Below are 220,937 nucleotides of genomic sequence, written 5' to 3'. Positions count from 1 at the left end.
CCACTGCTTCATCCACAACGGCACCTTTGGTCACGATCACTCCTTCGCGCGCTTGCTTACGCCAAAGAGACAGCATGAAGGGATGAATGTAAAGCGACTCAGCAACGTCCTTGACCGATACGCCAGACAACCGGCTCAACCGCACCGCTGTCGCCTTGAATTCCTTGCTGTATCGACACGTCGTTCTGGGACCGGGTGATGCCATCGCAAGACTCCTGAATAGTTAGTTCAGGGTGTCCACTAACCCGTAGGAACTATCCGGTCCACTTGACCGAATAGTTAGAGCTCACTTGATTAGATCTGAGACCTGTGAGCTCCATGCGTGGCCTGCCTTGGACCAGCCGCTGTGGCTCGGTGGGAACCCGCTGAGGCAATAACCTTGTTTCGCAGAAAAGTCGAATACCGCATGCGGCTGCTTATTGATGAGCAGCTCGGCTTTCAGATTGTCAGAGGACCAGACGATCTCTACGACTGACGGATGCTGGCGATCAGCGACGCTTTTGACGTTGTAGATTTGGACTGCATCTTGGATAGGCTGCGAGACTTTCGCAGGATCGACCGCGTAGAAATACCCTGTTTCTCCGTCGTCTTCGAAGACGACCTTATAGCGTCGATCAGGCGCCGATGCCTCAATGACGACCGAGCTCCCGACATGAATCTCTTGATGCGCGACAGTTGCTATAGCCATGCAGTGAGCTCTAACGCTTAAGTTAACGCGCCGCGCCGGCCGCTGGGTTATCGCGACGAGACGTCACGGTCGCGTTGAACGAATAGTTAGGTGCCTCACACACCGGAGCAGCCAGGCAAGGTGAGGACGCCAATAAAGAAGAACATGACTGCAAGTATTAGGGCAATTGCAATTGCACCAAACCCAAGCCCGAGAGAGCGTCGTCTGATTGCAGAAGCCGACAACATTAGCCAGCCAAGCGCACCAACAGCAACGCCGCCAAGCAATAGCCAAGCGCCAACCGGTTGGCAAATGAAAGCGCGCGTCAAGTAGAAGCCAAACGCGTAGAGTACAAAGCATGCCGCAATAAGGACAATTTCAGCTCTGGAATTGTGTACTTGTAGCAACATTCGATGAGGCGCCTAACGCTTGAGGTAAGTGGCCGCTGCTACACGAGGTGTCAGATTACCGCGGACCCGCCGCAGCGGTCCACTTGACCGAATAGTTAGGGAACAAATTTGCGTGCAAAAACTAGTGAAAGCAGAAGTACCAAGCCACTACCCACCAAATGAAGCTGGAGGTGTGCCGCGTACTCGGAGGCCAGGCCAGTAAGACCGTTTGATTCGAATGGGGCCGATAGTAAGAAGTAGCCGATAGGAGCGAAGCCAGAAAACAACGTAGCCATTTGTGCGACAAACGGCGACAAAGTGGCTACTGCCAGAACGCAAAAAAGGGCAATGCTCAAAGGGCGGCTGACGCCAAAACGACGGAGTAGGCGTGCAACTATGAAAAGCACGACCGCGAACGGGGTGCTTAGCAGAAAGAACATGAGGCCAAAGAACAGGAAGGCTTCCAATTGTTGCCTAACGCTTGAGGTGAGTGGCCGCTGCCACAGTGGGCGTCAGATTACCGTGGCCCGTCGCAGCGGTCCACTTGACCGAATTGTTAGGTTGCAGATGCCAATGCCTCAGCGAAGCTGCGCCACTCTGACCGCGTAAACCGGCGCTGTTGAGAAGAGGCCAAGACCAACTCGCCCTCCCTGAGCAGGAGCCGAAAGCTCTGCAAGAAATTAGACGGCTCACTGCCGGGTTTCACAACTGCCAAACCATCCTGGGCCGGGGCGAGCAAGCTCTCCGGATCGGCGAGCAAATATACCTTCTTGGTGTAACGTGGAACGAGAAGCGCAACCGCGCTGCGCACCAGCAACGCTACCTCATCTGGGGCTAGCTGCACGACAAGGTTGTCGTTGGTGGGAGTAAAGCGCACCGCTCTGCAACCTAACGCTTGAGGTAAGTGGCCGCTGCCACACTGAGCGTCAGGTTACCGCGCGACGTCGCAGCGGTCCACTTGACCGAATAGTTAGCTTGCATGCTGAGTAGAATTGCGAGCACGCCGTAAAAGCAAAAAGGACAAGATTGCGCATAGGACAGCACCCGAAAGTAAGTACGCAAGCCGCGGAGCAGCAAAGCCAAGCTGTGCCACGAACGCGAGGCAGACTACGGACCCGCCACCGAACAACCTGCCCCAATACTCCGGCGTCTCCCAATCAGGTGTCGCTGTGCCGTCCGGATTGCTGAAACCGCCAGGGAGATCGTCGTCAGCCGTAACGATTGTGCCGATGACCGGCCAGCCGATGAACGCTATGAGCGCCGAATAACCGATCGCAATGCCAACAAGCCAATGGAGAACAGCGGTTACTGTCGTGCCAGCCACCGGGTAAAGAAGCCATTGCTTCATGCAGGCTAACGCTTGAGGTAAGTGGCCGCGGCCACAGCGGGCGTCAGATTACCGTGGCACGTCGCAGCGGTCCACTTGACCGAATAGTTAGGCGCCGCGATCACTGGCCTGGCATAACTCATGGAACCACTCCGGCCAAGCATCATGCTCGGCGTAGTAAAGGACGACAGCAAAGCGCTGGGCGCTGTTTAGTAGATGGCTCCGCTCACCGAGAACCTCGTCTCTTATGATATCGACCTCTAGAAAGTAGTCGTAGCCAGCCTCTTTTAGATGCTCCGGTAGGCGACCACTGTCGTCAGGGCGCACGAGCATTGCATTGGCGTCGGTGTTCCACGGGCGCCGCGCGACTATGCACAGGTCGCTTGCTACGGAATCTAGGTCGCCAATGATCTGTCCGAGGGTCACAAGGCGCCTAACGCTTGAGGTAAGTGGCCGCTGCCACTGTGAGCGTCAGATTACCGTGCGACATCGCAGCGGTCCACTTGACCGAATAGTTAGCGCCCGGAATCGGTGATGTGCACATCGGTGAAGCCGCCCGGCTTGCCTGATTTGGTGAGTGCGACGACTCGCACAGTTAAGTCGAGTGGCGTATGTGTGTTCGTTGCGCCGTCAAGCCAAGGGAAGGCAAAGACAAGCAAACCATTCCTTTCATGCCCCGTGCTCGGGCCGGGCGGGAAAATCACTTCTTGCGTGGGCGCCTTACCTGCTATTTGCTCAAAGGTGTAAGCGAGGTTTCGGCTTGAGTTGGTTGCAGGAATTGTTAGGACGATGACCCCGGTGTCGGCGCAGGAGTCGCCGCGAAAAGACACACGGCCCCTGCGAACTGAATGAATTGCGACCGAAGGTGCCGAGGGGGCCCTCTCATGGCCAGACCCGAGAAAAACCATTGGTTTGAAAGGTGACGGAACTGCAAATTCACAGGCGAAACAGTGCAATGGAAGAAGAAGCGTTAGAGCTACAAGACGAAACATTTAGGGCGCTAACTACAAATAGACCCCACATCCGGGGCGTTGCACGGAATATTCAGTTTGCTTCGGCAGCGCGTCAAGCGAAATTCCACGCAATGACAAGCAGTTAGCCATCCTACGCCACGTGCTTCCGCATTAAATGTGCCGCGCAATCATCGCAAAACGGGGGCGTAACGGATTGTCGGGTTGGAAACAGGGGCGTAATGGCCGCGCCTAACCGCCCGGCATGCTTTCGATCTTCGCCTCGAGCGCGGCGCTGCGCGGACTGATCGGACTGAGTTGGCGCGCGGTGTTGAGCGCGCGCAGCGCTTCGCCGCGACGGCCTTCGCCGACGAGGTGGTCGGCCTGGTCGTAGTAGACCTCGGCGAGTCGCGCGCGCAGGCCGATCAGGGTCGGATTGCCGGGATCGGTGTCGGCGATCGCATCGAGATAGCCGCGGGCGTTGTTTGGTTTGCCAGCGCTGATCGCCTGATCGAACAGCGCGCGGGCGCGCGGCGCAATCTGTTTCAGGCCTTGCAGCGCGCGCGTGTTGTAGCCGTCGATGCCGAGCACGGCGCGGTATTTGTCATAGGCGCCGCCGGGATCCATCAGATCACCCGCGGCGAGCGCGCGATCGGCCTCGGCGAGCAGATCCTCGATACGCCCGCGCTCGGCAAGGCTGGGCTCGCGCTGCGATTCCTGTTGCGCTTCGTCTTGTTCGCGCGCCTCACGCTGACGTGCGCGTTCGGTGCGCGCAATCTGCGCAGTTTGCTGGCGTGAAGGTTGCGTCGGAGGCTGTGGCTTTTGCGGCGCCGGCTTCGATGGCGGCGGCACCGTTGGCGGAGTCTGCTGCTGCGCTTGCGCTTGCGCGTCCGCCTCGCGGCGCTTGGCCAGCGCGCTGCGCAATTCGGGAATCGCTGCATGGTTCGGCGCGAGTTCGGCAAGCTGTGCAAGGCGCTGGCTAGCGAGTTCGGCGTCGCCCTGTGCGAGCGCTTCGCGCGCGAGCTGCGCCTGCGCGGCGGCAACCTTGTCGAGACCATGACGCGCCACCGCGTTGCCCGCGTCGGCGTCGAGAATCTGGCGATACAACGTCGCCGCGCCATCGGCGCCGAGCAGCCGCTTCGCGGCGAGAGCAGCGTCGGCGCGTGCGAGCAGGTTCTCGACCTGGGTGCCCTGCGACTGGGCGGTGTCGAGTGCGGTCTTCAGTTCCTCGACCTGCGCACCGCCGCCGAGCACCTCGTTCGCTGCGTCCAGATTCTCGCGCGCCGCGGCGAGATCGTGCTTCTGCAAGGCCACGCGCGCATCGGCAAGCAGGCGCTGGCCGACCTGGTTGAGGCCGTCGCGTGCACGCTCGTCGTCCGCATCCTGCTCACGCACGCTCTGGAACAATTCGCGCGCGCCGCCCGCGCCGAGCAGCTTGCCGTCGGCGAGTGCCTTCTGCGCGCGCGCGATCGTATCGTTGACCTGCGTGTTCGGCACGAGCGTGCGCAGGCGATCCTGCCAATGCCAGGCCACACCGCCGAGCAGTGCGAGCGCAAGCACGATCGCTGCGGGAACGATCCAGCCACGCCGGTCCGTGGAACGCCTGGCCGCGTGCCGCCGGGCATCGCGGCCCACGGCACGGTAACTGCCGGTTTCGCCGAGATCGTCAAGACGACCGAGCGCGGGGTCGGTACGGTGATGCAGCGCGGCCACGGGCGTGGTCGGCCGCGCCGAGCCAGGCGCAAACCGGTCGTCGGCGATGAACGTGGTCGGAGTGGCTTCGCCGAAATGCGAGTCGTCCGCACTCGCGGCGACGGCATCGGCGAGTTCCGGATGCTCGCCTGCGGCGATCGCGCGCTCGAGGCGCTCGATCGCTTCGGCGAGTTGACGGCCGCTCTGGTAGCGATCGTCCGCCTGCTTGGCGAGCATGCGCGTGAGGATCGGCTGCAGGGTCACCAAATTCTCCGGCAGCACCGGCACCGGTTCGGTGATGTGCATGATGCCGACCGCGAGCGAATCCTCGGCGTGATACGGCACGCGCCCGACCAGCATCTCGTAGAGCACGACGCCAAGGCTGTAGAGGTCGGCGCGACCGTCGACCGTCTTTCCCCGCGCCTGCTCGGGACTCATGTAGTGCGGCGTGCCGATCACCGCGCCGGTGCGCGTCATGCGCGCGGCCGAATCGAGGGCCCGTGCGATGCCGAAATCGGTCAGCGCGGAAGATCCGTCCTCGCGCAGCAGGATGTTGTCCGGCTTGACGTCGCGATGGACGAAACCCTTGGCGTGCGCGTAATCGAGCGCGAGAGCGATCTCGCGGGTGACGCGCAGCGCGAACTTCAGCGGCCGCGCGGTGCCATCGCGCGGCAGCACTGCGCCACCGCCGAGGTATTCCATCGCGATGTAGTTGTAGTCGCCGCTGCGCGCGACATCGTGGATGCCGACGACGTGGCGATGGTGCATCTGCGCCGCGATGCGCGCCTCGCGCAGGAAACGCTCAGAGAAATCGGGATCGGCGAGCAGCGCCGGCGACATCACCTTGAGCGCGACGTCACGCTGCACCGATTCCTGCGTGGCCAGATACACGGTGGCCATGCCACCGCGGCCGAGCTGGCGCAGGATTTTGTAGCCGGGTAGTTCGATCAAATGTCCGTCCCGCCGCGCAAACAAGACCCGCGGCGTGGTTTGCTGGTGACATCCAAGCTTAGCATGCCATTGCCGCGCCGGCCGCTCAATGCAGGCTCGACAAGCCCGCCATGGCCGAGCACACGACCATCTCGTCGTTCATGCAGGGTCGCTCGCATACCTTGCGCCGCTGACCCGGTCGCGCGCCTCCATATCGCGCCATGTCGCTGCATCGATGTAACCATTCGCTGTGAAAATATCGCGCACGGCTGCGCCCTGATCGTGGCCGTGCTCGAACAGCAGCCAGCCGCCGCGCGCGAGATGGCGGCGCGCATCGCGCGTGATCGTGCGGATCGCGTCGAGGCCGTCGCTGCCCGAAGACAGTGCGAGCGCCGGCTCGAAACGAAGGTCGCCTTGCTCGAGGTGAGCATCGCCGCGCGCGATGTAGGGCGGATTGCTCGCGATCAGATCGAACTCGCGCTCGCCGAGCGCCGCGCACCACTCGCCCAGCGCGAATTCGACGTTGGCCAGCGCCAGCCTCTGCGCATTGCCGCGCGCGACGGCAAGTGCAGCGTCGCTCGCGTCGGTCGCAAGCACGCGTGCGCGCGGCCGTTCGTGTGCAAGCGCGAGCGCAATCGCCCCCGAGCCGGTACCGAGATCGGCAATGCGCGCCTCGGTGTCGCGTGGAATCCTTTCGAGGGCCAGTTCGACCAGCAACTCGGTTTCCGCGCGCGGGATCAGCACGTCGGACGTGACGACGAGGTCGAGCGAAAAGAACTCGCGGCGGCCGGTGATATAGGCAATCGGCTCGCCCTCGGCGCGGCGCGAGACGTAGCAGCGGAACTGTCCCGCCAGCACCTCGTCCACTTCGTCGCCGGCGTGCGCGAACAGCCAGGCGCGGTCGACGCGCAGCGCATGCTGCAGCAGCAGTTCCGCTTCGCGCCGCGCCTCGCTGGCCGTGCGGTCCGCGGCCAGCGCAGGTCCCGCTTGCGCGAGCAGGTCGCGCACCTTCGTCGCAGTCACGTCTTCTCCGCATCGGCTTGCGCGGTGCCCGCTGATGGCGCGCGCGGGGCTTCGGGTCGCGGCTGCCAATAGCCGCCGCGCGTCCACGCCATCCATGCTTCGCGTAGCCAGCCGATCAGTGCGTTCGCAAGCCACAGTGCCCAAGCCAGCATCAGCACTTTATAGACCCACATCGGCAGCGAGAACGCGCTCGCCTGCGGCAACGCGTCGGCGGTGCGATCGGCAAACCAGCTGAGCTGCGCCGCACTGGAACCATTGCCGACGACGTGCATGTCGGGGGCGCCGAGCAGACCGAGCTTGATCGTCGACACGAGCGCGACGAGCGCGACCACGGTCAGCACGGCGAGCCCGATCTGGACGAGATCGAAGCGCCACCACGGCTCCTTGGTTTCGCAACGTCCGCGCCAGTCGAACGCGAACAGCCACGCGGCGAACACGATCGGGGCAAGCCACGACGAAGTCGAAAAGCCGAGGCCGAGCAAGAGCCAGTCGCGGAACTTGAGTTTGGTGCGGCGGGTGCGCGCGAGCGCCCAGGCGACCGCGACCATGACTGCGAGTTCGCCCCAGTAAAGCACCGCCGGACCGACCGCAGGACCCGAGGTCGCGAGCAGCCAGCGATCCGCGGGCACACGCGCGATCAATTCAATGTTCGCTGCAGGCAAACCGAGACCGACCTGCGGCGTGCGCACGACAAAGCCGAGCGCGGCGTCATCGCGAAAACTGACCTGATAACGCTGCATGCCGGGCTTGACCGGCAGCGTGAGCTTGCCGTCCTGCGTACGCAGGTTGAGCGATTCGTTGTCGCGCTGCACGGCGGTGACTTCGGCGCCCTTCGGCAGCATGATCGCCTGTTCGCCACCCTGGCTCGCGCGCAGGGTGAAGCCGAGCACGTGGCTCGCGCTGCGCTGGCCTATGTCGGTGACCAGGCTGACCGCATCGATCGCGCGCGTCGCGCCGGCCGCTGCCGCGGGCCGCGTGATCTTCACCATCAGCGTCTCGCCAGGCAGCGGATGGAATTCGAAGTTGCGGTAGTCGTCGGCCTCCTCGCCGGCCGCGAGGCCGACGACAGGTACGCCAGAGAACTCTGCATGCCAGGTCGGACTGACAAGCACGCGCCAGACCTCGGCACGGTCGGCGAGCGTGGGCGCGGTTAGCGTCAACGTATCAGCCTTGTCCAATGCGCCGTTCCACGAGGTCTCTGCCGCGCCGTCGGCGATCGCCACGGTCGCGGTGGAATTCTGTACTTTTATACCGGGAGTCGAGACATGCTCGCCGCCGAGTACAGGCAACGTGACCGCAACCCCGCCCGTTGCCGGGGAAACACGCTGAACCTGTGTCTGCACGCTCCAGTCGAGGCCGAGCATGAGCGAGCGCACGACGCGCACGTAAGGCGGAAACTGCTGCGCACCGAGTTCAGGCTTCGCGCCGGTACCCGCGTCGTCGCGTGCGCGCGCGAGGCTCAGCGAGCCGCCGAGCAGGTGTTCGTCCTCGATGCCGCTCGCGCTCCAGCCCTTGCCGTCGAACAGGACACGCGCCGGCACGAGGGCGAAGTTCAGCGCAAGGCGGTCGGCATGCACGGCATAGACTGCCTCGATGCGATGCACGCCGCGATCGAGCGCGATCCAGCTGCCGCCGTCGGCCGCGCGCGCGACCGGCACGTCGACGATATTGTCCACTTTTACACTTTTCAGCGTGACGCTCGCATCCGCGCGAGGTAGCGGCAAGGCGAGGCGTTCGCCCGCATGCGCCTCAAGTACGACGCTCAGCGCATCACCGCTGGCGACGACCTGCATCTGCGCGAGGCTGGCGCAAGCTGGCGCGCACTTCGGCGCCTCGGTCAGACGCTCACGCAGTTGTTCCAGCAATTCGTCGGACGGAATGCCTTGCGCCTGCGCACGCGGTGCGAACGCCAGACTGGTGGCCAGGAGCACACCGGCGAGGCCCGCGGCCACAGCACGCGAAGGCATGGGCGCTGCCGGACGGCCACGCCAACCGCTCCACGCGAGCCAGGCCAGCAGCAGCGCGAGCACGATGCGCAGCGGCCGCACCAGCCACGGCGGCGCGACGAGGAGACGCACGCTTTGCGCCGGCGTAACCGGGCCGCTCCAGCTCAGCTGCGCCGTGCTGCCGACCTGCCAGCTCGGTTCGCCCGCGCCGGTCTGCATCACCGTGGACTGGCTGTAGTGATCGATCAGATCCGATTTGCGCACGACGTTGCCGGTGACGGTGACCGATTCAAGCTCCTTCTTGTCCGCATCGGGCTCGGCGACCTTGGCGGCGCCACCGACGACCATTGGCGATTGCAGAGTGCGATGGAGTTTCGGCTTCGCCAGCATCGGCGGCGGCGCCGGCGCGGCCGGCGGCGGCGGTATCGCCATGGTTTGTGCGGGAGCCGCCTCTATCTCGTCGCGAACCGGGGCATCGTTGTTTAGATACGCACCGTCCTTGCGTGCGGCGTAATACATCCACGCGCCCTGCCCCGCCTCCAGTTGTGGATACAGCGCATAGCGCACCTGATTCGCCGCGAACGGCAACGCGACGAGGACGAAGGCGAGCATCGCCGCGCAACGCAGCCAAAGCGCCGCGACCTGCAGCCGGCCCGCGGGCAGCGCGCGCGCGATCAACGCGAGTGCGAGTACGGCGACCAGCGTCCACAGCGGCGAACCGGTTTCCTGGTAGCCGAGCGCGAGATAGCCCGCCGCGGCGAGCGCGCCGAGCACGCCGAGCAGGCGCCAGGCAAGCAAGGCGACGATCGCGGCGACGAACACGTCGAGCAGGCTCCAGCGCGACATCCAGCTGCCCTGCACGCGATCCGCGCCTGGCGCGCCGAGCAGTTTGTAGGCGTACGGAAAATGCAGCGTCGTGTCGATGCGGTCGAAGGCCTGCTGCCAGCCGGTTGCCGGCAGATCGGACACGGCATCGATACGCACCGAGCCGGCGAGATGCACGTTCGGTGTGCGCCACTCGACGCCGGAAAGCGTGTCGCTCGCGCCGCGCGTGACCAGCAGTGCCTCGCCCGTGCTCGTGCCCGTGTGTGCCCTCGTGCTCGCTTCGGCACGCTCGAGTTTGAACGGCGCGGCGACGTCGAGACGCCAGCCCTGCACCATCGAGCCATCGACCGCATCGCGCGCATACCAGCCGGAGCCGGCGAAATCGAGCCAGGCCTCGCGGCGCAAGCTCAATCGGTTGGTCTCGTTCGGAGCCAGCCCGCGCGAGCGCTGCTCGATCGTGATCTTGTCGCCGTCGGCCAGCGCGAATGCCGGCAAGGCCTGCCATTCGGCCGGCACCTGCGCCTGTTGCGGGTCGACCGAAACCTGGGCCGCGGCGTTGGTCACACGCAGGCGCGGCGATGCGGCATAGCTCCACACTTCCTGCTTCGGCCACGGCGCCGCGGGCAGATGCGCGGCGACCTCGGCGAGCGGCGCAATCGCTCGCGCACTCAAGGTCAGCACCGCCTCGCCCGGCTGCACCTGCACGTGCAGGCGGGCGTCGTTGTCGAGCCGCGCGGGCCAGTTGCCGCTGAGCGCGGTCGCGACGAATCCCGGCGGCAACACGGGACCGAATGTCTCTTCGCGCGCCTGCCCGGCGACGATGAAATGGATCTGCGTGGTAAGCAGCGCGGGCACGCCGTCGGCGAGCTCGCGGAACACGCGCAGGTCGACGCTGTCCGCCTCGGGCGCCGTGGCGGCGCTCCGCCCGAGCGTCACCGCGTCGCCGTCGCGCTGCACCTGCGCGACCGCCTTGCCGTCGACGCTCAACGCGACCAGGCCGATGGCCTGCGGCACCGGCAGCGACTGCGGCCGCTCGTGCCACGGAATCGTGCCGGCAATGTCGTAACCCCCTGCGGCCAGCCACAGCGCGGGCGTGCCCGCGCGATCGAGCACGGGCTGCGCCTGGCCATTGACCTTGACCTGTTGCGGCCAATGCTGCGCGTCGCCCGGGAGGGTCACCCACGACGGCGCATCGACGCGCCAATGCAACGCGAACGTTGCTCCGCTCGCGGCGGCGTCGAGGCGGAGACGACCGGGCCAAGCGCAGATGCGCCCGTTCGCATCGTCCGACATCTGCGTCGACAGGAACGGGCAGGCGCGGAAATCGAGATCCTTGAGCACCCAGCTGCGCCAGTCGCGCAGGATCGTGGGCAGGGCCGCATCGTCCGCCGGCGGCGTTGCCGCGCCGGCAAGGTTGCAGAGCATCAACAGCGCGAGGAAACGTAGCGTGATTCGCAGCATGGGTGACTCCGTGGGCGGTCGATGCGGCATGCAACGTACGAGAGGCCAGCGCGGGGTTGGTTCCGCTTCGCGCGATGATATTGTTACCGCGTCGGCGCGGATAGCGCCGGACTCACGCTTTTCAATGCGAGCCGGTACGCAGCCGTTTCGAGACGCCGCGCATGTTCGGCCTTGCTTACGGCCACCACGGCGCCGCTGCCCACAAGCGCGGCCACGCGCGCGAAAGGCAGCTTCGACTCGGGAAGATCGACGCGGCCGAACACGCCCCAGGCCGGTACGCGCAGCTTGCGCGCGAGCAGCGCCAGGCGATACGGCGCCTTTCCGGACAACGAGGTGAGGTCAAATGCACCTTCGCCGGTGACGACCAGATCGTGCGCGCGCAACAGCGCGTCGAGGCGCGTTTCGCGGCGCAGGATCTCGAAACCCGATACGAGCCGCGCGCCGAAGAACGCCATCAGACCGAAGCCGCAACCGCCTGCGGCGCCCGCGCCGGGGACATCGGCGAGATCCTTGCCCAGATCGCGCCCGACAATGCGCGAGAGACGGCGCAGGCCGCGGTCGAGCTCGCGCACCGCCTGTGCGTCGGCGCCTTTCTGCGGCGCGAACCGATATGCCGCGCCGCTGCGGCCGAACAACGGATTGTCGACGTCGCACGCGGCGACGATACGCGCACGCGGCCGCGGCTTCGGCGCCACGATGCGGTGCAGATGCAACAGGCCCGCGCCGCGGGGCGCGATCTCCTCGCCGCAGCGATCGAGAAACTTCCAGCCGAGCGCGGTGGCCATGCCGACGCCGCCATCGTTGGTCGCGCTGCCGCCGAGGCCGATGACGATCTTGGTCGCTCCCGCGTCGATCGCCTTGCGCAGCACGAGGCCACTGCCGTACGTCGAAGTGCGCAGCGGATCGCGCAGTTCCGGTGGCAACTGCGCCAGCCCGCTCGCAGCGGCGAGATCGAACACCGCGCTGCGACCGTCCCCGAGCACGCCCCATGCTGCGCGGCACGGACGCCCCGCCGCATCGACGCTCACGCAGCGCCGCAATGATCCGCCCGCCGCGTGCGCCAAGGCAGCGGCAAAGCCCTCGCCGCCGTCGGCGAGCACATGCGTCGTGAATCGTGCCTGCGGCCACGCGCGGCGCAGGCCGCGCACGATCGCACGTGCAGCTTGCTCCGAAGTGAGCGTGCCCTTGAACTTGTCGGGCATCACCAGCACGCGTTGCGGAGATTGCTTCATCGCGCGCGCTGCGTGCGGCGGCTAGCGCGCGGCGACGGAATCGCGCGCGAGCTCGAGCGCGCCGATCACGCCGGCGCGACCACCGAGCTGCGCGGGCACGACGAGATCGTCGAGTTCGATGCCGTACGCGGCGAAATCGAGATAGCCGTTGAGCAGTTCGCCCAGCGCAGCGCGCACGCGTGGGAACAGATGCGTCTGCGCCATCACGCCGCCGCCGAGGATGATGCGGCGCGGCGCCGAGACGACGAGCAGGTTCACGCACAACGCGGCAAGATAGTGTGCCTGCAGCGTCCACGCCGGATGCTCGGGCGGCAGGTTTTCCGCACCGGTGCCCCAGCGCGCCTGCAGTGCCGGTCCTGAAGCGAGGCCCTCGACGCAGCGATCGGCATGGAAGGCGCAGACGCCGGCGAACGCGGCGTCCTCGGCCGGCTTCGGCACGTGGATGTGCCCGACTTCGGGATGGGCGAAGCCGTAGACGATCTTGCCGTTGGCGTAGACGCCCGCACCGATGCCGGTACCGACGGTAACGTAGACGACGTCGTCGTAGCCGACGCCGGCGCCGTGGCGCACCTCGCCGAGCAAGGCGATATTGACGTCGGTATCGATCGCCGCGGGCGCGCCTGCCGCGCGCGCGATCTCGCCGAGCATGTCGACACCTTCCCAGCGCAGCTTCGGCGTACGCGCAATGCGACCGTATTGCGCCGAGCCCGGGCGCACGTGCACCGGCCCGAACGAGCCGATGCCGACCGCGGCTACGGGACCGTGGCGCATTTGCGTTTCGACGAAGAAATCGGCGACGCGTGCGAGCGTCTCTTCCGGCGTGGTCGTGGCGAACGCGGCTTCCGCATAAAGACGGCCGCCGGGTTCGCCGAGCGCGCAGACGAATTTGGTGCCGCCCGCCTCGACGGCGCCCAGCAGGACGTGCTCGAAATTCGACATCGTGGGACTCCGCGGAGGGATTCAGTGCGCGAACAGCATGCGCCACACCTGCATGAGCAGCGCGAGCACGAAGCCGGTGAGGAAACTCAAATAGGCGAAACGCAGATAGCGGTACTTGTGCTGCGCGAGATAGGTGCCGAGGCTGTAGATGTCGTTCGCCATCGCGAAATAGACCGAACCGTCGGTGCGCATCGAGCCCGCGATCTCGGCGAGGAAGCGTTCGCGCGGCAGTTCGGCGAAATGACCCATGAACAGCAGGTTGAATCCCGCCGGCAGTTCGGTCGTGGTCAGCTTGAACGGACGATACTTCGGCAGCACGGCAAGCACTGCGAGCAGCAACGCGAGGAGGGTGAATGCGGTCAACACCAGCACCGACCAACGCAGGTCCGGATCGTTGAGCTTGCCCAGGCTCAGGGTCAGCACGATCGAGGAAACGGTGATGACGATGCTCGCCTTGGTATCCGCCATCACGCTCAGCGAAACATGATGCTGTTGGGTCGTGCGCAATAGCACATCGCCGGTGTTGCGCTCGGGGATGTCAGCGAACAGCTCCTTACCGCGTTGCGTTGCTTCGTCGCCCATCTTGATTTCCGCCGCCCCTGATTCCTGCAACAATCGCCCGATGATAGGAACGAAGCCGCGCCTTGGCAATTTTCGTCGGCTCCGGCGCCGGGCGCGCGTGGCGGCGACGGCACTCGCTTCGTTGCTGCTGGCCGCCTGCTCCCAGGTCTGGTACGCGACGCTCGGCAGCGCCGACAGCACACACGACCTCGCCGTCCACCGCGGCATCGTGTTCGACGCAGAGCACGCACTCAAGCTCGACGTCTATGCACCGCACACTGCTACGGGCGCGCCGGTGGTGGTGTTCTTCTACGGCGGCAGCTGGGAGGGTGGTCGGCGGCGCTGGTACCGCTACGTCGGCGAGGCTCTGGCCAGCCAGGGCATCGTCGTGGTCATACCGGATTACCGGAAGTTCCCCGACGTGCGTTTCCCGGAATTCATGAACGATGCGGCAAATGCGACAAAGTGGACTTTTGCGCATGCCGCGGAATTCGGCGGCGACGCCCGACGCGTCTTCGTCGCCGGGCACTCCGCCGGCGGCCACATTGCCGCCCTACTCGCCTGCGACAAGCGTTATCTCGCCGCGGCCGGGCTCACCCCACGCGACCTCGCCGGCATGATCGGTCTGGCCGGCGCATATGCATTCCTTCCTTATCAGGACGACGAAGCCGAGATTTTCGGCGACGACGCGGAAGGCCGCTACGACTCGCAGCCGATCAACTTCGTCGACGGCGACGAGCCGCCCATGCTGCTGCTGCAGGGCCTGGACGACGACGAAGTGACGCCGAACAACGCCGAGGCCATGACCGAGCGTGCGCAGGCGATGGATGGCACCGCCGTGCTCAAGCTCTACCGCGGCATCGATCACGGCGAGTTGCTTGTCGCACTCGCGCGCGGGCGCGCAGGCAAGCCGCCGGTGATGCGCGATATCCTCGATTTCGTCGCCAAACCGCCGAGTCGCTAGCAGCCTTTCGCGACGAAAACGCGGGTATCAGCGCACTGGATGCGCCTCCGCCCACTGCGCCAGTGCCTTCGTACCAATATGTTCGCGCAATGCGCCGCAGGTGCCGACGCCCTCGAGCGACTGCGCGAGTTTGCGCTCGCCGCCGATCATCTCCTTGATGCGCGGCGCGAACCATTCGCGCATTTCCTCGCCCGAGTCCTTGCTGCAGCGCCCGGCGCTCGCGAGGCCGACCGCGAGCGACTGATGCGAATCCGGCAGGCGCTTGCGCAGCGCGTCGAAATGGGGCTTGAGCCAGGTCCAGAAGCCGGCGCGATTTTCCTCTTCGCCGACGTTGCTGTAGTAGAGGTACTGGATCTCGCCGACGGCAACCGCCGGGGTCAGCCCGTAGTTGCGCGCGTCCTCGCCGAGTTTCGCATCGTGCGTCGCGGCCAGCGCGGCGATCAGCTCATAGCGCTGCTTGGTTTGCGTGTTGGTCTTGAGTTCCTGTTGCACGGCCTTGTAGGCGGCCTCGCCGGAGTCCTGCACGGCAACTTTGAGCGCCACGCCGCGGACATCCGGATCGAGCTTGCCGAGATCGGCCTTGCCGCCGTCGAGACCGAGTGCGGCGCGCGCTTCGCCGTTGAGCTGCGCACGCAGATCCTTGTCGCGCACCGTCAGCGCGAGCAGATCGACGAGGCCGAGGCGCAGGCGCGTGGTCGCATCGCCGTCGTTCGGCCGCTTGTGCAGGCCGAGCTCCTTCAAGTGCGACGCATACAGCGACTTCGCGTAGGCATCGAGCGCCGGACGCGTCACGTCGCTGGCGAGATGTTCGCGGATCCATTCGAACGAGCCGACCAGCGCAGTGGCGATCTGCGGGACGTCCGAGGATGCCAGTGCCGGCATCGCGTCGAGCACGACCTCGGGCCCGATCGTGCCTTGCTCGAAGGCGGCGGAAACCGCATCGGCGTAGACCAACTGCTCGGCCGGCGCAAGCGCGGCAACCTGACTCTTCAATGCGCCGAAATCGTTGGCGCCGAGGGCGAAGCGATAGTAACCCGCGGCGTCGGCATTCGGCATCGCCCATTGCGCGCAGCCGCCGGCGAGCGCGAATTCCTTCTTCGGCGCATCGAGCAGGAAACATTGCCTGTCGTTCTTGCCGTCGCGGCCGAAGCGCGCGCAGACCGGCACTTGCCACAGTGGACTGCCTTCGCCGAGCACGCCGTACGGCAGGTAGCGCGACTGGCTCAACTCGATCGCCCCCTTGCCGGCGTTGCATTTGAGTTCGGCATGCACGAGCGGCAGGCCCGGCTGATCGAGGAAACTGCGCATCGCACGCGCCAGCGTCTCACCCTTGCCGCTGACGCGCGCGATCGTTGCGATGAGGTCGTCGGAATTGCCGCTGCCGAACTTGTGCTTGGCCAGGTAGTCGCGCATCGCCTCGCGATAGACGTCCTCGCCGACCCATTCCTCGAACATGCGCAGCACTGCCGCGCCTTTCTGGTAGGTGATGCCGTCGAACGCGTTCTCGATGTCGCCCTGATCCTTGATCGGCTGGCGGATCTTGCGTGCCGACAATTGGCTGTCGGAGTTCATCGCATGCAGCGTACCTTCGAGCCGCGACAGGTCACCGAGATACTCGGGCTTCAATGCCACCGTCGCCTTGCCTTGCGCCCAGGTCGCGTAGGCTTCGTTGAGCCAGATGTCGTCCCACCACGGCACGGTGACGAGGTCGCCGAACCACTGGTGCGCGATTTCGTGCGCATTGACGTTGAAGCTCGAACGGTAGCTCGACGCCGGCGACTTGGCGTCGATGCGCAGCAACACGTCGCGGTAGACGATGAAGCCGGCATTCTCCATCGCGCCGGCGGAGAAGTCCGGCGCGCCGACGAGATCGAGCTTGTCGAACGGATACGGCTGCTTCGTGTACTCCTCGTAGTACTTCACCGTTTCCGGCGTCTGCTCGAGGATCCATTTAAGCTGCGGCCCGGTGCCGCGTGGACCGACGCCGCGCAGCGGCAGCGGATTCTTGCGCACCGCGTTTGCCGGGATTGTCGGGCCGTCGACCACGTCCCACGGACCGACCGCGAGCGCGACAAGGTAGGTCGGCAACGGCTTGGTCTGGGCGAACGTCAGCGTCTTCCACTTCTTGTCGTCCGACTCCTTCGTGCCGGTCTGCAAGGTATTGGCAAGCGCAGCTTCGTCGTTCGGCACGGTCAGCGTGATGTCGAACGGCGTTTTGAAGCGCGGCTCGTCGAACGAGGGGAATGCGTAGCGCGCGCTGATCGCTTCCATCTGCGTCGTCACGTAGGCGTCGTCACCGACCTTGACCTTGTAGATACCCTGCAACTTGGCGTTGAACGGCGCCGAGTAATCGAAGGCCAGTTCGATGTCCTGCGCGGGCAGCGTAGCGCCGAACGCAACTTCGGCGACGCCGGAGGAATCGCGCACGCTCAGCTTCGCGTCATGCGTCTTGCCCTTGGCATCGGTGACCACGGCTTTGGCGATATCGAGCTCGCGCGCATGCAGCCAGAGGTGATCGGCCGGCTTGGCGAGCTTGACCTTGATGCGCACGTGGCCATTGAAACGATCGGCTTTCGGATCGATCTTCAGGTCGAGCGCGTAAGCCAGCGGCTTTGCGTCGTCGGGCAGCTTGCCAGTAGGCACCACTTCGGCCGCAACGGCCGCCTGCGACAGCAACGCGGCTGTCATCGCCACGGCCAACAATCCGCTCGTCATGCGCATGATCTGAATCCTCCGACGGTAAACCGCGGAGTCAAGCACGATTCATGCGGTCGCGGCAACCGCCACAAGTCATCCGGTTTTTGCGACACGTATTTCGATAGTCTGTATCAATCGAAACGTTATTATAAATCAATTTTGCAAATATATTGCGCCGCACTACATTAGCCACAACCTCTTCACCACCCACCAAAAAGGAAGCAAGCAATGTCCTTGATCAATACCCAGGTCAAACCCTTCAAGGCGACCGCCTACCACAACGGCAAGTTCGTCGACGTCAGCGACGCGACGCTCAAGGGCAAGTGGTCAGTCGTCGTGTTCTACCCGGCCGACTTCACTTTCGTCTGTCCGACCGAACTCGAGGACCTGGCCAACAACTACGCCGAATTCCAGAAGCTCGGCGTCGAGATTTACGGCGTGTCGACCGACACGCATTTCGCCCACAAGGCCTGGCACGACACTTCGGATGCGATCAAGAAGGTGCAGTACCCGCTCGTCGGCGACCCGACCGCGACGCTGTCGCGTAACTTCGAAGTACTGATCGAAGACCAGGGCCTCGCCCTGCGCGGCACCTTCGTCATCAACCCCGAAGGCCAGATCAAGCTGTATGAAGTCCACGACAACGGCATCGGCCGCGACGCAACCGAGCTGCTGCGCAAGGTCAAGGCCGCGCAGTACGTCGCCTCGCACCCGGGCGAGGTCTGCCCGGCGAAGTGGAACGAAGGCGCGAAGACGCTGAAGCCATCGCTCGATCTGGTCGGCAAGATCTGAGCGTCGTTTCAACCGAGCAACAGCACCCCTCCGGGCGCGGCAACGCGCCCGGATTTCTCGAAAAATCTTCACTTTGGCGTCATTCCGGCGAACGCCGGAATCCATGTCGATTTTGGCCTCGAAAGCAAAAGACACTGGGTTCCGGCGTTCGCCGGAATGACGAACAAGAAGCCGCGCTCGCAATTTCTACGGAGTCACCGCCATGTTGGACAATGACCTCAAATCCCAATTGCAAAGTCATTTCGCCAAGCTCACGCGTCCGGTCGAAATCACCGCCTCGCTTGATGCGAGCGAGAAATCGCAGGAACTGCGCGCGCTGCTGACCGACATCGCCGGCCTGTCACCGCAGTTCCGTCTGATCGAACGCAGCGAGCCGGGCATGCGCACGCCCTCGTTCGCATTGACGACACCCGGTCAGGACATCCACCTGCGCTTCTCCGGCATTCCGATGGGCCATGAATTCACTTCGTTGATACTGGCGCTGCTCCAGGTCGGCGGCCATGCGCTGAAGCTTGCACCGGAGACGATCGAACAGATCCGCGCGCTCGACGGCGAATACAAGTTCGAAACCTTCGTCTCGCTGACCTGCCAGAACTGCCCCGACGTGGTGCAGGCACTGAACCTGATGGCTATGATCAATCCGCGCATCGGCGTGGAGATGATCGAGGGCGGCACGTTCGAGCAGGAAGTGAGCGAAAGACAGATTCTTTCCGTGCCGGCGATCTTCCTCAACGGCGAGGAATTCGGTCAGGGCCGCATGGGCGTGGAAGAAATCCTCGCCAAGCTCGACTCGGGCGCCGATGCGCGCGACGCCGAGAAGCTCGATGCACGCGCGCCCTACGACGTACTCGTCGTCGGCGGCGGCCCGGCGGGCGCGGCGGCGGCAATCTATGCCGCGCGCAAGGGCATCCGCACCGGCGTCGTCGCCGAGCGTTTCGGCGGCCAGGTGCTCGACACGATGGAGATCGCCAACTTCATCTCGGTCACGCATACCGAAGGCCCGCAGTTCGCGGTTGCGCTCGAGGAGCACGTGAAGGACTACGAGGTCGACATCATGAATCGCCAGCGCGCGGACAAGCTCGTCACGAACGGCGACCTGGTCGAGGTGAAGCTCGCCAACGGTGCGACGCTGAAGTCGAAGACGATCGTACTCGCCACCGGCGCGCGCTGGCGCAATATGAACGTGCCAGGCGAGACCGAGTACCGCACCAAGGGCGTGACTTACTGTCCGCATTGCGACGGCCCGTTGTTCAAGGGCAGGCGCGTCGCCGTGATCGGCGGCGGCAACTCCGGCGTCGAGGCGGCGATCGATCTCGCCGGCGTCGTCGCCCACGTGACCGTGCTCGAATTCGACTCCAAATTGCGCGCCGACGAAGTGCTGCAGCGCAAGCTGCGCAGCCTGGCGAACGTCGACGTGATCCTCAGCGCGCAGACCACCGAAGTGCTCGGCGACGGCAGCAAGGTCACCGGCCTGAAATATACCGATCGCACAAACGGCGAGTCGAAGCAGCTCGAACTCTCCGGCGTGTTCGTGCAAATCGGCCTCTTGCCGAACACGGATTTCCTCAAAGGCGCGCTGACGCTGTCGCCGCGCGGTGAAATCGAAATCGACGCACATGGCCGCACCTCGATGCCCGGCGTGTTCGCCGCCGGCGACGCGACGACGACGCCGTTCAAGCAGATCGTCATCGCCGCCGGCGAAGGGGCGAAGGCCGCGTTGTCGGCGTTCGATCATTTGATTCGTTCGCCGATCGCCGCGCAAGAGAGAAAAGCAGCCTGAGCCACTTTCAGGCCGCTTGTTTCCGCACCCAAGTCGCGACATGCTTGGTTACTGATCGGCGGGTCCCCGCGATTGCTCCCGCGATTGCGGTCGGCGATCGGCACCTGAACGACGAGCTGGAAAAGCCATGAATCTGCGCGACCTCAGCTATCTCGTCTCGCTCGCCGAGCATAAGCACTTCGGTCGCGCCGCGCAGGCGAGCTTCGTCAGCCAGCCGACCTTGTCGACGCAGATTAAGAAGCTCGAGGACGAACTCGGCGTCGCCCTGGTCGAGCGCACCCCGCGCAAGGTGTTGCTGACCGAAGCCGGCAAGGAAATCGTCGCGCGTGCGCGCGAGGTGTTGACCGAAGTCGAGCAGATCAAGGCGATTGCGCGACGCACGATCGACCCCGAATCGGGCACGCTGCGTCTCGGCATCTTCCCAACGCTGGGACCGTACCTGCTGCCGCACGTGGTGCCGCAGGCACGCACGCGCTTTCCGCGTCTGGAGTTGCTGCTTGTCGAGGAAAAAACCGACGCGCTGCTGAAGCAGTTGCGCGAAGGCCGCCTCGATACCGCCGTGCTCGCCGAACCGATCCACGACGACCAGCTGCATGCCGAGTTCCTGTTCGAGGAACCGTTCCTGCTCGCGGTACCCGAGCATCACGAACTTGCCAAACGCAAGACACTCAAGCTCGACGATCTCTCCGACCAGAGCCTGCTGCTGCTCGAGGACGGACATTGTCTGCGCGACCAGGCACTCGAAGTCTGCGAACTGTCGGGGGCCAGCGAAAAATCCGGCTTCCGCGCGACCAGCCTGGAAACGCTGCGCCAGATGGTCGCGGCAAACGTCGGCGTGACCCTGCTGCCGACGCTCGCAGTGAAACCGCCGGTCGCACGCTCGGAGAGCATCCACCTCATCCAGTTCCGCGGCCACGCGCCGAGCCGGCGCATCGCGATGTTCTGGCGCAAGAGTTCCGCGCTCGCGCCGTTCCTGAAGAAATTCGCCGGCGTGTTCCGCGAACTGCCGCGCGCGCTGCTCGATCCGCATATGCTGTCGCCGCCTGCGGGGACGCCGGCACCCGCGCCACGCAAGCGCTCGCCTCGCCACTGATGAAGCGCTACGCCGAGCTTGCCGACGAGATCGACACGGCGATTCGTAACGGCACGCTGCGCGCGGGCGATCGACTGCCATCGGTGCGCGCCACGGCGGCCAGCCACGGCGTCAACGCTTCTACCGTGTTCCAGGCGTATTACCTGCTCGAGGCGCGCGGACTCGTGCGTGCCCGGGCGCGCTCGGGCTACTTTGTCACCACGGCGGGGACGCCGGCACCACAGCCACTCGAGGCGGCATCGGAGCCGGACGGCGAATCGGTCGAAGTCGATGTTTCCGAACGCGTATTCGCGATCCTCGAGGCGACGACAAAGCGCGACGTCGTGCCGTTCGGTTCGGCGTTCCCCTCGCCGCGGCTGTTTCCGTTGCAGCGCCTGGCGAAGACATTGGCGACGACGGTGCAGAAGCTCGATCCGCGCGTCAGCGTCGAGTATCTGATCCAGGGCAATGCGCAGCTGCGCCGCCAGGTCGCGCGCCGCTACGTCGCCGACGGCATTGCGATGCAGGCCGACGATCTCGTCATCACCAACGGCGCGATGGAAGCGCTCAATCTGTGTCTCACCGCGGTGACGCGACCGGGCGATGCGGTCGTGATCGAATCGCCGACGTTCTACGCCGCGCTGCAGGCGCTCGAACGCCATCGCCTGCGCGCGATCGAAGTGCCGACGCATCCGGAGAACGGCATTGATCTCGATGCGCTCGCCGATGCGCTCAAGCGCCAGCGCCCGGCCGCATGTTGGCTGATGACGAACTTCCAGAATCCACTCGGCAGCGCGATGAGCGAAGCGAAGAAGCGCGATCTCGTCGCCCTGCTCGCACGTCACCGCACGCCGCTGATCGAAGACGACGTCTACGGCGAGCTGTATTTCGACGCGCACCGACCGAAACCGGCCAAGGCCTTCGACGACGAGGGCTGGGTGCTGCATTGTTCGTCGTTTTCGAAATGTCTCGCGCCGGGCTATCGCATCGGCTGGGCCGCACCGGGGCGTTTCGTGCGCGACATCGCGCGGCTCAAGCTCAGCACCAGCCTTACCGCCTCGGTGCCGGCCGAAGCCGCACTCGCGGCGTTCCTCGAGCGCGGCGGCTATGACCGGCATCTGCGCCAGCTGCGCGAAGCGCTCGTGCGCCAGCAGCAGGCGATGATCGCGGCGATCGCGCGCCATTTCCCCGCGACGACGCGCATCACTCATCCGCGCGGAGGCTATTTCCTGTGGGCGGAGCTGCCGAAGGGCACCGACGCGGTCGACCTGCACCGGCGCGCGCTCGCGCGCAATATCTCGCTCGCGCCCGGACCGATCTTCTCCTCGCGCGGCGAATTCGCGAACTTCGTCCGCCTCAACTACGGCGCACCGTGGGACGAGCGCTGCGAGGAAGCGATGGCGACACTCGGCAAGCTGATGCGCGTTCCATCCTGAGCCGCGCTGCGACAAAACGCCTCGCCGCGCATGCGCTGATACGGTCTTTTCCGCCGCATCTGATCGGCTTGCCTCGGCGCCGCGCCGGTAAAATGGCCCGCGTCGAAAAAGCCTTCGGATAGCGCACCATGTTCGGAAAAGTCATCGTCGTCGCGACCCTGCTCGCGATTCTCTACAACCTCGGCGCCGGGCTGTATTTCATGATGGTCGAGGATGGCAGCAGCGGCCGCACGGTCGGCGCACTGACGCGGCGCATCGGTCTGTCGGTGGCGCTGATCCTGTTCGTGATGCTTGGCATCGCGCTGGGTTGGATCCAGCCGCACGGCGTGAACGGTTGAGCGCACACGCAATGCTGCGCCGGCTCGCTCTGCTTGTCTGCCTGCTCACGCTGGCACCATGTGTCCCCGCGCAGGAAGACGGCACCTTCGGCACGCGCCTCGCCGCTTGCGCGGCCTGCCACGGCAAGCGTGGCGAAGGTGTGCAGGGTGCGGAGTACTATCCGCATCTCGCCGGCAAACCGGCCGGCTATTTGTTCGAGCAACTGAAAGGCTTCCGCGACGGCCGCCGGGTCAGCACGCAGATGGCCTGGTACGTGCGCTTCGCCGACGGCGCCTTCCTGCAGCAGATCGCCGACTACTACGCCTCGCTACCGCCGCGTACGCGCGGTGCCGACACCGGCGCCGCTCAGCTGACCGAAGAGCGCCGCCGCGTCGCACAGAATCTCGTCGAACATGGCGACCCGGCGCATGACGTGCCGGCATGCAGCGCCTGCCACGGCGCGAATCTCGCCGGCCTCGAACCCGGCGTGCCGGCGCTGCTCGGCCTGCCGGTCGACTACGTGATCGCCCAGTTCGGCGCCTGGCGCGAAGGCGTGCGCAACGGTGCGCCACCCGATTGCATGCACGACGTCGCCGGCAAGATCCCGGCTGACGACATCCGCGCGATCGCGGTCTACCTCTCGCAACAATCCAACGTCGACGGTGTGCGTCCTTCGCCGCCCGGCAGCTTCGTGCCGCCGCGGGCGTGCGGCTCGCTGCCGCATGCGCAGGAGGCGAAATGAGAGCCCTGCGCATCGCCAGTTTGATCGCCGTTCCGTTGTTGCTCGCCGCGCTCGCGATCGGATTTTTTCTGTTCGAGCGCCAGGGTGGATTCGCGCCGTACCGCGTGCCTAAGGATTCCGGCCGCGTCGTCGCGAACGATGCGCAGACGTTGCAACGCGGCGAATACCTCGCGCGCATCGGCGACTGCGCGGCTTGCCACACGACGTCGGGCGGCGCGCCTTGGGTGGGCGGACGCGGCTTCGCGACCGGCTACGGCATGATCTATTCGTCAAACCTGAGCAGCGATCGCGAGCACGGCATCGGCGCCTGGTCGGTCGACGAATTCGCGCACGCCATGCGCCACGGCGTCAGCCGCCGCGGGCCGCTGTACCCGGTATTCCCGTACGAACATTTCGCGACGTTGGACGAGGCGGATATCGATGCGCTGTATGCATATCTACGCAGCCTGCCCGCGAGTGCGAACGTGCCGCCGGCGAACCGGCTCGACTTCCCGGCGAGCTCGCGTTCCGCGCTCGTGCTCTGGCGCATGCTGCACTACCGGCCGCAGGCGCAGTCCCCCGCTGCTGCACGCGAAGACCGCGGTCGCTATCTCGTCGACGGCCTCGGCCACTGCGCGATGTGCCATAGCACGCGCGAAGCCAACGGCGCGCTCGCCGTCGATGGCTACCTCGCCGGCGGCCGCATTCCGGGCAGCGGCTGGTACGCGCCTTCGCTCGACGCGAAGCAATTGCAGCGCTATTCGGTCGAACAGCTTGCGGATTATCTGCGCGCAGGCGCAAGCGACCACGGCGCCGCGTACGGACCGATGGCCGAAGTCACCTACCGCAGCCTGCAGTTCCTCAATGAGGAGGACGCCGTCGCGATGGCGCGTTATCTCAAGAACGTGCCGCGACGGCCCGCGCGCAAGACGGAATTCACCCTGCTGCCCGACCCGCCGCGCCAGCAAGCCGTCGCTGGCAACGGCGCGGAGATCTATCGGCAGGCCTGCGCCGATTGCCATGGCAAGGACGGCGAAGGCAAGGTCGGGCAATATCCGGCGCTGCGCGATGCGGTCGCGGCGACTGCGCCCGATCCGATCAACGCGGTGCGTATCGTGCTGTACGGCGGCTTCGCCGCGGCCACCGCGCACAACCCGCAGCCGTACTCGATGCCGCCATTCGTGCAGCAATTGAATCCCGGCGAGATCGCCGCAGTGACCAATTACGTGCGCGAGACGTTCGGCGGTCAGCGCTCGCAGCTGACCGCGGCCGACGTCGAAGCGATGCACGGCATCGTTCTCGACTAGGAGGCGGAGAGAATGTCCCCGAACATCCAGACCGATCTCGCCTTCATCCTGTTCCTGCCGGCGTTCTGCATCGTCGGTGCACTGTATTGCTTCTATCCGCGCAGGCCACGTCACGTCCTGCGCTGGATCGCCGATCTTGCGGTGCTCGCTCTTGCCACCGGCGTGAGCGTGGCGGCGACGCGCTGGGGCTTCCGCACCGCGACCGGCATCGGCGGCGCGCTATGGAAGCAGGTGCTGGCCACGCTGCTCGCATTCGGGTTCTTCTTCGTCACCGTTGGCGTTGCCACGCTCGTGCGTGGTCGAGTGTTCGCTTCGCGACGCCGGTAGGACACGGCAACGACGGAACTGCATCGTTCGCAACCGATGCGGTTCGCCTAGGCTCGCCGCATCCTGTGACCGATCTTCGCTAGCCGCGGAACACGAAGCCGCCGCGCTTGGTCTCATCCTCGACCAGCTCGACATCGCCCAGGCCCTGCGCGAGCGAGGTCGCGTCGCCGCCTTGCGCGAGCTTGATCTTGAGACGCACTTCATTGGCCGAGTCGGCGTAGCGCAGCGCGTCCTCGTAGGAAATCTCGCCGGCGTGGTAGAGCGCGACGAGACTCTGGTCGAACGTGCACATGCCGAGGTTGGTCGAGTCCTTCATCACATCCTTGAGCTTGTGGATCTCGCCCTTGCGGATGTAATCGGCGATCAGCGGCGTGCCGAGCATGACCTCGATCGCGACGCGACGCCCCTTGCCGTCGGGCGTCGGAATGAGCTGCTGCGCGACCACGCCCTTGAGGTTGAGCGAAAGGTCCATGAACAGCTGGTTGCGGCGGTCCTCGGGGAAGAAGTTGATGATGCGATCCATCGCCTGGTTGGCATTGTTCGCGTGCAGCGTGCACAGCACCAGGTGACCGGTTTCGGCGAACGCGATCGCGTGTTCCATCGTCTCGCGCGTGCGCACCTCGCCGATCATGATGACGTCGGGCGCCTGGCGCAGTGTGTTCTTCAGCGCGTTTTCCCACGAGTCCGTATCGATGCCAAGCTCGCGCTGGGTGATGATGCAGCCGCCGTGCTGGTGCACGTATTCGATCGGATCCTCGATCGTGATGATGTGGCCGGTCGAATTCTGGTTGCGGTAGCCGATCATCGCCGCGAGCGAGGTCGACTTGCCGGTACCGGTCGCACCGACGAAGATGATGATGCCGCGCTTGGTCATCGCGAGCTGCTTGATGATCGGCGGCAGGTTGAGCTCGTCGGTGGTCGGGATCTTGCCCTCGATCCGGCGCAGCACCATGCCGACGTTGCTGCGCTGATAGAAACAGCTCACGCGGAAACGGCCGACGCTGGCGAGCGCGATCGCGAACTGGCACTCGTGGGTTTTCTCAAACTCCTCGCGCTGCGAAGGCGTCATCACACTGAGCACGAGGTCGCGCGACTGCTGCGGCGTCAGCGCCTCCTTGGTGATCGGCCCGATGCGTCCGGCGATCTTGATCGAGGGCGGCAGGCCGGCCGTGATGAACAAGTCCGAGGCCTTCTTGTGCACCATCAGCTTGAGGTAGGAATTGAAATCGGCTGGGCTCATGGCGATTGCTCGTGATGGGTGGTGCGTGGCGGACGAATCAGACGGGGAAAGTTGGCAAGACGATCGGCGCGACTTCCCGATCCCGAATCGCTGATCGCGGCCTTATTTGAACACGTCCTTGTTCTTCGCATAGATCGATGCTTCCTGGCGCGTGACGTGGCCGCGCTTGACCAGGTCCTGCAGGCACTGGTCGAGTGTCTGCATGCCGAACTGGCTGCCGGTCTGGATGGCCGAATACATCTGCGCGACCTTGTCCTCGCGGATCAGATTGCGAATCGCCGGGATGCCGACCATGATTTCGTGCGCGGCGATGCGGCCGCCGCCGACCTTCTTCAGCAGCGACTGGGCGATGACCGCGCGCAGCGATTCGGACAGCATCGAGCGCACCATCGGCTTCTCGCCGGCCGGGAACACGTCGATGATGCGGTCAATCGTCTTCGCCGCGCTCGAGGTATGCAGCGTGCCGAACACGAGGTGGCCGGTTTCGGCCGCGGTCAGCGCGAGGCGGATCGTCTCCAGGTCGCGCAACTCGCCGACGAGGACGTAGTCCGGGTCCTCGCGCAGTGCCGAACGCAGCGCCTCGTTGAAGCCGTGCGTGTCGCGATGCACTTCGCGCTGGTTGATCAGGCACTTGTTCGCGGTATGCACGAATTCGATCGGGTCCTCGATCGTGAGGATGTGCCCGTACTCGTTCTTGTTGATGTGGTCGACCATCGCCGCGAGCGTGGTCGACTTGCCCGAGCCGGTCGGCCCGGTGACCAGGATCAGGCCCACGGGTTGATTGATCAGTTCTTTGAAGATCTTCGGCGCGCCGAGGTCGTCGAGCGTGAGCACCTCGGAGGGAATCGTGCGGAACACCGCGCCGGCGCCGCGATTCTGGTTGAACGCGTTGACGCGGAAGCGCGCGAGGCCGGCGATTTCGAACGAGAAGTCGATTTCGAGGAATTCCTCGTAGTCGCGGCGCTGTTTGTCCGACATGATGTCGTAGACCAACGAATGCACCTGCTTGTGCTCCAGCGCCGGCATGTTGATGCGGCGCACGTCGCCGTCGACTCGGATCATCGGCGGCAGGCCCGCCGACAGATGCAAGTCCGACGCCTTGTTCTTGATCGAGAATGCCAGCAGTTCCGCTATATCCACGCCCTTCCCCTCGACACTTGCTGTAGTCCGCGTCACGAGTATAACGTGCGGAACAGACAACGATGTGTGCGGGATGCATGGATTCGAGCGGAAATTACCGGGCTGTCTGCGAGCGCATCGCCGCGGCAGCCCAACGCGCCGGGCGCGACGTCGCCCTGCTCGCGGTGAGCAAGACCCAGCCGGCCGCGGCCGTGCGCGAACTCGCCGCGCTCGGCCAGCGCGCATTCGGCGAGAACTACGTGCAGGAAGGTTTGGCCAAGCAGCGCGAACTTTCCGACCTCGACCTCGAATGGCATGCAATCGGCCCGCTGCAGTCGAACAAGGCGCGCGAGGTCGCCGCGCATTTCGACTGGCTGCAAAGCCTGGACCGGATCAAGCTCGTCGCCGCGCTCGACCGCCTGCGCCCGGCGTCTGCCGCACCGCTGCAGGTGCTGATCCAGGTCAACATTGACGACGAGGCGAGCAAGTCGGGGTGCACCCCAGGCGAGATCGACGCCATCGCGGCGGCGCTGCACACGGCACCGCGACTCGCGCTGCGCGGATTGATGACGATACCCGCACCCGATCCCGACCGGCGCCGGCGCGAAGCCGCATTCGCACGTATGCGCCGCCTGTTCGAAACCTTGCGTCGCGACCACGCCGGTGTCGACACGTTGTCGATGGGTATGTCGGAGGACTTCGAGGTTGCGATCGCGCAAGGGGCAACCCTGGTCCGCATCGGCTCCGCATTGTTCGGTCCGCGCGCAAAAAATGTGCGATGATTCACACTTTCAACCCGCAAAAGGCAATCCTGCCGCTTTGCTGACCAGTTGAAACGGGTCGATGCTCCGGGGCACCTTTTTCGCAAACGATGGCTAGCGGGTTTTCCTTTCGCACGCTTCTCCTCCGAGTCGCAGCCTCGACTGCGGCGCTGCCACTGTGCGCCGCTTCCGCCATCGGTGCCGAGGCGCAGCCGGACGGGTTGAGCAATTCGGCCGAATACATTGCCGGCTTCGTGCGCTATGTGCATTGGCAGGGTGAGGAACGGCTGCAGGCGTGGAACATCTGCATTGTCGGCAACCTGCCGGCCGAGCAGGATCGCGCCTACGCCGGACGCCTCGTGCGCGACAAGTCGTTCTCGATCCGCCGCATAGACGCCGAGGCCTCGCTGGCTGATTGCCAGGTACTTGATCTGACCGCCGTCGATGCCCGGACCACCAGTAAGGTACTCGAGCGTGCGCGCCACTTGCCGATACTCGCGGTCGGTTCCGGCTCGGAGTTCTGCTCTTCTGGCGGGCAGATCTGCCTGCATCTCGACGACGCTGCGGCCGCGGACCGACAGAAGTTCGAGGTCAACGTGTCCGCGATGAAGGAGGCGGCGCTAGCGGTCAGCGCGCGCCTGCTCACCCTGGGCTCGTCGCGCACTGCGGGCAAGGGGGTGCCATGAGCCGGCCGCTGCGCACGCAAAAGAAACTGCCGGCGACGGCATCGGCCGCGCATATCGGGCGTGCGCTGCTTTCGATTTCCGCGTTGGCTATCGTCATCGTCGGTGCGGGTGCCTTTCTGCTGAGTTATTACTTCCTGCACCAGCTGACTGAACGCCATCTGCGCACGCTGATCAGTTTCGCCGCGAGCGAGAGCCGTAGCGCGATCGAATTCCGCGACACGAAGACGGCGCTGGAGATACTGCAGTCGATTCCGAAGGACGAGGGCATCACCTTTGCCGAGATCCGCGATGCCTCGGGCATCGCGCTCGCGCGCATCGACGCGCGCGCGGACGGCTGGATCGGCACGCTGTCCACCTGGGTCGGCAACGAGCGCGTAGGCCAGGATGTGGTCGTGGAGGGCCGGCGCATCGGCGACATCACCATCGAAGGCGGCAGTGAGCCGATGCTGCGCACGCTCGGCGGGCTGCTTGCCTGGTTCGGGTTCGGCATGCTGCTGGTCGCCGCCTGCGCCCTCGCCCTCGCGCGCAGGTATACGCGACGCTTCACCCAGCCGATCTGGCAACTTCGCGAGGTGGTCAAGCATCTGATCGAAGACCGCGATTTCAGCCGGCGCGCGCCACCGTCCTCGCTCGCCGAGGTCGAGGATCTGCGCAGTGAATTCAACGTCCTGCTCGACGAAATCAGCCTGCGCGACCATCTGTTGACGCAAAGCAATGCCGCCTTGCGGCGCGTCGCCTACGTCGACGCACTGACCGGCCTGCCGAACCGCGCGATGTTCGAGCCTGCGCTGCAGAAAACAATCGAGGCCTGCGATCGCAACCGTACGCGTGCCTGCCTGTTCTATCTGGACATCGACGCGTTCAAGTCAGTCAACGACAACCTCGGCCACGCTGCCGGCGACGAGCTGCTCAGCCACATCGCCGCACGCCTGCGCATGTGGCGGCCGCAGGAGACCACCGCTACGCGCATCGGCGGCGACGAGTTCGTCGTCCTGTTGTCGCCGCTCGCCGATGACGCGGATCCGCAACAGATTCTTGCCGAGTTGCATGCCGAACTCGAAGTCCAGATCCGACATGGCAGTCTCGTGCTCCACCCGAGCACAAGCATCGGCATGGCGATCTATCCCGACGCCACCCACGGCACCGACGAACTCGTGCGTATCGCCGATCAGGCGATGTATACGGCGAAGAATCAGCGTTATGCAGAGGGCCGCATCACTCGCTGGCAGGCGGGCGCCGACGGTGGTGAGCAAGCGGGTCGGATTGGCGTCAATCCGTCCGCGATCTAGCAGCTAGATGGCACAGGTAACTTTCCACGTCCCCATGGTTCGCAACAAAGGAAGTTATGCAAGCAAGCGTCTTTTCCCTTCGATTGCAGCGCCCGTTTCCCCTTGCGCTCGCGTTTTGCCTGTTCATGCTGCTCGCGGCATGCGCATCTGCCCCATCCAAGCCGACGCTCGCCCAGCGCCAGGCGCAAACGCTGACCCAGCTCGGCTTCAAGAAGATCGACGAGGGCTGGATGCTGCTCCTGCCCGATCGCATCTCGTTTGAATTCGGCAAGGACGACCTCAAGCCCGCGTTTCGCAAGTCGATCGCCGACTTCGCCAACCAGCTGCTCGCCGTCGATATCCACCAGTTGCGCATCGACGGATATACTGACGACGTCGGCGCACGCGACTACAACCTGATCCTGTCGCAACGCCGCGCAGATATCGTCGCCAACGCCTTCGTCGCCGAAGGCTTCGCTGCGAAGAACGTCGAACGCAAGGGCTTGGGTTCCGACTATCCCGCGGCGGACAACGGCACCACCGAGGGTCGCGCGCAAAATCGGCGTGTCGAGATCATCGTTCCATCCAACGCATTGGCTGTACCATGACTGTTACAACCCCACGCATTACCTTTATCGGCGGCGGCAACATGGCGCGCAGCCTGATCGGCGGCCTCGTGCGCGCAGGAACGCGCGGCACCGACATCGCCGTCGCCGAACCGAATGCGAATCTGCGCACTGCGCTCGCCGACGACTTCGGGGTCGCCACGTTCGACAACGGTGGCGATGCGGCGCAAGGTGTCGACGCCATCGTCCTCGCGGTGAAGCCGCAGGTGATGAAGACGGTATGCGTTTCGTTGCGCGATATCGTGCAAGCGCAAAAACCGCTGGTCGTGTCGATCGCCGCAGGCATCCGTATCGACCAGATCGACGCATGGCTCGGCGCTGACGTCGCGGTCGTGCGCGCGATGCCGAACACGCCGGCGCTGATCGGCGCCGGTGCTGCGGGCCTCGTCGCGAACGCGCACACCGATGCGCGACAGCGCGAGATGGCGCAGCGCATTCTCGACGCCGCCGGCCTCGCCGTATGGATAGCCGACGAAACGTTGATGGACACGGTCACCGCCCTGTCCGGTTCGGGGCCGGCTTATTTCTTCCTCCTCGTCGAGGCGCTCGAGGATGCCGCTGTCGCGCAGGGTATGCCGCGCGAGGCCGCACGTGCCCTGGTCACGCAGACCTGCCTCGGCGCCGGACGCATGCTGCGCGAGGAAGGCGAGGCGCCAGGCGAACTGCGCCGCCGCGTCACTTCACCCAACGGCACCACCCAGGCCGCCGTCGAAAGCTTCGAAGCGGACGGCCTGCGCGCGATTGCCGTGCGCGCCGTCGCCGCGGCGACGAAACGCGGCCAGGAACTTTCCGCGCAACTCGATTGATCGCTGCGGTCGCCGTCGATCGTTTGCGCACTTCCACGCTCGCGCAAGAGCGCTAAGATACCGAGACCATGCCTTATCTGCTCAACGCCGCGGCGTTCCTGATCCAGACGATCTTCGATTTCCTCATCGGCGTCTTCCTCGTTCGCGCGATGCTGATCGCGGTCAACGCCGCGTTCTACGATCCGGTCTGCCAGTTCGTCTACAAGCTGACCAACCCGATCATTGCGCCGTTCCGTCGCTTTCTGCCGCGTGTGGGAAAAATCGAAACGGCCTCGCTCGCGATCGCCGTCGCCCTGGCCCTGGTCGAATCGATCCTGCTCGCGGCGATCGTGGGCCTGAGCCACGGGCCTCTCGGCTGGCTGCTCGGCGCAGTCGTCACTGTGCTCGGCATCGCCGTCTGGATCGCGTTCTGGGCGCTTCTGATTCGCGCCGTGCTGAGCTTCTTCACCAACGAACGCGAGCATCCGAACATGCGTGTGCTCGTGCAATTGACCGAACCGATCGTGCGGCCTTTCCGCCGCTTCCTGCCGCCGGTCGGCGGAATGGATTTTTCGTTCCTGGCAGCGTCGGTCGCGCTCGTGCTCGCGCGCTTGCTCGTGGTCGCGCCGCTTGCTGACCTTGCGGCGCGACTGTAGCGGCGCGAGCGTTTCAGAAGTTCTAGCCTGCGCGGTCCGAATATTGCCGGCGCGCAACATCGCGTGCAGCAGGCCAATCAGAGGTTGCTTACGACGGCAGCCGGCGGATATGCGCGCCGAGGCTGCCGAGCTTTTCCTCGATGTTCTCGTAGCCGCGATCAATGTGATAGACGCGATCGACCGTGGTGTCGCCCTTTGCCGCAAGTCCTGCGAGCACGAGGCAGGCCGAAGCGCGCAAGTCGGTGGCCATGATCGGCGCGCCGGTCATCGTATCGACGCCATGAATCGTCGCGGTGTTGCCGTCGACGTGAATGTCGGCGCCGAGACGCTGCAGTTCCTGCACGTGCATGAAGCGGTTCTCGAACACGGTCTCGGTAATGACGCCGACGCCTTCGGCAACCGCGTTGAGCGCGGTGAACTGCGCCTGCATGTCGGTGGGGAACGCAGGATACGGCGCGGTGACGATGTCGACCGCCTTCGGCTTGCGCCCATGCATGTCGAGTTGGATCCAGTCGTCGCCCGTGGTGATTTCGGCGCCGGCATCCTCAAGCTTCTGCAGCACGACATCGAGCGTGTTCGGGCGCGCGCGCTTGGCCAGCACGCGGCCGCCCGAGATCGCGCCGGCAACGAGAAACGTACCGGTCTCGATGCGGTCGGGCAATACGTCGTAGTTGGTGCCGTTCAGACGCTCGACGCCTTCGATGACGACGGTCTCGGTGCCGGCGCCGGAAATCTTCGCGCCCATCGCATTGAGGCAGTTGGCGAGATCGACCACCTCGGGTTCCTGCGCGGCGTTCTCGAGCACGGTCGTGCCCCTGGCCAATGCAGCGGCCATCATGATGTTCTCGGTGCCGGTCACGGTGACGATGTCGAAGTGCACGCGCGCGCCTTTCAGTCGTTTTGCGCGCGCCTTGATGTAGCCGTTCTCGACATTCACTTCGGCTCCGAGCGCCTGCAGTCCCTTGATGTGCAGGTCGACAGGACGCGAGCCGATCGCGCATCCACCCGGCAGCGACACTTCGGCCTCGCCGAAGCGCGCGACCAGCGGACCGAGCACGAGGATCGAGGCGCGCATGGTCTTGACCAGGTCGTACGGCGCGAAATAGCGGTTGGTCGTGCGCGGATCGATGTTGATGCGCATGCGCTCGTCGATCTCGAGGCTCACGCCCATCTGGCCGAGAAGTTCCATCGTCGTGGTCACGTCGTGCAGATGCGGCACGTTGGTGATCGACATCGGACCGTCGGCGAGCAAGGTCGAGGCGAGGATCGGCAGCACGGCATTCTTCGCACCGGAAATCTGCACTTCGCCGTTGAGCGGAGCGCCGCCCGAGATCACGATTTTTGCCATGTGGGAAGTTACCGTTGTTGTCTGGCCGACTCTTCCGGAGTCAGAGTTTTTAGCGAGAGCGCGTGGATCGCCCCCCCCATGAGATCGCCCAGCGTCGCGTAAACGAGGCGGTGCCGCGCCAGCGGCAGCTTGCCGGCAAAGGCGTCGGCAACCACCACTGCTTCGAAATGCACGCCATCGGCGCCCTGCACCTCGGCTTTGGCGCCGGGCAGGCCGCGCTCGATGAGATTCTTGATTGTTTCGGTGTCCATGATAAGCGGCAATTATGGCGCAGAGCGGGCAGCGCGGACGGTTTTGTCCTCCGCGCGACGGTTATGGCGTCGTTTTCGTCTTGATTCGTCGCCTGGCCCGGATCGGCGCAACCCACCGTGGACTGCAACGGAACCGGCGCCGGCCCGCCGCTGTCCCAGAGCGGGAGCTTCTGGCTGGCACGGGGGGGTGACGGCTACAATAGGAAAACGACAATGGTAACGAATTACCTCGGGCACAGAAACCCGGATCCCGCACATCCACCGCTGTCCCTGCTCCTTCCCCTGCTGATGAATGCGAAAATCCAGCCACTGAACCCGGCGCCGGCGCGGCTCGACCCAGCCGCCTTGAGGCGCAGCGCGATTACCGTTATCGAGACCGAGGCGCGCGCGATCAGCCTGCTCGAGTCGCGTATCGACGGCGCATTTTTGCGCGCTTGCGAGCTGATGCTCGACTGCGGCGGCCGCGTCGTGGTCTCGGGTATGGGCAAGTCGGGACATGTCGCGCGCAAGATCGCGGCGACGCTGGCTTCGACCGGTACGCCAGCGTTCTTCGTCCATCCGGGCGAGGCCAGCCACGGCGACCTCGGCATGATCACGCAGAAGGACGTGGTGCTCGCGCTGTCGAACTCGGGCGAGACCGACGAACTGCTCGCGATCCTGCCGCTGATCAAGCGCCAGGGCGTGCCGCTGATCCTGATGACCGGCAATCCCGACTCCTCGCTCGCGACGATGGCCGACGTGCACCTCGACGTCAGCGTACCCGAGGAAGCCTGCCCGCTCGGCCTCGCGCCGACCGCGAGCACGACCGCGGCGCTGGTCATGGGCGACGCGCTCGCGATCGCCCTGCTCGAAGCGCGCGGCTTCACCGAAGAGGATTTCGCCCGCTCACACCCGGCCGGCGCGCTCGGCCGGCGCCTGTTCGTGCATGTCGCCGACGTCATGCACAGCGGCGAGCGCCTGCCGATGATCGGCCTCGACGCCACGATCCACGAGGCGATGGCCGAGATGACGCGCAAGGGCCTCGGCATGACCGCCGTGGTCGGCGCGGACGGCGCACTTGCCGGCGTGTTCACCGACGGCGACCTGCGCCGCGCGATCGACGACGACGACATCGACCTGCGCCGCACCCGGGTCACCGAGCTGATGAGCACCAAGCCGAAGACGATCCGCGCGGACAAGCTCGCGGTCGAGGCCGCGCAGCTCATGGAGACCTACAAGATCCACGCTCTGCTCGTCGTCGATACCGACGAACGCTTGATCGGCGCGCTCAACATTCACGACCTCTTCCGCGCGCGCGTGGTGTAGCGAGACCATTCGCGCTGAATAGCCTCAGGGGCGAATTGCGGATGCAATTCGCCGATGACGAGGCAAGAGGCGCGGGACATTTGCTGCGCGAGCGTTTCCCTCGTATCCGGCCTACTCCTTCGGAGCAAGCCGGAATGCCTGGCGCAAAGCCAACTTCCTCAGCCCGCGTTAACGCCCGTTGCCTGTAGAATTGCCAGCCAATATTCCCGCCCGAACCTCATGCTGCCGACCGACCTTCCCGCCGATATCCTCCAGCGCGCCGCACGCATCAAGCTCGCCGTGTTCGACGTCGATGGCGTACTGACCGACGGTCGGCTCTGGTATACGGCCGACGGCAGCGAGTTGAAGACGTTCCACGCGCACGACGGCGCCGGAATGAAGCGTCTCGCCGCCGCAGGTGTCGAGGTCGCGGTGATCACCGCGCGCACGAGCCATGCCGTCTCGGTGCGCATGGCCGAGCTCGGCATCGTCCATGTCTACCAGGGCCGCTCCGACAAGCTCGCCTGCTTCGAACATCTGCTCAAGGCGCTGCAGCTCGATCCGGCGGACGCCTGCTATACCGGCGATGACGTGGTCGACCTGCCGCCGATGCAGCGCGCGGGCTTGTCGATCGCACCGGCCAACGCGCATCCTTACGTGCGCGAACGCGCGCTCTGGCGCACGCGCCTGGGCGGCGGCAACGGCGCCGCGCGCGAGGTCTGCGATCTGCTGCTCGCCGCGCAGGGCAAGCTCGAACTGCCATGATCGAACGCCGTCCCTGGCTCATCGTCGCCGTCCTCGCACTGATCGCGTTCGCCGCATGGATGGAGGTATGGCTCATGCGCGCGCGCGACACAAGCGAGGACTTCACCGGCCCGCCGCGCTCGGACTACACGATGAACGATTTCACCCTCGATGCGCTCGACAGCGAAGGCGCGTTCTCGTTCAGTGTCACCGGGCCGCGCATGGCGCGCCGCGGCGACGACGGCTCGATCTACGTCACCCTTCCGAACTACGAGATCATCGATAACAGCAGCAATACCTGGAAGGGTACGTCCGAGTCGGCATGGGTCGACAAGGACGGCAACGTGATGAAGCTCGAAGGCAAGGTCCTGATGCATCGCGAGCCAACCGAAAAGGTGGAGCGCGTCGATCTCGACACCAATGACCTGACCATCACGACCGACCCGAAACTCAAGGACGCCCAGGGCCGCCCGGTCGCCAATGCGCCGCACCGCGACAAACGCATGGAAACCGCGGCACCGACGGTCATCTCCGAAACGAACACGGTCTCGCACAGCGTCGGCATGAAGGCCGACATGGACTTGAAGACAATCGAGTTCCTGTCCAACGTACACATCGTCAGCCTGCCGGGGAAAGGGAAATGACAACATCGAAAATCATCACTGTCTGCGGCATTGCCGCGCTGCTGCTGGCAAGCCAGGCGTTCGCGCTGAAAACCGACAAGGACCAGCCAGCGAATCTTGACGCGAACTACTCCAAGTCGGTGCAAAGCAAAACCGGCGCGGCCAACGATCCGGACGTGTCGGACTTCGACGGCAACGTCATCATCACGCGCGGTTCGATCAAGATGACCTCCGCACACGCGACCGTGTACCAGATTCCTTCAAGCGCGAAGGACCCCAATGCCGGCAAGATGTCGCGCGTGATCCTCACCGGCAAGCAAGCGCACCTGCAGCAAGTGCACGACGGCGACTGCGCGCTGATGACTGCGAATGCCGACAAAATCGACTACAACCCCCTGACCAACCTCGCCGAACTGACTGGCAACGTGGTTGTCGTGCAGGGCAATCGCGGCGAATTTCGCGGCGAACACATGATCTACAACACCGATACGGGTGATATGGAATCGGGCAACAAGACCGAGCCTTCGAGCCGCGTGCACATGGTCATGGAAGCGAAGACACAGACGCCGGCGACGAGCCCGAACAATTGCGGCTTCCCCACCGGCGCAGCCAAGCCCGCCGCGGCCGAAGCGAAGCCGCAGCCCAAGGAAGCGAAGCCTGCCGTGAAACCGGCCGCCGACAAGGCCGCATCCGACAAGAGCAAGGACGGCACACACTGATGCTCAACGCGGTCGGTCTGCAGAAAAGCTACAAGGGTCGCGCCGTCGTGCGCGACTTCGAGTTCACCCTCGACCAGGGCGAGATCGTCGGCCTGCTCGGCCCGAACGGCGCGGGTAAGACGACGACGTTCTACATGGTCGTCGGCCTCGTCGGCGCCGATGCCGGTCGCATCACGCTCGACGAGCACGACATCACCGCGATGCCGATGCACGCGCGTGCGCGCCTCGGCGTCGGCTATCTGCCACAGGAACCGAGTGTCTTTCGTCGCCTCACCGTCGAAGAGAATGTGCTCGCCATCCTCGAGCTGCGCGAGGATCTCGACGCCCAGGGCCGCCGCCGCGAACTCGAATCGTTGCTCGACGAACTGCAGATCGCGCACATCGCCAAGTCCAAAGGCCAGTCTCTGTCGGGCGGCGAACGCCGGCGCGTCGAGATCACGCGCGCGCTCGCGGCGAATCCGCGCTACATGCTGCTCGACGAACCGTTCGCCGGCATTGACCCGATCTCGGTCGACGAAATCCAGCGCATCGTGCGCCAACTGAAAGAGCGCGGCATCGGCATCCTCATCACCGACCACAACGTGCGCGAGACGCTAGGCATCTGCGACCGCGCCTACATCATGAGCGACGGCGGCGTGCTCGCCAAAGGCTCGCCCGAAGACGTGCTCGCGAACAAGCAGGTGCGCGAGGTCTATCTGGGTAGCAAGTTCCGCATGTGATGCACCACCGGTTGGCGTGCGGCTGACGCATTGCCACCGCCTCGCCGCCCGCCACGTGTCACCCCGTCCTTCGATGCGATACGATCGCCGCACTCATTCCGCCACGGTCTCCCCTCGCGACCGTGGCACGCATTGACCCATGAATCTTGCGAACAGGACTATGGATCCCTTTCTCGACGCAGCGATAGCAGAAGCCGAACTCGGTCTCGCCGAGGGCGGCATTCCGATTGGAAGTGTACTTGTATACGAAGGCCGCATCATCGGCCGCGGCCACAACCGGCGTGTGCAGAAAGGCAGCGCGACGCTGCACGGCGAGATGGACGCGCTGGAAAACGCCGGCCGCCATCCGGCGCGGGTCTATCGCAACTCGATGATCTACACGACGCTGTCGCCGTGCTCGATGTGCTCAGGCGCGATCGTGTTGTACGGCATCCCGCACGTGGTGATCGGCGAGAACGTCACCTTCATGGGCGAGGAAGACTGGCTGCGCAGCAAAGGCGTGCGTCTCGATCTCGCCAACGATGCGCGCTGCATCGAGCTGATGCGCAAGTTCATCGCCGCACGGCCCGAGCTGTGGAACGAGGATATCGGGGTGTAACGCGCGGCTTTCGCGTTGCTTGCGCGAAAGCCGAGGAATCGCCCGCCCCTACGGCGATTCCTTCGCGGGGGCTTCCGGCGCGGGCGCCTGCGAATGCAAATTTATTGCACTAGCATCGGGCAGCTTAGTCGCCTGCCAGCCGCCACCGAGCGCCTTGATCAGGCCGACGCTGTCATTGAGGCGCGTGCCGAGCAGCGTGATCGCGGAGCGCTCGTTGCTGTAGGCGGTGTTCTGTGCAGTGATCACATTGAGATAGCTGACGATACCGGCGCGGTACTGGTTGAGCGCGATTGCCAGCGACTGCTCGGCGAGTTTGACCGCTTCGTCCTGAGCCTGCGCTTCCTGTTCGAGGATGCGCAGCGCGGCAATGCTGTCTTCGACGTTCTGGAATGCAGCGAGCGAGACCTGGCGATAATTCGCCACGGCCGCGTCGTAGCCGGCGCGCGCCTGCGCGGTCTGTGCACGACGCGCACCACCGTCGAACAGGGTCTCGGCGATCTTCGGCCCGATCGACCAGTAGCGGCTCGGCGCTTCGAACAACTGCGACCAGACCGAGTTGGAATAGCCACCGGTCGCCGACAGGCTCAACGTCGGGAACCAAGCCGCGGTCGCCACGCCGATCTGCGCGTTCGCCTGCGCTGCTTGGCGCTCGGCGACGGCCACGTCGGGGCGGCGCTCGAGCAAGACCGATGGCAGCTCGAGCGGAATCGCTGGCGGCTGGATCTTGAGCGGCTGCGGCGCCAGCGAGAACTGCACCGGCGTCTTGCCGACGAGCACGGCGATGGCGTGCTCGTATTGCGCACGCGCCACGCCGAGATCGATCGCCTGCGCCTGCGCGCTCTTCAGCTGAGTCTGCGCCTGCACCACGTCCGAACGCGCGGCGACGCCGACGTTGTACTGATTCTGGGTCAGGTCCAGCGCTTTCTGGTAGGCGGCCACGGTGTCGTCGAGCAGGCGCTTCTGCTCATCGGCAGTGCGCAACTGGAAATAGGTCTGCACCAGCGTCGCTTGCAGCGACAGACGCGTGTTCGCCAGCGTCGCGGCACTCGCCTGCGCGCTGGCGACATCGCCTTCGACCGTGCGCCGCACGCTGCCCCAGAGATCGGGTTCCCAACTCGCGCTGAGCGGCGCCTGATACGAATTGGTGATGCCCTTTCCCGCGGCGACCGTGCCGCCGGTAACCGTGCCGCCGCCGCTCGTGCTGTAGCGACCGGTACGCGTGGAAGAAATGCTCGCCGACACGGTCGGCCAGAAATTGGCGCGCGCTCCGGAAACAAGCGCAGAGGCCTGCCGATACTGCGCTTCGGCCTGCTTGAGGCTCTGGTTCGACACATCGACCTGTTTGACCAGATCGTCGAGCACGGGATCGCCGAAGATTTCCCACCAAGCGCCTCGCTCGAGCGCATCGGACGGCTGCGCCGGCTTCCAGCCCGCCTGTTCCTTCCAGGCGTCGTCCGTGTAGGCCTGCGCGCCGGCGACATCGGGCTTCCTGTAATCGGGCCCTACGGCACAGCCGCTCAGAGCAGTGATCGTCACGGCCGCACAAAGTACGGAAAGCGCGCGCCGGTGCGCGGCATGTTTCAGTGGATCTGCGGACATGGCGCTCTTGGATTTTCCGAGGATATTCATACGGCGGCCTCCGGTGTCGAACCGGGCGGGGCGCGATAAATGCGCGCCCACGCGCCCTTGCACCACAAGCGGAAGCGGTCGAGATACAGGTATACGACCGGGGTGGTATACAACGTCAGCAGTTGGCTGACGATCAGGCCCCCGACGATCGAAATGCCGAGCGGCTTGCGCATCTCGCTGCCCTCGCCATAACCGATCGCGAGCGGCAGCGCGCCAAGCATCGCCGCCATCGTCGTCATCATGATCGGCCGGAAGCGCAGCTTGCACGCCTGGTACACCGCGTCGCGCGCGGACAGGCCCTGATGGCGCTCGGCGTCGAGGGCGAAGTCGATCATCATGATCGCGTTTTTCTTGACGATGCCGATCAGCAGGATCACGCCGATGAACGCAATCACCGTGAACTGAGTACCGCAGACAAGCAGCGCGAAGATCGCGCCGACGCCGGCCGACGGCAGCGTCGACAAGATCGTCAACGGATGCACGTAGCTCTCATAGAGCACGCCGAGGACGATGTAGATCGTAATCAGCGCGGCGAGGATCAGAAACGACTGGTCGCCCTGCCCCTGTGCAAACGCGCGCGCATTGCCGGCGAAGCTGCCGTGGATCGACCCGGGAACGCCCAGGCGCGACATCGCGCGGTCGATCGCGTTGGACGCCTGCGAAAGGCTGACGCCGTCGGCCAGGTTGAACGAAATCGTCGTCGACACGAACTGGCCCTGGTGGTTGACTGCCAGCGGCGTCGTGCCGAGCCCGTAGCTCGAGAAGGCCGACAGCGGCACCATCTTGCCCGAGGTGCTCTGCACGTAGATGTCCTTGAGCGAGTCGGGATTCTGCAGGAACTGCGGCGCGAGCTGCATGACGACGAAGTATTGATTGAGCTCGGTGTAGATGTTCGAGACGTTACGCTGCGAGAAGGCATCGTTGAGCGCGTTGTCGATCGCCTGCGTGGTCACGCCGAGGCGCGCCGCGGTCGCGCGATCGAAGGTCAGAGCGGTCTCCAAACCCTTAGCCGACTGGTCTGAATTGACGTCGGTGATCTCGGGCATCTGCTGGAAGGCCTGATTGATCTTGTCCGACCAGTTGCGCAAGGTTTCCAGGTCGTCGGACTGCAGCGTGTACTGATAGGTCGAATTGCTCTGTCGCCCACCCGTGCGGATGTCCTGCGCCGGCTGCAGGAACAACTGCGCGCCGGCCACGTCGGACAATTTTCCGCGCAGCCGGCTGATCACCGCGTCTGCGCCGAGGCCGCGCTCGGACAGCGGCTTCAGCGCGGCGTAGACGAAGCCGCCGTTGCGCTGACCGCCACCGGTGAAACTGACCACGTCCTGCACGGCGGGATCGGCTTTCACGATCTTGGTGAAGTCGCGCATCTTCTCCGACATCAGCTGGAAGGAGATGCTCTGATCGGCCTGCACGCCGCCGACGATGAAGCCCGTGTCCTCGGTCGGGAAGAAGCCTTTCGGCACGATCACGTAGAGATACACGTTGAGACAGACCGTCGCGAGCAGAACGAACATCATCAGCAGCGGCCGCGTCAATGCCCAGGACAGCGTGCGTTCGTAGGTACGCAACATCGCCGCGAACGTGCGTTCGCTGAACTCGAAGAGCTTGCCGGGCTTGTGCTCGGGATCGTGGCGCAGGAAGCGCGCACACATCATCGGCGTCGTCGTCAGCGAGACGGCGAGCGAGACCAGGATCGCCACCGAGAGCGTGATCGAAAATTCGCGGAAATAGCGTCCGACCAGGCCGCCCATGAGCAGGATAGGGATGAACACCGCGATCAGTGACAGCGACATCGACAGCACGGTGAATCCGACTTCGCGCGCGCCAAGCAGCACCGCCTGCATGCGCGGCATGCCGGCCTCCATGTGACGTGAGATGTTCTCGAGCACAACGACCGCGTCGTCGACGACAAAACCCGTCGCCACGGTGAGCGCCATGAGCGAGAGGATATCGAGACTGAAACCGAACAGGTACATCGCGCTGAACGTGCCGATCAGCGACACCGGCACGGCCACCGCCGGGATCAGCGTAGCGCGCCAGTTGCGCAGAAAAATGAAGACCACAAAGATCACCAGGATCACGGCAATGATCAGCGTGGTCTCGACGTCGTGCAGCGAGGCGCGGATCGTATTGGTGCGATCGACCGCGATGTCTACATTGATGTCGGCAGGGATCGCCGCACGCAGCTGCGGCAGCAGCGTGCGGATGCGGTCGATCGTCTCGATGATGTTCGCACCCGGCTGCTTGATGACCTGCACAATCACTGCGGGTTCGCTGTTGAACAAACCCTGGTTGCGCACGTCCTGCACGCCGTTGCTGACCGTGGCGACGTCGGACAGGCGCACCGGCGCACCGTCCTTCCAGGTCACGATGAGATTCTGATAGGGCGTGGCGTCGAGGCCGAGCTGGTCGTTGGTGTAGATCTGCCAATGCTTGTCGTCTTGCTCGACATAGCCCTTGGGTCGGTTCGCGTTCGCGTTCTGCAGGGCGATGCGAATCGTATCCAGTGCGATGCCGTACTTGTTGAGCGCGGACGGATTGATGTCGACGCGCACCGCCGGCGCCGTCGCGCCGCTGATCGAGGCCTGACCGACGCCTTCGACCTGCGAAATCTTCTGCGCCACGACGTTCGAGGCGGCATCATAGATCTGCCCCGTGGTCAGGGTCTTCGAGGTCATCGCGATGATCATGATCGGCGCATCGGCCGGATTGATCTTGCGATAGGTCGGATTGGTCGGCACGCTCGGCAGCTGCGCGAGCGCGGCGTTGAGCGCCGCCTGCACGTCGCGCGCCGCGCCGTCGATGTCACGCGAGAGGTCGAACACAAGCGTGATGCGCGTATTGCCGAGCGAGGACGACGAGGTCATCTCGGTCACGCCGGCGATGCGGCCGAGCTGACGCTCCAGCGGCGTGGTGACCGAGGTCGACATCGTCTCCGGGCTCGCGCCGGGCAACGAAGCCGACACGTTCACGGCCGGGAAATCCACCTGCGGCAGCGGCGACACCGGCAACAGCGAAAACGACACCATGCCTGCCAGTGCGACGCCGATCGTCAGCAGCGTCGTCGCGACCGGCCGCTTGATGAACGGCGCGGAAAGGCTGGCGAGCTTCATGTCGCTGCCTCTTCCGTCGAGTCGCCGTTGTCGAAGCGCTTCGACAGCTTCTGCTGCAGGCGATCGAAAGCGAGATAAATCACCGGCGTCGTGAACAAGGTCAGCATCTGCGACACGATCATGCCGCCGACGATCGTGATGCCGAGCGGATGGCGCAATTCGGAACCGACGCCGGTGCCGAGCATGAGCGGCAGCGCGCCGAACAGTGCGGCGAGCGTGGTCATCAAGATCGGGCGAAAGCGCAGCAGGCAGGCCTGGTAGATCGCCTCACGCGGCGGCATGCCCTGGTTGCGCTCGGCGTCGAGGGCGAAGTCGACCATCATGATCGCGTTCTTCTTGACGATGCCGATCAGAAGAATGATGCCGATGATGCCGACGATGCCGAGATCGGTGCGCGCGACCATCAGCGCGAGCAGTGCACCGATGCCGGCCGACGGCAAGGTGGACAGGATCGTGATCGGATGGATGAAGCTCTCGTACAGGACGCCCAACACGATGTACATCGTCACGATCGCCGCGAGGATCAGCAGCACCGTATTGGTCAGCGATGCCTGGAAGGCGAGCGCGGCGCCCTGGAACTGCGTGTCGATGCTCGCCGGCATGGCCAGATCTTTCTCGGTCTGCTTGATCGCCTCGACCGCGGCGCCGAGCGAGGCATTCGGTCCGAGATTGAACGAGATCGTCGTCGCCGGGAACTGACCGATGTGACTGATCAGCAATGGCCCGTAGCGCTCGTCCAACCGGGTGATCGTGGACAGCGGCAATTGCGCGCTCTCGATTGCGGCCTGGGTCGTGCCGCTCGATACACCCGGCGTCGCGCCCTGCGGCGTGCCGACGCCCGACAGCGAGCTCGATGACGAGGTTACGCTGTTCGCGTTCGACAAGCCCGGGATGTAGATGCGATCGAGCGCCTTCGGCCCCTTCTGCAGTTCCGGCAGCACTTCGAGCACGACGCGATATTGATTCGACTCGGTGTAGATGTTCGAGATCAGGCGTTGCCCGAACGCGTCGTAGAGAATTTGATCGACCGCCGCCGGCGTGATGCCGAGACGCCCGGCCGTGTCGCGGTCGATGTCGAGATAAGCCTGCAATCCCTTCGATTGCAGATCGCTGGCCACGTCGGCGAGTTCGGGCCGCTTGTTCAGCGCGTCGATCAACTTAGGTACCCATTCGTTGAGGTCGGCAAGATTCGGCGAGCCGAGCGTGAACTGGTACTGGGTACGGCTGACGCGGTCCTCGATCGTCAGGTCCTGCACCGGCTGCATGTACAGCGCGATGCCGGTGACCTGGCGCGTCGACTGGGCCAGGCGCGCGATCACGGTCTCGACGCCGTCGCGCGTGCCGTGCGGCTTGAGGTTGATCAGGAAGCGGCCGCTGTTGAGCGTCGTGTTGGTGCCGTCGACGCCGATGAACGAAGACAGCGATTCGACCGCCGGATCGGCGAGGATGGCCTTGCCGAGCGCCTGCTGGCGCTCGCTCATCGCCGCGAACGAGATCGACTGCGAGGCTTCGGAAATGCCCTGGATCAGGCCGGTGTCCTGAATCGGGAAGAAGCCCTTCGGGATGACGATATAGAGGATCACCGTCAGCACGAGCGTCGCGATCGCGACGAGCAAGGTGGCGAACTGGCGATCGAGCACCCAGGTCAGCCAGCGTCCGTAGGCGGCGATGAGGCGCTCGAACATTTCGCCGGTCTTGCGCGAAAAGCGGTTTTCGTCTTCGAGCTTGTGATGCTTGAGGATCTTCGCGCACAGCATCGGCACGAGAGTCAGCGAGACGATCGCCGAGATCACGATCGTCACCGCGAGCGTGATTGCAAATTGGCGGAACAGGCGCCCGACCACGTCGCCCATGAACAGCAGCGGGATCAGCACGGCGATCAGCGACACGGTCAGGCTGATGATCGTGAAACCGATCTGGCCGGCACCCTTGAGCGCGGCTTCGAGCGGTGTGTCGCCTTCTTCGAGGTAGCGCGAAATGTTCTCGATCATCACGATTGCGTCGTCGACGACGAAGCCTGTGGAGATCGTCAGCGCCATCATCGTCAGGTTGTTGAGCGAGAACCCGGCGAGGTACATCACGCCGAACGTGCCGACCAGCGACAGCGGCACGGAAAAACTCGGGATGATCGTCGCCGGCAGATTGCGCAGGAAGACGAAGATCACCAAGACGACGAGAACGACGGCAAGGAACAGCTCGAACTGCACGTCCTCGACCGAAGCGCGCACGGTGACGGTGCGGTCGGTGAGCACGCTGACTTCGATCGATGCCGGCAGCGAGGCCTGCAGCTGCGGCAGGCGCTGCTTGATCTGATCGACGACCTGGATCACGTTCGCGCCCGGCTGGCGCTGGATGTTCATGATGATGCCGGGCAGCGTGTCCTTCCATGCCGCGAGCTTGTTGTTCTCGGCGCCGTCGACGATCGAGGCGACGTCGGTCAGATGCACCGGTGCGCCGTTCTTGTACGCGATCACGATGGTTTTGTAGGCATCGGCGGACTTAAGCTGATCGTTCGCGTCGATCGTGTACGAACGCGTCGGCCCGTCGAAGCTGCCCTTGGAACTGTTGACGTTGGCGTTGACGATCGCCGTGCGCAGGTCCTCCATGCTCATGCCGTAGGCGGCGAGCGCGGTCGGATTGGCCTGGATACGCACGGCCGGGCGCTGACCGCCCGACAGGGTGACGAGACCGACGCCGTCGATCTGCGAAATCTTCTGCGCGAGGCGCGTGTCGGCGATGTCCTCGAGCTGGGTCAGCGGCAGCGTTTTCGAGGTCAGCGCCAGGGTCAGGATCGGCGCGTCGGCCGGATTGACCTTGCTGTAGATCGGCGGCTGCGGCAGATCGCTCGGCAGGAACGTGCCGGCCGCGTTGATCGCCGCCTGCACTTCCTGCTCGGCGACATCGAGCGACAGATCGAGGCTGAACTGCAGGGTCAGCACCGAGGCGCCGGCCGAGCTCGTCGACGACATCTGATTCAAGCCGGGCATCTGGCCGAGCTGCTTCTCGAGCGGCGCGGTGACCATCTGGGTCATGACTTCCGGGCTCGCGCCCGGATACAGCGTCGTGATCTGGATCGTCGGGTAGTCGACCTCGGGCAGCGCCGAGAGCGGCAGATAGCGATAGGCGAGAATGCCGACGAGCAGGATCGCGACCATCAGCAGAGAGGTCGCGACCGGACGCAGGATGAAGAGGCGTGACGGATTCATCGCGCACATCCTTTTCTGCGTTCGCCATTCGCGCGCGTCGCGCGCGCGCTCACGTCACGTCCGTGCCAGAGCAAACGCGGAGCGCCGAGCAAAAGCGCGCATGGCATTGCGGTTTTGCTCACTGCTTTTTCTCGTCCGCCGGCTTGGTCGAGTCGGTCGGCTTGGCGGCATCGGCCGGCGCTGTCGTCGCGTTCGCGGCGGCGCCGTTCGCTCCCGCTGCGGCGTCGCGACGGCGATGCTGGCCGGAACCTTGCGCGCCGCTCTGCCCTTGCCGCCCTTGACTCTGCGCGCCGGTGTTGGCGCTCGCCGCCGACGCGGCGGGCTGCGGATTGTCGCCGGGCAGTTCGACACGGCTGCCTTCGCGCAAACGGTCGGCACCGCTGGTGACGACGACTTCGCCGACGCTGAGGCCGTCGGTCACGGCGACGCGTTCGCCTTCGGTTGGTCCGGTCGTGATGTTGCGCACGGCCACGGTCTTGTCAGACTGCACGACATAGACGAACAGACCGCTCGATCCGCGCTCGAGCGCCGACGTCGGCAGGACTGTCGTATCGTGCAGTGTGTCCAGCAACAAGCGTATGTTGACGAACTGGTTCGGGAACAAGCCTTCGTCGTCGTTGACGAACTCGGCCTTGGCCTTGACCGTGCCGGTGCTCGTATCGACCTGGTTGTCGAGGCTTGCCAGTGCGCCCGAGGCGAGCTTGGTGGTGCCGGCGCGGTCGTAGGCATCGGCCGTCATCGTCGCACCGGAATGCAGTTTCTTTAGCACCGGCTGCAGATTGTCCTCTGGGATCGTAAACAGTACGTCGATCGGTTTGAGCTGGGTGACGACGACGATCGTCGTGCCGACCGCGACGTTGTTTCCGGGGTCGATCTGACGCAGGCCGACGCGCCCGGTCACCGGGGCGACGATCTTGGTATAGGCGAGGTTGACCTTGGCCGTGTCGATCTGGCCCTGGTCGGTCTTGCCCTGACCCTCGTACTGGTGCACGAGCGAGAGCTGCGAATCGAGCTGCTGTTTCGCGATCGAGTCCTGTTTGAACAGCGTCTGGTAGCGGTCGAGATCGATCTTCGCTTCGGCGAGCAAGGCCTGGTCCTTCGCCAAGGTGCCCTGCGCCTGTTCGAGCGCGGCCTGATACGTGCGCGGATCGATTTCGGCGAGCAGATCGCCCTGGTTGACCAGTTGGCCTTCCTTGAAATTCACCCGCAGCAGTTGCCCGGCCACTTGCGCGGTCACCGTGACGCTGCGCAATGGCGTCACCGTACCGAGCGCGTTGAGCGTGATCTTGATATCACCTTTGGCCACCGTGCCTACGCCGACCGGCATAGGCAGGCCGCCGCCACGCCCGCCGCCGCCTCCGCCGCCCGGAGGCCCGCCCCCGGGACCGCCGCCGAAACGCCCGGCCTGCGGCGGCGTGGCGCTCTTGGACAGCCAGTAGGCCGAAACGCCCAGCAACACGACAACGCCGGTGACGATCAGGTACGGCAGCCATCTGCGTCGCGGGGAACGGGTAAGGCCGGTGCGCGGAGAATCCGTGCTCATGGTTTTTTCTTGTCGATGGGTAGGAAGGTCTGACAGCAGGGTAGCGCGGTTCATTTGCCAAAGCATCGATCCGACGCGCGCGGCGCATGCCGCAATGCCGTTGCGAAGCCGGGTCCCGCTACGGACCGCGAATCGCGCGCAACGTTACCGTGGGCTATATGAATTCACAATTACAAACGGGTTAGCAGATGTAATCCTATGTAGCAGCGCGCTTGCCGACGCGGCAGCCGATGCTCGCGGTCATGCACGAGCCGGATTGCCGGGAATCACACCATGGAATTACGCAGGAAATTTGGAGGCCGCGCGCCGGAGCGGGTCGGCCGGTCCGACGGCGCTTCGGAAAATTCCATCCGCGCGCCTTCCCGACGCGCCCGCCCAGACGCGGGCGTAATCCGATCGCGCCTGGCCGCCCGCGCCGCGCCGCGGCAATTGCCGGCTCGATAATGCGGCAAAATACGCAGCCGCCTCCCGTCCCGCCATGCCCAACCCACTCTTGCCGCTCCGCCCCCGCACGCCGCACAGTCCGCGCGCGCTTGCCGTGACCCTGGCCTGGCTGCGCGTCTGTGCGGTGATCGGGCAATTGGTGACCGTGCTCGCCGTGGCGCATCTGCTCATGCTGCCGATCGCCGAAGCGCCGCTGCTTGCCGGCATCGCTGCGCTTGCCGCGTTCGACGTGTTCGTCTGGTGGCGCTTGCGTCAGCCGTGGCCGGTCGGTGAAACCGAGGTCGTCGTCCACCTCGCCGTCGACACGGGCGTGCTTTGCTATCTGTTGTACCTGACCGGCGGCGCGACCAATCCGTTCGTCTCGCTCTACATCGTGCCGATCGCGCTCGCCGCGATGACCTTGTCGCCGCGTCACCTCGCCGCGAGCGTGGGCATCGCCTGCCTCGGCTACTTCGTCGTGCTGCTCTGGCACGAACCGTTGCCCGACATCGCCAGCCATGCCATGCACGGTGCCATCGACCCGACCACACGCGACTTCAACCTGCACGTGCTCGGCATGGCGGTGAACTTCGCGATCAGCGCGGTCCTGCTCGGCTTCTTCATCTGGCGCCTCGCGCGCGACCTGCGCCGGCGCGAGACGCTCGCCCAGCGCGAGCGCGAGCGCGCACTGCGCGACGAGGGCATCCTTGCGATCGCGACGCAGGCTGCCGGCGCCGCGCATGAATTGAACACTCCGCTGTCGACGATACGCACCCTCGTCGGCGAGCTGCGTCGCGAACACCCGACCGACACGCCGCTCGGTGAGGATCTGGCCCTGCTCGCAGGTCAAGCCGACCGCTGCCGCGACATCCTGCGCGAACTCGTCCAGGTCGGCAGCGCGCAGCTGACCGAGCAGGCGCAGGCACAAACCCTGTCCGACTTCGTCGCCGATTGCGCGGAGCGCTTCCGCCTGTTGCGCCCGGCGATCACCCTCGACATCACCCTGGCCGACGTCGCGCATCCGGCGCCGCTGCGCATCGTGCCGGCGCTGCGCCATGCGATCCTCAACCTGCTCAACAACGCCGCCGATGCCTCGGCGCTGACCGCGAGTACAAAAGTGGAATTTGCCGCACGCGCCGGCGATACCGACATCGTCATCGAGGTGCGCGACTACGGCCCCGGCCTGCCGCAGTTCGTGCGCGAAGCCGCCGGCCTGCGCTTCGTCTCGGCCAAGCGCGACGGTCTCGGCCTTGGCCTCGCCTTGACCAACGCGACGATCGAACGCCTGCATGGCAGCGTCCACGCCGACTCGGCCCCCAGCGGCGGCACCGTGACGCGACTGACTCTGCCGCTGTCGGCGTTGCGCGCCTTGCCGCAGTAAAATTGCACGACTTCCGCCCGGCGACCTCATCATGACTTCCGTTCCGCCCGATCTCAAACGCGTGCTGCTGATCGACGACGACGAGGTGTTCACGCGCGTGCTCGCGCGCGCGCTGAGCGCACGCGGATTCGCCGTCGCCGTCGCCCACGATGCTGCACAGGCTCGCGCGCACGTGCGCGCCGAACCCGCGCAGTTCGCCGTGCTCGATCTCAAGCTCGGCGCCGACAACGGCTTGGCGCTTATTCCCGAACTCAAGGCATTGCGACCGCAACTGCGCATCCTGCTGCTGACCGGCTACGCCTCGATCGCGACCGCGGTCGAGGCAATCAAGCGTGGCGCCGACGACTATCTCGCCAAGCCGGTCGACGCCGACGCGATCGTCGCTGCCCTGCTCGAGACACAGCATGCTGCGAGCGCGCACGACGAAGTTGCGCTGCCGCATGCGCCGCCGCCGCTCAAGCGGCTGGAGTGGGAGCACATCCATCGCGTGCTCACCGAATGTCACGGCAACATTTCCGAGACCGCCCGGCGCCTGGGCCTGCATCGGCGCACGTTGCAGCGCAAGCTGGCCAAGCATCCGGTGCGCGAAGCGGATTGAGGCGGTGCGGCGCTCAGACGCGCGCGCGCTGTACCTTGGTTTGGCGTACCAACAGGTCATGCATGGCCTGCGCATCGAGTGTGTCGGAGTAGAAACGGCCTTGGGCGAAACGGCAGCCCAGCGTTTCGAGCACGCGGGCGGTACCTTCGTCTTCGACCGCTTCGGCGACGAGATCGATGTCGAGCGTATCGCCAAGTGCGAGGATGCTGGCGACGACGTGGCGTGCCTTCTCGTCCTGGGTCAGGTCGGAGACGAAAAGGCGGTCGAGCTTGATCCGGTCGACCGGCAACTGGCGCAGATAGGCGATCGAGGAGTAGCCGGTGCCGAAGTCGTCAAGCGCAATGCGCACTCCGGCCGCGCGCAGCGCATCGAGCTGGGACAGCACGCTGCCGTCCGAACGGATCAGCACGCCTTCGGTGATTTCCACGCACAGATTGCGCCCGGCGATGCGATGGCGCGCGAGTTCGCGCAGCACCTGCTCAGCCCAGTGCAGATCGTGCATGTCGCTGGCGGAGGCATTGACCGAGATCGCGAATCCGGGCAAGCGCGCGAGTGGCCAATCGGCGGCTGCGCGCAGCGTCGCGACGAGCATCTCGTGATCGAGCTGGCCGATGAGGTTGTGACGTTCGGCCCAGTCGATGACGTCGCAGGTGGTCACACCTTTGGGTGCGCCAGGCCAGCGCAGCAAAGCTTCGACGCCGCGGATTTCGCCCGTGCGTATGTCGACGATCGGCTCGAACTGCGGCTCGAATGCACGCGCATCCCAGGCGCTCTCGATCGCCGCATCGACGTCGGCTGTGGCGACGACGCTCTGCGCGACCGCCCTGCGATGATGCTCGACGTAGCCCGTGTAGTAGCGCTCGAGCTGGAAAATCTGGCGCTCGTTGCCCGTGATCACCACCAGGAACAGGCCGACCAGTATGCACAGGATCTGCGGCAAGGTTTGGCCGAACCACCACAGCGGTGCGCTCAGGTACGGCAGCGCGGTTTTCGCCGTGGTCACGGTGAGCGCCCAGGTCTCGTTGCCGATCTTCAGTGGGTACTGCTGCGCGAGCGCCGGGTCGGCGTCGCGCAGGACGCCGGGCTGCTTCTCGAGCGTGGCCAGCACCTCGCCGTCGACATTGCTCAACAGCACGCCGTGCGTCTGCGCAAGCAATTGCTGTCCCAACGCGCCTCCGCCGATCAGCGTCTCGATCTTCAACGGCGCGACGACGACGCCGCGCGGATTCGAGGTGGCCAGGTAGAGGAATACCGCGGGCACGCGCTCGCCGCTTGCCTGCGCCGAGATCGCGCGCGTCGAGACCGCCAGTTCGCCGCCTTGCGCGGCCAGCAGCGCGCGGCGCCGGTTCGGCTCGGAGGTCAAGTCGAGGCCAAGGACCCGTTTGCGCGAGTCCGGCGCAATGCGCAGCAGCGGCCAATATTCGTCGCGCCGCGCCGCCACGACAAGGTTGCCGTCGGCGTCGAACTGGGTCAGCGAGGTCGGATGCCCGAGTTGCGCGGCGAGCGTCGCCTCGGCGGCCGCGCGATCGCCGTCTTTGACGAGGCTGGCCCAGCCAAGCCCAAGCAGCAGCGGCGTGCCGGCGAGCACTTCGTTGGCGAACTGACCGAAGCGCTGCGGCGATACTTCGCCCGATACGCCAAGGAACGCGCGCATCGCGACGAGCTTCTGTACGGCCGCTTCGAGTCCCGCCTGCACTTCACCGCGAAACTCGGCACCATCCTTGTACAGGCGCTGCTGCTCGCGCGTCGCCTGCTGCGCACCAGCATAGGCGGCGAGCACCCAGGCCGGAAGCACCACGAGCGCAAGCACAATCCACGGGTTGCGCAACCGATTCTGTGCGAGTTTCGGCAAGTCTGCACGCAGTTCGTGAATCACAATCAGCGGCACCGTCATCCATGTCGCCAGCGTGGTGGACACCCACATCCCAGCCGCGAACGCGACGTTCTCGGCACGCAGCGGCAGCGTGATCCAACCCAAGGCGAGGGCGAGCATCGTCATTTTCAGCAGACAGGCGGCCGGACCGGCAAGCAGGAGCATCGACAGCCATCCCGATACGCGCAGAGAACCTTCGCGCACCGCCGGCATGTACCGGCGCAGGACCCGTGCCGACAGCCACACCTGGACCACGCTGGCCAGGCAAATCGTCACCAGCGAAATGCCCGCGAATTCGTGCTTGCCTTGTGCGCCGAGCAGGCTGAACCACTGCCAGTCGGAACTGAGGTTGTGGGTCAACGCGCCGAGCAGGACGCCAACCAGCGCGGGCCGCTTCCAGTAATAGACGCACAGCAGAGCCACGCCGCCGACCGGCCAGAGCAAGGTATACGGGTTGGCCGCGGTGGCGAGCGTATTGGCCACGCGGCCGGCAACGACCATTGCCAGCGCCGTCGCCAGAGCCTTCGCCACAGCCGACCATCTGCCGGTAAACAAGGTTACTCGACTGCCCTTGGTCGAAGTTCAACAGCCAGGCGATGTCCCGCCACGCGCGCAGATGCGGCATCGCTGAGTCCACGCCGACGACGCCGCGTCCGGCTCAACTCCATGTGCGACCCCTTCCCGCAACGGCGCCGCTCGCGGCTCCATGTACATTGTGTCGCAGCCGACGGATTTCGCCAAACACTTCGCAAACGACTTTTTACGCGACCCGCAGCGCAGAGACTCCGATCTGATCCTTGTTCGCAACGTTTGCCGTCTTTGCAAGAACCAGATTCTGACTTCGTTGCCTTGGAGACTTGCATTGAGACCCGCTGCCGCTTGCCGCCTCGCCATCGTCCTTTTCCTGCAATTATTCCTTGTCGTCGCGACTGCGTACGCCGCGGGCGAACCGAACCTTGAATCGCTGGCAACCTGCCGCGATTCGTGGCTTGACTGGAAGGACAATCCGGCGCGCGGCGCCAAATTCGTCGAGGATATGCACACCGGATATACCTACAAACAGGACCGGGGCGGCTTTCTCGTGCCGAAAGCGCCGAGGAGCGTGCTCGGCCTGTCCGTAGCCGGGGTTTATCCCGAATCGGCGGGGATGGCGGTCGGATTTTCGGTGCTGGTGAACGTGGGATTTGATGCCGCACGCAAGGCGGTCGAGAAGACCCTGGGCAAGCCGATGAAATGCGACGACAAAAGCGATGAGATGCTCACCTGCGAGCGGGAGCTCGGCGCGAAGAAGACCGTTTTCGTGATGGCCGAAGACAAATCGGCAAAATCCGCATTGATCGGCTGCTATTACTTCTACGAGAAATAGCCCGGGCGCCAAGGCCGGCGCGCGGTGCCGACACCCAAGAAACGAGGAAGGCCGGGCTTGCGGCCCGGCCTTCCTGTTTGCGACCTTCGATCACTCGCCGGCGTAGATCGCCACGTGGGTTTTGCCGTCGCGGTCGACCCAGCCGCGGAACATGCCGTCGGTGTTGAACGGCATGGCGATATTGCCGTCCTTGTCGAGCGCGATCACACCGCCGTCGCCGCCGAGCTTGGGAATGACCCCGAGCACGACTTCGTCAGCCGCTTTCTTCAACTCGTCGCCGCGGAATTCGACGCGCGCGCAGATGTCGCGCGCCGCGGTCGCGCGGATGTAGTACTCACCCCAACCGGTAGCGGACACGGCGCAGCGCGCGTCTGCGTAGGTGCCGGCGCCGATGATCGGCGAATCGCCGACGCGGCCGAAACGCTTGTTGGTCATGCCGCCGGTGGAGGTGCCCGCGGCGAGGTTGCCCTTGCTGTCGAGCGCGACCGCGCCGACCGTGCCGTGATGCGGCGTCTTGCCCGGCTCGGCAGTCTTCGCCTTCTCCTCGTCGAGCGCCTGCTGCAGCGCCTTCCAGCGTTCCTCGGTGTAGAAATACTTTGGATCGACGAGATGCATGCCGATGGATTTGGCGAACTTCTCCGCACCCTCCTCGATCAGCATGACGTGCTCGGACTTTTCCATGACCGCGCGTGCGAGTTCGATCGGGTTCTTGATCCGGTGCACGTTTGCCACCGCGCCGGCGCGCAGTGTCGCGCCGTCCATGATCGAGGCATCGAGTTCGTTGCGGCCGTCGTGGTTGAACACTGCACCCTTGCCCGCGTTAAAATTCGGATCGTCCTCGAGCACGACGATTGCGCGCGTCACCGCGTCGAGGCTGCTGGCGCCGGACTTGAGCGCGGAATAGCCGGCCTGGAGTGCCTTTTCGAGGCCGGCGCGCACGGCCTTTTCCTTCTCCGGCGTCATCTCCTTCCTGACCACGCCGGCGCCGCCGTGGATGACGAGAACGGGAGTGGCGGCGTGGGTCATCGAAACGGCTCCGAGGCTGAGCAGAAGGCTGGCGAGGAAACGGCGAGGCAAGTGCGGCATGCTGTACTCCAACGTGGCATTGAAGTATATCGAGACGAATGGGAACAGGAATCCTGAAATGAGCAACTATCTATTGCCGATCGCGCTGCTGCTTGGCTCCAACGTATTCATGACATTCGCCTGGTACGGCCATCTCAAGTTCACCGACCGGCCGCTGTGGATCGTCATTCTCGTCAGCTGGGCGATCGCGTTCTTCGAGTACTGTCTGCAAGTGCCGGGCAACCGCATCGGCTATCGCGTCTACAACCCGGCGCAGCTGAAGACGATCCAGGAGATCATCACTCTCGTCGTCTTCGTCGCGTTCTCGACGCTCTACCTCGGCGCCGCGATCAAATGGAATCACATCGTCGGTTTTGCCCTGATCGTGGCGGCCTCGTTTTTCATCTTCCTCGATTAAAGCAGGTCGCGCACGCAACCGACCAGGCCAAGCACGGCAAGCACGACGACCGGCACGATACTCAAGTAATAGCCGATGCCGCGCGTGCGCGGATCGCGCACGTAGCCGATCATGTAGACCACGCGGCCGATCACGTAGACCAAACCGAGCAGTGCCATCCAGCCGGGCGGCCAGTAGTGCGCGGCGATCCACAGCGCCGGCAGGAACATGATCAGGGTTTCCAGCGTGTTTTGCTGCGCGCGGAACCAGCGCTCGAAGTGTTCGTTGCCGGTCGTCGCCGGCGCGCGCACCGCGTATTTGACCCGCGCCCTGCCGACAAGCCAAGCCATGCCGAGGAATTCGAACACGGCGAGCAGGGTGACCAGATCGACCCAAGGCATGTGCGTCCTCGCTCTACGTTCGTATCGTCAGAAAGTGATTTTCCCGCGCAGCATGCCGGCGTACATCACCCAGTCTCCGACAAGACTGTACAGCGGATGCGTGAACGTCGCCGGCCGGTTCTTCTCGAAAAAGAAATGGCCGATCCAGGCGCAGCCGTAGCCGAACAGCGGCAGCAGCCACCAGAATGCCCAGCGCCCGCTGGCGCCAAGCCAGATCAGTGTCAGCACCACCAGCGTGCTGCCGATGAAATGCATGCGCCGGCACAGGCGGTTGGCGTGCTCGGACAAGTAGAACGGGTAGAACTCGCGGAAGCTGGCGTACATGGTCTGAACCGCCTTTCGACGCTGCATTCTGCAACGCGCGCTGCGCGACGACAAGGCTGGGGCCGACGATACGGTCCCTTCCCTGCCGCCGCGCTGATTCAACGACGCGAGAGCGCTACTACGACCGAGCGTCAATCGTCCTCGTGCCGCTTCGGCACCTGGACCTTGCCGACGACGCCGCTGTGATGAATGTCGCCGCTGCCGGCGGAGCCTACGGTCAGGCTGCCGCCGACCGTCTTCGCGGTCACGTCGCCCGAGCCGATCGAGCCGACGAACACGTCGCTGCCGACGCGCTCGGCGACGAGATCGCCCGAGCCGATCGAATCGGCACGCACGCTGCCGTGCACGTCGCTGAAGGTAAGGTCGCCGGAACCGACATGGCCGATCGTCACATCGCCCTGCACGTCGGAGATGCGCAGGTCGCCCGAACCGGCATGACCGAGCTTGAAACTGCCGATGTGGCTGGCGACGATGTCGCCCGAGCCGACCGTGGCCGAGACAGCTCCCGCGACGCGATCGAGATTGAGGTCACCCGAGCCCGATTGGTAGTCGAGTGAGGCGATGTTCGCCGCATGCGTGTCGCCAGAGCCCGACTGGACCTCGAGCGCCAGATTCGCCGGCACGCGCACGACGAAGTCGATGTAGGCGTACTGCTTGCCGAACAGGCCGGAATGCGACGGCCGCGGCGCAGCTTTGACCAGAACCTTGCCGCCCTGGCGGCTCTGCTCGATCTGCAGTTCGTCGAGCCAGGCCTGCTCGGACGCGCAGGCCTTGCCGTGCACCTCGATCCGCGTCGCGGCGGGATCGCCTTGCACGTTCAGGTCACTGGACCCGAGCTCCATGCGCAAGGCCTGCAGGCCGGCCGGGTCGATGTCGAGATTGCGTTCGGCGCTGAACTGGCATTCGTTGGCCAGGACGAGCGGGGAAGCGAGCAGCAATGGGAGCAGAATCAGGCGCATCGGGGTTCTCCAGGAAGATGGCTCCGAGTTTGATACGCCAACGACGAAAAAGGTTTAAGGAACCCCTGACTAACTTGGCCAGAGGTTCCTCAACGAGGTGCGCGGCGCCGATATCAGGCTACCAGAGTCCGAGCGAGACCGAGGCGTACCAGTTCCTGCCAGGCAGCACGAGGTAATAGATGCTGCCGTTCTTGATCGAGTCGGCCACCTGATGGTGCGCGTTGAACAGATTCTCGACCTGCAGACGGAACTTGTAGCTTTTGATGAACGAGTCGTCGATGTTGCGGCCGTAGCCGAGGCTCAGCGCGGTTTGCCAGAAGCCGTCCGATTTGCCGAGTGCGGTCACGGTCGTCGCGTCATCCGGATTGAAGCCGCTGTTGTAGACCTTCTGCTCGCCGACGTACTTGCTTGCGATCGAACCGAACAAGCCGTTGTCCTCGTAGGAAAGGCCAAGCGCCACCGTGCCATCCGGTACGTTTGGCAGATCCAGGCTCGAGCGCTTGAACTGCGCATCGATCGTCGAGAAATTCGCGAACGCGCTGACGCCGGCGCCGAAGTAGTACGTCGCCTCGGCCTCGACGCCGTACATGCGCGCGCCGCGTGCGAGCGCGAAGATCGGGTCCTTGGTGACCGGATCGACCGAAGAGAGCGGGAAGTTCTTGTAGTCGATGTAGAACACGTCCGCGTCGGCACTGAAGCGCTCGGTCTTGTACACCGCGCCGAACTGGTAGTTCATCGTCTGCTGCGGCGAAGCCTTGTTTTCCGCCGGATTAGGCACGTAGAACTGATTGAGATTCGGCGCGAGGAAACCCTGCGCGGCCTGCGCGTACACGCTCCACTCCGAGGTGACGAGGTAGTTGGCCGCGAGGTAGCCGAGCGCCTTGCGCCAGGTCTGGTCATAGTAGAGCGGCGTCTTCGTGGTCTGGTTGATCGGCGCCTCGATCGAGCGCTGGAACTGCAGGCCCTTGATCCCCGGCGTGACGGTCAGCGCATCGTTCGCCTTCCACGCGTATTCGGCATACAGCTGCGTGGTGCGCAGCCAGTCGTCCATGTTGTACTTGTAGGAATTCGAATCCGGCTTGCCGGCCTTGACGTCGTGGATGCCGCCGAGCGTGTAGTCGAGCGCGATCTGATAGCGCTCGTTCTTCTGCGTTTCGTACCAGCCGCCGAAGCGCAATTCGCCATTGGCCATGCTGCGCGTCAGTGTCAACACGTCGCCATAGGCACGGTAGCGGTTGACCTTGAGCACGCCGCCCATGTCGGTCTTCGACGCATTCGTGCCGATCGTCGGCGCCTCGTTGCTGTCGTTGTTGTAGTAGTACGTGTAGGTCTTGTTGTCGAGCGTCCAGTCCGGCGTCAGCGTGCTCTTGATGCCGAGATACTCCATGTCCGTCTGCTTGGTCTGATGGTTGTAGCAGGTGCAGTCGGTCGAGAACTGGTCGTGGTTGAGGCCGAAGTCGCGCCCGAGCATGTTGATCTGCGCCTGGGTCAGCGTGGTCTTGTCCGGGTTGTTGAACTTGATGTCGTTGTAGTTGCTCAGCACGGTGATTTCGGTGTCCGTGCCGACCGGCTGCACGTACTTGATGTACGCGGTCTTGCGATGCACACCCGAATCGCTGCGAAACGTGTCGCTGTCGTAGTACTGCGCGCTCGCGATCAGCTTGCCGCCGCCGAAGCCGTCCATGCGTCCCGAGTTGAATTCGAGATGGCTCAGCGTGGTCGAGTAGCTGCCGAAAGTCTGCGTCGGGATCACTTCGAAGTCGTCGAGCGGATCCTTCGAGCGCAGCGCGATCGTGCCGCCGAACGTCGCCTCGCCGATCGTGCTTGCGCCGCCCGGACCGCGGTCGACGGCAACCTGGCCGATCATCTTGGCCGGAAAATAGCTCGAGGTATGGTGCGAGAAATCGTTAGTGTCGCCGAATGGAATGCCGTCGTAGGTGACGTTGTACTGGTTGTCGTTGAAGCCGCGCATCGTCACCTGCTTGGCCTCGCCGAGACCGGGGCCGGCCGGGCTGATCGAAGTCACCGACGGCGCCATCGCCGCGATCTGCGCGTAGTCCGAGGTCGGCGGCTCGTGGTTGCTGATCCAGTCCAAGCCGATGATCGAGGTCGGCTGGGTCACATCGAGCTCGCTCTGCACCGGCGCCATCGTGATCGCCGAGCGCCCTGAGCTTGCGCTGACTTCGACTTCCTGCAGCTGCGGCATGGCCTTGTTCGCGTTCGCGGCATCCGCCGGCGCGCCCACATCGGCCGGCGCATCGGCGGCGAGACCGGCAAGCGGGAAAGCGGCCAGCATCACGGCCAGCGCGAGTGGGCGCAACGGGAACGCGGCATCTTGGCCGGAAAGCAGGCAGCGCAACGCCCGCGGAGAAACGCACACGCAACGAAAATTCGGCATGGTCTGGGATTCTTTTGGTTAGTGAAGGGGCAACGGCGGCGTGCACGTTACGGCTCGCATATTTCCGTCGCGCTGCAATTTCCTTAAATCCGCTTAACGAATTGCCGGCGACGTGCGCTGAAACGAAAGCGTCATGAAACTCACCCAGAGTGCGCACGCGCGCCGTACGCCCCGCGCGTGCGAATCCATGGAGACAAGAAGAATGCGCATCCTGAAGACCTGCCTCGTCGGTTTCGTGCTGCTCGCTGCCAACGCAGCGAGCGCCGCGATCGAGGTCAAACCCTATGTCGACGCCACTGCGGTCGACCTGCTGCATATCCTGCCGCCGCCACCGGCGGACGATTCTGCGCAGACGCTGGCGGAACTCGGCGAAATCCTGACCATCCAGGTGGCACGCACGCCGGCGATGGCCGAACGCGCGCGCGCCGACAGCGCGGAAAACATCTGGCGCTTCGCCGATGTGCTGGGCGACAAGTTCACCGCGGAGAATCTGCCCAAACTCGCCGCGCTGGCCGAGCGCCTGACCAAGACCGAAGACGTCGTCGTCAAGCCGGCGAAGAAGGGTTTCAATCGCCCGCGCCCCTACGTGCTCAACAAGCTCGTCGACCCGCTGCGCGCCGGCACGAGCATGTCCGCTTCCGGATCATGGCCATCGGGCCACACCACGCTCGGCACGCTGATGGGCATCGTGCTCGCTGACATGGTGCCGGAGAAGAAAGCGGCACTGATGCGCCGCGCCTGGGAGTACGGCGACAACCGCGTCGTCGCCGGCGTGCACTATCGTTCGGACGTCGAAATGGGGCGCATCGCCGGATCGGTCATCGCCGCGACTTTGATAGCTCGCGCGGATTTCAGGAGGGACTTCGACGCCGCGCGCAAAGAGTTGCGCCGCGCGCTCGATCTGCCGCCGCCGGGCTGATCGTCACCCTGCAGCGGACACGCCGCGTATCAACCCGCGGCGCGGTGGGCGAAAAAGCGCTTCAGCGGCGCGACGCGATCGACCAGGGCAAGGCCTGCCCCGCGCAGGCCGGCCAGCGCGGGGTTGTCGCTAGCGAAGCCGCGCTGGATCGCATCGAAGGCATGCGCCGACATCGCATTGTCGCTGCGCCGGCGCCGTTCGTAGCGACGCAGGATTTGTTCCGCCGCAAAGTCCGCCTTGCGTTCCCTGGCTTCATCCAGCGCGTTCGCCAATTCCACCGTATCGCGGAAACCGAGGTTGACGCCCTGGCCCGCAAGCGGATGCACGACATGCGCCGCATCGCCGACGAGGGCAAAACGCGGTCCGATGTAGCGTTCGGCGAGGCGCAAGCGCAGCGGAAACGCCGCTCGCTGCGTCGTCGCGGTGACCGCGCCGAGACGGAAATCGAACGCGGCGCCGAGTTCGACACGGAACGCTTCGTCTTCGAGCGCAAGCAGACGCTCGGCTTCCGCATTCGCCACCGACCAAACGATCGAGCTGCGTCCGTCGGCCAACGGCAGGAAGGCGAGCGTCGCGTCCGGCAGGAAGCGCTGCCACGCGGTCGCCTCGTGTGCGCGTGCGTGCGCGACATGGGCGACGATGCCGCGCTGGGCGTAGTCGCGATCGCGCGTTTCAATGCCGAGCAGACCGCGCAGCGCCGAATCGGCACCATCGGCAGCGACAACCAGGCGCGCTCTGAGCTGCGCCCCATCCTCGAATGCGAGCGTGCGCGCAGCGCCGTTGTCATCGACCTCGCTGGCGACGACGCGCGCAGGACAACGCAGCTCGATGCCACCGTGCCGCTCGACCGCCTGCCACAACACCGACTGGATCAATCTGTTTTCGACGATGTAGCCAAGCGCCGACGCACTTTCGTCGGCGGCGTCGAAAGCGAGCGAACCAGGCGCAAGCGCATCCCAAACGTACATGCGTCGATAAGCGCTAGCGCGCGCCGAAGCGATCGTCGTCCAGACATCCAAACGCCGTAACAGCGCGATCGACGAAGCGGCCAGGGCGACGACGCGCAGGTCGACTTCGTCCTCCACACGCCACGGCGCCGGAGCGCGAGATTCGACCAGCACGACTTCGAAACCACGCCGCGCGAGATCGAGCGCGAGCGCGGCGCCGACCATGCCGGCGCCGACGATGGCAACGTCCGCAACTCGGCGGGAAGTCATGTCCCTTCCCTCAACGCAAGCGCCGGCGCGTGCCCGCGAAAACCCATGCCGCGTGCAACGATGGCTTGCTTGAGCGGCGCGACGCGATCGATCGCGATCAGGCTGAGCGAACGCAGCGCCTTCAGCGGCAGCGCCTCGCTCGCGGTCCAGCGCGCGAGGGAATCGCTGGTCGCGGCGGTGCCGTCACGATCTTCGCGGCGCAACTCGACGTAGTGTTGCAGCAGCGCCGCGTCGCCGACATCGTCGCCTGTGCGCGCCCGCCCGAGCAGCAGCTCGGCCAGGGTCAGCGCATCGCGCAGGCCGAGGTTGAAGCCCTGCGCGCCGATTGGATGGATCGTCTGTGCCGCGTTGCCGACCAGTACCGCGCGCGGCGCAACGACGCGCTGTGCGATCACGCGCGCGAGCGGATGCGACACGCGCTTGCCGAGGCGAGAGAATCTGCCGAGGCGGTAGCCGACGCGTTCGTGCAGCTCGGCGATGAAACCTGCATCGTCGAGCGCAGCCACCCGCGCCGCATCCGCGCTCGGCACGGTCATGACCACGCCGGCGCGCCGATCCGCGAGCGGCAGCAGCGCCACGGGGCCGGTCGAGGTGAAACGCTCGTAAGCGCAGCCATCCAGCGCGCGCTCGGGCTGTACCGTGGCGACAAACGCGGTCTGTGCATAGTCGAACTTGTCGGCGCCGATGCCGAGCGCATCGCGCACGAACGACGCGGTGCCGTCGGCGCCGACAAGCAATCGCGTGCGCAAACGCTTTTCGCCGTCACCGCTGGCGAGAGTCGCGACGACGCCGTCGCCCTCGGACTCGATCGCGGTCAGCCGCGCCGGCGCGTGACGCACGAGATTCGCGCAGCGATCCAGCCGCATCAGCAGGCCGTTGCCGAGCTCGCGCGCGGGACAGGTTGCGCCGAACGCGTCGAGGCCATGCTCGGCCGCATCGAGGCGCACCGTGCCAAACTCGCCGCGCCGGCTGACATGCACACGCCGGATCGGTGTCGTCTTCGCCGCGATCGTTGGCCACACGCCGAGCGCCTCGAGCGCGTTCACGCTCGCGCGAGCGAGCGCGAGGCTGCGTTCGTCGGGATTCGCGTGCGGGTTGATCTGCGGCGCGACCGCCTCGACCTGGACGACGCGCAAGCCGCTGCCGTCGAGTGCAATGGCAAGGCTGGCGCCGACCAGGCCGCCGCCGACGATCAGCACGTCGCAATCGAAGTTGCAGGATTCGTCATTCATGGCGCGAATGATATGATACGAACCGCGCTTCGGCCCGGTTTTCGTATCCGCGCCGACGCTTGAACCCGGAGACCGCCATGCAGCTCGACACCCGTTCTTCCACCGTTTCGCCGCGCAGCATCGTGCTGATCGCGATGATCGCGTTCGCGGTCGTGATGCGCTTGGCCAACTATTTCGCTCCCGGCGCGCTGCCGTGGAACTTCACTCCGGTCGAAGCGATCGCGCTGTTCGGCGGCGCGTATTTCGCCGATCGCCGCCTCGGCGTAGCCATCCCGCTCGTCGCGATGATCGTCGCCGACGTCGCCATCGCCACCACCCTTCCGGCCGCTTGGGTGCGCGACTGGCTCGGCACCTTGCCGGCCGTCTACCTGTGCATCGCATTGACCGCGGTCGGCGGCTTCGCCCTGCGCAACAAGGTGAGCGCGGCCAATGTCGCGATCGGCGCGTTCGCGAGCGCGGTGTTGTTCTTCGTGGTCACCAATTTTGCGACCTGGCTGGCCGCGCGCGCCGGTGCCGGCTCGGCCTGCACCGAGAGCCTCGCCGCGTGCTACGTCGCCGGCCTCCCGTTCTTCAAGGGCACGCTGTACGGCACGCTGTTCTGGAGCGCTGCGCTGTTCGGCGGCTTCGAACTGATGCGCCGCCGCTGGCCGAGCCTGCAGCCCGCGCACGCCTGATGCGGGTGCGGTGTGGGTAACCGCCTGTCCAAAATCTACACACGTACCGGCGACGACGGGCGAGTCGGGCTTTCGCGATCTGCCTTGAATGGCAGATCGCGCCGGCGAGCGCCCGCAGCAGGATGCGCGGGGATGGGTTACTTGGCGAGGCCAGGATGGCCGAGCCTAGCAACACGGTCCGCGCGCGCAACGCGCGAGTGCCGTCGTGGGTAACCGCCTTTCCAAAATCTATACGCGTACCGGCGACGACGGCACGACCGGCCTCGGCGACGGCACACGTGTGGCCAAGGATTCGGCACGTGTGGCCAGCTACGGCACGGTCGACGAGTTGAACAGCGTCATCGGCGTCGTGCTAGCGCAAGAGATCCCCGATTCGGTGCGCGAGACGCTGGTCCAGGTGCAGCACGACCTGTTCGATCTCGGCGGCGAACTCTGCATCCCCGGCATGGCGATGATTCACGCGGACGACATCGACCGACTCGAAACCACGCTTGACGGCTTCAACGCCGACCTGCCGCCGCTGAAGGATTTCATCCTGCCCGGCGGCGGTGCGGCAGCGGCGCACTGCCACGTGGCGCGCACGGTGTGCCGGCGCGCAGAACGCGAAGTCGTCGCCCTGGCACGAGACGAGACGGTGCGTGCAGAGGCGATTCGTTATCTCAACCGCCTCTCCGACCTGCTGTTCGTGATCGCGCGTGTGCTGGCGCGCGCATCGGGCCACGGCGAGGTACTTTGGCAGCACGAGCGCCGCAAGAGGACCTAGCGCAGCACATGCACTCCTTGCTGTACACCCACTCCGCTTGTTTGCGCCACTCGGCCGGACCCGGTCATCCCGAATCACCTGCGCGCTTGCAGGCCGTGCTCGAAGCGCTCGATCACGATCGTTTCGCGATGCTCGAGCGTATCGAAGCGCCGCGTGCAACGCGCGCGCAACTCGAACGCGCGCACGACCCAGCCTTGGTCGATTTCGTTGCCGCAGCGGCACCGGTTGAAGGCTACGCCCAGCTCGACGCCGACACGGCAATGTCGCCCGACTCGCTCGAAGCCGCGCTGCGCGCCGCAGGAGCGGTCTGCGCTGCGGTCGATGCGCTGCTCGACGGCTCCGCATCGCGTGCCTTCTGCGCCGTGCGCCCGCCGGGCCATCATGCCACGCGCGACATGGCCATGGGTTTCTGCTTGTTCAACAGCGTCGCCGTCGGCGCCGCGCATGCGCTCGCGCGCGGGCTGGAGCGCGTCGCTATCGTCGACTTCGACGTGCATCACGGCAACGGCACCCAGGATATTTTCTGGGACAACGCGGGCGTGCTCTACGCCTCCACACATCAGGCCCCGCTGTATCCCGGAACCGGCGCCGCGAACGAGATCGGCGTGGGCAACATCGTCAACGCACCGCTGCCTGCGGCGTCGAGCTCCTTCGCGTTCCGCGAAATCTGCCGCGACATCATCCTGCCTGCGGTCGAGCGCTTCCGCCCGCAACTCGTCATGATCTCCGCCGGCTTCGACGCGCACTACCTCGATCCACTCGCCAACCTCAACCTCGGTGCGCCCGACTACGACTGGATCACGCGTGAACTCGTCGACATCGCGAGGAAGCACGCGCAGGGTCGAGTGATATCGAGCCTCGAAGGCGGCTACAGTCTGACTGCGTTGCGCGAGTCGACTGCCGCTCACATCGGCGCCTTGATCGGTTAAGCGTGCTATTTCAACGATTGCTCAGGAAGCGCCGCACTCGGCATCCTCAGCCCGCGACTCACGCGTAAAATACCCGCGTAGTAGAAAACGTAGTAACCGATCACCACGCCGAATATCGCCAGAGTCAACGGGCTTTTCTGATAGGCCGCGAACGGATTCTGGTCGGCCTGCGCGGCGGCGTGCATGGATGGATAGACGGCCAGGAATCGATACGCCACGCGTGCGATCAGCAGCCCTGAAACGAACAGGCCAATGTACAAATGCGGCGTGTAAAAGCGATCTTGATCACTCGCTTCAAACTTCGTTTCGCGCAGACCAATCCAACCCAGCAATACCCCAGCGGCAATCCCGGCCAGCATCGCGCCGAGCATGTACCAATCCCGCAACGCGCCAATTGCGATCAGCGCAGCAACGATCCCCAACACTCCGATTCGAAATTTCATCCGCCCGGGTTCGATGCGCTGACGTCCGACATTGCGTCGCACACGACGGTAGATAGCCCACAACACGAGCGCCGTCATCAGCGCGGGAACGATGAAATTTTGATCCATGCATCAGCCCCTTCTCACTTCGATTTCTGCTTGTAGAGCGTCGCCTCCGATTCCAATGCGCAACGTCCAGGCCACCATGTCAATCGGTTATATCCGGCTCGAAAAAACTCCAGCGGATCTCGGGAAAGCGCTGCTTCATCGCGGCTTCGACCGCATTGATCGCTTCGACCACGCCGCGGTCGGACAGGTTGCCGCGCATCTGCGCCTTCACCGCGACCATGATCTCGCTGCCGAGCTGCAAGGTGATGAGATTGAACACGCGCGCAATCTCGGGACGACCGTCGAGGAACTCGCGGATCGCCGCGTTGACCTCGGTGTCGGCGCTCTGCCCGACCAGCAGCGCCTTGACCTCGACCGCGACGAACACGGCAACGACGACGAGCAGCACGCCGATCGCAAGCGTGCCGATCGCATCGAAGATCGGGTTGCCGGTCAGCACGGTGAACAGCACCGCGAGCAGGGCGAAGACAAGGCCGAGCAAGGCGGCGAGATCCTCGCCGAAGATCACGATCAGCTCGCTCTGCCGGCTCTCGCGGAACCAGTGCCACAGCGAATGCGCGCCACGCGCCTTGTTCACCTCGATCATGCAGCCGCGCATCGAGAAGCTTTCGGCGACGATACCGAAGGTCAATACACCGATCGCCAGCCATGGCCACTTCACCGGCTCCGGCTCATGCAGTTTGTGCAAGCCTTCATAGATCGAGAACGCGCCACCGACGCTGAACAGCAGCAGTGCGACGAGGAACGACCAGAAGTAGATCTCCTTGCCACGGCCGAGCGGATAGTCGGGCGACGGCGGCGCCTTGGCCTGCTTGAGACCGAGCAGCAGCAGCAACTGGTTGCCGCAGTCGGCGAGCGAATGCACGGCTTCGGCGGTCATCGCGCTCGAGCCCGTGATGACGGCCGCGACGGCCTTGGAGACGAAGATTGCGAAGTTCGCGCCGAGCGCGTAGAAGATCGTTTTCAGCGAATCGGCTTTGCCCGACATCCGGTGGTTTCCTGGATCAAGATTTCGAATTGGCTGCTTGCGCGGCATCGAGGCCGGCCTGCAGGCGCTTGCTCAGGCCGGCGCGCACGAGTTCGTACGAGCGCCGCACGAACTCGGCGATCTTCGCGCGCGCGAAGCGATCCGGTTCGGCGATCGATACCCAGAATGCGCGCGCCATATAAGCCGCCGGCACGATGCCGGGCTGGTCGGTCAATTCAAGGAAGCGTTCGGCGTCGACCTTGAACGAGATACGCCCGCGGTGCGGACCGTGCAGGCAATAGACGGCGAACATCTTGCCGGCTACGGTGAAGCAGAGGTCGTCGTCCCACTTGACCGCGCTGGCGACGCCAGGCCAGTCCCTGCTGAGCGCTTTCAGTTCCGTTTCGTTCATGGTGCGATCATCGAAAAGCGCAGAATGGCTGGGGTTTGCATCCGCCGCGTGAACGACGGGTCATGTTACTGAACGATCACGACGGAATTTAGGTGGGCTGCTCCAAATCGAACGCCCAAGATGTGATCCCATGAACACTTTAACAAAAAATCCGGGCAGGCTCGCCGAGCGTTGGGTGGTGCCGCAACCCATGCGCGGCATCCGGCCGCCGCCAAGCCGTGGCAGCCTGCCGCGCAAGCCACGCCGCGCCGGCGCTGCGGGCGAACCGCTGACGACGCGCGACGGCACCCCGCTGGTGCTGCGCCAGATCCGCGCGGACGACGTCGAGGTATTGCAGCGCTTCTTCCACCGCCTTAGCCCGGAGGAAGTGCGCTTGCGCTTCCTGCATCCTCTCAACGAACTGCCCGATGCGTTCGCGCACCAGCTCTGCGAACTCGATCCGACAGTCGCATTTGCCTGGGTGCTGGCCACGCCGGACGACCCCGTGTACCCGGATTTGCCGGTCGAGATCCACGCCGTCGCGCGCGCGCACTTCGACCCGGTGCTCGCCCACGCCGAATTTGCGATCGTCGTCGAAGGCCGCTTTGCGCGCCAAGGCTTCGGCACCCTGCTCATGCAGCGCGTGATCGCCTCGGCGCGCAAGCTCGGCGCGATCGAACTGTGGAGCGACGTGCTGCTCGAGAACAGCGCGATGCTCGACCTCTGCGCGAAGCTCGGCTTCGAGCGCGGCATGTCGCTCAACAATCCGGGCGTCGTGCGCGTCAGCCTCGCGCTGTAAAAGCGCACGGCCACCCGGTTGGTCACCAGATACGTACGCGGTCTGCCTCGGCGCGGTACATCGCCTGGCCCGGCTTCACGCCGAACGCCTCGTGGAATTCGCCGACGTTCGCGAGCGGCCCGTTGACGCGCCATTTCGGCGGCGCGTGCACGTCGCTGAGCATGCCTTGGCGTAACGCCTCATCGCGCTGTTCGAAGATCCAGGAAAGGGCATAGCCGAGGAAGAAGCGCTGCACCGGCGTGTAGCCGGCGATCTTCTCGCCGCGCTTGTATTGCTCGGTCTTCTTGAACGCATCGAGGCCGATGAGGATGCCGCCGTAGTCGGCGATGTTCTCGCCGAGGCTGGCCTTGCCATTGATGTGCAGCCCCGGCAACGGCTCGTAGGCGTCGAACTGCTTGACCATGACCTGCGCGCGCTCGGTGAACTTGCGTGCGTCGTCTGCCGTCCACCAGTCGGTGAGGTTGCCCTTGGCGTCGAACTGGCGACCCTCGTCGTCGAAACCATGGGTGATCTCGTGGCCGATCGTCGAGGCGGCGGCGTAGCCGTAGATGACCGCGTCGTCGATGTCGCCGTCCCTGAAGCCGGGAATTGCGAACTGCGCAGCCGGCAGCACGATCTCGTTGTTGGACGGGTTGTAATAGGCGTTGTAGGTCTGCGGGGTCATGCCCCACTCGCTGCGGTCGACCGGTTTGCCGAACTTCGACAGCATGTCGTTCCAGCCCCAGCGCCGCGCGTTCATCACGTTTTCCGCGTACGCCGCGCGACCGACGGTCAGCGCCGAATAGTCCTTCCACTTGTCCGGATAGCCGACCTTCTTCGTCACCGCGGCCAGCTTTTCGCGCGCCTTCGTCTTGGTCGCCGCGCTCATCCAGTCGAGTTTGTCGATACGCTCGGCGTAGGTGCTGCGGATGGCTTCGACTGCCGCGTTGTAACGCTGCTTGGTGTTGTCCGGGAAGTATTCAGCGACGAAGATGCGGCCGAGGATCATGCCCATCGCACGGTTCTCGGCATCGAGCGTGCGCTTCCAGCGCGGACGTTGTTCCTTCTGCCCGCGCAGCACCTTGCCATAAAAGCTGAAACTCTCGTCGTCGACGGCTTTGTTCAGCGCGCTTGCATAGGAATCGACGAGCTGTACGCGCAGATAGTCGCGCAGTACGGGCGTGGGCGTGCTCTTGAGCTGGGCCTGCAAGCCGGCGAAGAATTCCGGCTGGCCGACGATCAGGTACGGCGCATCGAGCTTCCAGCCTTGCAGGCGCTCGGCCCAGACGATCGCCGGAGTATACTTTTGCGTGAACTCGGCCGGCGCCATCTTGTTGTAGTTCTTTTCCGGGTCGCGCAGATCTTCGAGCTTGCGCGAAACCTTGGCCAGCGCGGTCTCGAATGCCATCACCTTCTGCGCCTGCGCGGCGGCGGACTTCGCATCCGCGCCGAGCAACTTGAGCACGTTCGCCAGATGCACGACGTAGGCCGCGCGCGCCTTGGCCACGCCGGCCTCGGTGTTGAAGTAATAGTCCCGCTCGGGCAGGCCGAGGCCGCCCTGCACGGCATGCACGGCCATGACTTCGCTTGCCTTCTCGTCCTGAAACACGCCGAAGTCGAAGAACGCGCCGACGCCGAGCGGCTGCAGCGCAAAGGCGACGTCGAGCGCGGAAGCGGCATCTTTCACTGCATCGATCTGCGCGAGCTGCGCCTTGAGCGGCGTCAGACCGTTGCGCTCGGCCAACGCCTCGTCCATCGCGGTCGACCAGAAATCGCCGATCTTCTGCGCGTCGCTGCCGGATGCGGCGTCCTTCTGTGCGGCCGAGTCTTCGCTGATTTTGCGCAGCTTCGCGTAGAGCTCGTCCTGCACGGCGCGACCGATGCCCCAGTTCGCTTCCGATGCCGGAATCGGATGCGCCTTGAGCCAGGCGCCGTTCGCGTAGGTGAAGAAATCGTCACCCGGATTGACCGAGGCGTCGACGTTGGCCGCGACCACATCGGGCTTGGCCGTCGCCGCGGTATCCGCGATCGCGCTGGAAGAACCCATACCGAGCACGCCCGCGGCCACCGCGCAAGCGAGCGACAACCGGCGCAACGAGACCGCCAGCTTTTTCATCGCAATTCCCCGTAGCGAAACGAGCGCCGATGCTAGCGCGATGCCGCGGTCGCCCGCCCCTGCCTCAAGTCACGCCCGAGCGGCGCGCTCAGCCGCCGGTGTCGTAGAAGAACTGCTCGCGATCGATCTTGCCGTTGCGCACGTGGTAGACGCAGATTTCCTGCATGACTTGGCGGCCCCATTGCTTCATGGTGACATCGAGCACCATCTTGACGCTGAACCAATTCTCGGCGACGAGCGGCTCGCTGACCTGCATGCCGTGATAGGCCTCGATGCCGGCGTTGAACTGGCGGCCTTTCTCGTAAATCGCCTCCAATCCTTTCGCCGGACCACCCGCCGCCATCGGTGTGCCTTCGGCTTCGATGCTGATCGCGTCGTCCGCGTACAGTTCTTTTTGCGCCTGCTCGAACTTGCCCTCTCTGCACAATTCAACGAGGCGCTGGGCGATTTGTTCGATTTTCATTGCTCGGCTCCGTCAGAAAGGGAATCTTCAGCCTACGCCCGCGGCATGACATTTGCACGCGAGGATGGCGCGCGACAAGGACTCCGATTTGCGGTTTTTTTAGGCAGGGCAACATCGAGCGCAGCAGGTTAATCGGACGTTCCCTGGCGTCGCTGCAGTTGGCTCACAGTCCGACCGGTTCCCGTTCCTGCGTACCTCGCCGGGGGATGGCCGGTCAGCCTCCTGAAGTCGTTGGTGAAGTGCGCCTGATCGAAGTAACCGAGATCCTGCGCGAGATCGCTCAGCATGACGCCGCGCGCATCGGCAAGACGTTCCAGCGCCTCGTAGGTGCGATAGCGCTTGATGACCCAGCGCGGGCTCGCACCGACGTAAGCAAAGAAAAGGCGCTGCAAAGCGCGTTCGGTCATGCGCAGGCGCTGCATCAGATCGCCGACGCGGGTCAGCGCCGGATCCTCGACGACCTGCCTGACCGCATCGCGTGCGAGCTCAACCTTGGAATCTCGCGCCGGTGTGCTTCCACGCAGAAAGTTGGCGGCCGCATGAACCATGGCGCGGTCGCCGCGCGCCCCCAGCACCTCCGCTTCGGCATCCGACGCATGCGCGAAGACTTCGGCCACGGGAATCGACCCGTTGGCGATGTCGCCGACCGGACGGCAGAAGAACGGGAAGAACGCGCCGGGATGGAATTTTGCGCCGAGAATGCAACCGGAGCCCCGCAGCTCACGCACGAACCGGCGCAGCTGCACACCGTATATCCGCGATCGGTTCGGAGCGAAAACCAGATGCACCGCGGGATGCGGCAGCATCTCCCGCGTTTGCGGGGTGGCGTCCGAGAAGCTCCAGCGCTCTATCCAAAAATGCTCGACCCACGGCGCGAGGTCCGGCGGCGGCGCATATCGCAAATGCACGTAAGGGCCGGGTGAAGGCGAGTGGCGCAACACCCCACAGCCTTGGCCGACGATATCGGTCGCCAGTCCAGGCGCCTGTTCGTCTTCGGGGTGTCGGCTTTTTCCAATCATGGCGGAATTCCCAATGGGATGATCTTACTTCCACCACCCACCTGAAACCGAGGCTGAAAGCGCAAATGAAAAAGAAGCAGACATTCGCCTTGACCGGCTTGCTGTGCCTGATCGCAAGCTTGTCCTTGCCGGCCCAGCCGCTCGGCCATGGCGCACTGGCAACCGTGCAACAAAAATTCACCGCATTCAATCGGCACGATGCCGAAGCGATCGAGCGCCTCTACGCTCCCGACGCGACGCTGCACTCGCCTGACTATCCCAACCTGAGCGGCAACAGACCCATCGCGGACACCTATCGCAAAGTCTTCGCCATGATTCCGGATGCCCGCGACGACATTGCATCGCTTGAGCGTGTCGGAAATCATGTCTACGCGCAGTTTGTCATGACCGGCCACCTCGGCGGTGCGCAGGACAAACCGATTTCGGTGCGCCTGATGTCCGTCTACACGATAGGGAACGATCGTATCGTCGGGGACGACACCTACTATGACCGCAAGATGTAGTGCGGTTGACTATGGCGCGCATGCATTGCCTGGGCCGCGGAACCGAAAGGTCGCACCCGGATCGGCTATCTGATCGGCTCCACTCGATAGCGGCCGTGCTCAACCGCGATCGGCGGCGGAATATGCTCGCGCTCGAAGAAATCGTAGGCCGGCTTGAGCTCGTTCCAGAACCCGAGCCAGGGCGAATCCCTGGCCGCGGACAGCGCCCCCGTCGTCGGACGGAACGGAAATATATGCACGGCAAACGCGCCCTGCCCTGCGTGCAAAGCCGCGGCAGCCAGCGTGTAGATTTCCTCGATGCCGGCATCGCCCATCGCATAGCAGCCGATCGAAACACAATCACCGTGCACCATGAGCGCACTGCCGGTGCGGCCGTGCGCGCGGTCGTATTCGTTTGGAAATCCGAGGTTGAAGGCGAGGTGAAATTTGCTCGATGGATTGAGCTGGCGCGGGGCAACCGAATAGAAACCTTCCGGCGCCTGATTGTCACCCTCGCGCTGCTTCGGACCGAGCTCGCCAGAGAATTTGCACACCGGGTATTTTCGGAAAAGTATAAATTTCCCATCGCCTCCGCGCAGCCACAGCTCGAGCTCGGCCTCGCGCTTGAAAATGCGCACGAAGACCGGCGCGCCGTAGCGCAGATGCCGCACCGCCAGATCGCGCTCGAGCGCGGGGCGCACGCGCGTAGCCGCCGCGCGTGCACGCGCGGAATCAGGAACCGGATCGGCAACATCAACTGCGGTACCGGGTACGGCGATCATCGCGAGGATCAACACGAACAGGATGCGAACGAGATGGAGCAAGTGGCGAGAATACCTCGCCGCGACGCCACTGCGAATCACGGGCGCGCTCCCGCCTTCGCATATTCGAGCGGCGTGCGGCCGACGATCTTCTTGAAATCACGGATCAAATGAGCCTGGTCGGCGTAGCCTAGATCGAGCGCCAGCGCGGCCCAGTCGCATGCCGCGCCCGTGTCGATGCGCGCCACCGCTTCGTGCAGGCGATAGCGCTGGATCAGCCATTTGGGAGTGGCGCCGACGTAATCGCGACACAGCCGCTGCAAGGTGCGCTGGGTCAAGCCGAATTCCGTCGCCACCTGCTCGATGCGCGTAATATCACGATCATCGGCGATGCGCTCGGCAATACCGGCAACGAGATCGACCACGGGATCGTCGCGCAGGCCGAAGCCGCGCAGGAACGACTCGTAGATCGCAACGGCGGCGTGATGGTCTTCGGCGGCGAGCACGTCGCGACCGAGATGGCGCGCCTGTTCACCGAATACTTCACGCGCGGGCAGAACGCGATTGGCGTAGGCGCTGACCTGACCGTCGACGAGCGGGCGGAAGCCGCCGACACGGAATTTGATCGCGAATACGCGGCCGTACCCCGGCGCGAACTGGCGCATCCAGCGCTGCGTCGACGGCCCGCCCAGCGTTGCCTCGCCATTCTCGGCAACGAGATGGACGACCGGATGCGGCAACGTCTCACGGACACAGGGTTCGTCCAGCACCCAGTCAACGGCCCAATAGTGTTCGACGAATTGCGCCAGATCTGGGGACGGCCAATAGCGCGCATGGCGAAACCCCTTGGCGTCGAGTCGTGAATTCAGCGCACCACGCAATTTGATCGGCTTGCTTCTCGCCATGTCGCGTTTATTCAATCCCGAGAGATGTGAGCCCCGCTAGCATTCCTTTCGACACGGCGGTCTGCGTCGCAATCGAGGAATCAGCATGCGCATGACTACCGTTTCCCTGGTTACGTTGGCCTTGCTGGTTGGCGCGATCCAACAGAGCATAGGCCAATCCAATAGCAGCCGTGTCGCCAACGACAAAGGAATTACGATGAAACACCATGCCAAAGGCGCATTCGACGTGAAGCTGCAGCCGCTCGAAGCGTACAACAAGAACGCAGACGCGGGCCTCGGCCGCATGTCCATCGACAAGCAGTTCCACGGCGAACTCGAAGCGACGAGCCAGGGCGAAATGCTGTACGCCGGCAGCGCCAAGGGCTCGGGCGGCTACGTCGCGGTCGAACGGGTGACCGGCACGCTCGACGGCAAGCGCGGTGGATTTTCGCTGCAGCACAACGCGACGATGACGGACGGCGCGCCCTACCTCAACATCATCGTCGTCCCGGGTTCGGGCACCGAGGAATTGACCGGTCTCGACGGCACGATGAAGATCGTCATCGCCGAGGGCGGTAAGCACTATTACGAGTTCGACTACGAGCTGGCGCAGCAACCCTGACCCGATACGCGGGACCGCATGCGCAAACCAGGCAAGAACTGGGATGAGGCCAGCTCAGGGCACCGGCAACCCGTCTAACTGACCGCGTGCATCGGTTTGCTTAACCTCCTCCGCCTGCAGAGGAAATTCTTCAGCCCGATGCGCGCGGAACCACTCGATGGTGGCGCCCAAGCCCTCCTGCAACCCCACTTCGGGACGCCACTGCAGAAGCCGTTGGGCCAGCTGGATGTCTGGCTGGCGGCGACGTGGGTCGTCCGTGCGTTCCGGCTGTACCTGCAAGCCTGCGGTTGTGCCGGTCAGGCGCAGCACTTCGTGTGCCAGCGCGGCGATGGTGATCTCGTGCGGGTTGCCCAAATTCACGGGGCCTGTGGTCCGATCCTGATTCATCAACGCCAGCAGTCCGCGTACGATGTCGCCCACGTAACAGAACGAGCGCGTCTGTGAGCCGTTGCCGTACAGCGGCAACGGTTCGCCCCGCAGCGCATGCACGATAAATTGACTCACCACGCGTCCATCGTCGGGACGCAGGCGCGGACCGTAGGTATTGAACAGCCGCGCCACACGCACCGCTGTGCCGTGCTGGCGCGCATGCGCCATGGCCAGAGCTTCCGCACAGCGCTTGCCTTCGTCGTAGCAGCTGCGTGGCCCTACAGGGTTGACGTTGCCCCAGTAGCTTTCCGGCTGAGGATGTACCGCCGGATCACCATAGACCTCGCTGGTGGATGTCAGCAGCAATCTGGCCGTGTGCGTGCGCGCAAATTCCAATGCATTGAAGATGCCTACGACGTTGGTGCGAATCGTTTCTACCGGAGTGCGCTGATAGTCGTCCGGACTGGCCGGGCTGGCGAGATGGAATACGCGAGTGGCCGCAGACAACGATGTCCATGCACTCTCGCACACCACATCCGCGCGAATGAAAGCAAACCGGGGATGTCCATCGAGATGCGCGATGTTGCGCGCCAGGCCAGTGGACAGATCGTCCAGGCAGACGACTCGATAACCTTGAGCGAGCAGTGCTTCGCATAGGTGACTGCCAATGAACCCAGCGCCCCCGGTCACGATCGCGCAGGTCATTTTTTACTTTGCTCCGCGCCTTCGGCACCCGGATTTTTTACGTAGGTCCATTTCACCCTGAGCAGCGCCCAAGTCTCTTCTTCCGTCAGGCCCTCGCCGACGACGTCGAGCGTATCGTCATGCAACCCGCTTTCGGGCGGTGTCAACCCAGCCAGCAGGTAGGTGCGCCTCCAGTTTGCCTCGTACAGCACGGTATGCCGCTCCGTCCAGTCCACGCGCAGTTTGTGATCCTGCATGAGCTTGCACATGGCGCGGTCGCAGATCGGCGTCAGCGACCGGGGCAACTGGCACCAGGCGCCCCAGAGGAATCCGGCTGAACGGGACAGGCTGATGCAATTGGTGTCGACGAAGGCCGAGCCTTTTGCTTCGCCAGGCGGGACCAGTCTGAGGTGTTCGTGATTCGGCAGGAACAGATATCGCGACGAAAACACCGCATCGAGTGGCTCGCCTTGCGCACGCGCGCGATCGTAGACCTGTATCAGCGATTCCGCATGATCGGGCAGCAACAGGTTGTCGGCATCGAGAAAACATACCACGTCGAAGCCGTCGGCCAGCGCGCACAGCGCGCCGATGCCGCGAGGTGTTGAACCATAATTGGCATGCCCGTTGGGCAATGTAATGTGGCGGACCTGCGGCCATTCGGCCATCAGTTCGGGCTGAGGCACACCATCGGCCACCATGTAGTGCATGACGTGCAGATAGTTCTGCGTCCGTACGCTCTCCATGCAACGGCTCAGGATCGCAGCCGGCTCCTTGTAGTACGGCGTCACCACCGCCACTTGTAGTGGCTTGCGATCTTCCTGTTGCATAGCGCTCTCTTCAAATCGTGCGCGCGAGCGTCGCTGCTACCTGCTTCGCCGCATCAAGCGTCGCAGCCACGTCTGCATGCGAGTGCGCGGTGGAGACAAACAGGTTTTCGTAGGCACCCGGATGGAACAGCACGCCGCGAGCGAGCATGCCTTTCCACCAGACATCGAAAATTTTCTGATCTGCATGACGCTCAGCGTCGCGATAGCTGTGGATTTCGTCCTTCGCGAACCACACCTGCATCAGCGGACCGACGCCGACGACGTAGGCCGGCAGGCCCGCATCCTTCAGCACTTTTTCCAGGCCGAAGCGCAAATCGTCGGAGACCGCGTCGAGCTTCTGGTACAGCCCGGGCGTGTTGAGTTCGTCGAGCGCGGCATTGGCCGCGGCGATCGCAATGCCGTTGGCGCTGTAGGTGCCGGCCATCGACACCGTGCCGTTGGCGACCAGCGCCATGATGTCGGCGCGGCCGCCCATCGCCGCGACCGGGAAACCGCCGCCGACGCCCTTGGCGAACACGGACAGGTCGGGCTTGATGCCGAGGCGGCCCTGCGCGCCGGCGAGGCCGAGGCGGAAACCGGTGATGACTTCGTCGAAGATCAGCACGATGCCGTGCTTCAGCGTCAGCTCGCGCATGGCTTCGAGATAGCCGGGCTGCGGCAGGATGCAGCCGGTGTTGCACATCACCGGCTCGGTCAGCACCGCGGCGATGCTGTCGCCTTCGCGCGCGATCGTGTCGGCCAGCGCCTGCGCGTCGTTCCACGGCAGGATGATCAGGTTTTCCTCGACGCCTTTCGGCATGCCCGGGCCCTGCGCCACCGGAATCGGTCGATTGTCGGGACCGGCCTTGGCGATGTTCGGGTGTTTGCTCCAGTACACACCGTCGGAGAAGCCGTGGTACATGCCTTCGAAGCGGATGATCTTGTTGCGCTTGGTGAAGGCGCGCGCGAGGCGCGTCGCGTAGAGCACGGCCTCGGTGCCGGTATTGCACAGGCGCACTTGTTCAACGCTCGGTACGGCATCGATGATCTTTTGCGCGAGGCGCGCTTCGTCCGCGGTCGGCAGCGCGAACACGGTGCCGCGCTGCTGGATGAAATCGACCACGGCCTGGGTCACGCGCGGCGGACGGTGGCCGAAGATCATCGGCCCAAGGCCGAGCAGATAGTCGATGTAGACGTTGCCGTCCACGTCGGTGAGACGCGAGCCTTCGCCCTTGTCGACGAACAGCGGATAGGGATTCCAGCCGGACCAGGTCGCGCGCGCGGTGCTGTTGATGCCGCCGGGGATGAGTTTGCACGCGGCTTCGAACAGTTTTGCGCTGCCGCTCGTATCGAGGCCGGCGATGAGTTGCATGTCGGACATGGGATTACCTCAAGTGAAATGCTTGCGGCACATCATTCCACCTGTCATGGGAACGGCACCGTGAGAATTGATGCGGAAGTCTAAGCCGAAATCGCGTTCGGCAACGGTACTGGCAGCGCACGCGTCGCGGCGACCAATTTTCCGGAAACCAGCGCCGGCAGCAGCGCGAGCGCCTCGGCAAAGTCCTTGATCGGCGCGTGCGGAATGTTTTTCGCAACGCAATGGGTGACGAGCTTGCCCTTGGCGAAGACGAAATCGGCCGTGTCGGCGATGCAAAAATCGGATGCGCCGTCGCCGATCATCAGCACGCGAGCGTCGGAACCTTGGGCCTTCGCGCCGACCGTGCACTTGCAGGTGCCGCTCGCCGCGCGGCAGGTCGCGCTCGAATTCGGAAAACCGAGGCGCCAGCGGCGGTCGCCGATCTGCTCGAGCCGATTCGCCGTCACCGGAAGATAATCGAAACCGTAGTGCTGCAGGATGAAATGGATCGCATAGTCGAGCCCGTCGCTGAGGATCTCGATCGGCATATCGTGTTCTTTTGCGTAGGCAACGAACGCGGCGAAGCCCGGATCGATCGCGCGCTCGGTCAGGTGCGCGTCGAGTTCGGCGCGGCTCATGTCGAGCAGGGCGACCTGCCCGGCCATGCACTCGCGCGAGCCGATGCGGCCGGCTTTCCATTCGGCCTCGAGTATTTCCCAGCCTGGCTTGCCGAAGCGTTCGAGCAGGGTGTCGGTGGTGTCCTCGACGGAAATCGTGCCGTCGAAGTCGCAAAGCAGGGTCCAGTCGGACACGGAGTAACCTCGGGATACAAGAATCGGGGGCGCTTTAAGAGTTATGTAAGTCCGCGCCAGAGCGGCATTTTAGTGCCCGCGGCGCGCATGCGGAAGCAGCAGCACCCGAAAATAGCCATTGTCTACAGCGGGCATTAAGGTTTTCTGCGCGACGAACCGGCTCAGGCGGCGCTGCGTACCGTGTCGAGGAACGCGCCGCCGTAGCGATCGAGCTTGGCCGCGCCGACGCCGCTGATCTCGCCGAGTTCGGCGACGTTGCGCGGCCGCGCGCGCAGCATTTCGAGCAGCGTCGCATCGTGGAAGATCACATAGGCCGGCACGCCCTGCTCGCGCGCTAAGCGTGCGCGCGTCGCACGCAGCGCATCCCACAGCGGCGCCTCGTGCGCTGCGATGTCGAGGCTCTGGCGCACGCGCTCACCGCGCGTGGTCCTGCGCGTCGCACGGCGCTCCTCCTTGCTCGCCGGCTTGCGCAGCGACACGTGCGTCTCGCCGCGGAACACGGCGCGGCTGGCCGCAGTCAGGCGCAGCACGCCGTAACCTTCCGCATCGGTGGCGAGCAGGCCGTTGGCGACGAGCTGGCGGAACACGCTGCGCCATTGCTTCTCGTCGAGATCGGCGCCGACACCGAACACGCTGAGCTGGCCGTGATCGAGGTTGCGCACGCGCTCGTCTTCGACGCCGCGCAGTACGTTGGCCAGATGGCCGACGCCGTAGCGCTGACCCGTGCGGTAGACGCAGGACAGCGCCTTCTGCGCTAATTCGGTGCCGTCGAACGACACGGGCGGATCAGTGCAATTGTCGCAATTTCCACAATTATTCTTTTCCACGACCTCGCCGAAATAGGCAAGCAGATGGCGGCGCCGGCAGGTCGAGATTTCGGCGTAGCCGAGCAGCGCATCGAGCTTGGCGCGCTCGACCCGCTTGCGTTCCTCGCCCGACTCGGATTGGGCGATGAACTGCGCCAACGTCACCACGTCGCCGAGGCCGTAACACATCCATGCCTCGGCCGGCAGGCTGTCGCGGCCGGCGCGGCCGGTTTCCTGGTAGTAGCCCTCGAGGCTCTTCGGCAGGTCCAGGTGAGCGACGAAACGTACGTCAGGCTTGTCGATGCCCATGCCGAACGCGATCGTCGCGCACATGACGATGCCGTCCTCGCGCAGAAAGCGTTGCTGGTTGTGCGCGCGCGCAGCGGAGTCCATGCCCGCGTGATAGGGCAGCGCGGCGACGCCGTGCTCGACCAGCCACGCCGCCGTTTCCTCGACCTTGCGCCGCGACAGGCAATAGACGATGCCCGACTCGCCCTTGTGACTGGCGAGGAAATCCTTGAGCTGGCGCTTGGAATTCTCCTTTTCCACGACGCGATATTGGATGTTCTTCCGATCGAAGCTCGACACGAACTGGCGCGCGGATTCCAGATTCAGGCGCTCGACGATTTCGCGGCGCGTCGGCGCATCGGCCGTCGCGGTCAGCGCGATACGCGGAATGCCGGGAAAGCGTTCGTGCAGGATCGTGAGCTGGCGATATTCGGGGCGGAAATCGTGCCCCCATTGCGACACGCAATGCGCCTCGTCGATCGCGAACAGCGCGACGTTGGCCTTCGCGATCAGCTCCAGGCAGCGCTCGTTGAGCAAACGTTCGGGCGCGACGTAAAGCAGCTTGAGCCGGCCCGCGGCGAAATCGCGCTCGACCTCGAACTGCGCCCGCGCGTCGAGACTCGAATTGAGGAATGCCGCGGCTACACCGAACTGACGCAGAGCCTCGACCTGGTCCTGCATCAGCGCGATCAGCGGCGAGACGACCACGGCCGTGCCCGAGCGCAGCAGTGCCGGAATCTGGTAACACAGCGACTTGCCGCCGCCGGTCGGCATCAGTACGAGCGCATCGCCGCCCCCGCTGACGTGCTCGATGATCGCCTGCTGCTCGCCGCGGAACTGCGGGTAGCCGAAAACCTGGTTGAGTACGTCGAGCGCTGATGCCGTCATCGGCCGAATTTTAACAGCCCCAGCGTTTCAAACGACGACAACGACGGCGCCGCTTCCGCCGCAACACCGTTTTGGCTAATGTAGCGCTCCGCCACATCGCATCGAGTCCGTTCCATGGCCCGCCTGCTCCGACTTGCCGCTCTCGCCGTCGTTCTCGTCTCCCTCGCCGGCTGTTTCGGCGGTGGGGTCAAGCACCCGATCAATCCGCCGAACGCATCGATCCAGCTGCTCGAAGTGCAGCCGGACGGACGCTGGAAACTCTCCATCCGGCTCGAGAACTTCTCCGACAAGACCGTGCACTATTCGACACTGAAGGGCGAACTGCGCATCAGCGGAGTCGACGCCGCGCAATTGGACCTGAAGCCGGAAATGGACATTCCCGGTCTCAACGCCGACGTCGTCGAAACGACGATTTCGCCGAACGGTGATCTGCAGAAGGCGTTCGCGCTCGACGTGAAATCGCCGGGCGGCGCGGCGTACGAACTCAAGGGCACAATCCGCATTCCCGAAGCGGACAAGGACTTCAAGTTCGAGCACAAGAGCCGGCTGTCGCCGGTACCCGGCATCCCGAACCAGTACCGCTGACCCATTCGGTAATTTTTTACAAATATACAAGCACGCAGGAACGCCTCAATGACCCGCTACGCCGCCCCGCTCGCCGACATGCGTTTCGTGCTGTTCGACCTTCTCGACGTCGAGAAGCAGTACGCGCGCCTGCCCGGTGGCGAGGCGGCGACGCGCGACACGCTCGACGCGATCTTCGACGAAGCGGCGAAATTCAGCGAGCAGGTGCTCGCCCCACTCAACGCGAGCGGCGACGAAGAAGGCTGCACGCTGGACAAGGCGACCGGCAACGTGACCACGCCGAAGGGCTTCAAGGAAGCCTACGCGACCTACGTCGACGGCGGCTGGAGCAGCCTCAACGCGCCGGAAGCCTATGGCGGCCAACACCTGCCCGAATCGATCGGCGCGCCGATCAAGGAGATGCTCGATTCGGCCAATCTTTCGTGGGGCAACTTCCCGCTGCTCTCGCACGGCGCCTCCGAAGCGCTGCGGCTGCACGGCGAAGAATGGCAGCGTGTCGCGTTTCTCAAGCCGATCGTCGAGGGCCGCTGGACCGGCACGATGTGCCTGACCGAACCGCACTGCGGCTCCGACCTCGGCCTGCTGCGCACGCGCGCCGAGCCGAATGCTGATGGCACTTACCGCATCAGCGGGACGAAGATCTTCATCACCGCGGGCGAACACGACCTGACCGAGAACATCGTCCATCTCGTGCTCGCGCGCCTGCCCGACGCCCCCGCAGGCGTCAAAGGCATCTCGCTGTTCATCGTGCCGAAGTTCAAGGTCGATCGCGATGGAAAAATGGGTGCACGTAACGCCGTCGTCTGCGGCGCGATCGAGCACAAGATGGGGATCAAGGCCTCGGTTACCTGCGTGATGAACTTCGACGCGGCCGAGGGTTACTTGATCGGCGCGCCGAACAAGGGCCTCAATGCGATGTTCACGATGATGAACACCGCGCGCCTCGCGGTCGGCATCCAGGGCTTAGGCCTGATCGAGCGCGCTTACCAGATTTCGCTCGCCTACGCGCGTGACCGCCTGCAGGGCCGCTCGCTCACCGGCGCGAAATTCCCGGACAAGCCGGCCGATCCGCTGATCGTGCACGCCGACATCCGCCGCATGCTGCTTACGCAGAAGGCGTTCGCCGAAGGCACGCGCGCGCTCAGCTATTACGCGGCGAGCCTGGTCGATCTGGTCGAGCGCGCGCCCGACGAGGCCGAGCGCAAGCGCGCGGACGAGCTGCTCTCGTTCCTGATCCCGATCGTCAAGGCGCTGCTCACCGAAGCCGCGAACGAATGCACCTACCACGCCGTGCAGATCCACGGCGGCCATGGCTATATCCGCGAGACCGGCATCGAGCAGTTCGCGCGCGACGCGCGCATCACGACGATCTACGAGGGCACGACCGGCATCCAGGCGCTCGACCTGCTTGGGCGCAAGATCCTCGCCACGCAAGGTGTCGGCCTGCGCCATTTCCTCGAGGAGATCGGTGCATTCTGCAAAGCACAGGCAGGTAACGCCGCGCTCGCAGAGTTCGTCGGCCCGCTCGGCAAGGCCGCGCAGGAATGGGGCGATCTGACCATGGCTCTCGGCAAGCGCGCGATGGCGAACGCCGACGAAGTCGGCGCCGCCGCGGTCGACTATCTGTTCTATTCCGGCTACGTCGCGCTCGCCTATTTCTGGGCGCGCAGCGTCGCCGCGGCCGAGGCGTCGCAGCAATCCACGGACTTCAAGGCAGCCAAGCGCCACACCGCACGCTTCTACTTCGCCCGCATCCTGCCGCGCACGCTCGCGCACAAGGCCGCGATCGAGGCGGGCACCGACAGCCTGCTCGCGATGCCCGACGCGATGTTCGGATAATATTGAGACTTACAGCGTCACCCGTTTCGCCATGAACGACAACGCGCCGAAAACCGAAGTTTATGTTCGCCTCGCCCACGCGGACGATGACGAATTCATCCTTTCGCTCGCCCGTCGCTTTGCCGAATTCGAGCTGCCACCGTGGCGCAAGCGCGCCGAGACGCTGGCCGGCATCGAGCGCGACATCGAACACCACCTGCGCGTGCTGCCGCCGGCCTCGCACCTGTTCGTTGCCGAAGACGAGGATGCGACGCCACTCGGTTTCCTCCACCTGCAGACGCGCAAGGACTTTTTCACCGGCGCGCTCAACTGCCACATCTCCGACCTCGTCGTCGCCGCCGAACAGGAAGGCCGCGGCGTTGCCGCCGCGATGCTGCGCTTCGCCGACGAATGGGCGAAAGAACACCGCTGCCGCTTCCTCACGTTGGGCGTGTTTCCGAACAACGAACGCGCGCGCAAGCTGTACGAGCACCACGGCTTCGGCGTCGAGATCCTGAGCATGGTCAAACCGGTCCGCTAATGCCTCTGCGCTACACTTCCCGATCGCAACTCCGTTCACGCCGAGCCCTTCGGCAAGGGAATCTCTGAATAAACTGCTGCGCTCGGCAGCTGGCGCGCCGGCGGTGCTTGGACTGCGAAGGTAGCGAACAGCGAAGCTGGCCCGCAGGGCATGCCGCAGGAGCGGCATGTAATTCTCATTTACGACCAGTAAACTCCGGTTCCTGCGCTCCGGCGACGCGCCCACTCTTAGATAGGATCGGGCCTTCGCTCGCGACGTTTATTCAGAGGTTCCCAGGCGCAGCATGAGCACGCCCAATCCTGCCATCATCCAGTCGATGCAGCGCGCCTCCGCATTGCTGCAGGCCGGCAACTTCGTCGCCGCGCGCAGCCTGCTCGAACAGGTCGTGCAGGCCGCACCCGGCTTCGTCGAAGCATATCGGCTGCTCGCCGGCGCGTTGCTTGCGATCGGTGACCGCGATGGTGCGGAACGCAGCCTGCGGCGTGCCGTTGCGATCGACCCCAATTGGGCACCCGCTCAGGCTGCGCTCGGTGAACTGCTGGTCGATTCGGGCCGCGTCGACGAGGGCGAGCGGGCGCTGCGCCAGGCCGCGGCGCACGGCAGCCGCTATCCGCGTGCGACTTTGCTGCTCGTCCGCCTGCTCAACGATTTGGGCAGGCATGCGGAAGTAGTGAACCTTACCGAAGCCTCTGCGAACGAAGCGCGCGCCGACCTCGACCTGCTGCACCAGCGCGCGATCGCGCTTTCCGCAACCGATCGTGCCGACGACGCCATTGCCATCTACCGACGCCTCGCCGATGCCGCGCCCGATAACGCGGGCATTGAAATGCTGCTGGCTGGCGCGCTCGACTCCGCCGGAAGACACCGCGAGGCCGAACAGCACGCACGACGCGCGATTGCGAACGGCGCGAACACGCCCGAGGCTCGCTACCTGCACGCACGCACCCTGATCGCGACCGATCGGACGGACGAGGCGGAACGCCTGCTGCGCGAGGTCGTCGAGGCGCGCCCGCGCTTCGCCGATGCGCACAACAATCTCGCGCAGCTGGTCTGGATGCGCAGCGGCGACGTCGCGGCCGCCACCGAGCAGATCGATCGTGTATTGCATTCGCATCCGGACGACAACGCGCTAGCGACGATCAAGGCCAACCTGTTCGCCGCCGCAGGTGAGGTTCGTGCAGCGCTGGCGTCCATCGAGGAGCGCGCCGCGTCCGCGTCCGCGGATGTCCCGGTCTTGTTGTGCGCGAGTCAGAACGCGCTATGGTCCGATGCCGAGCGCGCGCTCGGCTATGCCCAGCGCGCGTTGCGATTGGCACCTGCCGGCGCGCTGCCGAACCGCGCCGTGATCGAGGCTCTACTCGCGCTTGGCGACGCGCGCAGCGCCGTGGATGGCGCTGAAAAGCAATTGCGCCTGCAACCGAACGATCAGTACCTGATCGCCCTGCTGGCCACCTCCTGGCGTCTGCTCGGAGACCCGCGTTACTTGGCCTACTGCGACTACCCCGGTATGGCGCGCGGCTGGACCATCGACACGCCGACCGGCTGGGACAGCCTGCCCTCGTATCTCGCCGATCTGCGCGAGAGCCTCAAGCGCCTGCACACGATGCGCACGCATCCGCTGCACCAGTCGCTGCGCCACGGCTCGCAGACCGCGCAGAACCTGCTCGACGTGGACGATCCGGCGATCCGCGCGTTCTTCCCCGCGATCGACGGGCCAATCCGCCGGCACATCGAGACGATCGGCCATGGCGCCGATCCGCTACGCCGACGCAACACGGGTGGGTACAAGATCGCCGGCATCTGGTCGGTACGCCTCAACGCGCAGGGCTATCACACCAACCATGTACATCCGCAGGGCTGGCTGTCCTCCGCATGCTATATCGAGCTGCCGCGCGCGCTCGCCGGCGACAACCCGGGCCGTGAAGGGTTCCTCAAGTTTGGCGAGCCCGGCTATCCGACCCAACCGAAGCTCGAACCGGAATATTTCATCCGCCCCGAACCCGGCTTGCTCGCCCTGTTCCCATCGTATTTCTGGCACGGCACCGTGCCGTTCGGCGGCGACGACACGCGACTGACCATCGCCTTCGATCTCGTGCCGGCCTGACCGTCGGCCCATGAGGCGGTGGCGGCGTCATCGCGCATTCGCAAAAATCGCGTAAATTCAGCTATGCTGCCTCCCCGGATACGATCGTTTGGCAGCGAATCGCCCAAGTCCGCCCCACGGGGTGTCGATGGTGAAAACGGATGCCGAGTCATAGATCTCAAGTCGTCCCGACGAAATCTCCGAACCTCGAACTCGACCGCATGGCCCTGTTCGAACCGCGCAAGGTCAGCGACATCCACGCCACGCGCGTGCTTTCGCTCGACTCGAACGGCCGCATCCTCGACTGGATTTCCTGGCAGGACGCGGTCTGCCTCTACGTGCGCGACGCCGTTTCCTGGACCTTGGGCAATCCCTGCCTGACCATCCATGGCGGCACCAGCCGCGAGACCGGCGAGCAGTCGACGCTGGACCTGCATCCGATCGTTGCCAGCCGCGGCCACGCACGCTTGCATGCGGTCGATCCCGCGCCCGCGCTGACCAACGCCGCGCTGTTCGCGCGCGACCGCATGCTCTGCCTCTACTGCGGCGAACACTTCTCGCGCGGCGAGCTCACCCGTGACCACGTCGTACCGCTGTCCAAGGGCGGCCGCGACTCTTGGGAAAACGTCGTCAGCGCCTGCCTGGCCTGCAACATCCGCAAGGGCAGCCACACGCCGCAGCAGGCCGGCATGCCGCTGCTGGCCGTACCGTACCGGCCGAGCTGGGTCGAGCACCTGATCCTGTCCAACCGCAATATCCTCGCCGACCAGATGGAGTTCCTCATGAACCATCTGCCGAAGAACCGCCGGCGCGCCTGACTCCGGTCCGCGCGCGGAGCCGATTTACGCCGGCCGTGGCACGGTTTACCCTGCGCCGCCCCTTCCGCGCCGCATTGTCATGACCTCCAACCCCGACCCCACGCCCCCTCGGCCGTTGCCTGACATCAACGGCCCATTGCCGCTTGCGCCCGGACTCGGCGAGGTGATGGCCGCCGCGCGCATGCCGCGCAAATCGGTGCAGTTGGAAGCCGCGGTGCGCCGCAGGCTCGCGTCTGGCGAGGCCAAGGCGCAGTTCCTCGGTTGCTCGATGCGGAATATCCCGATGACAGACTGGTCGGCGAGCTGCTGACCCAGCCGCCGATCATCGTCTTTGAAGACAACTCATTGCGCGAAGCGGCCGATCACATGGTCGAGGAAAAAGTCGGCAGCGTCGCCGTCGTCACGCGCGAGGCGCCGCAAAAGATCGTCGGCGTGCTGACCCGCGGCGATCTCGTCACGGTGCACACGCGACGCCTGAGCGAGGCGCGCGATGCGAACCGGCAGATCCGTATTCGTCAGCGGATTCGCGATCGCCTGCGCAAGCCTCCGGACGGCGCTTGAAGCCTGTCACCTAGGCACCGGAACGCTGCTGGCGCTGCACGGCATATTCATCCGGTTCGACCCTGGCACCTTGCAAGATCGCGAGTCGGCGTGTAGCCGCGCGCTGTTCGTCGAGCGCGTTGCGCCGACTTAGATCGAAACTGCGTGTAATGATCAGCTGGGCGATGCGGCTGCCGAGCAGGCGCTTGCCGGTGCGCAGGAAATGCGCAGTATGCATGTGGGCGAGGACGATCGCCTTGCCGCAGAAGTAGAAAGCCGCATAGAGCAGGCCGATCTCGCGCAACGTGTCGAGGCTGAGCGGAGGCAGCCACGACAGTCCCGAAACACCGCGGACCTGCAGGAAAAACAGCAGTCCGTACGCAAGCGCCACGAGCAACGGTGTCGGGAACACGGCCAGCCCAAGCCAGTCTTCCGCGTCATCGGCTGCGGCATCCAGCTGCGCTGCGGCGCGCTGCGCGTCGCCGCGGAAAAAGGCGACGTTGACCACGCCATCGGCAACGATAAGCGCCAGCGGCGGCAGGACCAGCTTCCAGGTGTGCGGGTCGGCAAGGATGGAAAATATCTGCCACTTGAAGGTAAACACAGCCAGCACCAGACAGATGCCGGCGAGAATCAGCATCGAGAAAAGGAAAAACTTCACCGCCTGCCACGGCCTGCGATACTCATGCAGGGTGTCGCGCAGGATGCGCAGGACGAGGACGCGCACGCCTTCGAACAGGATCAATACGACCAGGCCGTCCAGCCACTCGGCCGAGTCGTCCCACTGCGGCTGCAGGGCCAGCCGGGTCAGTCCAGCGACCACGAGCGCGGGCACGAGCAGGGTCGTAGCGAGCGCGCCCCAGTCCGTTCGTGCGGTGATCGCCGTCATATTCGCCGCCCCTCCCCGAAGATGCCAGCATAAATCCAGCCCGACGCCATGGCGAGCGCCCTCGGGTCGATTAGCTTGCCGCTGCTGCCGCAATGAACGAAAATGCTTGATTGAACAAGATATTCCAATGATCAATACCGAACGCTACCCGCGCCTTTCGCGCATCGATTCGCCGACCGACCTGCGCAAATTCGACGAGGCCGAGCTGCCCGAGGTCGCGCGCGAATTGCGCGAGTACCTGATCGAGCAGGTTGCCGGCGTCGGCGGCCATTTCGGCGCAGGGCTCGGCGTGGTCGAGCTGACGGTCGCCCTGCACTACCTGTACAACACGCCCGACGACCGCCTGGTCTGGGACGTCGGCCACCAGTGCTACCCGCACAAGATCCTGACCGGGCGCCGCGACCGCATCCATACGATCAAGCAGACGGGTGGTCTGGCGCCGTTCCCGCGCCGCGACGAGTCGCCGTACGACACGTTCGGCGTCGGCCATTCGTCAACATCGATTTCCGCCGCGATCGGCATGGCGGTCGCCGCTCAGCGCAAAGGCGAGGCGCGCAAGATCGTCGCCGTGATCGGCGACGGCGGCCTGACCGGCGGCATGGCCTACGAGGCGCTGCATCACGGCGGCGATCTCGACACCGACGTGCTCGTGATCCTCAACGACAACCAGATGTCGATCAGCGAGAACGTCGGCGCGCTGCCGAAGATGCTGGCACGCCTGATGACCAGTCGCACGCTCAACGCGATGCGCGAGCGGGCGAAGAACAGCATGCGCCCGCAGGGTTTCCTCTGGCGCTTCTTCAAGCGCTGGGAAGAGCATCTAAAGGGTATGTTCGTGCCCTCGACGCTGTTCGAGGAATTCGGTTTCCACTACTTCGGCCCGATCGACGGCCATGACCTGCCGCAGCTGCTGCACGCGCTGAAGACGCTGAAGGAGCTGAAAGGTCCGCAACTCCTGCACGTGATCACGACCAAGGGCAAGGGCTACGCGCCGGCCGAGGCGCAGCAGATCGACTACCACGCAGTCGGTCCGTTCGATCCGGTCAAGGGCCTGGTCAAGAAGACGCCCGGCAAGCAGACCTATACCGACGTGTTCGGCGACTGGCTCTGCGAGCAGGCGCGCGCGGACGAACGCCTGCTTGCGATCACGCCGGCGATGCGCGAGGGTTCGGGCCTGGTGCGCTACTCGAAGGAATTCCCGCAGCGCTACTTCGATGTCGGCATCGCCGAGCAACATGCGGTTACGCTCGCCGCGGGCATGGCCTGCGAGGGCGCCAAGCCGGTCGTCGCGATCTATTCGACCTTTCTGCAACGTGCCTACGACCAGGCGATCCACGACGTCGCGATCCAGAACCTCGACGTCACGTTTGCGATCGACCGCGCCGGCGTCGTCGGCCCCGACGGCGCGACGCACGCGGGCAGCTTCGATCTTTCCTATCTGCGCTGCATCCCGAACATCGCTGTCGCCGCACCGAGCGACGAGAACGAGTGCCGCCGCCTGCTCACTACCGCTTTCCTGCACGACGGTCCGGCCGCGGTGCGCTATCCGCGCGGCACCGGTCCGGGAGCGAAGCTCGATACCGAACTGAAACCGCTGCCGCTCGGCAAGGGCGAAGTGCGCCTGCGCGGCGCCAATCTTGCGATTCTCGCCTTCGGCAGTCCGCTCGCCGCGGCGCTCGACGCCGGTAGCGAACTCGGCGCCACCGTAGTCGACATGCGTTGGGTCAAGCCGCTCGACGAAGCGTTGATCCTCGAACTCGCGCATGCACACGGCGCGATCGTGACGATCGAAGACAACGCGATCGCCGGTGGCGCCGGCAGTGCGGTCGCCGAATTCCTTACCGCGCAAAACTTGCAGGTGCCCCTCTTGCATCTCGGCCTGCCCGACGCGTACCTCGAGCACGCGAGCCGCGAGCAACTGCTTGCCGAAGCGGGCATCGACGCAGGCGGCATCCGCGCTGCGATCATCAAGCGCTGGCCGCAGTCGGCAGCGAAACGCACAAGTGAGATTCGCAGCGTGGTCTGATTCACACGGTCGGGAAAAGCTGAGGACGCTGCAATGTCGAAACTGATACTGATTCTTTGTTTCCTTGCAGGCGCGCAAAATGTCCGCGCACAACTTTTGTATCCACCAAAAGCGACAGCACCTTCCCGCAGTTCGTCCGAACCCGTAAGGAAAGTCGACATATACGTCACTCCTTACTACGAGGCAGCGAAGTCGGCCGATGGACAGCCCACTGTCGCAGTCCATCCGCAGTTCGACACGCTTCTGCGCTCGAGCAAGCAAGAAGACATTCTGAGCGTACGCAATGCGGTTCGTGCTTCGCCCGCCACGATAACTCCAATGACGCTGATGGTTTTGGCCATCCGCCTCTACGACGTGGGTCTTCGCGATGAATCGGTATTTTGGTTTTACATCGCGAAAGATCGTTACCTTGCGCTCGCGCAAGTATTGGACGTCAATTCGCCGGAGCTCGCTGAGGTGGATGCGGCCATGCATGCGTTCTTCTCGCTTGCCGGTCCGGTATTCAACAGCTATGCATTCTGTGACATCGGCAAACAGCAGGAAGCTCTTTTCGCCGCGGTCGACTGGGTGGAGAAGAACCCGTATCAGGCGATTTTCATGCAGCAGCTCCCAGCCAAGCCGGGCAATCGCGAAGCGAATCTAAAGGCTGCGCTCGCATTGCTGCGCTCGAACGCGCAAAAGGAAAAGGATTATCTCGCCGATCCGAAGACGGTGCAGGAAATCAATTCCAAGCGAGCGCAAAATAACCTACCAGCCCAGTTCTGCTGGAAATAGCCCAGGAAACTCACTCCCGTTTCGATGGGGTCGCTTGGAAATATCGATTGCTGCTAGCATCGAATTAGGCATCGCAACCGTTCCGGAGGCAGTATGGCCACGCTCGATATCAACGGCAAAGTCGTCGATGTGGAGGCCGCGCCGGACACGCCTCTGCTTTGGGTACTGCGCGACCATCTCGGCATGACCGGCACCAAATTCGGCTGCGGCATGGCCCTATGCGGCGCGTGCACAGTCCATCTCGACGGCGTACCGACACGCTCCTGCATCACCCCGCTCGCTGCGCTCGCCGGCAAGAAGATCACGACAATTGAAGGCGTGAACGGCAAGGTTGCCGAGGCGGTGCAAGCCGCGTGGGATCACATCGACGTGCCGCAATGCGGCTATTGCCAGTCCGGCCAGGTGCTCGCGGCGACCGCGCTGCTGACGAAGAACCCGAAACCCTCCGACGCCGACATCGACACGGCGATGAGTGGCAACCTCTGCCGCTGCGGCACCTACCAGCGCATCCGCGCGGCGATCCACGACGCGGCCAAGAGCCTGGAGGCCTGAGCCATGAATGCTACCAACGTCTCGCGCCGCAGATTCCTCGAAACCTCGGCCGTGCTCGGCGGCGGCCTCGTTATCGGCCTGACGCTGCCGCTGCGCGGCGCGCTGGCCCATTCGAAGGGCTCAGCCAACACGCCTCCCGTACAAGCGAACGCCTGGGTGCGCATCGGGCCGGATGACACGATCACGCTGATCTGCCATCGCAACGAGATGGGGCAGGACGTGCACACTTCGCTCGCGTTGCTCGTCGCCGAGGAACTCGAAGTCGACGTCGACAAGGTAGAGGTCAAGCAGGCACCGGTCGATCCGGTCTATGTCAATGCCCTGCTCGGTGCGCAGATCACCGGCGGCAGTTCGAGCGTGCGCGATGCCTGGACCAAACTGCGTGAGGCCGGGGCCACGGCGCGCACGCAGCTCGTCGCCGCCGCGGCGAATGAATGGAAAGTACCCGCAGCCGATTGTACGGCGAAAGACGGCGTCGTCAGTCACGGCGACAAGCACAGGACCTACGGCGAACTCGCCGCCTCAGCGGCGAAGCTTCCTGCGCCGACAAACGTCGCGTTGAAGAAGCCCACCGAATTCACCCAGATCGGCAAGCACCAGCATCGTCTCGACACACCGGCGAAAGCGCGCGGCAAGGCGATTTTCGGCATCGATACGAAAGCGCCCGGCATGGTCTACGCCTCGCTCGAACAATGCCCCGTGATCGGCGGCAAGGTGCTCAGCGTCGACGACTCGAAGGCGAAGTCGATGCCGGGCGTGCGCGCCGTGGTCAATATCGGCGAAGGTGTTGCCGTCATCGCCGACCATTATTGGAACGCGAAAAAGGCGCGCGAAGCGCTGGCAATCACCTGGGATTACGGCCCGGGCGTCGGTCTCGACAATGCGAAGATCGAAGCGACCCTGAAGGAAGGTGCAAAACAGGATGGCTCCGTCATCCGCCAGCACGGCGATGTCGACGCGGCGCTGAAATCCGCAACGAAGAAAGTCGAGGCCGAATACCGTCTGCAACTGCTCGCGCACGCCACACTGGAGCCGATGAATTGCCTCGCTCTCGTTTCAGATACAGGCTGCGACATCTGGGCGAGCACGCAGTTTCCGCAGGGCGCGCAAGGCGTGGCCGCGGCACGCAGCGGCGTGCCGGCGGCGAAGGTGCAAATCTTTCCGCAGTTCATCGGTGGCGGCTTCGGTCGGCGCCTCGACGTCGATTTCATCGGTCAGGCCGCGGCGATCGCCAAGGCCGTGCCCGGCACACCGGTGAAATTGATCTGGACACGCGAGGACGACACGCGCAACGACTTCTATCGCCCGGCCAGCTATCACGCGCTGCGCGGCGGCATCGATGCGAAAGGCGATCTCGTCGCCTTCGACTACAAGTTCGCCTCCGCTTCGGTCACCAACCGCATGTTTCCCGGCGTGACCAAGAACGGCCTCGATCCGCTCATGACCGAGGGCGCGATCGACCTCACCTACGACATCCCGAACGAACGCCAGCGCGTCGTCATCCAGGAATTCGGCCTGCGTGTTGGCTACTGGCGCTCGGTCAGCCATGCGCTCAACGCGTTTGCGATCGAGGGCTTCGTCGACGAGCTCGCGCATGCTGCGGGCAAGGATCCGGTCGCATTCCGCGTCACCCTGCTCGGCAAGCAGCCGCGCCAGCAAGCGGTGCTCGAACGTGCGGCGAAGGCAGCCGGCTGGGGCCGGAAGCTCGGCGCAGGCAAGGCGCAGGGCATTGCCTCGATGGAAAGTTACGGCACGCATCAAGCACTCGTCGTAGATATCTCCAAGACGGCGAGCGGCGCGATCCGCATCGACAAACTCACCTATGCGATCGACCCCGGCATCGCCGTGCATCCGGACCAGGTGATCGCGCAGATCCAGGGCGGCGCGGTCTCGGGCCTGATCAATACGCTGACCGCGAAGATCACGCTCAAGGAAGGTCGTGTCGAGCAGAGCAACTTCCACAACTACCAGTTGCCGCGCATGAACCAGATGCCGAAGATCGACGTCGTGCTGATGCCGAGCGGCGACGCCCCAGGCGGCATGGGCGAAGTCGGCGTGCCGCTGGTCGCACCGGCGATCGCGAACGCCGTATTCGCCCTCACCGGCCAGCGCGTGCGTACGCTACCGCTTGCGGACGCAAAGCTAACGTTCGCCTGACCGGGCGCGATCGCGACGGGCGAAACCACGGTCTGCGTTTTGGCCGTATTTGTCCCTGCGCTGGCCAGAATTTGCCGCGGCACGCCACAGCCGCTGCGCTATGCTGCGCGGACATAGTCAATTCATGACCGGCCCATGGCTCACCGCGTCCAGTTCGACTTCGCAATCGACTTCACCAACGGTGGCGGTATCCAGGGCCAGGATTTCCGCCTCGACATCGCGGGCGACGACATCTCCGACGGCGAACTGGCGGACTACATCGTCGCCGACATGCGTCTGCTCATGGTCGGCGCAGTGCGCATCCTCGACAAGCGCATCATCGAGGAGGCGCACAAGCGCCAGCCGATCGACGCACCGCGGTTGTCGCGCTTCGTCGACCTGAGCCACACGATCGAACACGGCCTCGTCACCTACAAAGGCCTGCCCGCGCCGATCGTTTGCGACTACCTGAGTCGCGAAGCCTCGCGCGAGAAATATGCGCCGGGCACCGAATTCCAGATCGGCAGGATCGAAATGGTGACGAACACCGGCACCTACCTCGATTGCCCGTTCCACCGTTACGCGAACGGCAAGGATCTTTCCGAAATCGCAATTGCGGCGATGACCGATCTCGACGCGATCGTCGTGCGCGCGCCGCACGCGCCCACCCAGGCGATCGGGCCAGAAGCATTCCGCGACAGAGAAATCCGCGGCCGCGCCGTGCTCGTGCACACCGGCTGGGACGTGCACTGGAACACGCCGCAGTACTACGAAGGCGGCCCGTTTCTGACCGCGGAAGCGGCGCGCTACCTGCGCGACTGTGGAGTCAAACTCGTCGGCATCGACGCGCACAACATCGACGACACACGCGGCGGAGAGCGGCCCGTGCACTCGATCCTGCTCGGCGCCGAGATCCTCATCGTCGAGCATCTGTGCAACCTCGGCGCGCTGCCCGACGAGGGCGTCGCCTTCAGCGCCACGCCGCCGAAATTCAAAGGCGCCGGGACGTTCCCAGTGCGGGCGATGGCGAAGCTGCAGTCCCGATAGTTCGCCCGGATCGCCGGCGAACGCGCGCAGTTGCGCCGCGATCCGGTAAAATTCCGTAAAGCGCCTCTTAACGCCCCGGGCGCGACAATCTCCGGACATGATAAAAAACGTCGAATACCTACTGCCCGGCGGCCGCTCCGGCGTGCTGCTGATCCACGGCCTGACCGGCACCCCGACTGAAATGCGCTTTGTCGCGAAGGGCCTGCAGCGTCACGGTTTCACCGTCTACGGCATGCAGCTCGCCGGGCATTGCGGCAACGAAGCCGATCTGCTCGCGACCGGCCGCAGCGACTGGTTCCAGAGCGTGCGCGAGGCGGCCGACAAGTTCGCCGCGCAGGTCGACCACCTGTTCGTCGCCGGCCTGTCGATGGGCGCGCTGCTCGCGCTGCGTCTGGCCGCCGAGCGGCCGCAGCAGGTCGCCGGACTCGGCCTGTACGGCACGACATTCCGCTACGACGGCTGGACGATCCCTTGGTACGGCAAGCTCTCGTTCCTGCTGCCGATGGCGGTCAGCGTCGGCATCGGCCGGCATGCCAAGTTCCACGAACAGTTCCCGTACGGCATCAAGGACGAACGCATCCGCCAGCGCATCGCCGGCGCAATGCTGAGCGGGCACAGCGATGAGGCCGGCCTGGCCGGCAATCCGTGGCCCTCGCTGGCTGAGTTCTATCGCCTGTCCTGGCGCGTACGCAAGTTGCTGCCGCAGGTCGTGGCGCCAACCCTGATCATGCACGCCAAGGACGACGACGTCGCCAGCCTGGCCAACGTGCATCGTCTTGAACGTGGCCTCGGCGGCCCCTACGAGACGGTGATCCTCGACCGCAGCTATCACATGATCACGGTCGACCAGGAACGCGACGTCGTCATCGAGCGCACCGCCGCGTTCTTCAAGCACATCGCCGAAGGCAAGCCGGCCGCCTGATCGGCCGGCGTTTAGTCCGCGCGGAGCGCTTGCGTTATCATTGCCGCAACAACGGAGACCTTCTCATGAGCCAAGTCCAGGACGCCGTCTTCGGCATCATCGCCAAGGAAGCGAACATCGACGTGAGCAAGATCACGCTCGATTCGACCCTCAAGGACCTCGAAATCGCCTCGCTCGACGCCGTGCAGATCATTTTCGAGATCGAAGACCACTTCAAGATCACGATGCCCGACCGCGATCCGAATTTCGACACCGAATCGGTACGCGGCCTTGTCGAGGCGGTCGAAAAGCTCGTCGCGGAGAAACCCGCAGGCGATGCGCCCGCGGCGCAGGGCTGATCGCCGCCGCAAAGAATTCCAACGTGAGCAATCCAAGACGTGTCGCCATCACCGGCATGGGCGCAATCACCGCGCTCGGCCATTCCGCCGCCGCCACCTGGGCCGCGCTGAGCGAAGGCCGCTCGGGCATCGGCCCGATCGAGACGATCCCGACCGAGCAGTTGAACGTCAAGATCGCCGCGGAAGTGCATGGTTTCGATCCGGCAGCGCATATCGACAACAAAAAACTGCCGTTGCTCGACCGCGTCTCGCAGTTCGCGCTGATCGCCGCGCGCGAAGCGGTCGCCCAATCGGGCCTCGACTTCCGTGTCGACGGCCGCGGCGAACGCAGCGCCTGCATCATCGGCAGCGGCATCGGCGGCGAAGGCACACACAACGAGCAGTCGAAGCGCTTCTACGGCGACAAGAATCCGCGGGTGCATCCGCTCACGATCCTGCGCGTCATGGCGAATGCGCCCGCCTGTCACATCGGCATCGAATACGGATTGACTGGCCCCACGTTCGCCGTCGTCAGCGCCTGCGCCTCGGCCAACCACGCGATGAGCCAGGCCGCAGACATGATCCGCAGCGGCAAGGTCGACTTCGCCGTCACCGGCGGCACCGAGGCCTGCGTCACCGTGACCACAATGAAGGCCTGGGAGGCGATGCGCGTCACCGCCGACGACACCTGCCGGCCGTTCTGCAAGCAGCGCCGCGGCATGGTGCTCGGCGAAGGCGCGGGCATCTTCGTGTTCGAGGCATGGGAACACGCCAAGGCGCGCGGCGCGACGATCCTCGCCGAATTCGCCGGCAGCGGCATGACCGCCGACGCCGCCGACATGGTGTTTCCTTCCGAAGTCACCGTCGCGCGCGCGATGCAGAACGCGCTCGTCGATGCCGGCCTCAACCCCGAGGACATCGGCTACATCAACGCGCACGGAACGGCGACGCCCGCCAACGACCCGACCGAGAGCAAGGCGATCCGCCGCGCATTCGGCGCGCATGCCGATGCACTCGCGGTGTCGTCGACCAAATCGATGCACGGCCATGCGCTCGGCGCGGCCGGCGCGATCGAGCTCGTTGCCGCGATCGGCGCGCTGCGGCACGGCATCCTGCCGCCGACCGCCAACTTCATCGACCCCGACCCGGCCTGCGACCTCGACTACGTGCCAAACGTCGCGCGCGAGAAGGCGGTGAACGCGGTGCTGAGCAACTCGTTCGCGTTCGGCGGACTCAACTCGGTCGTCGCGTTGAAGAAGGCCGGCTAAGCGCTGCCGCGGAAACGGCGGAAAAGGTTGCCGAAGCAGGCTGCTTCCGCTATTCTTGCGCCCCCTTGAAGGCGCCATCGCCGCCTTCTGCGGTAGTGGGGAGTCGGCTCGGCGATGGAGCACTACCTTGGCGTCGATGTCGGACAGACAAGGTTTTCAGCGGTTTCCGGAAGCGGCTCCCTCCGCTCCCTACGAAGTGGGCAGTTAGCTCAGCGGTAGAGCATCACCTTGACATGGTGGGGGTCACAGGTTCGATCCCTGTACTGCCCACCACTTCGTAGCCCTCCGATATCACGCAACGACATGACAGGAACCGCGCTTTGCGCGGTTTTTTTTTGCGCCGCGAATCGAAGAAGGCGTTCAGTCGCCGCTCCGCGGTCGGTCTCAACCGGCGCCGATCGATGCTCCTTCGCTGCGGCCAATATCGGCCACCTTGTCGACAAGCATGGATGCTTCCAGCTTCGCAATCGGCAGCGCGGCGAACAGGGATATGCGGTTCTTGAGATAACGAAAAGCGGTTGCGAACGCGGCAAGCTTTTCGATGTGCGTGCCTGTTGCGGCTGCGGGGTCTTCGATGCCCCAATGTGCCCTGATCGGATGCCCCGGCCAAATCGGGCAAACTTCACCCGCCGCGTTGTCGCATACGGTGATGACGAAATCCATTTTCGGCGCGTCGGGCTGCTCGAACTCGTCCCAACTTTTCGAGCGCAACCCATCGACCGGGTAGCCCATCTTGCGCAGCGTCTCGATGGCCAAGGGGTTCACCTCTCCCTTCGGCTGGCTGCCGGCGGAGAATGCACGGAAATGCTCCGCACCGTCCCTGGCCAGGATGCTTTCGGCAAGGATGGAACGGGCCGAGTTGCCCGTGCAAAGAAAGAGAACATTGAAGATGCGATCGTTCATGGCAATGATCCCACCGTAGTGGAAATTTCGTTTTCCGCGCTCTTCGTCGCGGAATTCAGTTTCAACATCGCAATGACGAACAATGTCGCCGCCGCCTGTGCCGCGATGAAACCCGGCATATCCAGCCAGCGGATGCCGGCAAAGGTATCGGTCAAGGAACGCGCAATCGTGACGGCGGGATTGGCGAACGAAGTGGATGCCGTGAACCAATACGCCGCAGTGATGTAACAGGCCACGAATGCGGGCACCGATTTTGTATTCGCCTTGAGACCGAGCAGGATCGTCGCGAGCAACCCAAGCGTCGCGACCGCTTCGCTCGTCCATTGACCGGTTCCAGTTCGCACCTTGGCGCCGGCTTGGAGAATGGGCAGGTCGAACATGGCATGGGCAAGCCATACTCCCAGAACCGCGCCGGTGACCTGCATCGCGATGTATGCGACAAGATCGCCCTTCGACAACTCGCCGCGCCAGCAGAACAGGCAGGACACCGCCGGGTTGAAGTGGGCACCGGAAATCGGTGCAAGCGTCGAGATCAGCACGAACAGGCCAGCACCGGTCGCGAGCGAATTGGCGAGCAAGGCCACGGCTGCGTTACCCATAGCCAGACGTTCGCCCATGATGCCGGAGCCGACCACAATGGCCAGCAGCGCGGCGGTGCCGGCGAGCTCGGCGACAAGCGCAGCGCGGCGCGTCATTTGCAACAGGCTGCCGCAGGCTGCGGCTGCACTTGCGGCGTACAGCAGGCGGCGGCGTTCTTCCTCGTTCCATCGTCGTCGCCATAGATCGGTATTTCACCGAGCGAATGGAATGTTTCCCATGCCACTCCTTGCGGATCGGTGATCCAGTATTTGTCCGATTGCGCATAACAGCATTGCGCGCCCGCCTCTTCGATGAGCCCGCGGTCCGCGCGCTGAAGCTGGTCGCGCATGGCATCCAACTCATCCTTGGATTCGACCTGCATGCCGAGATGATTGACGCCAAAATTTTCCGCACGCCTGGATATCGCGAAGTTGATTCGCGGATCATCGAGCATCCACTTGGCGTAGTCGGATTTGCACACGTTCGGCGCCGCGCCGAACAATGTCGAATAGAAACCGATGCTTTGGTCGAGGTCGGAAACGGCAACGTGGACATGGAAGCGCTTCATGCGGGAATCCTCTTGCGGATCGTTTTTGTGGAAGAAGTGGATGGCGAACAGACCGGGCCGCACAATTCGGGTTGGCCGCCGCAGCAGTTCTCAGTCAGGTAGCCGATCAGATCATTCATCGTGGCGAAGTTGGCTGCGTAGCGGATGAAGCGCCCTTCCTGCTGGCTGTCGAGCAACGCGGCCCGCGTCAATTCCTTGAGATGAAAGGACAGCGTGGCCGCCGGCAGGTCGAGGGCATCGGCGATGGAGCCCACGGTCGAGCCCGCCGGCCCGGCTTCGACGAGGTAGCGAAAAATCGCCAGGCGACTTTCCTGGGCGAGTGCAGCCAGTGCGGCAATGGCCATTTCTGTTTTCATATTTCCAATAATATGGAAATATAGAATTCAGTCAAGCAATTCTTCTGAACCGCCCGGATTCCTGCGGACGAGCCTTCGACCGGTTGCATGCGCGCAGACTTGATGAATAGCTGGGTCGAAGCCTTCGTCACCGACTGACCGATCCGGGTGGCCAACCCATCGCCGAGCCGTGATCCGTTTTGCCGGGTTTCCGCGTCTTGCTACGCGATCGCAATCCCGGAAAATCGCTATGACATCCGTTAATCCAAAGCATCCACGCGTCGGCCGCGTATCGTTCGCGCCGTTTGCATCGGCGCTGGCCACCCTGCTCGCGCTCTGCACGTCGTCTGCTTTCGCCGGCTCGTGGGTCGTCACGACCGGTACGGACGGCCCGCAAAAGGCCGGCGACACCAGCGGCTGCCATGAGGTCACCGGACCCGGCAGTATCACGACGACGGGATTCTGCAGCCTGCGCGCGGCGATCGAGCTGAGCAACAACCTGAGCGGCTCGCATACGATCACGTTCAATCCGGGCATCACCGTCACGATCGTGAACGGCGCTTTGGACACGGTGATGGCCCCGATCACCATCACCGGCACCCCGATCACGCGCACGGTCCTCAACGGCAGCGGCCACGGCTGCTTCAACCTCACCGACTCGGGCACCGTCGCGCTCAATCACGGCAGCGGAGCGACCGGCTCGACGATCGCGAACATGGTCATCGGTAATTGCGGTGGCTACGGCATCTCGGCCAATGGCCATAGCTACACCTTCACCAACAACTATATCGGCGTCAGCTCGACTGGCACCGTGGCGTTCCCGAACACTCAGGACGGCATCTACCTGTCGGCCTCGGCGGTCTACGACGACAGCATTATCGGCACCCAACCTCTGCTGGACCTCTACAACAACCTGCCGGCGCAGCCGGTCGACGAAACGCAGGTCGCGACCTTCAAGTCGACCTTGCTCACCGCGCTGTCCTCGCTGAGCCCGAACCTGATCACCGGCAACGTGATCTCGGGCAACATGCAGAACGGCATCACCATCTCCAGTCGGAACCTCGCCGCGACCATCGTTTCCGGCAACTTCATCGGTACCGATCCGACCGGCAATACGGCGATCGCCAACGGCGGCAGTGGCGTGCGTTTCATCGGCGGCTCGTTCGGCAATCTGATTTCCGGCAACACGATCAGCGGCAATGCACAGCACGGCATCGAGGTCGACAGCGATGTGTTCCTGCCGAACTGGATCATGGGCAACCGCATTGGTCTGCCAACCGTGAACGGCATGCACGTCGGCAACGGGCTCAGCGGTATCTACGTCAGCACGTATCCGGCCACGAGCGGGCACGCCAATCCGAGCGGCGTCGCCCTGGTCATCGGCCCCGCCAACGTGATCGCCGATAACCAAGGCGCGAACAACAATGCGTTCCCCGATCTGCTCGGCAGCAATGGCGGCATCGTCGTCACTTCTCCAAGCCAGGGCATCAAGTTGCTCGGCAACCGCATCGGCATTCCCGAGTTCCCCGCCGGCACGCCGGTCGCGACGACCGCCTACGGCAACAAGGGCGACGGCATCATCATCACGGTCTCTGGCATCAAGATCGGCGGCAGCGGCGCCACCGACGGCAACGTGATCGCCGGCAACGCGCGCCATGGCATCGTCGTCAGCGGCAGCGCAACGAGCGCGACCAGCATCCTCGGCAACTCGATCGGCGTCGACCCGATGCTGAGCGGCAATCTCAGTATCGGCAACGGCGTCGACGGCATCCACATCGACGCGGCCAATTCGACCACGATCGGCGGCAGCGGCAGCACCGATTTCAACACCGTCGCCGGCAATGGGCGCAACGGCATCAAGATTCGCAACGGCAACTTCACCAACGGCTGGAGCAACGCTTCGCAGCGCAATCTCGTCTACCACAATGCGACCACTCAGCCGCCGCTGCAGTTCGGCCACGATGGCGTCGGCATCGATCTCGACTATGCCGAGGATGCAGCCAACTCGCTGCACGGCGAATACCTCGGCCCGAGCTACAGCTACGCCAACTTCGACCAGGCGCAGCCGGTGATCTGCGCGGGTCCGGCCGACACGGGCAAATGCAGCGGCTCGCTCGCGCCTTCGTCGAGCGGCGGCAGCACGACGCTGCAATGGACGATCGCGACCCACGGCCCGGCGCAGTTCCGCATGGACTTCTTCCGCATCGACACGGCCGACGACAATACCGCGACCGGCATGACCTTCATCGGCGAACAGTCGATCTCGAGCGACCCAAGCATCTACCCCGCCGCCAGCTACCCTGCCGACAGCGCGGCTTGCAGCGGCGGCGTTTGCACGGTGACGCTGCCGGCCAGCACCGGCGGTGGCTACATCATCATGACCGCGACCGACGTCACCCCGCTGACCAACGCGGCGGCCGTCACGGGCGATTGGAAAGACAACTTGAAGTGCTTCATCGGCGATCTCGGCGTCATCCTGTCTTCCTGCCCGGTCAACAACACCTCGGAGTTTTCCAACGTCGCCTCGGTCCCCGGCGCGGCACCGACCGTAGTCACCGTCGCCGCCAGCGCAATCACCACGACGACGGCAACGCTCAACGCCACGATCAGCGCCAACGGCGCCGACTCAGGCACCTCGTTCGAGTATGGCCCGACCGTCGCCTATGGCAGCAGCATCAACGGCTCGCCGGCCACGGTGACGGCGGCGCAAAGCAATGTCGCGGTCGTCGGCAACATCCTCAGCGGCCTCAGCTGCGGCACGACCTACCATTTCCGCGCCGAAGCGCTGAACAGCAACGGCCTGACCCTAGGCAACGACCTGACGTTCACGACGGCGCCCTGCGCGGTCTCGCTGCCGACCGCGGTGACGATCGCCGCGAGCGCGATCAGTGCAACCGGCGCCACGCTCAACGGCACGGTCAGCGCCAACGGCGCGACCACGACGGTGTCGTTCGACTACGGCACCACTGCAAGCTATGGCACCAACGTTACGGCAACACAGAGTCCGCTGAGCAGCGGCTCGATCAGCAGCCCGGTCTCGTACGTGCTGAGCGGGCTGACCTGCAACACGACCTATCACTTCCGCGTCAACGCGATCAACGACGGGGCCACGACGATCCACGGCAGCGATCTGAGCTTCACCACCGCGGTCTGCGCACCGATTGCGCCGACGGTGACGAGCGTCGCGGCGAGCGGCATCAGCGCCACCGCTGCGACGTTGAACGGCACGGTCAGCGCCAACGGTGCGATCGCCGCTGTCACGTTCGACTTCGGCACGACGACGGCCTACGGCGCGATCGGCAGTCCCGCGGCCGCGGCGCAGAGTCCGCTCAGTTCCGGCGCGAGCGGTGCGGCGGTCTCGCTCACGCTGAGCGGACTCGTCTGCAACACGACTTACCATTTCCGCGCCAACGCGAACAACGGCGTCGGCGGCACGATCAACGGCGGCGACCTGCAGTTCACTACCGGCGCCTGCGTGCAGCCGCCGCCGAACGCGATAACGAGTGCGGCGAGCGCAGTGGCTGCCACGAGCGCGACGCTCAACGGCCTGGTCAGCGCGAACGGCGCTTCGACCACGGTCACTTTCGACTATGGCCCGACCGCAGCGTACGGTGGCAGCGGCAGCCCGGGCACGGCGGCGCAGAGCCCGCTCGCGGCCGGGTCCGGCAGCAACGCGCCGGTGACCTTTGCGCTGGCCGGCCTGACTTGCGGCACGACGTACCACTTCCGCGTCAACGCGACGAACACGGGCGGTACGGTGCACGGCACCGACACCACCTTCTCGACCGCGAGCTGCGCGGCCTCCTCGCCGAGCGTGGTGACCGATCCCGCATCGGGCATCTCGACCACGTCGGCGGTGCTCAACGGCACGGTCAGCGCCAACGGCGCCGCGACCACGGTTACGTTCGACTTCGGCCTGACATCGAGCTATGGCGGCGCCGGCAGTCCGGCCACGGCGGCGCAGAGCCCGCTGAGCAGCGGCGCGTCCGGCGCGCCGGTCACCTACACGCTGGGTGGCCTGACCTGCGCCACGACCTACCACTTCCGCGCCAATGCAAACAATGGTGTCGGCGGCACGATCAACGGCACCGACCAGCAGTTCACGACCGCGGCCTGCCCCGGCACGCCGCCGACCGCCAACACCGGCAGTGCCGGTTCGATTACCACGACTGGCGCGACGCTGAACGGCACGGTCAGTGCGAACGGCGCGCAGACAACGGTAACCTTCGAGTACGGCACGACGACGTCCTACGGGTTGTCCGCCGCAGCTGCGCAGTCGCCCTTGGCGGCGGGATCGCCGGCCAACGCAGCGGTGACCGCGGCACTGAGCAGCCTAAGCTGCGGTACGCAGTACCACTTCCGCGTCGACGCTAACAACGGCACCGGAGGGACGATCCACGGTAACGATGCGACATTCACGACCAGCACCTGTCCGGTGCAGCCCCCCAGCGCGACGACTGACGCCGCGAGCGCCATCACGGCGACCTCGGCAACGCTCAACGGCACGGTCAGCGCCAACGGTACCGCGACCACGGTCAGTTTCGATTACGGCACGACCAATGCGTATGGCTCCAACGTGGTGGCCGCACAGAGCCCGCTCGCCGCGAACGCGAGCAATGCAGCCGTGTCCGCCAGCGTCAGCAGCCTGAGCTGCAACCAGCTCTACCATTTCCGCGTCAACACCGACAACGGCAGCGGCGGCCCGGTCTACGGCACCGATCAGACCTTCACCACGGCAGCTTGTGCGGCGCAGCCGCCCAGCGCGACAACCGATGCCGCGAGTGCAGTCACGGCGACGTCGGCGACGCTCAATGCCACGGTCAGCGCCAATGGCGCGGCGACCACGGTCAGCTTCGACTATGGCACGACGACCGCGTACGGCTCCAACGCAGCCGCTGCGCAAAGCCCGCTTGCCGCCAACGCCAGCAATGCGGCGGCATCCGCCGTCGTCAGCAGTCTGAGCTGCAACCAGCTCTACCATTTCCGGGTCAAGGCCGACAACGGCAACGGTGGCCCGGTCTACGGCGGCGACCTGACGTTCACGACCTCGGCATGCGCCTCACAGGCGCCGACCGCAACCAGTCTCGCGGCGACCGCGATAGGTACGACCTCGGCGACAATCAATGGCACGGTCAACGCCAACGGTGCGGCGACGACGGTGTCGTTCGCTTACGGCCCGGACGCGAGCTACGGCAGCACGATTGCAGCGACGCCCGCGTCGCTGCCCGCGAACGCCGTCGGCACGGCGGTTTCGGCCACGCTCAGCGGCCTCACCTGTGCCACGACTTATCACTTCCGCGTCGACGCGAACAACACGAACGGCAGCGGTCATGGCGGCGACCTGAGCTTGACGACGGCAGCGTGCCCGGTGACGACGTTCACCGGCCCGACCGCGACCGGCAGCGGCAGCGCGACCGCGGTGCTTTCCGGTGGCGGCCCGTCCTGCTCGCTGGTCAGTCCCGCATTCGTCGCAGCGTCCGGCTCGCTGCCGCCCGGCGTCAGCTTCCCCGACGGCCTGTTCCAGTTCCAGGCCAGCGGCTGCACGGGTAGCGTCGCCCTGACCGTGACCTTCCCGACCGCGTTCGCCGCCGGCGTGCAGTACTGGAAGTACGGCCCCACTCCGGGCCAGGCCAGCGATCATTGGTACACGCTCGGCGCGGCGAACAGCCTATCGCTGGGCGGCCACGTGGCCACGTTCACGATCGCCGACGGCGGCCTCGGCGACGACGATCTCAGCGTCAACGGCACGATCATCGATGCGGGCGGGCCGAGCCTCGCCGCAGTCGCACCGCAGTCGGCGATACCGGCACCGATGTTCGATCCTCGCAGTCTCGCCGCCTTGATCGCGCTGCTTGCGCTGTGCGGCGCAGCCGCCGTGCGCACGCAGCGCAAAGCGAGTCCGTAAAAGGGGGAGCCCTGCCCTTCTCGACTGCCCTGTGTTGAGAGGGGATTTTCCGGCCGGCGCGCAGCACGACGCTGCGCGCCGGGCGTGGATCAACTCAGCAGACCCAGCGCCTTCACGCGCTGCAACTCGTCGCGCACGCGCGCGGCTTCCTCGAACTGCAGGTCCTGGGCGAGTTTGTACATCTGCGCTTCAAGCTTCTTGAGCTTGGCCGCGAGCTGGTCGGGCGCCAGCACGGAATAGTCGACGGATTCTTCAGCCACGCGCAGTGCGCCCGATTTGGTTCGCCTGACGGCGCGTTCGGCCTCGGCATCGTGGCGCGCGCCTTCCATGATGTCGGCGATCTTCTTCACCACCGACTTCGGCGTGATGCCGTGCTCGAGGTTGTAGTCGATCTGCTTCTGCCGGCGCCGGTCGGTTTCATCGAGCGCGCGCTTCATCGAGTCGGTGATGCGGTCGGCGTAGAGAATCGCCTTGCCGCGCAGGTTGCGCGCGGCGCGGCCGATCGTCTGGATCAGCGACCGCGTCGAGCGCAGGTAGCCTTCCTTGTCCGCGTCGAGAATCGCCACGAGCGATACCTCAGGCATGTCCAGGCCTTCGCGCAACAAGTTGATGCCGACCAGCACGTCGAACTTGCCGAGGCGCAGGTCGCGCAGGATCTCGACGCGCTCGACCGTCTCGATGTCCGAGTGCAGGTAGCGCACGCGCACGCCGTGCTCTTCGAGGTAATCGGTCAGGTTTTCCGACATGCGCTTGGTCAGCGTGGTCACGAGCACGCGGTCGCCGATCTTCACGCGCGCATGGATCTCGCCGAGCAGATCGTCGACCTGGGTGCGCACCGGGCGAATCTCGACTTCCGGATCGATCAACCCGGTCGGACGCACGACGAGCTCGACCACGTTGCCCTCCGAATGGTTGACTTCGTAGTCGGCTGGGGTCGCCGACACATAGATCGTGCGCGGCTCGCGCGCGACGAATTCGTCGAACTTGAGCGGCCGGTTGTCCAGCGCCGACGGCAGGCGGAAGCCGTACTCGACCAGATTCTCCTTGCGCGAGCGATCGCCCTTGTACATCGCACCAAGCTGCGGCACGGTGACGTGCGACTCGTCGATGACGAGCAGCGAGTCCGGCGGCAGATAGTCGAACAGGGTCGGCGGCGGCTCGCCCGGCTTGCGTCCGGTGAAGTGGCGCGAGTAGTTCTCGATGCCGTTGCAGAAACCGATCTCGGCCATCATTTCGAGGTCGTACTGCGTGCGCTGCTGCAGGCGCTGCGCCTCGACGAGCTTGTTCGCCTTGTACAGTTGATCGAGGCGTTCCTTGAGCTCCGGCTTGATCGTCTCGATCGCGTCGAGCACGCGCTTGCGCGTGGTGACGTAGTGCGTGGCGGGATAAATCACGCAGCGCGGCACCTTGCGCAGAATCGCGCCAGTCAGCGGGTCGAATACCGAAATGTTCTCGACTTCGCCGTCGAACAGCTCGATGCGCATCGCATCGAATTCACTCTCGGCCGGGAACACGTCGACCACGTCGCCGCGCACGCGGAACGAACCGCGGTGCAGCTCGTAATCGCCGCGCTCGTACTGCAGTTCGGTCAAATGGCGGATCAGCTCGCGCTGGTCGACGCGTTCGCCGCGCGCGAGGATCAGACGCATCGACAGATAATCCTCGGGATCGCCGAGACCGTAGATCGCCGACACGGTCGCCACGATCAGCGAATCGGGCCGCGACAACAGCGCCTTCGTCGCCGACAGGCGCATCTGCTCGATGTGCTCGTTGATCGACGAATCCTTCTCTATGTACGTGTCGCTGGCCACGACGTAGGCCTCGGGCTGGTAATAGTCGTAGTAGCTGACGAAGTACTCGACCGCGTTGTGCGGGAAGAACTCCTTGAACTCGCCGTAGAGCTGCGCGGCCAGAGTCTTGTTCGGCGCCAGCACGATCGTGGGCTTCTGCACCTGTTGCACGACGTTCGCGATCGTGAAGGTCTTGCCCGAGCCGGTGACGCCGAGCAGGGTCTGGTGCGCGAGGCCGTCGTTGAAGCCGTTGACGAGGCGACGGATCGCTTCGGGCTGGTCGCCGGCGGGCTGGAACGGCGAGACGAGTTGGAAACGGTCGGCGGACATGCAAGCAAGGTGCGGGCGAATGTGCGATCCGCAAGTGTAAACCAGCGCGATGGCACGAGTCGCCGCGAGCGACGCCCTGCTGACACACCGCGGCAGCAGTATTGTAGGATGCGCTGATGAAGGCACCGCATCGGTCGCGAACGATGCAGTTAGCTCACGCTCATCACCACCCGGACCGCAGCCATGAAATCACGCACGTCCTTCGGCCAGCACACCCTGGGGCGCGACTATTTTGTCTCCGACGAGATCTGGCGCGCCGAGCACGAGAAGATCTTCTACCGCTCATGGATGCTCGCCGGCCACGTTTCGCAGCTCGAACAGCCCGGCAGCTATTTCCTGTTCGAACTCGGCAGCGAAAGCGTGATCGTCCTGCGAGACCAAGACGGCGAACTGCGCGCGTTCCACAATCACTGCCGCCACCGCGGCAGCAAGCTCTGCCGCGAGGCGCAGGGCACGCTCGGCAAGGCGATCCAGTGCCCTTACCACGCCTGGACGTTCGGCCTCGACGGCGCATTGCGCAACGTGCCGACGATGAGCGAGGTTCCCGGCTTCGACCCGGCCAACTATCCGTTGCACCAGGCCGCGTTGGAAAGCTGGCAAGGCTTTCTGTTCGTCAACCTGTCACCCAACCCGCAACCATTCGCCGAAGCGCTGCCCGGCCTTGCGGAACGCTTCCAGCAGTGGCGCACGCCGGAGCTGCGCGCGGCCGCGCGCAAGGTCTACGAGGTCGATGCGAACTGGAAACTGATCTTCCACAACTTCAGCGAGTGCTACCACTGCCCGCTCGCGCATCCGCACCTGAACAAGCTCACCCCGTTCCGCAATTCCGAGAACGACCTCGACGAGGGCCCGGTGCTCGGCGGACCAATGTGGATGAGCAACCGCGACGGCAGCATGACGATGGGCGGCGAGCGCTGCGCGCCCGCGCTGCCCGGCATCACCGAAGCCGAACGCGGAAAAGTATACTATTACAGCCTGTTCCCGAGCGGCTTCCTCTCGTTCCATCCGGATTACGTGATGATGCATCGCGCACTGCCGCTGGCGAAGAACCGCACGCGCGTCGTCTGCGAATGGCTGTTCCATCCCGACGCGATCGCCGCGCCGGGCTTCGATCCCGCGCCCGCGGTCGAGTTCTGGGACCTGACCAACCGCCAGGACTGGGAACTCTGCTCCAACGCGCACCTGGGCGTTACTTCTCAGGCTTGGGAACCTGGCCCGTATTCGGACCTCGAGAGCCAGCTCGCTGCATTCGACCGCCAGTACCTGCGCGCCCTCGGCGACGAGGCTGCAACGGCACGCCGCACAGGTTGAACGTTTTCATCCACTCCGCGGAGGGAAGATGAAACCGCGCCACACGCTGACCTTGCCGTGCCTGTTCGCCTACCGCCGCGCCGTGCGGTAGCTTCGGCGCTTCATGTTCACTCCGGATTCGACCACGCCCCACCCCGATCCGCCGCGCATCGGCTCTGCACGCATGCTCGCGGCGCAGGCGCTGGACCGCGCCACCGGAGTCGAGCCGGTCGCGGGCAATGCGGTCGAATTGCTGATCGACGGCCGCGCGAATTTCGATGCCTGGCTCGCCGCGATCCGTACGGCGCGCAGCAGCGTGTTCCTCGAGAACTACATCATCCGCGACGACGAAGTCGGGCGCGCGTTTCGCGATGCGCTCGCCGGGCGCGCGGCCGCCGGCGTGCGCGTCGCGGTGATTCGCGACTGGCTCGGCTGTCTCGGCAAAACGCGAGCGGCATTCTGGCGTCCGCTGCTCGATGCCGGCGGCGAGGTGCGCGTGTTCAATCCGCCGCGGCTCGACAGCCCATTCGGCTGGCTCGGCCGCGACCACCGCAAGCTGCTTGTCGTCGACGGCGCGATCGGTTTCGTCTCCGGCATCTGCCTGTCGCAGAAGTGGCTGGGCGATCCGGCGCGAGGCATCGCGCCATGGCGCGATACCGGCGTCGCGATCCGCGGCCCCGCCTGCGCCGACCTCGAGCACGCGTTCAAGACCACCTGGGCCAGCCTCGGCGCTGCAATCGATATCGACAATGCGGTGCCCGCAGCGTGCGGGGAAATCGACCTGCGCGTCATCGCTACCGAACCGGCACATGCGAGCGTCTATCGCAGCGATCTGTACATCGCCGCGATGGCGCGCAAGACGCTGTGGCTGACCGATGCCTATTTCGTCGGCGTCGCGCCCTACGTGCAGGCCCTGCGCGCGGCCGCGCTCGACGGTGTCGACGTGCGCCTGCTCGTGCCCGGTGCGAGCGACCTCGCTTTCGTCGCGCGCCTCTCGCACGCCGGCTACCGGCCGTTGCTCGAAGCCGGGGTAAAAGTATACGAATGGAACGGCTCGATGATCCACGCCAAGACCGCGGTCGCCGACGGGCGCTGGGCACGCGTGGGTTCGAGCAATCTCAATCTCGCCAGTTGGCTGACCAATTGCGAAATCGATGTCGCTGTCGAGAACGAGGTATTCGCCGCGCAACTCGCGGAGCAATATCTGTGCGATTTGGACAACGCGACCGAGGTGGTGCTCGACGAGCGCCTGCGACCCGCGCGCACGCGCAGACGGGTGCATCAGGCGCGCGGCGGCCGCGGCAGTTCGAGCCGCGCCGCCGCGGGCACGCTGCGCCTGGTCAACACTGTCGGTGCGGCGATCGATGACCGGCGCGCGCTCGGCAGCGCCGAGGCCGGTCTGTTGCCACCAGCCGCGCTGCTGCTGATCGTCATCGCCACGGCGGCGGCGATCTGGCCGCGCATCATCGCGTGGCCGCTGGCTCTGCTTGCCGCATGGGTCGGCGCAAGCCTGCTGTTGCGTTGGCGGAAACTGCGGCGCGATCGGAAAGCGCCTGAAAGCAAAGCGAGCTCGCCGTCAAAGTAACGCCATTCCGGCAGGGGTTGCTGGAATCCAGACTGCGTGGATGCGATTTCGCAAAGACCGTTACGCACTGATAACTCCAGGTCTGCCATCCTTGGCGCCTGGATTGATTCGCCGCATCCTGCGGCTCAACCTGTGGTCAGGCTTCGCTGTGCGCGATTGTTCCTACAATCGCAGTCGGCAGTCCCTGCCGGAATGACAATTTTTGTAGTTTCCTTCATGTCCGAACTTTTTTCCGACGCCGCCCCCGAACGCGAAATCTTTTCCCCGAGCCAGCTCGTGCGCCTCGCCCGCGACCTGCTCGAGGACACGTTTCCGCTGATCTGGGTCGAGGGCGAAATCTCGAACTTCTCGCGCCCCGCCTCCGGGCACCTCTACTTCAGCCTGAAAGACGCGCAGGCGCAGATCCGCTGCGCGATGTTCAAGAACCGCGCGATGCTGCTGCGCTTCCGCCCTGCCGACGGCACGCGCGTGCTCGCGCGAGTGCGCGTGAGCCTGTACGAGGCGCGCGGCGAGTTCCAGCTCATCGTCGAGCATCTCGAAGAAGCCGGCGAAGGCGCGTTGCTGCGCGCATTCGAGCAACTGAAAGCGAAGCTCGCCGCCGAAGGCCTGTTCGATACGGCGAAAAAACGTGCGCTGCCGAAACTGCCGCGGCGCATCGGGGTGATCACGTCGGCCACCGGCGCTGCGGTCCGCGACGTGCTCAGCGTGCTGTCGCGGCGTTTCCCGCTCGTCGACGTCGAGGTGATTCCGGTACCGGTGCAAGGCAAGGAAGCGCCGCCCGCCATCGTTACTGCGCTGAATGCCGCATCGGCGGCGCGGCGCCACGACGTGTTGCTGCTCACGCGCGGTGGCGGTTCGCTCGAAGACTTGTGGGCGTTCAACGACGAAGGCGTCGCGCGCGCGATCCGCGCGAGCGCGATCCCGGTCGTAAGCGCGGTCGGCCACGAGGTCGATTTCACCATCGCCGACTTCGCCGCCGACCTGCGCGCGCCGACGCCATCGGCCGCGGCGGAAATCCTCGTGCCCGACGGCGCCGCGATCCTGCGCAACCTGCAGCGCGAGGAAGCGCGCCTCGAAACGCTGATGTTGCGCCGCCTGCAGAACGCCGCGCAACGCCTCGACCACGCCTGGACACGCCTGCGCGCGCAACATCCGCGTGCACGCCTGCAGCGCGGCGGCGAACGCCTGGCCCATCTGCGTGCGCGCCTGCAGGCGCAACATCCGCTGATCCGCCTCGCGCGGCGCGACGAGCAGCTTGCCGCGCTGACGCAGCGCCTGCACTCGGCAATCGACCGACGCCTGGACCGGCGCAAGCAGCACCTCGTCGAACTCGCACGTACGCTCAATGCAGTCAGCCCGCTCGCCACCTTGCAGCGCGGCTATGCGATCCTGCTCGATCGCGACAGCGGCGAGGTGCTGCGCAGCGTCGCCGTGGCGGCAAAGTCCGCGCATCTCATCGCGCGCCTTGCCGACGGTGAGATCGGTCTGCGGCAGGAAGTTAAACCTCGCAAGCGAAAACCGAAGATCGATCACGAATAGCGCCGAAGCACCGTGCGCACGCCGCCGAGATAGCTCGCGCCGAACAGGTTGAGGTGATTGAGCAGGTGGTACAGATTGAGCAGCGCAGCGCGCTCGCGCCACGCCTTGTCGATCTTCGCGGCGGTTTCATAGGCGCAGAAGAACGAGGCTGGCGGTTCGCCGAACAGCGTCAGCATTGCGAGATCGACTTCGGCCCAGCCGTAGTGCACGGCGCCACCGTCGATCAAAGCGAGTTCGCCGTTGGCGCAGGCATGCACATTGCCCATCCAGAGATCGCCATGGACGCGCACCGGCGGTTGTTTCGGCAACATTTCGCACAAACGCGCGCAGATCGATTCAAGCTGGCGCATATCGTCGTGTTCGAGCAGACCGCGGTCGAAAGCGCGGCGGCCCTGCGCTAACAAGCGGCGTTCGGCGAAGAAATGGAAGCCATCCTCATCGGGCGTGTTGTCCTGCGTGCTGTCGCCGCACCATCCCCGGCTATCCAAACCGAAGCGTTCGCCTGCACTGCAATGCAAATCGGCCAAGCCGCGCCCGGCGTTTTCCCAATCGCGCGCGGACGCACGCCCACGACCGAGATCTTCGAGCGCAATGCCGTGTTCCCACACCGAGATCACATCGGGCACGCGCAAGGGCGCCGACGACAACACCGCCAGTCCGCGCGCTTCGGCAAGAAAGAAGTCGGCGGGCATGTCGTGACGCACTTTCACGAATATGCGCCCGCCGTCGGGGCGGACTGCGCGGTGAATGCCGTCGCGCAATTGCCCGAACTCGGCCACACCGGACTGCAGTTTCATCTTCACATCTCGCGCAGCAGGGCGAACGCGGCCCAGCTCAGCCAAACAAGAATCAGCGCAATAACGATCTTTTGCGAAATGCCGCTCGGGTACCGATCGGATCGGGAATCGCTCATTGCACGACGATAACTCGACCGGCACCGTGAGACAAAATCGCCCGTTTGTTGCAAACTGCCGCGTCATCCGTCGACCGGGCACGCCATGTTTCGCAAATACCTGCTCACTCTGCCGGCCCTCTTCGCGTTCGTACTTTGCGCGTCCGCGCATGCGCAGACATGGCCGACGCCGAGCGAAGGCGATTTCGACATCAAGGACTTCCGCTTTGCCAGCGGCGAGACGCTGGCCGAACTGCGTCTGCACTACCGCACACTCGGCAAAATTCATCGCGATCGCAAGGGCCATGTCGACAACGCGGTGCTGATCATGCACGGCACCGGCGGCACGGGCGCGCAGTTCATCAGCGACCGCTTCGCCGGTCAGTTGTTCGGCCCGAGCCAGCCGCTCGACGCGGCGAAATATTTCATCGTGCTGCCCGACGGCATCGGCCACGGCAAGTCGAGCAAGCCGAGCGACGGCCTGCGCATGAAGTTTCCGCATTACGACTACGACGACATGGTCAAGGCCGACTATCGGTTATTGACCGAGAAGCTCCAGGTCGATCACCTGCGCCTGGTCATGGGCACTTCGATGGGCGGCATGCATACCTGGGTCTGGGGCGAGACCTATCCGGACTTCATGGATGCACTGATGCCGCTCGCTTCGCTGCCGGTGGAAATCGCCGGGCGCAACCGCATGTTCCGGCGCATGTTCATGGACGCGATCCGCAATGATCCGGAATGGAACAACGGCGACTACACGAAGCAGCCTCGCGGCCTCGCCGACGCGCTGCACATCCTCATGATCATGGGCTCGGTGCCGCTGCAGTGGCAGAAGGACTATCCGACGCGCGAGGCGGCCGACAAGTATCTCGAGGACCGCATCGCCACGCTGATGAAGGAAGACGACGCCAACGACTGCCTCTACCAGATCGACGCCTCGCGCAACTACAACCCGCTGCCGAAGCTCGCCACGATCAAAGCGCCGCTGCTCGCCGTCAATTCCGCCGACGATCAGATCAACCCGCCGGAACTCGGCATCCTCGAACGCGAGATCAAGAACGTCGCGCATGGCCGCGCCGTCGTCATTCCGATCAGCGACGCCACGCGGGGCCACAGCTCGCACACCTGGGCGGTGTTGTGGAAGGACTATCTCGTCGAACTGCTGGCGCAGAGTGCAGCTCAGCGACAGCCAAATAAATAAACTCGCCGCGAGTTCGCTTTCCGTTCGTCCTGAGGTATCGAAGGACGAACGGCCCAACTACGCAGGGGCCATATGAGTTTTTGGGTCTACATGCTCCGATGCGCAGACAATTCGTTCTACATCGGCCATACGGACAACCTTGAAACGCGCATCGCACAACACGCGTGTGGCGATTGTGCTGGTTACACGTCGTCCCGCCGTCCCGTTCACCTCGTCTATTCCCAGGAATTCCAGACACGCAATGAAGCTTTGCTAGCGGAGCGACAGATCAAAGGTTGGAGTCGCGCCAAGAAACAGGCACTGATCGATGGCGATTGGAAGCGCATCCAGCAACTCGCTTGGGGTAAGCGAAACCCTCTACCGGAGCGTCTGAGTTAGATTGCCGTTCGCCCTTCGATACCTCACGGTGTCCATTATTCGTCCACAATGGGATTAAGGCCGGGAAACAGGATTTCGGTAAAGCCGAATTTGGAAAAGTCAGTGATGCGCGAAGGATAGAGCCGGCCGATCAGGTGATCGCATTCGTGCTGCACGACGCGCGCATGAAAACCTTCGGCCTCGCGCTCGATCTTCCTGCCCTGCGGATCGAAGCCGGTATAGCGGATCAGCGAGTAACGTTCGACCGCGCCGCGCAGCCCCGGCACCGAAAGGCACCCTTCCCAGCCTTCCTCCTTGTCCTGCGACAGCGGCATGATCTCGGGATTGATCAGGATCGTGCGCGGAACCGCGGGCGCGTCGGGATAGCGCTCGCTGCGTTCGAAACCGAAGATGACGAGCTGCAGGTCGACGCCGATCTGCGGCGCGGCGAGACCGACGCCGCCCGCAGCCTGCATCGTCTCGAACATGTCGGCGATGAGCGCATGCAGCTCCGGCGTATCGAAGGCTTCGACCGGTTTGGCGACGCGCAGCAGGCGCGGATCACCCATTTTGAGGATTTCGTGGATCATGCGGCATCCCTTCAGGTCAAAACGCCCTGCCCGTCATTCTGTAGGCAGCGATGCTAACCCCGAAAGCGTTTGTTCTGCGTTACAACGCACATGTCCGTCATTGCCGTCAACATCGAATCTGGCGCTGCAGCGCACAGTCCGGCTGCCGCGCGTGCACGTTTTGTCGTACCCTGCGCGGCAATGGGGACCGGGAAGACCGACGAGGAATTGATGCTCGCCTATGCGCAGGGCGACGCGCTCGCGTTCGACGCGCTGTACGCACGCACGCGGGGCATGCTCTACCGTTTCATCCTGCGCAGCGTGCCCGAGCGCGCCGTCGCCGACGAGCTATTCCAGGACACCTGGAGCCGGGCGATTCACGCACGCGCGCGCTATCGCGTCGAAGCGAAATTCAGTACCTGGTTGTTGCAGATCGCGCACAATCTCGTCGTCGACCACCAGCGCCGTCTGCGGCCGCAAGCCGACGCGGACGAGAGTGAACACGTGCTTGGCCTGCTCGACGTGCCCGAGCGTGAACGGCCCGAGGAAGTGCTGAGCGATTTCGAACAGCGCCGGCGCCTGCAGCTCGCACTCGAGGCATTGCCTGACGAACAGCGCAACGCCTTCCTGTTGCGCATGGAATCGAACCTTAGCCTGGAGGAAATTGCGCAGGTGACCGGCGCAGGCCACGAAACGGTGAAGTCGCGCTTGCGTTACGCCTTCGCCAAAATACGCGAGAGGCTGGCCGAATGAGCGACATCAAGAAACCCTCGCAGACGACGCCGCCCGAACACGGCTTTGATGCCGAGTTCGATGCCTTCCTGCGCGAACAAGACTCGCGCCTGGCCGCGCTGTACCGCAAGCTGCCGCACCCGGAGCCTGACGCGGCCATCGATGCACAAGTGCGTGCCCAGGCGCGGTCGGCCCTACGCATGCCCAGCGAAGCGGCGGCACAAGCGTCGCGACCGGCGGCGCGTTCGCGCGTACAGCGCTGGCTGCCCGCGTTCGGCGCCGCGGCGACGCTCCTGCTCGTCGCCGGCTTGGCATGGCGTCTGGTTCCGCCCACCGCGCCGCCGAGGCGCGAGACCGCGGCTGTTGCCGACACGCCGGCCCCGGGCGTCACTCAAAGCGAACGCACCGTGCCGATGCCGGCACCCACGGTGCCACCGCCAGCGCAGCCCGCAACGCCGCCGGTGCCAGTGGATGCAACCGCGCAATACCGGCACACGCCCAACACCGTCGCCGCGAAGCCGGAATCCTCCGTTGCCGCGGACAACGCCAAGACCGATGCGAAATCCAACGCGGGCGGCGCACTCGCCGCTGCGCCGAAGATCGCGGCGCCGGCATCCGCGACGCCGCCCGGGAGCGCCGAACCCACCGCGTTCCCTTCGCGCGCGGTCGAGCAGCCGCGCGCGAAGAGTGCGCCGCCGCCGGTCGCCGCAACCGCTCCGCCGCCGCCACCCGCGGCGATGGAAGCGGAAACGGCACGCTCGGCAGCACGCGCTGCCGCAGCACCCGCGCCGGAGTTGCGCGAAAGCGCGAGCGCCGATGGCGCCGCCGCGATGCAGGCCTTCGCAGACAAGGCGACTGCGGGAGGATCGTCGTTCGTAGTCAGGCCCGAACCAAGCGCGCCGGGGCGTTATCACTGGGAAATCGGCGGCGGCCCGACCGCAGCGCCGGCGCGCGACGGCATCTACCCGCCCGACCCGCCACCGCTGGCTGCGTGGGTCGAAATCGTGCGCGCGATGTTGCGCGACGGGCATCGCGACGCAGCCCGGCACGCACTCGCCGACCTGCGCGCGCAGCACCCGGATTTCCGTGTGCCGCCCGACCTGCGCGGCCTCGAATGAGCGGCACGCGTTTTGTCCTCGCCAGGCCGGCGACGCTGCGCCAGGAAGTGAAAAAAAGTATATTTTTGGCAAATGCCGCAAATGTCTCGTCGCCCGATGCGGCGCTGGACTTCGTCACCGCGGCGGCCGACGCATCGGCGACGCACAACTGCTGGGCTTACCGCATCGGCCAACAATATCGCTTCAACGATGACGGCGAGCCGGGCGGCACCGCCGGCAAGCCGATCCTGCAGGCGATCGACGGCCAGCAGATGGACTGCACCGCTGTCGTCGTCACGCGCTGGTATGGCTGCATCAAGCTCGGCGCGGGCGGCCTCGCGCGCGCCTATGGCGGCTGCGCCGCGGAATGCCTGCGTTTGGCGGCGAAAACGGAAGCGGTCGAGATGGCGCAGGTCGTTTTCGCACTGCCATTCGCCACGCTGCCGCTGCTGCATGCGCGCCTGGCCGAGTTCGGCGCGTCGATCGCTGACGAGCGTTTCGACGCCTCGGGCGCCGAATTGCGCCTGACCCTGCCCGCGGTACGCATCGGAGCGCTGCGCCACTGGGTTACCGATGCGACACGCGGCCGCAGTTCGGTTCGCATGGTGGATTGAATTCGGATTCCGCGGCACCATCCAAGTCAAGTCCCCGAACTCCAAGCCCGTTCGCGTGTCCGCATCCCTTGAATCCAGCAGCGAGCAGCACAGCCGTTTCTCCGCGCTGCCGCTGCTCTGGCCCTACCTCGCCCGCTACCGCGGCCTACTGATCGGCTGGCTCGCGTTTCTGGCCATATCCTCAGCCGCGACGCTGACCTTGCCGATCGCGGTACGTGTGATGATCGACCACGGTTTCGTCAACGCCAACGCGGCGATGATCGATTCGGGCTTCCTCGCCCTGCTCGGCGTCGCCGCGGTGCTCGCTCTGGCGACGGCCGCGCGCTACTTCTGCATCACCCTGCTCGGCGAGCGTACGGTCGCCGACCTGCGCAAGCGCCTGTACGCGCACTTGATGACGCTCGACCAAACCTTCTTCGAGCGCACGCGCGTCGGCGAGCTGACTTCGCGCCTGTCCGCCGACACCGAACTCGTGCAAACGGTCGTGACCTCGTCGCTGTCGGTCGCCCTGCGCAGCGTCGTCACCGCGCTCGGCGGCACGGCAATGCTGGTCGCGACGAGCCCGCGCCTTGCCGGCTACGCCGCGCTCGTAATCCCGCTGGTGATCGCGCCGATCGTGCTCATGGGTCGGCGCCAGCAGAAGCTTGCGCGCGCCAACCAGGACCGTATCGCCGACGCCGCGGCGATCGCCAACGAAACGCTCAACGCGACCTATGCGGTGCAGGCCTACGCGCGCGAGCCGTACGAGATCGCACGCTACGACACGGCGATCACGCGCGCGGTCGCGACGGCGAAAAAACGCATCGGCCAGCGTGCGATCCTGACCGCGCTCGTGATCCTGCTGATCTTCGGCGCGATCACGCTCGTGCTCTGGAGCGGCGCGCGCAGCGTGATGGACGGCCGCCTCGACGTTGGCGTATTGAGCCAGTTCGTGTTCTATGCGGTGATCGCCGCTGGCTCGATCGGCGGCCTGACCGAGGTGTGGAGCGAGATCGCACGCGCCTCGGGTGCGATGGAGCGCATCGGCGAATTGCTCGCGACGAATCCTGAGATCCGCACCGCGGCACAACCCGTCGCGTTGATGAAACCACTGCGCGGAGAGATCACCTTCGAGCATGTCGAGTTCCGCTACCCCTCGCGTCCGGACGCACCGACGCTGCACGATTTCAGCCTGAGCGTGAAACCGGGCGAGACCGTGGCGCTGGTCGGCCCCTCGGGCGCCGGCAAGAGCACCGTGTTTCATCTGCTGCTGCGTTTCTACGACGCGCAGCGCGGCACGATCCGCATCGACGGTGTCGATCTGAAACAGTTGGCGCTGCCCGAGCTGCGTGGCGCGATCGCACTCGTGCCGCAGGACACGGTGATCTTCGGCGCGAGCGCGCGCGACAATATCCGCTTCGGCTGCGTCGACGCCGACGAGGACGCGGTGATCGCCGCGGCGAAAACCGCCGAAGCACACGATTTCATCGCCGCGCAGCCGGAAGGCTACGATACCTATCTCGGCGAGCGCGGCGTGCGCCTCTCCGGCGGCCAGCAGCAACGCATCGCGATCGCGCGCGCGCTGTTGAAAGACGCGCCGATCCTGCTGCTCGACGAAGCGACGAGCAATCTCGACGCGCAATCGGAAGCCGCGATTCAGCAAGGCTTCGAGCGCCTCATGCACGGCCGCACGACGCTGATCATCGCGCATCGTCTCGCCACCGTGCTCAAGGCTGACCGCATCGTCGTCATGGACGCCGGCCGCATCGTCGCCCAAGGCACGCATGCCGAGCTGCTGCACGCGGGCGGGCTCTACGGCGAACTGGCGCGACTGCAATTCGCTGCGTGAGGAACGTCTGTTCGTCCGCAGCGGGGGAAGCTCCGCTTTGGTTCAAACAGTCGATCGTCAGTGGAAGGCTTCGGTAATCCAGCGCAACTCGCTCCAGGCCGGCCGAGGCAACAACATAACGCGCATCGCCGACCACTCCGCACGCGGGTCAGCGCGCGCAATCCTCGTGGATACGGGCCAGATGCGGGGCGTCGAGAGCGCCGATGGCATCCTCGGCCGCAGGCCAAAGCCGATCCACTTCCGCGAGCAAGACCTTGCCAGCGGCCCGATCGCCGGTCAGACAATTTGCCCGCGCAAGCGCCGCGCGCGCGATCAGGCAAAAATGGGAAGTCGTCGGAGCGCAGTCGGTAGCCGCCTTTTGCACCATGTCCACGCCGCCGGGCCTGCCCAGAACAACCTGTGCTTCCCCCAAACCGCGGCGAATGCGCAGGCAGGAAGCCAGATAGCTCTCCGTGCCGGTCAGGCAATGCGCCAGCGCCTCATCGAAGAGCGCGATCGCTTCATCCGGTCGGTTTCGCACCAGCAGCAGTTCCGCCAAAGCCATTTCGGTGCGGGTAAGCCTGGGGCTGTCGGCAGGATAGAGCTTGCTCTGCACGGCGAGGACCTCGCGTTGCTGCGTTTCCGCACCTGCGTAGTCGCCCGCATTCAAAAGCACGGCCTCGCGCATCTCCATCGCTTTGACCGTTTCCACATGCGGCACTCCGTAGGCGCGGGTGAATCCGGCAAGCGCGGCGGTCGCATCCGCCAGCGCCGACGGATTGTCCCGACGCATCATGTCGAGCTTGGTCAAATCGTAGTAAAGATTCGCGCGCTGCGCGTCCTGCCCGTTGGCCAGCGCCGGCACAAGTTCGAGCGCGCGATGCAATGCCGCCGCCGCTTCCTCCGCACGATCGATCGTCGCCAATGCCAATGCGCGCGAGGCGAGGAGCGCGATCACGAGTTCGCGCGCAGCCTCCTCGCTGCGCGGTTCGACCAGCGCCAGCGCCGAGTCGATTTCGGGCAGCGTCTGCGCCGCCTGTTCTGGATCCCCTTTCTTCAGCGCGAGACGTGCCGCGGCGGCAATGCGGCGCGTTCGCGCCAACGTATCCGTAGTCTCGTCCGAAAGCTGCACTGCGCTGCGAAACCGGGCCAGCGCCGCGCGGTCATCTCCGACATGCCGATAGATTTCGCCGAGCGCCTCGCTCAGATCTGCATGCAACTCGCGCTGCGCAGCCAGTTCGGTGTCCAACTGCGCGCTGCCTTGCGCGAGCATGTCGTGCAATGTCACCGGCGCGCCGTGATGCACGCTCGGGTCGGCGAAGCGAAACAGCGATACGAGAAAATCGCGCGTCACCTGCGCGCGTTGCGCCTGCCTGAGTGCGTCGTTGCGCTCGATCGCGAGGCGCCAGATCAATCCGCAGATCACGACGAACGCGAGCGCTGCGGCAGCGACGGCATAACGGTGACGGGCGACGAATTTACGCGCACGATAAAGCGCACGGTCCGGCGCCGCGTTGAGCGGTTTGCCATGCAGATGGTTTTCGATGTCATCCGCAAGCGCCTGCGCGGAAACGTAACGCTGTACCGGCTCAGCCTGCAACGCGGTCGCCACGATAGTGTCCAGATCGCCGCGCAGCGCGCGTGCCAGCGCGGGATCCTTCGCAGCCACACTCGGGCGCGCCACGCGATCGCCGACACGCGTCTCGCGCAACGCGCGGGCGCTGACGAGTTCATGCAGCACGCAACCCAGGCTCCAGATGTCCGTTGCGGTGGTAACGCTCTTGCCTGCGTACTGCTCGGGCGCAGCGTAGGCCGGTGTGAACGCCTGCGTTGCGGTATGTTCGTCGGCGCCGGGATCGAGGAGTTTGCCGATGCCAAAGTCAAGCAGCACCGGCGTGCCGTCTTCGCGCACAAGGATGTTCGCGGGCTTGATGTCGCGATGTACGATCAGGTGCTGATGCGCATGCTGCACCGCGCGGCAGAGTTGCACGAACAGGCGCAGGCGCGCAGGCAGGTCGAGCGTGTGCTTATCGCAGTACGCCAGCAGCGGTGCGCCGGCGACGTATTCCATCGCCAGGTACGGCACGCGATCGGGTGTCTCGCCCGCATCCAGCAGGCGCGCGATGTTCGGATGGTTCAACTCGGCGAGCAGTGCGCGCTCGCGCGCGAGGCGTTCACGCGCCCCCGTGGTCGGAATGCCGCGGATCAGCTTGAGCGCCACCTTCTGCGGCGTATCGCCGAGCAGGCGTTCGGCGAGCAGCACGGTGCCCATGCCGCCCGCACCGAGTTCGCCGAGAATGCGATAGGCACCGATCTGGCCCTGCATCGGCCGAGCCAAACCCGTCACAGCGTCCAACGCTTCCTTGAGAAAGCTTTCGCCCTGCGTGTGGCGCGCGAGCAAGCGCTCGACCTCGGCGATGATCTGCGTGTCGCTTTCGCGTGAAGTCAACTCATCGTGCCATTGCTCCGGCGGATATCCGAGCACGGCGTGGAACAGGGATTCGATCTGGGCAAACCGCGGACTGTCCATGGCGCACCTTGCTGATATTCACCGGTTCCCGAGGCATGCAGCCTCCGCCATCAATAACGCAAAATCGAGATTGAGCCCCTCATCATCCCAATCCCGCCGCAATCACGTGGCCAGACGTTCGCGCAGCCATGCGCGCGCGAAACGCAGATCGCGTTCCACCGTGGGCAGCGAAATGCCGAGCGTCTGCGCGATCTCTTCCTGCGGCAGGCCGAGCAGCAGCGACATCTCGACGACGCGGCATTTGCGCGCGTCGAGCGCCTCGAGTTCGCCGAGCGCCTGTTCGACGCCGAACCAAGCTTCCGGCCCGGCCACGGCGATGCCGGCGGCAGCGCCGAGGCTGATCTTGGCGAGGCCGCTGCCGCGCTTCTCGGCATGATCGCGGCGTAGCGCGTCGATCAACGCCTGGCGCAAGGCCAGAGCGACCGTGCGGAAAAAATGCACGCGATCGACCGCATCGAGCGGCTTCTGCAACAGGCGCAGAAAGGCTTCGTGGGCGAGTTCGGTGGTCTGCAGCGCTGCGCCTCCGCCGGCTAGCCGGCGCGATGCCATCGCGCGCAGATCGGCATAAACGAGATCGGCGAGTGCGCGCGGCGCCGCTTCGTCTCCGGCGCGCCAAGCGGCGAGGAGGTCGGTCACGCTGTCGAGCGGCGCGGGGTGATGGCTCGGGGCATGCATTTGCGTAGTTCATCCCAAAGACGGCATTTCGCTTCGTTTTACGCGATGCGCGACGCCAGCCTGCCCCTGTCCGCCGTGAGTTTACACGAGTGCATGCAGGCGGCTACTCACCGACGAGGACGGGATATGGAAGGCAGCACTGCAACCGAAACGTGCCAGGCGATGCCGGCTCGTGCGAACCATCAGCATTGCCCGGGCGCGTCGCCAAGGCGGCAACGAGGGCACATCGCGAAATACGCGCGCGCCGTGATGTTGGCGCTGACTCCGTGGCTTTGCTGCCTGCCCACATCGGCGTTTGCCAAGACCACGCCGAATGCGGTCATGCAGATTGCGCCGGCCGCGCCAAGCGCTTTCGGCACCCGACTGACCTTCTACGCCATCCTATCCTCGCCGACGCAAGGCGGACCGGTACCCACCGGCACAATCAACTTCGCTTATCGCGATGCGTCGAACACCAACTACGATCTGTGTAGCCCTCTGACGATCGACACCAATTACACGGTGCAGTCCTGTCAGGCCCAGATCGGTGCCTATCCGCCGGCCGGAGCCGACCGCATCATTCTCATCTATTCGGGCGACGCCAACTACGACGGCGATGCGACTGGCGCGCTGGCGCAGGAGGACTACGTCGTCACTTACCAGACGCCGACGATTGCGCTCGATCCGCCCGCACCGGTCTATGTCGGTCAGTACGCTGCCCTGTATCTGGTCATCGGCAACGCCACGCAGACGCAAGGCCATTTCGGTGCGAGCATCGGCGGCGATAACGGCACCTGCAACATCACCGTCCCTGGGGCCATTTGCTCCGCGGCAAGACGCGGTTCGCCGGAACGTTCGAGGTCGACGCCGGCTTCGACGGCGATGCCAATCACGGTGTCGTTGCATCTGCCCCAGTCGGCCAGATAACGATACTGCCGGCGCCGACGACGCTGACGATCATTCCGCCCAATCCGATCGCCCTGGGCGACAGTGTTTTCATCGGGATGAATATCGCGTCCATTGTCGACCCTGCGGCAACATTCCTGGGCGATATCGTCCTCAGCGATGGTGAAGTCAACTGTCACGTCCACCTGGCTAGTCCCGGCAGCAGCGAAGCCTGCACCCTCACGCCCGTCAGCGCCGGCGTGCGCCATCTGACCGCGACCTATAGCGGCTATTCCGACGCCGCCGGCAGTACGGCAACCGCCGACCTCACCGTCGTCGCACCGGCGAGCTATACGATCACCACGGCAGTCAACCCGGTCGGCGCCGGCACGGTGACCTGCACACCCAATCCGGTCGCATCGGGCGGTAACAGCACGTGCATTGCAACGGCCAACTCCGGCTATGCGTTCGATGCATTCACTGGCGATTGCAGCGGTGCAGCCTGCGCGCTGACCAATGTCACTGCAGACAAATCCATTGTCGCTAATTTCACCACTGCGCAACGGCCCGGAACGATCAGCGTGCGCGGCATCGCCAACGGCGACACCACGCCGAGCACCGTCGACGGCACCGACTTCGGTTCGACACCGGTCGGCACGCCGGTCACGCACGCCTTCACCATCGACAACCTCGGTGCGCGCGAGGCAAGCGTACCGCCTGGCGCGCAACGGTCGGCAAACGGTCAAGCCATGCCAGGGGCAGACGGCGATCTGGTCGTCAGCTCGATCGCAAGCAGCGATCCCGCATTCACGGTCAGCGGCGGCTTGGGCACGATCGCAGTGAACGCCAGCGCGATGTTCAACGTGCGCTTCAACGCGGGCGCCACCGGCACGCAAACCGCGACGATCACGATTGCGAGCAACGACGCGCACACGCCGACCTACACCTTTGTCGTCTCTGCAGTCGCCGCCGCGACCACACCAAGTAGTGTTCAGGCCGCACCGACGGCGTCGAACTGGATGCTCGGCGTGCTCGCTGGACTGCTTTGCATGATCGGCCTCGCGAGCGTGTCAGGACGCAAGCGTGCCGGGCCGATATCACGGCGCTGACGACTTCGACGTCAGCGCGTGTACTGGAGCGCAACGTTCCCGCCTGCAACCGAACCATGAGGAGTTACACGATGGATATCCGATCGACGCCCGACAACACAACCGCATCGCCGACAACGTCCGTTCTTCGTCGGCGCGACGAAAGGCAGTTTGCGCCAGCGCAACGCGACGCGCATTCCGAAGACGTGCCGCGCACACCCGTCTCCGTTTCCGCAGTGGAGGCGCTGGCCTTGTGCATGGAGACGGGTTGCTGCGGGGTGTGAGCGAGGCGACGCAGTCGCAGCACCGCAGGCGTGATGGATGCGGCCTCCCATTTGCGTAGATGGAAATGCGCAAACGATTTTCCACATCGACGAGGGCAACAGCCATGAACATCACGTTCTACCTCATCCGCACATCCGCGGCGCTCGCTCTCGCATCCGTCGCTTGCATCGACGGCACGGCGTTTGCGCAGGAAGGCCAGCAATACAACTGCGCGCCCGGCACGGTCTTGAGATATGACGAATGCGAGCCTGTTGCCGCCTCCGTGCCTGCCTCGCGGTCGCAGATGCAAAAGCAGCAGCGGCATGCAACCGCACCGGCCGCACACGCGACCACGGCACGAATGCCGCACCCGCAGGCAGCGCCGCCCAAGCTGGTCAGACACATCAAACCGCCGCCGTCCGGCAGTTTGGCCTACCCGCAGCGCTGAAGCGAGCGACCGCGTCGACACGGGGGATCCAAATTGCTTCAACAGTCGTTGCCGTCGGTCATGTCGGCTCTTGGTTTCGGGGATGATCATGCAAACTTGGCAAGAACCCTTCCATCGGATGCGAGCGAATGCTTGCGCTTTGCGTTCGAAGCACTGCGCAATGCGTGGGCTGCTTGCGGCGACGCTGATTTTCGCCGCCGCCGCAACCGTGCACGCACAGCTCGTCGACGTGACCCAGACCGAGCCGAACGTCCCCGGCGGCACGATCGGCAAATCATTGCAGCAGCAGATCGGCGCAGGCCGCGGCGACGAATTCACGCCGGGCAGTTCGCTGTATCTGATTGCGCGCGATCCGGCACGCGCGATCCGCCGCGGACGTTAATTGTTCCAGCGCAAGTTCACGATGCAACAGGGCCAGGGTCCGCGCGTCGATTTTCTTTCGCACGGAGACATCATGGCGCAACCCGCATTCGGCGCCGGCCTGACCGACAGCTGCGGTGTCAGGAAATTTTTCCTCCCGCCCGTTCGAGATAGCTCGCGACATTCGCCGCAAGCCGGCGCGAAGCGCGGTTCGCTTCGAACAAATGCCCGCGCAGGCTGTGCGTGTAACCGACAAAGAACATTCCCGGGCTCGTCGTCGGTTCGCCTGAGGGCGCGATCGGCTCGGCCGCTTCGTCGAGCACAGCGGCGTCTTCAAGCAGCGCATCGAGACCGCTCGAAAAACCGGTTGCCGCAATGATTGCGTCGAACGGTTCGGAATGCCCGTCGGCATAGACGGCGCCGGTCGCGGTCAGCCGCGCCAGCGCCGGGCGAATCCGCACGCGGCCGCGTTTCAGTGCATCGACGAAGCCGACGTCGATGACGGGCACACGCCGGCTCGAATACGGTCGCCAATCCGCAGCCGGCATGCCGTAGCGCGAGAGATCGCCTAGCGTCAGCCGCGCGGTGAGCCGGGCGATGCGGTCGGCCAGGCGCGGCGGCAGGAGGCTCAAGAGGAAGCTGGTGCGCTGCACCGGACTTCCGAATGGGTCGCGCGGCACGATCGGTGGCGCAGTGCGGATGCTGATCGCTACGAACGCCGCGCCGTGTTCGGCGAGATCGGTGGCGATCTCGGCGCCGCTGTTGCCCGCTCCCACGACAAGCACGCGCTTGCCCGCATAGGGTGCGGCGTTGCGATAGTTGACGGAGTGCGTGAATTCGCCGTCGTAGCATTCCTGACCCGGCAGCGCCGGCATGCGCGGAACGCCGTATTGCCCCGTGGCCAGCACGACCACGCGCGACTGCCAAGAATCGCACGCACCGACGATCTCCCATGTGACCGGCGCGATCGACGCCATGCGAACGTTGCGCACCCGGAAATCGGTGACGACGTTCAAGCCGAAATGGCGCGCGTAGTCGTTGAGATAAGCCGCGTATTCATCGCGCGACGGATAGCGCAGGGAACTGCGCGGCATGGGATAGTGGGCAAGGCCGGAGTGCGCACGCACGGTGTGCAAATGCAGCCGGTCGTAGCGCCGCTGCCAGCTGCAGCCAAGCTGGCTCTCCTGCTCAAGAATCACGGCGTCGATGCCACGCTGCTTCAGCGCACCCGCTGCGGAAAGGCCGGCTGCACCCGCACCCACGATTATCAAGTCGGCTCGCGGCATGACTCAGTCAGGTGCAGAGTAGAACCATCGCCGATCGGATGGCTGCGCGAATCTCAGGCGAACGGATCGCGCAGCACGATCGTGTCTTCGCGGTCGGCGCCCGTCGCGACCAGGGCGAGGTGGCAACCCGACAGTTCCTCGACCGCGCGCAGATACGCACGCGCCGCGGCCGGCAGCTTGTTCCAGTCGCGCACGCCGCTAGTCGGCTCGTCCCAACCTGGGAATTCGAGATAGACCGGTTTGCACTCGTCCCAGCCGTCCGCGTCGAGCGGTGCGAGTTCGCGGCGCTTGCCGCGATATTCGTAGGCGATGCAGACCTTCACACTCGGCAGGCCGTCGAGCACGTCGAGCTTGGTGATCGCGAGACCGTTGATCGCATTGATCTGCGTCGCGCGCTTGAGTGCGACGAGGTCGATCCAACCACAGCGGCGCGGCCGCCCGGTGCTCGCGCCGAATTCATTGCCGACCTTGCGCAGGCGCTCGCCCATCTCGTCGTTGAGTTCGGTCGGGAACGGGCCGCCGCCGACGCGCGTCGCGTACGCCTTACAGATGCCGAGCACGTAGTCGATGTCGCAGGCGCCGACGCCGGTGCCGGCGAGCGCGCCGCCGATCGTGGTGTTCGACGAGGTGACGTAGGGATAGGTTCCGTGGTCGATATCGAGCAGCGCACCCTGCGCGCCTTCGTACATGATGTGCTCGCCGCGACGGCGCGCGTCGTAAAGCAACGTGGCGACGTCGTCGATCATCGGCCTCAGGTACTCGCTGAACGCAAGCGCGTCGTCGAGCACCTTCTGATAGTCGACCGCGTCGGCCTTGAGCCACTGGGTCAGGATGAAATTGTGATAGTCGACCGCGGCGCGCAGCTTTTCCGGCAACTCCGACGGATACATCAGGTCGGCGACGCGCACGCTGCGGCGCGCGACCTTGTCCTCGTAGGCCGGACCGATGCCGCGCCCGGTCGTGCCGATCGCCGACTTGCCCGCAGCCTTCTCGCGCGCCTGGTCGACGGCGATGTGGTACGGCATGATCAGCGGCGTCGCTGGGCTGATTTTCAGGCGCGAGCGCACTTCGACGCCGTTCGCCTCGAGCTCGTCGATCTCGGTCTTCAACGCCGCAGGCGAGAGCACGACGCCGTTGCCGATCAGGCACAGCGTACCTTCGCGCAGGATGCCCGACGGGATCAGGTGCAGCACCGTCTTCTTGCCCTTGATCACGAGCGTGTGGCCGGCGTTGTGGCCGCCCTGGAAGCGCGCAACCGCGCTGACGCGCTCGGTCAGCAGATCGACGATCTTGCCTTTGCCTTCGTCGCCCCACTGCGCGCCGAGAATTACGACTGACTTGCCCATTTTAGAGTTCCAAAAGTATACAAAAGCATGATTTCTCGCTGCGTGCCGCAACAGCCGAGTCAATTCTTTTCGGTTTTACCGCATTTCGATTGCAGATTCAGCGCGTCGAGATCGATCTGGTAGATGTCGCCGAGGCCGTTGCCCGGTCCGCGGATCGCAGCAAGGTAGGCCTGTGTATCGAAGGTTTTGTCGGCGAGCCGGCGCATCGTGCTGCGCGTCGAGCTCCAGAAGAAAGATTTGCCGTCCGGCGAAATCTTCGGTGCGTACTCGTTGCCGGTCGAATTGACGCCGCCGCCAAGCGGTTCCGATTTGGTCCAGACGCCGTCGCACAACCAGCTGACAAAGATGTCCGAATCGCCGCGGCCTTCGCGGTTGTCTGCCATGAAGAATAGCGTGCGTCCGTCCGGCGCGAGAAACGGCTCGTATTCGTCGCCGGCCGTATTGATGGTGTCGCCGAGGTTCTCCGGCGCGGCGTACTTGCCGTCGACGAAGCGTGCGCGATAAATATCGGTCTTGCCCTTGCCGCCGGGGCGGTCCGAGCCGAAGTACAGCGTGCCGTCGGCGGCGACGGTGGGATACCACTCCTGCCCTTCGCTGTTCACCGGGCTGCCGAGGTTGCGCGGTTCGCTCCAGTGAGCGCCGACGCGATCGGCGGTCCAGATGTCGAGATCGCGATGCGCTTTGCCCGGCACCGGTCGGTCGGAAATAAAGAACAGGTGCTTGCCGTCGGCAGTGATGAAAGGATCGGCATCCTTGTAGCGGCCGGAAGCGAACGGCGCGAGCTTGGGTTCGCTCCAGCGGCCGTCGTGCCAAGTGGACGCGAAGATCGTCCAGAAATCGAAGCCCGGTGCGTTCTTGAGGAAGTACGCTTCCTTGCCGTCCGGCGTGAACGCGATATGGGACTCATGATCGCCGGTCGAAATCACGCCCGGGGCGAAGATCGTCGGCTCGCGTAGCGGACCCGGTGCGGCGTACGGGGCGGCAGCAGCGGCCAGTACGGCGCTGTTGCCCAGGCAGGCCATCGCAAGAATCGCTGCCAGCGATGTACGTGTCGTACGCATCAAGGTCCCGCCGCGTGCAGCTTATTTGCTCTCGCCCTTGGCCTCGCCGAAGTACTTCATGAACTCCGACTTCGGATCGAGCACGATCACGTCGCCTGAACCGAACGCACTGCGATACGCATCGAGCGAACGGTACAGCGCGTAGAAATCGGGGTTCTTGCCATAAGCGCCCGCATAGATCTCGGTCGCCTTGGCATCGCCTTCGCCGCGCTTGGTCTGCGCGTCGCGTTCGGCCTCGGCCTTGATGACCTGCACCTGGCGGTTGGCGTCCGCGGTGATCTTCGCCGCCTGCTCGGCGCCGGTCGAGCGCAGGTCGTTGGCCAGGCGCGTGCGCTCCGAACCCATGCGCTTGTACACCGATAGCAGCACTTCGTCGGGAAACTCAATGCGCTTGATGCGCACGTCGACGACGTGGATGCCGAGACCCGCCGCAGCCTTGTTCGCCTGGTCGCGCACGCGCTCGGTGATATCCGAGCGTGCGCTCGCGATCAGGTCAGACAAGGTGTGCGAGTTGAACTCGAAACGCAACGGATCCTTGATGATCGGGGTAAGCCGGCTGTTCGCCTGACTCTGGAATGCATCCGGGCCGAACGAGCGGTAGTACAGTACAGGATTCTCGATCTGCCACTTCACGTAGAAATCGACATTGACCGGATTCTTGCCCGAATCGAAGTAGCGCTCGGGCTTGGCTTCGAGGTTGAGCATGCGCCGGTCGAAGCGGACCACGGTCTGGATCAGCGGAATCTTGAAATGCAGGCCAGGCGCATAGTCCGGGCTGACTTTGCCACCGTCGCCCTGGATGCGGCCGAATTGGGTGACGAGCGCGCTCTCGCCTTCCTTGACGATGAAGGCGGAGTTGACTGCGAGCACGACAAGGAGCAGCGCAAAGATCGGCGTGATCAGTTTCATTGCGCAGCTCCCGTGGTGGCCGCAGCAGCTGCAGCGGCGTCGGCCTTCATCTTGTCGAGCGGCAGATAAAGTATATTTTTACCATTACCGGAATCGACCACCTTCTGGCTGTGGCCGAGCACCTGCTGCATCGTGTCCAGGTACAGGCGCTTGCGCGTCACTTCGGGTGCCGTGCGGTACTGCGATTCGATCAGGCTGAAGCGCTGCGCGTCGCCGGTGGCCTTCGCGATCTGCGCGGCCTTGTAGCCTTCGGCTTCGGCGAGAATCGCCGACGCATCGCCGCGCGCAAGCGGCACGACCTTCGCCGCATAGGCCTGCGCGTCGTTGATCGCCTGCTTCTGGTTGTTGCTCGCGTTGTTGACGTCGTCGAACGCTTCCTTCACCTCGTGCGGCGGCGCGAAATTCTGAAAATTGATCTCGTTGACGTTGAGGCCGACTGCGTAGGCGTCGAGCGTGCCCTGCAATACCTTCTTCGTCTCACCGACGATGTCGGCACCATGGCTCGACAGGATCTGGTCCATGTCGCTCGAGCCGATCACCTGGCGCACCGCGCTTTCCGCGGCCTGCTTGAGCGTGTCGTCGACCGCGGTCGCGGCGAACAGGTATTTCTGCGCGTCTACGACCTGGTATTGCACAGTGAAGTTGATCTGGACGATGTTCTCGTCGCGGGTGAGCATGCGCACTTCGTCGGCGGTTTGCCGGCTCGTGGTCTCGACCTTGACCACCTGTTCGATCGGCGCGGGCCACTTGAGATTGAGGCCGTTCTGCATGATGCGGTCGAACTTGCCGAAGCGCAGCACGACGCCGACGCGTTGAGCGTCGATCGAGATCCAGCTGTCGAACACGGCCCAGACCAGCGCCAGCGCGAAGATTCCGAGGAGGATACCGCCGACCGGCGGGGTGGCCGAGGCGCCGCCCTTGCCGCCGCCGAAAATGCCGCCGAGGTTATCGCGCAGCTTGCGCAGGAACGCCTCTACATCAGGCGAATCCTTCTTGCCTTTCCAGGGGTCGCGATTGCCGTTGCCGGGTTCGTTCCAGGCCATCATGGTCTCCAGTGTGCCGATCTGGACGACGAGGCCGTGCCCGCGTCCGTTCCGTCGATATGCAACCGGATCGGCGAAAATCAAAGCGCGGTTGCTGCGGAATTGTAGGGAGCCGCCCCCGATGCGGCAAGTAATCCAGGCCGGGAGAGCTGCTCGCGCAGCCACTCGCCTTCCCCATCGGGCAGCCCGAACAGCGGTTCGATCAGCGCGCGCGGCGCGTCGATCTGGATTTCCCAGCCGCGTTCGGCCGGACGTTCGGCGCTAACGAAACCCGCCGCGATCAGGCGCGCGCGCAGGCGTCCAGCGTGATCGGGCACGGCGAGCCAGGCGTGCACGCGATCGCGCTGCAAAGCTGTCGTCAGCGCATCGCGCAGCAGATCGATGCCGGCGCCGGTGACCGCGGAGACCCAAACGCGCGCGATCTGGCCGCCGTCGATATTCTCCGAACGCGGACGAGCGCCTTCGACCTTGTCGATCTTGTTATAGACGAAGATCTGCGGGACATCCTGTGCGCCGATTTCCTCGAGCACGCGCTGCACTTCCTCGATGCGCCGGTCGTGTTCGGGATCGGCGGCGTCAACGACATGCAGCAACAGGTCCGCCTCGCGCGTTTCCGCCAGCGTCGATTTGAACGCTGCGACGAGATCATGTGGCAGATCGCGGATGAAGCCGACCGTGTCGGCGAGCAACACGGGCCCGCAGGCGAGACCGTCCATGCGGCGCAGGGTCGGATCGAGCGTGGCGAACAATTGGTCGGCCGCGTAGACACCCGCGCCGGTGATCTTGTTGAACAGCGTGGACTTGCCGGCGTTGGTGTAACCGACCAGCGCCGCCGTCGGCACAGCGTTGCGCTGGCGCGCACGCTTGGCGGTGTTGCGCTGGGTTTCGACTTTTTCCAGACGCTGCTCGAGCTGCTTCACGCGCCCGGAGAGCAGGCGGCGGTCGAGTTCGAGCTGGGTCTCGCCGGGGCCGCGCAGGCCGATCGCACCGCCGCGCTGGCGCTCAAGGTGAGTCCAGCCGCGCACGAGGCGCGTCGACATGTGCTTGAGCTGGGCGAGTTCGACCTGCAGCTTGCCCTCGTGCGAACGCGCACGCTGGGCGAAGATGTCGAGGATGAGACCGGTGCGGTCGACGACGCGGCACTCGGTATACTTTTCCAGATTGCGCTCCTGCACGGGCGAGAGCGCATGGTTGACCAGGATCAGGTCGGCATCGAGCGCGGCGCGCTGCTCCTTCAGCTCCTCGGCCTTGCCGCTGCCGACGAAGAACTTCGGATTGGGCTTGTCGATGCGCGCGCCGAGCGAACCGACCACGGTCGCACCGGCCGAACGCGCCAGCTCGGCGAACTCGTCGATTTCCTCGGTATTGCGGGAAGCGGCGGAATCACTCGCCCGGCGCGGCTGCAGCAGCAGCGCGCGTTCACCTTTGCGCGAACGTTCGAACAGGAGGATTTATCCTTCCGCGCTTTCCGCTTCCGCCGCGGCATGCGGTTGATCGGTTCCGATGCGCACATTGCGGCTCGGTACGATCGTCGAGATGGCGTGCTTGTAGACCATCTGGCTCACGGTATTGCGCAGAAGCACGACGAATTGGTCGAACGACTCGACCGTCCCCTGCAGCTTGATGCCATTGACCAGATAGATCGAAACCGGAACGCGCTCACGGCGCAAGGCATTCAGGAACGGATCCTGCAACGACTGACCTTTGGACATTTCTTCTTCTCCTGACTTTCTTACCAACTTGTGCGAACCGACAAAAGGGGCGTACCCAAGAAAACGGTGGTCGCGGCGCCTCGGTTCAAGATGAATGGATTGTATCGTTTTTTAACAATCCGGGCTAGGACTTCTGACGGATTCCAATGATTCGTCGTCCGCATGAACGTGCCTAGCCGTGCTCCGGGCGGGCGAGAAAATCCGCCACCGCCTGTTCGGCACGGGCGATATGGCCGGAATCGAGCGGGTCGACCGCCAGCGCGTCGCGATCGGCGCGGAACCACGTGATCTGGCGCTTGGCCAGCTGGCGTGTCGCATGGATCGCGCGCTCGCGGCACGCGGTGATATCGAATTCGCCGTCGAGATGCTCCCAGATCTGGCGATAGCCGACCGCGCGCATCGAGGCGAGTTCGGCATGCAGGTCGGCTCGCGCGCGAAGCCCACGCACTTCGTCGACAAACCCTTGTGCGAACATCGCATCGAGCCGTTCGGCGATGCGCGCATGCAGGGCGGCACGATCCTCCGGCATCAGCACGAGCTTGAGCACGCGGTAGGCAAAGGGCTCGCGTACCCCGCCCTGCAACTGCGACAAGGGTCGACCGGTCAGCTCGATAACCTCGAGCGCGCGCTGGATGCGTTGTGCGTCGCCGGGGCGGATGCGCCGCGCCGCCGCCGGATCCAGCGCAGCGAGGCGCGCATGCAGCGCCGGCCAGCCCAGCGCGCGCGCCTCGCTGTCCAGTCGTTCGCGTAAACCGGGGTCCGCCTCGGGCAGGTCCGAAAGGCCGCTTTGCAGCGCACGGAAATACAGGCCGGTGCCACCGACCAGCAACGGGATTTTCCCGGCCGCCGAAATCTTCTCCATCTCGCGCAGGGCATCGCTGCGGAATTCGGCGGCCGAATAGGCGTCCCGCGGATCGCGGATATTCACCAATCGATGCGGATGGCGTCGCAACGTGCCTGCGTCCGGCTTGGCCGTGCCGACATCCATGCCGCGATAGACCAGGGCCGAATCGACGCTGATCAAATCGAGCGCAAACCGATCGGCCAGGTGCAGGGCCAGCGCGGTCTTGCCCGAGGCAGTCGGCCCCATCAGGAAAATCGCGAGCGGGCGCTGGTCGGCCGGACCGCCTAGCATGTCAATATCCTCAATGTGGCGACCCGTTCCGATTTGCCACGAGCTGCCTCGCGGCAAAGCGCGGAGTATTTCACAACACATTTTTTTTACAATTTGCTACCATTAGTCGGTGTAGTACAACCGCTCGTCGGCCATCCGCGTGCAAAAACAACAGAAACTGTGTTGAACGCAGGTAAGCCGGTGAGCATTTTCCGCTGACGCGTGCGCCGCGGTCCTGCCAAACCAAGCAGGGTGGTGAAACCGCAGCGGCCGGGTCAAGCCACAGGGGTGTTTGGCATGCGCAGTCTGCAGTCGCGAACGGCCGGCTTCACGCTGATCGAACTCATGATCACGGTGGCTATCGTCGCCATCCTCGCCGCCCTGGCGCTGCCAGCCTATTCCGACTACATCACGCGCAGCAAGCTGACCGAAGCGACTAACGGCTTGGCGGATTTCCGCGTCAAGCAGGAACAGTACTACCAGGACAATCGGGCCTATGGCACAGGCGCCGACTGCGGCGCCAACACGACCTCCTTCAGCGGCGCGCTCAAGTATTTCGATTTCTCCTGTACCAAGACATCTACCACGACACCGCCTTTCCAGGACTATACCGCGACGATGACGGGCAAGTCCGGCTCGCCGGTCGCTGGATTCACCTACCAGATCGACAACAAAAACCAGCCGACGACCACCGCACTGCCTGCCAAATGGGGCACGGCGCCGCCGACGATCCCTTGCTGGGTCATCCGCAAGGGTGGAGGCTGCCAATGACGCGCAATCGCGGTTTCTCGCTGATCGAGCTGATGATCACGATCACGATCGTCGTCCTGCTGATCCTCATGGCGCTGCCGAGCTATTCGCAGTGGCTTACCAATACGCGCATCCGCAATGCCGCGGAATCGATCGATAACGGCTTGCAGTTCGCGCGTAACGAGGCGGTGCAACGCAACACGAACGTGCGCTTCGAGCTCGGCGCGAGCGGCGCCGACTGGACTGTCTGCTTGCTGCCCTCGGGCAAGACGAGCTGCGCCGATGCCGGAGTCCCACAGCCGCCACTGCAATCGTTCACTGCTGCCGGCGGCGCCGGCGGCGTCGTGATCGGCACGCAAACCGACACCCAGTATGCGAACGACAAGTTCGACACCGCGCTGACCAGCGGCGCCGGCGGAATCACGTTCAACGCGCTCGGCCGGCCGGTCGGCTACAGCGTGACGTCGTTCGTGCGCGTCGATGCGTCCTCGGCGCAGTCGGGCACGCGCCGCCTGGTCACGACGATAGCGATCGGCGGCCGCATCCGCATGTGCGATCCGGTGCTCAAGAAAGATACCAGTCCGCAAGGCTGCACCTGAGGCAGGCATATGCAGAAGCCCCACACTCACCGCCAGTCCGGAACGATCCTGCTCGATGCGCTGATCGCGATCGTGATCTTTTCGATCGGCATCCTCGGGATGGTGAAGCTGCAGGGCCAGGCCGTGTCCGCGGCCGGCCAGGCGAAGTACCGCACCGACGCCGCGCTGCTCGCCGACCAGATCATCGCGCGCATGTGGGGCAGCAATCCGGCCCAGCTCGCGGCTAACTTCAAGGGTTCCAACGGCGCCGGCCCGCAGAACTATAAAGACTGGAACAGCGCGGTCGCCGCGCTGCCGAACGGCAAGGGCACGATCGATGTCGATGCGAGCAATTTCGTCGTCGTGACCGTCACCTGGCAGACGCTGGATTCCGCGGACCAGCCGACCCACACATACGTTTCGCGCACGCAGATCACCCGCTGAGGCAACGGAGCGAATATGCATACGAGGACGCGCGCCACCGGTTTCTCGCTGATCGAACTGATGGTCGGCATGTTGATCAGCCTGATCGGCACGCTGGCCATGATGAAGACCTTCGCCGCGTTCGAGGCGCAGAAGCGCACGACGACCAGCGGCGACGACGCACAGCAGAACGGCGCCTACTCGATGTATGAACTCGAACGCCAGCTGCGCACCGCGGGCTCCGGGCTCGTGCAGGGCAAGAACTACGGGCTGTGGGGTTGCGCGATCACGGCCTATTCGAACGCCACGCAGCGGTTGCCATTGGGTACGGCGAAAGCACCCGCGCCGTTCGGTGCTTGGACGGGGACGATGTATGCAGTCCCAGTGCTGATCGCGAATGGTGCCACCTCCAGCGGAGGCGACCAGCTCGCGATGATCGGTGGCAATCCGGCGGTGCGCACGTTCAAGAGCGCGGTGACCGTGAGCAGCGCGAGCGACAGCGTCGATGTCGACAACGCCATGGGCATCTACAAGGACGACTATCTGCTCGGCAGCGACAAGAGCGGCAACTGCTCGCTCGCGCTCGCGAGCGCAGATCCAACGTCCGCGAAACGCATTTCACTCAGCGCGAATGACAGCCCCAGCGCCGGATTCAAGGGCGCGTTCAGCGGCCAAGGCTACCTGTTCGATCTCGGGCCTGCACCGGCGTTCACGCTGTTCGGCGTCGACACCGGCACGAACGAACTGGTCAGCTACGACCTGCTGCAACGAAGCGGAAGCGCGACCGTACCGCTCGCCGACGGCATCGTCACGATCAAGGCGCTGTACGGCGTCGACGACGGCGCCAATGGCGGCAAGGCCGGCGACGGCGAGATCGACGAATGGGTCGCGCCCACCGGCTCTTGGTCACTCGACAAGCTGACTGCCAACAGCACGGCCGCGTCGAACGCGATGGCGCAGATCAAGGCGATCCGTATCGCAATTGTCGCGCAGAGCGAACTGCCCGAACGCGCGGACGCGCCGGGCGTCGCCGCGGGATACACCGGCGCGACCAGCCTCACGCTGTTCGGCGATCTCGCCAATGCACTGCAGGTTACCGTCACCACTGATTCGCGCTTTCGGTACAAGGTGTACGACACCGTGATCCCGTTGCGCAACGCATTTATCCAGAAGTTCAGCTGAGGCACGCCGTGCAAAGAAGAATATTCCGGACAACCCCATCCGGTCGTGGTCCGCGCCAGCAGCGCGGCATGATCTCGATGCTCATCGCCGTCATCGTGCTGGTCGCCACGCTGCTCGCGGCGATCGCGCTGATGCGCTCGGTCGACACGGCCAACGTAGTCGCCGGCAGCATGACGTTCCGCCAGAGCGGCGTGCAGGAGGCCGAGAAGGCCTATGAAGCGGCCAAGACGCTGCTCGGCTCGCTCGGCGACGGGGAAAGCGACCAGCCGGAGTCCGGCTACTACGCCTCGGTTCAGACCCCGAGCAGCCACGCTGGCATCCCTCACCAGTTGGCCACCGGCTCGCCGTATACGGGCGTGGGCAGCGTCGTCGGTGCCACGAACAACGTCTTCTATGTCGTCGAGCGGCTCTGTCCCACCGCGGGCAAGGCCGACGCCAGTCTCTGCATCGCGCCCGACGTGTCGATTACGGCCGGATCGAGCGCTAACCAGATGAGCGACACCGCGTTCGCGCTGCACGGCGTCACCGCCGCCTTCCGCCTCACGGTGCGCGTGGACGGCCCGAAGAACACGGTGAGTTTCGTCCAGACGATCCTGCATTGAACGCCATGACGACCAGCCCTGCCCGTCCCCTCCTCAGTCCCCGTCTCCGGCGCCTGTTGCCCGGCCTGCTCGGCGCGCTGACCTGCATTGCCGCGCACGCCGCAACGCCACTGTCCGACCTTCCGCTGTACAGCGCGAGCAACGTGCCCGCGAACCTGATGCTCGCGCTGTCGGTCGAATTTCCGACCGGCAACGTCGCCGCGTACACCGACACGGCCGGCTACAAGAGCAGCAGCACATACCTGGGCTACTTCGATCCGCAGAAGTGCTACGACTACGACTCGACGAAGAACTACTTCGTGCCCGTTGCCCTGCTCGGTACCAGCGCCTGCGCCAAGACCACGAAGGCGGCGCACTGGAGCGGCAATATGCTCAACTGGGCGTCGATGACCGCGCTCGATGAATTCCGCCAGGCGCTGACCGGCGGCTATCGCGTCATCGACGAAGCTAACGGCGTGACCGTGCTGCAACGTTCGCGGCGCACCTCGCAAGGCTCGAACAGCAATTTCCCGACCAAGCACTTGAGCGCGAGCGCGAACGTCGCGCCGTCCACCGTGGTCGGCGACTCCACCCTCGCCGCGGCCAGCGACGTGTACATCCGCTCGGTCAACGCATCCAATCCGCCGACCGAGCTGGGCAGTGGCAAGGATAAGGGCGTGTTCATCGAGGTCTCGAACAACGCGAACTTCACCGACGGTGGCGGCAACAGCGGCAAGACCAGCACCGTCTACTACGCGCGCGTGCAGGTGTGCGTACCCGGCATGCTCGAAAGCAACTGCAACAGCGCGCACGCGACCAGCGACTATCCGGGTGCCGGCAAGTACAACAAGCCTGAAGGCTTGATCCAGCAGAACGCGAACCGCATTCGCGTCGGCGCGTCCGGTTACGTGTTCAACAACGGCGGCAACCATCCGAACGGCCTGGTCCGCGCACTGCTGCGCGACAACGGCCCGACCAGCTACAACGGCTTCGGCGCGCGCCAGGACAATCCGAACAAGGAATGGGACAAAGACACTGGCGTATTCGTCGCCAATCCCGATCCAACCTCGGCCAGCGCATCCGGCGTGACGAACAGCGGCGCGATCAACTACCTCAACCAGTTCGGCCTGCAGGAAACCGGTTACGAGAACCTCGACACGCTGTCGGAACTGTATTGGGCGACGCTCGCCTACTACAAGAAGGTCCCGCTCGCCGCAAGTTACAACAAGGGCGTTGGCAACCTCACCGCGGCCGATCTCGACGGGTTTCCGGCGATCACGAGTCCCAGCAATGATCCGGTCCAGTACACCTGCCAAGGCAATGCCATTGTCACGATCGGCGACTCGCATACGCACTGCGATTCGGCGATTCCGAGCAAAGGTCCGAACTCGTCCGGCAACGGCGCGTGCAGCAACAAGGATCCGCTGGCGCCGCTGGCTGCGAACGGCAGCGATCCGGGCCTCGACGCACAAGCCTGGGTCAACGCGCTTGGCGACCTGCCGCTGGTCGAGGCGAAGGGCTCGCCGAGCGGAACCGCATCGAAGAGCATGGCCGGCTACCTCGGCATCGCTACAGGCACGCTCGGCACGATCTTCGAGCCGGACTCGACCTACGGCAACGCGCCCACCTACGGCATGGCCGGCATGGCCTACTACGCGCACACGCAAAATCAGCGCGCCGACCTGACCGACAGCGATCCGAACAAGAAAAATACCAAGATCACGATCGACACCTACACCGTTGACGTGATGGAACCTGGTCCCTACGACGGCAGCAGCGGCAACGAGGTCTACAATCCCGGCAACCTGAAGACCGGCCAGGTCTCAACCAGCCCGGGGCCGAACATGTACTGGCTCGCGGCGAAGTACGGCGGTTTCGACGTCGACGATCAGCAGTGCACGACAAGTCCGGCAACCTGCGCCAGCGTGGGCACGACCAAGGCGCCGACGCCGCAGAGTTTCCTCGGCTGGCACACCAACAGCAGCACAATCTCCGGCAAGGATCTGCGCCCGGACAACTACTCCCAAGGCAACCGTCCCGACCTGATCCAGTCTGGCCTTGCCCAGATCTTCAACCGTGTGTCGTCGAAGACACCGCTGGCCGCCTCCGGTCCGAACGTGACAGCCTCGCGCGTGCTCTCGAACGCCACCGCAGCGTTCAACGCCAGCGGCGCGACCGGCTTCCCGCTGTACCAGACCAAATACACGCCGGGTGAATGGAGCGGCGATGTGAAAGGTTTCATCGGTACCGGCGTCAGCGGCGGCAGCATCACCGAAGTCAACCCGCCACCGGACTGGCATGCGCAGACACAACTCGACAACCTCGTGCAGGCGAAGGAGAACGCCACCTCGAGCAAGCTTGCCTGGGACACCGGCCGGCGCATCATCACCTATAACGCGAAGGGCGTGCCGTTCCGCTACAACCAGTTGTCTGCTACGCAGCAAGCGGCGTTGAACAGCGACAGCGCCCTACTCAACTTCCTGCGCGGCGACCGCAGTCAGGAGGGCACGAAGTACCATGGACGCAAGCACGTGCTTGGCGATATCGTCAACTCGGAAGCCGTGCTCGTCCAGGCCGCGCTGTCGCCGATCTACACCGACGCCGCTAATCCCGGCTACGCCAGTTTCACGGCCACGGTGAAGGACCGCAGCCCAGTGGTCTACGTCGGCTCAAACGACGGCATGCTGCATGCATTCGCCGCGGACTTCTCGACGCCGAGCGCTGCCAACACGGTCACCGGCGGCGGCAGCGAACTGTTCGCCTACGTGCCGAGCTTCGTCTACGGCGATGCGACCAGCGGGCCGGTCAGCGGCCTTGCCGCGCTCGGCAACTTGAACGGCGTGACCACGAATACATACGCACACCATTTCTACGTCGACCAGACGCCGCAGGTCGCCGACGTCGACTTCGGTTGGACCGGCGGTACCACGCCCGGTACGCCGGAATGGCACACGTTGCTGGTCGGCGGTCTCGGCAAGGGCGGCAAAGGCATCTACGCACTCGACGTGACCCAGGTACCCGCGGCGCTCGATACAACCAGCAGTTCGACCCAGGAAGCCTCAATCGCGCAGAAAGTGCTGTGGGAATTCACCGACAGTGACATGGGCTACACGTTTGGTCGTCCGCTGATCGTGAAGACGCGCAAGTACGGTTGGGTTGTGCTGGTGACTTCGGGTTACAACAACAGCAGCGGCCACGGCCATCTGTGGGTGCTCAACGCGAAGACCGGCGCCAAACTCGCCACGTTCACCACAGACGATGCCGGCACCGCCGCCAGCCCCAGCGGGCTGGCGCGCGCGACTGCATTCACGCGCACGCTGAGCGACAACACCATTGAGCAGGTCTACGCCGGCGACCTGCTCGGCAACCTTTGGCGCTTTGACCTGTCCGGCACCGGCACCTACCCCAACCCCACGCTGCTGGCCCAGTTGCAGGACGATAAAAATAACGCACAGCCGATCACCACCGCGCCGCGCATCGAGGTCGATGTCGACTCGGCCGGCCTGGGCTTGCGTCGCTGGGTATTCGTCGGCACCGGCAAGTTCCTCGACATCGGCGACCTGACCGACACCAAGCAGCAAACCATGTACGCGCTGCGTGATGGCACCGACCTCGCGCCCTCCAGCGCGACCTCGGCGATCAAACGCGGCGATCTGATCAAGGTCGACGACCTAACCGTCGGCCTGACCCAGACAGTGGCCGACACCGATTCCGGCTGGTACTACGACCTCAAGGGCACTGCAGGCGCCAACGGCGCCACCGAGCGCGTCGTGGTCGATCCCGATGCCGCGGCTGGCATCTTCCAGGTCGCCTGGGCCACGCTCACGCCAACCGCAGATCCATGCTCGTTCCAAGGCACGGTCTACGATGCCGACTACACCAGCGGCAAGTCGGCGCTGCTCACCAGTTCCGGCGTAACGATCGGTTCGCTGAGCACGAAAAGCGCCGTGACCAAAGTGCAGATGGTTGCGTTGCCGGGCAGCAACAATACCAGCGAAGTCGCCCTGCTCTACGGCGAAACCGGCCTGTCGGTCGGCACCGCCAAGGTCAAGCAAGCGGCCGGAGGCGCGGGGGTCTCGCGCGTGAATTGGCGCGAAGTGCTCGACTGACGCAGACGCGCAACTCGCGAGGTTGCTACCGCAGGCCGGCCTACAGCCCCTGCAGGCAACCCATTTGACTGTCGGATCGTGATGAGAGGCGCCCCGTCTCGGGGGGCCGCGCACAGCTATAATTGCGCATTCCCGTCAGGACACTCTCATGTCGCAAGCAATGATGAAGGCGCTGGTCAAGCGCGAAGCCGGCAAAGGCATCTGGATGGAGCAGGTGCCGCTGCCCGAGATCGGCCCGAACGAGGTGCTGATCAAGCTCGAGAAGACCGCGATCTGCGGCACCGACCTGCACATCTACAAATGGGACGAGTGGTCGCAGCGCACGATCAAGCCGGGCCTGGTGATCGGCCACGAATTCGTCGGCCGCATCGTCGACATGGGCCCGGGCGTGCGCGGCTACTCGATCGGCCAGCGCGTCTCCGCCGAAGGCCACATCGTCTGTGGCGTCTGCCGCAACTGCCGCGCCGGCAAGCAGCATCTGTGTCCGCATACGATCGGTATCGGCGTGAACCGCAACGGCGCGTTCGCCGAATACATCGCCATGCCCTCTTCCAATCTGTGGCCGGTACCGGACCAGATTCCCTCCGAGCTCGCCGCGTTCTTCGACCCCTACGGCAACGCCGCCCACTGCGCGCTCGAGTTCGATCTGATCGGCGAGGACGTGCTGATCACCGGCGCCGGCCCGATCGGCATCATCGCCGCCGGTATCGCCAAGCACGTCGGTGCGCGCAACGTCGTCGTCACCGACGTCAACGACTATCGCTTGAAGCTCGCCGCCGACATGGGCGCGACCCGCGTGGTCAACGTGTCCAAGCAATCGCTCAAGGACGTGATGGCCGATCTGCACATGGAAGGCTTCGACGTGGGCATGGAAATGTCGGGCAACCCGCGTGCGTTCGGCGACATGCTCGACTGCATGTACCACGGCGGCAAGATCGCCATGCTCGGCATCATGCCGAACGGCGCCGGCATCAACTGGGACAAGGTCATCTTCAAGGGCCTCGTGCTGCACGGCATCTATGGCCGGCGCATGTACGAGACTTGGTACAAGATGACGCAGATGCTGCTGACCGGCTTCCCGCTGCAGAAGGTGCTGACCCACCAGATCCACATCGACGACTTCCAGCGCGGTTTCGATCTGATGGACGCCGGGCAATGCGGTAAGGTCGTCTGTTCGTGGAATTGACGATGGGCCGCCGGAGCACGCGGTGAGCCACGATCCAACGCCTGCATTCGAACGCCGCGGCGAACACGACTCGCGGTCTGCCGCTCGCCGCTGGTTCCATCGCGAGTCGATCAGTCTCGCCGAAATCGCAGTACAGACATTCTCGGTCGTGCTCGGCGTGTTGCTCGCGCTCGCGATCGGCGAATGGAGCCGCGACCGTGAAGAGCACAAGCAGGTCGAAGCCGCATTGCACGCGCTGCGTGCGGAGATGGAAGCGAGCCGCGCGGAAATCGCACACGGCCTGAAGCAGATCGCCGAGGCCGACGCGGAAATGGCAGAGAAGGCGAAAACAGATGCCACGCACACGCCGCGGCTCTGCAGCGAGACTCCCGGCTGGCACGGCATCGCTTATCCGCTGCTGCTCGATTCGGCTTACCAGACTGCAATCGCGACGCAGACCCTGGCGCACATGGACTTCGGCCAAGCCCAGCACGTGGCCCGCGTCTACGCCAAACAACGCGATTTCCAGAAGTACGTCGATCATCTGATCGAATTCCTGCTCCAGCCCAGCCGGCTGATGCCGGTCGACTCCTGCCGCTACGTCCTTTCCGGTGAGGAGAAAAACAATCTCGAGCGTCTCGACGCGGCATATGCCGAGTTCCTCGAGCAGAACAAGACCGTTCGCTGATCCGTTCAGCGCAATTCCGAGGCCCCTGGCAAACCCCGCATCGATGTGGCGCAAACTTTCCTTGGCGCTGGTCGCACTGATCTTGTCCGCGCATCGAGCGGAGTCCTTCGCGCGTGACGCGCCCGCGTGCGTGCGCGAATGCGGTTACGAATCGGAACCGGTGCTCGATGCGGCAGCGATCGCCGAACCGGCGCTGCTCAGCGGGCCGAATTTCACGGTTGACCCGAAAGCGCAGGTCGGCGGCTACATGGCGCGCTTCTCGATCACGACGCCATACGGCCCGCTCACGGCCGACAGCGCACAAATGCTCGCGATTCGCGTCAGCGAGATTCCCGCGATCGAGGCACTCGACCAGGCCACGCGCAGCGGCGCCTTCGGCAGTGCGCTTGCCGAGCGCGGCAAGAAAACCGGCAGCACCATCGTCAAGGTCATCAGCCACCCGGTCGACTCGATCGTCGGCCTGCCGATGGGCGTGGTGCGCTACTTCAAGAAGCAGATCGGCATCTGGGCAAACCGCGCGCAGAGTGTCAGCGACCGCTCCGCGCGCATCATGGAAAACAAGGGCGATCCGTTCCGCGCACCGGACGGGCCGATGACCGCAGGGCGAGACGTGCCGCTGGATGCGGCCGCGCGCGCCAACGCCGATGCGAAACAGCCGAGTCCCGCCGATCCCGCCGGCTATGTCGATGTCGACGCGCCTGCGATTGCCGCAGACGACGCACAAGGCGTCCCCGCTCCGCCCGCGGAACCGGAGAGGCCGAGCAAAGCCTGGTACGCCCGCGCCGGCCGCGATGCCGGACGTGAGGTCAAGCGCTATCTCAAGTACAACTCTTCGCGCAATGAGATCGCCAAGCGTCTCGGCTTCGATCCGAACACGTCGAACCCGTACATCGCCGAGCGTCTGAATTCGCTCGCCTGGGCCGCGGTCTGGGGCAATTTCTCCGCCGGCCAGGCGCTGGGCGCAATCGGCGGCACGGCCGCGGACGTGATTACCGACTCGGGCCTGATCAACGAGTACGTCCTCAGCCACACGCCCGAACAGATTCGCGAGCGCAACGAGAAACAGCTCGCATCGATCTGCAGCGACGAGTTCGGCATCCGCCAGTTCCTCAAGCGCGGCGGCTTCAGCGACACGATGCGCACGCGGCTCGCCGACTCGATCGTCGCGCTCGCGCCGAGCGCGGGCTGCAACGAACTGCTCGAACTCGGCACGGTGACGCACGGCGAGGTCGAAGGGCGTTATCTCGTCGATGCGCTGTCGCAGATCCGCAAGCAGTGGCCGAAAGAGCGCGACGGCAAGTTCGTGATCGCCGGCGCAGCGCTGGTCTACATCGCACGCGACGGCAGGCTGCTGTTGCCGATGCCCGTGGACTACCTAAGCTGGACCGCCGATATCGACGAGTTCTTCACCCGTACCGAGTTCGGCACTGCCGGCAAGACGGCGCTGATCGGCGGCGAAGCCTCGGCGCTGGCGAAACGCAAACTGCGCGAGCGCGGCTGGCATGTGGTCTTGCGCGCGCCCTACGACGGCGCACCGAAATATCCGGCCGGCGAGTTCACTGGGATGGCGCGGCGCTAGCCGAACTCGGCGCCACTTCTATCTTGTCGAGCTGGTCCTCGTAGTAGCTGCCGCCCGAGGCGAAGATCAGGAACTTTCTCGCCGCCTTATGCGCGGCCGCATCGGCGCCCGCATCGCGCAAGGTGTCCTCCGCGGCCGTCGTGAACAGCCGCTGCACGTTCTGCAAGTTGGCGTCGTACTGCTCACGCAGGCGTCGGAACAGCGTCGCGCGCTGCGTCGAATCGAAGCTGCGCACCTGCGCCGCGGTCTGCGTACGCAGCGCGGCGAGCGCCTCGTCCGCGGACTTCGGCACCGGTTCCGGCTTGGCGTAGCGGATGCGGCCGAAGGTATCCGCGTATGCGCCCTGATCGAGCCGCCAGACGAGGCGCTCGCCACGCGCGAACTCGGCCTCGCCTGGCGTACTTGCGATGAGACGCGTGCCGCGAGTGACGTCGTCGAGCATGTCGCTCGCGATCGTCGCCCAGTCGCGGTTCGCCCGAGCGATGAGCTTGGGCAGCATCTCGCCCCACCACGGCAGCGCGAGCAGCGGTAACAGCGTGAGCACCCACAACACGGGTGCCGACGGCTCGCCGGGGAAGAAAAAGCGCACGCCCATTCGCCAGACCCAGAACCCCGGCACGGCGAGCAGCAGCGCGAGGATCGCAGGCGCCGGGTACCAATCATGGCTGTCCTCGACGACGCGCGCCGGCATCGCCTCCTGCGGGCGTTTTGGATCGAAGCGCAGCGGAAAGTCCGGAACGGAATGGGTCCAGCTCAACACCGCCACGTCGACCGGCAGGTCGAACTGTTCGCGCAGCGCGGCGAGCGCAGTGGTCGGCGGCGGCTTGCTCATGCCGAACGTATCGCGTGGCGAGTGATGCGAAATCCAGTCGAGCGTCGCGCGGCTCATGCGTACCTCCTGCAATTCGAAGCCGCTCGTATCGCGCAGGAAGGTGAAAGGAATGCCTTCTTGTACCGCCTCGGCCCAGTCGCTCAGGCGGAAGTTGTCGCTGAACTGCAGGCGCATGCCGCAGAAGGCGCGGCGCAGCGGCGAGCCCCATTCGCCGGCCGTGTATTCGACGACCGCGCAGCGCGAAATCTTGCTGGCGCGATCCCAGTACAACTTACCTGCGGGAAGATTGGCTGGATCGAAGTCGATCGCCGCCCAACTTTCGACGATGCGCCCCGAGGTGGACGCGGTGAACGGGGCGTACTGGCGCATGTCGACCAACGGCTTCATCGCGGCCTGCCAGGCAACGCCGAGGAAGATGCCGCCGAACAGCAGAAAGAAACCGGCGAGCAGCCCGATCACCGGCGCCGCGGCCATCATGCCGAGCGTACCGATCAGCCAGTCGCGCAAGCGATGACCGCCGCTGGACGGCGGTGGCGAAGCAGGGGCCGCGGGCTTCGCCGCGCCACGCCTGTCGTGTTCCGGAGACCGACCCTTCATCGCATTCCCCATGCCGCGCCGATGCATTGCCGCACCGATATCTTACTCCGGACGAATTTCCTTGCGCACGCGAATCGCGGACAATGGCAGATACTCCCGATATTGTCCGCCGGATTCCGCCATGACCTACGCTGCCCAGAACCGTCTTCAGTCCGAACTCGAGTCGATCCGCGAAGCGGGGTTGTACAAGACCGAGCGCGTGATCGCGACGCCGCAGTCGTCTTCGATCCGCACCGTCGACGGGCGCGAGGTGCTCAACTTCTGCGCGAATAATTATCTCGGCCTCGCCGACAACGCCGAGATCATCCAGGCAGCGAAGGATGCGCTGGACACGCACGGCTTTGGCCTCGCCAGCGTGCGCTTCATCTGCGGCACGCAGGACCTGCACAAGCAACTCGAAGCGACGATCGCGAAATTCTTCGGTACGGAAGACACAATTTTGTATACCTCATGCTTCGACGCGAACGGCGGTCTGTTCGAAACCATCCTCGGCGAAGAAGATGCCGTGATTTCGGATGCGTTGAATCATGCCTCGATCATCGACGGCATCCGCCTGTGCAAGGCCGAGCGCCGCCGCTATGCAAACAGCGACATGGTCGAGCTCGAAAAGCATTTGGCCGAGACGCAAGGCAAGCGCACGCGTCTGATCGCGACTGACGGCGTGTTTTCGATGGACGGCTACATTGCCAAGCTCGACGAAATCGTGCGCCTCAAGGAAAAGTACAACGCACTGCTCATGGTCGACGATTCGCACGCGACCGGTTTCGTCGGCCCGACTGGACGCGGTTCGGCCGAGCTGCACGGCGTTCTCGACAAAGTGGATATTTTCACTTCTACACTCGGTAAGGCGCTCGGCGGCGGCTCCGGCGGCTTCACCACCGGGCGCCGCGAGATCATCGACTTGCTGCGCCAGCGCTCGCGCCCGTACCTGTTCTCGAACACGTTGCCGCCGCCGCTCGTCGCCGCGTCGATCAAGGTGTTCGAGATGCTGTCGTCGAGCACGTCGCTGCGCGACAAGGTCAACGACAACGCGCTGTATTTCCGCAAGCGCATGACTGATGCCGGCTTCGACATTCGTCCCGGCACGCATCCGATCGCGCCGGTCATGCTTGGCGATGCCAAACTCGCGCAAGAATTCGCCAGTCAGTTGCTCGATGAAGGCATCTACGTAATCGGCTTCTTCTACCCGGTCGTGCCGCAAGGCCAGGCGCGTATCCGCACGCAGATGAGCGCGGCGCACACGCGCGAGCAGATCGATCGCGCGGTCGCCGCGTTCGTGAAAGTCGGAGTAAAGCTCAGCGTAGTCAAGTAACTAACCGATAACCGATTTGGCGAAAAACTGCTAGGGAAGCATCCCGCCGAGGTCTTCTAACTCGGACGCGGTCAATGGACGTACCTGCCCCTTGCCGAGTTCGCCGAGGACAAGCGGACCGATCGCAATCCGCACGAGGCGCAACACGCCGACGTCGCACGCCGCGAGGACGCGACGGATCTGCCTGTTTTTGCCTTCGTCGAGGACGATTTCGAGCCAGGAGTGCTTTTCGCCCCTGCGCAACTCACGCACCGATTTCAACGCGAGCCTCTCGCCAGCGTCGACGACGCCTTCGCGTAGGCGCGCAAGCAGGTCCGCATCCGCAAGCGCATCGATCTGCACGTGGTAGGTCTTGTCGAGATGTGAAGCGGGATCGGTCAAACGTGCTGCCCAGACGCTGTCGTTGGTGAACAGCAACAAGCCCTCGCTAGCCTTGTCGAGCCGTCCGACCGGAGCGAGCCAAGTCATGTCGGCAGCTGTCTTCGCGGTGCTCAACAGGTCGTAAACCGTCTCGCGCGCGCGCTCGTCGCTTGCCGTGGTGACGTAGCCGCGCGGCTTGTTGAGTGCCAGATAGATTTTTTCCCGCGCCGAGACCTCTTCGTCGTCGACGGCGATGCGATCATGCACGCCATCGGTCGAAGCTTCCGGATCGCGCACGATGCGCCCGTTCACGCGCACACGTCCCGCGCGCACGAGCACCTGTGCCTGAGTGCGCGAACAGATGCCGAGCTTGCTCAGCACGCGCGCCAAACCGTGTCGAGGTTGAAGACTTTTCATTGAGAATTGCGGCCATGGATGGCCGCTTTTGATCTTCGCGTTCAAGGACGAGCGCAAAAATATACCGAAGTGCGGCCATCAATGGCCGCTTCTTGATTTTCGCGATCACGCATGATCGCAACGATACGCCAACGAAAAAGCCCGGCTTGCGCCGGGCTTTTTCTTGTTGCTTGCACCAACTCGAGCGATCTTACTGCTTGAGTTCGACGCGACGGTTGCGCTGACGGCCTTCCGCGGTGTCGTTGGTGTCGATCGGCTGCGACTCGCCGAAGCCCTTCTCGCCGGTGATCTGGCTTTCCGGCACACCATGGGCGATCAGGTAGTCGTACACGCCCTTGGCGCGACGCTCCGACAACTTCTGGTTGTAAGCGTCGGTACCCTTCGAGTCGGTGTGACCGTCGACTTCGACGCGGACGTCCGGATTGCGCTTCAGCGTATCCACGGCCTCATCCAGGATCTGGACCGAAGCGGCGGTCGGCGCCTTCAGCGACGGCACCAGCTTCTCGCCCGGACGCGGATGGTCGAACTTGAACTCGACACCCTTGAGGTCGATAACTGCCGGCGGCGGCGGCGGCGGAGCAGCCGGCGGCGGCGGCGGCGGCGGGGCCGGCGGCGGCGGCGGCGGAGCAGCCGGGGCGCCACCGAAGCTGTAGGTCAGGCCAACCGTGACGAGAGCGTCGGTGAAGCCGCTCTCACGCTTGAAGCCGTAGGACTGAGCCAGCGGCGAGTTCAGCGAGTTGTTGTCGTGGTCATAACGCGCCGCGACTTCGCCACGGAACGCCAGACGGTCAGACAGGTTGTACTGGAGGCCGACGCCGAGCAGCGCCATCGGATCCCAACCGCCCGAATCGGAGAAGCCCTGGGCCGACAGCAGCGAGCCCGAGTAGGCCTTGTGACGAAGCGCACCGAGCGCGCCGACCACATACGGACGCCAGCCGGCGCCGATGTCACCGAAGAAGTAACGCGCGGCGACGTCGAGCTGCACGCTCTCCCACTGGTGGGTATTGCGCGGCGAGCTGTTCTTGAAGTCTGCGTTGTTGATGCCGTATTCGAAATCGACGGCGAAGTTCGGGTTCACCCAAACGCCGACGCCAATGCCGCCGAAGCCCGACACCTTCGTGGTGCGGTTGCTATCCGGAACGACAGCGCCGAGGCGCGGGGCGACGTACCAGGAGCCGAAGTCCTGGGCTTGCGCCGTGCCAATTGCGCCGACACCACCCAGGGCGAGGGCGAGGGCGGCAAACAAGGTATTACGTTTCATTCGGAGTCTCCTTTGCATGGTTTTTCTTCGGGCGTCCGCCAAACCCCGTGTGCGGCACGCATATGTAACATCACTCCACACCAACATCTGATGCGTGCGTCGCGTTAATAAAACGTTAGTCAGCGGCAACGCGAGCGACCGCATAGTAACAAATCCGGGCGTTTGACTCCACTCCTAACCTTAACCATTCAGAATCGAGTCAGTCTATTCCCGATTCGGCGCGCCAATCAAGAATTGAACCTCTTGTTCGGATTGAATATTTTCTTAACTTTTCGGCGCGAGGCAGGCCTGAACCAGGTGATGAATTTTACCTGTGCCGCGCACGAGAACCGTCATATCGAAAAATGGATTGCCGCTTTGCAGCAAGGCACCCAATCCTCGCCTGCGGTTCCGGGCGGAAAATGTTTGCCATACTTGCGGTTTTCGACTTGGGGAGTTTCATGGCGAACCAACATGCCGCGGCCGCCGAGCCGCGCAGCGAATTGACTTGGCGCGGCATCGTGCTCGGCGTAGTCATCACCGTGCTGTTCACTGCCGCAAACGTGTTCTTCGGTCTCAAAGCCGGCCTCACCTTCGCCACCTCGATTCCGGCCGCAGTGATTTCGATGGCGCTGCTGCGCGGCTTCAAGGATTCGACAATCCAGGAAAACAATATCGTGCAAACGGTCGCTTCGGCCGCGGGCACCCTGTCGTCGATCATCTTCGTGCTGCCCGGCCTGGTCATGATCGGCTGGTGGAGCGGCTTTCCGTTCTGGGAGACGTTCCTGATCTGCGCGGTCGGCGGCGTGCTCGGCGTGGCCTATTCGATTCCGCTGCGCCGCGCGCTCGTCACCGGTTCGGACCTGCCTTATCCCGAAGGCGTGGCCTGTGCCGAAGTGCTCAAGGTAGGCAGTCCGGGCGAAAACGCGACCGCGCAAGGGCTCGAGGAAAGCCGCGTGGGACTGCTCGCGGTAATCTGGGGCGCAGTCAGTGCCGCGACGTTCGCGCTGATCGTGGCGACGCGCGTGTTCGCGAGCGATGTCGCCCAGTACTTCCGCTTCGGTGGCGACAAGGGACCGGTCTCGGGCTTCGATTTCAACTTGTCCATGGCGTTGTTCGGCGTCGGCCACCTGGTCGGACTCTGGGTCGGCATTGCCATGGGCCTCGGCGCGCTGATCGGCTGGATCTGGGGCGTGCCGCACTACTCGGCGCTGGCCGCCGTCGCCGGCGATGCGGCGCAAGTGGCCGCAGCGACCTGGAGCAAGCAGGTGCGCTTCGTCGGCGCCGGCACGATTGCGGTCGCGGCGATCTGGACGCTGCTGAAGCTCGTCACGCCTGTGGTCAGCGGTTTGCGTTCGGCGATGGCTGCCTCGCGCCTGCGCAAGGCGGGCCAAGGCGCGACTCTACCGCGCACCGAACAAGACATCCCGATCGGTACGGTCGGCCTGATCATGCTCGCCTGCTTCGTGCCGATGGCTTTGCTGCTCGGCTACTTCAGCCACGAGAGCGGCCTCGGCCAGTTCACCGCCTCGCTCGTGATCGGCGGCCTGATCTACAGCGTGGTCATGGGCTTCATCATTTCCGCCGTGTGCGGCTACATGGCCGGCCTGATCGGTTCGTCGAACAGCCCGGTGTCGGGCATCGGCATTCTCGTCGTCATCGGCGCCTCGGTGCTGCTCGTGTTCGGCATCAAGCCGTTCCTCGAACCAGGCGCGGAGAAGGGCCTCGTCGCGTTCGCCCTGCTTGTCACCGCGATGGTGTTTTCGATCGCGACGATCGCCAACAACAACCTGCAGGATCTGAAAACCGGCCAGCTCGTCGATGCGACGCCGTCGAAGCAGCAGTGGGCACTGGTCATCGGCGTGATCGCCGGTGCAGCGATCATTCCGCCCGTGCTCGACCTGCTCAACCAGGCTTACGGTTTCGCCGGCACACCGGGCTCGACGCGCGAGCATCCGCTACCCGCACCGCAAGCCGGCCTCATCTCCGCGCTCGCCCAGGGCGTGATCCAGAACAATATTGACTGGAGCCTCATCACCATTGGTGCCGCGATCGGCGCCGTGCTGATCGTGCTCGATATGGCGTTGCGCCGCTCGAGCAGTGACGCGCACTGTTCGCCGCTCGCGGTCGGCCTCGGCATCTATCTGCCGACCTCGGCGACGCTCATGGTCGTCGTCGGCGCGATTGCTGGCGCCTACTTCGACAAGCGCGCCGAGCGCTCGGCCAAGCCCGAGTCGCGCAAGCAGCTCGGCGTGCTGCTCGCCTCTGGCATGATCGTTGGCGAAGGCCTGATCGGCGTCGCGATCGCAGCGATCGTCGCGTTCTCGGGCAAGGATTTTCCGCTCGCGATCGTCGGCGACGAGTTCGCTACCGCATCGGTATGGATCGGCGGCATCGTTTTCGTCGCCGCGATGTTCTCGTTGTATTACTGGGCCGAGCGCAGAAGCCGCTAGTCAGCGTGACACGAGGATGAGGGCGCGTCTCACAACCTGAGACGCGCCCGTCCCAGCATCGCGCGATGCGCCAACTCGCCCTGCTCTACTCGCGCAATCCGTCGTCTTGCGTTCATCCTGATGCGCCAGCACGGGCGCATAATCTGCCCATGGCGCTGCACGATTTCCATCCCGCCGTCGCCGCGTGGTTCGCGCAGGCGTTTCCCGCGCCGACGCCCGCGCAGATGCGCGCATGGCCGGCGATCCGCTCGGGCCGGCACACGCTGATCGCCGCTCCGACCGGATCGGGCAAGACGCTCGCCGCGTTCCTCGCCGCGATCGACGATCTCGTGCGTCAAGGTTGCGAAAATACGCTTGCCGACGAAACGCAGATCGTCTACGTCTCGCCGCTCAAGGCGCTGTCGAACGACGTGCAGATCAATTTGCAGGCGCCGCTCGAAGGCATCCGCGCGCGACTCGCCGAGCTCGGTCATCCCGACGTGGAAATCCGCGCCAGCGTGCGCACCGGCGACACGCCGCAGAGCGAACGCGAGGCGATGAAGCGGCGCGCACCGCACATCGTCGTGACCACGCCGGAATCGCTTTACATCCTGCTCGGCTCCGACTCGGGCCGGGCGATGCTGGCGACGACGCGCAGCGTGATCGTCGATGAAATCCACGCGCTCGCACCGTCGAAGCGCGGCGCACATCTGGCGCTGTCGCTCGAACGCCTCGACGCGCTGTGCGGTCACAGGCTCACACGCATCGGCTTGTCGGCGACGCAGAAGCCAATCTCCGAAGTCGCGAAATTCCTCAAAGGCGCGAACGACGATGCCTGCGAAATAATCGACGTCGGCTACACGCGCGAGCGCGATCTCGCACTCGAGCTGCCGCCGGCGCCGTTGAGCGCGGTCATGTCGGGCGATGTCTGGCTCACGGTCTACCAGCGCCTTGCCGAGTTGATCGAAGCGCACAAGACCACGCTGATCTTCGTCAACACGCGGCGCATGGCCGAGCGCCTCGCCAAGCATCTGTCCGACCTGCTCGGCAAGGAGGCGGTGACCTCGCACCACGGCAGCCTCGCGCGCGAACAGCGCCTGGCCGCCGAGCAGCGGCTCAAGCGCGGCGAACTGCGCGCGCTCGTCGCGACCGCGTCGCTCGAACTCGGCATCGACATCGGCGACGTCGACCTCGTCTGCCAGATCGCCTCGCCGCGTTCGATCTCGACCTTCCTGCAGCGCGTCGGCCGTGCCAACCACTCCGTCGACGGCACACCGAAGGCGCGCCTGTTCCCGTTGTCGCGCGACGATCTCGTCGAATGCACAGCTCTGCTCGATGCGGTGCGCCGCGGCGAACTCGACACGCTGCAGGTCGAACGTGACGCGCGCGACGTGCTCGCACAACAGATCGTTGCCGAAGTCGCCTGCCGCGAATGGAGCGAGCAGGAATTGTTCGACACGATCCGTCGCGCATATCCATTTGCCGACCTCAGCCTGGATGCGTATCGCGACATCTTGCGCATGCTCGCCGAAGGCTACACGACGCGGCGCGGGCCGCGCTCGGCCTACCTTCATCGCGACGCGGTCAACGGCGTACTGCGCGCACGCCGCGGCGCACGCCTGACTGCGATCACCTCGGGCGGCGCGATTCCCGACACCGCCGACTACGAAGTCGTGCTCGAACCGCAAGGCTCGCGCATCGGCACCGTGCACGAGGATTTCGCCGTCGAAAGCATGGCCGGCGATATCTTCCAGCTCGGCAACACCTCGTATCGCGTGCTGCGCGTCGAGCGCGGGCGATTGCGCGTCGAGGACGCTAAAGGCGCGCCGCCGACGTTGCCGTTCTGGCTCGGCGAGGCGCCAGGGCGCAGCGACGAACTCTCGCAAGCCGTGTCGCGGTTGCGCGAGGATGTCTCCGCGCAACTCGAATTCGGCTCCGATACCGCCGAGCGCTGGCTGCGCGAGCAGGTCGGCTTGAACGAATCCGCCGCGCGCCAGATCGTCGACTATCTCGGAGCGACTCAGGCCGCGCTCGGCCTGCTGCCGACACAGACGCAGCTCGCGATGGAACGCTTCTTCGACGAATCCGGCGGCACCCAGCTCGTCATCCACTCACCGTTCGGCAGCCGCATGAACCGCGCCTGGGGCCTCGCCCTGCGCAAGCGTTTCTGCCGCACGTTCAACTTCGAATTGCAGGCCGCGGCGACCGAGGACGCGATCGTGCTGTCGCTGTCGACGAGCCACAGCTTCCCGCTCGACGAAGTCTCGCGTTACCTGCATTCGAACACAGCCGAGCATGTGCTGATCCAGGCCTTGCTCGACGCGCCGATGTTCGGCCTGCGCTGGCGCTGGAACGCGGTGACCGCGCTCGCGCTGCCGCGCTTCCAGGGCGGCAGCAAGGTACCGCCGCAATTGCAACGCATGAAGAGCGAGGACCTGCTTGCGACCGTGTTTCCCGACCAGGTCGCGTGCCTCGAAAACATCGTCGGCGAACGCCAGATTCCCGACCATCCGCTCGTCGCGCAGACACTGCACGACTGCCTGCACGAAGCGATGGACGTCGATGCACTGCTGCGCCTGCTAAAAATGCTCGAAAGTGGAGAAATCCACATTGTTGCAAAAGACCTCACCGCGCCGTCGCCGCTCGCCACGGAGATTCTGACCGCACGGCCGTACGCCTTCCTCGACGATGCACCGTTGGAGGAGCGTCGCACCCAGGCCGTGCAGAGCCGTCGCTGGGGCGATATCGAGACGACCGACGACTTCGGCCGGCTCGATGCCGAAGCGATCGCCTCGGTGCGCGAGGAGGCATGGCCCGAGGCCCGCGATGCGGACGAGTTGCACGAGGCATTGATGGGACTGGGTTTCGTCACCGATGTGGAGATGCGCGACAAATCATCGTGGCGTGAACTGTTCGAACAGCTGGTTGCGCAACGCCGCGCAACGCGGCTTTCAGCTCCCCTGCTCTCACCTGGCGAAGGGAAGCAAATCTGCATTCCCGCCGAGCGCCTGCCGCAATTCGTCGCGATCTTCCCCGACTTGCGCTGCGAACCTGCAGTCGACGCGCCCGAGGAATACGCCGCGATCGAATGGACGCGCGAGGATGCGCTGGTTGAAATCGTGCGTGCGCGCCTGACTGGGCTCGGACCCGTACTTGCAGCCGATGTCGCAACCTCGCTCGGCGTGGCGCAAAACGACATCGACCTCGCCTTGCTCGCGCTCGAACGCCATGGCTTCGTCATGCAGGGTCGCTTCACCGACGACGCGAGCACCGTCGAATGGTGCGAGCGCCATCTACTCGCGCGCATCCACCGCTACACGGTCAACCGCCTGCGCCGCGAGATCGAGCCGGTCGAGCCGCGCGACTACCTGCGCTTCCTGTTCGAGTGGCAACGCGTCGCGCCGGGCACGCAGGTGAGCGGGCCTGATGCGCTCGCCGGCGTGCTCGCCCAGCTTGAAGGTTTCGAGGCGCCGGCCGCGGCCTGGGAGAACGAAATTCTCCCCGCACGCGTGACCGGCTACGAAATTTCCTGGCTCGACGACCTGTGTCTCTCAGGACGCGTCGTATGGACGCGCTTGCGTGCGCCCGCGTCACGTGCAGACGACGAGCAAAACCCGCGCCCACGCACCACCTCCGGCCCCGTGCGTGCGACGCCGATCGTGCTCGTGCAGCGGCGCAATCTCGCGCTGTGGAATACGCTCGGCGCGACTGCGCAGAACAACCAGGCCGCATTGTCCTCGCGTGCGCAGGCGGTGGCTGACACGTTGCGCGAGCATGGCGCCTCGTTCTTCGACGAACTGGCGGACGCCACGCATTTGCTGCACACCGAGCTCGAAGATGCGCTCGCCGAACTCGTCGCCGCGGGTCGGATCAATTCCGACAGTTTCGCCGGCCTGCGCGCACTGCTCGTGCCAGCCTCGCGGCGACCCTCGCCGCATCGGCGCCGCGGGCGCCGCACCGCGCTGCTCGGCATCGCCGACGCGGGACGCTGGTCGCTGTTGCGCCGACTAAGTATAGGAGTGGATAATTCCACAAAGCCGCGATCTACGAGAGACGGGCGCGCCGATTCCGAACAAGCGGAGCACGTCGTGCGCACGTTGCTCAAGCGCTATGGCCTGATCTGCTGGCGCCTTGTTGCGCGCGAAGCCGCTTGGCTGCCGCCATGGCGCGAGTTGCTTCGCGTCTGCCATCGACTCGAAGCGCGCGGCGAGATTCGCGGCGGCCGCTTCATCGCCGGTTTGAGCGGTGAACAGTTCGCGCTGCCCGAGGCGATTGCGCCATTGCGCGCGATCCGCAATCGGCCGCGCGACGGCAGCCTGGTCGGCGTCTGCGGCGCCGATCCGCTCAATCTCGTCGGCCACGTGCTCGCCGGCGAACGCGTGCCGAATATCGCCAATGCGCGCGTGCTCTACCGCGACGGTGCGCCGATCGCGACGCTGGTCGCCGGCGAATTCGTCGCGCTGGAGGCGATGGACGAGGCCGCGCAATGGGCGGCGAAGAAGCGCTTGCTGCAGGGCGCACCAGAGACGGAGATAGTTGGCCTCGCGGCCGTCGAGGCGCAATAAGCCGTGTCGAGCAAGACGCTTAACCGCCGTCCGTGCGATCCACGTTCTCGCTCTCGACCAGTCCGCGCAGGCGCACCAACGCTTCACTCTGTATCTGCCTGACGCGCTCACGAGTCAGGCCGAGTTCGGCGGCGATCTCGGCGAGCGATTGCGTGGCGCTGTCGTTGAGTCCGTAGCGCCGCTGCAGGACAAGACGCTGTCGCTCCGGCAGCTGCTCCAGGCAATGCTCGATACGGGAATTGCGCGGGTCGAGGGCTGCGCGTGTCATCGTCGCGCCGGCATCATCGACGATCAACTGTTCGATCAGCGCACGGTCGTCGCTGGCCGACAGCGGCGCATCGAGCGAGGAAATGCGGTCGGTCAGGGTGAACAGGCCGGCGACGTCGGTACCGCTCTTGCCGAGATGGCGCGCGAGCTCGTCGATGCTCGGCATGCGTTCGAGTTCGTGCGTGAGTTGGCGGCGCGCGCGCAGCACCTGGGCGAATTCGCGCAGCACGTGCACGGGCAGACGCACGGTGCGGCCCTGGCTCATCAGCGCGTGCTGCACGCCGTCGCGAATCCACCAGGTCGCGTAGGTAGAAAAGCGCAGGCGACGCGACGCATCGAATTTCTCCACCGCGCGAATCAGCCCGAGATTGCCCTCGGCGATCAAATCGAGCAGCGGCACGCCACGGCCGACGTAACCGCGTGCGATCGAAACGACGAGGCGCAGATTGGCCTCGATCATGCGCCTGCGCGCATCGGCATCGCCTTCGGCCACGCGCTCGGCGAGGCGCTGCTCGTCGTCCGCGTCGAGCAGCGGGATCAAGCCGATTTCGTTCAGATAGGCGCTGGTCGAATCGCGCGCCTCGTCGTCCTGCTGCGGTTCGACCGCCTGGATCAGCTCGAGCAGTTCGTCCGATTCGATGTCGTCGGCGCGCGGATCCGCATTCATCGAACTAGCATAGAACTTCGAGGATCAAGAGCCAAAGACTTTCGGACGCGATTCGGCGCGGACATGTGCGACGAAAGCGCTGTGTGCTACCGGGGCGGCAGGAAATCGAGCGGATTGACCGGCTTGCCGTTCTTGCGAATCTCGAAATGCAACTCGTCGCGCGAGCTCGCGCTCGAGCCCATCTCGGCGATCTGCTGGCCGGCACGCACCTTGTCGCCCTCGGCAACGAGGCGCTTGCGGTTGTGGCCGTAAGCGGAGAGGAAGCTCGCGTTGTGCTTGACGATGATCAGTTCGCCGTAGCCCAGCAGGCCGTTGCCGCTGTAGACGACATCGCCATCTGCGGCGGCCTGCACCGGATCGCCCGCGGAGCCGGCGATGTCGACGCCTTGCTTGGTCTGATCGCCGGCGACGAAGGTGCCGACCACTTTGCCGCCATTCGGCCAATGCCAGGTGATGCCGCCGACATTGGACGATGCGGACTCGTTTGCCGGCTTCGATGGTGGCGACTCGGCAACATTCTTGGCCGCAGGCGCCGCGACCGGCGGCGGCGTGGCGGCGATCACGGGCGCTGCAGGAGGTTGCGCGAGCGTGACCGGTTGCTGTGGCTTCGATGCCAAGGCTGAAGTTGGCGCTGCGGCCTGTTCGATCGGCGGCGGCGCGGGCTCGTTTGGCACATCCTCGAACATGCTCGTGCTTTTCGGCGCCGACGGCGCCGGTGCAGCGACCGCGGGATTGGCGGCCGGCACCGGAGCCTGCGCGGTCATCTCGTGCGGCGCAGCCACGGCCGCCGGATGCGTGTCGACCGACGCGGTTTGCATGCCCGGCGGGCTGAAACGGAGTTCCTGGCCAACGAGAATCTTGTACTGCGGCGCTGCAATGCCGTTCCACTGCGCCACGTCGCGATAATCGAGGCCACGCTTGAACGCGATCGAATACAGCGTGTCGCCCTTGACTACACGATAGCTGCCGCCCGGCGTGCTCGCGCGCACGGGCGGTGGCGCCTGCAGCGACGGCGATTCGCCGATCGAACGATCCTCGACATCGGCCGGATCGGAGGCGCAGCCGGCCAATACCAGCGCTGCCACGGCAAGCACGGCGAACGTGGTGCGGGAGCGCGGATGCGCAGTAATCGCCATCGTCGTCGACATCATCGGAAAAGCACGCCGCACGGCTGCATCAGTGATGCAGGAATTTGAAATACACCACGGCAAGCACGACCAAGGCAAGCAATCCCCAGCCGATCCATTCGATCCATTTATGTACGGTTTGCTCGGCCTTCTCGCCACCGAGGCGGATCGCACCGCAGAGCAGGTACACACGCTTGCCGCGGCCGACGATCATCGCGGCGAGAAATGCCCATATCGGCACGCCGACGATGCCCGACGACCAGGCGATGATCTTCATCGGGATCGGCAGGAAGCCTCCGCCGACGAGCAGCCAGAATACTTCCCAGCCGCCGAGCCCGCGCAGCTTGGCGACGTAACCATCGATGGCCGGCAGCCAGCCGAGATCATCGAGCAACGGCCGCAAGAGTTCGAAGCCGTAATGGCCCATCAGATAGCCGATGATCGACCCCAATGTGGAAAAGAGCAGGCTCAGGCTCGCATAACGGGCCCAGCGCTCCGGCTTCCCCAGAGTCATCGGCGCAAGCATGATTTCCGGCATCAGCGGGAAGATGAAGGCCTCGACGAAGCTGATGCCCATCAGGTAACGCTCGGCGAGCGGATGCTTGGCCCAGACCAGCGCTTTTTCGTAGAGGGGTTTGAACAATTTCAAAACGTTATTCCTTTCGTGGGGCGCGACTGTCGCGCGTCTCGCGCGACAGCATTCCAATACGTCCGCGTCCGATTCTAAAGTGCAGGCTTGTTCGCTCGGCGTTGCGAATTACACCAAACCGCCGAGCAGCGGCACGAAACTGACATCACCGAGCGACTCGCCAACCCACATCGCGCCCTGCTCCTTTTCGACCAACCGGTAGCGCAGCAACTTCTGCACGCCCGGTTTGCCGACCGGGGCGACGAGCACGCCGCCCGGCGTGAGTTGGTCGAATAGTTCCTCGCGCAGTGCGTCGTCCGCGGCGGTCAAGATGATCGCATCGTACGGCGCATGCTCGGCCCAGCCGAGCTTGCCATCAGCATGTTTCGAACGGATGTTGTCGAAACCGAGCTTACGGAACCTCCGGCGCGCGTTGCGCAGCAGCTCGTCGATGCGCTCGACCGTGTAGACGTTTTCCACGAGTGCGGCGAGCACAGCGGCCTGGTAGCCCGAGCCGGTACCGACCTCGAGCACCTTCTTCGGCACTTCGCGCTCGATCAGCGCTGCGGTCATGCGCGCAACGACATACGGCTGCGAGATCGTCTGCGCCTGGCCGATCGGCAATGCGGTGTCTTCGTAGGCGCGCGACGCGAGCGCCTCCTCGATGAACAGATGGCGCGGCAGGCTGCGCATCACGTCGAGCACGCGCCGGTCGGCGATACCCTGCTCCTGCAGCCGCAGGATGAGGCGATCGCGCGCGCGCTGGCTGGTCATGCCCAAGCCGCGCGCTTCCGGAGTCAACCGCTGGGTCATCATCACGCGGCCGCATCCGGCGCCAGCGACAGTGAGTTCACCCAACTCGAAACTTTTTCCAGCGCCTGGAAACGGGTCAGATCGACGTGGATTGGCGTGATCGAGATGTAGTGGTCGCGCACCGCGTGGAAATCGGTGCCGGGGCCATCGTCGTCGACTTCGCCCGCCGGCCCGATCCACCATAGCGGCCGCCCGCGCGGATCGACCTGGCGGATGCACGGCGCCGAACGATGGCGCTTGCCAAGGCGCGTGACCGCAAACCCGCGCAGCTCGTGCCAGGGCAGGTCGGGCACGTTGACGTTGAGGATGGTGTCGGCCGGCAGCGGATCGACGACCAGGCGCCGCATGATCGCGAGCGCGGCCTGCGCGGCGCTGTCATAATGATGGCCGCTGCCTTCCACGGTGACGAGCGAGACCGCGATCGCGGGCAGGCCGAGGAAGCGCCCTTCCATGGCCGCGGAGACCGTGCCCGAATAAATCACGTCGTCGCCGAGATTGGCCGAATTGTTGATGCCGGAAACGACGATGTCGGGATCCTTGTCGAGCATGCCGCAAAGCGCGAGGTGCACGCAGTCGGTCGGCGTACCGGCGACGCGGTAGCGGTTGTCGTCCAGCTTGACCACGCGGATCGGCTGATCAAGGGTCAGCGAATTGCTCGCGCCGGAGCGGTCGCGGTCGGGCGCGACGACGATGACCTCGCCTGCGGCAGAAAGCGTGCGCGCGAGCACCGCGATGCCTGGTGCTTCCACGCCGTCGTCGTTACTTACCAATACCCGCATGTTCCCGCTCGCACCTCGTCCAGCCGCGCCGGAGCGCGACGTTACGCCATCTATCGAATATCTGCGATTGTAGCGGAGGCATGCGCGATTGCACACGCGTGAGAATAATCGCCTTAGCCCAAGCAGGCCTCGTGAGAGATCCATCAGCGACAGGCAACCTTTCAGGGAATTAATGTCCAATCCCCATACCTAGCGTATAATTCGCGACCCGCGATCGGCTGCCTTCTTGGCCGCTGTGTCACAGGTACGGTCGCGCCCGCCCCCAATGCCGGTATGCCAGCGTGAGCGCCAATCTCCTCAAGGAATTCTCCGAGTCCTCGCCTCTTTCCGGCGGCAATGCCGCCTTCATCGAGGATCTGTACGACAACTACTTGCGCGACCCTTCCTCGGTCGCACCCGAGTGGAAGAAATACTTCGACACTTTCAAGGGCCGCGAGGCCGGCGACCAGCCGCACGGCGACGCAGTCGTGCGCATCGAGCAGGCGCAGAAGGTCAATGGCCGCGCCATCATGCTCGCCGCGGGCCAGCTGACCGACGCGGTCAGCAACAAGCAGACCGGCGTCTCGCGTCTCGTTACCGCGTATCGCTCGCGCGGCCACCTCGCCGCCAAACTCGATCCGCTCAACATGGAAGGCACCTACCCGGTCGCCGACCTTGAGGAAATCGGTCTGCTGCCGCGCCCGGGCGCGCCCGATCTTGACCCGTCGTGGCACGGCCTCGGCGCGGTCGACATGAACACCGAGTTCAACACCGGCTTCCTCGGCGGTCCGCCCAAGCTCAAGCTCGGCGAATTGGTCGAGCGCCTGAAGAAGACCTACGCCGGCAGCATCGGCGCCGAGTTCATGCACATCCGCGACGCCGACGAGCGGCGCTGGGTGCATCAGCAATTCGAAAGTGCGGGCGGCAATTTCGGACTCGCGGTGGAAGAGCAGAAGAAGCTGCTCGGGCATCTTGTCCAAGCCGACGGCCTCGAACGTTACCTGCACACCAAGTACGTCGGCCAGAAGCGTTTCTCGCTCGAAGGCGGCGACAGCCTGATTCCGATGGTGGCCGAACTGGTCAAGCGCGGTGCGGCCAACGACGTCAAGGACCTGGTCATCGGCATGGCCCACCGCGGCCGCCTCAACGTGCTCGTCAACATCCTCGGCAAGGCGCCGCAGAAGCTGTTCGACGAGTTCGAGCAGAAGTTCGACCACGACGACAATCCCGCGCACTCGGGCGACGTCAAGTACCACATGGGCTTCTCCGCCGATGTGAAGAGCGGCGACAAGACCATGCATGTCGTGCTCGCGTTCAACCCCTCGCACCTGGAAATCGTCAATCCGGTCGTCGCCGGCTCCGTGCGCGCGCGCCAGACTCATCGTAACGACGCCGATTGCCACCAGGTACTGCCGGTATTGATCCATGGCGACTCGGCCTTCGCCGGCCAGGGCGTCAACATGGAGCTGTTCAACATGTCGCAGACGCGCGGCTTCGGCGTCGGCGGCACGATCCACATCGTCATCAACAACCAGGTCGGCTTCACCACCTCGAACCCGCACGACACGCGCTCGACGCTGTACTGCACCGACGTCGCGAAGATGGTCAACGCGCCGGTGTTCCATGTGAACGGCGACGACCCCGAAGCGGTGCTGTTCGTCACCCGCCTCGCCTTCGACTACCGTGCGAAGTTCAAGCGCGACGTGGTCATCGACCTCGTCTGCTATCGCCGCCACGGCCACAACGAGGCCGACGAACCTTCGGCGACTCAGCCATTGATGTACAAGATCATCAAGGCGCGGCCGCCGGCGCGCGAGCTCTACGCCAAGCAGCTCGAAGCCGCGGGCGTTATCGCCGGCGGCGATGCACAGGAACTCATCGATACCTATCGCGCCAAGCTCGAAGCCGGACAGCCGATTCCCGCGCTCGATCCGAATTTCAAGGATTCATTCGCGATCGACTGGACGCGCCACCTCAACGCCTCGCTCGACCAAGCGGTCGATACCGGCGTGGCCAAGGACAAGCTCGCCGCGCTCAACGCAAAGATCCTCGACGTGCCGAAGGATTTCACCCTGCAGGCGCAAGTCGGCAAGGTCTACGAGGCGCGAGCCAAGATGGCCGCCGGCGCGCAGGCGATGGATTGGGGCTTCGCCGAGAACCTCGCCTACGCCACGCTGATCGACGCGGGTTACGACCTGCGCCTGGTCGGCCAGGATGTCGGCCGCGGCACGTTCTCGCATCGCCACGCCGTATTGCACGATCAGAACAGCGGCCGCGACATCACCATGCTGACCAAGGTGCGCGACGGCGCCACCGTCAACGTGATCGATTCGTTGCTCAGCGAAGAAGCGGTGATGGCGTTCGAGTATGGCTACTCGACTTCCGAGCCACTCACGCTCGTGCTCTGGGAAGGGCAGTTCGGCGACTTCGCCAACGGTGCGCAAGTCGTGATCGACCAGTTCATTTCCTCGGGCGAGGCGAAGTGGTCGCGCTTCTCTGGCCTGGTCCTGTTGCTGCCGCACGGCTACGAAGGCCAGGGACCCGAGCACTCCTCGGCGCGCCTGGAGCGCTACCTGCAACTGTGCGCACTCGACAACATGCAGGTCGTCGTGCCGACCACGCCCGCACAGATGTTCCACCTGTTGCGCCGGCAGATGCTGCGCGACGTGCGCAAGCCGCTCGTGGTGATGACGCCGAAGTCGCTGCTGCGCCATCCACTCGCCACCTCCTCGCTCGACGATCTCGCCAACGGCAGCTTCCAGCTCGTCATCGCCGATTCGACCGCAAAGGACGCGAAAGCGGTCAAGCGCGTGGTGTTCTGCTCGGGCAAGGTTTACTACGACCTGATCCAGGAAGCGGCCAAGCGCAAGCTGAGCGATGTCGCCATCGTGCGCGTCGAGCAGCTTTATCCATTCCCGCGCACGCAGGTACAGGCCGAACTGGCCAAGTATCCGAACGTGCAGGAAGTCGTCTGGTGCCAGGAAGAGCCGCAGAACCAGGGCGCCTGGTATCAGATCAAACATCACCTCGCCGCCTGCATCGGCGATGAGCACACGCTGCACTACGCCGGCCGCACACGCTCTCCGGCGCCGGCCTGCGGCCACTTGAACACCCACATCGCAGAGCAGGCCAAGCTCGTCGAGGATGCACTGGTCAAGTCGCCGGGCGATGACTATTCGGCGGATTGAACATTCGCTTCACCTGCGCGTGCGCAATGGCACGCGCGGGAAAGTTGGACGATTTCTAGAAGTATACAATTCCACAAAGGACAGAAAATGACGCTCGAAGTCAAAGTTCCGGTACTGCCCGAATCGGTCGCCGACGCGACGATCGCCACCTGGCACAAGAAGCCGGGTGACGCGGTCAAGCGCGACGAAAACCTCGTCGATCTCGAAACCGACAAGGTCGTGCTCGAGGTACCGGCGCCGGCCGACGGCGTGCTCAAGGAAATCAGGTTCGACACCGGCGCAACGGTGACCAGCCAGCAGGTGCTCGCCATCCTCGAGGAAGGCGCCGCCGCTTCAGCTTCCGCTCCCGCCGCCGCTGCGCCCGCCACGAAGGCAGCACCTGCGCCCGCACCGGCACCGAGCGCCGCTCCCGCTGCCGCCGGCGTCGATGCACTCTCCCCGGCCGGCCGCCGCGTCGCAACCGAGAACCAGATCGATCCGTCCAAGGTGGCCGGCACCGGCCGCGGCGGCGCGGTGACCAAGGAAGACCTCGTCAACTACATCAGTGCGGGCGGCAAATCCGCGCCGGCACCCGCGGCCGCCGCGGCGACGGCGAAGGCGCCGTCGGGTCCGCGCACCGAGGAGCGCGTGCCGATGACGCGCATGCGCGCAAAAATCGCCGAGCGCCTGATGCAGTCGAAGAATTCGATCGCGATGCTGACCTCGTTCAACGAGATCAACCTCGCCAAGGTCGCGGCGATGCGCAAGGAACTCGGCGAGCAGTTCGAGAAGGCCAACGGCATCAAGCTCGGCTTCATGAGCTTCTTCGTCAAGGCCGCGGCGGAAGCGCTCAAGCGTCATCCGATCGTCAACGCTTCGGTCGACGGCAACGACATCATCTATCACGCCTACCAGGATATCTCGGTCGCCGTGTCGACCGACAAGGGTCTGGTCACTCCGGTGCTGCGCGATGCGCAGAACATGGGCTTCGCCGACGTCGAGAAGGCGATCGCCGGCTTCGCCAAGAAGGCACGCGAAGGCGGCCTCACCCTCGATGACCTGCAGGGCGGCACGTTCACGATCACCAACGGCGGCACGTTCGGCTCGCTGTTCTCCACTCCGATCGTCAATCCGCCGCAGAGCGCGATCCTCGGCATGCACGCGATCAAGGAACGCGCGATCGTCGAGAACGGCCAGGTGATCGCCGCGCCGATGATGTACGTCGCGATCAGCTACGACCACCGCATCATCGACGGCAAGGATGCGGTGCTGTTCCTCGTCGACATCAAGAACCAGCTCGAGAATCCGCAGCGGATGTTGCTCGGCATGTAAGCGGAATCCGTCGTCGGGGAGCTGGATAACGGCTCCCCGGTGCTCCATATCGGATTCACCCGCTTCCCAAAATCGGCGACAGCCACTCACTGGAATTTCCATGGCAGACCAATTCGACGTCATCGTCATCGGCGGCGGTCCCGCCGGTTATCACGCGGCGATCCGCGCCGCACAGCTCGGCCTCAAGACCGCGTGCATCGACAACTTCAAGGGCAAGGACGGCAAGCTCGCGCTCGGCGGCACCTGCCTCAATGTCGGCTGCATTCCATCGAAGGCGCTGCTCGACTCGTCCAAGCAGTTCTGGAACCTGACCCAGCACTTCGACGTGCACGGCATCACGACGAAGGATGCAAAGATCGACGTCGGCACGATGGTCGGGCGCAAGGACAAGATCGTCAAACAGTTCACCGGCGGCGTCGCCTTGCTGTTCAAAGGCAACAAGATCACCGCTTATGACGGCTTCGGCACGCTGCTGCCGAACAAGGTCGTCAGCGTCAAGCGCTTCGATGGTACGAGCAACGAACTGACCGCGCCGAACATCATCCTCGCTGCGGGCTCGACCTCGATCGAACTGCCGTTCGCCAAGTTCGACGGCAAGACCATCGTCGACAATGCCGGCGCGCTCGACTTCGACGTGGTGCCGAAGCGCCTCGGTGTGATCGGCGCCGGCGTGATCGGTCTCGAACTCGGCAGCGTCTGGCGCCGTCTCGGCGCCGAAGTCACCATCCTCGAAGCGCTGCCGGATTTCCTCGCCGCGGCCGAAAAGGACGTGGCCAAGGTCGCCGCGAAGGAATTCGCCAAGCAGGGCCTCGACATCAAGCTCGGCGCCAAAGTCAGCAAGGCCGAGGTCAAGGGCAACACGGTCGAGGTCACCTACACCGATGCCAAGGGCGAACAGAAGCTCGTCGTCGACAAGCTGCTCGTCGCCGTCGGTCGCCGCGCGGCGACCAATGGCCTGCTCGCCGAAGGCACCGGCGTGCAACTCGACGAGCGCGGCCGCGTCGTCGTCGACGAACACTGCCACGCCACCGCGGACGGCGTCTGGGCCGTCGGCGATTGCGTGCGTGGGCCGATGCTTGCGCACAAGGGTTTCGAGGAAGGCATCGCCGTCGCCGAGCTGATCGCCGGCAAGCCGGGCCACGTCAACTACGACTACATCCCGTGGGTCATCTACACCGAGCCGGAGATCGCCTGGGCCGGCAAGACCGAAGACGAGCTGAAGAAGGCCGGCATCGCGTACAAGGTCGGCAGCTTTCCGTTCGCCGCGATCGGTCGCGCCGTCGCGATGAACGAAACCGCCGGCTTCGTGAAGGTGCTCGCGCATGCGGAAACCGATCGCCTGCTCGGCGTACACATGGTTGGCCCGGGTGTGTCGGAATTGATCGCCGAGGCCGTCGTCGCAATGGAATTCCACGGCTCGGCCGAAGATCTCGCACGCATCATCCACGCGCACCCGACGTTGAGCGAAGCCGTGCACGAGGCCGCGCTCGCGGTCGACAAGCGCGCGATTCACAAGGTGAACTGATCGGCGCGGCGTCGCGGAGCGCGCAATGGCGACAAATCCGATCCGCAACGTTTCCGACACCGCGCTTTGGGTGGCGGTGTACCGCGCAATGGAGAGCGAGCGACGCGATGCGTTGTTCCAAGATCCGTACGCGCGCCGCCTCGCCGGCGCGCGCGGGGAAGCCATCGTTGCCTCGATTCCAAACGGTCAGTCGCTGAGTTGGCCGTTGGTCGTGCGCACGGTCGTCATCGACGAGATCGTGCAGCGCTGTGTGCGCGAAGGCGTGCGCTGCGTACTCGATCTCGCCGCGGGCCTCGACGCACGACCCTACCGCCTCGACTTGCCCACTGCGCTGCAGTGGCTGCATGTGGACATGCCGGAGATGGTCGCCTACTACCGCGAACAGATGTCCGGAGAAACCCCGCGCTGCAAGTTGGACTTAATCGAAGCCGACCTGCGCGTGGCCGAGCGGCGCCGCGAAGTGTTCGCGCATGCACGCGCGCAAGGCCCGCTGCTGGTGATCACCGAAGGGCTGCTGATCTACCTCGAAGCCGAGCAGGTCGCCGAGCTCGCGCGTGATCTGCACGAAACCGCGCAGGCCCGCTGGTGGCTCGCCGACCTCGCTTCGCCGATGCTGCTCAAGCTTCTCGAGCGCCGCTGGTCGCCCAAACTGCGCGACGGCAACGCGCCGTTCCTGTTCGGCCCCGCTGAAGGCACTGCCTTCTTCGCGCCGCTAGGCTGGCGCGAAGCCGAGTTCCGCTCGACCTGGGACGAATCCTTCCGCATCAACCGCACGATGCGCGGCGCATACGTCTGGCGCTGGTTGTCGCGCTTCCAGCCGGCCGCGCGCCGCGAAGCCTGGCGGCGCATGTCGGGCATCGCTCTGTTTGAACGCAGCTAAAGGACTACGCATGAGCATCGAAAATTTTTCCGCCTTCCGCATCCACGCCGAGCGAGGCAACTACCGCGCCGGCATAGAGCAACTGAAGATCGACGACCTCTCGCCCGGCGAAATCGTCATCAAGGTCGCTTACTCGTCGATCAACTACAAGGACGCGCTCGCCGGCACCGGCAAGGGCAAGATCCTGCGCGAGTCGCCGCTGGTCGGCGGCATCGACGTCGCCGGCCACGTCGTCGAGTCGAGCGATGCGAAGTTCAAGGAAGGCGACGCGGTGCTCGTCACCGGCTGCGGCCTGTCGGAGACGCGCGACGGCGGCTATGCGCAATACGCACGACTTGAATCGAAATGGACGATTCCGCTGCCGAAAGGGCTGACGCTGCGCGAGGCGATGATCCTCGGCACGGCCGGTTTCACCGCCGGCCTGTCGTTGTATAGAATGCAACAAAATGGACAAGTACCCTCGCTTGGGCCGATCGTCGTCACCGGCGCGACCGGCGGCGTCGGCTCGCTCGCGATCGACATCCTCACGCGCGCTGGCTACGAGGCGCATGCGATCAGCGGCAAGCTCGAACACTTCGACGACCTGATCGCGCTCGGCGCCAAACAATGCATCTCGCGCAAGGACCTGTACTGGGGCCAGCGCCCGCTCGAAACGAGCCGCTGGGCTGGCGCAATCGACAACGTCGGCGGCGAGATGCTCGCCGGCTTGACCCGCGTCATCCATCCCTACGGCAACATCGCCAGCTGCGGACTCGCCGCCGATCCCGCGCTGGCGACAACAGTGATGCCCTTCATCCTGCGCGGCGTCAGCCTGCTCGGCATCGCCTCGGCAGGCACGGCGCGCGACATCCGCGATGCGGTGTGGCAACATCTGGCGAGCGACTGGAAACCGGCGCATCTGGACCGAATCGCCACGCGCGAAGTCGGCCTGGACGGGTTGCCGGCCGTGTTCGACACCATGCTCGCAGGCGGCTCGTTTGGTCGCACCGTGGTCAAACTTTGAGCGTGGCGGACATCGCAAAATAGTGATGTCCGTCACGCATATTCAGGAACGCTGTCGCAATCGAGAACTTGTGCCTACAATCAACCTTCAATCAATCCTGCAGGGGGCAGGCATCCGTCCATGGCGCGCATACTGATCGTTGACGACTCGCCCACGCAATTGCTGGGCCTCAAACGCATCGTCGAAAAACTCGGCCATCTCGCAACCACGGCCGAGGATGGTGCCGCTGGCGTGGATACCGCCAAGCGCGAAATCCCCGACCTGATCCTCATGGACGTGGTGATGCCCAACCTCAACGGCTTCCAGGCCACGCGCACGCTCGCGCGCGAGCCTACGACGAAGCATATCCCGGTCATTCTCGTCACCACCAAAGGCCAGGAAACCGACAAGGTCTGGGGCATGCGCCAAGGTGCGAAAGCCTACGTGACCAAGCCGATCGACGAGAAGGAACTCATGCAGGCGATCAAGAATCTGTTGCCCGCGGCGGCTTGATCGGCAATAGAGCGCGCGACGCGAATCAAACCACGATTTGCGCGGATGGAGTTCGTTGATTCGCTCCATCCGCATCGGCGCTTTTTCGATCCGCTCTAATCACATCAGATTTGTCTTCGCTCAGACGCGCACGGCCGATTCGCCGAATTCCTTTGCCATCTGCTCGTAAAGCTTACGCTGTGCGTCGGTCTGCGCGGGCGGTGCGTGGATCTGCAGCGTCACGAACTGATCGCCCGGCACAGTGCCGGGCATGCCGCGGCCGCGCAAGCGCATCTTCTTGCCGGAGTCGGAACCGGCGGGAATCTTCAGCTCCACGTCGCCCGCCAGCGTGGGCACGGTCACCGTGCCGCCCAGCGCGGCTTGCCATGGTGCGATAGCCAGGGTCAGCAACACGTCGCGGCCATCGAGATGGAAGCGGCCGTCCTCGCCGAGCGCGATTTCGAGCAGCAGGTCGCCCGCCGCTGCGCCTTGCGAGCCTGGCGATCCCTGCCCGGCGAGGCGAATCTGCTGCCCCGGCAGGATGCCCGCGGGAATCTTCACCTCGAGCGTACGTTCGTCGCCGCTGCCGTCGCGCAGCGTGATCCGCTCCTTACCCCCTCTGAACGCGGTGGCGAGTGGAATTTCGACACGCGCCTGCACGTCGCGACCACGGCGCGGACCGGTGCGACCGCGGGGGCCTGGACGCGCGCCGGCACCGAACAACGACTCGAAGAAATCCGAAAACCCGCCTTCGCCCGCGTCGGAAAAATCGAAACCTTGCCCGCCACCGAAATCCGGCGGCGGCTGGTATTCCTGCCCGGGCCGGTAACCCTGCGCCTTGATCTGGTCGTAGGCCTTGCGCTTCGCGGGATCGCGCAGCGCCTCGTAGGCCTCGTTGACTGCCTTGAACTTCTCCTCGGCGCCGGCCTCCTTGCTCACGTCCGGATGGTATTTCTTGGCGAGCTTGCGATAAGCGGTCTTGATCTCCGCTTCGGTCGCGCCGGGCTTGACGCCGAGGATGTCGTAGTAGTCTTTGAATTGCATGCGTGATTCGCGTTAGCGGTCAACAATTGGAGAGGACGCCAGCTCGTCATCCCGGCGGTCTGGATTACATGCCGCTCCTGCGGCATGCCCTTCGGGCCATTCGCTGCGCGAATGTTCGCTTCGGCATCCTGCCTTCGCAGTCCGGCTGTCCATGTCGAGATGACGGCGAAAAACGGAAACGCCCGCGGCCAGCATAGCTGACCGCGGGTTGTGTCAACAACGAGGCTTCGAGAAACTCAGTTCACCACGATCTTGCGCGGCGCCGCCTGCGCCTTCTTCGGGATCGCGATCTCGAGAACACCGTTCTTGCCGCTGGCCGTGATCGCGTCTGCATCGGCGCTGTCCGGCAGCGCAAAGCTGCGCTCGAAGGCACCTTGGCGGCGCTCGACGCGCGTCACTTTCGCGTTCTCGGCGATCGTCTCCGACTTGCGCTCGCCCTTGATCGTCAGCACGCTCTTGTCCATGCTGATCTCGATGTCCTTCGAGTCCACGCCGGGGATGTCGGCAACGATAACGTAGCGATTGTCTTCTTCGCGCACGTCGACGCGCGGCGTCCACGAGTTCGCATCTTGGTGGTTGACGAAGAAATGGCGGTGATGCGGGCGCAGCCAGTTCTGATAGTGGGTGATGGTCATATCTTTTCCTGAAGTGATTCGGGCCGATTGCCCGCTGGCAAGAAAAATGCGGATGGCCGAAATCTTTTCAAGGGATGAAGTTGCTGCGGGTTAAGCCTTATGATCGACACCCACAACCTGAAAGGACCAGAGCCATGACCATCGCCGTAGGCGACACCCTCCCCAACGTCACCCTCAACTACCTCAAGGACGGCGTGCAGGCGGTCAATACGGACGAGATTTTCAAGGGCAAGAAGGTCGTACTGTTCTCCGTGCCCGGCGCGTTCACGCCAACCTGCTCGGCCAAGCATCTGCCCGGCTACGTGGAAAAATTCGCGGAGTTCAAGGGCAAGAACGTGGACGTGGCCTGCATCGCGGTTAACGACGCCTTCGTCATGGACGCGTGGGCGAAGAACCAGCACGTGCCCGAAGGCCTGTGGATGCTCGCCGACGGCAACGGCGCGTTCACCAAGGCGCTCGGCCTCGAAATGGACGGCACCGCGTTCGGCCTCGGCATGCGCGGCAAGCGCTTTGCGCTGTATGCCGACGATGGCGTGGTCAAGGCATTGAATCTCGAGGCGCCTGGCGAGTTCAAAGTCTCTGACGCGGCGTCGATGCTCGCGGTGATCTGATCACGCCACATGTAGGCTGGGCTTGTCAGCCCAGCCTACATGCACTTCACTCCGCAGGAGGCGGCAAGATTGCCACAGCGACATCCGCTTCACCGGCCTCGTCCTCTTCGGCACCGATCGAGTCGATCGCTACAACACCAACAAGCGATTCATCGGCTGGCAAGCGAATCAGGGTCACACCCTGCGTATTGCGTCCGACCTTGGCGATTTCGCTCGCGCGTGTGCGCACGAGCGTGCCCTGGTTCGAGATCAGCATGACCTCGTGTGCTTCGTCCAATCCCACCGCACCGACGAGGTTGCCATTGCGTTCGGAACACTGGATGCCGATGACTCCCTGGATGCCGCGACCCTTGCGCGGGTACTTCGACAGCGGCGTGCGCTTGCCGTAGCCGCGCTCGGTCGCGGTGAGCACGTAGGTTTCCGACGGTGATGCGGGCTCTTCGGCAAGCGCCTGGCCCTCGGCCGCTTCGATCGCCTCCTCCTCGTCGCCGCCTTGTTCCGCGGCATGCTCGACGACGAGCAGCGAGACGACCTGCGCGCCTGCAGCGAGGCGGATGCCGCGCACGCCGCTGGCGCCGCGCCCCATCGCGCGCACCTCGTCTTCGGCGAAGCGCACGGTGCGGCCGTTCGAGGCGAACAACATGACGTCGTGCGTGCCGTCGGTGAGCTGCACGTCGACGAGTGCATCGCCCTCGTCGAGCGAAATCGCCGCCTTGCCCTTCTGCAACTGGAATTCGAACTCGGTCAGCGGCGTCTTCTTCACCGTGCCGTTGCGCGTGGCGAAGAAGACATAATGGTCTTCGCGATACTCGTGCACCGGCAGGATCGCCTGCACCTTCTCGCCCTCTTCGAGCTGCAGCAGGTTGACGATCGGGCGGCCGCGCGAATTCGGGCCGGCCTCGGGAATCTTGTACACCTTGAGCCAGTACACGCGGCCCAGGCTCGTGAACGCGAGCAGCGTGTCGTGCGTGTTGACGACCCAAAGCTTCTCGACGAAATCCTCTTCCTTGATCGCGGTCGCCGAACGACCCCTGCCGCCGCGCTTCTGCGCGCGATAGACCGTGGTCGGCTGGCGCTTGGCGTAGCCCGCGTGCGAAAGCGTGACGACCACGTCCTCGGACGCGATCAGGTCGAGCACGTCGAGGTCTTCCTGGCTGGCCTGGATCACGGTGCGGCGCGCGTCGCCGTACTGCGTCTTGATCTCGATCAGCTCGTCGCGGATCACGCGCAGCAGCACATCGGGATCCATCAGGATCTCGATCAGGCCGGCGATTACGCCGAGCAATTCCTTGTATTCGTCGGTGAGCTTTTCCTGTTCGAGTCCAGTCAGGCGCGCGAGACGCATTTCGAGAATCTGCTGTGCCTGCACTTCGGACAATTGGTAGCCGATATCGGACAAGCCGACGTTCGGCGCGAGATCTTCCGGCTTCGACGCATCCGCGCCCGCCGCGGCGAGCAACGTGCGCACCAAGCCCGGCTCCCAGCGCTTGGCGAGCATGCGCTCCTTGGCTTCCTCGCTCGACGCCGAGGTTTTGATCAACTCGATCATCTCGTCGATGTTGGCGAGCGCGACGGTCAGGCCTTCGAGCACATGCGCGCGGTCGCGCGCCTTGCGCAATTCGAAAATCGTGCGCCGGGTGACGACTTCACGGCGGTGGCGGATGAACGCTTCGAGGATGTCCTTGAGGTTGAGCAGGCGCGGTTGGCCGTCGACGAGCGCGACCATGTTGATGCCGAAGGTCACCTCCATCTGCGTCTGCTGGTAGAGATTGTTCAGCAGCACTTCGGCCAGCGTGTCCTTGCGCACTTCGATGACGATGCGCATGCCGTCCTTGTCGGACTCGTCGCGCAGGCCGTCGGGCGAAATGCCTTCGAGCTTCTTCTCCTTGTGCAGCTCGGCGATCGCTTCGATCAATCGCTTCTTGTTCACCTGATACGGCAGTTCGGTGATGATGATCGTTTCGCGACCATTGTCTTCGGTCTCGATCGCCGCCTTGGCGCGCACGTAGATGCGGCCGCGGCCGGTCTTGTACGCCTCGATGATCCCGGCCGCACCGTTGATGATGCCGTAGGTCGGAAAGTCCGGCCCCGGCACGAGGCGCAACAGTTCATCGAAGCCGAGATCGGGATTGTCGATCAGCGCGATCGTCGCATCGACGATCTCGGTGAGATTGTGCGGCGGCACGTTCGTCGCCATGCCGACCGCGATGCCGGCCGAGCCGTTGACCAGCAGGTTCGGCACGCGCGCGGGCAACACGGTCGGTTCGAGATCCTTCTCGTCGTAGTTCGGCTGGAAGTCGACCGTTTCCTTGTCGAGATCGGAAAGGATTTCCGAGGTGAGCCGATCGAGACGGCACTCGGTGTAACGCATCGCCGCGGCGTTGTCGCCATCGACGGAACCGAAGTTGCCCTGGCCGTCGACGAGTGGATAGCGCAGCGAAAAATCCTGCGCCATGCGCACGAGCGCGTCGTACACCGACTGGTCGCCATGCGGATGGTATTTACCGATCACGTCGCCGACGACGCGCGCGCATTTGATGTAGGAGCGGTTCCAGGTGTTGTTCAATTCCTGCATCGCGTAGAGCACGCGGCGATGTACGGGTTTGAGGCCATCGCGCACGTCCGGGAGGGCGCGACCGACGATCACGCTCATCGCGTAATCGAGGTAGCTCTGCCGCATTTCGTCTTCGATGTTGACGCGAATGATTTCTTTGGCCAGGTCCGCCATCGTGGAATTCTTCCCGGTATTTTTCTGCTGGGCGCGACGCTTCGCGCGGGTGCGAAATCAGGCGATTTCAGCTGTCATAATTCTACCATACGCAGGCGTTCTTCCGGCGAAATTTCGACCCGGAAAATCCTTGTGATTTCAATCGGTTGAAAGACGACTCCGAGAGAACGAAATGCACGGTTCGGACGGCGTCGGGAAAGGCGAAAATCGCCATCGTTTCCGCGAGCGCGAGCGACCAGGCGAAAGAGTACGGCGCGTATTCCTAAGCCTGCGGCTTGCTGCGATAAATCCAGTAGCGCGAGGCGAAATAGTTGACGCCGAGCCCGGCCACCGAGCCCGCGGCGACGGCGAGCGGCAGATGCGCGCCATCCACATCGAAGGCGAGCACGAGCGCCGAATAGGTGGCGAAATTGCAGGCAAACCCGCCGCTCATCGCGAAGATGTAGCGCCACCATTCGCCGAAGCGCGAGTGGTTGCGCGTGCCCTGGAACGTGAGATTGCGGTTGAACAGCCAGGTCGCCGTCGCCGCGCAGAGAAACGAGATCAGGCGAGCGCTGAAGCGGTCCCAGGCGAAACCGCTGACGAGAATCTGCAGCACGCCCGCATCGACGATGAAGCCGAGCACGCCGCCGACGCAGAAAAGAAGCAGCTGGCGCATCGCTCAGCCTTGCACGCCCGCGAGCTTCGCCAAGCCTGGACCGAACGGCTTTTGTATCGCGCCGCGCTCGGTGACGATGACGTCGATCAGCTCGGCCGGAGTGACATCGAATACCGGATTCCATGCGTCCGCGCCGTCGACGACCGTGCGCTTGCCCGAGATCGAGAGCAGTTCCGCCGGATCGCGCAGTTCGATCTCGATGTCATCGCCATGCTTGGTCGCCATGTCCACGGTCGACCACGGGGCCACGACCATGAACTTGACGCCATGGCGCTTCGCGCTGATCGCGAGCTGATAGGTGCCGATCTTGTTCGCCGTATCGCCGTTCGCGGCAATGCGGTCGGCGCCGACGATGACCCACTGCACCACACCCGACTTCATCAGGTGCGAGGCGGCCGAATCGGCGATCAGCTTCGCCGGAATGCGATCGCGCACGAGTTCCCACATGGTCAGGCGCGCCCCCTGCAGCCATGGTCGCGTCTCGCCGGCGTAGACCCGGGCGATCTTTCCGCCCGCGTAACCGGCACGGATCACGCCGAGCGCAGTGCCGAAGCCGGCGGTCGCGAGCGACCCGGTATTGCAATGCGTAAGCACGCCGATGCCGTCGGCGAAGAAACTCGCGCCGATCTCGCCCATCTTGCGATTGGCGGCGAGGTCCTCGTCCTGGATCGCACGTGCCTCCGCAGTCAGCGCGCCCAGCGGATCGTCCTTCGCTGCAGCCAGCGTCGCACGCATGCGTGCGAGCGCCCAGGCGAGGTTCACCGCGGTCGGCCGCGCGGCGTTCAAGGTGCCGAAGGTCGAGTCGAGCGCGGCGATGCTGACAGGCTCGCCCGCACCTTCAAGCAACCCTGCCTGCAGCACGACGCCCCAGGCCGCGGCGATGCCGATCGCCGGCGCACCGCGCACGACGAGGTCCTTGATCGCTTTCGCCACTTCGATCGCGTTGCGGCACTCGATGTGCGCCTCCGTGAACGGCAGCTCGCGCTGATCGAGCAGGCGCAGGACGCCGTCGGCGTAGTTCACGGCGCGAATCGTATCGTGGCGATCGAGATGGGCGGCGAGTTCGGACATGGCAAACCAGGCAATCAGTCAACGCTCAAGAATAACTCAGGATCGTGGCGCCCGCCTTGCCTACACATGACCGCATCGCCATGCGACGCGAGAAGGCGCGATTTCCGCTAGCATGCGGCCATGCCACGCAGCAAACGCGAACCGCAGGAGCAACTGCCCGTACGCAGGACGGGCACGCAAATCGCCGCCATACGCGCAGACGACCCCGACGCGCAATTCGTCGCCCTGCTGCGGCGCAAGGTCACGCGCGCCGCGCTGACCGGCGCGCTGACCGCGGCGATCGAGGCAATTCCGGGCCTCGGTCGCGTGCTCGGTTTCGTCTTCGGCGAGGTGCTCGACGCGAAATTCCTCGCGCGCGTGCAGCGCGAGCTGGTCGAAGACACGTTCGCGCTGTACTCGCTCAAGTTGCCCGCGGCCCTACATGAGCAGTTGATCACGCGCGTGCAGACCATGGGCACGAGCGCGAGTATCGCCGGCGACGTCCTCGTGCGCGGCGTGCTGCATCGCCTGGCCGGACGCCTCGGCGGCGTGGTGACGCGGCGCTTCGTGCCGATCGCCGGTATCGTCTCATCGGCGGTAAGCAATGCCAGCGTGACCTACGCGATCGGCAAGCGCGCGCAGGCCGTGGCGAAATGGAAGGACGCGCCGATCACCGGCATGCCCGACGTGATGCGCGCGTTCAGCGGCGTCGACGAACGCCGCGTGCTCGATTGGTCGGTCGATGCGGTGAAGACGTCGCTCGGGATGATTGGGGATGCGTTGCGAAAAATGGTGCGCTTTGGGAAAAGCGAATCAAAGAAACGCGGAAGCGAAGATCAGAAGCGGAGATAAGTTACCGCTGGAAGCAAAAACCGCGCAATGCACGGGTTTTGTTTGCAGCGATTTGTATATGTGGTGGGCGGTGCAGGGATCGAACCTGCGACCCTTGCCGTGTGAAGGCAATGCTCTACCGCTGAGCTAACCGCCCGTCAGGACGCTGTCGCGGCGTCGCTGGACCCGGCGCGGATCGCGCGGGGCGCGCATTATTGCCCAGCGACCGCCTCGACGCAAGGCGGGGAGCTGAATCGAAGGCGCAGCAGCACGGTCGTGTTCGTACCGGTGGCCGGCATCAACGGATACACTAATGCGATGATCGGTCCGATGCTTGCCGTAATTTCACTGCTTGTTGCACTTGCGCTGTGGCAGAACGCACTCAAGGCACGCGACCTTGCGCGCGCACTCGGGCACGATCTTTGCGCAAAAGCAGGCGTGCAGCTGCTGGACCAAAGCGTGTCGCTGGCCGGCTTCGGATTCACCCGCAATGGCGACGGCCATTTGCGCTTGCGTCGCAACTATCGTTTCGAAGTCAGCATCGACGGCCACGACCGCCACCGCGGCAGCCTGACGATGCTCGACGGCCGCCTGCTCGCATGGAGCCTGCCTGTTGCCGAAGCGCATCCGGTCGTGCGCGGCTCGAACGTGATCGAACTACCCCGGCGCGTGAACTGAGAACTGCACTACTTCACGACGCGCAGATGCGGGCCCTTCTTCGGCGCCGGGTCCGAAGGCGCGACCGTTGCGGTTTGTGCGTCTGTCGACTCAGGCGGCTGCGCAGCTGTCTGATCCTCGGCCGGGAACATCATGCCCTGGCCGTTCTCCTGCGCGTAAATCGCCAGGACTGCGCTGATTGGCGCCTCGACCACCTGGGAAACGCCGGCAAAGCGCGCCATGAAACGCACTCGATCGCTACCGAGTTCGAGCTGGGCGACCGCACGCGAGGCGACGTTGAGCACGACGCGGCCGTCCTTGATCGAGCTCTTCGGCACCTTGACGCCGGGCGCATTGGCGTCGACGAGGATGTACGGCGTCAGGCCGTTGTCGGCGATCCACTCGTACATGGCACGCAGCAGGTACGGGCGGTTGGAGGTCATCGTGGCGGCGGTCATGGTGTTATCTCGCGCGCAATCAAGCGCGCAATGCTTTCTCTTCTTCAGTCAGGCTGCGGGTGAAACCGGGGTTACGGAAAATACGCTCACCGTAGTCGTCGATCACACGCGCTTCGCGCGGCAACTCGACGCCGAGGCTCGGCAGGCGCCAGATCAGCGGTGCGAGCGCGCAATCGGCGAGGCTCATTTCCGGATTGAGGAAAAACTTTGCCGCTTTGAACAATGGCAGGCTTGCGAGCAGGGTTTCGCGCAGACGTTTGCGCGCGGCATCGGCGGGACGGCCACCGGCTGCAATCTGCTCGACGAATGGATACCAATCGCGCTCCATGCGCACCATTCCCAGGCGCAAGCGCGCGCGAGAGAGCGGGTCGATCGGCATCAGCGGCGGATGCGGATAGCGCTCGTCGAGGTATTCGCAGATCACGCCTGTTTCGTAGAGGACGAGGTCGCGGTCGACCAGAGTCGGCACGCTGTGATAGGGATTGAGATCGACGAGGTCTTCGGGCGGCGAAGTCGGGTTGACCGCGACGAAATCGTAGGCCACTCCCTTCGCCGCCAGCACGAGGCGGACACGATGGCACTGCACGTCGTCGCGCGAAGAATACAGCGTCAAAACAGTACGCGATCGCGGATTCAAGACCATGCTGCGAGTTCCCTCTGTATCCCACGCCCCTGGGAGCCGATGTCGGCGGCTGCGGTGGCTTGCCGCCACGCTTTTGCAACAATCTACACCTACGCGAAGACGACGCCTAGCCTGAAAACGAAAACCGGCGCCGCAGCGCCGGTTTTGCAACAAGCCAGCTACTCGAAAGCCTCAGTGAACGTCTTTCCAATATTCGTTGTTGAGCAACCAGGCAAGGAAGGTGAAAAACGCGAGGTACAGAATCGCCCACACGCCCACCGCTTCGCGCTTCAGCGCCGCCGGCTCGCCGACGTACTGCAGGAACGCCGTAATGTCGCGCGCGGCAGCATCAAATTCCTCGCCCGACAGCTTGCCCTTGCTCGACAACTCCAACTTCTCGACCGCCGGCTCCTCGCCCGGCTTGGCGGGCGCGTAATGGGCGACCTGGGTGCCCTGCAGTTCCCAGAGCACGTTCGGCATCGAGGCCCCGGGGAACACGGTGTTGTTCCAGCCGACCGGACGCGAGGGATCGAGATAGAAGGATTTCAGGTAGGTGTAGATCCAGTCCGGACCCTTCGCGCGCGCTTCGAGCGAAAGGTCGGGCGGCGCCTTGCCGAACCATTCCTGCGCATGGTCCGCAGGCATGTTCGAGACGATCTGGTCGCCGATCTTCGCGCCGGTGAAGGCAAAGTTGCTCAACACCTCGCCAGGCGCGAGCTTGAGGTCGTCCGCCAGGCGCGAGTAGCTCTGGTACTTGATCGAATGGCAGCCCGAGCAGTAGTTGAAGTACAGGCGCGCGCCGCGCTGCAGCGAGGCGATGTTGCCGACCTTCGTGCCGGCGGGAAGCAGGCCGCCGCCTTCCTCGGCAGAGGCTGGTGCGACGAATGCGACTGCGGAGAAAGCAAGAGCGAGAACGATTTTGCGCATCATGTCAGTGACCTCCTCCCGTCACTCGCTCCGGCACCGGCTTGGTTTTCTCGTAGCCGAAAGCCGTGTAGCCAAACAGGAAGATGAAATAGCCGAAATACATGAGCACAAGCAGCCAGCCAAAATGCATTTCGATGCTGGTCACATCGGCGCTGGCGCCAAAAATCTTCGGAATCCACTCCGCCGTAAGACCGGCACCAATCGAGCCGAGCAGCAGGAACGTCAGTGCGAATATACCCAGCGCCACTTTGTAGCCGAGCCCGCGATAGCGGATCGACTTGACCGCGCCGCGGTCGACCCACGGCAGCAGGAACAGCAGCACGATCGAGGCGAACATCGCCGAGATGCCCAAGCCCTTGTCGGGGATCACGCGCAGGATTCCGTAGAACGGCGTGAAGTACCACACCGGCTTGATTTCCGGCGGGGTGACGAGCGGGTTGGCCGGGATGAAGTTGTCGTTCTCGAGGAACCAGCCACCGACGGTCGGCTGGTAGAAGATGATGAACGCGCAGATCGTCAGGAAGAAGCCGACACCGACGATGTCATGCACCGTGTAGTACGGATGGAACGGGATGCCGTCGAGCGGCTTGCCCGTGGCCGGGTCCTTCTTCTTTTTGATCTCGACGCCGTCCGGATTGTTCGAACCGACTTCGTGCAGCGCGAAGATGTGCAGCACGACGAGCAGGAGCAGGACCAGCGGCAGCGCGATCACGTGCAGCGCGAAGAAGCGGTTGAGCGTCGCATCGGCCGGGTTGTAGTCGCCCATTATCCACTGCACCAGCGTATCGCCGATCAGCGGCACCGCGCCGAACAGCGAAATGATCACCTTCGCGCCCCAGAACGACATGTTGCCCCACGGCAGCACGTAGCCCATGAACGCCTCGGCCATCAGCGCGAGGAAGATGAACATGCCGAGCAGCCAGACCAGTTCGCGCGGCTTCTTGTACGAGCCGTACATCAAGCCGCGGAACATGTGCAGATAGACGACGATGAAGAACATCGACGCGCCGGTCGAATGCATATAGCGAATCAACCAACCCCAGTCGACGTCGCGCATGATGTATTCGACCGAGTCGAACGCCGTCGCTGCGCCCGGCTTGTAGAACATCGTCAGGAAGATGCCGGTCAGTATTTGGTTGACCAGCACGACCATGGCGAGCACGCCGAAGTAGTACCAGAAGTTGAAGTTCTTCGGCGCGTAATACTCGGTCATGTGCTTGCGGTACACCGGCATCATGCCCGGTGCGCGCTCGTTGACCCAGTTGCCGATGCTCGTGAATACGTTGGCCATTAGGCTTTGTCCTCCGGATTCACGCCGATCAGGATGTGATTGTCGTCGACGAACTTGTACGGCGGCACGACCATGTTCGCCGGCGCAGGCACGCCCTGGAACACGCGGCCGGAAATGTCGTAGCGCGACTTGTGGCAGGGACAGAAGAAGCCGCCCTTCCACTCCGGATCGAACGGTTCAGGCTTGATCTCGGGGATGTATTCCGGCGAGCAACCCAGGTGTGTGCAGATGCCGATCATGACCAGCCACTCGGGCTTGATCGAGCGCGTCTCGTTCTGCGCGTATTTCGGCTGCTGATCGACCTGCGACTTCGGATCGCGCAGGCGGCCGTCGAGGCCGGGCAGCGTGTCGAGCATCGCCTTGGTGCGGTTGACGATCCATACCGGCGAACCGCGCCAAAGCACGGAAATCTTCTGTCCGGGTTCGATCTTGCTGATGTCCTGCAGCACCGGCGCGCCCGCGTTCTTCGCGCGCTCGCTCGGCTGCCACGACTTGATGAAGGGAGTCGCCGCGAACGCAGCCCCGATGCCGCCGACGACCGCAGTCGTCCCGGTCAGGAATCTGCGGCGTCCCTGATTCACACCCTCATTTGCCATCCGGCACTCCGAGATATTGAATGTTTGCAAAACCGGGCTTCCTGCCACCCGATGCCATATCGGATCGGGTAAACAATGGTCGCGGCCAAGCCGCACCACGTTTGCCGCACCATGCACTTGCATGCCTGATGCATCGACGCAGCCATGCGCCGAGTCTGAAAATCCGCTGAGCAGCCTGCGCGGGCTCCCCCAAAAATCGTGCTAGTTTAACCAAAGCCCTACCTCGCAGACAACGAAAACAAACGTCTGCCGCCCGCTTCCGAGTCCGAATGAAAAATTTTGTCCGCCTGATCCAGTTCGTCGCGCAGTTCGTCACCCTGGGGCTTGCCCTCGCCTTCGTGATCTCGCTGCTCGCGCCGCAGTGGACCTCACGACTGCGCGGCTCGTCGGCGGAACCGGCACCCTCCGCCGTGGTCGAGCAAACCCAAACCGCGAAACCGTTGCCCGCAAAGCCGGCGCTGCGCACTCGTGAACCTGGCGTGACCTTTGGCCCGCACGCCAGCACGAACGCCACATCGACGGCAAGCGATGCGGGCACGATCACGACCTCGTATTCGGCCGCGGTCGAAGCCGCGAGTCCGGCAGTGGTCAGCATCTTCGTCAACAAGATCGAGCAGCAAACGCGGCAGGTGCTGGTGAGGACAGACAATCCGAATCTGCCCCCGGTGGTTCCCGCACAGATGGTAACCAACGTGCCGACCCAGAATCTGGGCTCAGGCGTGGTGGTCAACGCGGACGGTTATGTGCTCACGAACCACCACGTCGTCGAACGCGCCACCAACATCAGCGTCGGCATGCCCGACGGCCGCAGTATGGCGGCGAAGGTCATTGGCAGCGACAAGGAAACCGACCTTGCCGTGCTCAAGCTCGACGTTTGGAACGCAGCGACGATCCCGATCGCGGAAAAGCCGGTGGCGGTGGGCGACGTCGTGCTCGCGATCGGCAACCCGTTCGGTCTGGACAAGACCGTGACCATGGGCATCGTCAGCGCGCTGGGTCGCATCATCAGCCCCGAGAACGGCGAGGATTTCATCCAGACCGACGCGGCGGTCAACTCGGGCAATTCGGGCGGCGCGCTGGTCAACGCCTATGGCGAGCTGGTCGGCATTACCTCGCGCACCTACTCTCCTTCGGTGAACGGCGGCAACGTCGGCATCAGTTTCGCCATCCCGGTCGATCGGGCGAAGAAGGTGCTCGACCAGATCATCCGCTACGGGCGCGTTATCCGCGCCTGGATCGGCGTGACCTGCCGCGACATGCCGATCCAGCCGGGCGATCCGATGCCTGTGATCACCGGCGGGGCTCTGGTCACGGCGATCGATGCCGACAGCCCCGCGGCCAAGGCCGGGCTCAAGGTGGGCGATGCGATCACGCGCATCGACGGCCAGTGGGTGCCAAATGCGTCAGCGCTGCGCAATCGCGAATCGCATCTGGAACCGGGCAGCAAGGTCACCGTTTCCGTCCAGCGCGACGGCAAGCAATTGCAGTTCGACATGACCTTGGTCGAGCATCCCCAAACTCCCGCCCGCGCGGAACAGAATGCCAACGCTAACCCGCAACCGGGCGGCTGATCCGCTAGCTCAGCGCGCCTCGCCGTAGCGCTTGCGCAAAGTCGCGACGCGCTCGACATAGACCCGGGTTTCGTCGAACGGAGGCACCCCACTGTACTTCTGCACGTTCTGTGGGCCGGAGTTATACGCCGCCGCCGCCAGGCGCTCATCGCCGTTGAACAGTTTGAGCAGCGCAGATAGGTAGCGCGCACCGCCGCGGATGTTCTGCGCCGGATCGAACGGGCTGGCAACGCCCATGTCGCTCGCCGTCGCCGGCATCAGCTGCATCAACCCTTGTGCGCCCTTGACCGAGATCGCGTTCGGATTGAATGCCGATTCGGCATGAATCACCGCACGCAACAACGCCTGATCGACGCCGAACTCGGATGCCGCAGTGGCGACTTCGTCCTTGTAGGCATCGAGGTTGAGCGCGAGCGTGGCGAAGTTGATCGCGGACTTCACGTCGCAGGCATAGCAGGTCGCGATGTAGGTGAACATCATCGTATACGCGCCGCCGCCGGGCCTGACATTGGTGTACTCGACGATGCCATTCGCGCGCGCCACTTTGTACACCGCACCGCGGCGTACCTCGACGTTCTTCTCCGGCCTTTCGACTGCGTTCGGGGCGACCTTGACCGGTGCTTCGCCGTTGAGTCGCAGCTCGCTGACCACGTCCGCGAATGGCGAGGCCGGTATCGATTTGTATTCGCTGCGCGGGCGGACGGCTTCAGCCGCCTTGGCCGGTTCGGCCGTCGCGACCGAGGCCGGCTTCGATGCTTCGGGCTTGGATGCTTCCGGCGCATCGGGCTGCGTGGCAGCGGACTTGCCCGGTTCCGGCACGATGGCGGCGGCCGTCTTGGCCGGTTCCTCTTTAATCGCCGGCTTGCGCGCCTTCGCCGCGGCCGGCTCGACATAGTCGCTATTCGGCAGCTTGGTGCACGCGGAGTAGCCATTCGGCTTGTTGGTGATCGCGATCTCGCCGTGGGGCCCGGCGCAGCGGAACACCGCGCCGGCGTGCGCGACGAACGGCAGGGTCGCACCCAGCAGACCCGCCGCGCACAGCACACCGAAAGCGAAGCTCTTGACCATAGACACCCGTATATCACGCAGTCGGCTTGCGCCGGCACATTCTGTCACAACCCCGGGAGCACGGCGGCGCCACCGCCGCACCCGGGTCCACGCTGCCACGAACGCGATGCATCGCGGCGATCACGTACTTCGGCAACCACGTCCGCGCCCAATCGAATCACGCAACATCGATCGTGGTCGCGGAACGCACCGCTGTAACGAAAGATTCACTCAACCTTTACCGCAGGTTTACTCGGCCTTTACTTCGGGTTTACTCGCACGCGGATAGTCTGAACCGGCTGCGGGAATAAAAGTATACATTTTGCGAAATTCCTCGCTGTCGTTGCACTTGCCATGAACAAACGTCACTGCACGGCCGCCACTGGGTGCGCCATCAGCGACGCCTAGGTCGCCGGTTCCAACAGACAGAAAGGCATGTCGTAGGTTCCGTGACGAACTCCGTCAGGCGGCATGGCACGTATCCGAGATCAACCTCGACTCGGCGGACGCTGCCACACAATGAGGGGAATTCGGCGCAGGTAGGGAGATTCCAACAGCCAGGGACGGCTCGCGCCACTGGCCGCACGACAGGTCGGCGCCACCCCTTGAGCTTGGGATCGAAGTGCCACCTCGTTCGACTTGGAAGAAGATTCCGTCCGGACCGACCGCCGCATCTGCGGCGCCGACTCGCCGAGGAGTCGAAGGCGCCGATCACCGCTGCAGCCGGCCAAGTGGTGTCCAAGGGTACAGCGCGCTAAAATACGCGGTCCGCTCTCTTTCGCGTATCGCTCGCCATGCCCGGCAAACTTTTCATCAAGACCCACGGTTGCCAGATGAACGAGTACGACTCGGCCAAGATGGTCGACGTGCTCGCGGCCTCGCACGGGCTGGAATTGACCCAGAACGAGGCCGAGGCCGACGTCATCCTGGTCAATACCTGCTCGATCCGCGAGAAGGCGCAGGAGAAGGTGTTCTCCCAGTTGGGGCGCTGGCGCGAGCTCAAGGCAAACAACCCGAACCTCGTCATCGGCGTCGGCGGCTGCGTCGCGAGCCAGGAAGGCGAAGCCATCGTCAAGCGTGCGCCGTTCGTCGATCTCGTGTTCGGGCCACAGACGCTGCACCGTTTGCCGCAGATGATCGAGGCGCGCAAGGAAACGAAGAAAGCCCAGGTCGACATCTCTTTCCCCGAAATCGAGAAATTCGATCACCTGCCCGCGCCACGCAAGGAAGGCGTGACCGCGTTCGTGTCGATCATGGAAGGCTGTTCCAAGTATTGTTCCTATTGCGTCGTGCCGTACACGCGCGGCGAAGAAATCAGCCGTCCGTTCGACGACGTGATCGCCGAAGTCGCGCAGCTTGCCGAACAGGGCGTGCGCGAAGTGAATCTGCTCGGCCAGAACGTCAACGCGTATCGCGGCGCGATGCATGACGGCGGCACGGCTGATCTCGCCCTGCTGATCCACGCGATCGCCGAACTCGACGGCATCGGCCGCATCCGCTACACGACTTCGCATCCGCTCGAATTCTCCGACTCGCTGATCGAGGCTTACTCGAGCGTGCCGAAACTCGCGAACTATCTGCATTTGCCCGTACAGTCCGGCTCCGACCGCGTGCTGAGCGCGATGAAGCGCGGCTACACCGCGCTCGAGTTCAAACAGAAGATCCGCAAGTTGCGCCGCGTGCGCCCGGACATTTCCGTATCGAGCGATTTCATCGTCGGCTTCCCCGGCGAGACCGACGCCGAGTTCGAGCAGACGATGAAACTGATCACCGATGTCGGCTTCGACCAGAGCTTCTCCTTCATCTTCTCCAAGCGCCCTGGTACGCCGGCCGCGAACCTGGCCGACGACACGAGCGATGCGGTCAAGCACGCGCGCCTCGAACGCCTGCAGTCGACGATCAACGCGAACGCCAAGGCGATTTCGCTGGCAATGGTCGGCACGGTGCAGAACGTGCTCGTCGAAGGCCCGAGCAAAAAGAATCCGAAGGAAATGACCGGCCGCACCGAGAACATGCGCTACGTGAACTTCCCGGCGCCGGCTAATCTCGTCGGCCACTTCATCGAAGTGCAGATCACCGAGGCGATGAGCAATTCGCTGCGCGGGCGCATAGCCACGAAAGCGGCCGCGTAGCGCTCGAATGTCGGCCAATACCCACCACAACCTCACCCTCGAACCGGATGACGGCGAGCGCTTGGCCAATCTCGCCGGTCCGTTCGACCAGCATCTGCGCCAGGTCGAGATGCGCGTCGGCGTCGAGATCGCAAATCGCGGCAACGTGTTCCGCATCAGTGGCGAAGCGGCTAAGGTGAAGCTCGCCGAGCGCGTGCTGCGCGACCTGTACGATGCGACCGCGAGCGAAGCGCTCGACGGCGCGCAGGTATCGTTGCGCCTGTCCGAATCGGGCCTTGAATCCGACGACAAGGGCTTCGAGGCGCAGGAAGTCACGATCAAGGTCAAGCGCGGCACCGTGCGCGGGCGCGGCGCGAACCAGCAGAAATACCTGCACGCGATCGCGCGCCACGACATCAACTTCGGCATCGGGCCGGCCGGTACCGGCAAAACCTGGCTTGCCGTGGCGATGGCAGTCGATGCGCTCAACGATTCGCGCGTGCAGCGCCTCGTGCTCGTGCGACCGGCGGTCGAGGCGGGAGAGAAGCTCGGCTTTCTGCCGGGCGACCTGACCCAGAAGGTCGATCCCTACCTGCGCCCGCTCTACGACGCACTCTACGAAATGCTCGGCGTCGACCGCGTGAGCAAGTTGATCGAACGCAACGTGATCGAGATCGCGCCGCTCGCGTACATGCGCGGACGCACGCTCAACGACTCGTTCGTCATCCTCGACGAGGCGCAGAACACGACGGTCGAGCAGATGAAGATGTTCCTCACCCGCATCGGCTTCGGCTCGGTCGCAGTCGTCACCGGCGACCTGACCCAGATCGACCTGCCCAAGCAGGTGAAGAGCGGACTGCGCGACGCGGTCGAAGTGCTGGCCAAGATCGAGGGCGTCAGCATGACCTTCTTCGAAGCCAAGGACGTCGTGCGCCATCCGCTCGTGCAGCGCATCGTGCGCGCATACGAGGCACGCGAGGCCGATACCGAGCGCAAGGGCGAGGCGACGAAAAAGTGAGCGCCCGCCTCGATCTTTCCGTGTTCGTGCAAAACGACTTCGGTCGGCGCGGCGTTCCGGTTTCGCGTTCGTTCGAGACCTGGGTGCGCGCCGCGCTGACCGGCAGGCGCCGTGGTCGGGCCGAGGTGAACATCGCCCTGTTCGACCTCGAACCGGCTCGCGACTTCAACCTGCGCTATCGCGGCAAGGACTACGCGACCAACGTCCTGAGCTTTCCGTACGAACCCGCGCCGCGCGAGAAATCCAGGCTGCTTGGAGACCTCGTTCTCTGCCCGCCCGTGATTGCGCGCGAAGCCTCCGATCAGGGCAAGCGTGTGCGCGACCACTATGCCCACCTCACCGTTCATGGCGTGCTGCACCTTATCGGCTACGACCATGAGAAAGAACGAGACGCGCACAAAATGGAGGCGATCGAGCGCCGCATATTGGCCGAACTCGGCATCGCCGACCCATATAACTGATTGATTTTGAAATATTTATAATTCCGTCACCGATTCTCCGGTATACTGGATAGCCGCCCGGATGGGCTTTGCCTCGACGTAGATGAACGACGATCCTCCGAATTCGGCCCCGCCGCGATCCTGGCTGGACCGGATCAGCCAGATGGTCTCTGGCGAGCCGCGCAACATCGAAGAATTGCTCGAGGAGCTGCGCCACGCGCAGGCGAACGGCCTGCTTTCCGGTGACACCTTGTCGATGGTCGAAGGCGCCATCGAAGTAGCCGACCAACAGGTCGGCGACGTGATGGTGCCGCGCGCACAGATGGTCGTGCTGCCGGTCGAGGCACCGTTCGAGGAAATCCTGCGCCGCGTGATCGAGTCGGGACATTCGCGTTTCCCCGTGCACGGCGAGGACGCCGACGAGATCGTCGGCATCCTGCTGGCCAAGGATCTGCTCAAGTCTTTCGCCAACGGCGCCGCGCCGCGCGACATCCGTCCGCTGCTACGCCCGGTCGCGATGATTCCCGAGTCGAAGCGACTCGACATCCTGCTCAAGGAATTCCGCCTATCGCGCAACCACATGGCGATCGTGATGGACGAATACGGCGGCGTCGCGGGCCTGATCACGATCGAGGACGTGCTCGAGGAAATCGTCGGCGAGATCGACGACGAGCACGACGAGGAAGATCCCGCGCGCAAGAAGCTGATCCAGGCACAGCCCGACGGTCGCTTCCTGGTCAATGCACTGACTCCGATCGCCGACTTCAACGAGCGCCTCGGCAGCCGCTTCTCCGACGACGAGTTCGACACGATCGGCGGCATGGTCACGAGCGAGTTCGGTCATCTACCCGAGACCGGCGAAGAAGTCGATCTCGGTGGCTTCCATTTCCACGTCACCCGTGCCGACGACCGCCGTGTGCTGCAGTTTGCCGTGCGCCCGGCAGATGCTTGACCGGATCGTTCCGCTGTTCCGTGGATTGCAACACGCCCTCGGCGCACTCTTCTGCTGTCTGCTGATCACCTCGGCCTTCGCGCAGACCGCCGAAACCGCGCCTGTCGAGTCCGGCGCCAATCTCGCCGTCTCGCTGATCACCTTCGGCCCCGGCGAGGAAGTCTGGGAACGCTTCGGTCACAACGCGATCGAGATCCGCGACGGGGCAACCGGTGCGGCGCGCCTGTACAACTACGGCATGTTCGATTTCGCGCAGGAAAATTTCTTCGTCAACTTCGCGCGCGGCCGCATGATGTACCGCATTGCGGTCGGCGACCCCGCCGAGGAATATCCGGTCTACGTCGACGAAGGCCGCTGGATCGTGCGCCAGGAACTGAACCTGACGCCGGCGCAACGCAGCGAGCTCGCCGAATTCCTCGAATGGAATACGCGCCCAGAGAACGTACAGTACCGCTACGACTATTTCCGCGCGAACTGCTCCACGCGCGTGCGCGATGCGCTCGACAAGGCACTCGGCGGCGCGATCAAGGCCCAGCTCATCTCGCCCTCGCGCGGCTACACCTATCGCATGGATGCCGACCGACTCATGCGTCCCGATACGGCGCTCATGCTCGGCATCGACGCGGGACTCGGCCCCTACTCTGACCAGCGCCTGTCGTACTGGGACGAAAGCTTCGTACCGACCGAATTGATGCGCCACGTGCGCGAGGTCAAACTGACCGACGCCAACGGCAACATCATGCCCCTCGTCGCCAGCGAAACCGTACTCAACAAGGGCCGCCTACCCGATCCGCTGGAACTGCCGCCGCGCTGGACATGGGCGGCGCTCGCGATCGGCATTGTCACAGCGATGATCCTGCTCGGCCTCGTACGCGCACGCGCGAACACGGCAGCGCGCATCGCGTTCGCCGGCCTCGCCGGCACAATCGCGCTGGTCTGCGGCATTGGCGGTCTGGTGCTGCTCGGCTTGTGGACGTTGACCGAACACATCAGCGCCTGGCGCAACGAGAATCTGCTGTTGCTCAATCCGCTCTGTCTGTTGTTGCTGCCCGCCTGGCTGGGTGCGTTGCGACGGCGCTGGCACCCCACACGTTTCGCCAGGCGCGTCGCAGCGTTGATTGCCTTTTGCGCCGTTCTCGCCTGGTTCGTGAAAATCCTGCCTGGCTTCGTGCAGGACAACTGGCTGTGGATCGCTCTACTGTTGCCAGTGCACCTCGGGCTGGCGCTGAGCGCAACACTCGTCCCGACCCGCGAGCGATTGTAGAAAGCACCTGCACCGCGATTGCGGCTGTCGCCATCCTTCCGGCATCATGCGCTGGTTCACGGCCATGGCGATAGAATCATGGATATGCCGGTCCAGCCCAGCGCTCCAGCGAATACCCCCGCTCCGCAAAACGCGGCTGCGGCGCCGATGCTGGTCAACTGCATCGCCTACGGCAAGGACGGGCGCAAGCTTGGCGATGTCGCACTCGACGACATCAGCAATGTGCTGCAGTACGCCGACCAGTTCATCTGGGTCGGTCTGCACGAACCCGACGAAGCCCTGCTCGAAAAGCTGCAGGAGGAATTCGGCCTGCACGACCTCGCCATCGAAGACGCGCATTGCGCACACCAACGGCCGAAGATCGAGATCTACGACGACGTGCTGTTCGTCGTGCTGCACACCGCGCAGGTGGTGGACGGCAAGATCGAGTTCGGCGAAACGCACATCTTCCTCGGCAAAAATTTTCTGCTCACGGTGCGCCACGGCGCGTCGCTGTCGTACGCGGCGCCGCGCAAGGCCTGCGAGCAGACGCCCGAGCTCATGGCACTGGGGCCAAGCTACGCGATGTACGCGGTGCTCGACTTTATCGTCGACAACTTCATGCCGATCGTGTCGACATTCAAGGAAGAGCTGCACGAACTGGAAAAGGAAATCTTCGAAGACACGTTCAAGCGCGAGGTGATCGAACGCATCTATCTGCTCAAACGCGAACTCGTCACCCTGCGTCTGGCGGTGTCGCCGATGCAGGACATCCTCAACCAGCTCTCGCGCTTTCACGGCAAGCAGATCGACGACGAAGTGCGACCGTACCTGCGCGACGTCTACGACCACGCCACGCGCATCAGCGACGCGACCAACACGATGGGCGAGCTGCTCACCGCGGCGATGAACGTCAACCTGGCGATGGTCAGCGTCGCGCAGAACGAGGTGGTCAAGCGCCTCGCCGGCTGGGCCGGGCTGCTCGCCGCGCCCACGCTGATCGCGAGCTGGTACGGCATGAATTTCCACAATATGCCCGAACTGTCGACCGACTACGGCTATTACGTCCTTATCGGGGCGACGGTAGCGATTTGTGCGGGGCTTTACGTGGTGCTCAAGCGGGCCAAATGGCTGTGATGTTTTCCCGCCATCTTCAGGCGAAAAGACGGAGTGGGAATTTCTCAGATCGCCTTCTCGTTTTGGATCGAAAGCATCCTCTAATCTAGCGCTTCGGTTTTTCAGGAGGAGCCATGCACATTCGTCCCAAAATCGCTTGGACAATTTGGTCGTTGCTGGCAGCATCGAATGCGGTCGGGCAAGTCAGCCTGCTGGTTCCCGCTGAAACCGGCCAGACCGCGACGCGGTCATCGCAAATTTCCTCCGACCCGCATGCCGGCGCACGGCGGCTCGTTGCACTCAACCCAGCTGCCATCGACAAATTGAGGGCCGGCGACGAAACCGACTTGATCGCGCCGAACGGGGCAACCTATCGACTGATCTACGATCGCACGGAAGTGGCCTATGGCGGTGGTAGCGTGTGGGTGGGGCACTTGCGCGACCACGGTCAGGATTTCCCCGCCCTCATTTCGACATACGCCGGCCAGGTCAACGGCAACATCTCAACGCCGACGGGAAAGCTGCGCCTGGAAGGAGAGGAACGGCATGCCGTCCTTACCGACATTGAAGCGGCAGACGAGCAACTCTTGATTCCGTCGCTGGACGACACGATGCGAGCCAAAGTTGGCCGTTCGACAAACCGCAACGAACCGAATTCGATGCCAACTGCACCGTCGGTCGCGAACGCAGCCAGCTCCGGTTCTCCCGCCCAAATCGATCTATTGATTCTTTTCACCGGGCAGATGCAAACGCAACTCGGCGGCTACGCGGCGACGATCGCCCGGCTCAACCTGCTCGTTGCAACCGCCAACAACGTACACGCGAACAGCCAGATCTATGTGTCGCTGAATCTCGTCTATGCGCAGGCAATCAGCTATTCCTACTCGGACAAGGCCGTCAGCGACGACACCGCCCTGAACAGCATGCAAAGTGACTCTGCCGTTGCGGCTTTGCGCAATCAGTACGGAGCCGACGTGGTCGTGATGGTGCGGCCGTTCCAAGCCTCGGTCTGCGGCCTGGGTTTCCAGACGCTGAACTTCAGCTATTCCGACTACGCCTTTGCCGTCGTCGAAGACGGCAGCAACGGTGGCTACTACTGCGATGTCACCACGCTGACTCACGAGGTGGGCCACGTCATGGGTGCTGCGCACGATGTGGCGACATCGCTCCAATCGGCGGCGCAAAGCGGCCAAAACTGTAACGCCGATCCCAACTATCCTTGCACCGACGGAACACCGAGCTACAACCGCGGATACTGCAACGGCAACGCCGGCACAATCATGTCGTACCCCATCGCCGCCAACGGCTGCGCGCCACTTTCTCCATACTTTTCCAACCCGAATCTCAACACGTGCAACTCGGGCAGCTGTGGCGTACCGATCGGCACGTCATACACCGTCGGCAGCACGACCGTGACCGGCGCGGACAGCGCGACCGCAATCAACGCAAATGCACCCGCAATGGCGACGTGGAGAGGACGACCCACGAAATTCACGGCGCTGACTCCCTCGCGCATCCTCGATACGCGCCCCGGCATGCAGACCTCAGACGGCACGTTCGCAGGCAACGGAGCGATGGGAGCGAACACCCAGTTGGACCTGTCTGTGGCCGGCCGCGGCGGGGTGCCGTCGATCGGCGCGGGGGCTGTGGTCATGAACGTGACAGTCACTAATCCGAACGCGATCGGCTACGTCACCGCATGGCCCACAGGCAGTGCGCGACCAAATGCGTCCAACATCAATTTCGTTCCTGGCCAAACCATACCCAATCTGGTTGTTGCGAAGTTGGGCAACAACGGCAAGGTCTCGTTGTTCAACGCAGGCAACACGACGGACTTGATCGCCGACGTCGCGGGCTGGTTTCCGACGGGTTCCGCGTTCGTCCCACTGGTTCCCGCGCGCTTGCTCGACACGCGAACCACTGGGAGCCGCGCCCCCGTAACCGGAGGAACCGAGCTGGACGTCGCTGTCGCCGGACACGGCGGAGTTCCCGCCAGCGGCGCCGACACGGTGGTGTTTAACCTCACCGTGACGCAGCCGGTCAATTTCGGCCACGTTACCGTATGGCCTGCTGGCGGAGCGCAACCCAATGCGTCCAGCATCAATTTCGTGCAAGGCCAGACCATTGCCAATCTGGTGATCTCGAAGATCGGCGCGAACGGCAGCGTGGCCCTGAGCCCGAGCGCCACCACCCATATCGTTGCAGACGTGGCCGGCTGGTTTCCGGCTGGCTCGGAGCTGACTGCGATAACTCCCGCCCGCCTGCTTGATACCCGCCCTGGCATGTCCACCGTCGACGGTCAGTTCGCAGGAGGCGGCTCCATCGGTCCGGCCAGCCAGATTCCCCTAAAGGTTACCGGAAGAGCGGGAATCCCGAGCTCTGGCGTCGGCGCCGTCGTGTTGAATGTTATCGCCGTGCAACCCACCGCGTTGAGCTTCCTGACGATCTGGCCGACAGGCAGCACCCAACCCAATGCGTCGAACCTCAATTTCGTTGCCGGCGACATCGTCGCCAACCTTGTCGTGGCCAAGGTCGGCGCGAACGGCCAAGTATCCATATACAACCAGGCTGGGACGACAAACGTAGTCGCAGACGTGGTCGGCTGGTTTGCCCCAAGCCCATGATCTGAAAGATGGGGCTTTCGCTTGACGACGTTGCGGCCTCGCACGACACTCGCGTAAACGAAAACAATCGGCGGGAGAGGGCTATGAGCGGGATGGTCAGCAAGCTGGTTTGGGGGGCGGTTGCAGTCGCCGGCGCGTTGTGCCTCGGCGTCGTCGCGCTCAACCGCGGCGAATCGGTCAACGCGATCTGGCTCGTCGCCGCGGCACTCGCGGTATTCGCCATCGCTTACCGCTTCTACTCGAAGTTCATCGCCGACAAGGTACTCGGCCTCGATCCGACGCGCGCAACGCCAGCGCGCCTGCGCAACGACGGCCTCGACTACGTGCCGACCGACAAGTGGATCGTCTACGGCCACCACTTCGCTGCGATCGCCGGCGCCGGGCCGCTCGTCGGCCCGGTACTCGCCGCGCAGATGGGTTATCTGCCGGGCACGCTGTGGATCCTCGCCGGCGTCGTCATCGCCGGCGCGGTACAGGACTTCATGATCCTCGGCCTCTCGGTGCGCCGCGACGCGCGCTCGCTGGGCCACATGCTGCGCGCCGAGCTCGGCAACGCCGCCGGCGTGACCTGCATGATCGGCGTGCTCGTGCTGATGATGATCGTGCTCGCGGTGCTCGCCCTCGTCGTGGTCAAGGCGCTCGCGATCAGCCCGTGGGGCACGTTCACCGTGGCCTGCACGATCCCGATCGCGATCTTCATGGGCGTCTACCTGCGCTTCCTGCGCCCGGGCCGCGTGCTCGAAGTGTCGATCATCGGCCTCGTGCTGTTGCTCGTGTCGATCTGGCTCGGCGGCGTGGTCGCGGCCGATCCGACCTGGGCGAAGTACTTCACCTTCAATGCGGCGCAACTTGCGTGGCTCGTGATCGGCTACGGTTTCTTCGCCTCGGTGCTGCCGGTGTGGCTGCTGCTCGCGCCGCGCGACTATCTCTCGACCTTCCTCAAGATCGGCACGATCGTGCTGCTGGCGATCGCGATCTTCTTCTCTGCGCCCTACCTGCAGATGCCCGCAGTGACCAAGTTCATCGACGGCACCGGGCCGGTGTTCCAGGGCAACCTGTTCCCGTTCCTGTTCATTACGATCGCCTGCGGCGCCGTGTCGGGCTGGCATTCGATCATTTCTTCGGGCACCACGCCGAAGCTGCTGTCGAACGAATCCGAGGCACGCATGGTCGGCTACGGCGGCATGCTGACCGAGGCCGCGGTCGCGATCATGGCGATCATCGCCGCGAGCGCGTTGCATCCGGGCGTCTACTTCGCGATGAACTCGCCGAGCGCGCTGATCGGCAGCGACGTTACGAGCGCGGCGACCGCGATCAGCCAGTGGGGCTTTGTCGTCACGCCCGACCAGTTGACGCAGACCGCAAAGGACATCGGCGAATCGACCATCCTTTCGCGCGCCGGCGGCGCGCCCACGCTCGCGGTCGGCATGGCCCAGCTGCTGCACGGGATCATGCCTAGCGAAGGCATGACCGCGTTCTGGTACCACTACGCGATTCTGTTCGAGGCGCTGTTCATCCTGACGACCGTGGACGCAGGCACACGTGTCGGCCGCTTCATGATCCAGGAACTCGTCGGCCTCGCCGTGCCGGCATTGAAGAAAACCGAGTCGTGGAGCGCGAACATCGTCACCACGATTTTCTGCGTCGCGATCTGGGGCTATTTCCTTTACGCCGGCGCGACCGATCCGCTCGGCGGCATCAACACGCTGTGGCCGCTGTTCGGTATCGCCAACCAGATGCTCGCGGCGATTGCGCTGACGCTGTGCCTCGTCGTCGTGGTGAAGAAGAAGCTCGCGCGCTACGCCTGGGTGCCCGGCATTCCTGCCGCGTGGCTCGTCATCTGCACGCTGAGCGCGGGTTGGGTGAAGCTGTTCGATGCGAAGATCGGCTTCCCCGCCGCTGCGGCAAAGTATTCGCAGGGCATCGCGGACGGCAAGCTGATCGCGCCAGCGAAGACCGCTGCCGAAATGCAGCAGATCGTCACCAACAACACGATCGACGCGGTGCTCACCGGCTTGTTCATGACTCTCGTCGTCGCCACCGTTGCATTCGGGGTGCGCGCGATCCTCAAGGCGAACGCGGCTGCGCAACCGACTGTGAACGAGGAGCCGTACGTCGCGCTTGCCTCGCTGTCGCGCTGAGCACCGGATACGCAACATGTCGATCGTAATCGCAGCCAATGCAGTCCAGCAGTTCTGGCGCCGCGCCGTGCAAACGGCGCGGCTCGCGATCGGCGTGCCCGACTACGACACTTACGTATTGCACCTGCGCCGTCATCATCCCGAACGCGTGATTCCGAGCTACGAGGAATTCTTCCGCCAGCGCCAGGATGCACGCTACAAGAACGGCGGCACGCGCGGCTGCTGCTGAACCCGCGCTCGGGTGCCCCCGGCCCACTTGGCGACCCTTGCCCGTGTTCGATTGATCCGCCGTGCGGAGCATGCGTTCCACGGCGCCGCGGCTTGCGCTCCATCCCATTGCTGATACGCTGCGCGTAACCAACAGGGGAGCGAAGAATGAGTCTGAAGCTGCGCTTGATCGTGATGAATTTCCTCCAGTTCTTCGTCTGGGGGGCCTGGCTGATCTCGATCGGTGCGTACTGGTTCCAGAACAAGCATTGGTCGGGCACGCAGTTCGGCGCGATCTTCTCGACGATGGGCATCGCCTCGCTGTTCATGCCCACGATCGCCGGCATCCTCGCCGACCGCTGGATCAACGCCGAGCGCCTCTACGGCATTCTCCATCTGCTCGGCGCCGGGCTGTTGCTGGTGTTGCCGACGGTCGAGGATCCGGGCACGTTCTTCTGGGTGATCCTGCTGACGATGATGTGCTACATGCCGACGATCGCGCTCGCGATCGCGGTGTCGTACAACGCGCTCAAGCAAGGCGGCGAAGACATCGTGCAGGTGTACCCGCCGATCCGCGTCTGGGGCACGATCGGTTTCGTCGTCGCTCTGTGGGTGATCGCGCTGCTGCACCTCGGTACTTCGCCGGGCCAGTTCTACGTCGCCGCCGCCGCGGCGGTTGCCCTCGGCCTGTATGCATTCACGCTGCCGCCCTGCCCGCCCAAGCTCGGCCGCCCGTTCGACCAGGCGTTGGGCGATCCGCAGAAACTCGAAGTCGGTGCGCTCGACGCGTTCGGCCGCTCGAACCGGTTCGCCCTGCTCGTCGACACCTTCGGCCTGCGTGCGTTCACCCTGTTCAAGAACCCAAAGCTCGCGATCTTCTTCATCTTCGCCATGCTGCTTGGCGCCGCGCTGCAGCTTACCAACGCCTACGGCGACACGTTCCTGCACGACTTCGCCAAACTCGATGCGTACAACGGCAACTTCGCCGTGCGCTATCCCGAGTTCATCATGTCGATCTCGCAGATCTCGGAAACGCTGTGCATCCTGCTGATCCCGTTCTTCCTCAAGCGCTTCGGCATCAAGACCGTCATGCTGCTCTCCATGATCGCCTGGACGCTGCGCTTCGGCCTGTTTGCCTACGGCGATCCGGGATCGGGTCTGTGGATGATCGTACTGTCGTGCATCGTCTACGGCCTCGCCTTCGACTTCTTCAATATCTCGGGCTCCCTGTTCGTCGAAGGCCAGAGCGACGAGAAGATCCGCGCCAGCGCGCAAGGCCTGTTCATGCTGATGACCAACGGCATCGGTGCCGTGCTCGGCAGCACGATCTCGGGCTATGTCATCGATCGCTTCTTCACCGACCACGCCTGCAGCGAGGCCGTGGCGATCTGCAAGAACTGGCCCGGCATCTGGACGACGTTCGCGCTGTACGCGCTCGTCACCGGCGTAGCGTTCGCCCTGCTGTTCAAGCACAAGCACGAGCCGGACGCGATGGCGAAGGCGCAGATCGCGCACTGACATTTGCTTCGCTTCTCCCGGCGGAAGAGGGGAAGCGTATACAATGTCGCAATGTTCATCGGCCCGTACCGCATAGCCCCGCCCGTCGCGCTCGCGCCGATGGCGGGTGTCACCGACAAACCGTTCCGCCAGCTTTGCAAGAAGCTCGGCGCGGGTCTGGCCGTGTCCGAGATGACGACGAGCGATCCGCGCCTGTGGACCACGCGCAAGTCGCTCAAGCGCATGGATCACGCCGGCGAGCCCGATCCGGTCAGCGTGCAAATCGCCGGCTACGATCCGGCGATGCTCGCCGAAGCGGCACGCTACAACGTCGACCACGGCGCGCAGATCATCGACATCAACATGGGCTGCCCGGCGAAGAAGGTCTGCAACGTCCACGCGGGCTCGGCGCTGCTGCAGGACGAGGCACTGGTTGCGCGCATCTGCGAGGCGGCCGCGCGCGCGGTGAACGTGCCGGTGACGCTGAAGATCCGCACCGGCTGGAACCGCGACAACAAGAACGGCGTGCGTATCGCGCGCATTGCGCAAGACAGCGGCATCGCCGCGCTAGCCGTGCACGGGCGCACACGCGCCGACCTGTACAACGGCGAGGCCGAGTACGACACGATCGCGGCGATCAAGGCAGCCGTGTCGGTTCCGGTGTTCGCCAACGGCGACATCGATTCGCCGCAGAAGGCACGCGACGTGCTGAAGTATACAAATTGCGACGGCGTGCTGATCGGTCGCGCCGCGCAGGGCCGGCCGTGGATCTTCCGCGAGATCGCGCACTTCCTCGCCACCGGCGAAACGCTAGCAGCGCCCTCGCCCGCTGAAGTCTGCGCGATCCTTGTCGAGCATCTGGAAAACCTCTACGCGTTCTACGGTGAGCAACAAGGTGTGCGCATCGCGCGCAAGCATCTGGGCTGGTACGCGAAAGACCGCGAGGAAAACGCCGCTTTTCGCAACATCGTCAACCGAGCCGAAACCGCGGCCGAACAGCTGCGCCTCACGCGCGAGTATTTCGGCGAGTCCGCCTCGCTCGCACGCGCGGCCTGATTGCCGCATCACCGCCGAGAGCGGTGCTTTGCAGAAACGCGCCAACCAGCGCGCCATGGTATTTCGAGCGGCGCAGCACCCACGACAAACGCCGGTGTAGATCGAGGAACGGCGTGTGCAGCGCCGTCAGCCGTCGTGCCTTCACCGCATCGACGACCGCGACCGCGGGCAGGCAAGCAATGCCGAGACCGGCGATGACGGCCTGCTTGATCGCCTCGCTCTGGCCGAGCTCGAGCACGGTCTGGCCCGGCGGCAGCGAAGCGAGGATGCGTTCGGTCATCGCGCGCGTGCCCGACCCGTCTTCGCGCAGGATCCAGCGCGCGCTGGCGAAATCGTCTGCGCGCAGGCGCTTGCGCTGCGCCAGCGCATGATCGGGTCGCGTGCAGATCACCAGTTCATCTTCGCGCCAAGGGCGCACGTCGATGTCCATGTGCGCGACCGCACCTTCGACGCAACCGAGATCAAGCGTGTGATCTAGCACGCGCTCGACGATCGTGTCGGTGTTTTCGACCGCGAGCCTGATCGCCACCTTCGGGTGCTCCGCGGTGAACGCGCCAAGCAGGTCGCCGACGAGATAGTTGCCGATCGTGTTGCTCGCGCCGAGGCGCAGTTCGCCTTCGAGCGCGGCGCCGTGCCCGTGCACGCTGCGCCGCAGCTCGGCGGTGCGTTCGAGGATTTCCTGGGCGAGAGGCAGCGCATCGCGGCCGCGTTCGCCGAGATAAAGCCGCCCGCGCTTGCGGTCGAACAAATCCGCGCCCAACTGCGATTCCAGCTCGGCCAGGGCCATGCTCAGCGCGGGTTGGGACAGATGCAGCTGCTCGGCCGCCGCGCGCACGCTGCCTTCGCGCGCTACCGCGACGAAAACCTCGAGCTGGCGCAAGGAAATGCCTAGCATCAGCGAATCTTATCGCCTAGATAAATAGTTTTCAATTTTCTTATAGATGACGCGGGTCGAGAATAGGCCAAATTCCGCGGATTCCCGATCGTGAATACCAGCACCCTCGCCAACTCCACCACCAGCTCCGCCGGCAATCCGGTGCGGCGCTTTCTGCCCGGGCTAGCGCTCGCGCTCACGCTCGGCGTGGTCGGATTGCTGCTTGCCGGTTGGGCGCCCTTGCAGCGTGCACAGATCAGCGCACTGACAATTGCGATCGTTCTCGGCATGACCATCGGCAACAGCTTCGGCGCGCAACTGCCGGCGACGTTGTCGCCAGGCGTCGTGTTCGCCCAGCAGAAGTTGCTGCGTCTCGGTGTGATCCTTTATGGCCTGCGCCTGTCGTTCGGCCAGATTGCCGCGATCGGCCCGGCCGGGCTTGCGATCGACGCGATCATCGTCGTCGGTACGCTCGCACTGGGTTCGTTCCTCGGCCGGCGCCTGTTCGGCCTCGACCGCGACAGCGCGCTGCTGACCGGCGTCGGCAGCGCGATCTGCGGTGCGGCGGCCGTGCTCGCGCTCGAGCGCGTGCTCAAGCCCGATCCGGCCAAGGTCGCGATCGCGGTCGCCACGGTCGTGCTGTTCGGCACGCTCGACATCTTCCTCTACCCCGCGCTGTATCCGTACCTGCACATGGACGCGGCGCACTTCGGTCTCTACACCGGCGCGACTGTGCACGAGGTCGCCCAGGTGATCGCCGTGGGCAGCGCGATTGATCCGGCAACCGCCGATAGCGCCGTCGTGGTCAAGCTGACGCGTGTCATGTTGCTGGTGCCGGTACTGTTCTTCTTCGGCTGGCGCCAGGCGAAGCTCGCAAAATCCACCGGCGGCGAGAAGACAAAAGTGCCGCTGCCGTGGTTCGCGCTCGCCTTTGTCGCGGTCAGCGCGATCAATTCGCTAGTTACCTTCTCGCCGGCGATCAAGGCGCCGCTGCTGACCTTTGATACGCTTCTGCTCGCCACCGCGATGGCGGCCCTCGGTCTCGAGACCCGCGTCGCCAAGCTGCGCAGTCTCGGCCCGAAGCCGCTGCTGCTTGCCGCGCTGCTGTGGCTGTGGCTGATCCTCGGTGGTGCCGCGATGGTGCACACCCTGGCTTGAAACAACGGAGCAGGCCTGCGTACGCGGGCCTGCTCCAATCTGCACTTACTGCATCGAGTTGCCGAGCTTGCTCGACACCGCCGCCGTCGCACCCGGCACAAGCGGCACCCCGATCGACTTGCCTGATCCCTGACCGTTCTGCGCGGCGGCCGGGCCGCTGCCCATGAACAGATCGCTCATGGTCGGCAGATCGGTGTCGCAAGCATGGTTGAGGCAGGGCAAACCGAAACCGGCCTCGATCGATTTCAGCAGCGAGAAATGGTTGTAGTACACCATGCTCTGCACGCCACCCGCTGCGTAGTTGGTATCGACGATCACCGGCACCTGATTGACGTTCGGCGCAAGGCTGTAGTCGTTCTCGTCCCAGACGACGACGATGGCGTTCTTGCCCTTGTGCCAAACGGGCGATTTCTTGATCGCGCCGACGAGCTTGCGCAGCGTCATGTCGCCGCGCAGGATCAACGCCGGGTTCAAGCCCGACTGCGAGCCGTCATCGCTCGGGTCGTAGGCGCAGCTCTGGTCGGAGTTGCCACGGCCGTGCTGATCGTTGCACTGGTTCGGCGCGATCAGCGAATAGGTCGGCACATTGCCCGCGGCCAGATCGGCGTAAAGACCATCGGCGCCGGTGAAATCGACGACGTTGTCGAGGCTGTTGTTCGGATCCCAGCCTTCCTGCACGTTCTGGAAGTAGACGAATGGATTGTGCTTGGCCGCGTACAGCGCGACGATTCCGCTCGATGCCAGCGCCGGTTTCATCGGCGGCAGAATCGCGGCGAAATTCGTGTTGTTGGTGAACAGTCCGTCGCTGTAGTTGACGTTGTCGGCGCCTTCTTGCGGCAGGTTTTCCTGGTAGCTCTTCCAGCTCATGCCGGCGGCGACGAGTTGATCGGCGATGGTCTTGCCGGAGGTGTGATTGGCGGCCGGGTAGGATTTCTGACCGTCGATATTGACCGTTCCGGGCGCGCCCTGGGTTTCGTTCGTCGTATCGATCGCCGGAATCGCCGCGTCGGTGCCGACGCCCGCGATCGGGCAGATATTCGGGCTCGCCGGTGTGTCGGAGTTGACCGTCGCCGAGGCGAGATTCGTGGTGCAGTAGAAATTGTGCCAGTCGGGATAGTTGTCGCTCTGCACGCCGAAGTTCGACCCACCGACGATCTCGAGGTAGTTGCTCAGGCTCGGATGGGCGACGGCGAAATAGTTCGTCGCCAGGTTCGTGGTGCGCGCGTAGTAGTTAGTGAATGGCGCGTTCGGATTGCCGATGATCTGGCTGTAGCCGTGGTTCTCCATCATGACCACGAACACGTGATCCAGATGCGGAATGCCGGTCGGCACGGGACCTTCGGCGGCAAAAGCGCCGGAAATGGCACAGGACAACGCTCCGACAGCGGCAGCAATTCTTTTCATGACGGTTATACCTCGCGTGGATTGAAGGAAAGACTCCCATCGACCCCCAGGTTGCGCGGAACGAACCGCCCAACCACCCCAAGTCGGGGCGCGAGTGTGTGTTGCCGTTGTGTCAGGCAGATGACGCCGCGACGGGCGGCGTCATGCCGGCTGCCTAGAACCTATCTCAAAACGTGGCGAGCGAAGACAGTTCGCGTGACGCCGGAGCACAGGAACCGGAGTTTACTGATAGCAAATGAGGATTCCGAGCACCGCCGGCGCGCGAAATATCAAGCGCAGCAGTTTTGAGATGGGTTCTACTTGGTGCCGAACAGGCGATCGCCCGCATCGCCCAAGCCCGGCACGATGTAGCCGTGATCGTTGAGATGGCTGTCGATCGCCGCGGCGTAGATCGGCACGTCGGGATGCCCTTCCTGCAGCGTTTTGATGCCCTCGGGCGCGGCGACGAGACAGACGAACTTGATCGCACGCGCGCCGCGGTCCTTGATCCGATCGAGCGCGGCAACAGCCGAATGTCCGGTCGCGAGCATTGGATCGAGCACGACGGCGAGGCGCTCGCCGATGTCCAACGGCAGCTTGCAGTAGTACTCAATTGCTTCGAGCGTATGCGGATCGCGGTACAAGCCGACATGGCCGACGCGCGCGGAAGGGATCAGATCGAGCATGCCGTCGAGCAGGCCGTTGCCGGCGCGCAGGATCGAGATCAGGCAGAGTTTCTTCGACGAGAGCATTGGCGCATTGATCGTCGCGAGCGGCGTTTCGATCTGCGTCGTTTCCAGCGGCAGATCGCGCGTGACCTCGTAGGCGAGCAAGGTCGCGATCTCGCGCAGCAGTTGGCGGAACTCGGCGGTCGAGGCCTCCTTGCGCCGCATGAGCGTGAGCTTGTGCTGTACCAGCGGGTGATCGATTACGACGACGTTGGACATGGGTTCGTTCCTCTGTTTTCGTCATTCCTGTGCGAGCGGGAACGACGAGCGAAAGCATTCAAAATACCGTTCCGTCGCTGACGATGTTCAGCGGCGGCGCGCCACCGGGACGCTTCTCGGCGGCGATCTTGCGCCCGGCCGTCCACGTGCCGCCTTCGAGCACGCGCGCAAGCGGCAGGCTCGCCGCGTCGAGGCCGAGCTTGGCGCGGATGCGTGCGGCCAGGCGATCGAGGCCGATCACGGTCAGCGCGCGCCATTCGACAATCGCCGCATGGTCGACCGTCAGCGCCTGGGTATACAAATTCGCATCGCGTGCGGCGATCACGCCGAAGTCGATCAGCAGGCCACCGTTGCGGTATTCGGGCAAGCCGGTGAGCTCATCGAGATCGGTGACTTCGAGGCCGCCGTCGGCCAGCGGTTCGAGCAGCGAATAGGCCAGCCACTGGGTGAGCTTGTGGAATGGCACGAGACCGTCGGTCGGGTCGCTCGCATCGTTCGCGGCGCACGGGTGCTTCCAGCAATCGCCGAGATCGACGCCGCCGATTTCGAGCCGCCCCGGCCACACGGGGCCGAGCGCGTGCAGCAGGGTTTCGAGCAGCAGCGTCGCCGGAATTTTCCCATCGACCGCACGCGATTTGAGATGGTCGTAGAGATTGCCCAGGCGCGCTGGCGTGCCGAACACGTTGGCGTTCACGCGCGCTGCCGCGCCGAGCCTGCGTAACAAATTCACGCGACCTTCGACGCCGACCAGCGGATTCATCGCATCGACCTGGAACCCGTGCTCGACATCGCCGCTGGCGATCTGCATCAGCGCCGACGCGTCGCTGCGCAGCGGATCGCTCTTGTCGGCGGCGAACGCGCCGTTGACGAACATGTCGAAGCTCGCCACGCCAAGGCCTTCCGAGCGCGAAAAGCCTTTGTGATGCGCCTCGTCGTAGTACTCCCACGAGGCGCCGGCGCCGGCATCGAGCAACACGCTCGGAATGGTGAGATCGATGCCGATGCGCGCGCGCTCCGCCGCATGTCCCGGGCCGGACAATCCACGCTGCGCGACCAACTCGCTCCAGCGGTCGATGCCGCCCGCCTCGAAATGACGGCGACGGCTGTGGATCGGCACGTTGAGGTCGGGGAAGCGCTTGCGCATCACGCCGAGCACGTAGTCGGCGCAGGCGTCGAGCTTGTCTTCGTGCCAGGTGAAATGCGGTGTCTTGCCCGCCTCGGCCGCGGCCATGATGCGAGCGCAACGTTCGCGCACGGCGGCGGCGCTCAGCAATTTGAGCGCAGCCTGCTTTTCCCTGCTCTCCGCTCCCTGCTCGCCGTTACTCATTCAGTCCCCGCCCCTTTGCCTTCTCCAGCTCCGCCGCCGTCGGCGCCGCCTCGGTGCTGAAGTAGCCCGCGGCGACCTTGGCGTCCATCTCCACGCGCGCGTCCTGCGGAATCAGCTCGTCGGGAATCGCCACGCGTTCCACTACCTCGATGCCCTGCTCGGTCAGCGCGCCGTGCTTCATATTGCTCATCGACGCCCAGCGATCGATGCGCGTGATGCCGAGCCAGTGGAACACGTCGGGCATCAGCTCCTGGAAGCGCATGTCCTGCACGCCGGCGACGCATTCGGTGCGCGCGAAATAGGTTTCGGCGCGGTCGCCGCCTTCCTGGCGCTTGCGCGCGTTGTAGACGAGGAATTTGGTCACCTCGCCGAGCGCGCGGCCTTCCTTGCGGTTGTAGACGACGAGGCCGACGCCGCCTTGTTGTGCCATCTCGATGCAGACCTCGATGCCGTGCGCGAGATACGGGCGGCAGGTGCAGATGTCCGAGCCGAACACGTCCGAGCCGTTGCATTCGTCGTGCACGCGGCAGGCGACTTTGGTCGCGCTCTTGCCGAGCTGGTTGATGTCGCCGAAAAAGTACAGTGTCATGCCGCCGATCGGCGGCAGGAATACGTGCAGGTCGGGGCGCGTGACGAGTTCGGGAAACATGCCGCCGGTCTGCTCGAACAGGCCGCGGCGCAGATCCGATTCCTTGATGCCGAAACGCTGCGCGATGCCGGGCAGATGCCAGACCGGATCGACCGCGGCCTTGGTCACTTTCACATCGCCGTTCGCGTGCAGGATGTGGCCGTCGGCTTTGAGCCGGCCTGCCTCGATCGCATCCTTGAGTTCGGGCATGTTGATGTGTGCGCGCGTCACCGCGATCGTCGGGCGAATATCGGCGCCCGCGGCGATCTCGTCGGCGAACGCGGTCGCGACCATGTGTCCCCACGGATCGAGCGAGACAATCTTGTCCTGCCCTTGCGCGTTCTTCTCCCACCACTGCACGTGCGGGCCGATCGCGTCGGCCGGGGCAGTATTGGTCAGGTCGGGGCGATGGCCGCGGTCGAGGCGACCGGAGGCGATTGCGAGTGCGCGGTAGACCGCGTAGGCACCCGAGTGGGTGCCGATGACGTTGCGTTTGGCGGGATCGGTCAGCGAGGCGATAATGGGCCCGCGCTGCTTGGGCGTCGGCGCACCCCAGTGGATCGGCGCCGCCTGACCGCGGCTGTCGGGATGCGAGGTCAGGACGATATGACGTGAACTCATGTCTTTATGTAGTCACAAAAAAGCAGCATACAGAGTTTTGTGGCCGTGTAAAGTGGGCGAAAACCCCTCTCCGCCGTCATTCCCGCGAAGGCGGGAATGACGAACCAGGAAAATGTGCAGGCGCATGATTTCTACATCCAAATAGCCGTCTAAACGTCCAAATAAGCGGACGCTGAACACGCGGGCCCCACGCAGTCTTCGCGGCTGCAAATCGGCGCCCATACGTGTATGATGCGCGGTTTACATCTTTCCATCCGAATCAAAGGATATATGCCGACATGAGCACCACCCTGTTCACCTCCGAATCGGTGTCCGAAGGTCATCCGGACAAAGTTGCCGACCAGATCTCCGACGCCGTCCTCGACGCCATCCTGGCGCAGGACAAGAAGGCACGCGTTGCCTGCGAAACGCTGGTGAAAACGGGCGTGGCCATTGTTGCGGGCGAAGTGACGACGAGCGCGTGGATCGACCTCGAAGGCATCACGCGCAAGGTCATCCTCGACATCGGCTACAACAGCTCCGACGTCGGCTTCGACGGCGCCACCTGCGGCGTGCTCAACCTCATCGGCAAGCAGTCGCCCGACATCAATCAGGGCGTCGACCGCAAGTCGCCGGAAGAACAGGGCGCGGGCGACCAGGGCCTGATGTTCGGCTACGCGACCAACGAAACGCGTGACTACATGCCGGCCGCGATCTACTACTCGCACCGCCTCGTCGAACAACAGACCAAGGTGCGCAAGAAGGGCAAGCTCAAGTGGCTGCGCCCCGATGCGAAGTCGCAGGTCACGCTGCGCTACGAAGACGGCAAGGCCGTCGCGATCGACGCCGTCGTGCTGTCGACCCAGCACGATCCGTCGGTCAAGCAGAAAGACCTGATCGCCGGCGTGCGCGAGGAAATCCTCAACCCGGTCCTGCCGGCCAAGTGGCTGCACAAGGGCACCAAGTTCCACATCAACCCGACCGGGAAGTTCGTCATCGGCGGCCCGGTCGGCGACTGCGGCCTGACCGGCCGCAAGATCATCGTCGACACCTACGGCGGCTGGGCCCGCCACGGCGGCGGCGCGTTCTCGGGCAAGGATCCGTCCAAGGTCGACCGCTCGGCTGCGTACGCGGCACGCTACGTGGCCAAGAACATCGTCGCGGCCGGCCTCGCCGACCGTTGCGAAATCCAGGTCAGTTACGCGATCGGCGTGGCTGAGCCGACCTCGATCTCGGTGACCACGTTCGGCACCGGCAAGATCAGCGACGAGAAGATCGAGAAGCTCGTGCGCAAGCACTTCGACCTGCGCCCTTACGGCATCATCAAGATGCTGGATCTGATCCACCCGATGTACCAGCAGACCGCCGCTTATGGTCACTTCGGCCGCACGCCGCAGGAGATCAAGCTGCCGAACGGCGAAAAGTACACCACGTTCTCGTGGGAGAAGACCGACAAGGCCGAACAGCTGCGCGCGGATGCGAAGCTGAAGTAAGCCTCATTTCTCCAGTTCACGAAAAAGGCCGCTCACGCGGCCTTTTTTGTTGCCCATGGCCGGGCCCGGAGTTATCGGCAATCTTTTGCGACGGAACTTTTGCACTTGCCGTCCTATCAATGCCTCAACGCTTTTCGGAGCCGTTGCACCATGCGCCGCTATTTGCTGCTCGCCTTCGCACTGCTGTTCGCAAGTCCACACGCCTTCGCCCTGCGCTGTGGCAATCTCCTGGTCAATCGAGAAATGCAGGATTTCCAGGTCCGCGACCGCTGCGGCGCCCCGTTCTGGACCGAAAGCTATGCGGCCTACGACCTGCTCGGTTCGCGCGACACCGGCCAGATCGCGCGCGAAGTGCAGTTCGACATCTGGTACTACAACTTTGGGCCGAACAACCTGATGCACCGTCTCGTCTTCCGCGACGGCATCCTCAAAGACGACGACACCCTGGGCTACGGCGTCCGCGAGATCGGCACCAAGTGCGATCCGCTGATGCGATTTGTCGACCTGAGCGTAGGTGAGCTGGTTGCCTTCTGCGGCGAGCCGATCTCGCGCCGTCAGAATAGCGACACTGTCGTCAACCGTCTTTCCCCCGAATACCGCCATGTCCGCGAACAACGGCGGGAATTGTGGACCTACGATTTCGGAGAAAGCCGTTTCCTGCGGCAACTGCAGCTTGCCGAGGGACGCGTGGTATCGGCACAGGCCATCGCGCGCTGACGCCGCGTTTTTAGCAAAGAAAAAGGCCGCTTGCGCGGCCTTTTTCGTTGTTGCGAGGCGCAGACTCCGCCGCTTACTCTCCTTGCACCTCACCGACGAACTCGGTCACGCCGCCACGCAGCGTCTCGAAGTCGGCGTCGGACAGTGCGCCGGCCTTCTTGCGACGCTGCTTGTGGTACGCAAGACCGGTACCCGCCGGGATGAGGCGACCGACGATGACGTTCTCCTTGAGTCCGCGCAGCGTGTCGCGCGTGCCGCGCACGGCGGCTTCGGTGAGCACTCGGGTGGTCTCCTGGAACGAGGCCGCCGAGATGAACGACTCCGTGGCAAGAGAAGCCTTCGTGATACCCAAGAGCATCGGATCGAATTCGGCCGGACGCTCGTCGCGCGACTTGGCACGCGCGTTTTCGTCGGCGACGCGCTTGCGATCGCTCTGCTCGCCCTTGAGGTAACGCGTGTCGCCCGGGACGGTGATCTCGACCTTGCGCAGCATCTGGCGAATGATCGCTTCGATGTGCTTGTCGTTGATGCGCACGCCCTGCAGGCGATACACGTCCTGGATTTCCTTGACCAGATAGGCGGCCAGCGGCTCGACGCCGAGCAATCGGAGAATATCGTGCGGATTCGGCTCGCCGTCGACGACGGTTTCGCCCTTCTCCACATGCTCGCCTTCGAAGACGATGACTTGACGCCACTTCGGGATCAGCTCCTCGTGATCGTCACCGTCCGCATCCTTGATGACGAGACGCTGCTTGCCCTTGGTGTCCTTGCCGAAGCTGACCACGCCGGAAACTTCGGCAAGGATCGCCGGCTCCTTCGGCTTGCGCGCTTCGAACAGGTCGGCCACGCGCGGCAGACCACCGGTGATGTCGCGCGTCTTCGAGGTTTCCTGCGGGATACGTGCGACGACGTCGCCCACGCCCACTTCCGCTCCATCCTGCAGGCTGATGATCGCGCCGGCGGGCAAAAAGTACTGCGCCGGGATATCGGTGCCGGGCAGACGCAGGTCCTTGCCCTTCTTGTCTTCGAGACGCACGATCGGACGCAGGTCTTTGGCCTGCGTGCCGCGGCGCTTCGGATCGGTGACGACCGCCGACTCGAGGCCGGTCAGTTCGTCGGTCTGCGCCTGCACGGTCACGCCGTCGATGAAGTCGATGAAGCGCACCTTGCCGGCCACTTCAGTGACGATCGGATGCGTATGCGGATCCCAGTTCGCAATGGTCTGGCCAGCCTTGACCGCCGAGCCATCCTTGACCGAAATCGTCGCGCCGTACGGCACCTTATAGCGCTCGCGCTCGCGACCATGTGCGTCCATGATCGACAGTTCGCCCGAACGCGACACGGCGACGAGATGGCCGGCACTGTGCTGCACGGTCTTCAGGTTGTTGAACTTGACCGAACCGGTGGTCTTCACCGACACGTTGTCCACCGCCGCCGCACGCGACGCCGCACCACCGATGTGGAACGTACGCATGGTCAGCTGGGTGCCGGGTTCGCCGATCGACTGCGCGGCGATGACGCCCACTGCTTCACCCATGTTGACGAGGTGGCCGCGCGCGAGATCGCGCCCGTAGCAGTGCGCACAGATGCCGAAGCTCGATTCGCAAGTGATCGGCGAGCGCACGAGCAGGGTCTGCACGCCGGCGACCTCGAGCTTCTCGACCCACTTTTCGTCGAGCAGCGTGTTGCGCGTGACGATCGGTTCGTCGTCGTTGCCCGGGGCATAGGTATCGGTGGCGACGACACGGCCGAGCACGCGATCCTTCAGCGGTTCGACGACGTCGCCGCCTTCGACGATGGCGGTCATGGTCAAGCCGTTGAGCGTGCCGCAATCCGGTTCCGTGACGACGACGTCCTGTGCCACGTCGACGAGACGACGCGTGAGGTAACCCGAGTTCGCGGTCTTCAACGCGGTATCCGCCAGACCCTTACGCGCGCCGTGGGTCGAGTTGAAGTACTGCAGCACGTCGAGGCCTTCGCGGAAGTTCGCCTTGATCGGAGTCTCGATAATCGAGCCGTCCGGACGCGCCATCAGGCCGCGCATACCGGCAAGCTGGCGGATCTGCGCCGCGCTACCGCGCGCACCGGAGTCGGCCATGATGTAGAGCGAGTTCATCGACTTCTGCTCGACCGTCTCGCCCTTGGCGTTCTGGACCTTGTCGAAGCCGATACCCTTCATCATCGCCGCGGCGACGAGTTCATTGGTGCGCGACCAGATGTCGACGACCTTGTTGTAGCGCTCGCCGGCGGTGACGAGACCGGAAGCGAACTGCTCCTGGATTTCGCCGACGTCTTTCTCCGCGACTTCGAGGATCTTCGCCTTCTCACCCGGGATCTTCATGTCGTCGATGCCGATCGAGATGCCCGCGCGCGTGGCGTAGTTGAAGCCCGTGTACATGAGCTTGTCGGCGAACACGACCGTGTCCTTGAGGCCGAGGCGGCGGTAGCACTGGTTGATCAGTCGACCGATTGCCTTCTTCGACAGCTCGACATTGACGAGCTCGAACGGCAGCCCCTCGGGAATGATCTCGGCGAGCAGCGAGCGGCCAACCGTGGTCTCGACGATCGACGATTTCTTCGTGCGCTCGCCGTCTTCGCCGACCTGCGTCTCGACCAGGCGCACTTTGATCTTGGCGTGCAATTCCACCGCACGATTGTCATAGGCGCGCTTCACTTCCGCCGTGTTGGCGAAAACCATGCCCTCGCCCTTCGCGTTGATCAGCTCACGCGTCATGTAGTACAGGCCGAGCACGACGTCCTGCGACGGTACGATGATCGGGTCACCGTTCGCCGGCGACAGGATGTTGTTCGACGACATCATCAGCGCGCGCGCTTCGAGCTGCGCTTCGAGCGACAGCGGCACGTGCACGGCCATCTGGTCGCCGTCGAAGTCGGCGTTGAACGCGGTGCAGACGAGCGGATGCAGCTGGATCGCCTTGCCTTCGACCAGCACCGGCTCGAACGCCTGGATGCCGAGACGATGCAGCGTCGGCGCGCGGTTGAGCAGCACCGGATGCTCGCGGATCACCTCTTCAAGGATGTCCCACACCTCGGCTTCTTCGCGCTCGACCAGCTTCTTCGCTGCCTTGATCGTGGTGGCGAGACCACGGCGCTGCAGCTTGGAGAAGATGAACGGCTTGAACAGTTCGAGCGCCATCTTCTTCGGCAGGCCGCACTCGTGCAGCTTGAGCGTCGGGCCGACCACGATGACCGAACGGCCGGAGTAGTCGACGCGCTTGCCGAGCAGGTTCTGGCGGAAGCGGCCCTGCTTGCCCTTGATCATGTCGGCGAGCGACTTCAGCGCGCGCTTGTTCGTGCCGGTGATGGCGCGACCGCGGCGGCCGTTGTCCATCAGCGCGTCGACGGCTTCCTGCAGCATGCGCTTTTCGTTGCGCACGATGATGTCGGGCGCATTGAGTTCGAGCAGGCGCTTCAAGCGGTTGTTGCGGTTGATGACGCGGCGGTACAGATCGTTGAGATCGGACGTCGCGAAGCGGCCGCCATCGAGCGGAACGAGCGGACGCAGATCGGGCGGCAGCACCGGCAGCACGGTCATGACCATGTACTCGGGGCGGTTGCCCGACTCGAGGAAGGCCTCGACCAGCTTGATGCGCTTGGACAGGCGCTTGAGCTTCGTCTCGGAATTGGTCGACGCGATCTCTTCGCGCAGCTTGATCAGCTCCGCATTGAGGTCGATCGTCTTGAGCAGCTCGTAGACCGCCTCGGCGCCCATGCGCGCGTCGAACTCGTCGCCGTGCTCCTCGACCGCCTGCAGGTACTGCTCTTCGTTGAGCAGCTGGCCACGCGTGAGCGCAGTCAGGCCCGGATCGACGACGACATAGGCTTCGAAATAAAGGATACGCTCGATGTCGCGCAGGGTCATGTCGAGCATGAGGCCGATGCGCGACGGCAGCGACTTCAAGAACCAGATGTGTGCGACCGGCGAGGCCAGCTCGATGTGGCCCATGCGCTCGCGGCGCACCTTGGTCAGGGTCACTTCGGTGCCGCACTTCTCGCAGACGACGCCGCGATGCTTCATGCGCTTGTACTTGCCGCACAGGCACTCGTAATCCTTGATCGGGCCGAAGATGGCCGCGCAGAACAGGCCGTCACGCTCGGGCTTGAACGTGCGGTAGTTGATCGTTTCCGGCTTCTTCACTTCGCCGAACGACCACGAACGGATCAGCTCCGGCGAGGCCAGCGCGATCTTGATCGAGTCGAAATCGAGCGACTGGCGGGTTTGGTTGAAGAGGTTAAGCAAGTCTTTCATTGTCTATCTCCGGGGAGGAGGAAATTCTGGGGCTGGAGTCGGGAGCGCGGATCGCGGCGCGGAAGGGTCAACCTCCCGCGCCGGATGAGATCAATGTTCCTCGAGCTCCATGTTGATCGCGAGAGAACGAATCTCCTTGACCAGCACGTTGAACGACTCGGGCATGCCCGCAGCCATCTCGTGGTTGCCGTCGACGATGTTCTTGTACATCTGGTTGCGGCCCGGAACGTCGTCGGATTTCACCGTCAGCATTTCCTGCAGCGTGTACGCCGCACCGTAGGCCTCGAGCGCCCAGACTTCCATTTCGCCGAAGCGCTGGCCGCCGAACTGCGCCTTGCCGCCCAGCGGCTGCTGGGTGACCAGCGAGTACGGGCCGGTCGAACGTGCGTGCATCTTGTCGTCGACGAGATGGTTGAGCTTGAGCATGTGCATGTAGCCGACCGTGACCGAGCGGTCGAACGCCTCGCCCGTGCGGCCGTCGTACAGCGTGGTCTGGCCCGACTCCGGCAGATCGGCGAGCTTGAGCATGTGCTTGATCTCGCTTTCGGCGGCGCCGTCGAACACCGGCGTCGACATCGGCACGCCTTCCTGCAGATTGTTCGCCAGGGCGAGGATTTCCTCGTCGCTGAGCGACTTCAGGTTGACGCGCTGGCCGAACGTATCCTTGTCGTGGTTGTAGATCTCGTCGAGATACTTGCGCAGCTCGGCCACCTTGGCCTGCGCTTCGAGCATGCGCTGGATCTTTTCGCCAAGGCCCTTCGCGGCCCAACCCAGATGCACCTCGAGAATCTGGCCGATATTCATACGCGACGGCACGCCGAGCGGATTCAGCACGATGTCGATCGACTGACCGTCCGCCATATACGGCATGTCTTCGACCGGACGAATCATCGAGACGACGCCCTTGTTGCCGTGACGGCCGGCCATCTTGTCGCCTGGCTGGATGCGGCGCTTGACCGCCAGGTAGACCTTGACCATTTTCAGCACGCCCGGGGCGAGATCGTCGCCCGCGGTGATCTTGGCCTGCTTGGCCTTGAAGCGCTTGTCGAACTCGGCGCGGTGCGCGTCGATCTGCACCTTGGCCTTCTCGAGCAGGTCGGCGGCGTCCTCGTCCTTCATGCGCAACGAGAACCACTCGTCGTGCTTGAGACCATCCAGGTACTCGCTGGTCAGCGTGGTGCCTTTCTTGATGCCCGCCGGGCCGCCGTTGGCGACTTGGCCGATCAGCTGACCGCGCAGGCGCGCGTAGATCGCACTTTCGAGGATGCGGAACTGGTCGTCGAAGTCCTTCTTGACGCGCTTGACCTCCATCTGTTCGATCTGCAGCGCGCGCTTGTCCTTCTCGATGCCGTCACGCGTGAACACGGTCACGTCGATGACCGTGCCATCCATGCCCGGCGGCACGCGCAGCGAGCTGTCTTTCACGTCGCTCGCCTTCTCACCGAAGATCGCACGCAAGAGCTTCTCTTCCGGCGTCAGCTGCGATTCGCCCTTCGGCGTGACCTTGCCGACGAGGATGTCGCCCGCCTTCACTTCCGCACCGATGTAGACCACGCCCGATTCGTCGAGGCGCGACAGCGCCTGTTCGCCGACGTTCGGGATGTCCGCGGTGATTTCTTCCGGCCCAAGCTTGGTGTCGCGGGCTTGAATGGTGAGTTCTTCGATGTGGATCGTCGTGTAGCGGTCTTCCTCGACGACGCGCTCCGAAAGCAGGATCGAGTCTTCGAAGTTGTAGCCGTTCCACGGCATGAACGCGACCAGCATGTTCTGACCAAGCGCCAATTCGCCCAGATCCGTCGACGAACCGTCGGCCAGCACGTCGCCCTTCGCCACCTTGTCGCCGACGTTGACCAGCGGGCGCTGGTTGAGGTTGGTGTTCTGGTTCGAACGCGTGTACTTGGTCAGCGTGTAGATGTCGACGCCGGCATCGTTCTCGCCGATTTCGTTCTCGTTGACACGCACGACGATGCGGCCCGCGTCGACCTGATCGATCACGCCGCCGCGGCGCGCGGCCGCAGTGACGCCCGAGTCGCGCGCGACCGGACGCTCGATGCCGGTGCCGACGAGCGGCGTGGTCGAGCGCAGCGTCGGCACGGCCTGGCGTTGCATGTTCGCGCCCATCAGCGCGCGGTTCGCGTCGTCGTGCTCGAGGAACGGCACGAGTGCGGCCGCGACCGACACGGTCTGCATCGGCGAGACGTCCATCAGCTGGATGTCCTGCGGATGACGCAGTTCCGATTCGCCCTTGTAGCGGCAGGCCACGAAGTCTTCGGTGAACGCGCCGTTCTTGTCGAGCGGCGAGTTCGCCTGCGCGATCACGTAGTCGCCTTCTTCGATCGCGGAGAAATACTCGACCTTGTCGGTGACCTTGCCGTTGACGATTTTGCGGTACGGCGTCTCGAGGAAGCCGTAGGAGTTGGTGCGTGCATACACCGCGAGCGAGTTGATCAGGCCGATGTTCGGACCTTCCGGCGTTTCGATCGTGCAGACGCGGCCGTAGTGGGTCGGGTGTACGTCGCGCACTTCGAAGCCCGCGCGTTCGCGCGTCAGGCCGCCCGGACCGAGCGCCGAAACGCGGCGCTTGTGGGTGACTTCCGACAGCGGGTTGTTCTGGTCCATGAACTGCGACAGCTGCGAGGAGCCGAAGAACTCCTTGATCGCCGCGCCGACCGGCTTGGCGTTGATCAGGTCCTGCGGCGTCAGGCCTTCGGCCTCGGCCAGCGACAGGCGCTCGCGCACCGCGCGCTCGACGCGCACGAGACCGATGCGGAACACGTTCTCGGCCATTTCGCCGACCGAACGCACGCGGCGGTTGCCGAGGTGGTCGATGTCGTCGACCGTACCGCGACCGTTGCGGATGTCGACGAGCACTTTGAGCACGTCGAGGATGTCCGAGGTGCTGCCGAACCTCTCGACCAGCGACTTCGACTCCGCGTCGTTGCGCGCGCCGAAATACTTCGAGTCGTAGAGCACGCCGGTGCCGGTCGTTTCCTTGCGGCCGACGCGGCGGTTGAACTTCATCCGGCCCACGGCCGAGAGGTCGTAGCGCTCGAAGGTGAAGAACAGGTTGAAGAACAGGTTTTGCGCGGCTTCCTTGGTCGGCGGCTCACCCGGGCGCATCATGCGATAGATTTCGACCAGCGCCTCGAGCGGCGTCTTGGTCGAGTCGATGCGCAGCGTGTTCGAAATGTACGGGCCGCGGTCGAGATCGTTGACGTAGAGCGTGCCGATGCGATCGATGCCGGCCTTGCGGAAATTGGCCAGATGCGTCAGGTCGAGCTCGGTATTCGCCGCAGCGAGCAGTTCGCCGGTCTTCGCATCGACAATGTCGTGCGCAAGGATGCGGCCGACGAGATAATCGTCCGGCACTTCCAACGACTTGAGCTTGGCGTCCTGCAGCAGGCGCACATGGCGCGCGGTGATGCGCTTGCCGGCCTCGACGATGACTTTGTCGCCGGCCTTGACGTCGAAGTTCAGCGTCTCGCCACGCAGGCGCTCGGCGACGAGCTCGAGCTTGGCGCCTTCCTTCTTGTCGAGATGGAAGACGTTCTTCTCGAAGAAGATGTCGAGGATTTCCTCGTTGTTGTAACCGAGCGCGCGCAGCAACTGCGTCACCGGCAGCTTGCGGCGGCGGTCGATGCGCGTGAACAACGCGTCCTTCGGATCGAACTCGAAGTCGAGCCACGAGCCACGATAGGGGATGATGCGCGCGCTGTACAGCAACTTACCCGAGGAATGGGTCTTGCCGCGGTCGTGGTCGAAGAACACGCCCGGCGAGCGATGCAGCTGCGAGACGATGACGCGCTCGGTGCCGTTGATGATGAAGGTGCCGGTGTCGGTCATGAGCGGCAATTCGCCCATGTAGACTTCCTGCTCCTTGACGTACTTAATCGCCTTGTTCGACGCCGGCGATTCCTTGTCGTAGATGACCAGGCGCACGAGCACGCGCAGCGGCGCGCCGTAGCTCATGCCGCGCGAACGGCACTCGCGCTCGTCGAACGCGGGTTCGCCGAGGCGGTAGCTCACGTATTCCAGCGCGGCGTTGCCCGAGTAGCTGACGATCGGGAACACCGACTTGAGCGCCGCGTGCAGGCCGTGGTCCGCGCGCGTCTTGCCGTCCACGCCTTCCTGCAGGAACTCGCGATAGGAATCCGTCTGGATCGCGAGCAGCGGCGGCACGCCGAGAACTTGCGGGCGTTTGCCGAAGTCCTTGCGGATGCGCTTCTTTTCGGTGAAGGAGTAGGTTTGCGACATGGCGGGCACCACCTTGAGTTATGCGCCGGTCTGCACAGGCTGACCGGCTGGGGAGGAGAAGAAGGCGTCAGACAGAAGACGTGAAACGAGGCCGAAACACAGGTCTTTCAATGAATCGTTTCGAGCCTCGAAACTTCACATCTTCTGTCTGCCGTCTTGTGTGTGCATCAACGAACAAAGCCCGGGGGCGAAAACGCCCCCAGGCTCGACGACACTTGGCGAACCAAGCGTCTCAATCGCCTTACTTGATCTCGACGGTCGCACCAGCGGCTTCGAGTTCCTTCTTGAACTTTGCGGAGTCGTCCTTGTTCACGCCGTCCTTGACGGTGGCGGGGGCGGACTCGACGAGGTCCTTGGCTTCCTTCAGGCCCAGACCGGTGATCGTGCGCACAGCCTTGATCACTTCGACCTTCTTCTCGCCGGCGGCCTTCAGCACGACGGTGAACTCGGTCTTCTCTTCCACCGGAGCGGCGGCGGCAGCGGCGCCACCAACGGCGGCGACGGCGACCGGCGCAGCGGCGGAGACGCCGAACTTGTCTTCCATCAACTTGACCAGATCGGTAACGTCGATCAGGCTCAGGTTGGCGATTGCATCAACGATTTCTTCTTTCGTAACGGCCATTGTGATTTACCTCGATAAAGTGAAACAGGGATGTTGATGTCCCGGGCAGCACGCGGACGTGCATCGAGCCGGGACCATTCCGTATGCCTAGTGGCAAAAATGTGCGATTAGCCTGCGGCCTTCTGATCGCGTACCGCCGCAACCACGCGCGCGACTTGCGCGGCGGGCTCGGCCAGCGTGCGGACCAGCTTGGTGATCGGTGCCTGGATGACGCCGAGCAACATCGACAAAGCCTGCTCACGAGTCGGCAGCGACGCGAGCTTCTCGACGTGAGAGCCCGGGAACATCTGCCCACCGATCGCGACGACCTTGGGGACCAGCTTTTCGTTTGCCTTGGAAAACTCCTTGACCAACCGGCCGGCAGCACCCGGGTCTTCCTCGGAAAAGGCATACAGCATCGGGCCGACCAGCGCGTCCTTGACGACGGCGTAGTCGGTGCCTTCCACTGCACGCCGCACCAGGGTGTTCTTCGCGACTTTCACGAAGACCTTGGATTGGCGAGCCTTCTTGCGCAGCTCGGTGAGCTGCTCCACGGTAAGACCTGCGTACTCGGCGGCGACCAACGAGTGAGCCTTGGCGGCCACATTCGCCAGTTCGGCAACGACGACTTTCTTTTGCTCAAGATTGAGCGCCATTGCTTTACCTTTCTTCAGTGGAACGATTCCCGCGCTTGCCTGCGGGTGCCGTTCCGCCATTCACTCGAGCCCGCCTCCGTGTGGGCCCGCTGGCATCTCGCGATGCCGAACTGGTGGCCGTTCGAGATATCTCACGGGCAACACCATCTACGCAGGTTGTCTTCCTTTTCGATTAAGGTTCAATATCGCTCGCCGTGAATCGCGCTTCCTGCACTTGGCGAGTACTTCCTTGCGGCGATATCGCAACCACCTGCGGTCTTTGACGGCTCCAGCCCACTTGCGTGAGCCGGCGCCCTCAAAATTTTGTTTCAAAGCCTCTTTCCCACCGGGAGAGAGGCTGGGATGAGGGTTTGGCCAGCGGAAGGATTTTCCGACACCGGACCCTCGTCCTGCGCTTCGCGCCACCTTCCCCCAACGGGAGAAGGAAAAACATTAAGCCGACAGCGTCGCCTGATCGACCGGAATGCCCAGACCCATCGTGCTCGACAGGTAGACCTTCTGCAGGTACACGCCCTTGGCGGTCGACGGCTTGGACTTGTTCAGGTCGGCGATCAGCGCGTTGAGATTGTCTTTCAGTGCGCCGACTTCGAAATTCACCTTGCCGATCGAGGCGTGCACGATGCCCGCCTTGTCGTTGCGGTATTTGACCTGACCGGCCTTCGCGTTCTTCACCGCGGTGACGACGTCGGCGGTGACCGAGCCGTCCTTCGGGTTCGGCATCAAGCCGCGCGGACCGAGCAGCTGGCCCAACTTACCGACGACGCGCATGGCATCCGGAGTGGCGATGATGCGGCCGAAATTCAAGTCCCCGGCCTGCATTTTCTCGGCCAGATCGTCCATGCCCACGGCGTCGGCACCGGCGGCCTTGGCCGCCTCCGCCTTCTCGCCCGCCGGGCAGAACACCGCGACGCGCACGGTCTTGCCAGTGCCGTGCGGGAGCAGCGTCGAGCCGCGCACGCCCTGGTCCGACTTCTTCGCGTCGATGCCGAGGCGGATCGCCACGTCAACCGACTCGACGAACTTGGTCTTCGCGTTGTCCTTGAGGATTTTCAGGGCCTCATCGACCGGATAGAGCTTGCCTTCGGCAACCTTGCCGGCCATCGCCTTGATGCGTTTCGTAATCTTTGCCATGGTCAGATCTCCGTGTTGAGGCCCATGCTGCGCGCGCTACCCGCAATGGTGCGCACGGCGGCATCCAGATCAGCGGCGGTGAGATCCGCCTGCTTGACCTTCACGATTTCCTCGAGCTGCTTGCGCGTCACCTTGCCCACCTTCTCGGTGTTGGGACGCTTGCTGCCCGAAGTAATGCCTGCGGCCTTCTTCAACAGGATCGACGCCGGCGGCGACTTCATGATGAAGGTGAAGCTGCGGTCCGAATACGCGGTGATGATCACCGGAATCGGCAGACCGGGTTCCATCTTCTGCGTCGCGGCGTTGAACGCCTTGCAGAATTCCATGATGTTGAGACCGCGCTGACCGAGCGCGGGACCGACCGGCGGCGAGGGGTTGGCCTGACCGGCCTTCACCTGCAGCTTGATGTAGCCAACTACTTTCTTTGCCATTGTTTATCTCCTCGAGTTCAAACGCCTGCACGTTCGGAACGAACTGCGGGGCTCCTCGTTGGTGAGCCGTCCCTGGTCGATACAACGGGACTCCCTGCCCCGCCGTTGCCGCTTTCGCGACGTATCCCTCAGGCTTTCTCGACCTGGCCGAACTCGAGTTCGACCGGCGTGGAACGCCCGAAAATCAGCACCGCTACGCGCAGGCGGCTCTTTTCGTAATTCACTTCCTCGACCACGCCGTTGAAGTCGTTGAACGGGCCTTCGGTGACGCGCACCATCTCGCCCGGCTCGAACAGCACCTTCGGCCGCGGCTTCTCGACCGCGTTCTGCACACGCTGCAGGATCGCGTCGGCTTCCGAATCCTTGATCGGCAGCGGCTTGTCCGCAGTTCCGCCGATAAAGCCCATCACCTTCGGCGTCTCCTTGATCAGATGCCAGGACTCGTCATCGATCTTGATCGCCTTGTTGTCCGTGTTCGTCTCGATCTGCACGAGCACGTAGCCCGGGAAGAACTTGCGCTCGCTGCGGCGCTTCTGGCCGGCGCGCATCTCGACCACTTCCTCGGTCGGCACGAGCACGTCGCCGAACTTGTCCTGCATGCCGGCGCGCGCGACGCGCTCTTTCAACGTGCGCGCAACCTGATGCTCGAAACCCGAGTAGGCGTGAACCACATACCATCTCTTAGCCATGGTCCTCAGCCTCCCTTCAGCAGACCGTCGAGAATCGCCCACTTGAGCAGCAGGTCGATCAGACCAAGAATCAGGCTCAGCACGATGACGACGACGAAGATCACGAGCGTGGTCTGGATCGTCTCCTGCCGCGTCGGCCACACGACCTTGCGCAGCTCGAACAGGGACTCGCCGAGGAAATCCTTTGCGGCGCGGCCCGAACGCGTGAAAAACGCGATCGCACCCGAAACAGCGAAGCCGCCGAGCAGGATCAGCAGGCGCTGCCACGTCTGGAAATCGTTGTACCAGTAGTACGCAAAAATCGCCGCGCTCAGGATCAGCAGCGCAACGATGAGTTTCGCGATGTCGGCAGCGGAATTTCCGCCCACCTGTTCAACCTTCGTATTCATAGGTATTTTCAGCCATCCTGGCTCATTTATGCGCTCCTCCGTGAGCGCAAAGATCAGACCGGCATCCCTGCTGGACTATTCAAAGTATCTGGCACGCCAGGAGGGACTCGAACCCCCAACCTGCGGTTTTGGAGACCGCTGCTCTGCCAATTGAGCTACTGGCGTGTGTAGGTTGCTTCTGCCGTCGTCCGTGACGGCCAAGATCAAACCGGCATCCGTGCCGGACTTCTCAACAAGAGCAGCGTTTCTTCCAGGTACTTACTTGATGATCTTGGCCACGACGCCCGCGCCGACCGTACGGCCGCCCTCGCGGATCGCAAAACGCAGACCCTCATCCATCGCGATCGGGTGGATCAGGCTCACCACCATCTTGATGTTGTCGCCCGGCATGACCATTTCCACGCCTTCAGGCAGCTGCACCGAGCCCGTCACGTCCGTCGTGCGGAAGTAGAACTGCGGGCGGTAGCCCTTGAAGAACGGCGTATGACGGCCGCCTTCTTCCTTGGAGAGGACATAGACCTCAGCCTCGAAGTCCGTGTGCGGGGTGATCGTGCCCGGCTTCGCCAGCACCTGACCACGCTCCACGTCGTCGCGCTTCAGACCACGCAGCAGCAGGCCCGCGTTGTCGCCCGCACGGCCCTCGTCGAGCAGCTTGCGGAACATTTCCACGCCCGTCACCGTCGTCTTCTGCGTCGGACGGATGCCCACCACTTCGATTTCGTCGCCGACCTTGATGATGCCGCGCTCGATACGTCCCGTCACCACGGTGCCGCGGCCCGAGATCGAGAACACGTCTTCCACCGGCATCAGGAACGCCTTGTCGATGTCGCGCTTGGGCTCCGGAATGTACGTGTCCAGCGCCTCCACCAGCTTGATGATCGCCGGCACGCCGATTTCGCTCTGGTCGCCCTCGAGCGCCTTCAGCGCCGAACCCTTGATGATCGGGGTGTCGTCGCCCGGGAACTGGTACTTGCTCAGCAAGTCGCGCACTTCCATTTCGACCAGCTCGAGCAGCTCGGCGTCGTCCACCATGTCGGCCTTGTTCAGGAACACGACGATGTACGGCACGCCGACCTGGCGGCTGAGCAGGATGTGCTCGCGCGTCTGCGGCATCGGGCCGTCCGCGGCCGAGCACACCAGGATCGCGCCGTCCATCTGCGCCGCACCCGTGATCATGTTCTTCACGTAGTCCGCGTGACCCGGGCAGTCAACGTGCGCGTAGTGGCGGTTCGGCGACTCGTATTCCACGTGCGCCGTCGAGATCGTGATGCCGCGCGCCTTCTCTTCCGGCGCCGCGTCGATCTGGTCGTATGCCTTGAATTCGCCACCGAAGCGTTCTGCACCAACCTTCGTCAGCGCCGCCGTCAGCGTCGTCTTGCCGTGGTCCACGTGACCGATCGTGCCTACGTTCACGTGCGGCTTGGTCCGCTCGAATTTGCCTTTTGCCATGAC

Annotated in this window: 188 protein-coding genes and 3 tRNA genes; 98 read left to right on the top strand and 93 right to left on the bottom strand. The window is 64.4% G+C overall.

What is annotated here, in order from left to right; all coding sequences use genetic code 11:
- The 10 genes from F455_RS22740 to F455_RS21505 form a co-directional block, all read right to left on the bottom strand.
- A partial coding sequence (locus F455_RS22740; RefSeq protein WP_157579101.1) for a transposase occupies positions 1-205 on the bottom strand: 205 nt, incomplete at its 3' end.
- A gap of 81 nt (positions 206-286) precedes the next feature.
- Positions 287-688, bottom strand: a complete 402-nt coding sequence (locus F455_RS22735; protein ID WP_083919036.1) for a DUF2251 domain-containing protein — start codon at positions 686-688, stop codon at positions 287-289.
- Between the two features lie 95 nt (positions 689-783).
- Positions 784-1,077 (bottom strand): hypothetical protein, encoded by a 294-nt coding sequence (locus tag F455_RS23160; RefSeq protein WP_157579098.1) that lies wholly within the window; start codon positions 1,075-1,077, stop codon positions 784-786.
- Between the two features lie 1,414 nt (positions 1,078-2,491).
- Entirely contained in the window at positions 2,492-2,809 is a 318-nt protein-coding gene (locus F455_RS23700; RefSeq protein WP_425413752.1) for a DUF7716 domain-containing protein, read from the bottom strand.
- Positions 2,810-3,585: 776 nt separating this feature from the next.
- Positions 3,586-5,976, bottom strand: coding sequence for a serine/threonine-protein kinase (locus F455_RS22295; RefSeq protein WP_018974930.1), 2,391 nt, complete (start codon positions 5,974-5,976; stop codon positions 3,586-3,588).
- Positions 5,977-6,114: 138 nt separating this feature from the next.
- A complete protein-coding gene (gene prmC / locus F455_RS0119105) occupies positions 6,115-6,963 on the bottom strand; it encodes a peptide chain release factor N(5)-glutamine methyltransferase (RefSeq protein ID WP_026293548.1) in 849 nt (282 codons plus the stop codon).
- Between the two features lie 11 nt (positions 6,964-6,974).
- Positions 6,975-11,210, bottom strand: a complete 4,236-nt coding sequence (locus F455_RS21515; RefSeq protein WP_018974928.1) for a hypothetical protein — start codon at positions 11,208-11,210, stop codon at positions 6,975-6,977.
- 83 nt (positions 11,211-11,293) lie between these two features.
- On the bottom strand, positions 11,294-12,442 hold the full coding sequence (locus F455_RS21510; RefSeq protein ID WP_033410582.1) for a glycerate kinase: 1,149 nt from the start codon (positions 12,440-12,442) through the stop codon (positions 11,294-11,296).
- Between the two features lie 21 nt (positions 12,443-12,463).
- Positions 12,464-13,381, bottom strand: coding sequence for an ROK family protein (locus F455_RS0119090; protein WP_018974926.1), 918 nt, complete (start codon positions 13,379-13,381; stop codon positions 12,464-12,466).
- 21 nt (positions 13,382-13,402) lie between these two features.
- Positions 13,403-13,963 carry a Pycsar system effector family protein gene (locus F455_RS21505; RefSeq protein ID WP_020684111.1) on the bottom strand — a complete coding sequence of 187 codons (561 nt, stop codon included), beginning with the start codon at positions 13,961-13,963 and terminating at the stop codon, positions 13,403-13,405.
- Positions 13,964-14,003: 40 nt separating this feature from the next.
- Between F455_RS21505 and F455_RS0119080 the strand changes: the two genes are divergently transcribed.
- Positions 14,004-14,906, top strand: coding sequence for an alpha/beta hydrolase (locus tag F455_RS0119080; RefSeq protein ID WP_083919034.1), 903 nt, complete (start codon positions 14,004-14,006; stop codon positions 14,904-14,906).
- Positions 14,907-14,933: 27 nt separating this feature from the next.
- On the opposite strand, the gene F455_RS21500 is transcribed toward F455_RS0119080, so the two are convergent.
- Positions 14,934-17,627, bottom strand: coding sequence for a M1 family metallopeptidase (locus F455_RS21500; protein ID WP_018974923.1), 2,694 nt, complete (start codon positions 17,625-17,627; stop codon positions 14,934-14,936).
- 204 nt (positions 17,628-17,831) lie between these two features.
- Between F455_RS21500 and ahpC the strand changes: the two genes are divergently transcribed.
- The 8 genes from ahpC (at position 17,832) to F455_RS0119035 (ending at position 25,356) form a co-directional block, all read left to right on the top strand.
- On the top strand, positions 17,832-18,395 hold the full coding sequence (gene ahpC / locus F455_RS0119070; RefSeq protein ID WP_018974922.1) for an alkyl hydroperoxide reductase subunit C: 564 nt from the start codon (positions 17,832-17,834) through the stop codon (positions 18,393-18,395).
- A gap of 202 nt (positions 18,396-18,597) precedes the next feature.
- Positions 18,598-20,175 carry an alkyl hydroperoxide reductase subunit F gene (gene ahpF / locus F455_RS0119065; RefSeq protein WP_018974921.1) on the top strand — a complete coding sequence of 526 codons (1,578 nt, stop codon included), beginning with the start codon at positions 18,598-18,600 and terminating at the stop codon, positions 20,173-20,175.
- 127 nt (positions 20,176-20,302) lie between these two features.
- A complete protein-coding gene (gene oxyR, locus F455_RS0119060) occupies positions 20,303-21,268 on the top strand; it encodes a DNA-binding transcriptional regulator OxyR (RefSeq protein WP_018974920.1) in 966 nt (321 codons plus the stop codon).
- Complete coding sequence (locus F455_RS0119055) at positions 21,268-22,683, top strand: aminotransferase-like domain-containing protein (protein ID WP_018974919.1); 1,416 nt, start codon at positions 21,268-21,270, stop codon at positions 22,681-22,683. The genes oxyR and F455_RS0119055 overlap by 1 nt, the downstream gene beginning before the upstream one ends.
- 128 nt (positions 22,684-22,811) lie before the next feature.
- Complete coding sequence (locus F455_RS0119050; RefSeq protein WP_018974918.1) at positions 22,812-23,021, top strand: twin transmembrane helix small protein; 210 nt, start codon at positions 22,812-22,814, stop codon at positions 23,019-23,021.
- A gap of 11 nt (positions 23,022-23,032) precedes the next feature.
- Complete coding sequence (locus F455_RS0119045; protein WP_018974917.1) at positions 23,033-23,743, top strand: c-type cytochrome; 711 nt, start codon at positions 23,033-23,035, stop codon at positions 23,741-23,743.
- Positions 23,740-25,029, top strand: coding sequence for a c-type cytochrome (locus tag F455_RS0119040; protein WP_026293547.1), 1,290 nt, complete (start codon positions 23,740-23,742; stop codon positions 25,027-25,029). The genes F455_RS0119045 and F455_RS0119040 overlap by 4 nt, the downstream gene beginning before the upstream one ends.
- Positions 25,030-25,041: 12 nt before the next feature.
- On the top strand, positions 25,042-25,356 hold the full coding sequence (locus F455_RS0119035) for a hypothetical protein (RefSeq protein ID WP_018974915.1): 315 nt from the start codon (positions 25,042-25,044) through the stop codon (positions 25,354-25,356).
- Between the two features lie 79 nt (positions 25,357-25,435).
- Here the strand turns inward: F455_RS0119035 and F455_RS21495 are convergent, their stop codons facing one another.
- The gene (locus tag F455_RS21495; protein ID WP_018974914.1) at positions 25,436-26,596 is read right to left on the bottom strand and encodes a PilT/PilU family type 4a pilus ATPase; all 1,161 of its coding nucleotides are present in this window, start codon (positions 26,594-26,596) and stop codon (positions 25,436-25,438) included.
- Positions 26,597-26,698: 102 nt separating this feature from the next.
- A complete protein-coding gene (locus F455_RS0119025; protein WP_018974913.1) occupies positions 26,699-27,736 on the bottom strand; it encodes a type IV pilus twitching motility protein PilT in 1,038 nt (345 codons plus the stop codon).
- 77 nt (positions 27,737-27,813) lie between these two features.
- Here F455_RS0119025 and F455_RS0119020 point away from each other — a divergent pair, with 77 nt between their 5' ends.
- The 6 genes from F455_RS0119020 (at position 27,814) to F455_RS0118995 (ending at position 32,497) form a co-directional block, all read left to right on the top strand.
- On the top strand, positions 27,814-28,497 hold the full coding sequence (locus F455_RS0119020) for a YggS family pyridoxal phosphate-dependent enzyme (protein ID WP_018974912.1): 684 nt from the start codon (positions 27,814-27,816) through the stop codon (positions 28,495-28,497).
- A gap of 89 nt (positions 28,498-28,586) precedes the next feature.
- Positions 28,587-29,162 (top strand): YfiR family protein, encoded by a 576-nt coding sequence (locus F455_RS0119015; protein ID WP_018974911.1) that lies wholly within the window; start codon positions 28,587-28,589, stop codon positions 29,160-29,162.
- Positions 29,159-30,451 (top strand): sensor domain-containing diguanylate cyclase, encoded by a 1,293-nt coding sequence (locus tag F455_RS22290; protein ID WP_018974910.1) that lies wholly within the window; start codon positions 29,159-29,161, stop codon positions 30,449-30,451. The genes F455_RS0119015 and F455_RS22290 overlap by 4 nt, the downstream gene beginning before the upstream one ends.
- A 56-nt stretch (positions 30,452-30,507) precedes the next feature.
- A complete protein-coding gene (gene yfiB, locus F455_RS0119005; protein WP_018974909.1) occupies positions 30,508-31,038 on the top strand; it encodes an outer membrane lipoprotein YfiB in 531 nt (176 codons plus the stop codon).
- Entirely contained in the window at positions 31,035-31,862 is an 828-nt protein-coding gene (proC, locus tag F455_RS0119000) for a pyrroline-5-carboxylate reductase (RefSeq protein WP_033410578.1), read from the top strand. Before yfiB ends, proC begins: the two co-directional genes overlap by 4 nt.
- 68 nt (positions 31,863-31,930) lie before the next feature.
- Entirely contained in the window at positions 31,931-32,497 is a 567-nt protein-coding gene (locus F455_RS0118995) for a YggT family protein (protein WP_018974907.1), read from the top strand.
- A gap of 88 nt (positions 32,498-32,585) precedes the next feature.
- On the opposite strand, the gene murA is transcribed toward F455_RS0118995, so the two are convergent.
- A complete protein-coding gene (murA, locus tag F455_RS0118990; protein ID WP_018974906.1) occupies positions 32,586-33,845 on the bottom strand; it encodes a UDP-N-acetylglucosamine 1-carboxyvinyltransferase in 1,260 nt (419 codons plus the stop codon).
- 8 nt (positions 33,846-33,853) lie between these two features.
- Positions 33,854-34,096, bottom strand: a complete 243-nt coding sequence (locus F455_RS0118985) for a BolA family protein (protein WP_018974905.1) — start codon at positions 34,094-34,096, stop codon at positions 33,854-33,856.
- 288 nt (positions 34,097-34,384) lie between these two features.
- Between F455_RS0118985 and F455_RS0118980 the strand changes: the two genes are divergently transcribed.
- The 6 genes from F455_RS0118980 (at position 34,385) to F455_RS0118955 (ending at position 38,783) form a co-directional block, all read left to right on the top strand.
- Positions 34,385-35,401, top strand: a complete 1,017-nt coding sequence (locus F455_RS0118980) for a KpsF/GutQ family sugar-phosphate isomerase (RefSeq protein ID WP_018974904.1) — start codon at positions 34,385-34,387, stop codon at positions 35,399-35,401.
- 219 nt (positions 35,402-35,620) lie between these two features.
- Complete coding sequence (locus tag F455_RS0118975; protein ID WP_018974903.1) at positions 35,621-36,145, top strand: KdsC family phosphatase; 525 nt, start codon at positions 35,621-35,623, stop codon at positions 36,143-36,145.
- Complete coding sequence (lptC, locus tag F455_RS0118970; RefSeq protein WP_018974902.1) at positions 36,142-36,768, top strand: LPS export ABC transporter periplasmic protein LptC; 627 nt, start codon at positions 36,142-36,144, stop codon at positions 36,766-36,768. The genes F455_RS0118975 and lptC overlap by 4 nt, the downstream gene beginning before the upstream one ends.
- A complete protein-coding gene (lptA, locus tag F455_RS22285; RefSeq protein ID WP_018974901.1) occupies positions 36,765-37,466 on the top strand; it encodes a lipopolysaccharide transport periplasmic protein LptA in 702 nt (233 codons plus the stop codon). Before lptC ends, lptA begins: the two co-directional genes overlap by 4 nt.
- Entirely contained in the window at positions 37,466-38,185 is a 720-nt protein-coding gene (lptB, locus tag F455_RS0118960; RefSeq protein ID WP_018974900.1) for an LPS export ABC transporter ATP-binding protein, read from the top strand. Before lptA ends, lptB begins: the two co-directional genes overlap by 1 nt.
- 160 nt (positions 38,186-38,345) lie before the next feature.
- Positions 38,346-38,783, top strand: a complete 438-nt coding sequence (locus F455_RS0118955) for a nucleoside deaminase (protein ID WP_018974899.1) — start codon at positions 38,346-38,348, stop codon at positions 38,781-38,783.
- 48 nt (positions 38,784-38,831) lie between these two features.
- Here the strand turns inward: F455_RS0118955 and F455_RS21480 are convergent, their stop codons facing one another.
- The 4 genes from F455_RS21480 to F455_RS21475 form a co-directional block, all read right to left on the bottom strand.
- Complete coding sequence (locus tag F455_RS21480) at positions 38,832-40,382, bottom strand: efflux transporter outer membrane subunit (RefSeq protein ID WP_018974898.1); 1,551 nt, start codon at positions 40,380-40,382, stop codon at positions 38,832-38,834.
- A 26-nt stretch (positions 40,383-40,408) separates the two neighbouring features.
- Positions 40,409-43,528: a multidrug efflux RND transporter permease subunit gene (locus tag F455_RS0118945; RefSeq protein ID WP_018974897.1), complete on the bottom strand. Its 3,120-nt coding sequence runs from the start codon at positions 43,526-43,528 to the stop codon at positions 40,409-40,411.
- Positions 43,525-46,734, bottom strand: coding sequence for an efflux RND transporter permease subunit (locus tag F455_RS0118940; protein ID WP_018974896.1), 3,210 nt, complete (start codon positions 46,732-46,734; stop codon positions 43,525-43,527). Before F455_RS0118940 ends, F455_RS0118945 begins: the two co-directional genes overlap by 4 nt.
- 118 nt (positions 46,735-46,852) lie before the next feature.
- Positions 46,853-48,277: an MdtA/MuxA family multidrug efflux RND transporter periplasmic adaptor subunit gene (locus F455_RS21475; RefSeq protein WP_018974895.1), complete on the bottom strand. Its 1,425-nt coding sequence runs from the start codon at positions 48,275-48,277 to the stop codon at positions 46,853-46,855.
- A gap of 493 nt (positions 48,278-48,770) precedes the next feature.
- Between F455_RS21475 and F455_RS0118930 the strand changes: the two genes are divergently transcribed.
- Both F455_RS0118930 and F455_RS0118925 read left to right on the top strand, forming a co-directional pair.
- Positions 48,771-50,081 (top strand): ATP-binding protein, encoded by a 1,311-nt coding sequence (locus tag F455_RS0118930; protein WP_026293544.1) that lies wholly within the window; start codon positions 48,771-48,773, stop codon positions 50,079-50,081.
- Between the two features lie 31 nt (positions 50,082-50,112).
- The gene (locus F455_RS0118925) at positions 50,113-50,679 is read left to right on the top strand and encodes a response regulator transcription factor (protein ID WP_018974893.1); all 567 of its coding nucleotides are present in this window, start codon (positions 50,113-50,115) and stop codon (positions 50,677-50,679) included.
- Positions 50,680-50,692: 13 nt separating this feature from the next.
- On the opposite strand, the gene F455_RS0118920 is transcribed toward F455_RS0118925, so the two are convergent.
- Complete coding sequence (locus tag F455_RS0118920) at positions 50,693-53,107, bottom strand: EAL domain-containing protein (protein WP_157579092.1); 2,415 nt, start codon at positions 53,105-53,107, stop codon at positions 50,693-50,695.
- A gap of 151 nt (positions 53,108-53,258) precedes the next feature.
- On the opposite strand from F455_RS0118920, the gene F455_RS0118915 reads away from it, so the two are divergent.
- On the top strand, positions 53,259-53,918 hold the full coding sequence (locus F455_RS0118915) for a hypothetical protein (protein ID WP_018974891.1): 660 nt from the start codon (positions 53,259-53,261) through the stop codon (positions 53,916-53,918).
- Positions 53,919-54,008: 90 nt separating this feature from the next.
- Here the strand turns inward: F455_RS0118915 and F455_RS0118910 are convergent, their stop codons facing one another.
- Positions 54,009-55,004, bottom strand: a complete 996-nt coding sequence (locus tag F455_RS0118910) for an isoaspartyl peptidase/L-asparaginase family protein (RefSeq protein ID WP_018974890.1) — start codon at positions 55,002-55,004, stop codon at positions 54,009-54,011.
- 58 nt (positions 55,005-55,062) lie between these two features.
- Between F455_RS0118910 and F455_RS0118905 the strand changes: the two genes are divergently transcribed.
- Positions 55,063-55,401: a DMT family protein gene (locus F455_RS0118905; RefSeq protein WP_026293542.1), complete on the top strand. Its 339-nt coding sequence runs from the start codon at positions 55,063-55,065 to the stop codon at positions 55,399-55,401.
- On the opposite strand, the gene F455_RS0118900 is transcribed toward F455_RS0118905, so the two are convergent.
- The 4 genes from F455_RS0118900 to F455_RS0118885 all read right to left on the bottom strand — a co-directional run bounded on the left by F455_RS0118900 (position 55,398) and on the right by F455_RS0118885 (position 59,462).
- The gene (locus F455_RS0118900) at positions 55,398-55,781 is read right to left on the bottom strand and encodes an MAPEG family protein (RefSeq protein ID WP_018974888.1); all 384 of its coding nucleotides are present in this window, start codon (positions 55,779-55,781) and stop codon (positions 55,398-55,400) included. The genes F455_RS0118905 and F455_RS0118900 overlap by 4 nt on opposite strands.
- A 27-nt stretch (positions 55,782-55,808) precedes the next feature.
- A complete protein-coding gene (locus F455_RS0118895; RefSeq protein WP_018974887.1) occupies positions 55,809-56,105 on the bottom strand; it encodes an Mpo1-like protein in 297 nt (98 codons plus the stop codon).
- Positions 56,106-56,236: 131 nt separating this feature from the next.
- Positions 56,237-57,064 carry a DUF4097 family beta strand repeat-containing protein gene (locus F455_RS0118890; RefSeq protein WP_018974886.1) on the bottom strand — a complete coding sequence of 276 codons (828 nt, stop codon included), beginning with the start codon at positions 57,062-57,064 and terminating at the stop codon, positions 56,237-56,239.
- Positions 57,065-57,182: 118 nt separating this feature from the next.
- Positions 57,183-59,462: a TonB-dependent receptor gene (locus F455_RS0118885; protein WP_051084251.1), complete on the bottom strand. Its 2,280-nt coding sequence runs from the start codon at positions 59,460-59,462 to the stop codon at positions 57,183-57,185.
- A 202-nt stretch (positions 59,463-59,664) separates the two neighbouring features.
- Here F455_RS0118885 and F455_RS0118880 point away from each other — a divergent pair, with 202 nt between their 5' ends.
- Entirely contained in the window at positions 59,665-60,381 is a 717-nt protein-coding gene (locus tag F455_RS0118880) for an acid phosphatase (protein ID WP_018974884.1), read from the top strand.
- A 29-nt stretch (positions 60,382-60,410) separates the two neighbouring features.
- Here the strand turns inward: F455_RS0118880 and F455_RS0118875 are convergent, their stop codons facing one another.
- Positions 60,411-61,598, bottom strand: a complete 1,188-nt coding sequence (locus tag F455_RS0118875) for a UbiH/UbiF/VisC/COQ6 family ubiquinone biosynthesis hydroxylase (RefSeq protein WP_018974883.1) — start codon at positions 61,596-61,598, stop codon at positions 60,411-60,413.
- A complete protein-coding gene (gene ubiH, locus F455_RS0118870) occupies positions 61,595-62,830 on the bottom strand; it encodes a 2-octaprenyl-6-methoxyphenyl hydroxylase (RefSeq protein WP_018974882.1) in 1,236 nt (411 codons plus the stop codon). The genes F455_RS0118875 and ubiH overlap by 4 nt, the downstream gene beginning before the upstream one ends.
- A gap of 77 nt (positions 62,831-62,907) precedes the next feature.
- Here ubiH and F455_RS0118865 point away from each other — a divergent pair, with 77 nt between their 5' ends.
- The 3 genes from F455_RS0118865 (at position 62,908) to F455_RS0118855 (ending at position 65,196) form a co-directional block, all read left to right on the top strand.
- Positions 62,908-63,504 (top strand): DUF6580 family putative transport protein, encoded by a 597-nt coding sequence (locus F455_RS0118865; protein WP_018974881.1) that lies wholly within the window; start codon positions 62,908-62,910, stop codon positions 63,502-63,504.
- A gap of 205 nt (positions 63,505-63,709) precedes the next feature.
- On the top strand, positions 63,710-64,267 hold the full coding sequence (locus F455_RS0118860; protein ID WP_018974880.1) for a cob(I)yrinic acid a,c-diamide adenosyltransferase: 558 nt from the start codon (positions 63,710-63,712) through the stop codon (positions 64,265-64,267).
- 8 nt (positions 64,268-64,275) lie between these two features.
- The gene (locus tag F455_RS0118855) at positions 64,276-65,196 is read left to right on the top strand and encodes a histone deacetylase family protein (RefSeq protein WP_026293541.1); all 921 of its coding nucleotides are present in this window, start codon (positions 64,276-64,278) and stop codon (positions 65,194-65,196) included.
- Between the two features lie 5 nt (positions 65,197-65,201).
- On the opposite strand, the gene F455_RS21470 is transcribed toward F455_RS0118855, so the two are convergent.
- The 3 genes from F455_RS21470 to F455_RS0118840 form a co-directional block, all read right to left on the bottom strand.
- Positions 65,202-65,747 (bottom strand): CcdC protein domain-containing protein, encoded by a 546-nt coding sequence (locus F455_RS21470; protein ID WP_018974878.1) that lies wholly within the window; start codon positions 65,745-65,747, stop codon positions 65,202-65,204.
- A gap of 79 nt (positions 65,748-65,826) precedes the next feature.
- Positions 65,827-66,735 carry a cation diffusion facilitator family transporter gene (locus F455_RS0118845; RefSeq protein WP_018974877.1) on the bottom strand — a complete coding sequence of 303 codons (909 nt, stop codon included), beginning with the start codon at positions 66,733-66,735 and terminating at the stop codon, positions 65,827-65,829.
- Between the two features lie 16 nt (positions 66,736-66,751).
- Positions 66,752-67,126, bottom strand: a complete 375-nt coding sequence (locus F455_RS0118840) for an MmcQ/YjbR family DNA-binding protein (RefSeq protein WP_018974876.1) — start codon at positions 67,124-67,126, stop codon at positions 66,752-66,754.
- 130 nt (positions 67,127-67,256) lie between these two features.
- On the opposite strand from F455_RS0118840, the gene F455_RS0118835 reads away from it, so the two are divergent.
- Complete coding sequence (locus F455_RS0118835; RefSeq protein WP_026293540.1) at positions 67,257-67,904, top strand: GNAT family N-acetyltransferase; 648 nt, start codon at positions 67,257-67,259, stop codon at positions 67,902-67,904.
- 22 nt (positions 67,905-67,926) lie between these two features.
- On the opposite strand, the gene F455_RS0118830 is transcribed toward F455_RS0118835, so the two are convergent.
- From F455_RS0118830 to F455_RS21465, 3 genes are all read right to left on the bottom strand, one after another.
- Positions 67,927-69,999: a M13 family metallopeptidase gene (locus F455_RS0118830; protein WP_018974874.1), complete on the bottom strand. Its 2,073-nt coding sequence runs from the start codon at positions 69,997-69,999 to the stop codon at positions 67,927-67,929.
- Between the two features lie 88 nt (positions 70,000-70,087).
- A complete protein-coding gene (locus F455_RS0118825; RefSeq protein WP_018974873.1) occupies positions 70,088-70,462 on the bottom strand; it encodes a nuclear transport factor 2 family protein in 375 nt (124 codons plus the stop codon).
- 128 nt (positions 70,463-70,590) lie between these two features.
- Positions 70,591-71,481 carry an AraC family transcriptional regulator gene (locus F455_RS21465; RefSeq protein ID WP_020684109.1) on the bottom strand — a complete coding sequence of 297 codons (891 nt, stop codon included), beginning with the start codon at positions 71,479-71,481 and terminating at the stop codon, positions 70,591-70,593.
- Positions 71,482-71,546: 65 nt separating this feature from the next.
- Here F455_RS21465 and F455_RS0118815 point away from each other — a divergent pair, with 65 nt between their 5' ends.
- Positions 71,547-71,984: a nuclear transport factor 2 family protein gene (locus tag F455_RS0118815; protein WP_018974871.1), complete on the top strand. Its 438-nt coding sequence runs from the start codon at positions 71,547-71,549 to the stop codon at positions 71,982-71,984.
- Between the two features lie 65 nt (positions 71,985-72,049).
- On the opposite strand, the gene F455_RS0118810 is transcribed toward F455_RS0118815, so the two are convergent.
- Together F455_RS0118810 and F455_RS0118805 are read right to left on the bottom strand one after the other, a co-directional pair.
- Positions 72,050-72,787: a L,D-transpeptidase family protein gene (locus tag F455_RS0118810; RefSeq protein ID WP_018974870.1), complete on the bottom strand. Its 738-nt coding sequence runs from the start codon at positions 72,785-72,787 to the stop codon at positions 72,050-72,052.
- Positions 72,788-72,822: 35 nt separating this feature from the next.
- Entirely contained in the window at positions 72,823-73,629 is an 807-nt protein-coding gene (locus F455_RS0118805; protein WP_018974869.1) for a helix-turn-helix domain-containing protein, read from the bottom strand.
- A gap of 196 nt (positions 73,630-73,825) precedes the next feature.
- On the opposite strand from F455_RS0118805, the gene F455_RS0118800 reads away from it, so the two are divergent.
- Positions 73,826-74,230, top strand: a complete 405-nt coding sequence (locus tag F455_RS0118800; protein ID WP_020684108.1) for a DUF3224 domain-containing protein — start codon at positions 73,826-73,828, stop codon at positions 74,228-74,230.
- A gap of 54 nt (positions 74,231-74,284) precedes the next feature.
- On the opposite strand, the gene F455_RS0118795 is transcribed toward F455_RS0118800, so the two are convergent.
- From F455_RS0118795 to recQ, 5 genes are all read right to left on the bottom strand, one after another.
- The gene (locus tag F455_RS0118795; RefSeq protein WP_018974867.1) at positions 74,285-75,304 is read right to left on the bottom strand and encodes a UDP-glucuronic acid decarboxylase family protein; all 1,020 of its coding nucleotides are present in this window, start codon (positions 75,302-75,304) and stop codon (positions 74,285-74,287) included.
- Positions 75,301-76,113, bottom strand: a complete 813-nt coding sequence (locus F455_RS0118790) for a glycosyltransferase family 2 protein (RefSeq protein ID WP_018974866.1) — start codon at positions 76,111-76,113, stop codon at positions 75,301-75,303. The genes F455_RS0118795 and F455_RS0118790 overlap by 4 nt, the downstream gene beginning before the upstream one ends.
- A gap of 10 nt (positions 76,114-76,123) precedes the next feature.
- Positions 76,124-77,473 (bottom strand): aspartate aminotransferase family protein, encoded by a 1,350-nt coding sequence (locus tag F455_RS0118785; protein ID WP_018974865.1) that lies wholly within the window; start codon positions 77,471-77,473, stop codon positions 76,124-76,126.
- Positions 77,474-77,553: 80 nt separating this feature from the next.
- The gene (locus tag F455_RS21460; RefSeq protein WP_018974864.1) at positions 77,554-78,264 is read right to left on the bottom strand and encodes an MtnX-like HAD-IB family phosphatase; all 711 of its coding nucleotides are present in this window, start codon (positions 78,262-78,264) and stop codon (positions 77,554-77,556) included.
- 161 nt (positions 78,265-78,425) lie between these two features.
- Positions 78,426-80,246: a DNA helicase RecQ gene (gene recQ, locus F455_RS0118775; protein WP_018974863.1), complete on the bottom strand. Its 1,821-nt coding sequence runs from the start codon at positions 80,244-80,246 to the stop codon at positions 78,426-78,428.
- Positions 80,247-80,360: 114 nt separating this feature from the next.
- On the opposite strand from recQ, the gene F455_RS0118770 reads away from it, so the two are divergent.
- The 7 genes from F455_RS0118770 to F455_RS0118745 all read left to right on the top strand — a co-directional run bounded on the left by F455_RS0118770 (position 80,361) and on the right by F455_RS0118745 (position 86,652).
- A complete protein-coding gene (locus F455_RS0118770; RefSeq protein ID WP_018974862.1) occupies positions 80,361-80,831 on the top strand; it encodes a hypothetical protein in 471 nt (156 codons plus the stop codon).
- 48 nt (positions 80,832-80,879) lie between these two features.
- A complete protein-coding gene (locus F455_RS0118765; protein WP_018974861.1) occupies positions 80,880-82,670 on the top strand; it encodes an acyl-CoA dehydrogenase C-terminal domain-containing protein in 1,791 nt (596 codons plus the stop codon).
- A gap of 31 nt (positions 82,671-82,701) precedes the next feature.
- Positions 82,702-83,190, top strand: a complete 489-nt coding sequence (locus F455_RS0118760; RefSeq protein WP_018974860.1) for a GNAT family N-acetyltransferase — start codon at positions 82,702-82,704, stop codon at positions 83,188-83,190.
- Positions 83,191-83,473: 283 nt separating this feature from the next.
- Positions 83,474-85,294, top strand: coding sequence for a 2OG-Fe(II) oxygenase family protein (locus F455_RS0118755; protein ID WP_018974859.1), 1,821 nt, complete (start codon positions 83,474-83,476; stop codon positions 85,292-85,294).
- Between the two features lie 200 nt (positions 85,295-85,494).
- Positions 85,495-86,091 (top strand): HNH endonuclease, encoded by a 597-nt coding sequence (locus F455_RS0118750; protein WP_018974858.1) that lies wholly within the window; start codon positions 85,495-85,497, stop codon positions 86,089-86,091.
- Between the two features lie 79 nt (positions 86,092-86,170).
- Positions 86,171-86,401 (top strand): hypothetical protein, encoded by a 231-nt coding sequence (locus F455_RS23290; protein ID WP_169337376.1) that lies wholly within the window; start codon positions 86,171-86,173, stop codon positions 86,399-86,401.
- A complete protein-coding gene (locus tag F455_RS0118745; protein ID WP_018974857.1) occupies positions 86,353-86,652 on the top strand; it encodes a CBS domain-containing protein in 300 nt (99 codons plus the stop codon). Before F455_RS23290 ends, F455_RS0118745 begins: the two co-directional genes overlap by 49 nt.
- A 10-nt stretch (positions 86,653-86,662) precedes the next feature.
- On the opposite strand, the gene F455_RS0118740 is transcribed toward F455_RS0118745, so the two are convergent.
- Complete coding sequence (locus tag F455_RS0118740) at positions 86,663-87,520, bottom strand: hypothetical protein (RefSeq protein ID WP_018974856.1); 858 nt, start codon at positions 87,518-87,520, stop codon at positions 86,663-86,665.
- 127 nt (positions 87,521-87,647) lie between these two features.
- On the opposite strand from F455_RS0118740, the gene dxs reads away from it, so the two are divergent.
- From dxs to F455_RS0118695, 9 genes are all read left to right on the top strand, one after another.
- Entirely contained in the window at positions 87,648-89,546 is a 1,899-nt protein-coding gene (gene dxs, locus F455_RS0118735) for a 1-deoxy-D-xylulose-5-phosphate synthase (RefSeq protein ID WP_018974855.1), read from the top strand.
- Between the two features lie 33 nt (positions 89,547-89,579).
- Positions 89,580-90,320, top strand: coding sequence for a cytochrome-c oxidase (locus F455_RS23155; RefSeq protein WP_157579090.1), 741 nt, complete (start codon positions 89,580-89,582; stop codon positions 90,318-90,320).
- A gap of 93 nt (positions 90,321-90,413) precedes the next feature.
- Positions 90,414-90,872, top strand: coding sequence for a (2Fe-2S)-binding protein (locus F455_RS0118725; RefSeq protein ID WP_018974853.1), 459 nt, complete (start codon positions 90,414-90,416; stop codon positions 90,870-90,872).
- A gap of 3 nt (positions 90,873-90,875) precedes the next feature.
- On the top strand, positions 90,876-93,029 hold the full coding sequence (locus F455_RS0118720; protein WP_018974852.1) for a xanthine dehydrogenase family protein molybdopterin-binding subunit: 2,154 nt from the start codon (positions 90,876-90,878) through the stop codon (positions 93,027-93,029).
- Positions 93,030-93,164: 135 nt separating this feature from the next.
- Entirely contained in the window at positions 93,165-94,055 is an 891-nt protein-coding gene (locus F455_RS0118715) for a cyclase family protein (protein ID WP_018974851.1), read from the top strand.
- A gap of 97 nt (positions 94,056-94,152) precedes the next feature.
- Entirely contained in the window at positions 94,153-94,977 is an 825-nt protein-coding gene (locus F455_RS0118710) for an alpha/beta hydrolase (protein WP_018974850.1), read from the top strand.
- A 65-nt stretch (positions 94,978-95,042) separates the two neighbouring features.
- Positions 95,043-95,315, top strand: a complete 273-nt coding sequence (locus F455_RS0118705) for an acyl carrier protein (RefSeq protein WP_018974849.1) — start codon at positions 95,043-95,045, stop codon at positions 95,313-95,315.
- Positions 95,316-95,338: 23 nt separating this feature from the next.
- The gene (locus F455_RS0118700; RefSeq protein WP_026293536.1) at positions 95,339-96,562 is read left to right on the top strand and encodes a beta-ketoacyl-[acyl-carrier-protein] synthase family protein; all 1,224 of its coding nucleotides are present in this window, start codon (positions 95,339-95,341) and stop codon (positions 96,560-96,562) included.
- Between the two features lie 198 nt (positions 96,563-96,760).
- A tRNA-Val gene (locus F455_RS0118695) sits at positions 96,761-96,835 on the top strand.
- Positions 96,836-96,946: 111 nt separating this feature from the next.
- On the opposite strand, the gene F455_RS0118690 is transcribed toward F455_RS0118695, so the two are convergent.
- From F455_RS0118690 to F455_RS0118675, 4 genes are read right to left on the bottom strand one after another with little or no spacing between them, the layout of a single operon-like run.
- Positions 96,947-97,465, bottom strand: coding sequence for an arsenate reductase ArsC (locus tag F455_RS0118690; RefSeq protein ID WP_018974847.1), 519 nt, complete (start codon positions 97,463-97,465; stop codon positions 96,947-96,949).
- Complete coding sequence (locus F455_RS21455) at positions 97,462-98,160, bottom strand: aquaporin (protein ID WP_018974846.1); 699 nt, start codon at positions 98,158-98,160, stop codon at positions 97,462-97,464. Before F455_RS21455 ends, F455_RS0118690 begins: the two co-directional genes overlap by 4 nt.
- On the bottom strand, positions 98,157-98,612 hold the full coding sequence (locus F455_RS0118680) for an ArsI/CadI family heavy metal resistance metalloenzyme (RefSeq protein ID WP_018974845.1): 456 nt from the start codon (positions 98,610-98,612) through the stop codon (positions 98,157-98,159). The genes F455_RS21455 and F455_RS0118680 overlap by 4 nt, the downstream gene beginning before the upstream one ends.
- Entirely contained in the window at positions 98,609-98,968 is a 360-nt protein-coding gene (locus tag F455_RS0118675; protein ID WP_018974844.1) for an ArsR/SmtB family transcription factor, read from the bottom strand. Before F455_RS0118675 ends, F455_RS0118680 begins: the two co-directional genes overlap by 4 nt.
- Before the next feature lie 229 nt (positions 98,969-99,197).
- On the opposite strand from F455_RS0118675, the gene F455_RS0118665 reads away from it, so the two are divergent.
- A complete protein-coding gene (locus F455_RS0118665) occupies positions 99,198-104,852 on the top strand; it encodes a beta strand repeat-containing protein (RefSeq protein ID WP_020684107.1) in 5,655 nt (1,884 codons plus the stop codon).
- An 89-nt stretch (positions 104,853-104,941) separates the two neighbouring features.
- Here the strand turns inward: F455_RS0118665 and uvrB are convergent, their stop codons facing one another.
- Positions 104,942-106,972, bottom strand: a complete 2,031-nt coding sequence (gene uvrB / locus F455_RS0118660) for an excinuclease ABC subunit UvrB (protein WP_018974842.1) — start codon at positions 106,970-106,972, stop codon at positions 104,942-104,944.
- 183 nt (positions 106,973-107,155) lie between these two features.
- On the opposite strand from uvrB, the gene F455_RS0118655 reads away from it, so the two are divergent.
- From F455_RS0118655 to xseA, 3 genes are all read left to right on the top strand, one after another.
- Entirely contained in the window at positions 107,156-108,283 is a 1,128-nt protein-coding gene (locus tag F455_RS0118655) for an aromatic ring-hydroxylating oxygenase subunit alpha (RefSeq protein WP_018974841.1), read from the top strand.
- Between the two features lie 103 nt (positions 108,284-108,386).
- Positions 108,387-109,847: a phospholipase D-like domain-containing protein gene (locus F455_RS0118650; RefSeq protein ID WP_018974840.1), complete on the top strand. Its 1,461-nt coding sequence runs from the start codon at positions 108,387-108,389 to the stop codon at positions 109,845-109,847.
- Between the two features lie 216 nt (positions 109,848-110,063).
- Positions 110,064-111,386 (top strand): exodeoxyribonuclease VII large subunit, encoded by a 1,323-nt coding sequence (gene xseA / locus F455_RS0118645; RefSeq protein WP_018974839.1) that lies wholly within the window; start codon positions 110,064-110,066, stop codon positions 111,384-111,386.
- Here the strand turns inward: xseA and F455_RS21450 are convergent.
- Positions 111,377-112,183, bottom strand: a complete 807-nt coding sequence (locus F455_RS21450) for a fructosamine kinase family protein (RefSeq protein ID WP_051084250.1) — start codon at positions 112,181-112,183, stop codon at positions 111,377-111,379. The genes xseA and F455_RS21450 overlap by 10 nt on opposite strands.
- Before the next feature lie 201 nt (positions 112,184-112,384).
- Here F455_RS21450 and F455_RS0118630 point away from each other — a divergent pair, with 201 nt between their 5' ends.
- On the top strand, positions 112,385-113,482 hold the full coding sequence (locus F455_RS0118630) for an alpha/beta fold hydrolase (RefSeq protein ID WP_018974836.1): 1,098 nt from the start codon (positions 112,385-112,387) through the stop codon (positions 113,480-113,482).
- A 72-nt stretch (positions 113,483-113,554) separates the two neighbouring features.
- Complete coding sequence (locus tag F455_RS22730; RefSeq protein WP_083919032.1) at positions 113,555-113,860, top strand: GIY-YIG nuclease family protein; 306 nt, start codon at positions 113,555-113,557, stop codon at positions 113,858-113,860.
- A gap of 35 nt (positions 113,861-113,895) precedes the next feature.
- Here F455_RS22730 and def read toward each other — a convergent pair whose 3' ends face one another.
- Positions 113,896-114,429 (bottom strand): peptide deformylase, encoded by a 534-nt coding sequence (gene def, locus F455_RS0118625; RefSeq protein ID WP_018974835.1) that lies wholly within the window; start codon positions 114,427-114,429, stop codon positions 113,896-113,898.
- 180 nt (positions 114,430-114,609) lie between these two features.
- Between def and F455_RS0118620 the strand changes: the two genes are divergently transcribed.
- From F455_RS0118620 to F455_RS0118605, 4 genes are read left to right on the top strand one after another with little or no spacing between them, the layout of a single operon-like run.
- Positions 114,610-115,161: an RNA polymerase sigma factor gene (locus F455_RS0118620; protein WP_026293534.1), complete on the top strand. Its 552-nt coding sequence runs from the start codon at positions 114,610-114,612 to the stop codon at positions 115,159-115,161.
- Positions 115,158-116,258: a hypothetical protein gene (locus tag F455_RS0118615; protein WP_018974833.1), complete on the top strand. Its 1,101-nt coding sequence runs from the start codon at positions 115,158-115,160 to the stop codon at positions 116,256-116,258. The genes F455_RS0118620 and F455_RS0118615 overlap by 4 nt, the downstream gene beginning before the upstream one ends.
- On the top strand, positions 116,255-116,851 hold the full coding sequence (locus F455_RS0118610; protein ID WP_018974832.1) for an IMPACT family protein: 597 nt from the start codon (positions 116,255-116,257) through the stop codon (positions 116,849-116,851). Before F455_RS0118615 ends, F455_RS0118610 begins: the two co-directional genes overlap by 4 nt.
- Before the next feature lie 55 nt (positions 116,852-116,906).
- Positions 116,907-118,679, top strand: coding sequence for an ABC transporter transmembrane domain-containing protein (locus tag F455_RS0118605; RefSeq protein WP_033410614.1), 1,773 nt, complete (start codon positions 116,907-116,909; stop codon positions 118,677-118,679).
- Positions 118,680-118,827: 148 nt separating this feature from the next.
- Here the strand turns inward: F455_RS0118605 and F455_RS0118600 are convergent, their stop codons facing one another.
- Positions 118,828-121,188, bottom strand: coding sequence for a serine/threonine-protein kinase (locus tag F455_RS0118600; protein ID WP_018974830.1), 2,361 nt, complete (start codon positions 121,186-121,188; stop codon positions 118,828-118,830).
- A 102-nt stretch (positions 121,189-121,290) separates the two neighbouring features.
- Entirely contained in the window at positions 121,291-121,863 is a 573-nt protein-coding gene (locus F455_RS0118595; RefSeq protein WP_018974829.1) for an ECF-type sigma factor, read from the bottom strand.
- A 249-nt stretch (positions 121,864-122,112) separates the two neighbouring features.
- On the opposite strand from F455_RS0118595, the gene F455_RS0118590 reads away from it, so the two are divergent.
- The 4 genes from F455_RS0118590 to F455_RS0118575 all read left to right on the top strand — a co-directional run bounded on the left by F455_RS0118590 (position 122,113) and on the right by F455_RS0118575 (position 124,909).
- Positions 122,113-122,769 carry a hypothetical protein gene (locus F455_RS0118590; RefSeq protein WP_157579088.1) on the top strand — a complete coding sequence of 219 codons (657 nt, stop codon included), beginning with the start codon at positions 122,113-122,115 and terminating at the stop codon, positions 122,767-122,769.
- Positions 122,664-123,836, top strand: a complete 1,173-nt coding sequence (locus F455_RS0118585; RefSeq protein WP_018974827.1) for an InlB B-repeat-containing protein — start codon at positions 122,664-122,666, stop codon at positions 123,834-123,836. The genes F455_RS0118590 and F455_RS0118585 overlap by 106 nt, the downstream gene beginning before the upstream one ends.
- 367 nt (positions 123,837-124,203) lie before the next feature.
- Entirely contained in the window at positions 124,204-124,527 is a 324-nt protein-coding gene (locus F455_RS0118580; RefSeq protein ID WP_018974826.1) for a hypothetical protein, read from the top strand.
- A gap of 160 nt (positions 124,528-124,687) precedes the next feature.
- Positions 124,688-124,909: a hypothetical protein gene (locus F455_RS0118575; RefSeq protein ID WP_018974825.1), complete on the top strand. Its 222-nt coding sequence runs from the start codon at positions 124,688-124,690 to the stop codon at positions 124,907-124,909.
- A 118-nt stretch (positions 124,910-125,027) separates the two neighbouring features.
- Here the strand turns inward: F455_RS0118575 and F455_RS21445 are convergent, their stop codons facing one another.
- The 8 genes from F455_RS21445 to miaA all read right to left on the bottom strand — a co-directional run bounded on the left by F455_RS21445 (position 125,028) and on the right by miaA (position 133,379).
- Positions 125,028-126,173, bottom strand: coding sequence for a flavin-containing monooxygenase (locus tag F455_RS21445; protein WP_018974824.1), 1,146 nt, complete (start codon positions 126,171-126,173; stop codon positions 125,028-125,030).
- Between the two features lie 53 nt (positions 126,174-126,226).
- Positions 126,227-127,519 carry an adenylosuccinate synthase gene (locus tag F455_RS0118565; RefSeq protein ID WP_018974823.1) on the bottom strand — a complete coding sequence of 431 codons (1,293 nt, stop codon included), beginning with the start codon at positions 127,517-127,519 and terminating at the stop codon, positions 126,227-126,229.
- Positions 127,520-127,578: 59 nt separating this feature from the next.
- Positions 127,579-128,580 carry a TolB family protein gene (locus tag F455_RS21440; RefSeq protein ID WP_083919031.1) on the bottom strand — a complete coding sequence of 334 codons (1,002 nt, stop codon included), beginning with the start codon at positions 128,578-128,580 and terminating at the stop codon, positions 127,579-127,581.
- 21 nt (positions 128,581-128,601) lie between these two features.
- The gene (gene hflC / locus F455_RS0118555) at positions 128,602-129,489 is read right to left on the bottom strand and encodes a protease modulator HflC (RefSeq protein WP_018974821.1); all 888 of its coding nucleotides are present in this window, start codon (positions 129,487-129,489) and stop codon (positions 128,602-128,604) included.
- The gene (hflK, locus tag F455_RS21435) at positions 129,486-130,532 is read right to left on the bottom strand and encodes an FtsH protease activity modulator HflK (protein WP_169337375.1); all 1,047 of its coding nucleotides are present in this window, start codon (positions 130,530-130,532) and stop codon (positions 129,486-129,488) included. The genes hflC and hflK overlap by 4 nt, the downstream gene beginning before the upstream one ends.
- A gap of 80 nt (positions 130,533-130,612) precedes the next feature.
- Positions 130,613-131,977: a ribosome rescue GTPase HflX gene (gene hflX, locus F455_RS21430; RefSeq protein WP_083919030.1), complete on the bottom strand. Its 1,365-nt coding sequence runs from the start codon at positions 131,975-131,977 to the stop codon at positions 130,613-130,615.
- Positions 131,978-131,983: 6 nt separating this feature from the next.
- On the bottom strand, positions 131,984-132,244 hold the full coding sequence (hfq, locus tag F455_RS0118540) for an RNA chaperone Hfq (RefSeq protein WP_018974818.1): 261 nt from the start codon (positions 132,242-132,244) through the stop codon (positions 131,984-131,986).
- Positions 132,245-132,416: 172 nt separating this feature from the next.
- Complete coding sequence (miaA, locus tag F455_RS0118535) at positions 132,417-133,379, bottom strand: tRNA (adenosine(37)-N6)-dimethylallyltransferase MiaA (RefSeq protein WP_018974817.1); 963 nt, start codon at positions 133,377-133,379, stop codon at positions 132,417-132,419.
- A 276-nt stretch (positions 133,380-133,655) separates the two neighbouring features.
- Between miaA and F455_RS0118530 the strand changes: the two genes are divergently transcribed.
- The 9 genes from F455_RS0118530 to F455_RS0118490 all read left to right on the top strand — a co-directional run bounded on the left by F455_RS0118530 (position 133,656) and on the right by F455_RS0118490 (position 144,413).
- Entirely contained in the window at positions 133,656-134,129 is a 474-nt protein-coding gene (locus F455_RS0118530) for a type IV pilin protein (protein ID WP_018974816.1), read from the top strand.
- The gene (locus tag F455_RS22280) at positions 134,126-134,707 is read left to right on the top strand and encodes a GspH/FimT family pseudopilin (RefSeq protein ID WP_018974815.1); all 582 of its coding nucleotides are present in this window, start codon (positions 134,126-134,128) and stop codon (positions 134,705-134,707) included. Before F455_RS0118530 ends, F455_RS22280 begins: the two co-directional genes overlap by 4 nt.
- Before the next feature lie 9 nt (positions 134,708-134,716).
- Positions 134,717-135,130, top strand: a complete 414-nt coding sequence (locus tag F455_RS0118520) for a type IV pilus modification PilV family protein (RefSeq protein ID WP_018974814.1) — start codon at positions 134,717-134,719, stop codon at positions 135,128-135,130.
- A 15-nt stretch (positions 135,131-135,145) separates the two neighbouring features.
- Entirely contained in the window at positions 135,146-136,291 is a 1,146-nt protein-coding gene (locus F455_RS0118515; RefSeq protein WP_018974813.1) for a PilW family protein, read from the top strand.
- Between the two features lie 68 nt (positions 136,292-136,359).
- On the top strand, positions 136,360-136,893 hold the full coding sequence (locus F455_RS0118510; RefSeq protein ID WP_018974812.1) for a pilus assembly PilX family protein: 534 nt from the start codon (positions 136,360-136,362) through the stop codon (positions 136,891-136,893).
- A 5-nt stretch (positions 136,894-136,898) separates the two neighbouring features.
- Positions 136,899-140,981 carry a pilus assembly protein gene (locus F455_RS0118505; protein WP_018974811.1) on the top strand — a complete coding sequence of 1,361 codons (4,083 nt, stop codon included), beginning with the start codon at positions 136,899-136,901 and terminating at the stop codon, positions 140,979-140,981.
- Between the two features lie 163 nt (positions 140,982-141,144).
- Complete coding sequence (gene tdh / locus F455_RS0118500) at positions 141,145-142,167, top strand: L-threonine 3-dehydrogenase (protein ID WP_026293533.1); 1,023 nt, start codon at positions 141,145-141,147, stop codon at positions 142,165-142,167.
- A 22-nt stretch (positions 142,168-142,189) separates the two neighbouring features.
- Positions 142,190-142,834: a hypothetical protein gene (locus tag F455_RS0118495; RefSeq protein WP_018974809.1), complete on the top strand. Its 645-nt coding sequence runs from the start codon at positions 142,190-142,192 to the stop codon at positions 142,832-142,834.
- Between the two features lie 43 nt (positions 142,835-142,877).
- Positions 142,878-144,413, top strand: a complete 1,536-nt coding sequence (locus tag F455_RS0118490; RefSeq protein ID WP_018974808.1) for a hypothetical protein — start codon at positions 142,878-142,880, stop codon at positions 144,411-144,413.
- Here F455_RS0118490 and F455_RS0118485 read toward each other — a convergent pair.
- A complete protein-coding gene (locus F455_RS0118485) occupies positions 144,391-145,842 on the bottom strand; it encodes a hypothetical protein (protein WP_157579079.1) in 1,452 nt (483 codons plus the stop codon). The two genes, F455_RS0118490 and F455_RS0118485, sit on opposite strands and share 23 nt — an antisense overlap.
- Positions 145,843-145,963: 121 nt before the next feature.
- On the opposite strand from F455_RS0118485, the gene kbl reads away from it, so the two are divergent.
- Entirely contained in the window at positions 145,964-147,154 is a 1,191-nt protein-coding gene (kbl, locus tag F455_RS0118480; RefSeq protein WP_018974806.1) for a glycine C-acetyltransferase, read from the top strand.
- A 30-nt stretch (positions 147,155-147,184) separates the two neighbouring features.
- Here the strand turns inward: kbl and F455_RS0118475 are convergent, their stop codons facing one another.
- Both F455_RS0118475 and F455_RS0118465 read right to left on the bottom strand, forming a co-directional pair.
- A complete protein-coding gene (locus tag F455_RS0118475; RefSeq protein WP_033410599.1) occupies positions 147,185-147,931 on the bottom strand; it encodes a pseudouridine synthase in 747 nt (248 codons plus the stop codon).
- 190 nt (positions 147,932-148,121) lie between these two features.
- Entirely contained in the window at positions 148,122-149,192 is a 1,071-nt protein-coding gene (locus F455_RS0118465) for an OmpA family protein (protein ID WP_018974804.1), read from the bottom strand.
- Between the two features lie 440 nt (positions 149,193-149,632).
- Between F455_RS0118465 and F455_RS0118460 the strand changes: the two genes are divergently transcribed.
- Both F455_RS0118460 and F455_RS0118455 read left to right on the top strand, forming a co-directional pair.
- Entirely contained in the window at positions 149,633-151,624 is a 1,992-nt protein-coding gene (locus F455_RS0118460; protein WP_018974803.1) for an OPT family oligopeptide transporter, read from the top strand.
- A gap of 143 nt (positions 151,625-151,767) precedes the next feature.
- Positions 151,768-156,168 (top strand): DEAD/DEAH box helicase, encoded by a 4,401-nt coding sequence (locus F455_RS0118455; protein WP_425413753.1) that lies wholly within the window; start codon positions 151,768-151,770, stop codon positions 156,166-156,168.
- A gap of 19 nt (positions 156,169-156,187) precedes the next feature.
- On the opposite strand, the gene F455_RS21420 is transcribed toward F455_RS0118455, so the two are convergent.
- The 5 genes from F455_RS21420 to surE form a co-directional block, all read right to left on the bottom strand.
- Positions 156,188-157,102 carry a sigma-70 family RNA polymerase sigma factor gene (locus F455_RS21420; RefSeq protein WP_018974801.1) on the bottom strand — a complete coding sequence of 305 codons (915 nt, stop codon included), beginning with the start codon at positions 157,100-157,102 and terminating at the stop codon, positions 156,188-156,190.
- Between the two features lie 86 nt (positions 157,103-157,188).
- On the bottom strand, positions 157,189-158,250 hold the full coding sequence (locus F455_RS0118445; protein WP_245540023.1) for a peptidoglycan DD-metalloendopeptidase family protein: 1,062 nt from the start codon (positions 158,248-158,250) through the stop codon (positions 157,189-157,191).
- Between the two features lie 28 nt (positions 158,251-158,278).
- A complete protein-coding gene (locus F455_RS0118440; protein ID WP_018974799.1) occupies positions 158,279-158,878 on the bottom strand; it encodes a YqaA family protein in 600 nt (199 codons plus the stop codon).
- A 108-nt stretch (positions 158,879-158,986) separates the two neighbouring features.
- The gene (locus F455_RS0118435; protein WP_018974798.1) at positions 158,987-159,673 is read right to left on the bottom strand and encodes a protein-L-isoaspartate(D-aspartate) O-methyltransferase; all 687 of its coding nucleotides are present in this window, start codon (positions 159,671-159,673) and stop codon (positions 158,987-158,989) included.
- A complete protein-coding gene (gene surE / locus F455_RS0118430) occupies positions 159,673-160,449 on the bottom strand; it encodes a 5'/3'-nucleotidase SurE (RefSeq protein ID WP_026293531.1) in 777 nt (258 codons plus the stop codon). The genes F455_RS0118435 and surE overlap by 1 nt, the downstream gene beginning before the upstream one ends.
- A gap of 281 nt (positions 160,450-160,730) precedes the next feature.
- On the opposite strand from surE, the gene F455_RS0118425 reads away from it, so the two are divergent.
- The 6 genes from F455_RS0118425 to pilH all read left to right on the top strand — a co-directional run bounded on the left by F455_RS0118425 (position 160,731) and on the right by pilH (position 168,827).
- Complete coding sequence (locus F455_RS0118425) at positions 160,731-163,616, top strand: 2-oxoglutarate dehydrogenase E1 component (RefSeq protein WP_018974796.1); 2,886 nt, start codon at positions 160,731-160,733, stop codon at positions 163,614-163,616.
- Between the two features lie 87 nt (positions 163,617-163,703).
- Positions 163,704-164,927: a 2-oxoglutarate dehydrogenase complex dihydrolipoyllysine-residue succinyltransferase gene (odhB, locus tag F455_RS0118420; RefSeq protein WP_018974795.1), complete on the top strand. Its 1,224-nt coding sequence runs from the start codon at positions 163,704-163,706 to the stop codon at positions 164,925-164,927.
- Between the two features lie 100 nt (positions 164,928-165,027).
- Positions 165,028-166,452, top strand: coding sequence for a dihydrolipoyl dehydrogenase (gene lpdA, locus F455_RS0118415; RefSeq protein WP_018974794.1), 1,425 nt, complete (start codon positions 165,028-165,030; stop codon positions 166,450-166,452).
- Positions 166,453-166,477: 25 nt separating this feature from the next.
- Complete coding sequence (locus F455_RS0118410) at positions 166,478-167,332, top strand: class I SAM-dependent methyltransferase (protein WP_018974793.1); 855 nt, start codon at positions 166,478-166,480, stop codon at positions 167,330-167,332.
- 10 nt (positions 167,333-167,342) lie between these two features.
- Positions 167,343-168,335: an oxidoreductase gene (locus F455_RS0118405; protein ID WP_018974792.1), complete on the top strand. Its 993-nt coding sequence runs from the start codon at positions 167,343-167,345 to the stop codon at positions 168,333-168,335.
- A 120-nt stretch (positions 168,336-168,455) separates the two neighbouring features.
- Positions 168,456-168,827 (top strand): twitching motility response regulator PilH, encoded by a 372-nt coding sequence (pilH, locus tag F455_RS0118400; RefSeq protein ID WP_018974791.1) that lies wholly within the window; start codon positions 168,456-168,458, stop codon positions 168,825-168,827.
- 120 nt (positions 168,828-168,947) lie between these two features.
- Here the strand turns inward: pilH and F455_RS0118395 are convergent, their stop codons facing one another.
- Together F455_RS0118395 and F455_RS0118390 are read right to left on the bottom strand one after the other, a co-directional pair.
- Positions 168,948-169,850: a DnaJ C-terminal domain-containing protein gene (locus F455_RS0118395; protein ID WP_018974790.1), complete on the bottom strand. Its 903-nt coding sequence runs from the start codon at positions 169,848-169,850 to the stop codon at positions 168,948-168,950.
- Between the two features lie 236 nt (positions 169,851-170,086).
- A complete protein-coding gene (locus F455_RS0118390) occupies positions 170,087-170,485 on the bottom strand; it encodes an Hsp20 family protein (protein ID WP_018974789.1) in 399 nt (132 codons plus the stop codon).
- 134 nt (positions 170,486-170,619) lie between these two features.
- Here F455_RS0118390 and F455_RS0118385 point away from each other — a divergent pair, with 134 nt between their 5' ends.
- Positions 170,620-171,096, top strand: a complete 477-nt coding sequence (locus tag F455_RS0118385; protein ID WP_018974788.1) for a peroxiredoxin — start codon at positions 170,620-170,622, stop codon at positions 171,094-171,096.
- Between the two features lie 46 nt (positions 171,097-171,142).
- On the opposite strand, the gene gyrA is transcribed toward F455_RS0118385, so the two are convergent.
- The 3 genes from gyrA to mtnA form a co-directional block, all read right to left on the bottom strand.
- Positions 171,143-173,824: a DNA gyrase subunit A gene (gene gyrA, locus F455_RS0118380; protein ID WP_018974787.1), complete on the bottom strand. Its 2,682-nt coding sequence runs from the start codon at positions 173,822-173,824 to the stop codon at positions 171,143-171,145.
- Between the two features lie 262 nt (positions 173,825-174,086).
- Positions 174,087-174,482, bottom strand: a complete 396-nt coding sequence (locus tag F455_RS0118370) for a GtrA family protein (RefSeq protein ID WP_018974785.1) — start codon at positions 174,480-174,482, stop codon at positions 174,087-174,089.
- 3 nt (positions 174,483-174,485) lie between these two features.
- Positions 174,486-175,553, bottom strand: coding sequence for an S-methyl-5-thioribose-1-phosphate isomerase (gene mtnA, locus F455_RS0118365; protein ID WP_018974784.1), 1,068 nt, complete (start codon positions 175,551-175,553; stop codon positions 174,486-174,488).
- A gap of 120 nt (positions 175,554-175,673) precedes the next feature.
- Between mtnA and F455_RS0118360 the strand changes: the two genes are divergently transcribed.
- Positions 175,674-176,384 (top strand): hypothetical protein, encoded by a 711-nt coding sequence (locus tag F455_RS0118360; RefSeq protein ID WP_018974783.1) that lies wholly within the window; start codon positions 175,674-175,676, stop codon positions 176,382-176,384.
- A gap of 61 nt (positions 176,385-176,445) precedes the next feature.
- On the opposite strand, the gene F455_RS0118355 is transcribed toward F455_RS0118360, so the two are convergent.
- Positions 176,446-176,520: transfer RNA gene (locus F455_RS0118355), tRNA-Val, on the bottom strand.
- A gap of 119 nt (positions 176,521-176,639) precedes the next feature.
- On the opposite strand from F455_RS0118355, the gene F455_RS0118350 reads away from it, so the two are divergent.
- Positions 176,640-177,041, top strand: coding sequence for a DUF3301 domain-containing protein (locus F455_RS0118350; protein ID WP_051084248.1), 402 nt, complete (start codon positions 176,640-176,642; stop codon positions 177,039-177,041).
- A gap of 8 nt (positions 177,042-177,049) precedes the next feature.
- Here F455_RS0118350 and F455_RS0118345 read toward each other — a convergent pair whose 3' ends face one another.
- From F455_RS0118345 to petA, 5 genes are all read right to left on the bottom strand, one after another.
- Positions 177,050-177,478 (bottom strand): ClpXP protease specificity-enhancing factor, encoded by a 429-nt coding sequence (locus F455_RS0118345; protein WP_018974782.1) that lies wholly within the window; start codon positions 177,476-177,478, stop codon positions 177,050-177,052.
- 19 nt (positions 177,479-177,497) lie between these two features.
- The gene (locus tag F455_RS0118340) at positions 177,498-178,121 is read right to left on the bottom strand and encodes a glutathione S-transferase N-terminal domain-containing protein (protein WP_026293528.1); all 624 of its coding nucleotides are present in this window, start codon (positions 178,119-178,121) and stop codon (positions 177,498-177,500) included.
- Positions 178,122-178,292: 171 nt separating this feature from the next.
- Positions 178,293-179,030 carry a cytochrome c1 gene (locus F455_RS0118335; protein ID WP_018974780.1) on the bottom strand — a complete coding sequence of 246 codons (738 nt, stop codon included), beginning with the start codon at positions 179,028-179,030 and terminating at the stop codon, positions 178,293-178,295.
- A gap of 1 nt (position 179,031) precedes the next feature.
- The gene (locus F455_RS0118330; protein WP_018974779.1) at positions 179,032-180,318 is read right to left on the bottom strand and encodes a cytochrome b; all 1,287 of its coding nucleotides are present in this window, start codon (positions 180,316-180,318) and stop codon (positions 179,032-179,034) included.
- Complete coding sequence (gene petA, locus F455_RS0118325; RefSeq protein WP_018974778.1) at positions 180,318-180,914, bottom strand: ubiquinol-cytochrome c reductase iron-sulfur subunit; 597 nt, start codon at positions 180,912-180,914, stop codon at positions 180,318-180,320. Before petA ends, F455_RS0118330 begins: the two co-directional genes overlap by 1 nt.
- A gap of 269 nt (positions 180,915-181,183) precedes the next feature.
- On the opposite strand from petA, the gene F455_RS0118320 reads away from it, so the two are divergent.
- On the top strand, positions 181,184-182,485 hold the full coding sequence (locus tag F455_RS0118320) for a S1C family serine protease (protein WP_018974777.1): 1,302 nt from the start codon (positions 181,184-181,186) through the stop codon (positions 182,483-182,485).
- A gap of 9 nt (positions 182,486-182,494) precedes the next feature.
- On the opposite strand, the gene F455_RS0118315 is transcribed toward F455_RS0118320, so the two are convergent.
- Positions 182,495-183,553 (bottom strand): lytic transglycosylase domain-containing protein, encoded by a 1,059-nt coding sequence (locus F455_RS0118315; protein WP_018974776.1) that lies wholly within the window; start codon positions 183,551-183,553, stop codon positions 182,495-182,497.
- A 773-nt stretch (positions 183,554-184,326) separates the two neighbouring features.
- Between F455_RS0118315 and miaB the strand changes: the two genes are divergently transcribed.
- The 11 genes from miaB to dusB all read left to right on the top strand — a co-directional run bounded on the left by miaB (position 184,327) and on the right by dusB (position 197,937).
- On the top strand, positions 184,327-185,664 hold the full coding sequence (gene miaB, locus F455_RS21415) for a tRNA (N6-isopentenyl adenosine(37)-C2)-methylthiotransferase MiaB (protein ID WP_018974775.1): 1,338 nt from the start codon (positions 184,327-184,329) through the stop codon (positions 185,662-185,664).
- 7 nt (positions 185,665-185,671) lie between these two features.
- On the top strand, positions 185,672-186,661 hold the full coding sequence (locus F455_RS0118305; protein ID WP_018974774.1) for a PhoH family protein: 990 nt from the start codon (positions 185,672-185,674) through the stop codon (positions 186,659-186,661).
- A complete protein-coding gene (gene ybeY, locus F455_RS0118300) occupies positions 186,658-187,122 on the top strand; it encodes an rRNA maturation RNase YbeY (protein ID WP_018974773.1) in 465 nt (154 codons plus the stop codon). The genes F455_RS0118305 and ybeY overlap by 4 nt, the downstream gene beginning before the upstream one ends.
- An 82-nt stretch (positions 187,123-187,204) precedes the next feature.
- Entirely contained in the window at positions 187,205-188,053 is an 849-nt protein-coding gene (locus F455_RS0118295; protein WP_018974772.1) for a CorC family transporter, read from the top strand.
- Positions 188,046-189,317 (top strand): Lnb N-terminal periplasmic domain-containing protein, encoded by a 1,272-nt coding sequence (locus F455_RS21410; protein ID WP_018974771.1) that lies wholly within the window; start codon positions 188,046-188,048, stop codon positions 189,315-189,317. Before F455_RS0118295 ends, F455_RS21410 begins: the two co-directional genes overlap by 8 nt.
- 78 nt (positions 189,318-189,395) lie before the next feature.
- Positions 189,396-190,433 carry a magnesium/cobalt transporter CorA gene (corA, locus tag F455_RS0118285; RefSeq protein WP_157579073.1) on the top strand — a complete coding sequence of 346 codons (1,038 nt, stop codon included), beginning with the start codon at positions 189,396-189,398 and terminating at the stop codon, positions 190,431-190,433.
- A 113-nt stretch (positions 190,434-190,546) separates the two neighbouring features.
- The gene (locus tag F455_RS22275) at positions 190,547-193,036 is read left to right on the top strand and encodes a reprolysin-like metallopeptidase (RefSeq protein WP_083919026.1); all 2,490 of its coding nucleotides are present in this window, start codon (positions 190,547-190,549) and stop codon (positions 193,034-193,036) included.
- A 92-nt stretch (positions 193,037-193,128) separates the two neighbouring features.
- Positions 193,129-195,177: a carbon starvation CstA family protein gene (locus F455_RS0118275; protein ID WP_018974768.1), complete on the top strand. Its 2,049-nt coding sequence runs from the start codon at positions 193,129-193,131 to the stop codon at positions 195,175-195,177.
- Positions 195,178-195,193: 16 nt separating this feature from the next.
- Positions 195,194-195,406, top strand: a complete 213-nt coding sequence (locus tag F455_RS0118270) for a YbdD/YjiX family protein (RefSeq protein WP_018974767.1) — start codon at positions 195,194-195,196, stop codon at positions 195,404-195,406.
- 146 nt (positions 195,407-195,552) lie between these two features.
- Complete coding sequence (locus F455_RS0118265; RefSeq protein WP_018974766.1) at positions 195,553-196,902, top strand: nucleoside permease; 1,350 nt, start codon at positions 195,553-195,555, stop codon at positions 196,900-196,902.
- Between the two features lie 51 nt (positions 196,903-196,953).
- Positions 196,954-197,937 carry a tRNA dihydrouridine synthase DusB gene (gene dusB / locus F455_RS0118260; protein ID WP_018974765.1) on the top strand — a complete coding sequence of 328 codons (984 nt, stop codon included), beginning with the start codon at positions 196,954-196,956 and terminating at the stop codon, positions 197,935-197,937.
- On the opposite strand, the gene F455_RS0118255 is transcribed toward dusB, so the two are convergent.
- The gene (locus F455_RS0118255) at positions 197,888-198,832 is read right to left on the bottom strand and encodes a LysR substrate-binding domain-containing protein (RefSeq protein ID WP_018974764.1); all 945 of its coding nucleotides are present in this window, start codon (positions 198,830-198,832) and stop codon (positions 197,888-197,890) included. The two genes, dusB and F455_RS0118255, sit on opposite strands and share 50 nt — an antisense overlap.
- Before the next feature lie 90 nt (positions 198,833-198,922).
- On the opposite strand from F455_RS0118255, the gene F455_RS0118250 reads away from it, so the two are divergent.
- Positions 198,923-199,969: a YeiH family protein gene (locus F455_RS0118250; RefSeq protein WP_018974763.1), complete on the top strand. Its 1,047-nt coding sequence runs from the start codon at positions 198,923-198,925 to the stop codon at positions 199,967-199,969.
- A gap of 45 nt (positions 199,970-200,014) precedes the next feature.
- On the opposite strand, the gene F455_RS21390 is transcribed toward F455_RS0118250, so the two are convergent.
- From F455_RS21390 to F455_RS0118230, 4 genes are all read right to left on the bottom strand, one after another.
- Complete coding sequence (locus tag F455_RS21390; RefSeq protein ID WP_033410566.1) at positions 200,015-201,373, bottom strand: alkaline phosphatase family protein; 1,359 nt, start codon at positions 201,371-201,373, stop codon at positions 200,015-200,017.
- A 296-nt stretch (positions 201,374-201,669) separates the two neighbouring features.
- Positions 201,670-202,299 carry a uracil phosphoribosyltransferase gene (upp, locus tag F455_RS0118240; protein WP_018974761.1) on the bottom strand — a complete coding sequence of 210 codons (630 nt, stop codon included), beginning with the start codon at positions 202,297-202,299 and terminating at the stop codon, positions 201,670-201,672.
- A 58-nt stretch (positions 202,300-202,357) separates the two neighbouring features.
- Entirely contained in the window at positions 202,358-203,626 is a 1,269-nt protein-coding gene (locus tag F455_RS0118235) for a URC4/urg3 family protein (RefSeq protein WP_018974760.1), read from the bottom strand.
- On the bottom strand, positions 203,619-204,875 hold the full coding sequence (locus tag F455_RS0118230) for a GTP cyclohydrolase II (RefSeq protein WP_018974759.1): 1,257 nt from the start codon (positions 204,873-204,875) through the stop codon (positions 203,619-203,621). The genes F455_RS0118235 and F455_RS0118230 overlap by 8 nt, the downstream gene beginning before the upstream one ends.
- A 278-nt stretch (positions 204,876-205,153) precedes the next feature.
- Here F455_RS0118230 and metK point away from each other — a divergent pair, with 278 nt between their 5' ends.
- The gene (gene metK, locus F455_RS0118225) at positions 205,154-206,347 is read left to right on the top strand and encodes a methionine adenosyltransferase (protein ID WP_018974758.1); all 1,194 of its coding nucleotides are present in this window, start codon (positions 205,154-205,156) and stop codon (positions 206,345-206,347) included.
- Between the two features lie 105 nt (positions 206,348-206,452).
- A complete protein-coding gene (locus F455_RS0118220) occupies positions 206,453-207,064 on the top strand; it encodes a DUF2845 domain-containing protein (protein ID WP_157579070.1) in 612 nt (203 codons plus the stop codon).
- Positions 207,065-207,137: 73 nt separating this feature from the next.
- On the opposite strand, the gene rpoC is transcribed toward F455_RS0118220, so the two are convergent.
- The 10 genes from rpoC to tuf form a co-directional block, all read right to left on the bottom strand.
- Positions 207,138-211,334 (bottom strand): DNA-directed RNA polymerase subunit beta', encoded by a 4,197-nt coding sequence (rpoC, locus tag F455_RS0118215; protein WP_018974756.1) that lies wholly within the window; start codon positions 211,332-211,334, stop codon positions 207,138-207,140.
- A 90-nt stretch (positions 211,335-211,424) separates the two neighbouring features.
- Complete coding sequence (gene rpoB / locus F455_RS0118210; RefSeq protein WP_018974755.1) at positions 211,425-215,588, bottom strand: DNA-directed RNA polymerase subunit beta; 4,164 nt, start codon at positions 215,586-215,588, stop codon at positions 211,425-211,427.
- 241 nt (positions 215,589-215,829) lie between these two features.
- Positions 215,830-216,210, bottom strand: a complete 381-nt coding sequence (gene rplL, locus F455_RS0118205) for a 50S ribosomal protein L7/L12 (protein WP_018974754.1) — start codon at positions 216,208-216,210, stop codon at positions 215,830-215,832.
- Positions 216,211-216,317: 107 nt separating this feature from the next.
- Positions 216,318-216,845, bottom strand: a complete 528-nt coding sequence (gene rplJ, locus F455_RS0118200) for a 50S ribosomal protein L10 (RefSeq protein WP_018974753.1) — start codon at positions 216,843-216,845, stop codon at positions 216,318-216,320.
- Positions 216,846-217,277: 432 nt separating this feature from the next.
- Positions 217,278-217,976 carry a 50S ribosomal protein L1 gene (gene rplA, locus F455_RS0118195; protein WP_018974752.1) on the bottom strand — a complete coding sequence of 233 codons (699 nt, stop codon included), beginning with the start codon at positions 217,974-217,976 and terminating at the stop codon, positions 217,278-217,280.
- A 2-nt stretch (positions 217,977-217,978) separates the two neighbouring features.
- On the bottom strand, positions 217,979-218,407 hold the full coding sequence (rplK, locus tag F455_RS0118190; RefSeq protein WP_018974751.1) for a 50S ribosomal protein L11: 429 nt from the start codon (positions 218,405-218,407) through the stop codon (positions 217,979-217,981).
- Positions 218,408-218,535: 128 nt separating this feature from the next.
- Positions 218,536-219,096 (bottom strand): transcription termination/antitermination protein NusG, encoded by a 561-nt coding sequence (gene nusG / locus F455_RS0118185; RefSeq protein ID WP_026293523.1) that lies wholly within the window; start codon positions 219,094-219,096, stop codon positions 218,536-218,538.
- A 5-nt stretch (positions 219,097-219,101) separates the two neighbouring features.
- Complete coding sequence (gene secE / locus F455_RS0118180) at positions 219,102-219,485, bottom strand: preprotein translocase subunit SecE (protein WP_018974749.1); 384 nt, start codon at positions 219,483-219,485, stop codon at positions 219,102-219,104.
- 89 nt (positions 219,486-219,574) lie between these two features.
- A tRNA-Trp gene (locus tag F455_RS0118175) sits at positions 219,575-219,650 on the bottom strand.
- 93 nt (positions 219,651-219,743) lie between these two features.
- Positions 219,744-220,934, bottom strand: a complete 1,191-nt coding sequence (tuf, locus tag F455_RS0118170; RefSeq protein WP_026293522.1) for an elongation factor Tu — start codon at positions 220,932-220,934, stop codon at positions 219,744-219,746.
- Between the last annotated feature and the right edge of the window lie 3 nt (positions 220,935-220,937).

This window comes from Rudaea cellulosilytica DSM 22992 (genome assembly GCF_000378125.1).
In the GTDB taxonomy this organism is placed as follows: Bacteria; Pseudomonadota; Gammaproteobacteria; order Xanthomonadales; family Rhodanobacteraceae; genus Rudaea; species Rudaea cellulosilytica.
The sequence above is the reverse complement of the archived record's forward strand: the minus strand, read 5'-3'. Positions and strand labels throughout refer to the sequence as shown.

What these genes read in the sequence shown, in the direction of transcription:
- F455_RS22280 (WP_018974815.1), top strand. Translation starts at nt 134,126, where the DNA reads ATGACGCGCAATCGCGGTTTCTCGCTGATCGAGCTGATGATCACGATC.
- F455_RS0118475 (WP_033410599.1), bottom strand. Translation starts at nt 147,931, where the DNA reads ATGAAAAGTCTTCAACCTCGACACGGTTTGGCGCGCGTGCTGAGCAAG.
- F455_RS0118740 (WP_018974856.1), bottom strand. Translation starts at nt 87,520, where the DNA reads ATGACGGCGATCACCGCACGAACGGACTGGGGCGCGCTCGCTACGACC.
- F455_RS0118335 (WP_018974780.1), bottom strand. Translation starts at nt 179,030, where the DNA reads ATGATGCGCAAAATCGTTCTCGCTCTTGCTTTCTCCGCAGTCGCATTC.
- F455_RS0118825 (WP_018974873.1), bottom strand. Translation starts at nt 70,462, where the DNA reads ATGAAAATCGAACAAATCGCCCAGCGCCTCGTTGAATTGTGCAGAGAG.
- F455_RS0118995 (WP_018974907.1), top strand. Translation starts at nt 31,931, where the DNA reads ATGCCTTATCTGCTCAACGCCGCGGCGTTCCTGATCCAGACGATCTTC.
- lpdA (WP_018974794.1), top strand. Translation starts at nt 165,028, where the DNA reads ATGGCAGACCAATTCGACGTCATCGTCATCGGCGGCGGTCCCGCCGGT.
- F455_RS0118975 (WP_018974903.1), top strand. Translation starts at nt 35,621, where the DNA reads ATGCTGCCGACCGACCTTCCCGCCGATATCCTCCAGCGCGCCGCACGC.
- F455_RS21455 (WP_018974846.1), bottom strand. Translation starts at nt 98,160, where the DNA reads ATGACGCGCCGCGCTGCGCTTGTCGCCGAGCTCGCCGGCACCGCCGCG.
- F455_RS0118770 (WP_018974862.1), top strand. Translation starts at nt 80,361, where the DNA reads ATGGCCCGCCTGCTCCGACTTGCCGCTCTCGCCGTCGTTCTCGTCTCC.
- F455_RS21465 (WP_020684109.1), bottom strand. Translation starts at nt 71,481, where the DNA reads ATGATTGGAAAAAGCCGACACCCCGAAGACGAACAGGCGCCTGGACTG.
- F455_RS0118595 (WP_018974829.1), bottom strand. Translation starts at nt 121,863, where the DNA reads ATGCATGCCCCGAGCCATCACCCCGCGCCGCTCGACAGCGTGACCGAC.
- F455_RS0118345 (WP_018974782.1), bottom strand. Translation starts at nt 177,478, where the DNA reads ATGACCGCCGCCACGATGACCTCCAACCGCCCGTACCTGCTGCGTGCC.
- F455_RS0118690 (WP_018974847.1), bottom strand. Translation starts at nt 97,465, where the DNA reads ATGAACGATCGCATCTTCAATGTTCTCTTTCTTTGCACGGGCAACTCG.
- F455_RS0118805 (WP_018974869.1), bottom strand. Translation starts at nt 73,629, where the DNA reads ATGGCGAGAAGCAAGCCGATCAAATTGCGTGGTGCGCTGAATTCACGA.
- nusG (WP_026293523.1), bottom strand. Translation starts at nt 219,096, where the DNA reads ATGGCTAAGAGATGGTATGTGGTTCACGCCTACTCGGGTTTCGAGCAT.
- F455_RS0118575 (WP_018974825.1), top strand. Translation starts at nt 124,688, where the DNA reads ATGCGTGGGCTGCTTGCGGCGACGCTGATTTTCGCCGCCGCCGCAACC.
- F455_RS0119035 (WP_018974915.1), top strand. Translation starts at nt 25,042, where the DNA reads ATGTCCCCGAACATCCAGACCGATCTCGCCTTCATCCTGTTCCTGCCG.
- F455_RS0119055 (WP_018974919.1), top strand. Translation starts at nt 21,268, where the DNA reads ATGAAGCGCTACGCCGAGCTTGCCGACGAGATCGACACGGCGATTCGT.
- F455_RS0118940 (WP_018974896.1), bottom strand. Translation starts at nt 46,734, where the DNA reads ATGAATCCGTCACGCCTCTTCATCCTGCGTCCGGTCGCGACCTCTCTG.
- F455_RS0118370 (WP_018974785.1), bottom strand. Translation starts at nt 174,482, where the DNA reads ATGCGCCAGCTGCTTCTTTTCTGCGTCGGCGGCGTGCTCGGCTTCATC.
- F455_RS0118760 (WP_018974860.1), top strand. Translation starts at nt 82,702, where the DNA reads ATGAACGACAACGCGCCGAAAACCGAAGTTTATGTTCGCCTCGCCCAC.
- hflK (WP_169337375.1), bottom strand. Translation starts at nt 130,532, where the DNA reads ATGGCCTGGAACGAACCCGGCAACGGCAATCGCGACCCCTGGAAAGGC.
- F455_RS0118755 (WP_018974859.1), top strand. Translation starts at nt 83,474, where the DNA reads ATGAGCACGCCCAATCCTGCCATCATCCAGTCGATGCAGCGCGCCTCC.
- F455_RS0118565 (WP_018974823.1), bottom strand. Translation starts at nt 127,519, where the DNA reads ATGGGCAAGTCAGTCGTAATTCTCGGCGCGCAGTGGGGCGACGAAGGC.
- uvrB (WP_018974842.1), bottom strand. Translation starts at nt 106,972, where the DNA reads ATGTCCGCCGACCGTTTCCAACTCGTCTCGCCGTTCCAGCCCGCCGGC.
- F455_RS0118655 (WP_018974841.1), top strand. Translation starts at nt 107,156, where the DNA reads ATGAAATCACGCACGTCCTTCGGCCAGCACACCCTGGGGCGCGACTAT.
- F455_RS0118795 (WP_018974867.1), bottom strand. Translation starts at nt 75,304, where the DNA reads ATGACCTGCGCGATCGTGACCGGGGGCGCTGGGTTCATTGGCAGTCAC.
- F455_RS0118955 (WP_018974899.1), top strand. Translation starts at nt 38,346, where the DNA reads ATGGATCCCTTTCTCGACGCAGCGATAGCAGAAGCCGAACTCGGTCTC.
- F455_RS21410 (WP_018974771.1), top strand. Translation starts at nt 188,046, where the DNA reads ATGCTTGACCGGATCGTTCCGCTGTTCCGTGGATTGCAACACGCCCTC.
- F455_RS0118580 (WP_018974826.1), top strand. Translation starts at nt 124,204, where the DNA reads ATGAACATCACGTTCTACCTCATCCGCACATCCGCGGCGCTCGCTCTC.
- F455_RS0118895 (WP_018974887.1), bottom strand. Translation starts at nt 56,105, where the DNA reads ATGTACGCCAGCTTCCGCGAGTTCTACCCGTTCTACTTGTCCGAGCAC.
- F455_RS21515 (WP_018974928.1), bottom strand. Translation starts at nt 11,210, where the DNA reads ATGCTGCGAATCACGCTACGTTTCCTCGCGCTGTTGATGCTCTGCAAC.
- F455_RS0118360 (WP_018974783.1), top strand. Translation starts at nt 175,674, where the DNA reads ATGCCACGCAGCAAACGCGAACCGCAGGAGCAACTGCCCGTACGCAGG.
- F455_RS21505 (WP_020684111.1), bottom strand. Translation starts at nt 13,963, where the DNA reads ATGGGCGACGAAGCAACGCAACGCGGTAAGGAGCTGTTCGCTGACATC.
- hfq (WP_018974818.1), bottom strand. Translation starts at nt 132,244, where the DNA reads ATGTCCAAAGGTCAGTCGTTGCAGGATCCGTTCCTGAATGCCTTGCGC.
- F455_RS0118395 (WP_018974790.1), bottom strand. Translation starts at nt 169,850, where the DNA reads ATGCAATTCAAAGACTACTACGACATCCTCGGCGTCAAGCCCGGCGCG.
- F455_RS0118610 (WP_018974832.1), top strand. Translation starts at nt 116,255, where the DNA reads ATGAGCGGCACGCGTTTTGTCCTCGCCAGGCCGGCGACGCTGCGCCAG.
- F455_RS0118305 (WP_018974774.1), top strand. Translation starts at nt 185,672, where the DNA reads ATGTCGGCCAATACCCACCACAACCTCACCCTCGAACCGGATGACGGC.
- rplL (WP_018974754.1), bottom strand. Translation starts at nt 216,210, where the DNA reads ATGGCCGTTACGAAAGAAGAAATCGTTGATGCAATCGCCAACCTGAGC.
- F455_RS0118855 (WP_026293541.1), top strand. Translation starts at nt 64,276, where the DNA reads ATGCACTCCTTGCTGTACACCCACTCCGCTTGTTTGCGCCACTCGGCC.
- F455_RS0118880 (WP_018974884.1), top strand. Translation starts at nt 59,665, where the DNA reads ATGCGCATCCTGAAGACCTGCCTCGTCGGTTTCGTGCTGCTCGCTGCC.
- F455_RS0118615 (WP_018974833.1), top strand. Translation starts at nt 115,158, where the DNA reads ATGAGCGACATCAAGAAACCCTCGCAGACGACGCCGCCCGAACACGGC.
- rplJ (WP_018974753.1), bottom strand. Translation starts at nt 216,845, where the DNA reads ATGGCGCTCAATCTTGAGCAAAAGAAAGTCGTCGTTGCCGAACTGGCG.
- F455_RS21450 (WP_051084250.1), bottom strand. Translation starts at nt 112,183, where the DNA reads ATGAAACTGCAGTCCGGTGTGGCCGAGTTCGGGCAATTGCGCGACGGC.
- dxs (WP_018974855.1), top strand. Translation starts at nt 87,648, where the DNA reads ATGATCAATACCGAACGCTACCCGCGCCTTTCGCGCATCGATTCGCCG.
- pilH (WP_018974791.1), top strand. Translation starts at nt 168,456, where the DNA reads ATGGCGCGCATACTGATCGTTGACGACTCGCCCACGCAATTGCTGGGC.
- kbl (WP_018974806.1), top strand. Translation starts at nt 145,964, where the DNA reads ATGACCTACGCTGCCCAGAACCGTCTTCAGTCCGAACTCGAGTCGATC.
- F455_RS0118530 (WP_018974816.1), top strand. Translation starts at nt 133,656, where the DNA reads ATGCGCAGTCTGCAGTCGCGAACGGCCGGCTTCACGCTGATCGAACTC.
- F455_RS0118945 (WP_018974897.1), bottom strand. Translation starts at nt 43,528, where the DNA reads ATGAAGCTCGCCAGCCTTTCCGCGCCGTTCATCAAGCGGCCGGTCGCG.
- F455_RS21495 (WP_018974914.1), bottom strand. Translation starts at nt 26,596, where the DNA reads ATGAGCCCAGCCGATTTCAATTCCTACCTCAAGCTGATGGTGCACAAG.
- F455_RS0118295 (WP_018974772.1), top strand. Translation starts at nt 187,205, where the DNA reads ATGAACGACGATCCTCCGAATTCGGCCCCGCCGCGATCCTGGCTGGAC.
- F455_RS0118315 (WP_018974776.1), bottom strand. Translation starts at nt 183,553, where the DNA reads ATGGTCAAGAGCTTCGCTTTCGGTGTGCTGTGCGCGGCGGGTCTGCTG.
- F455_RS0118520 (WP_018974814.1), top strand. Translation starts at nt 134,717, where the DNA reads ATGCAGAAGCCCCACACTCACCGCCAGTCCGGAACGATCCTGCTCGAT.
- F455_RS0118680 (WP_018974845.1), bottom strand. Translation starts at nt 98,612, where the DNA reads ATGAAGCGCTTCCATGTCCACGTTGCCGTTTCCGACCTCGACCAAAGC.
- F455_RS0118630 (WP_018974836.1), top strand. Translation starts at nt 112,385, where the DNA reads ATGTTTCGCAAATACCTGCTCACTCTGCCGGCCCTCTTCGCGTTCGTA.
- petA (WP_018974778.1), bottom strand. Translation starts at nt 180,914, where the DNA reads ATGGCAAATGAGGGTGTGAATCAGGGACGCCGCAGATTCCTGACCGGG.
- F455_RS0119015 (WP_018974911.1), top strand. Translation starts at nt 28,587, where the DNA reads ATGGCTAGCGGGTTTTCCTTTCGCACGCTTCTCCTCCGAGTCGCAGCC.
- miaA (WP_018974817.1), bottom strand. Translation starts at nt 133,379, where the DNA reads ATGCTAGGCGGTCCGGCCGACCAGCGCCCGCTCGCGATTTTCCTGATG.
- F455_RS0118710 (WP_018974850.1), top strand. Translation starts at nt 94,153, where the DNA reads ATGATAAAAAACGTCGAATACCTACTGCCCGGCGGCCGCTCCGGCGTG.
- F455_RS0118910 (WP_018974890.1), bottom strand. Translation starts at nt 55,004, where the DNA reads ATGCCGCACTTGCCTCGCCGTTTCCTCGCCAGCCTTCTGCTCAGCCTC.
- odhB (WP_018974795.1), top strand. Translation starts at nt 163,704, where the DNA reads ATGACGCTCGAAGTCAAAGTTCCGGTACTGCCCGAATCGGTCGCCGAC.
- F455_RS0118750 (WP_018974858.1), top strand. Translation starts at nt 85,495, where the DNA reads ATGGCCCTGTTCGAACCGCGCAAGGTCAGCGACATCCACGCCACGCGC.
- F455_RS0118900 (WP_018974888.1), bottom strand. Translation starts at nt 55,781, where the DNA reads ATGCCTTGGGTCGATCTGGTCACCCTGCTCGCCGTGTTCGAATTCCTC.
- F455_RS0118505 (WP_018974811.1), top strand. Translation starts at nt 136,899, where the DNA reads ATGACGACCAGCCCTGCCCGTCCCCTCCTCAGTCCCCGTCTCCGGCGC.
- F455_RS21390 (WP_033410566.1), bottom strand. Translation starts at nt 201,373, where the DNA reads ATGAAAAGAATTGCTGCCGCTGTCGGAGCGTTGTCCTGTGCCATTTCC.
- F455_RS0118320 (WP_018974777.1), top strand. Translation starts at nt 181,184, where the DNA reads ATGAAAAATTTTGTCCGCCTGATCCAGTTCGTCGCGCAGTTCGTCACC.
- F455_RS0118830 (WP_018974874.1), bottom strand. Translation starts at nt 69,999, where the DNA reads ATGAAAAAGCTGGCGGTCTCGTTGCGCCGGTTGTCGCTCGCTTGCGCG.
- corA (WP_157579073.1), top strand. Translation starts at nt 189,396, where the DNA reads ATGGATATGCCGGTCCAGCCCAGCGCTCCAGCGAATACCCCCGCTCCG.
- F455_RS0118340 (WP_026293528.1), bottom strand. Translation starts at nt 178,121, where the DNA reads ATGGTCTTGAATCCGCGATCGCGTACTGTTTTGACGCTGTATTCTTCG.
- F455_RS0119050 (WP_018974918.1), top strand. Translation starts at nt 22,812, where the DNA reads ATGTTCGGAAAAGTCATCGTCGTCGCGACCCTGCTCGCGATTCTCTAC.
- upp (WP_018974761.1), bottom strand. Translation starts at nt 202,299, where the DNA reads ATGTCCAACGTCGTCGTAATCGATCACCCGCTGGTACAGCACAAGCTC.
- F455_RS0118275 (WP_018974768.1), top strand. Translation starts at nt 193,129, where the DNA reads ATGGTCAGCAAGCTGGTTTGGGGGGCGGTTGCAGTCGCCGGCGCGTTG.
- F455_RS0118235 (WP_018974760.1), bottom strand. Translation starts at nt 203,626, where the DNA reads ATGAGTAACGGCGAGCAGGGAGCGGAGAGCAGGGAAAAGCAGGCTGCG.
- xseA (WP_018974839.1), top strand. Translation starts at nt 110,064, where the DNA reads ATGTCCGAACTTTTTTCCGACGCCGCCCCCGAACGCGAAATCTTTTCC.
- F455_RS0118980 (WP_018974904.1), top strand. Translation starts at nt 34,385, where the DNA reads ATGAATGCGAAAATCCAGCCACTGAACCCGGCGCCGGCGCGGCTCGAC.
- oxyR (WP_018974920.1), top strand. Translation starts at nt 20,303, where the DNA reads ATGAATCTGCGCGACCTCAGCTATCTCGTCTCGCTCGCCGAGCATAAG.
- F455_RS0118600 (WP_018974830.1), bottom strand. Translation starts at nt 121,188, where the DNA reads ATGGACAGTCCGCGGTTTGCCCAGATCGAATCCCTGTTCCACGCCGTG.
- lptB (WP_018974900.1), top strand. Translation starts at nt 37,466, where the DNA reads ATGCTCAACGCGGTCGGTCTGCAGAAAAGCTACAAGGGTCGCGCCGTC.
- F455_RS21440 (WP_083919031.1), bottom strand. Translation starts at nt 128,580, where the DNA reads ATGCGTACGACACGTACATCGCTGGCAGCGATTCTTGCGATGGCCTGC.
- F455_RS0118265 (WP_018974766.1), top strand. Translation starts at nt 195,553, where the DNA reads ATGAGTCTGAAGCTGCGCTTGATCGTGATGAATTTCCTCCAGTTCTTC.
- F455_RS0118230 (WP_018974759.1), bottom strand. Translation starts at nt 204,875, where the DNA reads ATGAGTTCACGTCATATCGTCCTGACCTCGCATCCCGACAGCCGCGGT.
- F455_RS0118875 (WP_018974883.1), bottom strand. Translation starts at nt 61,598, where the DNA reads ATGACTTCCCGCCGAGTTGCGGACGTTGCCATCGTCGGCGCCGGCATG.
- F455_RS0118865 (WP_018974881.1), top strand. Translation starts at nt 62,908, where the DNA reads ATGCAGCTCGACACCCGTTCTTCCACCGTTTCGCCGCGCAGCATCGTG.
- rplK (WP_018974751.1), bottom strand. Translation starts at nt 218,407, where the DNA reads ATGGCAAAGAAAGTAGTTGGCTACATCAAGCTGCAGGTGAAGGCCGGT.
- F455_RS0118330 (WP_018974779.1), bottom strand. Translation starts at nt 180,318, where the DNA reads ATGGCCAACGTATTCACGAGCATCGGCAACTGGGTCAACGAGCGCGCA.
- F455_RS0118985 (WP_018974905.1), bottom strand. Translation starts at nt 34,096, where the DNA reads ATGGACACCGAAACAATCAAGAATCTCATCGAGCGCGGCCTGCCCGGC.
- yfiB (WP_018974909.1), top strand. Translation starts at nt 30,508, where the DNA reads ATGCAAGCAAGCGTCTTTTCCCTTCGATTGCAGCGCCCGTTTCCCCTT.
- F455_RS0119080 (WP_083919034.1), top strand. Translation starts at nt 14,004, where the DNA reads ATGATAGGAACGAAGCCGCGCCTTGGCAATTTTCGTCGGCTCCGGCGC.
- F455_RS0118785 (WP_018974865.1), bottom strand. Translation starts at nt 77,473, where the DNA reads ATGTCCGACATGCAACTCATCGCCGGCCTCGATACGAGCGGCAGCGCA.
- F455_RS21510 (WP_033410582.1), bottom strand. Translation starts at nt 12,442, where the DNA reads ATGAAGCAATCTCCGCAACGCGTGCTGGTGATGCCCGACAAGTTCAAG.
- rpoB (WP_018974755.1), bottom strand. Translation starts at nt 215,588, where the DNA reads ATGTCGCAAACCTACTCCTTCACCGAAAAGAAGCGCATCCGCAAGGAC.
- F455_RS0118410 (WP_018974793.1), top strand. Translation starts at nt 166,478, where the DNA reads ATGGCGACAAATCCGATCCGCAACGTTTCCGACACCGCGCTTTGGGTG.
- tuf (WP_026293522.1), bottom strand. Translation starts at nt 220,934, where the DNA reads ATGGCAAAAGGCAAATTCGAGCGGACCAAGCCGCACGTGAACGTAGGC.
- F455_RS0118815 (WP_018974871.1), top strand. Translation starts at nt 71,547, where the DNA reads ATGAAAAAGAAGCAGACATTCGCCTTGACCGGCTTGCTGTGCCTGATC.
- def (WP_018974835.1), bottom strand. Translation starts at nt 114,429, where the DNA reads ATGATCCACGAAATCCTCAAAATGGGTGATCCGCGCCTGCTGCGCGTC.
- F455_RS0118445 (WP_245540023.1), bottom strand. Translation starts at nt 158,250, where the DNA reads ATGTCGACGACGATGGCGATTACTGCGCATCCGCGCTCCCGCACCACG.
- F455_RS23290 (WP_169337376.1), top strand. Translation starts at nt 86,171, where the DNA reads ATGACCTCCAACCCCGACCCCACGCCCCCTCGGCCGTTGCCTGACATC.
- F455_RS0118835 (WP_026293540.1), top strand. Translation starts at nt 67,257, where the DNA reads ATGAACACTTTAACAAAAAATCCGGGCAGGCTCGCCGAGCGTTGGGTG.
- F455_RS22275 (WP_083919026.1), top strand. Translation starts at nt 190,547, where the DNA reads ATGCACATTCGTCCCAAAATCGCTTGGACAATTTGGTCGTTGCTGGCA.
- F455_RS0118720 (WP_018974852.1), top strand. Translation starts at nt 90,876, where the DNA reads ATGAATGCTACCAACGTCTCGCGCCGCAGATTCCTCGAAACCTCGGCC.
- F455_RS0118490 (WP_018974808.1), top strand. Translation starts at nt 142,878, where the DNA reads ATGTGGCGCAAACTTTCCTTGGCGCTGGTCGCACTGATCTTGTCCGCG.
- F455_RS0118465 (WP_018974804.1), bottom strand. Translation starts at nt 149,192, where the DNA reads ATGAAACGTAATACCTTGTTTGCCGCCCTCGCCCTCGCCCTGGGTGGT.
- metK (WP_018974758.1), top strand. Translation starts at nt 205,154, where the DNA reads ATGAGCACCACCCTGTTCACCTCCGAATCGGTGTCCGAAGGTCATCCG.
- F455_RS22730 (WP_083919032.1), top strand. Translation starts at nt 113,555, where the DNA reads ATGAGTTTTTGGGTCTACATGCTCCGATGCGCAGACAATTCGTTCTAC.
- F455_RS22290 (WP_018974910.1), top strand. Translation starts at nt 29,159, where the DNA reads ATGAGCCGGCCGCTGCGCACGCAAAAGAAACTGCCGGCGACGGCATCG.
- F455_RS21500 (WP_018974923.1), bottom strand. Translation starts at nt 17,627, where the DNA reads ATGCGCATGACGAGCGGATTGTTGGCCGTGGCGATGACAGCCGCGTTG.
- recQ (WP_018974863.1), bottom strand. Translation starts at nt 80,246, where the DNA reads ATGACGGCATCAGCGCTCGACGTACTCAACCAGGTTTTCGGCTACCCG.
- F455_RS0118715 (WP_018974851.1), top strand. Translation starts at nt 93,165, where the DNA reads ATGGCTCACCGCGTCCAGTTCGACTTCGCAATCGACTTCACCAACGGT.
- F455_RS0118385 (WP_018974788.1), top strand. Translation starts at nt 170,620, where the DNA reads ATGACCATCGCCGTAGGCGACACCCTCCCCAACGTCACCCTCAACTAC.
- F455_RS23155 (WP_157579090.1), top strand. Translation starts at nt 89,580, where the DNA reads ATGTCGAAACTGATACTGATTCTTTGTTTCCTTGCAGGCGCGCAAAAT.
- F455_RS0118845 (WP_018974877.1), bottom strand. Translation starts at nt 66,735, where the DNA reads ATGTCGGGCAAAGCCGATTCGCTGAAAACGATCTTCTACGCGCTCGGC.
- lptA (WP_018974901.1), top strand. Translation starts at nt 36,765, where the DNA reads ATGACAACATCGAAAATCATCACTGTCTGCGGCATTGCCGCGCTGCTG.
- F455_RS0118905 (WP_026293542.1), top strand. Translation starts at nt 55,063, where the DNA reads ATGAGCAACTATCTATTGCCGATCGCGCTGCTGCTTGGCTCCAACGTA.
- F455_RS0118765 (WP_018974861.1), top strand. Translation starts at nt 80,880, where the DNA reads ATGACCCGCTACGCCGCCCCGCTCGCCGACATGCGTTTCGTGCTGTTC.
- F455_RS21420 (WP_018974801.1), bottom strand. Translation starts at nt 157,102, where the DNA reads ATGAATGCGGATCCGCGCGCCGACGACATCGAATCGGACGAACTGCTC.
- F455_RS0119090 (WP_018974926.1), bottom strand. Translation starts at nt 13,381, where the DNA reads ATGTCGAATTTCGAGCACGTCCTGCTGGGCGCCGTCGAGGCGGGCGGC.
- F455_RS21445 (WP_018974824.1), bottom strand. Translation starts at nt 126,173, where the DNA reads ATGCCGCGAGCCGACTTGATAATCGTGGGTGCGGGTGCAGCCGGCCTT.
- F455_RS0118665 (WP_020684107.1), top strand. Translation starts at nt 99,198, where the DNA reads ATGACATCCGTTAATCCAAAGCATCCACGCGTCGGCCGCGTATCGTTC.
- F455_RS21475 (WP_018974895.1), bottom strand. Translation starts at nt 48,277, where the DNA reads ATGAGCACGGATTCTCCGCGCACCGGCCTTACCCGTTCCCCGCGACGC.
- F455_RS23160 (WP_157579098.1), bottom strand. Translation starts at nt 1,077, where the DNA reads ATGTTGCTACAAGTACACAATTCCAGAGCTGAAATTGTCCTTATTGCG.
- gyrA (WP_018974787.1), bottom strand. Translation starts at nt 173,824, where the DNA reads ATGGCGGACCTGGCCAAAGAAATCATTCGCGTCAACATCGAAGACGAA.
- F455_RS0118840 (WP_018974876.1), bottom strand. Translation starts at nt 67,126, where the DNA reads ATGAACGAAACGGAACTGAAAGCGCTCAGCAGGGACTGGCCTGGCGTC.
- hflC (WP_018974821.1), bottom strand. Translation starts at nt 129,489, where the DNA reads ATGAAACTGATCACGCCGATCTTTGCGCTGCTCCTTGTCGTGCTCGCA.
- F455_RS0118925 (WP_018974893.1), top strand. Translation starts at nt 50,113, where the DNA reads ATGACTTCCGTTCCGCCCGATCTCAAACGCGTGCTGCTGATCGACGAC.
- lptC (WP_018974902.1), top strand. Translation starts at nt 36,142, where the DNA reads ATGATCGAACGCCGTCCCTGGCTCATCGTCGCCGTCCTCGCACTGATC.
- F455_RS0118460 (WP_018974803.1), top strand. Translation starts at nt 149,633, where the DNA reads ATGGCGAACCAACATGCCGCGGCCGCCGAGCCGCGCAGCGAATTGACT.
- F455_RS0118885 (WP_051084251.1), bottom strand. Translation starts at nt 59,462, where the DNA reads ATGCCGAATTTTCGTTGCGTGTGCGTTTCTCCGCGGGCGTTGCGCTGC.
- secE (WP_018974749.1), bottom strand. Translation starts at nt 219,485, where the DNA reads ATGAATACGAAGGTTGAACAGGTGGGCGGAAATTCCGCTGCCGACATC.
- F455_RS0119040 (WP_026293547.1), top strand. Translation starts at nt 23,740, where the DNA reads ATGAGAGCCCTGCGCATCGCCAGTTTGATCGCCGTTCCGTTGTTGCTC.
- F455_RS0118650 (WP_018974840.1), top strand. Translation starts at nt 108,387, where the DNA reads ATGTTCACTCCGGATTCGACCACGCCCCACCCCGATCCGCCGCGCATC.
- proC (WP_033410578.1), top strand. Translation starts at nt 31,035, where the DNA reads ATGACTGTTACAACCCCACGCATTACCTTTATCGGCGGCGGCAACATG.
- F455_RS0118515 (WP_018974813.1), top strand. Translation starts at nt 135,146, where the DNA reads ATGCATACGAGGACGCGCGCCACCGGTTTCTCGCTGATCGAACTGATG.
- ahpC (WP_018974922.1), top strand. Translation starts at nt 17,832, where the DNA reads ATGTCCTTGATCAATACCCAGGTCAAACCCTTCAAGGCGACCGCCTAC.
- tdh (WP_026293533.1), top strand. Translation starts at nt 141,145, where the DNA reads ATGAAGGCGCTGGTCAAGCGCGAAGCCGGCAAAGGCATCTGGATGGAG.
- F455_RS0118405 (WP_018974792.1), top strand. Translation starts at nt 167,343, where the DNA reads ATGAGCATCGAAAATTTTTCCGCCTTCCGCATCCACGCCGAGCGAGGC.
- ahpF (WP_018974921.1), top strand. Translation starts at nt 18,598, where the DNA reads ATGTTGGACAATGACCTCAAATCCCAATTGCAAAGTCATTTCGCCAAG.
- F455_RS0118435 (WP_018974798.1), bottom strand. Translation starts at nt 159,673, where the DNA reads ATGATGACCCAGCGGTTGACTCCGGAAGCGCGCGGCTTGGGCATGACC.
- F455_RS0118590 (WP_157579088.1), top strand. Translation starts at nt 122,113, where the DNA reads ATGTTGGCGCTGACTCCGTGGCTTTGCTGCCTGCCCACATCGGCGTTT.
- rplA (WP_018974752.1), bottom strand. Translation starts at nt 217,976, where the DNA reads ATGGCAAAGATTACGAAACGCATCAAGGCGATGGCCGGCAAGGTTGCC.
- F455_RS0118270 (WP_018974767.1), top strand. Translation starts at nt 195,194, where the DNA reads ATGTCGATCGTAATCGCAGCCAATGCAGTCCAGCAGTTCTGGCGCCGC.
- mtnA (WP_018974784.1), bottom strand. Translation starts at nt 175,553, where the DNA reads ATGTCCGAACTCGCCGCCCATCTCGATCGCCACGATACGATTCGCGCC.
- F455_RS21480 (WP_018974898.1), bottom strand. Translation starts at nt 40,382, where the DNA reads ATGTCCGCAGATCCACTGAAACATGCCGCGCACCGGCGCGCGCTTTCC.
- surE (WP_026293531.1), bottom strand. Translation starts at nt 160,449, where the DNA reads ATGCGGGTATTGGTAAGTAACGACGACGGCGTGGAAGCACCAGGCATC.
- F455_RS0118675 (WP_018974844.1), bottom strand. Translation starts at nt 98,968, where the DNA reads ATGAAAACAGAAATGGCCATTGCCGCACTGGCTGCACTCGCCCAGGAA.
- dusB (WP_018974765.1), top strand. Translation starts at nt 196,954, where the DNA reads ATGTTCATCGGCCCGTACCGCATAGCCCCGCCCGTCGCGCTCGCGCCG.
- F455_RS0119045 (WP_018974917.1), top strand. Translation starts at nt 23,033, where the DNA reads ATGCTGCGCCGGCTCGCTCTGCTTGTCTGCCTGCTCACGCTGGCACCA.
- F455_RS0118725 (WP_018974853.1), top strand. Translation starts at nt 90,414, where the DNA reads ATGGCCACGCTCGATATCAACGGCAAAGTCGTCGATGTGGAGGCCGCG.
- F455_RS0118255 (WP_018974764.1), bottom strand. Translation starts at nt 198,832, where the DNA reads ATGCTAGGCATTTCCTTGCGCCAGCTCGAGGTTTTCGTCGCGGTAGCG.
- F455_RS0119020 (WP_018974912.1), top strand. Translation starts at nt 27,814, where the DNA reads ATGGATTCGAGCGGAAATTACCGGGCTGTCTGCGAGCGCATCGCCGCG.
- F455_RS0118800 (WP_020684108.1), top strand. Translation starts at nt 73,826, where the DNA reads ATGAAACACCATGCCAAAGGCGCATTCGACGTGAAGCTGCAGCCGCTC.
- F455_RS22735 (WP_083919036.1), bottom strand. Translation starts at nt 688, where the DNA reads ATGGCTATAGCAACTGTCGCGCATCAAGAGATTCATGTCGGGAGCTCG.
- F455_RS0118790 (WP_018974866.1), bottom strand. Translation starts at nt 76,113, where the DNA reads ATGCAACAGGAAGATCGCAAGCCACTACAAGTGGCGGTGGTGACGCCG.
- rpoC (WP_018974756.1), bottom strand. Translation starts at nt 211,334, where the DNA reads ATGAAAGACTTGCTTAACCTCTTCAACCAAACCCGCCAGTCGCTCGAT.
- murA (WP_018974906.1), bottom strand. Translation starts at nt 33,845, where the DNA reads ATGGCAAAAATCGTGATCTCGGGCGGCGCTCCGCTCAACGGCGAAGTG.
- F455_RS0118390 (WP_018974789.1), bottom strand. Translation starts at nt 170,485, where the DNA reads ATGACCATCACCCACTATCAGAACTGGCTGCGCCCGCATCACCGCCAT.
- F455_RS0118705 (WP_018974849.1), top strand. Translation starts at nt 95,043, where the DNA reads ATGAGCCAAGTCCAGGACGCCGTCTTCGGCATCATCGCCAAGGAAGCG.
- miaB (WP_018974775.1), top strand. Translation starts at nt 184,327, where the DNA reads ATGCCCGGCAAACTTTTCATCAAGACCCACGGTTGCCAGATGAACGAG.
- F455_RS0118620 (WP_026293534.1), top strand. Translation starts at nt 114,610, where the DNA reads ATGGGGACCGGGAAGACCGACGAGGAATTGATGCTCGCCTATGCGCAG.
- F455_RS0118510 (WP_018974812.1), top strand. Translation starts at nt 136,360, where the DNA reads ATGATCTCGATGCTCATCGCCGTCATCGTGCTGGTCGCCACGCTGCTC.
- F455_RS0118890 (WP_018974886.1), bottom strand. Translation starts at nt 57,064, where the DNA reads ATGCGCCTGATTCTGCTCCCATTGCTGCTCGCTTCCCCGCTCGTCCTG.
- F455_RS21470 (WP_018974878.1), bottom strand. Translation starts at nt 65,747, where the DNA reads ATGGATCAAAATTTCATCGTTCCCGCGCTGATGACGGCGCTCGTGTTG.
- F455_RS0118485 (WP_157579079.1), bottom strand. Translation starts at nt 145,842, where the DNA reads ATGAAGGGTCGGTCTCCGGAACACGACAGGCGTGGCGCGGCGAAGCCC.
- F455_RS0118915 (WP_018974891.1), top strand. Translation starts at nt 53,259, where the DNA reads ATGTACATTGTGTCGCAGCCGACGGATTTCGCCAAACACTTCGCAAAC.
- ubiH (WP_018974882.1), bottom strand. Translation starts at nt 62,830, where the DNA reads ATGAATGACGAATCCTGCAACTTCGATTGCGACGTGCTGATCGTCGGC.